Genomic DNA, 230,686 nt, shown 5'->3' with positions numbered 1-230,686 from the left:
CTTTGATATATTTTTTCTGAGTATTTATAATATGTTTTTTTAAAATCAATTCTCATTTTATTGGCAGCACCTTGATTAAGTTTCTTATTAAAGAAATTTACTGCTTCAATTATCATTATAAATATTCTAATACTATGTCCTATTGTAGTATCAGATTTTAGAGCATCAAAATTATTAAACATATTATTTGTTTCATATTCTTTTACAGATATTATCATAGCTATTTCTGATATTAGAAGCTGCAGTATTTTAGATAAGTTATTTATATCATAATCATCGTTGTTTAATGTATTATTTTCTTTATTTTTTAAATAATCAAGATATTGTATTCTTAACACGAAGCTTATTTCCAAAAGCATTTTAGATATAAGTTCTGCAGTTTCTACATCCAAAAAGTTTTTACGGTAATAAGTTAATTTTATTATATACTGCCTTATATAAGCTGTAACTTCTTTAGTAGACATATTTATTATATTTTCTAATATTTCTTCTTCTTTTTTGGCTATCTCTTTATCTGAAGGAATGCAATGTGTGAATGTTTTATAAAATTCTGTTGTTTTACTGCTCAATTTTCTCACTCTTTAAATATTTCATTTAGTATATCGGAATTTTATATCTAATATTATATATTTTTATATTATGATAATTTTATTCCTAATTATTTTCTTATTTCATTAGTAATTACAAATGTAGTTCTGTTTTCATTAGTATTGCCTACATAATCTATAGATGTAATTTCTGCTACTGTATTAGTTTCAGTACTTACTTGATTTTTTATATCATTAATATCTATTTTTTCAGGAACAACAGTTTCAACATAAGGCATTGAAGCTATTTCATTTATAGTATTAGTTAAATCCTGATTTAATTCTATATTTTTTATAGATATTTTATTGGAATTATCTATATTAGCTTCCATAAATTGATCAACTTTAGTGCCATTTACTTCACCATCTCCATATAAGAATTGTGCTTTTGTATTTCCATCATTATATGTTACAGCAGCTACTCCTGATACTTTAATATTAGCATTTGAAGTAGAAATTATAATAGAATCCGGTTTAGCATTAGATGAAGCTGCTATTAAAAAATCACCTTTATTTAAATGCAATTTTGTATTACCTGCTTTATCATAAGATTCATCAATATTTAATGATGAGTTTCCTTTAACTTTGAATATATTATTGCTCTCTAAATATGAAGTGAGAGAAGAATTTGCTTCTGTAGAAATATTATCTTTGCTGAATAATAAATCGCCGTTTTGTGCAGGTTTTACTATAGCCTTTTGAGAAGATATTTTTACTTTTCCTTTTACATCTACTACTTTCATATATTGATTTGTTTTATAAGCTGACTGCAAACTAAAAGCTATAGAAAGCATTAACAATATAGAAATAATTTTTTTATTCAACATAAATAAAACTCCATATAAAATTACATATTATATTATTAATATTATCGGTATTATAAAAATTATTCAATACTGTTTTTTTTACTGTACATATATTTTAACAGGCGAACTTTTTATAGTTTCTCCTTCTTCCGTTTTTGCTTCTATATAAAAAATGTAATCACCATGTTTCAAATTCCATCTTATGTATTGTTTTTTTAAATCATCAATATTTGCTATTATTTCTTTATTACAGTATAGATTAGCACTTACAACATTTTTAGGTATGTATGAAGATATGAATATATTTTGATATTCTATAGGAAGTGTAGAATCTATTTTATATACAGAGTTGTCTGTAGGCTCTTTTATTGATAGACGTTCTTTTATATTTATAGTTCTTTCAGGTGAGGCATAAGGAACAGCATTTAAATTCATTTGGGGTCTTTCAGCTGAATCATATACAAAAGTATTTTCTGCATTATTAATATTTTCTGTTGTACTATCAGTATGAGTTTCTAAACCGCTATTTTGATTATTGATAGTATTTTTCATTCTATTGTATGCATATATGTTATTAACTTTTGTCCATTCTGAAGTAGGGCGTTCTATTTGCTGTTCTCTAATCCAGCCATTATATTCACTTGGAAGGTTTACAAATACTTTTTCACTAATTGAACCGTCATAATTTGTTTTTATATATAGATTATGTACATCGCATTCTTCTTTTGGCACATTTATATGAGAAAACTCTTCCATTCTTGTTTCTTTACAGAACTCTCCTCTAAGTTTTCCGCTTATAAGACAGATTTCTCTTTTTACTATAGTATCAGGCTTATTCCATTTAGTTTCTTTCTGACTTTTATTAAGCATAGTAAATAAATCATAAAGTATAGGAACAGCTCCATTACCACCAGTTATATTTATCATCTCGCTTCCTGCAAAATCACCAAGCCAAATGCCAACTATATAATCTTTTGTATATCCTATAGCCCAAGCATCTCTTGAACCTTTTGAAGTACCTGTTTTTATAGCTATAGAAAATGGATAAACTATTCCTTTATAGCTTCTAAATGAACCCATTCTGGCATTTCTGTCTGATAGTATGCTTGTTATTAAATATGCACTTTCTTCAGATATTACTTTTCTTGTAGTTTTTTTAGGTAGAGTAATAACTTCTCCATTAGCTTTTTTTAATGAAGTTATAGAATAATTATTTATAAATGTTCCTGAATTTGGAAATATTGTATATGCTGAAGCTAAATCAACTAAACGTACTTCAGCACTTCCCAAAACCAAAGAATAACCATAATAATCAGGATTTTTATCTATAGAACTTAATCCGGATTTTAAAAGTATATTTTGAAAATCTTTTATACTGTATCTTGCCAGCCATTTAACAGCAGGTATATTAAGTGAATTAGCTAATGCATCTCTTATGGTAACAGGTCCTCTGTATTTATGATCGAAATTTTCCGGTATATAATCTCCGCCTGGTGAATTTATATGAGTTTTAATATCAGCTATAACCGAAGCAGGGGATTCTCCTTTATCAAATAAATATGCATACATAAAAGGTTTTAAAGTACTTCCTGCTTGTCTTAATGCAGTAGCTCCATTAACAGCACCATGAGTTTCAGCATCAAAGTAATCCATAGAACCTATCATTGAAAGAACTTCGCCTGTTTTGGCATTAAGTATTACACATGATATATTTCTTACATTGAAAGTATGAAGCGACTGACTTGAATTGCTTATAACTAAAACAGCTTCCTTTTGCATTTTATAATCTAATGTTGTTCTTAATTCAATTACTCCGGTATATTTTAATTGCTCTAATGATTCTTTTGCATACATTGTGAAGTGAGGAGCTTTGAAAGTATATTTTTCTTTATCATCAAAAATTTTTAATTTTTCATTTGTATATTGATTATAATTTTCTTCTGTTATAAAGTTATTATTCTTCATCTCTCCAAGTACATATATTCTTCTTGATTTTAATCTTTCTTCGTATTTATAAGGATTAAATTTAGTACCGGATTTTATTATAGAAGCAAGCATTGCAGATTCATTGATATTTAAATCTTTTGCTTTTTTATGAAAGTATAAATCGCTTGCAGCACCTACACCATAACAGTTATTTCCAAAGAATACTCTATTTAAATATTCTGTAATTATTTGTTCTTTTGTGAGATTTCTTTCCAATCTTATTGCATCAAGTGCTTCATAGAATTTATTTATATATGTTCTTTCGCGAGGAATAATATTTTTAGCAAGCTGCTGAGTTATAGTACTTCCGCCTGATACTACTCTTCCGCTTATAAGATTTGATAAAAATGCTCTTATTATAGCTTTATAATCTATACCGTTATGATTAAAGAAATTTTTATCCTCAGCACTTACAACAGCATTTATTAAATTTGTTGATAAATCATTATATTTTACTTCTTCAAAGAATCCTCCATGCTTTGGAAATATTGTTGATATAAGTATTAAGTTTCTATCATATATTTTTAAAGCACGTTCTTCATTTATATTTAATTCATTTTCTGAAAAAGGTTTATTGATATATTCTTTGCAGTATTTATAAAAATTATATCCTTTTGGTATGAATATAATTGAAACTGCTATTATAGATAATAACAAAGTGTATATTATAGTTAATGCTATTCTTCTAATAATTTTTTCCATAATAAAAATATTCTATAATAAAAAAATAATTAGTCAAATTATATCGAATTTGTAGCATTTAAATGATGATTATTAAAACTTAAAACTGTAAAATATTGATAAAAAATAATTATTAATTAACTTTAAAAGTAGTAATGTAATTATATAATAAATAAATTTTTATTGACAATAATATTTTATTTTATATAATGTATATCAATTTTTTAATATATTTTAGGAGTCTTGATATGCTTAAGACAGAGAAAAGAATCAGAAGAAGTAGGATTATATTAAAATTTGTCATTCCATACTTCATATTTTTTGTATTAATTTGTGTTCCTGTATATATAACTTATTATAATCAGTATAGAGAAAATTTTTTGTATAGTATATATGATATTATGGATAATGCTTCATTAGATATATCAGGTTGGATATTAGAATACAAAATTCAATTAAAGACTGTAAGTAGTTTTTTTGAAACAGATATGACAATAAATGATATGATGTCGGCTGTTTATAAAATGAAATCATTAGATAGTGAGTTGGTGGATGTTTATTTTGGAGGAGATATTCCTTATGCTAATGGCGGATTTTTTGTAACTGCCATTCCTGATACTATACCAAGTGATTATGATCAAACTACTAGAGATTGGTATGTTAATTCTATAAATACAAATGATGTTTATGTTAGTGAACCATATACAGATGCTTCAACTTCTTCTTCTGTTATTACTTTAGCAATTGCTGTTAAAAATTCATCAGTTGTTAAAGGAGTTGCTGCATTGGATGTGTATTTCTCTAAAATAGAAGAAATAATGAATAAAATAAAAAATGATAAAGGTTATGAGTTTTTTGTAATATTATCTGACGGTAGATACCTTAATCATAGCAATAAAGATTATTTGCTTAATGATAGATATTCTGCTTTTAATATGCCGGAATTTTCAGATGTTAAAAATAACATGATAAATGGAAGTGCAGTATCTATATATAAAGATCAATGGTATGGTATTAAAGAAATAAAAGGTTTTCCTTGGTACATAGTAGCTAAAGGAAATGACAAAGAGTTAAAAAATAATATATATAAATTAACTTTTTACTTATTTTTAGTTATTATTTTATCTATAGGATTGGAAGTTGTTTTAGTAACTGTTATTACTATACCTATTACAGATACTTTAAATGAAGCTATTCATAATATAGATAATATGGCTTTAGGTAATTTTGATACTAAAGAGAATGATTCTAAAAAACATAATAATATAGCTCATGCTTTATCATCTTCTATATATGATATGCAGAAAAATATTAGTTCAGTGATTTATAATTTAAAATTGGATATAGATTCTATTAATAGCGAAATGGAGAAAATATCTTTAGGAAATAATGATTTATCTGATAAAACTATTGATCAGGCATCTTCAATTAATGAATTAGCAAGTGCTATACAATTTCTTTCATCTTCTATAGCTGATACTTATAATAATACAAATAATGCTAAAGAAGTAAGTAAAAAAGCATTGGAATGCAGTATTAGAGGAGTGGAAATCGTTTCTAAAACTTCATCAAATATGGAAGAAATATCGGATGCAAGCAAGCAAATTTCAGAAATCATTAAAATGATACAATCAATAGCATTTCAAACCAATATTTTAGCACTTAATGCAGCAGTTGAAGCAGCTAGAGCTGGAGAACAGGGTAAAGGTTTTGCTGTTGTAGCTAGTGAAGTAAGAAATCTTGCTCAAACTTCTTCTAAAGCAGCAGATGATATAACATCTATAGTTGAAAGTACAATTCAAAAAATAAATTTAGGATATGAAACTGTTGCTGAATCTTCATCATTATTAAATGAAATAAATAATTTAGTAACTGATGTTTCCAATGCGTTGGTAAATATATCAAATGCAGCAGAAGAAGAAAAGGATAACATAGAGCAGATTAATGTAAGTGTTTCTTCTATTAGTAATATAACACAAAGAAATAGCTTGCTTGCAAATGATAGTGCTTTATCAAGTAAAGAAATATTAAATAAAACAGGAAATATAGCAAATAATATATCATACTTTAGATTTAAAAATTAATTATTATATTTCTTATTTTATAAAAATAACTTTTATTTCATAGCTACTATGGTATTTTATATTTTATAATATATAATAGTAATATTGTATAATTTGACAATATTGATAATTTTTACTATATTATAGAATATATCACATTGTAATCTATACTATAAATAATTATTAACTATGAAAAAATTAAATAGTTTAGCGTTTAAAATGCCTTTGTCCATTAGTTGTATAAGTAGCATAATAATAATTGTACTCTTAGTAATTTCGTTGTTTTTCAAGTAAAGGTATTACAGAATCAATAAATGTTGGATTTAGAAATACAGTAGAAGGATATGCTTACTTATTGGATGCTTTAACAGAAGCACAAATGTTGCTTGCAAACTCTTATGCAAGTGATGCTAATATTAGAAACTATATGATTTTTAGAGATGATGTTTATAGTGTATACAGTGGAAGAGATATGACTAATTTTATAGAAAAAAATAGCTATGTAGAAAGTCTTTATTTAACAGATATAAATGGAAATGTTTTACTTACTACATCAGAAGCTTTAAGAAATAGAAATATGGCTGATATAAGACCTGATTTATGGAGAAAACTTTCAACAGGAGAAAAAGTTGCATTTGGAAGTCCTAGAGAATCCCCAGTTTCAGGAGAAATAACATTGGGTGTTGGATCTATAGTTACAGATTTCACAAATAATACAATAGGTTATTTAGTTAGTACCATTAAAGGTTCAGTTATACATGATAATTATTTTTCAAAAGTTAGATTAGGAAGAACAGGAAGAATAGTTGCTGTTAATGAGAATTTTATAGTTACTATGGATATGGATCCTGCTAATATCAATAAACCTGCACCTGAAGCATATAAAAATATATTTAATAATGCTTTAGATGAAGGTCCTTACAGTTATAAAAATGGTAATATATTGAGAATAGGATACTATAAGAAAATGGATGTTCAGCCTTGGATAGTAACTTATGCTATGAATGAAGATGAAATATTTGAACAGATAAGAACTACTGTTTTTGTAAGTATTTTAGTTGCTGTTCTTTCTATAATTGCTTTAGTTATATTTATGTTTATGTATGCTAGAAGAATTACAAAACCTCTTCGTATAGTTGTTGAAGAAGCAAAAGAAATAGAAGAAGGCAGACTTGTTATGCATGGCAGAAAAGTAAATAGAAAAGATGAGATTGGTGAATTATCAAGATCTTTCCATAATATGAAATATAAACTTATAGATATAATAGAAACTTCTTTGAATGAATCTAGTAGAATGGCGCAAGCTGCTAATAGTCTTGCAACTGGAAATAAAGATTTAGCAGAAAAAGCGGAAAGTACAGCAGGCAATCTTGAAGAAACAGGATCATTTATGGAAGAGATCGCAGCTGCAATCACTGTATCTATCAATAATTCCGTTAAAGGAAATGAAATGATGAATGATTGTAAAATAGCTATAGAAAATGCTGCATCAGTAGTTGAAGAAACTGTGAGAAGTATAAGCGAAGTTAATGCTGATAGTGAAAAAATAAAAAATATCATTAAAGTTATAGAAGGAATAGCATTCCAAACTAATATATTAGCACTTAATGCTGCAGTAGAGGCTGCTCGTGCTGGAGATCAGGGTAAAGGTTTTGCAGTAGTAGCAAGTGAAGTAAGAAGTTTGGCACAAAGCAGTCAGGATTCAGCTAAAGATATAACGGAGTTAATTAATCAAGTATATGAAAAAATTAACAGAGCAAATCAGATAGTAGGAAGTCAGGAACAATTATTTGTGGGAATAAAAGAACAAATAGAGGAAACAGCTGATACAATAAGGAGTATTACTGAGGCAGCCGTTGAGCAAAAAGAAGGAGTAGCTCAGGTTAATAAAGCTGTTCAAGAAATGGATACTTTAACTCAGGAAAATGCTGCTTTGGTTGAAGAGTCTACAGCATCTTCTATGTCATTATATGATGATGCTAGACATTTACAGGAGATTATTAATTTCTTTAGTATAGAAAAATAAAAATTATTATGGTATAGAAATTTACTAAATTATATATTTTTATCTATAAATTTTTATTATTATTAATGAAGATAATAATTTATTGCTATATATAAATTTACTTATTAAAATCTCTAGCAAGTTTTTTAGAATATTTGCTAGGGATTTTTTATTTATAAAGTATAATAAAATTATCCTACAATTTATTTAGTAAATTATTATAGTTTTTAAATTAAAAATAAAATAATTTTTTAATACTTTAAAACTAAATATAATAATAAAAAATCAGCGTAAACTCTTCTTAATAGTATCTTAAAATTTAAGTTAATTTATTAGTTTAACGCTTTAAATATACATAATCACAGAAATAATTAAACTCAAAAATATTTTATTATCTTGACAACTATTTTTTTTGAATATACTATATATATAGGAGTTTGTTGATTTTTATAAATCTATGTATTATATAAAATTTTTATAATAATGTTAGGAGTAAATTATGAGTAGATTTAATAGTCTGTCTTTTAAACTGCCGATTACTATCAGTTTAATGTCTATAATAATGTTAGGGTTTTTATTAAGTGCATCTGTATTTTTTTCAAACAAAGGAATAACACAAAGTACAGATACAGGTTTCAAGAATACAGTAGAAGGATATGCGAATCTATTTGATTCTATATTAGATGCTCAAATAATGGTAAATGTAGCCTATTCCAGCAGTGCTAATATTAGAAATTATCTTACAGATATGAGTAATTCCTATAGAAATAATGTTGATTTAGATATAACTTCATATATAGAGAACAATAATTTCATTGAAAATATTTCAATAATGAATACTAATGGTGTAATAGTTTTTGATAAAAATGAAAAATTGATAGGAAGAAATTTTATGGATTTAAGACCGGATATGATGCGAAAATTATTAGCCGGGGAAGAGTTAGCTTTTGGAAATGAAATTAAACAGTCAGCAGCTACAGGAGAACTTACAATATCTTTAGGTATAAGAATACTTGATTATAATAATCAGTTAATAGGATATTTAGTCTCTATTATAAAAATAATGGTTATATATGATAATTATTTCAGTAATATAAAGTTGGGAAGAACAGGAAGAATAGTAGCAGTTAATGATCAGCTTAAAGTTGTGATGGATACAGATCCGAATGAAATAGCTAAAGATGCTCCTAATGAATATGATAATATAATTAAAAGCGGATCGGTATCTGGAAATATTAGTTATGTTGCCAATAATCATGTTAGAGAGGGTTTTTATAAAAAGATGAAAATTCATCCTTGGATAGTAGCTTATGCTATGGATGAAGAAGAAATTTATGAGATAAATAAATCTATACTTGTAACTAGTATTATTATAGGTATAATATCTATGGTGCTTATGACACTGGTAGTATTCCTATTTACTAAGAGCATAATAAAACCTTTAAATATAATAGTGGAAGAGGCTAAAGAAATAGAAGAGGGAAAACTTGTAATTAATAGAAAGCCTTTAAATAGAAAAGATGAACTTGGACAATTATCTCATTCTTTTACTTCTATGCGTATAAAACTTATAGAAGTAATAGAAACAACTTTAAATAATGCAGATAAAATGTCACTTGCCGCAAATAACTTGGCAGCAGGCAATAAAGATTTATCAAGAAGATCAGAAAATACAGCAGCAAATCTTGAGGAAACAGCATCATCTATGGAAGAAATATCTTCAGCTATATCTATGGCAACAAGTAATTCTGTCAAAGGTAATGAAATGATGAATCATTGTAGGGAGTCTATAGACAATGCTACATCAGTTGTATCAGAAACAGTTAGAAGTATGAATGAAGTTAATGCTGATAGTGAAAAGATTAAAGATATAATAAAAGTTATTGAGGGTATAGCATTTCAAACTAATATATTAGCTTTAAATGCGGCAGTAGAAGCAGCTAGAGCAGGTGATCAGGGTAAAGGTTTTGCGGTAGTAGCAAGCGAAGTAAGAAGTTTAGCACAGAGCAGTCAGGATTCAGCTAAAGATATCACAGAGTTAGTTAATCAAGTATATGAAAAAATTAATAGAGCCAATAAAATAGTAGAGAGTCAAGAAGAACTATTTATGAGTATAAAAAATGAAATAGATGAAACAGCAAATATTATAAAAGATATTAGTTCAGCAGCTTTAGAACAGCAGTCAGGAGTAGCTCAGGTAAATAAAGCAGTAACAGAAATGGATTCTATAACTCAGGAGAATGCTGCATTAGTAGAAGAGTCTACAGCTTCATCACTTGCTTTATATGATGATGCTAAAGAACTTCAGTCTGTTATGAGTTTCTTTAGAATAGAAAGATAATATTATTAGTTTTTTATATTACTTTAAGTTAAAAATTAAAGCGATATTATAAAATTAAAGAGTGGGTATGTATAAATTAAATTTTAAAATTTTAATTACATATCCCACCCCTTAATATTTTGTATTTAATTATAAAATTATAATTTATATTTATTTTTTACTAAATCAGAAAATAAAGTACCCACCCAAGTGTTATTTAAATTTTTAGTCTTTATTAACGCACGTTTTATCAAATTTTATATATGGTGAAATTTAAAATTCATAATTAATGAATAGTTATAGATTTGCTTTGCGTGCGTAATATTTTTATTTAAATAACAATAAAAAATTGATAAACTTAGAAAATATCTATTTACAAATTAAAAATAATTATTATAATATTATTAACCTAAGTGAGTAACTATTAAGGTTTATCATAAAGGTATTTAAAATTTATATTAATCTGATTTATTAGCCTATGGAAAATAATAGAATTGCTGTTGTAGGAATAATAGTAGAAAAAACAGAAAATGTTTCAAAAGTTAATGAAATTCTGCATGATTACAGCGATTTTATTATAGGAAGGATGGGAATTCCTTATAGAGAAGAGAATATAAATATAATCAGTATAGTCTTAAATGCTCCTAATGATAAAATTAATAGTTTAACAGGCAAACTTGGTATGCTTGAAGGTGTTTCTGCAAAAGCACTTTATGCAAATAAAAAATAATAACTATTGAATATTATCAGTTTAATTATTAGGAGTTTATATCATGTCTTCTGCTACTTTGTTTAAGTACGATTCAAAATCAAGAAATGCAAATGAATTTATCAATGATGAAGAAATTTTAAAAACCATATCTCAGGTGGAAAGCGGTAATTACAATATAAGAAATATATTGGATAAGGCTAAAGAGATGAAAGGGCTTGAACCTAATGAGGCATTAGCTTTACTACTTTGCGATGATAAAGATGCTGAAAATGAAATGTTTGAAATAGCTAAGAAAATAAAATTAGAAATATACGGAAAAAGAATAGTTTTATTTGCTCCTCTTTATTTATCAAACTATTGTATTAATGGATGTGTTTACTGTCCTTATCATGCTAAAAATAAACATATAGCTAGAAAGCAATTAACTCAAGATGAAATTAGAGCTGAAGTTATAGCATTGCAAGATATGGGACATAAAAGACTTGCATTAGAAACTGGGGAAGATCCTGATTATGCTAGTATGGAATATTTACTTGAATCAATAAAAACAATATACAGCATTAAGCATAAAAACGGAGCTATTAGAAGAGTTAATGTTAATATTGCCGCAACTACAGTAGAAAATTATAAGAAGTTAAAAGATGCAGGCATTGGTACTTATGTATTATTTCAAGAAACATACCATAAACCAACTTATGAGAAAGTTCACACAAGCGGCCCAAAAAGTAATTATGAATATCATACAGAGGCAATGGACAGAGCTATGGAAGGTGGGATTGATGATGTAGGTATAGGAGTATTGTTCGGACTTTATAATTATAAATATGATTTTACTGCTATGCTTTATCATGCTAAACATTTGGAAGATACTTTTGGATGCGGCCCTCATACTATAAGCGTACCAAGAATAAGACCTGCTGATGATGTTGATGTTAAAAGTTTTCCTAATGCTATTACTGATAGCTTATTCAAAAAAATAGTTGCTGTTTTAAGAATCGCTGTTCCTTATACTGGTATTATTGTTTCTACAAGAGAGAGTCAGAAATCAAGAGAAGAAGTTTTAGAGGTTGGAGTTTCTCAAATAAGCGGTGGATCAAGAACTAGTGTTGGAGGATATGTTGAGGAGGAAGAAGAGAATTCCAAACAGTTTGAAATTTCAGATAACCGTTCTCTTGATGATATTATAAAATGGCTTGCTGATATAGATTATCTTCCTAGTTTCTGTACTGCTTGCTATAGAGAGGGAAGAACAGGAGATAGATTCATGGCATTTGCTAAAAGCGGACAAATAAAAAATTTCTGTCAGGCTAATGCTATAATAACTTTAAAAGAATATGAGAATGATTATGCAAAAGAAGAAACTAAAAAATCTATAGATAAAGTTATAATAAATGAAATAGAAAAAGTGCCTAATGAAAAGGTAAAGGTAAAATTGGTAGATTCTTTAAAAGGTATAGATGCTGGAAGGAGAGATTTCAAATTTTAATTTTTAGGGTTACTCATTTTATAATTGATTCAGTTTTCTTAATTGCATCTATTAATATATACTTTTAATATATGTATTAAGAAAGCTGAATTGATTTTATTTATGAATAGGATATGTGAAAAATATGAATGATACACCGAATTCAAATAGAACTCATATTGCAATATTTGGAAGAAGAAATGCAGGTAAATCTAGTATTATAAATGCAATAGCCAATCAGAATATAGCAATAGTTTCTGATACTGCTGGAACAACTACGGACCCAGTTAAAAAAGCTATAGAAATAAATGGCATAGGAGCATGTACTATTGTTGATACTGCAGGCTTTGATGATGAGGGAGAGCTTGGGGCTTTAAGAATAGAAAGAACTAAAAAAATAATGGAGTCATCCGATATAGCTTTGCTTGTTTTTGATGCGTCTTTTAAAGATAATGATTATTCATTGGAGTTGAAATGGAAAAATAAACTTGAAACTTTAGAGATACCAATTATAGCGGTTTTTAATAAAATAGATTTAAATACTGATTATAAAAATATAGAACAAAATATAAAAGAAATTTTTAATTTAGAAACCGTTTCAATAAGTGCTTCTAATAATATTAATATAGATTCATTAATAGAAACTATAAAATTAACAATTCCAAAAACAGAAGAAATAAGTATAACAGGGCATATAATAAAAGAAGATGATATAGTAATGCTTGTTATGCCTCAGGATATTCAAGCCCCTAAAGGCAGATTGATTCTTCCTCAAGTTCAAACTATAAGGGATATTTTAGACAATAAATCTGTGATAATGGCTTCGACTTTTGATAAATTTGAAAATGCATTAAAAGCATTAAGCAAAGCACCTAAAGTAATAATAACAGATTCTCAAGTTTTTAAAGAAGTAGAAAAATTAAAACCTAAAGAAAGTTTATTAACTTCATTTTCTGTATTATTTGCCCGTTATAAAGGAGATGAAGAAGTATATAAAAAAGGTGCTGATTTTATAGATAATTTAACAAAGGAGAGTAAAATATTAATAGCAGAAAGCTGTACTCATGTCCCTTTGGAAGGAGATATAGGAAGAGTAAAAATTCCAAATTTATTGAAAAAGAAATTTGGTTTTGAGTTTGATATAGATTATGTGGCAGGAAATGATTTTCCAGATGATTTATCAAAATATGATTTGATTATACATTGCGGCGGCTGCATGGGTACTAGAAAACATATTTTAAATAGAATAAGAATATGCAAAGAACAGAATGTACCTATTACTAATTACGGAATGACTATAGCAAAGATTAATGGAGTGAAATATATATAATAATTTTAAAAAGGAAATATAAACTTGATTAATATAAATAAAGTAAAAGAAATTATTAACAGAATAGAAATAGAAGAAAAAATATCAAGAGAAGATGCTTTGAGTCTTTTGTCATCTTTTAAATATGATAATAATATCAATATAAAAAAATTAAATGATGAAGAAAAAGAAGAAGTAAAAAAATTAAAAGAATATTTAAGAATTAAGGCAAGAGAAAAGGCTGATAAAATATTCGGCAAATATGTTTTTATGCGCGGGCTTATAGAGTTTACTAATTATTGTAAGAATGACTGTATATACTGCGGAATAAGAAAAAGCAATAAAAATGCAGAAAGATACAGACTAGATAAAGAAGATATTTTATCATGCTGCAAACTTGGTTATGAGATAGGATTTAGAACATTTGTACTTCAGGGCGGTGAAGACCCTTATTATAATTTAGAAATTATGTCTGATATAGTAGAATCAATTAAAACAAAATATCCAGATTGTGCTTTAACATTATCAATAGGTGAGAAAGAAGAAGAGTATTATAAAATATTAAAAGAAAAAGGTGCTAATAGATTTTTGCTTAGACATGAAACTTCTGATAATATTCACTATTCAAAACTTCACCCTGATGATATGAGTTTAGAAAATAGAAAAGAGTGTTTAAGAACTTTGAAAAAATTAGGATATCAAACAGGTACAGGTATAATGGTTGGAAGCCCTTATCAAACTTTGGAAAATATCGCTGATGATTTTATTTTTATGCAGGAGATAAAACCGGAGATGATAGGTATAGGACCTTTTCTTCCTCATAAAGACACACCTTTTGCTAATGAAAAAAAAGGAGAGTTGGAACTTACTTTAATATTAATAAGTGTACTTCGTTTAATCTTTCCTTTATCATTGATACCTGCTACTACGGCACTTGGAACTATTAAAGAAGGAGGACGTGAAATGGGCATACTTTATGGAGCTAATGTTGTTATGCCTAATTTATCGCCTATGAATGTCAGAAAAAAATATTTGCTTTATAATGATAAAATTGCCACAGGAAGCGAATCAGCTGAAGGTGTTGAAAGTCTTAGAAAAAATATATTAGATATAGGCTACATACTCACAGGAGAACGTGGCGATTTTGATATTAACAGACATATTTAAACTTTATAAAAAATAAAATTATATATTTACATATAATCTATTATATATTAAAATAGTACAATTATATGATAAGAGTAAAGATTAGTTATGAAAAATATTTTTAATAATAAAGTTAATAATCAAAATAATCCAAATAAAACATTTATTCAGGCTATAGATGAGTTCTTAAGAAGAATATCAAATTTAATAGCAATAGCAGGTTCTATATTTGCAATATTTGTACTTTTAATGCAGGTAAGACAGATAAGCATTTATAATTTTTATATATATAATTATGATAAGATTATAAATATTATTACAATATGTTTTGTATTTATACTTATAGACCAAATAAGAATAGCACCAAGGAAACTCTATATAGTTGTGCCTATTATTCAGCTTGTAGGCTTACTTCTTTTAAATTTTTTCAGCAGAAAATATTATGATGTATATGCAAATAGAATAATATGGACTATAGCAGGTTCTATACTTTTCTTTTTAGTTATAGTTATAAATTGGCTTAGGCTTTCATATTCTAAATTTACATTATATCAGATGATTATAGCATCTTTTATATTTGTTATAACATTGGGAAGTTTGCTTTTATATTTACCTTTAAGTACAGTAACAGGTAAATTATCATTTGTAGATGCTTTATTTACGGCGACTAGTGCAGTATGTGTTACGGGGCTTAGTGTTATAGATATTTCAAAAGAATTTACTTTATTTGGACAAATTGTATTGATTGCTCTTATTCAAATAGGCGGACTTGGTATTATGTCCATATCTGCAATAGTGCTTTTATTTTCTATAAGTAAGGGTAGTGTTCAGGATAGGGTAAGAACTTTAGAAATGTTTAATACACAGAATAAAGATATAATACAATCTACTATAAAAGTGATCTTTTTATCCACATTTTTAATAGAATTATTAGGTGCTGTTTCTTTATTTACTGTTATGGATACTAATGCTAAATTAGGAACGCGTATATTTTCTTCAATATTTCATTCTATAAGTGCATTTTGTAATGCAGGATTTTCTCTTTATACGGATAATCTACATCAATATTCTGCAAATGTTGTAGTTAATGTTACTATTATGCTTCTTATAACTCTTGGAGGTATAGGATATCCTGTTATGCTTACTGTTACTAGGGCTATAGTTAATAAGATAAAAGGACAAAGATATGTATTTGATGTTCAGGCTAGAATAGTAATATTTACAAGTATTATTCTTATATTGGCTGGAAGTGCTTTTATATTTTTCAATGAATATTCAAATTCTCTTAAAGATTTGCCATTAAAAGAAAAGATATTAGTTTCTTTATTTCAGAGTGTAAGTCCAAGAACAGCAGGATTTGAAACCATTGCCTATAATTCTATGAGTAATGTTACTATAGGAGTTGTTATATTTTTAATGTTTGTAGGAGCTTCTCCAAACAGTACAGGAGGTGGAGTAAAGACTACTACTTTATTTGTATTTATGTTCTCAGTAATCACAGCAATTTTTAATAGACCATATATTGTAGTTAATGGCAGAAAAATAAAAGATGATACAGTTAATAAATCTGTTGCTATAGTTACGCTTGCAATAGCTATTTCTGTATTAGCTTCATTTATTATGTTTTATATAGAAAAGTCAAATACTATGATGCCTATACTTTTTGAAGCTATATCTGCAATAAGTACAGTAGGGCTTTCTCTTGGTATAACTCCTACAGTTACAGTATGGAGTAAATTAATACTTATAGTTTTAATGTTTATAGGACGTGTTGGTTATCTTACTTTATTTATGAGTATAGGTTCTATCAATAAAGGAAAATATGGTATAATAGATTTACCTACAGGCGAAGTAACTATAGGATAATTATGTCAGAAATTATTATTGTATGCGGTGCCGGGGGTAAAACCTCATATATAAAAAAAATAGCAGAAAATAATAAAGATAAAAAAATAGTAATCACAACTACTACTAAAATATTCAAACCTGAAAACTATACAGAAACTATAAATAATCATTCCTTTGATAATGATAATATTATTGTACTAGGAAAAGAGTATGATGAAAAAAAGTTAATGTATGCAGGAGATGAACAATTAGAAAATGCAATTAAATATGCTGATATTGTTTTGATAGAGGCAGACGGAGCGAAATATCATTCTTTAAAAATACCTAATGATGAAGAACCTGCTATACCAAGTTTTTTATATGGCAGAATATCCAAAATAGTTGTTATTATGGGGTTTCATAGTTTAGGAAGAAAGTTTAAAGAGGTTTGTTTCAGATATAATTTATGCTATGAAATAGATCCTGAAAGAATAGTTGATTTAGATACTATTAATTATATAGTTGATAAATATTATATTAATAAACTTAAATATAAATGCAGCAATATAAAACTATATTTAAATGATTTTACAGAGAATAATTATATTGATTATAAAAAAACAGCTTTTATCATACTTGCATCTGGTAAAAGTGAACGTTTTAATGGAAATAAATTAATTCATAAATTCAAATCTCTTAATAACAAAACATTATTTGAAAAAACAATAGATAAAATATCCGATGTGAGAAAATTATTCAAAGAAGATAAAAAGCTAAAAAATATAGAAACTGATGTAATAGTTGTAAGTGTATATGATGATATAATAAATAAAAAATTTGAAAATAAAGATTATTATGCTTTTTATAATGACAGACATAATGAGGGTATAAGTGCTTCTATAAAACTTGGAATTAATGAGGCATTAAAACTAAAATCTGATTCATTTGCTTTTTTTGTATGCGACATGCCTTTTTTAGAAAGTAATGATATATTCAATATGTTAAAATATTTTTATTATAGTCATAAAAATATAGGTGCTATGTTTACAGATAACAGACCTTCTAATCCTGCTATTTTTTCATCTAAGTATGTTAATGATATTTTGAGTTTAGAAAATGATTTTGGTGCAATTAGAATTATAAAAAAGAATATTGAAGATTGTTTTTTTTACACTATAGATGAAAATAAATTAAAAGATATAGATACAAGAGAAGATTTATTTTAAAATATATTTAGTTAATAAAAGTTAATGTAAGTTCATAAAACTCAATAAAAGAAAAAGCATAAGTTATAAATAACTTATGCTTTTGTATATTAAAAAGTATTTTTAATTATTTTTTAGCTTCTTCTTTAGGAAGAATAACGTTAAGTATAATAGCAACACAAGTAGCTATAACAACAGGGCTGCTTCCGAATACTGTTTTAGCCCAAGCAGGGAAAGTATCTAAAGCACCGCCAACTTGAACAGTACCCATACCTAAAGCAACAGCAAGTCCAACTATTAATGTGTTTCTAGGTCCCATATTTTCAGTGAATACCAATTTAATACCAGTCATAGCGATAGAAGCAAATACCATTATAGTAGCTCCTCCTAATACACAAGAAGGTATTGTAGTAAGTAAAGCTGAGAATTTAGGGAATAAACCAGCTATTAATATTATGATAGCAGCTATACCTAAAACGATTCTGTTAATAACTTTAGTAGTAACAACTATACCTACGTTCTGACTGTAAGTAGCAGTTGGTAAACATCCGAATACAGAACATAATATATTAGTAAGACCATAAGCAGTGATACCGCATTTTAATTCTTGGTCTGTAGGCATTCTTCCTATAGGACTTCCTGAAGTAGTAGCAGAGAAGTCTCCTATTGCCTGAACAGAGTTAACAGCAAATAAAAGAGATATAGCAATAGCAGCAGAAGGATCAAACTCTATTCCAAAAGGTATAAGTTTAGGAGCTTGGAAAATACCGGCATTAGCAACGCTTGTAAAGTTAATCATACCAAAGAAGAAAGCAGCTATATATCCTACTATTAATCCGAATAATACAGAAGCTAATTTTAGGAATCCTTTAGTAAATTGGTTGAAGAAAATAACTGCAACAAGAGTTATACCAGCAACAGCCCAATACTGCCAAGAACCGAAAGGAACAACTTCACCATTTATTTTGTACAAAGTGCTTCCACCAGCCATATATCTAACAGCTGTAGGGTATAAAGAAAGACCAACAGTGAAAACAACAGTACCAGCAATTAGAGGAGGGAATAGTTTTCTTATTTTATCAACGGCAAAACCAAATATTATAGCAACTACACCACCTATGATTTGAGCTCCAAGTATTATAGCTATACCTCTAACACCAAGACCAGTACCTTCAGGACCTCTAGCAATAGACTGCATAGTAGATACATAAGCAAAACTAACACCCATTATCATAGGAAGTCTAGCACCTATGTGATAGTTTTTTGTAATAGGTATTGGGAACAACATAATAATAGTTGAAATAGCAGCAAATACTAAAGATGACTGAACTAGTAATATCTGCTCTGGACTTCCGCTTTTAAGACCTGCAGCAGATGATACAATAAGTGCTGGTGTAACACAACCAACGATCATTGCTACTACGTGCTGAATAGCTAACGGAAAAGCTTGAGACATTTTGGGCATACCTTCGTACTGAAACAAAACGTCTTGAGTTTTTTCATTTGTACTCATAATTAACTCCAATTTTTTATTATATTTTATAGATTTATATTATCTAAAAAATATTCAATTAAATTTAAAGCACATTTCTTCCTATATAAAGCTGTTGACCTAGCACTGTTTCTAGGATTCATAATTGAAGAATATGCTTCTTGTATAGATTTAATATTGTTTTTCCATTCATTTACATCTGAAACAATATATTTTTCCTCTATACTTTCATCTCTTGTAATTGTAATACCTAATGTACAAAAACTTATTTTGAATCTGTACTTGTCATTTTCTTTGCAAACTAATGCACATATTGCAAGTTTTGATAATGCATTAGCTTTTCTAGTTCCTATTTTTCTATAAAAAGAATATTTATAATCTTTTTCGGTATTATAATATGCGTAAGTATTTCGTCATTTTTTAATATTGTTTTACTTACTCCTGTAATAAAATCTTTTATCTTTACTTCTCTTTGAGAATTTTTACTTTTTAATACTAAAACTGCATCCATTGCATATAAAGAAGGCAGGCTATCAGCGGAAGGTGAGGCATTGCATATATTTCCTCCTATAGTGGCAATATTTCTGATAGGAGGTCCTGCTATTCCTGAGGCACTGTCTTTCAATACTTGAGGAGTTAAATCTGATTTAATAATTTCATCAAATGTAGTTAATGCCCCTATAATGATATTATTTTCATCTTCTTTTATGCCTTTTAATTCATCTATATCATTTATAAATAATATAGGCTTATCAAATTTTGCTATTAAATTGCTTCCTCTAAGATGTTCTACCATTAGATCTGTACCGCCTGCAAAAATCACAGAATCATTTGAGGCTCTAAAATCTAATGCTTCATTAATATTTTTAGCTTTTAAAGTTACTGCCATAAATTTTTACCCTCCTTAAAAGCTATATCAGATGCTCTTAATACTGCACTTACTATATGATCATATCCAGTGCATCTGCATAGATTGCCTGATAATCCTTTTCTTACTTCATACTCTGTAGGTTTTCCTTTAGTATCATTCAAAATAGCTTCAGATGACATTATCATTCCCGGAGTACAGAAACCGCATTGAACAGCTCCTTCATCTACAAAAGCCTTTGTTACTATTTTACCTCTTTCAGTTTCAGAATATCCTTCTATTGTTATAATTTCTTTTCCCTCGCATAAAATTATAGGTATCAAGCAAGAGTTCACTACTTTTCCATCCATAAGTACAGCACAAGCACCGCATTCTCCTTCTCCGCATCCTTCTTTAGTACCTGTGAGTTTTAATTCATCTCTTATAAAATCTATTAATCTAGTTAAAGGATCTAATTCTGTATTAACTTCATTTCCATTTACTTTAAATTTTATAGGCATTATATCACCTCCGCTATGTTTTCAGGCAGAATAGGTATTTTTGTAAAATGATGTTTCAAAGCATTTTCCATAGCAGATGCATAAGCACTTGCAGCACCGTCAAAAGTAATTTCTCCTATTCCTTTTGCACCAGAAGGACCATATTGATAAGGCTCTCCCATAATATATGTTTTTATTTCAGGCAAGTCTAAAGAAGTAGGTATCATATAATCAGACATTTTTACCTGTAAGAATCTTCCGTCTTTATTTACTATGTTTTCTAAAGCCCCCCAGCCAAGTGCCTGAGCAACCCCGCCTTTTATCTGACCTTCAACTATCTTTTCATCTATAGCATATCCGCAGTCAAATACAGCCCAAACACCTACTATTTTTACTTCTAATGTAAATTTATCAATTTCAACTTCAACAACATTTATTCCAAGTCCGTAAGTAGGGTAGGCATCTCCTCTTAAATTAGTACTATCCCAATCAACCAAATGCGAAGGATGTTTATAATCTTCGGTTATCTCTATTTCTTCAGATTCATTCCATCTATCTTTTAATTTTTTGCATGCTTCCTGTATTAAATATCCTACTATCATAACTGAACGTGAAGCAACAGTCGGACCTGTATTTGGAATTAGATTTGTATCATATACAGATATATCTATATTTTCTAATGGTATATTCAAATTATAAGCGGCTATTTTTCTGAATGTAGTATGAAGTCCCTGACCAATTTCTGTATTTGATGTCAGTATTGTTACTTTATTTCCTTTTTTCTTTAACTTTAATTTAGCTTTGATTATATCTCTTTCTCCGCTTCCTGTGAAAGCACATCCATGCAAGAAGCAGGAAATTCCTATTCCTTTGTACATATCATCTTTATATTTTTTTACTTTGTTTTCATAATCAGATTCTTTTAAAGCTAAATCAAGCATTTTAGGAAGTATTATATTATCATGGAATATTCCGCCTGTTATTGTAGGATCATTTTGTTTAACGAAATATTTTCTTTTAAGCTCTATAGGATCAACATTTATTTTATTAGCTACATTATCCATAGTTCTTTCTATAGCAAATATAGCCTGAGGTCCGCCGAATCCTCTGAATGCACAGCTAGGCACATTATTAGTACAGTATAATCTTCCCAAAACTCTCACATTAGGAAAATGATATACATTAGCAGCAGTGTAAGTGCATCTTTGCATAATAACTCTTGAGCTTGATTCATAAGCACCAGCATCCATATCTGATACTACATCAAGAGCAATAATATTATTATTTTCATCAAGAGCAATTTTAGTTGTGATTTGAGCAGGCTGTCTTTTTACACTATAAGCTAAATCAAATTGTCTGTCTAATATAAGCTTAACTGTTTTTTTTAGTTTATGTACGGCAACAGCAACTGCAGCGGATAGTATATCAGGATAATGCTCTTTTCCTCCAAATCCTCCGCCTATAGTAGGTGATATTACTCTTACCTTTGAATCTTCAACACCAAGAACAGGAGCAACAGCTTTTTGTACATAATATGGACATTGTGTAGATGAATATAAAGTTACTCCGTCATTTTCCCAAACACCTACAGTTCCATTAACTTCCATATATAAATGTTCTTGATATGGTGTATGATATGTTTCTTCTATTATTGTTTTAGCTTTTTTGAATGCTTCATCAACATCGCCGTATCCTGCTTTAAATGAAATGAATATATTATCATCTCCATATATAGGACCGCCTAATAATTTTTTGGAGTCTTCTATATTTAATACTGGTTCTAAATCTTCATATTCTATTGTAACTTTTTCGGCTATATCATATACTACATTTTTGTCAGGTCCTACAATAAGAAGTATTGTTTCTCCAATATATCTAACATTATCATCAGCAAAAGGACGCCAGTCAGATATAATCATAGTAGCGGCATTTTTACCCGGAACATCTCTATAATCTATTATAGAATAACCTTCAGGAAGTTCAGGAATATTGATTTTTAATATTTTAGCCCTTGCCTTTGTAGAATGAACAATCTTAGCATGCAGGACTTCTTTTCCAAAATCAATATCGTTTAAATACTTAGTTTTTCCTGTTATCTTATCAAGAGCATCTACTCTTGCTACAGAATTTTTCAATTCTTTAATTAGAGTTTCCATAAAATAGCCCTCAACTTATTATTTAATTTAAATATTGTTAATATTTATAATATATCAATAGTAAATATTAATATATTATAGATATTGACAAGCTATAAATAAACTAGATAATTTATAGTTTATATAAATATCTAGTTCATTTATATACTACTAAAAATTATTTTACTACTCTAGTACCAGTTTTTCCATTGATAGCATCTTTAGCTTTTTCTAATAATGTTATCATAGCTTCTTTTCCAGTAGCTTCAACAAACTGCATACAAGCCTGTACTTTTGGAAGCATAGAACCAGGAGCAAACTGACCATCATCGCAATGTTTTTTAGCTTCTGCTATAGTCATAGAATCAAGCCATTTAACATCAGGTTTTCCAAAGTTAACAGCAACTTTTTCTACAGCAGTTAAGATGATAAGCATATCAGCATTAAGTTCTTTAGCAAGTACAGAAGCAGCAAAGTCTTTATCTATAACAGCAGCCATACCTTTTAAGTGATTACCTATTCTTATTACAGGTATTCCACCACCGCCGCAGCAAATTACTAATGCTTTTTCATTAAGCATAGCATTGATTGCAGTACTTTCAGCTATAGCAACAGGTTTAGGAGAAGCAACAACTCTTCTGTATCCTCTTCCTGCATCTTCTTTTACTATCCAGCCTAATTCTTTAGCTTTTGCTTCGCCTTCTTCTTTAGTCATGAATTGACCTATAGGCTTAGTAGGGTTTTTGAAAGCAGGGTCATTTTCATCAACTACTACTTGTGTAATTAATGTAGCTATTGGTGGAACAGTAATCTTTCTATTAGAGAATTCTTCCATAATAGCATTCTGTAAGTCATAACCAATATAAGCCTGACTCATAGCAACACATACTGATAAAGGTATAGGATTTCCAGTATTATGATTATTAGTATATTCATTCATAGCATTGTTAATGAATCCAACTTGAGGACCATTACCATGAGCTACAATTACTTCGCATCCGCTTTCTACTAAATCTACTATATTTTTAGCAGTGATTTTTACAGCTTCCATTTGCTCAGCAAGAGTATCACCTAAAGCATTACCTCCCAAAGCAATAACAATTCTTTTCTTATTTTCCATATTTTAATATCCTAAATCAAAAATTAAATTCTTTTTATATTGGAAAAAGTGCTTTTTTTCACAATATAACAGATATAAAATGGTAAGTACTATATATATTATAGATACTTACCATCTATTTAGTTTTAATTATCCAAATATTCTTTGTTTTTTATCAGAAGCTAATTTGCTTAATACAGCTTGAGGATCTCTGAACTTAGATAAGAAGATCATAGCAGCTATAACATATGGTTTGTAACTAGCTTGTTTGTAAAGAGGTACTCTGTATCTGTCGAATACTGAAGCTTCAACTTCACCATCTTTACAGCTAACATCATTAATATCAGCAGGTAAGCAGTGTAAGTATAAAGCTTTTCCGTCTTTAGTTTTCTTCATTTTTTCTTCAGTACAGCACCAATCTTTATAATTAGCGTTTTGCTCTAATAATCTTTTTTCAAGAGCTTTGATACCGTCAGTGTCACCTTTACCATAAAGGTCAGTTCTTTCCTGCATAGCAGCAAAAGGAGCCCAAGATTTAGGATAAACAACATCAGCATCTTCAAATGCTTCGTCCATATTGTTAGTGATAGTTAATTTAACACCAGCAGCTTCAGCATTTTTCTTAGCAATAGCTTCAACTTCAGGCATAAGTTCATAACCTTTTGGATAAGCTAAAGCAACATCCATACCTAATCTAGTGAATAAACCAGCAGCACCTTGAGGTACAGAAAGAGGTTTACCGTAAGAAGGTGAATAAGCCCAAGTCATAGCAACTTTTTTACCTCTTAAGTTTTCTAATCCGCCTAATTCATGGATGAAGTGTAAAGAGTCAGCCATCATTTGAGTTGGATGGTCTCTGTCACACTGTAAGTTAACTAAAGTAGGTCTTTGCTCTAATATACCGTCATTGTAACCTTGTTTTACAGATTCAGAAACTTCTTTCATATATTCATGACCTTTACCGATGTACATATCATCTCTGATACCAATAACATCAGCCATGAAAGATACCATGTTAGCAGTTTCTCTAACTGTTTCACCATGAGCTATTTGGCTTTTACCTTCATCTAAGTCTTGTACTTCTAAACCTAAAAGGTTACAAGCAGAAGCGAAAGAGAAACGAGTTCTAGTAGAATTATCTCTGAATAAAGAGATACCTAAACCAGAATCAAATACTTTAGTAGAAATGTTGCTTTCTCTTAAGAATCTTAAAGCATCAGCAACAGTCCAAACTGCTTGTAATTCATCAAAAGTTTTGTCCCAAGTTAAAAAGAAATCATTTTGATACATTTTGCCGAATTCAAGGCTATCAAGTTTTGAAATGTATTTTTGTATACCCATATTTTTTTCATCCTTTTTTATTTATTTTAATTTTTTTATTAAATCACAAATTATTTATTTTCACAATAGATAGTAGGTACAGCAGCGTATAAAGCAGCACAGTTTACTAAATCTTGTTTCCAAGTTTTTTCATTAGGAGCATGTGCTTGAGCTTCAGCACCAGGTCCGAAACCTATACAAGGTATTCCGTTTCTTCCCATAATAGATACACCGTTAGTAGAGAAAGTCCATTTATCAGTAAGTGGACGAGCTTTTCTTTCTTTATCTATTTCTGGAGTAGGTCCTACTCTTTCAGTACCGAATAAGCCTTTATAAGCTTCTTCTAAAGTTTTAGTAACAACATGGTCTTCAGGTATTACCCAAGTAGGGAAGTAACATTCTATTGGATAAACTAAGTTAGTCCAAGAAGGTCTGTCATAGTTATACATAGATACTTCAGCACCATATTTTTTAACGTTAGGAAGATTTCTAATTTCTTCTAAGCAGCTTTCCCAAGTTTCACCAGCTGTCATTCTTCTATCTAAAGAAATAGAACAAGAGTCAGCTACAGCACATCTGCTTGGAGAAGTATAGAAAATTTGAGAAACTGTTACAGTACCTCTTCCTAAGAAGTTAGCTTCTTTGTATTGAGGATTGTATTTTTCTTCTAACATTTTTACTAAGCCTTTGATTTCTGTAGAATCTTTAGCATCGTTTTCGTTAAGGCTTCTGATGTCTTGAAGTATGTCAGCCATTTTGTAAATAGCGTTATCTCCTCTTTCTGGAGCAGAACCGTGACAAGAAATACCTTTAACGTCTACTCTTATTTCCATTCTTCCTCTTTGACCTCTGTAAATACCGCCGTCAGTAGGTTCAGTAGAAATTACGAATTCAGGTTTAATTTTGCTTTCTTTACAAATGTATTCCCAGCATAAACCATCGCAGTCTTCTTCTTGTACTGTACCAACAACAACTACTTGATATTTGTCATTTAAAAGACCTAAATCTTTCATTATTTTAGCACCGTAAACACCAGAAACTATACCGCCTTCTTGGTCAGAAGTTCCTCTTCCTCCGATTTCTACATCATTTTCATAACCTTCATAAGGGTCAAAATTCCAGTTATCTTTGTTTCCTATACCAACTGTGTCTATATGAGCATCTATACCTATTAAAGTTTTACCAGTACCCATATATCCTAAAACGTTACCCATAGGATCGATATCAACTTTGTCAAATCCTACTTTTTTCATTTCTTCAGCTATTCTTTCGATTACACCTTTTTCTTCACAAGATTCACTAGGAATTCTAATTAAATCTCTTAAGAACTTAGTCATATCAGCTTTATAGCCTTCAGCTTTTGCTTTTATTTGTTCAAATTGTTCTTTTGAAATAGCACTCATTGTTTTTATTCTCCTAAAAATTTATAATTTATTTTTTATTTCTTTTTTACTTTTATAATTATCTTTCTTTAGCTTCCCAAATGATATTTTTCCATCTTTCAGGATCAGTATCACCTTCTGTGCTGAATAATAATACTTTAGAATTGGAATCAAGTTTTAATTTTTTTCTTAATTCAGCATATTCATCATTAAGCATTATAGTAGCTAAAGCACCGAATGGAGCAGCACCAGATTCACCAGATACTACTTGAGGGTCTCCTTTTAATGGAGCAGATAACATTCTCATACCTCTAGCAGCAACTATATCCTGAGCAGCTATGAAACAATCAGCATGGTTTTTAAGTATATCCCAAGAAGTGATATTAGGCTCACCGCAAGCAAGTCCAGCCATAATAGTGTCTAAATCACCTTCAACTATTCTTATTTTTCCGTCTCCAGCTTCAGCTCCTTTGTATAAACAAGCAGCAGCATCAGCTTCCACTACTACCATTACAGGAGGATTATCTTTATATTTGTTAGAGAAATATCCAACCATAGCACCAGCTAAAGAACCAACACCAGCCTGTACGAATACATGTGTAGGTCTTTCACCGAATTGCTCATCAGCTTCTAAAGCCATAGTACCATAACCTTGCATGATCCAAGCAGGTATTTCTTCATATCCTTCCCAAGCAGTGTCCTGAACAACTACTCCGTTTTGAACTTTAGCAGCTTCAGCAGCAGCTTTTCTAACGCATTCATCATAGTTGAATTCTTCTATTGTAGCTGTAGCACCTTCAGCCTGAATATTTTTTAATCTAGTTTCTGTTGAACCTTTAGGCATAAAAATTACTGATTTTTGTCCTAATTTGTTAGCAGCCCAAGCAACACCTCTACCATGGTTACCGTCTGTAGCTGAGAAGAATGTAGCTTGACCGAATTCATCTTTTAATTTTTTTGAAGTTAATACATCATAAGGGAATTCGCTTACATCTTTTCCCATTTTCTGAGCTATATATCTAGCCATAGAGTAAGAACCGCCTAATACTTTAAAAGCATTAAGACCGAATCTATATGACTCATCTTTTACTTTTATAGTTCCTAAACCTAAATATTTAGCCATTTCTTTTAAATCTGCTAATGGTGTTTCTGTATATTGAGGGAAACTTTGGTGAAAAGCTTTTGCTTTTTTTACTTCCTCAATAGACATAATTGGTAAATTTTTATCTTCTGTTTTAGGCATTTTATTTTCAGCCCATTTAAGATCACTCATTTATATCCTCCTTTTTTGAATCTATATAGTTATATAGAGTGAATTTACTTATTCCAAAATGATTAGATACCTTATCTCCGGATTTAGTTATCAAAAATACTCCGGAGTCATTTAAAAATTTTATAGCCTTTATTTTTTCATCTTTATTCATTATAGAAGCAGGCTTTCCTACTAATTCCTCACTTTTTATTATTAACTTTTCCATAAGTTCTTGAGCACTATTAGGGATTTCTTCCAATTTAGATTTATCTTCAGTTTGTAATAATGTATCTAAATCGCTTTTAAATGGTAAAAAATTAGTTATATCGAAGTTTATAGATAGTATATATCTGTATTTACCATTCATATCCTTTATAAAAACTGTTGAAGATTTCAATATTTTTCCATTTGATGCTTTTGTAAGGTATGATAAATGGTCAACTATTGGTTCCCCTTTTCTTAGTTTTTCTATGGTGTTTATAACGATATTAGAGGCACCTTCTCCTGCTTGTCTTCCAGTTATACCTCCATTAATAATAAAAATAATTGTATGTTCCAAGTCATCTTCTTTTAGTTCATGTAAACAAACTTCACAATTATTTCCAAATTGTCTTGCTATGCCATGAGCAACGCTTATTAATGTTTCAAGTATTATATTAGAACTCATAAATATTCCAAAATATTTTATAATAGTTAATTAATATGCTTATAGTATACTAATTTTTTTTTAGATTTTCAAGAAAAAATCTAAATTTTTTTTGAAAATTCGTTGACAAATGTGCTTTTTTTAATATCCTATTAAAATGTATATAAATAATTACTCGAATATAAATTTAGGAGGCAGCTTATGTTATTAATAGGTGGGGGAAAATTAATTACTAGAGATCCTGCTAAGCCATTTATTGAAGATGGTGCAGTTCTTTGTGATGGAAGATTAATTAAAGAAGTTGGAAAAACTTCAGATTTGAAAGCAAAATATAAAGATGCTGAGTATATAGATGCTAAAGGAAGCATTATTATGCCGGCTTTCATAAATGTACATGAACATATTTACTCTGCTATGGCTAGAGGTTTCAGCATTAATGGTTATAATCCTAAAGGATTTTTAGAAATATTAGATGGTATGTGGTGGACTATAGATAGAAACCTTACTTTAGAACAAACTAAACAAAGTGCTATGGCTACTTATATAGAATCTATTAAAAGCGGTGTTACTACTGTATTTGACCACCATGCTAGTTTCGGTCATATTGAAGGTTCTTTATTCGCTATAGAAGAAGCTGCTAAAACTATGGGTGTTCGTTCTTGTTTATGTTATGAAGTTTCTGATAGAGATGGAGAGGCTAAGTCAAAAGCTTCAGTTAAAGAAAACCTTGATTTTATTAAACATGCTATGGCTGATAAAACAGATATGATTAAAGGTATGATGGGAATGCATGCTTCTTTCACTATTTCTGATAAAACTATGGAAGCTTGTATGAAAGATTTACCTGAAGGTATAGGCTGCCATATTCACGTTGCTGAAGGTATAGAAGATTTACATGCTTGTTTGAAAGAACATGGTAAAAGAATAGTTGATAGACTTTATGATTTCAAAGTTTTAGGTCCTAAAACTATACTTGTACATTGTATATATATCAATCCCCATGAAATGGATTTAATCAAAGAAACAGATACTATGACTTCTCATAACCCTGAATCTAATATGGGTAATGCTTGCGGATGTCCTCCTACAATGGAATTAATGAAAAAAGGAATATTAACAGGTTTAGGTACTGATGGATATACTCATGATATGACAGAATCATACAAAGTAGCTAATGTACTTCATAAACATAGCCTTTGCGATCCAAATGCTGCTTGGGGCGAAATACCTACAATGTTATTTGAAAATAATGCTAAAATGGCTAATCGTTATTTCGATACTCCACTTGGCGTACTTAAAGAGGGTGCTGCTGCTGATGTTATCATTGTAGATTATAAAAACTATACAGAATTAAGTGATAAAAATATTAATGGACATATATTATTCGGTATGAACGGCGGACATGTTAATACTACTGTTTGTAACGGTGAAGTATTGATGAGAGATAGAAAACTCACTAAGATTGATGAAGAAGCTGCTTATGCTAAGATAAGAGAAGAAGCTGATAAGCTTTGGAAACAGATTAATAAATAAAAAATAATATCATGAAATTCTATATAAAATTGATTTTTATATAGAATTTTTTTGGTATTTTAATAAATTACAGTAATAATTAATTGGAGGAATTATAATGAGTGATGTAATGACACCCATACCTTTTGGAAACCTTATGAATTGGATTCTAGAAGAAAAAAAATCTGGTAAAGTATTTGGTGTTTCAAGAGCATTTAAAGCTGATAAAGCTAAATATTACGAAATTTTTGGAAGAAAATTAGAAACTCCTATAGGACCTGCAGCAGGACCTCATACTCAATTAGCTCAAAACATAGTTGCTGCTTATTATACAGGAAGCAGATTCTTTGAACTTAAAACTGTTCAGAAAATGGACGGAGAAGAATTAAGCAAATGCGTTGCTAAACCTTGTATCACAGCTAATGATGAATGTTATAACTGTGAATGGTCTACAGAACTTTATGTTCCTCAGGCTTTTGATGAATATGTTAAGGCTTGGGTTGCTTTAAAAGTAATTGCTAAAGAATGGGATTTAGGAGATATGGACGGTTTTCAGTTCAATATGTCTGTTGGTTATGATTATGAAGGCATTAAAACTGAAAAAATCGATACTTTCATTGAAGGCATGAAAGATGCTTCTAATACTCCTATTTTCAAAGAATGTAAACAATGGTTAACTGATAATATCAGCAGATTCCAAAACTTCAAAAAAGAAGATATAGATAAAATCAATGCTGATGTATGTAATTCTGTTACTTTATCTACTCTTCATGGATGTCCTCCTACAGAAATAGAAAAAATAGCTTCATACCTAATCACAGAAAAGAAATTAAATACTTTTGTTAAATGTAACCCAACTTTATTAGGTTATGAATATGCTAGAAAAACTTTAGATGAAATGGGTTATGATTATATATCATTTACCGATTTCCACTTTAATGATGACTTACAATACAGCGATGCAATTCCTATGCTTCAAAGACTTCAAAAATTAGCTGAAGATAATTCACTTGCATTCGGTGTAAAAATAACTAATACATTCCCTGTAGATGTTAAACAAAAAGAATTACCATCTGAAGAAATGTACATGTCTGGTAAATCTTTATTCCCACTTTCTATGACAGTTGCTTCAAGATTGAGTAAAGATTTTGACGGAAAATTGAGAATTTCGTATTCAGGCGGATGTGATTATTTCAATATCAATGATGTTATAGATGCAGGAATTTGGCCTGTAACTATGGCTACTACTTTCTTAAAATCAGGCGGTTATCAAAGAGGCGAGCAAATAGCTAAAAACCTTAAAGAACCAAAAGCATTTACTAAAGTAGATGTAGCTAAAACTGAAAAAATCATTGAATGGAGCAAAAAAAGCAAACATCATATTAAACCTGTTAAGCCTCTTGCTAGCAGAAAAGTTAATAAAAAAGTACCTTTGATCGATTGTTATATAGCTCCTTGTATGGAAACTTGTCCTATTCATCAAGACCTTACTACTTATATAAGACTTAATTCTGAAGGAAAATATGAAGAGTCTTTCAAAGTTATTATAGAGAAAAACGCTCTTCCATTTGCTACAGGTATATTATGTCCTCATACTTGTATGGATAAATGTACTAGACAATTCTATGAAGAGCCTGTAAGCATTAGAGCTTGCAAATTAGAAGCTGCTAAAGCTGGATATAGTAAAGTAATAGGCACTTTAAAACCTGCTGCTTCTATAGGTAAAAAAGCTGGTATCATAGGTGCTGGTCCTGCCGGACTTTCTGCTGCATTCTTCTTGGCTCGTGCTGGTGTTGATGTTACAGTATTCGATAAGAGAGAAAAAGCTGGCGGTGTAGTTGCTAATATTATACCTAGCTTCAGAATAAGTGCTGAAGAGATTGGAAATGATGTTAGCTTATGTAAGCAAATGGGTGTTAAATTTGAATTAGGCAAAGAAATTAAAGATATAAAAGAATTTGCTAAAAATTATGATTACACTGTTGTTTGTATAGGTGCTCATAAAAATATGCCTTTAAAACTTGAAGCCGGCGAATCTATGAACGCTCTTAAATTCTTAGAAGAGTTCAATAAAACTAATGGAAACGTTGCTTTAGGAGAAGATGTAGTAGTAATTGGAGGCGGTAACACTGCTATGGATGCTGCTCGTGCTGCTAAGAAAAATAAAGGCGTTAAAAATGTTAGATTAGTTTATAGAAGAACTAAGAGATATATGCCTGCTTTAGAAGAAGAACTTCAAGAGGCTTTAGAAGATGGTGTTGAGTTTATGGAATTACTTGCACCTGTTAAATTAGAAAACGGTAAACTTCTTTGTAAAAAAATGGAATTATCTGACTATGATGAAAAAGGCAGAAGAAATGTTGTTGAAACTGGCGAAACAGTAGAAGTACCTGCTAGCAGTGTTATAGCTTCTATTGGTGAGCAAATTGAATCTGACTTCTACAAATCTAATGGTATAGATGTTGATGATAAAGGCAAGCCAAAATGTTCTGCTGCTAATGAATCATCTATCAAAAATGTTTATGTTGCTGGTGATGGTTTATATGGTGCTGCTACTATAGTTGAAGCTATAAGAGATGCTAAAGTTGTTGCTGAAGCTATATTAGGAAAAGCAGTTGCTCCTGATTTGCCTTCTGTTTCTACTGAAGAAATATCTTATAGTAAAAAAGGTAATTTGAAAGAAGTATCAAAAGACCCTGAAGCTACTAGATGTTTAAGCTGTGATTATATTTGTGAAAGCTGTACTGAAGTTTGTCCTAACAGAGCTAATGTATCTATAAAAGTTGCAGGACATGCTAAGATATCACAAATCATACACGTTGATTATATGTGTAATGAATGCGGTAACTGTGAAACATTCTGTCCTTATAGTTCTGCTCCTTATAAAGATAAATTTACATTGTTTGCTACTGAAGATGATATGAAAAATTCTAAAAATGATGGTTTCTTATTCTTAGATAAAGAAGGAAATGCTAAACTTAGAATTGATGGTAAAGAAGAATCTTATAAAGTTGGCGGAAAGAACAATGGTGTTTACACTATAGTTGATGCCGTATTTAATAACTATAAGTATTTAATATTAAAATAATTGACTTTATATTGATTATTGTATAACATAGCAAAGGAGAGGTAAGTATCTTTCCCTTGTTATGTTTATTTGATTTTAATATATAAGGAGGAATATATGGGCGAGATTGCCAAGATTATCATTAATGGTAAAGAGATGAGCTTTGACTCAGACAGAAAGTTAATGGATGTTCTTAGGAATGACTGTAAATGTAAATCAGTTAAAGACGGATGTTCTGAAGGTGCTTGCGGAACTTGTACTGTTTTGATAGATGGAAAACCTACTAAAGCATGTATACAAACTATAGGAAGATTGCAGGGTAAAAGCGTACAAACTATAGAGGGATTTACTCAAAGAGAAAAAGATATTTATGCTCATGCTTTTGCAGTTGCAGGGGCCGTTCAATGCGGATTCTGTATACCTGGCATGGTTATATGTGCTAAAGGATTAATAGATAAAAATCCTAATCCTACAAGACTTGAAATTGTTGCTGCTATTAAAAATAATATTTGCAGATGTACAGGATACAAAAAAATCATTGATGCTATAGAATTAGCTGCTAAAATGATTAGAGAAAATATTGATGTTAAAGAATACAAAGGTAAAGTAAAATTAGGCGATAGAAATATTGCTAGAGTAGATGCTAAAGAAAAAGCTTTAGGTATTGGCGAATACTGTGATGATATAGAGTTAGAAGGTATGCTTCATGGGGTTGCTGTAAGAACTAAATATCCAAGAGCTAAAATATTAAAAATAGATATTAGCGAAGCAAAAGCTTTAAAAGGCGTAGTTGATGTAATAACTGCTAAAGATTTACCTGGTGCTAAGAAAATCGGACATATTTTCCATGACTGGGATGTACTTATCGGTGAAGGCGAAACTACAAGATTTATCGCTGACGGTTTAGCTTTAATCGTTGCTGAAGATGAAGCTACTGCTAAAAAAGCTAGAGATTTAGTAAAAATAGAATATGAAGAATTACCATTGGTAAGAAATCCTCAGGAAGCTATGAAAGAGGGTGCTCCTTTAGTTCATGAAGAAAGAGAAAGCAATTTACTTACTCATGAAAGATTAGTTAAAGGTAATGCTGATGAAGTAATAGCTAAATCTAAATATAAAGTTACAAAACATTATGAACTTCCTTGGACAGAGCATGCATTTATGGAAGCAGAAGTTGCTGTTGCTATGCCTTTCAATGAAGATGGAATATTTGTATATTCAAGCGACCAAAGTGTTTATGATACTAAAAAAGAGGTTGCTTTGGCTTTAGGTATAGATGCAGAAAAAGTTGTAGTAGAAAATAAATATGTAGGCGGCGGATTTGGTGGTAAGGAGGATATGAGTGTTCAGCATTATGCAGCTATAATGGCATATAGAACAAAAAGACCTGTTAAATTTAAACTTACAAGACAAGAAAGTATAAACTGGCACCCAAAACGTCACCCTATGAGCATAGATATGACTACTGCTTGTGATGAAAACGGTATACTTACAGCTATGAAAGCTACTTTAATTACAGATGCCGGTGCTTATGCTTCATTATCAGGCCCTGTACTTCAAAGAGCTTGTACACATGCTGCTGGTCCTTATAATTATCAAGTTATAGATATAGAGGGTAAATCTTTCTATACTAATAACCCTCCAACTGGACCATTCAGAGGATTCGGCGTACCTCAGTCTTGTTTTGCTACTGAAATGAATATAAACTTGCTTGCTGAAATGTGCGGTTTAGATCCTTGGGAAATAAGATATAGAAATGCTATACGTCCTGGTCAAGTGCTTCCTAACTATCAAATAGCTGATGAGGCTACAGGACTTGTTGAAACATTAGAAGCTGTTAAAGACATTTATTATAATAATAAAAATGTTGGTATAGCTTGTTCTTTGAAAAACTCTGGTGTAGGTGTTGGTTTGCCTGACACAGGAAGAGTTCGTTTGGTAGTAAAAGACGGAAAAGTTAATGTATACTCTGCTGCTTCTTGTATAGGACAGGGTATTGCTACAGTACTTTATCAAATAGCTGGAGAAACTCTTGATTTGAATGATGATGAGATAATAATTCATCAGCCTAATACTGCAACTTCTCCTGACTCCGGTACTACTTCAGGTTCAAGACAAACACTTATTACAGGTGAAGCTTGTAAGAGAGCTTGTGAAGACCTTAAGAAAGATTTGGCTGGTAAAACATTAAAAGATTTAGAAGGAAAAGAATATTACGGCGAATGGTTAACTATTACAGATAAAATGGGCGTTGATAAACCTCATCCTGTTTCTCACGTTGCATACAGTTATGCTACACAAGTATGTATACTTAATGATGACGGTACTATAAATAAAATAGTTGCTGCTCATGATATAGGAAAGGCTATTAACCCTATAGCTTTGGAAGGACAAATTGAAGGCGGTGTTGTTATGTCTTTAGGTTATGCTTTGACAGAAAAATTCCCGCTTGAAGATTGTGTTCCTAAAGTTAAATTCGGTACTTTAGGATTATTCAGAGCTGATAAAACTCCAGATGTTGAATCTATTATTATAGAAAAACCTGGTGTTCCTTATGGTTATGGTGCTACAGGTATAGGAGAGATTTCTAGTATACCTACTGCTCCTGCTGTTGCTTTAGCTTATTATAAGTTTAACGGTGAGTTCCAAACAGAACTACCACTTAAAAATACTCCTTATTCAAGATAATTTATTTTATTTATTATGAGTTTATTTAACGATGAACTTGTAATTGTAAGAGGAGCTGGTGATTTAGCTACAGGTATTGTGTATTCCTTATACAAGGCTCATTTCAAAGTTATTGTATTAGAAACACAATACCCCTCTTCTATTAGAAGAAGGGTTGCATTATCCGAAGCTGTTTATGATGGTGAAAGTAAAGTTGAGGATATTGAATCTGTATTGGTAAAAAGCTATGAAGAAGCTCTTAATATAATTGCAAATAAAAATTATAAAAAGATTCCTATTCTTATAGATCCTAATTGTGATATACTAAAAAATATAAAACCAACATTTTTAATTGATGCCATAATTGCTAAAAAAAATCTTGGTACCAATAAATCTATGGCTAAATATACTATAGCATTAGGTCCAGGTTTTACTGCCGGTAAAGACTGTGATATTGTTATAGAAACTATGCGAGGTCATAATCTTGGAAGAATGTATTTAGAAGGCGAGGCTATACCTAATACAGGAATTCCCGGTAATATAGGCGGTAAAGAAGCTGAAAGAGTAATACATGCAAGTTCTGACGGCATTATTGAAAACGTGAAAAATATAGGCGACTTTGTTAAAGAAAAAGAAGTTATAGCATATATAAATAATAACAATGAAAAAATAGAAGTGCTTGCTACTTTTGATGGGCTTTTAAGAGGCATTATAAAAGATGGTTTCAAAGTTCATAAGGGTTTGAAAATAGCTGATATTGATCCTAGAAAATCTGAATATGATAATTGCTTTACCATTTCTGATAAGGCTAGAAATTTAGGCGGTTCCGTACTTACTGCTATGATGTATTTATATAATAGATAATTAATTTTAGATTATACCTAAACAATTATATTTTATCAAAAATCAATTTATATTTTTATTTTTATATTTGGGGCTTTGCCCCAAACCCCACTTCTTTTGTTGCCACAAAGAAGCAAAAAGGCTATATTGGGCTTTAATTTAATAAATTATATTACATGTAAAACATTTTTAGTATGATTTAGTACTAATTTTTACACTTGCACTTTTTGGTTCTTTTTGCGGCGGGAAAAAGAACAATAAACAAATTGACAAAGTTAAAAATTTTTGGTATATATAACTCTTATATAATTATTTATATTAAAAAATCTTCATTATAAATTATATCAATTTTATAATGAAGATTTTAATTTATTTAAATATAAAATTTACTTTACATTTCTTTGAGCTTTTTTTAGAATATCTGCAATTTCTCTAAGTTTAAGATTCTCTGCCATATCTAAAGCAGTATCTCCATCGTCATCTTCTATATTTACATCGGCTCCTTTTTCTACTAGAAATTTAACAAATGATTCATTAGATTTTCTTGTACAAGCCCACATTAAAGAAGTGTATCCATTATAATCTTGAGCATTAATATCTGCACCTTTTTCTAATAAAACTTCAGCTAATTTTATACGATTTTCCTGAAAACTTATATTATAAAAACTACCTTCAAGCATACCAAGATGTATCAAAGGAGTATATTGGTTTTTATTCTTTATGTTTACATCAGCACCTTGCTCTATTAAAAAATGAGCTATTTCAAAGTCTGGCATAGTAGTAAGAGTTTTGTTTAAAGCTGTGTATCCTTCATTATCTTGGGCATTTATATCAGCATTTTTTGAAACTAAATATTTTATTACGTCTATATTTATTTCCAAACTAGGTTTACATGCTAATATTAAAGCAGTACTTCCTCCTTTATAAAAGTTTACATCAGCACCGTTTTCAACTAATAATTTTACTGTTTCTAAATTATTTACACCATACATTAAGGCTGTATTTCCATAATCATCGAAAGCATTTATATCTGCACCTTTTTGTATTAGAAGTTCTACCACTTTTATATTATGAAGTTTGGAAGCATACATTAAAGGTGTCTTTCCATCCTCATTTATTACATTTATATCTGCACCTTTTTGTATTAGAAGTTCTGCCACTTTTATATTATGAAGTTTGGAAGCATACATTAAAGGTGTTTCTCCATCCTCATTTGTTACATTTATATCTGCACCATTATTTATTAAAAATTCTGCAGCAGATGAATTTTCATTTTTATAATAATAATATCTATAGTCAGGATGTTCATTATCTAATGAGAGTAATAGGGGAGTTTCTACTGAGCTATGTTCAGAATGTGTTTTAGCATTTACATCGGCACCTTTTTCAACTAAAAATTTAACCATATCATAGTCATTTCTTAAAGCTGCTATCATTAAAGGAGTATAATCATAATCAGCAGGAGAATAATACTCCCCACCCTTTATTCTTGATTCTAAGTCAAAACCATTTTCTACTAATACTTTAAACATTTCTCTATTTAGTGCCAATTCTGTTGTATAAGCTGTATCAAGAAGTGATGCTCCATAATTGTTTTTAGTATTTATATCAGCACCATATTTTATTAATAAATTAAATATTTTTTTAGCATTTTCTAGTTTTTCTTCTTTTTCGTAATGATCATAGCGAATATTATAATATAATACAGTGTTTCCATCATTGTCTTTAGTATTTATATTGGCACCATTTTCTAATAAAAATTTAACCATTTCATAGTCTCCTATCATAGTAGCGTTCATTAATGCTGTACAGCCCTCTTCATCTTGTGTGTTTATATTTGCACCTTGTTGTATAAGTAATTTTGAAATATCAAATTTTCCATAATCATTAGCAATCGTTAAAGCTGTTTTGTTTTCATTATTTACTGTATTAGGATTGGCACCTTTATCAAGCAAATATTTAACCATATCATAATCATTTCTTAAAGCTGCTATCATTAAAGGAGTATAATCATAATCAGATCTACCCGTCTTTATTCTTGACTCTAAATCAAAACCATTTTCAACTAATATTTTAAACATTTCTTTATTTTTATCAAAAGATTCTGAAATTCTATAGGATACATCAAGGAGAGATGCTCCATCATTGTCTTTAGTATTTACATCAGCACCGTATTTTATTAATAAATTAAGTATTTTTATAGCATTTTCTTGTCCGAAACTATCATGCTGAATACTATAATATAATGCAGTTTTTCCTGATGTATCTCTAATATTTACATCAGCACCATTTTTTAATAAAAATTCAACCATTTCATAATTTGTATCTCTAGCAGCATACATTAATGATGTAGCACCTGCATTATCTTTAATATTGACATCAGTACCTTCTTCTATAAGTAATTTTGCTATATCGATTAAAGTAGCGTACATTAATGCTGTAAAACCGTATTCATCTTGAGCATTTGGATTTGCTCCTTTATCTAAATATGATTTAACTTCTTCTATGTTATTATATTTTACAGCTAAAAATAACGATCCACCTAAAGTCTGAGAATACATAGGATACATTTTTATACCTTGAACATATTCATTAGTATTTGTAGTTGTTGGATTAATATATACTTGTTCATTTGTTTGAGTTTGATTAGTTTGAGTATTTTCTGTTTGTTTAGTATTGCCGCTGTTACCGCAGCTGCAGGCTATTAAAACAAAAATAGAAATAATGGAAATAATATTTTTCATATATACCCCTAAGTATATACGGGATTATATGTTTAAAATTATTTTATGTCAATATAACTATAATTTATATAATATACTCATTAAAAATATATGATAATTTTATGTATTAGTTTTTGATGAATGAAAATTATATAAATATAAATTGATATTAATAAAATTTTTAGTATAATTAATCTATGAAAGAAATTAACAGACTTAATGATTTATTCGTACGATATCTAATTGGTACTGAAGGAGATGAGGATATATTAGAAAATATTGTTAATGCTGTTTTAAATGATGCTGGTTTTGAATCTGTAAGCAATCTTGAAATTATTAATCCTTACAACCTACCTGAAAATGAGAATTTAAAAGAGTCTATTCTTGATGTTAAAGCAAAAACTAAAGATGGTAAAAAGATACTTATTGAAATACAGTTGATAGGTAATAATAATTTTATAAAAAGAATTTTATATTATATAGCTAAAAATATAGCTTCTGAATTAAAAGAGAATGAAAACTATATTAATATAAGTCAAATGATTAGTATTAGTTTTTTAAATTTTAATTTAAACATAGGAAGTGAAACTGATATAAAAAAAGAGCATAAATGTCTTCAATTATCAGATATTAATAATCCTAGCCTTAAATTAGATGATTTTCAGATACATTTTATAGAGATTAAAAGATTTGCAGAAATATTAAAAAATGCTAGTATAGATGATTATAATAAAAATAAACTTTTATCTTGGATTGATTTTTTCACTACTAAAGATTTAGAAAAAGATATTAATAAACTTATAGGAGGCAATCATATTATGAGTAAAGTAATAGATAAATATAAAAGATTTGTAGCTGATGAAAAAGAGATGTCTGCCTATAATGAAAGAGATACTTTTCTTTATGGACAGGCTGCTATGCTTCAGTATGAGAGAGCAGAAGGAAAAAAAGAGGGTATGGAAATAGGATTTAAGCAAGGCATAGAAAAAGGTATAGAAAAGGGTATAGAAAAGGGTTATAAAGAAAGCCAGATAAATATAGCTAAAGAAATGAAAAAAGAAAATATGAATATTGATGTTATAAGCAGAATTACAGGTTTAAGTATAGAAGAAATAAAAGACTTATGAATATATGACAAGTTTTTATAGATAAATAAAAAAATTATAAGTATATTGAATTTTGCTTGCATATGCTTTATTTAATTCATATAAATTTAGTAATTATTTTAATAAACAAATAAATATAGGATTATAAAATGAAAAAGATTATTATAAAAAATGGTACTATAGTTAATGCTTCAGAAACTTATAAGGCTGATGTATTAATAGAAGATGAAAAAATTTCTCAAATAGGTGCTGATTTAAAATGCGAAGGGGCAGAAATAATTGATGCTTCAGGCAAATATGTAATGCCAGGAGGTATTGATGTTCATACTCATATGGATATAGATGTCGGAATTGGACGTGCTGTTGATGATTTTTATACTGGTACTATTGCTGCTGCTTGCGGCGGTACTACTACTATAGTTGATCATATGGGATTTGGACCTAAAGACTGCAATGTATTTCATCAATTAAAGCATTATCATAGTCTTGCTGATAATAAGGCTGTTATTGATTATAGCTTTCATGGAGTTTTACAGCATGTTGATGAAGATGTGCTTAAAGGGCTTGAATTATTAGCAAAAGAAGAAGGTTTGCAAAGTACAAAATTATATTTAACTTATAATTATAAAATAGAAGATGATAATGTTGTGAGAGTATTAAAGAAGATGAAAGAGATTAATGGAGTTTCTGCTTTCCATGCTGAAAACCATTATGTAGTAGAATATTTAAAGAAGAAATTTGTTGAAGAAGGTAAAACTTCTGCACATTATCACCCTATAAGCAGACCTGCAGAGGCTGAAGCTGAGGCAGTTAATAGAATCATACATTTATCTGTTGTAGCCGGAAATGCTCCTGTTTATATAGTTCATACTTCCGCTTCAAAGAGTGTAGATGAAATAGTTAATGCCAGAGCTTTAGGACATAAAAATATTTTCTCTGAAACTTGCCCTCAATATTTAGTATTAACTGATAAAGAATATGACAGAGAAGACGGACTTAAATTTGTAATGTCTCCTCCTTTAAGGAAACAGGAAGACTGTGACAGATTATGGAAAGCTATTGCAGACGGACATATTCAGGTAATAGCTACAGATCACTGTCCTTTCAATTATGAAACTGATAAGGTGAAAGGAAAAGATAATTTCACTAAATGCCCTAATGGGGCAGGCGGAGTAGAGGAGAGATACCCTTTGATGTTCTCTGAAGGTGTTATGAAAGGAAGAATAAGCATAAATAAATTCGTTGAAACTTTATGCTATAATCCAGCTTTAATATACGGACTTTATCCTCAAAAAGGTGCTATTATTCCAAATGCCGATGCTGATATTACTATAATAGACCCTAATAAAAAATCTGTTATCACAAAATCAAATATGCATGGTGCTTGTGATTATACTGCTTATGAAGGAATGGAACTTTTATGCTCTGTTGATACAGTTATATCAAGAGGTAAAATTGTATGCAAAGACAATAAGTTCTTAGGAAATAAAGGAGATGGTAAATTTATAAAGAGAAAAAGTTTAGATCATTATGCTGATTTTAATAAGCATTTCAAATTAGGTGATTATATAGATATTGATTGTAATTAATATAAAAATATTTATTATATAAAATAACTGGCTATGATTTTTTAGTCAGTTATTTTTTTATTATTCTTTATTGCTTACACTATTTCTTTCTAAGAATTCATAATTAACATACAATACTTTTTTACTTTTATATTGTTAATTAAATCTATTAAAGTATTTGCTGTGCATACTCCGGCATTAAATGAATCGAATTTTATTGTTGAAAGTCCAGGCTCTATTATCTCATCAATATCATATCCTCCAAAAGATATTACAGATACATCATCTGGAATTTTTAATCCCATTTCTTTTAATACTTTATATACTCCCAAAGCTTGTCTGTCAGTTGAACATATTATAGCATCTATATTTTTATTTTTTAATAATTTTTCTGTAGCTATTTTTGCTTTCTCATAAGAAAAATCTGCTATTTCTATTTTTATATTTTCTATCCCATAGTTAGATAGTCCGTCTAATACTCCATTTTTTCTTGTTATTCCAACAGCAATATCATTTTCATCTACTGTTATAAATCCTATATTTTTATGATTTTTGCTGCCTATATATTCTCCTATATCTACACCTGCATTATAATCATCATTAACTATACTTATTCCCTCGCTGCATTCCTGTCCGTAAATTACGATTGGTATATCTAATTTCTTCAATATGTTTTTATGATCTTCAGTGATATATGTTGCACTCAATACTATCCCATCAACATTTAATCTTTTTAATTTTTCTATATACTGAAGTTCTAATTTATGCTGATGATTTGTATTCATTATTATAGGCATATAATGTTTTTCTCTAAGAGTTTTTTCAAGCCCTGTTAATACTCTTGCTCCAACTATAGAGTCTAAAGCTGGTACTATTATTCCTATTATATGGCTTTTCTTTGCCTTTAATCTTGCGAATGTGTTTGGCTCATAATCATATTCTGATATTATTTCCATTATTCTTTTTTTTGTTTCTTCTTTTAAATATCCGCCGTTAAAGTATCTAGATATAGTAGTTTTTGTAACACCAGCAATTTCTGCTATTTCTTTCATAGTAATTTTTTTATTCGTAGCCATATTCCATTATCCTGATATTAATAAAGTATATACTTTTTATTGTTAAATACAAATTTATATAATTATTTTATAAAAAAATACATAATGCTTGACAAATATTAAAATATTGCTATAATATATTATGTAACAGGTTACATAGATGACAATTTCAATAGGATTTTTATTATGGCTATCAATTATAAAAAAACTGCTGAAGAAATTATTAGAGTAGTGAATAAAGATAATATTATTTCCGCAACTTTCTGTGCCACAAGATTAAGATTAATAGTAAAAAATAGAGAAAGTATAAAAGATTCAGATGTTCAAAAAATAGAAGGTGTTAAAGGAGTATTTTTTAATTCAGATCAATATCAGATAATATTAGGTACAGGAGTTGTAAATAAGGTTTATGCTGAAGTTGTTAATTTAGGTGTTACAGGAGCTGCAAAACAAAATACGGAAGAAACTAAAAAAGTGGGAGAGAAAAATAATTTTAGAAAGTTTATCCGTATATTTGCTGATGTATTTGTACCAATAATGCCAGCTATGATTGCAACTGGTTTATTTTTAGGGCTTAAAGGTGCTTTAATAAATGATAGTTTTTTAGGTTTATTTAATTTGCAAGTGTCTAATATTCCCGTTTCTGTTATGACATTTATGAGTGTTTTAACAGAAACGACATTTGCATTTTTACCTGCTTTGGTATGCTGGTCAACATTCAGAGTTTTCGGAGGTTCTCCTATATTGGGTATATTATTAGGTTTAATGCTTGTTTCACCTGCTTTGCCTAATGCTTATTTGGTAGCCAACCCAGACAGTGGAGTTAAACCTATAATGTTGTTTGGATTTATACCTATAGTAGGATATCAAGGAAGCATACTTCCTGCACTTATTGCTGGTATAATAGGATCTAAAGTAGAATTGAATTTAAGAAAAGTGATTCCAAATATAATAGATATACTAGCAACACCTTTTTTGACTCTACTTATAATGTTGATATTATCTTTAGCTGTAATAGGCCCTATTTTTCATATAGTTGAACAATGGATATTGATAGCTATAAATTTTTCTTTATCATTACCTTTTGGAATAGGAGGATTTATAATAGGGTTTGGAATAATATTTATAGTTGTAACAGGAGTACATCATATAATGAACTTAATAGAAATATCATTACTTGCTGCTACTACGTTTAATCCTATTAATCCTCTTTTATCCGTTGCTAATTTAGCTGCAGGTGCTGCTTGTTTAGCCGTTACATTAAAAACTAGAAGAAAAAGCGTAAAAGCTATGGGATATGGTGCTACATTATCAGCTTGGCTTGGTATAACAGAGCCTGCTATATTTGGTATAAATATAAGATATGGAATAAAGCCTATGGTTTGCGGTGCTATTGCTGCGGGTATAACAGGCTTGATCGCAAGATTATTGAATTTACAAGCTACTGCAAACGGAGTTACAGGAATACCGGGAGCATTGCTTTATATTTATGATGGAAAGCAATTAGTTGGTTATATAGCTGTTGCTTTAGTTACAGTTCTCCTATCATTTACTATTACTTGGTTCTTTGGTGTTCCTGATGAGTATATGCAGGAAGATGAGGAGTAAAAATTAAAAAAGACAATGTTTACACAATAATTTCTACATAAATCCAATAAAATAATTTATTCGCTTAATATCATGTATTAGTTCTTAATACATGATATTAAGTACTATTATGCAATTAATACGAGGAAATGAAATGAGGCTGGTTAGTAAAGTATTTGAAGAGGCGATAAAACAAAAAGAAATTGAATATTCTAAAGATAATAATAATAAATGGAGATTAAATTTTCATTTGATGCCTCCTGTAGGCTGGCTTAATGATCCTAATGCTTTATCATATTTCAAAGGAGAGTATCATATATTTTTTCAATATTCTCCATTTGATGTTGAAGGCGGATTAAAATTTTGGGGTCATTATATAACTAAAGACTTAATCAATCACAAATATGTGGGAGTATCAATATATCCAGATGAAAAATACGATTGCCATGGTGTGTATTCAGGTTCTGCCCTTACAGAAGATGATAAATTATACATATACTATACAGGTAATGTAAAGCTTCTAGGCAAACATGATTACATAGAAAGCGGAAGAGAAGCTAATACCATGCTTATAATCTCCGAAGATGGTATTAACTTCTCTAAAAAAGAATGCTTAATGGAAATGAAAGATTATCCTAAAGATATAACTAATCATATAAGAGATCCTAAAGTATGGAAAGAAAATGATTCTTATTATATGGTTCAAGGTGCTAGAAAATATGGAAAAGATAGAGATAATGATATTGGAGAAGTATTAATATTCAAATCTGAAGATAAAAGAAATTGGAAGCATACAAGCACTATAAATTCTAAAAATAGATTCGGCTATATGTGGGAATGTCCTGATTTATTTAATTTAGACGGACAGAATATTTTAATTACTTGCCCTCAAGGTGTAGAGCAAATTGAAAATGTATATGAAAATATTTATCTTTCAGGATATTTTTTGATTAATGATGATTATGAAAATAAAGAACATATAGAAGTTAATAATTTTACAGTTATTGATAGAGGATTTGATTTCTATGCTCCTCAGACTTTTTTAGATGAGAACGGAAATAGAGTTATAATAGGCTGGATGGGTGTTCCTGATACAGAAGATGATCATAAAAATCTAACTGTTCAATACGGCTGGCAGCATTGTTTAACTGTGGCAAGAGAATTAAGTTTTAAAAATGGCAAACTTTATCAAAAACCTCATAGAAGTTTAGAGAAGTTAAGAGAGAAAAAAATATTTGAAAAATCATGTTCTTATGATTTATTGTCTGATAATTTGATTTCTAAAGATATTAATTCTTATGAAGTTCTAATTGATAATATAAAAAGTTCTGATAATTTTGAATTATTAATTTCTGAAGGTGTTTCTATTAAATATAAAAATAATAGATTCATATTAGAGTTTATAAATGATATAGGAAAGAAAATAGGCGGCGGAAGATATAAAAGAAGTTGTGATTTAGAAAAGTTAGAAAGTTTGAGAATACTTATAGATACATCAGCTATAGAGATATTTGTAAATGATGGTGAGATTGTTTTTTCTACTAGATATTATCCTGATGAATATTCTTTTAAAATCATTGGAAATATGAATTTAACAATATATAAATTATCTAATTTTAATATTAATCATTAATCTTTTTTGTTTGTAAATATTTAAAAATAGTTTATAATATCAAAATTACTAATTTTAAGGATATTGAAAATGGCTAAACCAATAACAAAAGAAGGATATGATAAAGCTAAAGCTAGACTTTCTGAATTAAAGGCTGAGTTTGAAACTTTGCCTGCTATTATTGCAGAGGCTAGAGAAAAAGGCGATTTAAAAGAAAATGCTGAGTATCATGCTGCTAAAGAAAGACAGGGATTATTGAATGCTCAGATATCAAAGTTGGAAAGTGATTTGGCAGGCTGTGAAATAATAGATCCTGCTAATTTGGATAAGGACACTGTAACTTTCGGTAAAAGAGTAAAAGTTAAAGATAAAACTAGAAATGCTGTTTTTGAATATAGAATAGTGGGCGAATTAGAAGCAGATATGACTAAAAATGAAATAACAATAGTAACTCCTATTGCTAAAGGATTATTAGGTAAAAAAATTGGCGATGTTGTTACTATAAAAGTACCTGCTGGAGATAAGGTTTTAGAGATATTAGAGATTAGTATTTGATTTATAATAATTTTATGTAAAAAAGGAATTCTATTTAATAAAAAATAGAATTCTTTTATTTTTTATTAAACTTTTTATTATAATAATATTCTAAAATCATAATTTGACTTGAAGTTTTTAAATAAAGTTATATATTTAAAAATATATTCCACGTTTTAGGAGTTTTATATGTCAAAAATGAAAGTTATGATAGCATCATCTGAAGCAACCCCATTTATAAAAACAGGTGGACTTGCCGATGTTGTTGGTGCTTTGCCTATTTATTTAAAGAAGCTTGATGTAGAAGCTTGTGTAGTACTTCCTAAATATAGAGATATTAATTTTCAGGATTGTTATTTAGAGAATGTTCTTCCTACTATGGGAGTATGGATGGGTAATGGAGAAGAGTGGTGCTCAGTATTTAAGACAGTAAAAGATGGAATTGATTTTTATTTTATAGAACATCATAGTTTCTTCAGTAGAGAAGGACTTTATCATGATGCTTCATTCAATGATTATCAAGATAATGCTTGGAGATTCGGATTCTTTTCAAGAGCTGCTTTGCAGTTATGTAAGGATTTACAATTAAATGTAGATGTTGTTCATGCTAATGATTGGCAGACAGCAGCTATTCCTGCATATATTAAAACTTGGCATTGGAATGATCAAATAGGTCATGCTGCTAGTATGCTTACTATACATAATGCAAATTATCAAGGTATATATAATGCTACTACCACTTATGATTATTTAGGATTAGGATGGAATAACTTTAGTCCAGATACCTTTGAAGATCATGGCAATATAAATTTCCTTAAAGGTGGAATATTCTTTTCTGATGTAGTTACTACTGTAAGCCCTACTTATGCTAGAGAAATTGCTTCACCTTATGGCGGACATGGTATGGCACCTTATTTGCAGAATAAAACAACAAGTTTCTTCGGAATACTTAATGGTATTGATGAAGAAGTTTGGTCTCCTGAAAAAGATAAATTTATACCTGCAAATTATTCAGCAGATAAGATGGAAGGTAAAAAAGTATGTAAAAGAGAACTTCAAAAAAGATTCTTACTTGAAGAAGATGATGATGTTGTTTTGATAGGAGCAATAGGAAGATTTGTTGATCAGAAAGGATATCATTTTATATCTTCTATAATAGATTCTTTAGTTAATAATATGAAAGTTCAGTTCTGTATACTTGGTACAGGTGATAAAGGTCTTGAAAGTTTCTTTGGTGATATACCTAAAAGATATCCTGGTAGAGTAGGTTCTTATATAGGATATAGCAATGAATTATCACATTTAATAGAAGCAGGCTGTGATTTATTTGTAATGCCTTCATTATTCGAGCCTTGCGGACTTAATCAGATGTACTCTTTAAGATATGGTACTTTGCCTATAGTTCATGCTACAGGTGGACTTGAAGATACTGTTGAAAATTATAATGAACAGACAGGAGAAGGTACAGGATTTAAATTCTATGATTCTACTCCTTCAGCATTATATAATACTATAGGCTGGGCTGTAAGTGTTTATTATGATCATAGAGATAGATTTACTGCTATGCAGAAAAGGGCTATGAAAATAGATAATTCTTGGGAGAAAAGTGCTAAAGAATATGTTAAGGCTTATGAACTTGCTATTTTGAACAAAAATAATTATGATAGAAATTGCGGTTTATAATGATTTACGGAAAATAAATATTGGAGATATTATATAATGGGAAAAACTAATAAAATATTGTATGTTATGTCCGGGCAGAATTTTCAGGATGAAGAGTATTTTGAGAGTAAAAAGATTTTTGATAATGCCGGTTATAAAACAGAAGTATCATCTACATTTATAGGTACAGCTCAGGGAAAATTGGGTGGTATGACCAATATTGATTTACTATTCAGTGAAGTTGATGCTATAGAATTTGATGCTGTAATATTTATAGGCGGTATAGGATGTATAACTTTATGGGATGATTGGCGTACTCAGGGACTTGCTAAATTATTTTTAGATAATCAAAAAATAGTTGCAGGTATAGGAAGCGGAATAGTAATTATGGCTAATGCTAAAATATTAGACGGTATTAATGTTACTTGTTTGCCTGCAGATGAATCGCATGTAAGACATGGTAATGCCAACGTTTTGAAGGACAATGTTGTTGTTTCAGGAAATATTATAACAGCTAATGGTCCTGCTTCCTCAAAAGAATTTGCCAATGCTATTGTAGGTGCATTGAGTAATATATCTTAATTAATCTTTATAAATGAAAGGCCTATAATTGATTGGGCCTTTTATTTATTAACAATGTATTATTGTTTAATTCTTAATAGATTTCAAATTTATAAAATAAAAGATGGTACTAACAAATGATAAAAGCAGTATTTTTTGATATAGATGGTACTTTGGTGAGTTTTAATACGCATAAAATTTCAGATTCTTCCAAAGAGGCTATTAAAATTTTAAAAGATAAAGGAATAAAAGTTTTTATAGCAAGTGGAAGGGCTTTATTTCAAATAGATAATTTGGACGGTCTATATTTCGACGGCTATATAACGATAAATGGCGGAAGCTGTTTAGTAAAAGATAATGGAAATTATAAAGAAATATATAGAGTTTCTTTAGATAAAGATGATTTATTTGCTTTAGTTGATTATCTAAATAAAGATAAATTTCCTTGTACAGTAATAACAAGCGATAATTTATTTATTAATTATACAGATGATATAATAGCACATCTTTATAGTATGGCAAATGTGAAAGTTCCAGAGTCTAGAGACTTTAATGATTATGTACCAAATAATTATGATAAGATTCTCCAGCTTAATATTTTTGTAGATGAAAATAAAGAAAAATATTTAATGGATAATGTATTAAAAAATTCTAAGTCAAGCAGATGGCATTTTTCTTTTGCAGATGTAAATTCAAAATATAGCGGTAAAGATATAGGTATAGATAAGATAATCGAATATTATGGAATAGACTTGTCAGAAACAATGGCTTTCGGAGACGGAGGAAATGATATAGGTATGATTAAGCATGCTGCTATAGGTGTTGCTATGGGTAATGCTAATGAAAATGTGAAAAAAATAGCAGATTATATTACAGATGATGTTGATAATGACGGAGTATATAAGGCTTTGAAACATTTTAATATATTGGATTGATTGTTGTAAATAAAGGTTTTTGTATGATTAAGGCGGTATTTTTTGATATAGACGGTACTTTGGTTAGTTTTAATACTCATAAGATTTCAGATTCTTCTAAAGAAGCTATTAGAATTTTAAAAGAAAAAGGAATAAAAGTATTTATAGCAACTGGAAGAATCAAAATGCATATAAATAATGTAGATAATATAGAGTTTGACGGATATATAACAGCGAATGGTTTTGATTGTTATATAGGCGATAAGTCCATTTACAGACATTCTATAGCTAAAGAAGAAATATATTCACTTATAGATTATTTAAAAAATAAAGAACAATTTCCATGCTCTGTGATGATGGCTAAGGGAGTATTCATTAATTATATTACTGATGAAGTTGCTAAATATTTAGAATCTATTAATCTTAAAATAAATGTAGCAGAAAATTATTATGATTTTTTATTAGAAAATATAGATGATATTTTGCAAATCAATTTATTTGTTAATGAAGAAAAAGAAAGAGAATTGATGAGTAAAATATTCAAAAATTGCGAATCAAGCAGATGGCATCCGGCTTTAACAGATGTTAATACAAAAGGCGGAGGCAAGCACATAGGAATAGATAAGATAATTGAGTATTACGGAATAGACTTATCAGAAACAATGGTATTCGGAGATGGCGGAAATGATGCTTCTATGATCAAGCATGCTGCTATAGGTGTTGCTATGGGAAATGCTAATGAAAGCGTAAAAAAGATAGCAGATTATATCACAGATGATGTGGATAATGACGGAATATATAATGCTTTAAAACATTTTAATATATTAGATTAATGTAGAAATGTGAGGATTTTTTATGATAAAAGCAGTATTTTTTGATATAGATGGTACTTTAGTTAGCTTTAATACACATAAAGTCTCAGATTCTTCTAAAGAGGCTATAAGACTATTAAAAGAAAAGGGTATAAAAGTTTTTATAGCTACAGGAAGAATAAAGAATCATATAAACAATGTAGACGGTATAGAATTTGACGGATATATAACAGCTAATGGTTTTGATTGTTATATAGGCGATAAGTCCATTTACAGACATGGCATAGCTAAAGAAGAAGTATATTCTTTGATGGATTATTTAAAAAATAAAGAACAATTTCCATGCTCTGTAATGATGAATAGCGGTATATATATTAATTATGTTACAGATAAAGTGAAAAGAGTTTCTGAGTCCATAAACCTTCCTATACCGGCCGTTGATAATTATTATGATTTTTTAGAAGAAAATATAAATGATATTTTGCAAATAAATTTATTTGTAGATGCTAAAAAAGAAAAAGAATTAATGAGTAAAATATTCAAAAATTGCGAATCAAGCAGATGGCATCCAGACTTTACAGATGTTAATACAAAAGGCGGCGGTAAGCATATAGGTATAGATAAGATTATAGAATATTATGGCATAGATTTATCAGAAACAATGGCTTTCGGAGATGGCGGAAATGACATTACTATGATAAAGCATGCTTCTATAGGTGTTGCTATGGGTAATGCTAATGAAGAAGTAAAAGAGGTAGCAGATTATATTACAGATGATGTAGATAATGACGGCGTTTATAATGCTTTAAAACATTTTAATGTATTATAATATATAATTGATAATTCTTGAAAAGTCAATAATTTTTTACTATACTTATAATATATGAATTATTTAGATAATAAAAAATTATTGGAGTTTTTTTATGAGAGCATTTAATACTGTTGCTTTGATACTTGGAGGAGGTAGAGGAACAAGACTTTATCCTTTAGTAAAAGCACGTTCTAAGCCTGCAGTATCTTTAGGCGGTCAATACAGAATGATAGACATACCTGTATCTAATTGTATAAACAGCGGATTTAGAAATATATATGTTATAACACAATTTAATAGTGCATCTTTGAATAATCATATATACAATGCCTACAGATTTGATAACTTTTCAGGCGGTCATGTAAGTATACTTGCTGCTGAACAGACAGATACTAATATAGATTGGTATCAGGGAACAGCTGATGCGGTTAGAAAAAATCTTGCCCATTTTGATAATGAATTTGTTAATAATGTAGTGATACTTTCAGGTGACCAAGTATACCGTATGAATTATAATGTTATGCTTCAGCATATGCTTGAAACAGGTGCTGATATAGTTGTAGGTACTGTACCTGTTGTAAGAGAAGATGCAAAAGGTTTTGGTGTTATGTTAGTAAATAAAAGAGGTCAGATTACTAACTTTATGGAAAAACCTAAAGAAGCTGAAGAACTTGATTCATTAAAATTAAGTGAAGATCAGAAGAAAATGTTTAATATAGAAGATCCTGAGAAAGAGTATTTGGCTTCTATGGGTATTTATGTATTTAGAAGAAATGTACTTAAAGAAATTTTATCAGATGTATCTATGATGGATTTCGGTAAAGATATTATTCCAGAAGCTATCAAGAAATATAAGGTATTTAGTTATGCATTCCAAGGATACTGGGAAGATGTAGGAACTATTAAGGCTTATTTTGAAGCTAATATATCTTTCGGAAGCAAAAATCCTCCTTTCGATTTCTATGATGAAAATGCTCCTATATATACTCATGTTCGTTACTTATCTCCTTCTAAAGTTGAAAAGGCTACAGTAACATCTAGTATTATAGCTGATGGATGCAGAATAGAGAATGCTACTATTAAAGAATGTGTTATAGGTGTTCGTTCGGTAGTTCAAAGCGGTTCTACATTGGAAAGAGTAGTTATGATGGGTAGTGACTATTATGAGGATAGCGATGATATTGAAAGACTAAATGTTAAGCATATTCCTAAAATCGGTATTGGTAAAAAGTGTACTCTTAAAAATGTAATTATAGATAAGAATGTAAGAATAGGCAATGATGTTGTTATCACAAATAAAAAGAAAATACAGCATCAAGATAGTGAATTCTATTGTATTAGAGATGGTATTGTAATAATTCCTAAAAATACAATAGTTAAAAGCGGTACAATTATCTAATATTTGTTAGTTTAAGTTTGTTTGTTGTGGGTAGGAGAAGTCTTCTACCCATAATTATATGATTAAAATAAAAAATGTAAAAAAATAGTAAAAATATTGTAAATAAACTTGACAAATATTATAAAAGTGCTATACTTATAACTATAAAGATAATTTATGTAGTTTAATATTAAGGAGAGTAAATCATGAAAAAATTATCTATCTTTTTAGTATCATTATTTATTTTATCAGCTTCTAGTCTTTTTGCTGATATGGTAGTTCCGCCTTCAGCATTGCCTAAGCAAGCTACTGCTTTTATAAATAGAGTATTTCCTGGCGTTCAAATTTGGAAAGTTGAAAGAGATGGAGCAAAATTTGATGTAAATTTATCTAATGGAGTATCTATAGATTTTTTAGGTAATGGAGATTGGGAAAATATAGATAGTGAATATGCTCCTATACCTGATGCTGCTTTCCCTCCTGCTGTTTTACAAGCTGTAAAAAAAGCATATCCTCAAGCTGCTATTATTGATGCAGAAAAAGAATGGGGCAATTATAAATTAAAATTAAATAATATGATGGAAGTTATGGTTTCTGGAAACGGACAAATAATGGGACAGCAATTTGATGATTAATCAATAATGCAAAAATAAAAAATGAAAAAACAAAAGCGGCAGAATTGATGATAATATCTACCGCTTTTTTACTTTTAAATTAATTATTTATTCAAAGTGTTTATTAAATTTTCAACATCTTCTCTTGAGATAATACCTCCGCTCATAGTATGAAGCGAACGAAGAGGAGTTTCAAGCATCATGCTTTCAAACATTTTTTTAGTGTCTGTTTTATCATCTTTGAACATATCATTGAGTCCTGATAAAAGTTTATTATAAAATTCTTTTGCTATATTATTATCAAGCAAATCTGCTAAATTATTATTAAGATGATAAGGTTTAGATGCTTTTATATTTATAGGTTTTAATTTTCTTCCCAAAAGCTGTTGGAATTCATTATCTGAAATATTTATATCTTTAAAGTTGAAATAATTATCAATTCTTTTTTGATAATAATTTATGGAGTTTATTTCCATAGTTTTACTCAATAATAAATTTCTTGATGAATTTCCTATATATATTGTATAGATTCCACTTTCTATTTCATATTGTTTAGTATCAGCATTATAGAAAGAGAAACTTCTTTTATTTAATTTTAATATAACAGTTTTAGTTTCACCAGGTTCTAGAAATACTTTTATAAAAGACTTTAATTCTTTTTGTGGTTTAAACACATTGTTTTCAGGAGCAGATATATAAACTTGAGCAACTTCGCATCCGAATACATCTCCAGTATTTTTTATATCGAATACCACATGTATATTATCAAGTCCTGCAATAGTGTTGGCATCTGAAACAATCAAATTAGAGAATTCAAAAGTCGTATATGATAAACCAAATCCGAATGGGAATAAAACATTCTTTTGTGCTTTATCATAATATCTATATCCTACAAATATTGATTCTCTGTATTCAACAGCCTTATTGCCTCCAGGAAAATATTTATAGCTTGGATTATCTTCTAAACTTAATGGGAAACTTTCAGCCAATTTTCCGCTAGGATTAACTATACCAAATATTATATTAAATGCGGCACTGACAGCTGCTTCTCCTGCCAAATATAAATTAAGCACTCCTTTTACTTTATCAATCCAAGGCATTAAAACAGGTGCACCTATAGAAAGCACAACAACTACATTTTTATTTACTTTTGAAATTTCTTCTATTAAATGATTATGATTTTCAGGTAAGTTTAGATGTTTCCTGTCAAATCCTTCAGATTCATAAGAGTTTATAAGCCCTGCAAATATTATTACAATATCTTTGTCTTTTGATATATTTACAGCTTCTTCTATTAAGGCATTATCTATATCTGGAGAATTTGAATCGTATCCTTTAGCATAATTGAATTCTATATTGTTTTCTTTGAAATATTCTTCTGCAGTATCTATTTTGTAAGCATTTATAAGAGAGCTTCCATTACCTTGATATCTAGGTTTTTGAGCGAATTCTCCTATCACAGCAATTTTACTTTCTTTTTTTGCAGGAAGTATTTTATCTTCATTTTTTAATAATACTATAGAGTTTTCAGCGATTTTTCTAGCTATATTATGATGTTCTTCTTTATCATAATCGAAATTATCATAAATATTATCCATAGAATATAAAGAGAAATATAATAGTCTTTCTACGGCTTTATCTAATATTTTTTCATCTATAATAGTTTCTTTAACGGCATTATAAACTTTTTTATCATCTTCTCCATTAGTTGAAGGCATTTGTAAATCAAGTCCAGCCTTTAAAGCTTCTACTCTGTCATTTACAGCACCCCAATCTGAAACAACAATTCCATCAAATCCCCATTCATCTCTAAGTATATCTGTAAGCAAGTATTTATTTTCTGATGCAAATGTTCCATTAACACTATTATAGGCACACATAACAGTAGAAGGTTTAGCCTCTTTCACGGCTATTTCAAATGCATATAAATATATTTCTCTCAAAGCTCTTTCATCAACTACACTGTCTATTATGAGCCTTAAAGTTTCCTGATTATTAGCGGCAAAATGTTTGAGGCTTGACTGTATTCCATTATCCTCCAAACCATTTATCCAGCCACTAGCCATTTTTCCTGCAAGATAAGGATCTTCTGAAAAATATTCAAAATTTCTTCCGCATAAAGGAGAGCGTTTAATATTTACTCCTGGTCCTAATACTACAGAAACTTTATTTGCCTTTGCTTCTCTTGATATAGCTTCACCCATTTCATACATTATATTAGGATCGAATGAGCAGGCAGAACAGCATGCGGTAGGAAAGCAGGTTGATGAAATGGACTTTTGCAAACTTAATTCATCGGATTCAGTGCTTTGTTTTCTCACTCCATGAGGTCCATCTGTTAAGTATACAGAGTCTATTTTCAATCTGTCTATTGCTTTTGTTGACCAAAAATCTTTACCGCTTAAAAGAGAGACTTTTTCTTCCAAAGTCATTTCTTTCATTAATTCTTTTATTTTTTGCGAGTATTTATTATCATTCATAATTCAATACCTCAAAATTTGATTATTATATTTATATGATAGTATAAATATTTTAGTAAATCAATATAAATTATATATATTCTTATGAAGAAGATTAACTATTTTTTTGTATTCATAACTTGTAAGTTCATTCGATGACATTAATCTGAAATCTATAAATGTAACTTCTCCATTATCAAGAAAATAAGGATATGGATATGTATCATTATATAAATAGAAGCCTAAAGATCTATACCAATTTACTCTCCTATATGCTAAGTCATTAGTATCTTCAGGCACAACTTCTAATATTATATTATCATACATTTTTATTAATTTTTTCAATGCAGCAGAACCATAACCCATACATCTATATTTTCTTTCTATGGCGAAATATTCTATATATGTAAATTCTTCAAGAAGCCAAGACAAGCAAACGCCTATATGGATATTATCTTTTTTAATGTCATAAAGATTTTTTTTGATTTTGTTATTATTTAAAGACTCTTTTAAACTCCAATTTTCACGGATATTAAAAGAGTCTTTTATAATTTCTTCATTATAGTTTGAAGAATCAATACTTTCTATTAATTCTATTTCCATTTATCTATTTCATCTAATCTAGGCTTGTATACCTTATTATATATTATTTTTGTGATATTGTCATGCTCTTCTTTATCCTGTATCTTTCTGCTTGTCATTATTTTCATTTTCATAGTTGATATTTCCTGATTTTCATTTATACAAGGCATATCATATTCATGATCGGCGAGTATTAGTCCGAATCTTTTATACCATTCTATGCGTTTTTGTGCGATTTCATTTAAATCATAAGGCTCTACTTCTATAACTATTAATTTATTGCTTAGTATTTCTAGTATTTTAGTAAGTACTTCAGAACCATATTTTTTGCCTCTTAAATTTTTATCTATTGCCAAATATTCACCATAATTGAAATCGTCCAAATCCCATAGCATAGTTAAGCCTATAGGAACATCATCATCTAATATAGCATAAAATTTATAATTATGATTATCCTTATTTTCTAAAGTCATATCGAAATTCCATCTTTCTTCAGGAGGAAAAGCATCGTTATATAATTGCTTATAAAAATCTCTGTTTTCTAAATTTTCTTTCATTTCAATCAATTTAATCATAATAAAAACTCCAATATTAGATTTAGTCCGATTATATACTATTTTTAGAATTAAGTAAATACAGTATTTTTGATATTTGATTTATTTTTTATTATTTGTGAATATAGTTAAAATTTTTAAGTTTGTCAACTATTCGCCTATACCCATTGGGTACGCTTCGCGGAGGCTTTCCGCACAGTATTGCCTACTCTTTCAAACGTCCACTATACGTGCGGCTGATTACTTATTATTGTATAAATATGTAGTTTCATATCATATTTAAAACATATTTTACTGCTATGTCTTAATATTTTATATTATTTATAAATTATAATTAATTCAAAAATAATCAAAAATTGACAGAATATAGTTGTTTAGGTATATACCATTGTATAATACTAGCTAGTACATTGACTTTAAGTATTAATATTGTATCATATAAACATAATTTTTATATTTTTAAAGGATATAATATGATTTTTGATTATAAAGGCATTACTAATAAAAATAAAGATTTAATATTTGTTGCTGGTCCTTGTGTTATAGAAAGCGAAGAAATGACAATGACTATAGCAAAAAAATTAAAAGAGATAAAGGATAAATTAAATATACAATTAATTTTCAAAGGAAGTTTTGATAAAGCAAACAGAACATCTCTTTCATCTTTCAGAGGGCTTGGAATGAAAGAAGGACTTCAAATACTTCAGAATGTTGGTAAAGAATTTAATTTTCTTACTTTAACAGATATACATGTTCCTACAGATGCTGAAGAAGCTGCTAAATATGTTGACTTTTTGCAGATACCAGCTTTTTTATGCAGACAAACTGATATGTTAAGAGCGGCATGCGAAACTGGAAAGGCTGTTAATGTTAAGAAAGGACAATTCATAAGCGGTTACGATTGTAAATATATAGCTGATAAATGTACTGATGCTATCAATGAAAATAGACTTTTTTTATGTGAAAGAGGTACTATGTTCGGATATGGTAATTTAGTTGTAGATATGAAGAATTTGGAGATAATGAAAAATTATGCACCTGTTATGTATGATGCTACTCATTCACTTCAAATGCCTTCTGCTAATAATGGACAATCTGGAGGAGCTAGAGAGTTCATACCTGCTATATTGAAATCGGCTGTTGCTTTGGGAATAGACGCTGTATTTATGGAGGTGCATCCTAATCCTGATAAAAGCCCTTCAGATTCGGGCACTATATTTGATTTGAATAAGGTTGAGGAATTGTGGACTAAGGTTATAAAGATCAATGATTTAGTTAAGAGTTTGTAATTAATGTATACAATTTATTGTTAAGTTATTGAATAAAATATATTCTGCTTAAATTAAATACGTTTTACCAGATTTGGTATATACCTAAACAATTATATTTTGTCAATGATAAATTTATATTTTTGTTTTGATATTCGGGGCTTTGCTGCGAAGCACACAGTCGTGCCATGCCCCAGTTCTTTTATTGGTATAAAAGAACCTATATCCTCTACAGGCTCGGATACGCTTCGCGAACAACTGCATTTTGGTATACATATAGGATATATCCTATATGTAATAAGTATTTTTTAATATCTAGCAATTGCATTTTCGCTAAGCGTGCCTGTGGCAGCAACTTTGACGAAGTCCGCAGAGCGTGTGCGGCAAAAAAGTTGATAATTCTATATAAAGTGCATCGGTTGACAAACTTAAAAATTTTCAGTATATATTAAAATAACATGTGCTTTTGCAACTTTGACAAAGTTCACCTCTTGAGGTGGGCAACAGGAAAAGTTGAATAAATTTAAAAATATATTTCCTAAAATTATGAGCGTCTGCTAAATTTATTTAGCAGAGCCCTTGCCGCAGGCACGCAGAGCGAGCGAATAATTTTAGGGATTTAGAATAGGAGAAAATTAATTAAAAATATGAAAAAGATAGTTATTATACTTGCTTCAAGATTGGGTTCTACAAGACTTCCGCAAAAGGCATTAAAACCTATGGCTAATTGCGATAGTATGCTTGAACTTATTATTAAAAGATTAAGAAGTTCTAAAAGGGCTAATGATGTAATTGTAGCTACTGAAGAAAAATCTTATGAGGCTTTTAAAAATATATTTGATAAATTGAAATGCAGTTATTTTGTTGGAAGTGAAGAAGATGTTTTAAATAGATATAGAAAAGCCGCTGAAGAGTTTAATGCTGATATAGTTGTGCGTGCTACAGGAGATAATCCTTTGGTGAGTGTTAAAGCATTGGATATGATTATAGATTATCATATAGAAAAAAATGCTGATTTGAGCCATTATGATTTACTTCCTTATGGCAGCGGTGTGGAAGTGATAAATTATGAGGCTTTAAAAATTGCCGATGATAATTCCAAAGATGCTTTTGAGCATGAGCATATCACACAGTATCATTATAGAAACCCTGATAAATTCAAAATAGAAAATCCTGAAGTTAAAGAAGAATTTGCTATGCCTGAACTTAGAACTACAGTTGATACTATTGAAGATTATAATAATGTATGTAAAATCTTTGAAAAATATAATAATGATATATATGTAGATGTTGATACTATAATAAGCGATATAAGAAATGGAAGATAATAAAAGTTATTATGTCTATATAATACTTTGTGAAAATAATTCATACTATACAGGCATTACTAATGATCTTGTCAATAGATTTAATAAACACGCAAAGGGTAGGGGAGCTAATTATACAAAATTTCGTAAGCCATTAAAATATCTTTCGGCTTGGAAGGTTGAGAATGTTAATATTGCTTTGAGTGTAGAGCATTATATAAAGACTATGGATAAAAAAGTAAAAACTATGTTTATAGAAAATAATAGACTCCTTAAAAGTTATTATATAAAAGAAATGAAAAATAAAAAGAAAGATCTTAACATCAGTATAAGTATTAGAAGTGTTAGTAAAAAGGATATAGAACATATAAATAATATATTTCATAAAGAATAGTTATCAAACAAACTATATTATTTGACAATAATATTTTTGCATTGTATCATTAAACAAAAAATTATATTAAATAAGGAATTATTATGTCTTCTTTAAATACTCAAATAAGAAAAGATATAGTAAGTATGGTTTATAATGCCAATTCAGGACATATAGGTGGTTCTTTATCATTGGTAGAGATAATGCATACTTTATATTTTAAGATTATGAATATCGATCCTAAAAATCCAAAAATGGACGGCAGGGATATATTTATTATGTCTAAAGGACATGCTTCTGCAGTACTTTATTCTACATTAGCACATAGAGGATTTTTCTCAACAGATGAGCTTTTAACTTATAGAAAATTAGGTTCAAGACTTCAAGGGCACCCTTCCAAAAAGAATTTAGAATGTATCGAGGCTTCTACAGGTTCTTTAGGACAAGGTGTTTGTATAGCTTTAGGTGCTGCTTTAGGATATAAATTAGATAAAAAAGATGCTAAAGTTTTTGTTATAGCTGGAGATGGAGAGGCTCAGGAAGGTACTTTCTGGGAATCTGCCATGGCTGCTGCTAATTACAAGCTTGATAATTATACTCTTATTATAGACCATAACGGATTGCAGATAGATGGTAAGAATGATGAAGTTATGAGTCTAGGTGATTTAGAAGCTAAGATGAAAGCATTCGGTTTTGAAACTTATGTTGTTGATGGACATAATGAAAAAGAACTTGAAGAAGTATTTAATAAAAAAGTATCTGGAAAGCCTAAATGTGTAATTGCTCAAACAGTTAAAGGTAAAGGCGTATCATTTATGGAAAATAATGTAGGCTGGCATGGAAAAGCTCCTAACAAAGAAGAATATGAAAAGGCTATGGAAGAGTTGAATAAACTTGATTAATTAAAATTTTTAAGTATAAAATATTAAGGAATAATTACTATGGAAAAAAAGGCAATAAGAAATGCTTATGGTGAGGCTTTGAAACGCCTTGGAGAAATAAATAAAAATGTTGTAGTTTTAGACGCTGATTTATCTGGTTCTACTATGACAAAACTTTTTAAATCTGCTTTCCCTGATAGATTTTTTAATATGGGAATAGCTGAACAAAATATGATGGGAGCTGCTGCAGGACTTGCTATTGAAGGAAAAATCCCTTTTGCTTCTACTTTTGCTATGTTCGGAGCAGGAAGAGCTTTTGAAATTATTAGAAACTCTATTTGCTATCCTAAATTAAATGTTAAAGTTGCAGTTACTCATTCTGGTATATCAGTTGGTGAAGACGGTGCTAGCCATCAAAGTATTGAAGATATATCTTTAATGCGTTCTATACCAAATATGATAGTTATTGTACCTTGCGATGCTGTTGAGGCTGAAAAAGCTGTATTTGCCGCTGCTGAATATGACGGACCATGCTATTTAAGAATGGCTAGACCTGCTACTAATATAATAACAAAAGAGGATACACCTTTCAAAATAGGAAAAGCTAATGTTCTTAGAGAAGGTAAAGATGTATGTATATTTGCTTGTGGAATAGTGGTATCAGAGGCTTTAGAGGCTGCTCAAATGGCTGAAAAAGACGGAATATCTGTTACTGTTGTTGATGTTCATACTATAAAGCCTATAGACAGAGAAATTGTTGTTGAGATGGCTAAGAAACATAAAAAACTTATTAGTGTTGAAGAGCATTCTATAATAGGCGGACTTGGTTCTGCTATATCTGAAGTTTTAACTGATGAATATCCTGCTAAACTTATAAGAGTAGGTATAAAAGATACTTTCGGCGAATCAGGAACGGTTGAAGAGCTTATTAATAAATATGGTCTTAATGCAAAGGCTATTTATGATACTTTTAAATAATTAATGATTTAATTATAATAAAAAGGAGAGTATTTTTTAATACCCTCCTTTTTATATGTTAATAACATTATTTTAAATTGAATTTAAATATTTCTTTCAATTTATTTCGGCATCCACCACATTCTGTTCCTGCTTTGGTATGTTGTACAAGTTCTTTTAATGTTTTTATACCGTATTCTTTTTCTAAAGATTTTATCTCTTCAAGAGAAAGTTCTTTACATTTGCATATAAAATCATTATTTGTCAATGTATATATCTCCGATTTTTATTATTGATTTTTTATACTTAATATTTTTCCAGTTTTTTTGTACTCTTCTAATAAATCTTTGATATCTCCTCTACAGCTCCAGCAGGTAATGCCGGCTTTTGTATGATGCATAACTTCTTCTAATGTTGTATAGTTATTTTCTTTAATTGCATCAATAACTTCTTTATATTTTATATTTTTACAAAAGCATATAGTGCTATTTAAATTCTTTTCAAACATAAATTTTCTCCCATATTAATAATTGATTTATTTTAACAATATTAGTAAATAAAATCAATACATCTTTATCGGTATAATTTTATATTTTAAAGAATTTACCGAAAGCGAACCATAATTGTAATGTTATTATACCATATAGTATTAAAGCTAATCCAAGTACAACACTAACATAAACAGCACCGAGTATAGGATTGAAAGTTAAAATTATCCCTGCAATCAAAGTAAGTATTCCGCTGAACATAGAAAGACCCCATTGATTATATCCGAACTTCTTAAGTTCAATAGAAGAAGATATTGCAACAACTCCTCTTACTATTACAAAGAAAGCAGCCATATAAGGTACAAATGCACCGCTTATTTGTAAATTAGAAATAATTATAATACCACATATTGTTGATACTATACCATCTAATAAAATTAAGGTAGAACCTGATTTATCTCTTAAACTAAAGTAATAGAATATAGCACTTATTCCAGAGAATATTGTTAAAAATCCTATTATATAAGCTAACATCAAAACGGTTTCTATTGGATTAAATAATGTAGCTATTCCTGATATTATTAATAGAATGCCAAAAATGAGCCATAGAACTCTTCCTAATTTTCCCATATAAAAACTCCTTTATTTATAAATATTAATCTATATATGATAATAAAATGTATAAAAAAATCAATATAAAAATCTGTAGTATTTTTAAATTAATTTTTTATTGAAATTATTTTAATGTTAATTGTTCCGATAATATTTACAAATGGATAATAATGAAGAATTAGAGATAGTGCATACACCTGTTATGCTTAAAGAAGTTTTGAGCTTCATACCAGAGAATGCTAAAATAGCCATTGATGCCACATTAGGAGAGGGCGGACATACTAAGGCAATGCTCGATTTAAATCTTGAAGTTCATAGTTTTGAAAGAGATTCAGCCATTCTTGAAATAGCTAAAAAAAGACTTAAAAATTATGACAAGTTCCATTACTATAATAATACTTATGATAAGATGATAGAAGAACTTGATGATAGTATAATTGGAAATGTTGATTTTATGCTTTATGATTTGGGTGTGTCTTTATTTCATTTCAAAAAAGCTGAAAGAGGCTTTTCTTTTAAAGATAATGTAAGACTTGATATGAGGCTTGGACTCAATGAAAAAAGTGCTTATGATGTTATAAACGGATATAGCGAAGAAGAATTGGAGAGAATATTTAGAGATTACGGAGAAATAAGCAATGCTAGAAAAATGGCTAATGTTATAATAAAAGAAAGAAATAGAAGAAAAATAGAAACATCAAGAGAATTAGAAAATATAATATTTCATAATACTGATAAATCTCAAAGATACGGTAAAATTCACCCTGCAACTTTAGTTTTTCAGGCTATAAGAATAGAAGTTAATGATGAGCTTAATATACTTGAAAAATCAATATCAAATATACCTTCTATACTTAAACCCAATGGGGTAGTTGTGGTAATGAGCTATCATTCTTTAGAAGATAGGATAATAAAGAGATTTTTTAAAGAAAATGAGAAAACTAAGAATAAAGATGGTATATTTAAACTTCTAAATAATAAAGTTAAACTTCCGACAAATGAAGAAATAAAATCTAATCCTGCAAGCAGAAGTGCTAAGATGAGAATAGCTCAAAAGCTGTAATTTTGGAGATAAATATGAATGAAAATAAGCAAAATATAGATAAAAATGAAAAGAAAACTTATTCTATAGGTTCTCTTTTTATAGTTATTATATTATTTGTTATAGTGATAAGTATTTTTACATTTGCTAGGAATGTTAAAGCTAATGAAATACTTATAGAATTATCAAAATTAGATAATGAAATAGAACGTTTAGAAAAGGAAGTTAAAGTTCTTAGTGCAGAGGAAGCAGAATATTCATCTCCTAATAGATTTATAGAAACAGCTATAATAAACGGATTTACTTCTGTAAGCGGCGATAAAAATGATATACTTTATCTAAAAATAGAAGATCAAAATAATAACAATCAATAATTATTTGTAGAATCTGTTCTCTTCTTTTCTATTTGTGCTATTAATGCCTTATCTAATTCTTTAGCACTATTATATCCCATCTGCTTTAGTCTATAGTTTTTAGCAGCGGTTTCTATAAGTATGCATACATTTCTTCCGGAACGAACAGGAATCTTTTGATAAGGCACTTCAGTATTTAATATATTATAAGTTTTATCGATTAATCCCATTCTATCATATTGTTCATTATCTTTCCAATGTTCAAGTTCTATTATTAAATCAAGTCTTTTTTTATCTCTGATGGCACTCATACCTGAAAGTCTGCTTATATCTACTACTCCAATTCCTCGTACTTCCATGTTATGCTTTATATATTCGTTTTTTCTTCCAATTATTCTACCATCTTTTAATTTTTTAAATTCAACTGTATCATCTGATATAAGTCTATGTCCTTTTGATATAAGCTCTAAAGTAGCCTCACTCTTTCCAACTCCACTTTTACCTAAAATTAAAACTCCTACACCGAAAACTTCTACAAGTCCGCCATGTATAGTGAAAGATTCAACAAATTCTTCTTCTATTAGGGATTCTATACCTCTAATCATATCTGATGTTTTTAATTCGCTTATTATTACACATATATTATTTTTTTTAGCTATTTCTATGAATGATTCAGGAGGAGTTATATTGTAAGTGAATATGCATATAGGTATTTTGTAACTAAGCATTTCTTCAAATACATCTATTTTATTTTCTTCATCTAGGGTTATTATGTAATTAGCTTCACCCTTTCCTAATATTTGTATTCTTTCATATGCAAAATCTTTGAAATATTTAAACAAAGCCATACCAGGTCTATTTATATCATAGCCTATTATACTATTTTCCATTCCTATAAGACCTGTTAAACGTCTTATTTTGAGAGTATTATTTCTTAATTCATTAAGTTCTAAGAATTTAGATACGCTTATTTTAGACATTATATTTTCATTTCCTCTTTAGCAATGAGTTCCATAATCTCTTCAGGTTTTTCAACATTTATAAGTTTTTCCAAGAAATGAGGATTGTCTCTTAATATTTTAGCTATTGCAGTAAGCACTTTTAAATTTTCACTTGCTGAAGTTTTTGGGGCTAGAAGCATAAAAACTGCAAATACTTTTTTCTTATCTACAGATTTATAATTTATACCATTTTTTATAGTTGCCACACTAAGTACAATACTTTTTACAGCATCTGTTTTAGCATGAGGTATTGCTATACCATTACCAACTCCGGTACTCATTAATTGTTCTCTAGCCATAATAGCATGTTCAGCATCATCTTTACTGACGAGTAATTTGCATTCATCTAATCGCTCAACCATTTTAGAGAGAAGACGCTCTTTGTCAGTTTCCTGAACATCTATCATTATGGAATCTTTATTTATGTAATCTATCAAACTCATTATCAAACCCTCCAAAATGGTTAATTATATAATAAATAAATTAAATATCAAACATTCTTATTAGAACAAATGAATTATCAGATTCTTTATATAAAGCCTCTGCTTGTTCTGTTATGCTGCTTATATAAACAACAAATTTTTTATCAGCATTTTCTGTAAGATAATTTACAGCTTCACTTACATTGTATTCTTTTATCAAATAATTTTCGCTTTTACTTGCATCTATATGATTATCAGGAGTTACACTAACTTCATCGATGTTCCAATATTCTTCATCTTTATTGTATACTTCAAGTACTTTATTGTCATTGCCTTTAAACAAGAATACAGGGAATTTTCCTATTTTTATGCTGAATAAATCTTCACCTTGTTTAATAGGTAAATAAGCCATATAAGGTTTTTTATCGCTATTAAAGTGTAATACAGCATCAAGCTCATCTAAAGGTTTTTCGTATATTCCTACAGAATTGATTGAATAAGCATCATCATCTTCATCTGCCTGTACTGATTTATCTACAACAGCTCTTTGGCTTCTGTCTATATTTCTTTCTTTTGATTTTCTTATTTCTCTTTCTATCTTTTGAAACATAGCATCTATTGCTACATATAAATCTTTTTCTTTTTCTTTATCATGAAATACTTTTTTACCGAAAGCTATAGTGCCTTGTACAGTATATTCACCATGCATATAGTCGCAGATAATATTGGCGTCTATTATTCTATCAGCATGTATTTTGATATTTTGCATCTTATTTGCTATATGTTCTCTAACATTTTTAGTGATTCTTACGTTCTTTCCAATGATATTTTGATGCATAAAATCTCCTTTTGTTTTATCTGTTTCTTGATGAAAAAATATTCATACTTTTTCTATATTTAGCTACGGTTCTTCTCGAAATATCAATACCTTCGCTTTTAAGTATGAGTCGGATTTTTTCATCACTTAGTTTTGCCTGAGAGTTTTCTATAATTCTTTTTATAATTTCTTTAACGCCTCTAGAACCAAGCCCGCCATTTACAGCTCTAGAGAAAAAATATTTTATAGAAAATGTACCCCAAACAGTGTTAAGATACTTGCCATTAGCTATTCTGCTTATAGTAGATTCGCTTAAATTCACCTCCAAAGACATATCTTTCAAAGTTAATGGCTTCATAAACTCTTTTCCATACTCAAAGAAATTTATCTGAAATTTAAGCAGAGCTTCGCCTATTTTTAATAAAGTTTTTTTTCTATCATTAGATGCATTTATAAGGCTTTCAGCTTCTTTCTTTTTTTCTTTTAAGAAGTTTATGTTATCTTTACTTTCCTCTCTATCTAATAGTTTAATATATTTTTTGCTAATTTTCAAGTGGGGGATAAAAGTTTCATCTGTTTTTACAATCCAATTTTCATTTTCTTTAAAAATAAATAATTCAGGTACTATATATTTAACAGATGATGTATCATATTCTCTTGCAGGGTAGGGTTCTAATGTTTGTATTAATTTTAAAGCCTTTAATACTGTATTTACTTCTATATTTAAATTTAAAGCTATTTTCTCATAATTCTTTTTTGATAATTCATCTAAATAATTTTCTACAATGTTTATTGCTGTATCATATATCTCTTTGTCATCAGCTTCTTTTTTTTTCATCTTTAATTGTATGGAAAGACATTCATTGATATTTTTAGCAGCAACCCCGTAAGGATCAAATGTTTTTATTATAGAAATTATTTTATCTATTTGCTTTATATCTGCATTTAATATATTTGATATCTCTCCGCTTTCAATGGTTAAATATCCGTCTTCATTTATAAAACTGCATATTTGCTCTGCAAGTTCTATTTCTTTTTTATCATCAAAGGTAATATCTATTTGACTTTTTAAATGAGAAAATAAACTTTCTTTATTATTTTCTATTGTGTTTTCTATTATAGAATTAATATCGCTTGATGCTTTTGAAGAAGAAGACTTTGAATAATTATCATTGAAATCATATTCCAAAAATGGATTTTCTTCCATTGCTTTTTGTATCTTTTCTTTAAGCTCTATAGCAGGTAATGATATAACATCAAGCCATACTCTAGTTTGATAATTGAGTCTTAAATCATTTTTTATTGCAGTTCTTATAGAAGTATTTGCTGATAAAGAATTATTAATCATAAAAACCTAAAGATAAATAATAAATCATTGTACTAATAAATCTTTTTTCTATATCAAAAGGAGAAATTACTCTGCCAAATTTATTATATTTTTCTAATTCATAAAATTTTATACTATCTATTATCATGTCTTCATCAGATATACTGCAGTTAATTTCGCATATTATTTTTAAAACATTATCTGCCATATAGTAAGATACATACTCATCAAAATATTCTGTTTTCATATCCAACTCTTTGGATAATTTTTCCATATATTCTAATGATAATTTCTGACCTTTTAAAGATATTATAGAATCATTTTCAACGTCATTGTCATTTAATATATATCTTTTTATTTTTATTTGTTCTATAGGCTGATTTATTTCATAAAGCTCTAATTGATAAGTCCAAACTTTTTGATAATCTTCATCTTGATCAATAGGATGATATAAACTTATATAATATTTTATATTTTTAGGAAGCTCATATAAATCTTCATCTATTGAAATTAAGGAACCATCTTCCATATATCTGAAGCATTCTATTAAATTGTTATCTTCATCATATACACCCCAAACAAATGCCAGAGTAAAATACTGCATAACGGGATTCTCTACAAATACTTCAAAGAAAGTTTCATAATCCCATTTTCTTGCATTAAACATTACTTTTTTTAGTTTATCTGTTTGATATGCTATTATAGCTCTTAATGAATTTCTTATATGTATTAAATCTTTTTTGGCTTCTGTTACTTTTATTTCATCATCTCCATCTATAGCATCGGGAAGTTCTTTTAATATTTTATGATTTTCATTATCGATTATTTCTAAATATGAATCGCTTAACAACTGAAGTGTAAATTGTTGCTTTCCATAATTGATAACTTTATTTCTCTCTACATTAAAACCTAAATTAGGAAGAACTTTATCAAATAAATTATCAATAGGTATATTCAAACATTCTGCTGCCTTTTCAAAAGAACCTATTGCAGCATTTTTTACTACTTTATTATTAGAAGTATATATAATATTGTTTATTATCATCAATGCAAATTTTTCACCGTTCATTGCTATTGCAGGTATTATATATGCTGCTAAAGATGATTGAAAGTTCTCCTGCCAATATTCTATTTTATCATATAAATTTACTATCTGGCTATAATCAGCATAAATACAATAAGGTAGAATGATATTCTTTTTGCTTTCTTCGCAATTATTATCAGTCCAATATTTATATACGTTTTCAAATGTACTTCTTATGGAATTCATATCGAATAAATCTATCATTCTGTCTATATCTTTTATTCTATAAGGTTCTTTAAGAAGCATATATTCTAAAAGTATATATTTAATAATTTTTACAGGAACTTTAGTATTCTTATCACTTCTTAAAACTACATCAGATATTAAAGATTCATCTATAAAGTCAATTAAATGTTCGTAACTTTCTTCATAATAATCATCAATATACTGATTTATATCATCTAAAGTTTTGAACTTAAATCCTTTTCTTCTGTAATTCCATTTTTTTATTATCTTTTTCAATTCAAACTGTACATCTTCTCTATAGGCATGTATACTATTTTCAACATAAGCTCTAGAATTGTATTCATCTTCTTCTATCAAACTTAAAGCACAGTTTATTATCTCTTTATTTTTTAAATGCAGTACATAACAAATTGCAGAATAGTTTGTGAATCCTGCTTTATCTTTTTTGTATAGAAGTTCTAAGAAATCTATTAGAGCATAACTTTTATATGAAGCTGCTTTCAAAAATGTTTTATCATGGAACATTTCTACTGTATAATCAGCATTTTTAGTAACTAGTTTTAATATATATTTTGTGCTGAAAATATAAATAGGGTAGGTGTATAGATACGTTATTATTAAATCTTTCAAATCTAAATCATACCCTTGCAAATAATCAAGTATCTCTTTTAATTTAATATCATAGAACTCTTTTCTATCTTTAATCATCAATGGTATAGCTAAATTATAAGGCAATGATTTAAGTAAAGCACGAACAATTTTTCTTGCCTTTTCATTATAATCATACATAAGAACTACGATTTTTGTTGTAAATATTAATTCATTGCTGAGATTAACAGACAAATCATATTTATCTATATTTTCATTTTCTAATAATTCAAATATATTATCAGATTTTATATCATATATTTTTTCTAATTCTTTTTTAATGTTTCCTATGAAATAATCTATGCTGTTATCAAGAACTGTAACATCAGCATTATCATCTTTAGCATTCAAAAGAACACAATTTAATACTGATTTCATTTCTATAATGTATGGTATTTCAACTTTTTTTAATATATCATAAAGTTTATAAAATGATTCTTTGTCTTTGCTGTATAAATTCTTTATCCCTTCAAATACTTTATTTGAATTAATTGATAAATTGGTATCCAAATATTTTATAAGGAAGATGAAATATTTTGGTATATTAAAATCTACAAGATCATATATGAAATCATCAAAACTTTTATTTTTAAATTTTTCACTATAATTCTTTCTTGTTAGGAAAAATAATTTTATCATATATGCTAAGCTGATAAATAAATTCTCATTTCCGCTAAGCATATTATTTTCTATTAATTCTTTGAATCTTTTTGATATATTATCATCTATATTTACAATAATAAAAAGAGAAATTATAGAATCTAAATAATTTACTTTCTGTGAATATTCTAGTATAGCAGATATTTTACTATAATCTCCAAAATATATCTTTATAGTTAAAGCCATCAATGGAATTAATATATTATCACCGTATTCATTTATAATATCATCTATATTGGATGAGCATATATTTTCCATATATTCATTGGTTTCTTTTGGAAAATATTTTTCAGCATAATAATAATAAATGAGTATATTAATTTTAGCATTCATTATTTCATTTGAAATAGGATTTACATTGTATGAATATTTTTTATAATCTCTGTTCCAATCATTTATTTTCTTTATAGATATGCATTTTAATAATGCATCTTTTACATTCATACCGGATATTATATTAATGATAAGCATTTCAAAAATATATATGTTTTCTATTTTTTGCATAGATATGACTTTGAATAATCTAATTAAACTTTCATTTTGCTTATCATTGGCATATAGCTCTAATAGATTTGAATATATCGAACGATTATTTGAAATAGTCAGGTTTGTTTCTTCAGTATCGAAATTTATATTGTCATTTTCATTATTGACATATTTTTTTATATCATCTTTATACGGATGATTTTTAAAAATATCATCTATATAACTATCTATAATACTCATAAGAAATAACCCTAAAAATATAATAGATACTATACCATATTTTGAAAAAAAATGAATAATAAAAATATAATAAATTAATCTATTATAAATACAACTTTACAATTTTTTATAGCATTTTTTAGGTTAGGGCTGCTCATAATTATACTTGCATCCTCATTTCCTATAACTAAATCGCTTGAAAGTCTGCCTCTGGATCTCCATGCTACAATGTTATAAGGTTTTTTTCCTATTGTATTTGTCATATTCTGATTAGTAAGGAAAGAATTTGTAGAATATGTAATATATCCATTTGTAGAAGCAATGTTTTTATTTATATAAGCTAAACTATATATTTCATTACCATCTTCATCATATACTGTAGGAAATAATGAAGGCTTAAAACCTACGCCTCTAGCATCTATAACAAGGCTGTCATAATCTGTACCGGCATCAAAATATGTTACTATAGGTTCAGGTTTGTATATATGTATGTTATTTATTAAATCTGACATAAGATTATTTGTTATAATATCCAATGCCATAAGTACTTTAACGCTTGTTCTTGTAGGGTATGATATACCTACTAATCTAGCATTATTTATAGAATTTACTACTTTTTCTTTCAATAATCTATTTTCTTCTATTATGCTGTATATATTATCTTCACTGTCTATAGGTATATTTCCTAATGTGTCGTATAAAGTTTTCATAGTTTCTTCTTCAGCCTGCTGCTGCAATATTAATAATGCTTCAGGGTGTAAGCGAGTATCTGTAACAAAATCGGCTGTTGCATCTGCATATATCGTATATGTAGTATAGTCAACTCTTCCTTCACCTATATTAACTAATATATTATTATTAGTTAAAGACAGATATTGAGGAAAAAGAAGCATATTTATAGTAATAAATAGTAAAATAACCTTGATATTCATATAAACTCCAATATACTGTAAATATTCTCGGTTTATAAAAAAATACTTAAAGGTATTTTTTATCAGTTATCTCCTTTTTTCTAACTTTTGCAGATAATTTGATACATTTATATAGCCGTTATATTTCATAACTTCATAAGGCTTCAAACCTATTGAGTTAACATCTGTATAATTCATATCATTATAAATAAGGTATCTTGCTATATCTATTTTTGTGGCATAAAACATGGCATTTTGACCCCAATCATCTTTTTCATTAATATCAACTTGTAAATCTTCAACTAAATACTTTATTAATAAAAGATGTTCATTTTCAACTGCATACATAAGAATAGTTTTTCCTAATATATCTTTTTTATTAATATCAGCACCGCTTTTTATAAGAAGTTTTACTGAATATAAATCTCCATATTCACATGCATAATGTAAAGCTGTTTTGCCATTATTGTCAGCAGTATTTATATCAGCATTGTTATTTATAAGAAGATTCATTATATATGGATAATGTGCGGAAAGTATTAAAGCATTCTCTCCATTAGCATTAGTTATAGATATATCAGCTTTTTTTTCTACTAAATAATCAGCTAAATCATAGTATCCTATAGCTACAGCTTCCATAAGAAGAGTATTACCATTTTTATTTACAGCGTTTATATCTCCATTATTATCCAAATATTTATTTATTCTTTCTATAATATCAGATAATTCATTTTTATGATTTATATAATCAAATATAGTAGGCTTTTTGGGAATATTGGAATACTCTATATTTTCATAAGTTTGATAATCGGATGCATCTATTATATTGTCGAATGAATTAGGCATTAGACATTGGTATATTATTAACATTAAAATAAAATATTTCTTCAATAGCAGACTCCTATTATAAAAATTATTTTAATTATTTTCAATTTTTTCTAATTCGCTAAGCATAAACTCTAAATCGGATATAACTTTATCTTCCTCTTTTTGATTCCTTAAAATATAAGCAGGGTGATAAGTTGCTATTACAGGCACATCTTTTCCATTATTATTGTAGTAATGAACTTTATTTCTAGCTTTTCCAAAAGGTGTTTTCAAATCAAAATCTATTAAATTACCAAAACCATGACGTCCTAATGCACATATTATTTTAGGATTAAGTATTTTTAATTGATTTACAAAATAATCTCTGCAATTAGATTTTTCTTCAGGCAAAGGGTCTCTATTTTCAGGAGGACGGCATTTTAAAGCATTCATAATATAGTATTTTTTATTATTGATATTCATTCTTTCAATCCATTTATCCAATAATTTTCCGCCTCTTCCTACAAATGGAAGTCCTTGTTTATCCTCGTCAGCTCCAGGTGCCTCTCCGACAAATACTATATCAGGTTCTTCATCTCCTCTTCCAAATACAACATTTAATCTGCTATTACATAAAGCCTCACATTTCATGCATTTTTCTACTTCGCTGTATATCTTTTTTAATTCTTCATTATGTATTTCTTTCATTAATTCAATACCTTCATCTTTAATATCTTTTTCTTCTTTTTTTACTGCTTTTTTTGGATTTCTTAATATTATTTTTTTATTATGCTGAGAGCAAACTACATTTGAGAATTTTATTTTATTCTGCTGTAAAAAATAGCTTTCTATTTTATTCATATTAATAAATCCTAAATATCATTTTTAAAACATTATTTGTATTATACAATAAAATGGAATTTATTAAAAATTTTTTATTTATTAATTAACTTATAAACTGATTATGTATATATACTGAAAATTTTAGAGTTTGTCATTTTTTTATTCAACTTTTTCCCGACGCACGCCTGCCGAAGGCACGCACAGCGAGGCAGACTTCGTCAAAGTTGCTGCCGCAGGCACGCTTTGCGAAAGTGCAAGTATAAAATTAGTACTAAATAATACCAATTTTGTTTTATATGTAAGATAGGTTATTAATTTAAGCTAAAATATAGCCCTTCGCGAAGCGTATCCGAGCTTGTCGAGGATATAGCTTCTTTGTGGCACGCCACAGGCACTTCCTACGGTCGCAAAAGAAGTAGAGTATGGAACGACTGTGTGCTTCGAAGCAAAGCCACAAATATAAAAAAGAAAATATAATTTTATTTTTGACAAAATATAATTGTTTAGGTATATACTGAAAATTTTAGAGTTTGTCATTTTTTATTCAACTTTTTCCCGCCGCACGCCTGCCGAAGGCACGCACAGCGAGGCGGACTTCGTCAAAGTTGCTGCCGCAGGCACGCTTTGCGAAAGTGCAAGTATAAAATTAGTACTAAATCATGTTAAAGTTGTCTTACATGTAAGATAATTTATTAAATTAAAGCCCAAATGTAGCCTTTCGCGAAGCGTATCCGAGTTTATCGAGGATATAGCTTCTTTGTGGCACGCCACAGGCACTTCCTACGGTCGCAAAAGAAGTAGAGTATGGAACGACTGTGTGCTTCGAAGCAAAGCCACAAATATAAAAAAGAAAATATAACTTTATTTTTGACAAAATATAATTGTTTAGGTATATATTACAGAATTATTATATAATTAATCATATTAAAAAAATCTTCATTATAAATTATATCAATTTTATAATGAAGATTTTAATTTATTTAAATAAAATTTACTTTCTATTTCTTTGAGCTTTTTTTAGAATACCTGCAATTTTTCTAAGTTTAAGATCTTCTGCTATATCTAAAGCAGTATCTCCATGGTCATCTTCTATATTTACATCGGCTCCTTTTTCTACTAGAAATTTAACAAATGGTTCAGCAAATCTTGATCCTGATGATGCACAAGCCCAAATTAAAGAAGTGTATCCATTATAATCTTGAGCATTAATATCTGCACCTTTTTCTAATAAAACTTCAGCTAATTCTATACGATATTCCTGAAAACTTTTATTATTAAAATTACCTTCACCCATACCAAGATATATCAAAGGAGTATATTCTCGTTTATTCTTTATGTTTACATCAGCACCTTGCTCTATTAAAAAATTAGCTATTTCAAAGTCTAGTATATCAATACTTCCTTCATCTGAAGTATCAAGAGTTTTATTTAAAGCTGTGTCTCCTTTATTATCTTGGGCATTTATATTGGCATTTTTTGAAACTAAATATTTTATTACATCTATATTTCTTTCATGACTATACTCACATGCTGATATTAAAGCAGTACTCCCTCCTTTATAAAAGTTTACATCTGCACCATTTTCCACTAATAATTTTACTGTTTCTAAATTATTTACACCATATATTAAGGCTGTATTTCCATAATTATCGAAAGCATTTATATTTGCCCCTTTTTGTATTAGAAGTTCTACCACTTTTATATTATGAAGTTTGGAAGCATACATTAAAGGTGTCTCTCCATCCTCATTTGTTACATTTATATCAGCACCATTATTTATTAAATATTCTGCAACAGATGAATTTTCATCATATCTAGATTCAATATGTTCATCATCTAATGAGAGTAATAGAGGAGTTACTACTGAGCTATATTCAGAACTATAATGTGTTTTAGCATTTACATCGGCACCTTTTTCAACTAAAAATTTAACCATATCATAGTCATTTCTTAAAGCTGCTATCATTAAAGGAGTATAATCATAATCATCAGGAGAATGCTCCCCAGCCTTTATTCTTGATTCTAAGTCAAAACCATTTTCTACTAATACTTTAAACATTTCTCTATTTTGTGCCAATGCTGTTGAAGCTCTATAAGATTTATTAAGAAGTGATGCTCCATCATTGTCTTTAGTATTTACATCAGCACCGTATTTTATTAATAAATTAAATATTTTTTTAGCATTTTCTAGTTTTTCTTCTTCTCCATAATGATCATAGCAAATATTATAATATAACGCAGTGTTTCCATCATTGTCTTTAGTATTTATATCAGCACCATTTTCTAATAAAAATTTAACCATTTCATAGTTTCCGCTTACAGCAGCTGTCATTAATGATGTAAGACCGTATTCATTTCGAGCATTTGGATTTGCTCCTTTAGCTAAATATGATTTAACTTCTTCTATGTTATTATCTTCTACAGCTAAAAATAACGATTCATCTAAAGTCTGAGAATACAAAAGTATATTAAACAAGAATAATATAATAAATACTTTTTTCATATATACCCCCTAAGCATACCACTGGATTATATATTAATTATTATGCTTTGTCAATTAAAATGGATTTTATTAAATATGAAATTAATGAATTTGTTTTATGATTTTTAATGATGTTTATTATAATAAGAAATTTTTATTATAGTTTTATTTTTATAAAAAATTATTTGCTCGCTCTGCGTACCTTTGGTATAGTATATGATGCCTTAGTTGAATTCGTCATATGCTCATAATTTTTTATTTTTATTTCTTATTTATATTCATAAAAAATTATTCGCTCAAAGGCTCTGCTAAATAAATTTAGCAGACGCTCATAATTTTTTTATTTCTTCTATACTCAAGCCTGTTAATTCACTGATAAGATTTAAATCCATATCTCTAGCTTTCATATTTTTTGCCATAGATATTGCTTTATTTTTTTCGCCTTGTTCTATGCCTTCTTTAAGACCTTCTTCTCTCCCTTTTATTCTTTCTTCATTTAATGCCAATATATCAAAATAATTCTTCTCATATTCTGAATAATTTTCAAATAAATCTTTTGTATTTACAAATTTATTATATTCATCATAAACTTCTTTCATTATAGGATTTTTTTTAACTAACATTTCCATAATTTTCTCCATTTTTTCTCTTTTTTCTTTAATTGTTAAAAAATAAAACCAAGCATATAATTTATCTGTCAATTTAGAACTTGAAGATAAATATTTAGGTAATTCTAGAAAATGCATTTCTAGATGATTAGTTAGTATGTGATTTGTTTCAAGTTCTTTAATTACATAACAGCTATGTTCTTTGTTTATATCTTTTAACAAATTAAAGTCTAATATATTAATTACTATTACTTGTTTCAAATCATTATATTTTTCATTATTTCTTAAATTAGATATATAGCCTTTAGCCCAATAGTATAAACTTCTATAAACAAAAGATTGATTTCCAACTCTTTGTATTTCTATTAACACAGTTTCACCGCTTTTAGTGACAGCTCTTACATCAACTATTGACTGTTTATCATTAATTGTTTCTTTAAGATTAAAAGTATTAAGTACCTTAACTTCCTCAAAGGCTCTTGATTGTAATCAGTTCTTACGGCATTAATTAAATTCAATAAAATATGCTCATGTCCTTCTTTGGCAAACATATAACGCATAAAGTAATCATTCAAAACATTAATATTTCTCATAACTTTATTATACTAAAATAACTATAAATGTAAAGCTAATGTTCTAATCATAAATTAACAAGCTATTTTTTAATAAGTTTATTAGTAGTAAAATAAAAAATCGTATTATCTAAAGAATTTTTTATCTAAATATTCTTTTGATAGCCTTAATACAAAAGGTCTTCCATGAGGACAGTTTGTAAGTATGTTTTCTTCTTCAAGCAAATCAAGTAATGTCTGCATATCGCTGTTTGAAAGTTTATCTCCAGCCTTTGGAGAATATTTGCATGATATAGTAGAGCAGGTATGTTTTATAACTTTTTCTAAATTATTATTGTCGCCCTTTGAAATGTATATATCCAAAATGTCTTTTATGATTTTTTCAATTTTTTGATTTCTAGGAATGTATATTGGTATATCTTCTATTATAATGCTATGTTTTGAATTAGATTCAAATCTTATTCCTAATGATTCTATAGATTCTTTTGATGCATTTAAAATATCAATTTCATAATCTCTGTACTCAATTTCACAAGGTATAAGGAGTTTTTCATATTCTATTTTTTTTGACATAAGAGTTTTGTATATTCTTTCATAATTGAGTCTTTCATAAGCGGCATGCTGATCTATTATATACATTTCTCCGCCGCGTTCAGCTACTATATATGATGAAAATACCTGTCCTATGGCCCTTGTATACTCTCCAAATTCTATATTATTGTAGGTAAAATTATTATTATTTAAATTTATTTCTTTATTAATACTATTTTCTTCTATTATATTGTCATTTATATTGTTATTTTCTACATTTAAATCATCTTTATTATAACTGTTATTTGAATAGCTTGTATTATCGTATTTTATTTCATCTGCTGATTCGGTATTATAGTTTGGAGTATTATATGTATTGTAATTATTATTCTGTTGTATAGGAAAAGTAGGGGTAATATCCTTATCAAGATCAACTTCTATATTAACAGAATCAAAATTGTTTCCGGAATTAATATTGTTTACTATAGTATTATACAGTATTCCTGAAATCTCTCTTTCATTTTTTATTCTAACTTCTTTTTTACTTGGGTGAACATTTACATCTATTTTACTGCTATCTATATTTATGTATAGGAAAAAGAAAGGATATCTCTCTTTAGGTATAGCATTTGAATATGCATTTTTTATGGCATAGGCAAGAACTCTATTCTCTATAGGTCTGTTATTTAAGAATATAAAATTATTCTTTCTCATAGATTGGCTTATTTTAGAATTTGAAAATAAACCGTATATTGACACATCATCTTTTTCTATTTCAACTTCTATTAAATTTCTAAATACATTGCTGTCAGAGAGATAATTTTCTATTCTTTCTTTTAGAGTATCAACTTTTATATATGAACTTACAACTTTACCATTATTTTTAAGTTTCATAGATATTTTAGGCTGAACTAATGCTTCCATATCAAAAACTTCTTTAACTAAGAAAAACTCTCTTGAAATATGTTTTAAGAATTTATATCTAGCTGGAATATTAAAAAATAGATTTTTGGCTATGATTTTTGTGCCTTGTGAAGCAGCAGCAGGTTTATGTTCTATTATTTTACCGCCTTCTACTACTATTTTTCCTCCATTGCTTTCTTCTACGCTCTTTGAAACTATTTCTAAATTTGTAACATCGGATATAGAAGCCAAAGCCTCACCTCTAAATCCAAGAGTATATATAGAGTCCAAATCTTCTATAGAATGTATTTTACTTGTAGCATGATGGGTTATGGCTAGTGGAAGTTCATTGAATCTTATTCCATTACCGTCATCTTCTACTATCATGGATTTAATACCTGCTTCTTCCACAGAAACTTCTATATTTGAAGCCCCCGAATCTATAGCATTTTCTAATAATTCTTTAAGCATAGAAGCTGGTCTTTCTATAACTTCTCCTGCAGCTATACGATTAGCCACAGATTGCGGTAATTTTATAATATTTTTAATCATAGTTTTGTATTTTATCATAAAAACTAATAAAAAGATATAACAAATATATATATGTTTTAATGTATATATTTGTTATAAGTTGTAATATTAATTTTTCATAATTATGTACTAATGATATAGTTATTTTAATTAGTTTATTAACTAAAATAAGTAAATAATATACTATAGTCAGGTATTATAAAAAAAATATAAAGAATTAATTGAATTTGATAAAAAAATGTACTATACTAAAAGCAACACATCAATAGAAATGTGGAATTTAATAATTCTTTGGAGATTAAAAATGTCTAGAAAAATAGTAATAGCTAGTGCTTGCCGTACAGCAATAGGAAGTATGGGCGGATCTTTAAGTACAGTTCCAGCTGCAGAGTTGGGTGCAGTAGTAATAAAAGAAGCTTTGAATAGAGCTAAAGTTGCTCCTAATCAAGTTGATATGGTATATATGGGTTGTGTTATACAGGCATCACAAGGTCAGAACGTTGCTCGTCAAAGTTCTATAAAAGCAGGATTACCAGTAGAAGTACCTGCTATGACAATAAATGTAGTTTGTGGTTCAGGACTTGATGCAGTGAATATAGCTGCTAATATGATAGCTGCAGGAAATGCTGATATCGTAGTAGCAGGCGGTACTGAAAATATGTCATTAGCTCCTTATGCTCTTAAAAAAGCTCGTTATGGTTACAGACTTGGTAATGATACAGTAATAGATACTATGGTTAATGATGCTTTAACAGATGCATTCAATAATTACCATATGGGTATTACAGCAGAAAATATCTGTGATGATTGGAAACTTACTCGTGAAGAATTAGATGCATTTGCAGCTAATTCTCAGCAGAAAGCAGTTAAAGCTCAGGAAGCTGGAGCTTTCAAAAAAGAAATAGTACCTGTAACTATCAAAACTAAAAAAGGCGATATAGTATTTGATAAAGATGAAGGCCCTAGAGCTGGAACTACAGTAGAAAGCTTGGCTAAATTAAAACCAGCATTCAAACCAGACGGTGGAAGAGTTACAGCAGGTAATTCTTCTAGTATTAATGATGGAGCTGCTGCAGTAGTAGTAATGAGCGAAGAAAAAGCTAAAGAATTAGGTATTAAACCTATGGCTACTTGGATTGCAGGCTGTTTAGGTGGTGTTGAACCTAGAATTATGGGTATCGGACCAGTTGCAGCTACTAAAAAATTAATGGCTAAAACAGGATTAACTATTAAAGATTTCGATATCATTGAATCTAATGAAGCTTTCGCTGCTCAATCAGTTGCAGTTGGTAAAGAATTAGGTATCGATGTAGAGAAACAACTTAACCCTAATGGTGGAGCTATAGCTTTAGGACACCCAGTAGGTGCTTCTGGATGTAGAATCCTTGTTACTTTACTTCATGAAATGGAAGCTAAAAATGCTAAGAGAGGTCTTGCTACTCTTTGTATTGGCGGCGGTATGGGTTGTGCTACTATAGTAGAAAGAGAATAGTAAATAGTACTTTTTAATAATAGATAGTGTTTAAGTCTGATTTATTTAATGAAATAACTTTTAAAAAGTAAGGTTATTAAATACTAGCCTTTGTAATGTGATTTTTTAATACAAAGGCTAGTATATAAATATGAAATTATGCTTCATAATAATAATTTTATTGTGGTAAGGAGAAAAAAATGGAATTTATTAAATATGAAGAAAAAGGTATGATTGGTATTATTACCATAAGCAGAGAAAAAGCTCTTAATGCTCTTAACTCTGAAGTTCTAAATGAAATCGAAAAAGCTTTTGATGCAGTAGATCTTAACAATATAAGATGTTTAATATTAACAGGTGCTGGTGAGAAATCTTTTGTTGCTGGTGCTGATATAGCTGAAATGAGTACATGTACTAAAGCAGAAGGAGAAGCTTTCGGTAAAAAAGGAAATGATGTATTTAGAAAAATAGAAACTTTCCCTATTCCTGTAATCGCAGCAGTTAATGGCTTTGCTTTAGGCGGCGGATGTGAAATAGCTATGAGCTGTGACATACGTATTTGTTCTGAAAATGCTATATTTGGTCAGCCTGAGGTTGGTCTTGGTATTACTCCTGGTTTCGGAGGTACTCAAAGACTTCCAAGAATAGTTGGTGTTGGTATGGCTAAACAAATCATATATTCAGCTAAAAATATAAAAGCTGATGAGGCTTTAAGAATAGGTCTTGTTAATGCTGTTTATCCTCAAGCAGATCTTATGGCTCAAGCTGAAAAATTAGCTAATGCTATAGCTGCAGCTGCTCCTATAGCTGTACGTAATTGTAAAAAAGCTATTAACGAGGGCTTACAAGTTGATATGGATAAAGCTATTGTTATAGAAGAAAAATTATTCGGTTCTTGTTTTGAAACTGAAGACCAAAAAGAAGGTATGAAAGCTTTCTTAGAAAAAAGAAAAGTTGAAAAATTTGTTAATAAATAATATTAAACTATAAAATTAATTTATAGTAACAAAACTAAAATTTAAGGAGTTATAAAATGAAAGTAGGTGTAATTGGTGCAGGTGCTATGGGTTCTGGTATAGCACAAGCTTTTGCTCAAACAGAAGGTTATGAAGTTTATTTATGCGATATAAAAGAAGAATTTGCTGCTGGTGGTAAAGAAAAAATTGCTAAAGGTTTTGCTGGTAGAGTAGCTAAAGGTAAAATGCAGCAGGCTGATGCTGATAAAATTTTAGCTAAAATCACTACTGGTTTAAAAGAAATTTGTAAAGATGCAGATTTAATTGTTGAAGCTGCTTTTGAAAATTTAGAAGTTAAAAAAACAACATTCTCTGAGTTGCATAAAATTTGTAAACCTGATTGTATTTTCTCTTCTAACACTTCTTCTCTTTCTATTACAGAAATAAGTGCTGGAATAGGCAGACCAGTTGTAGGTATGCACTTCTTTAACCCAGCTCCTGTTATGAAATTGGTTGAAGTTATTTCAGGTCTTAATACTCCTAGAGATATCGTTGAAAAAATCATTAAAATATCTGAAGAAATAGGAAAAACTCCTGTAGAGGTTAAAGAAACAGCTGGTTTCGTAGTTAACCGTATACTTGTTCCTATGATCAATGAAGGTATTGAGTTATATTCTATGGGTATTGCTTCAGCTGAGGGTATTGACAATGCTATGAAATTAGGTGCTAATCACCCAATGGGACCTTTAGCTTTAGGTGACTTAATTGGACTTGATATAGTTCTTGCTATTATGGAAGTTCTACAAAAAGAAACAGGTGATCCTAAATACAGACCTAGTGCTTTACTTAAAAAAATGGTTAGAGGCGGATTACTAGGACAGAAAACTGGAAAAGGTTTCTACGATTATACTAAGAAATAATATTATTTTTACTCATTTATATCAAAAATGCGGGTAAGATATGCAAATTATCTTCCCGTATTTTTTTATTTTTATTTTTATTAATATAGTTGTTTAATATAATGAAATAATAATTAGAATAAAAATATAAAAACCGATCTGAAAAGCCATTCCCATATGGACTCAGGGGGTGTTAAGTGAAGCCTTTAGCGAACAAGTAGACACCTTTACAGGTGGGCGAGTATAACAATAATAAAAAATAATAATTTGAACTATATTGTATTTTTATTTGTATTGTTTATATTTTATATAGTGGTATTCTTATAAATAATATTAGTTTATGAAATTATCAAGAATTTAATAAAATTATAAAAAATTTTATTATAATACTATAATATTCAATAATATTAAAATTTTTTATTATATTATATATAAATAATAAAATGGGGATAAAATATGAAATACAGTGAAATAAACAATGAAGGTGTAGAAAAGTTAATGGATATATTCTATGCCAAAATTAGAACACATGAACAATTAGGACCTATATTTAATGGGGCAGTTGGTATTGATGATGCTTCTTGGGAAAGACATAAAGAAAAAATAGCTAAATTTTGGAAGACTATGCTTTTGAATGAAAATTTATATATGGGAAATCCTGTACAGCCTCATATTAATTTACTTCCTTTTGATATTAAACTTTTTGATGTTTGGCTTGATTTGTTTAAAGAATGCTTAAATCAAGTGTTTGAAGAAAAACCGGCTGAACATTTCTATGAAGTAGCTTGTAATATAGCTAAAAATTTCAAAGCAGTATTATTTCAGCAATAAATGATATTTCAAGGTGAAGGATAATTTTATAATATACTTTTATCCTTTGCCTTTATACATCTGATATATTTTTTCTTATTTTCTCTAATATTGATATAAATTTATCAGCATCTTCCTCAGTCAATTCTTTTACTATATTTTCCAAAACTTTATTTTCATAAGTTTCCATAATAGGAAGATTTTCTTTTGCTTTATCTGTTAGAAATAATGAAAAGGCTCTTTTATCAAGTTTATTTTCTTTTCTAATTATAAAAGATTTTAATTCCAATTTGTCTATCATAGCTTTAACAGTATTTTGATCTTTATCTAGTCTGAATGATAATTCTTTTTGAGATATTCCTTCTTCTTTTGCAAGTTCTTTTAATACTATTAACTGTTCCGGTGTAATATCAAATTCATTTATTTGTTTGCCTATATACTGATATATTTTTCTAGCAGTATAACAAACATCATATCCTATATTTTTAATATTAAACTCCTTATATAAAAAATGCTATCATAAACTGATATTATGATAGCATATATTTTATTTTTTGTTAATAATTGCTGCTGTTTTTTATTTATTTAATTCTTTTTCAGCTCTTTCTATTAAAGAGTTTAAATATTTTTCCATATTCTCTTTTGACATAATGAATGGATTTTGTTCATTTGCCTTTAGATTGCCTACTTTTTCTAAATTAGCATATCCATTATCAGCGAATAAATGTGCTGTTAATGATACAGATGCATTTCTTGATATAGCTTCTTTTTTGAAGTATTCAGCTGAAGTTTTATATTTTGATATTAAATCTCTATCTTTTGGAAGTCCTGTTCCTCCCCAAAGTACAGCAGTATATTCTTTTCCTCTGAATTTTACAGGAAATATAAAAGAAGTACATCCTGCAGTATGACCAGGTGTTTCTAATATAGTTATGCTTGTATCTCCTAGTTTTATTATATCTTTATCTTTTGAATATATATCAACTTTTGTTTTTGGGGAACGAGGAGAATTGGCTCCAGTGTTTAAATTGTACATTAAATCGGTGTCTGTTTTTGTAAGTATAACTTTAGCACCGTATTTCTCTCTTAAATATTTAGCTCCGCCGTAATGATCTCCATGTCCATGACTTAATATTATATATTTTAATTGTTTTGGGTCCAATCCGAAGCCTTTAATACCATCTTCTATAAGTTTAGCATCTCTGTCGTCCCACATAGAATCTATTAATATTAAGCCGTCTGATGTACTTATTACCCAAGCGACAACACTCACAGTGCCTATACAATATACATTATCAAATACTTTAGTTGGTTTTAGAGGAGTATTATCGTTTAGGTAATCCATCGGAGTCTTTTCAGCTGCAAACACTGAAAAAATTAATATTAAATAAATGAAAAAAGTTTTTTGCCAAAATAACATAAATTCATACCTCCTTATCAATTAAATAATAATACGTATACGTACTAATGTCAATATGAATAATTGTTTTTTATGAAAAAAATGAAAAAATTATATAATAGTGATTATAATAATATTTTATATATGTTATAATGATGCAATCTTATGCTTTGGAAAGTATTATGTTAAGAAAGTCATTAATTATAATTTTTCTTTTTATTGCTGGTATATTATATTCTCAGGAATCTCAAGACCCTCCTGTGAGCATACCAATAATAAAAGCTATAGCCAACAATGATATTAAAACTTTACAAAAATTAATAAAAGATGGGGCAGATGTAAACGTTAAAGATGCTGAAGGTAATACTCCTCTTATATGGGCTTCGCTTCTTGGTTTTGATAAGATTGTAGAGGAATTATTATCAAATGATGCTGATATTAATATGGGAAATAGTTTTGGAAATACTCCTGTAATGGCTGCTGTATTAGAGGGAAAAAGCAGTACTGTAAGGATTTTAATATCAAAAGGAGCTGATTTAAATTTAAAAAATAAAGATGGCTGGACTGCTGTAATGTGGGCTTGTGTTAATGGTAATTTATCAGTTCTCAAAATGCTTGTTAATGCAAAGGCTGAAGTAAATATAAAAGATGTTAATGGAAGTACTCCTTTGATGGTGGCCTCAGACAGTGGATATGCTGATATTGTAAGAGAGCTTATAAAATTAGATACTAATGTTAATGAAAAGAATAAATTCGGTGATACTGCAATAATGATGGGAGCTATTATTGGAGATGTCAGCATCGTAAGAGAATTAATAAAAGCCGGTGCAAATATAGATGAAAAAGGTTCTAATGGCGGATCTGCTTTAATATATGCTGCTAGATTTGGAAGAACAGATGTAGTAAGAGAATTATTAAAGAATAATGCTGATATTAATATAACAGCTGATGATGGTACTTCTCCTATATTGGCAGCTTGTATAGACGGACATAGTGATATTGTAAAAGAATTAATAAAGAACAATGCTGATATTAATAAAGCTGATAATGTGGGATATCGTCCATTGATAGTTTCTGCCATAGAGGATCATATAGTAATAGTTGAAGCTTTATTGAAGGCTGGTGCGGATATTGAAGCTACTACTAATGAAGGATATACTGCATTAATGGGGGCCGCTATTAGAGGAAATTTGGAAATGGCACAGGTTTTACTAGATGCAGGAGCCGATATAAATCATAAAGCATCTGATGGAAAGACTGCATTAAGTATGGCTGAAGAAAAAGAACAGGAAGAGATGGTGAATTTTCTTAAAGCTAATGGAGCAAAATAATTTTTAATATTATAAAAAGTAAGTTAGTTTATTATTAATATTGTATATACATAAAATATTAATAATAATAATATTGATTAAATAATTTATTTGATGTTTGTATATGAGTTTTGCAACAATTAAAATTATTATTCTTTATTATTGCTAATAAAAATTGTTCGCTCTGAGGCTCTGTCAAGTAAACTTGCCAGAGCCTCACAATTTTTATAGTTGGCTTTACAATATTTAAAAATTATTATTTTTAATCATTCATTATGATTAATGGGTATTGTTTTTTTACTCATTAATAATATAATATTATTCACAATAAAAAAATAATTAGGGTATTAATGTTTAAAGACAGCAATATAACAACTCAGGATTTACTTAGATCCGTAAGACAAATAGAAATAAAAACTTCAAAAATAGTTAACTCTTATTTTGCAGGACAATATCATTCTGCTTTCAAAGGTCAGGGTATAGAGTTTGATGAAGTAAGAAAATATACTATAGGCGATGATGTAAGGGCTATGGACTGGAAGGTTAGTGCTAGATATAATGAGCCTTTCATTAAACGTTTCAGAGAAGAGCGTGAACTTAGCGTTGTAATACTTGCAGATTTTTCGGCTTCTACAGATTTCGGATTCACTAAAACAAAACATAATTTAATAGTAGAGCTTAGTGCATTGCTTAGCTTTTCAGCTTTAAAAAATAATGATAAAGTGGGGCTTTTAATATTTACAGATACTGTAGAGAAATTCATTCCTTTAAATAAAGGTAAAAATCATGTACTTAGAATAATAAGAGAGCTTATAGAGTTCAATCCTAAAAGCACTCAAACTAATGTAGCAAGTGCATTAGAATATTTTAATAGAATACAGAAAAGAGATAGTATCACTTTTTTGATTACAGATGCCTGTTCTGAACTTCCAAAAAAGGAAATAGATATTACTAGAAAACGTCATGATTTTATAGTATGCTTAGTCAATGATAGCTTGGAATATCATCTTCCTAGTTTGGGTGGTACTTTGGTGTTGTCTGACTTAGAAAATGACGATTATGTTTATTTTGATATGTCCAATAAAAAAATAAGAGAAGAATATTTTAATGAACAGAATAGAATCATGGAAGAAAGACTCAATTTTTTGAAAAGAAATTCTATAGAGCGTATTGTCCTTGATACTTCCAGCGATTATGTTAATGATGTAATGAAGTTTTTTGTCAAGAGAAGAAGATAAATTTTAGGATTTGTTATGACAAAAGATATGACTGTCGGCAGTCCATTCAAAACTATAATATATTTCTCCATACCAATGCTTATAGGAGGAATATTTCAGCAGTTTTACGGTGTTGCAGATACCATTATAATAGGTAAATTTGCAGGTTCTAGGGCTTTAGCTTCTATAGGGGCTACAACTTCTACTATGTTTTTCTTTTTATCATTTGCAGTAGGATTTACAAATGCATTTGCTATAGTTATGGGACAGTTCTTCGGTGCTAAGAATGATAATATGCTTAGAAAAACTTTTTTAAACTCTATTTATGTAACATTGGGAAGTTCTTTAATACTTTTGATATTCGGTTTATTTTTTCTAAAGCCTTTGATGATTCTTTTAAAAACTCCTGATGATATAATAGAAAACTCCATAATTTATTTGAGAATATGCGTAGGCTTATCATTCGGACAGCTTTTCTATAATGGTGCAGCTAGTATATTAAGGGCTTTGGGAGACAGTAAAACTCCTTTATATTTTTTAATACTAACAACTGTACTTAATATTATATTGGATTTAATTTTCGTAGTTTTATTAAATATGAATGTTGCCGGTGTTGCAATAGCCACTGTAATATCTCAAATGATTTCGGCTTTTTTGAGTATACTCTATATTATAAAGAAATTTCCTATCTTGAAATTGAGTAAAGATGATATGTCATTTGATTCTAATAATTTACTTATGATAATAAAAATAGGCTTGTCTATGAGTGTACAGGCTATATTCTTATCAATAGGCGAGATGATTATAAGCGGTGTAGTTAATACTTTCGGTACTAATGTTGTGGCATCATATACTACAGGAAACAGAATAAATCAATTTGCTTCTATGGCTTTTTTTGTTATTTCGGAGGCCTTTGCCGTATACACAGCACAAAATTTCGGAGCAGGTAAAATTGACAGAATAAAATCAGGTTTTAAAAGCATAATATTACTTTCTTTATCATTGAGCATATTAGCCACTGTAATAATATTTTTATTCGGCGATCATTTAGTTAGAATATTCATATCAAGCAAAGATGAATATATAGATATAATATCAGAAATATGTAAGGGTTATTTAAGAATATCTTCTTTATTCTATCCATTTTTAGGTATAATAGTTTTATATAATAATTCTGTAAGAGCCATAGGAAAGGCATTGATTCCTTTAATATCTGGAATTACAGAAATTATTATTAAAATAGGAGGTTCTTTGCTTTTATCAATACCTTTTGGATATATAGGAGTATGGTTTGCTAATCCTGTAGGCTGGGCTGTTGGTATAATTCCAACATGCATATATTTTCATAAATACGCTTTTAAAATAAAAAGACAATAATGCTATAAATAAATATACTTAAAAATAGCTTTTATAATTAATAATATATGTTAAATATAAAAGCTGTAGAAATTATGTCAATTGCAATAATATAATAACTAATTCTTAAATATACAAAAAATATAAAATATAAGTTGAAAAAATCATATATGTAATATAACATATATAAATATTCCTTAACTAATAATAGTAGGATTAGCATATGATAAAGAACTTAATTAATAAAAACAAAAAATTATACTTTATACTTCTTTTATTGATTCTTATTATAGTTTTGATGATATCTTGTAAGAAAATAAATATACTAGGTCCAAACAATATACCGCCTCCAACTGATTTTAGATTGCCTGAAGACACTATACCCGGACATATAGATGTTAATCCAATGCCCGCTAAAAATGGAGAAGTATTTGGAAGTTTTCAGAGGAAGTTTAAATATCAAGGCAAATGGTATGTATTGGCTGACTATATGTATGATTATGACCCTAAAACTAAAACATTAAATAGAAAAGCTGAAGATATAATACTTCAAATAGATAATAATGGAAATATAGTAGTTTATGATAAAGACAGTAAGGGCTATCGTTATTTATTAAGAATGAATGTAATAGAAGAAAACAGAGTTTTATATGAAGATGATTATTATGGAAGTTATTCATATTCTTCAAGTTCTTTTACTACTACAGACTGTAAAGGCGAAGAAGATTATCATACATTTAGCACAGGCATAACTTTTAATAATGAGATAAGAACATCATCAGATTTAATAAATTGGACAACAGAAGGTTCTAGAAATAACGTTTATAAAGCTTTTCCTTCAGTAAGTACAGACCCTAATGCTAGCTTTCAAGGAAGATATGGAGCTAGAGGTTATAAAATTGTAGAGTTTAAAGATTATATATATTTAATAGGTTTAGAAGAAGATTTTAGAGAACAAAATGCTTTAGATGGATGCCGAAATGAAAATCAGGGACCATTTACTGTAAGTAAGAACGTTTATTACAGAATAGATAAAAATAAAGATACTTCTATAGGTGCTAATTGGGAGAAGATTAATACTCTTTGGGGACAAAGAAGTAGTCTTAATGTTCGATATGATAAAGATAAAATATATGTTACAAAAGGTGAAAGATCATATTGGGAATGGATAGGTCCTCCTTATTGGACTCCTAAAGAGCAATCTTTTGAAAATGATAGTACTATATGGTCAAGTACTGATGGTGTAACTTGGAATATAGAGCGTAATTCTGCGGATTATGATAATGCGGAGGAGATATCTTCCTATTATGATATTGCTGTTGGAGGAAATTTACCTTATATAAAAAATAGAATAAAAACTCCTGAAGAACCTGATTGGATAAAACTTGATAATGGAAGATATTATAAATCTGATAACTCGCCTTATGGAACTTATACAATAAATAATAAAACTTATTATGTTCCTATACCTCCTTATGAAGAAATAAGAGCTGCTTATGACAGTGGGCAGGAATATTTTACTATTACAGAAGAACATATAAAAAGTGCTGGGCTTAATCAGTTTTTAACCAAGGATAAAGAGCCGAATAAAGATGAAGATTGGACAGTTATCACTCCTATAGACTATACAGATAAATTAATGGTATGGCAGAGCGGGGGCGAAAAAGTTATGCTTAATATTAATAATAAGGCAGTTCAGCTTGTAGACTATAGGCAAATAGAAGCTATGTACAATAGCATTAAAGAATATTCTATTGTAATAAATTATTTAAGAAAAACAGCAAAAGAATTGAGAGATGGAACTTATTGGAGTGATTTTGCCAATGATTATATAAAAGATGTACTTCTTGGTATGGAGTATGATGCTAGGGCTGATATGCTTGAGCTTTTGAAAAGTAATAGAGAATATATTATGCCTGATGAGGCTGTTACACATTATACTGTGGAGTTTAAATATTAATTTGTAAATACTTGAAAATAATTTTTTTATTATATAGAATAATTTTGTATTGTTCCTTATCTATTTATTTCAGATTATAATATCTAAAAATTAGGATAAATTTATGAATATAAATGATATTAATTATATTATAGATGATTATATAAAAATAATGGCTAAAAATAATAATATTGATTCTATAGTTTTATCAGGTTCAAAAACTAGCTTGATTAATGATGATATGTCAGATTATGATATTTATGTTTACTGTAAGGCTTCAGCAAAGAGCAGAGAGGATATGGATTCAAGAAAAGAGTTTGCCTCTAAGTATGCATCTTACTTTGAAATAGGCAATGATTATTTTGAGCATGGTGATGAGATGATACTTAAAGAAAGCGGTATATGTTTGGATTTTATGTATAGAGATTTGTCTTGGATTGAAGGAGAGATGGAATATGTGTGGAGAGGATGCAATTCAAAAATAGGGTATACTACTGCTTTTTTATACAATATTAAACATTCTAATATACTTTATGATAAAGAAGGAAAATTCAAGAAATTTCAAGATGAATTAAACTTAGAATATCCTGAAAAATTAAAAAATAATATAATAGAAAAGAATTTCAATGTTATGTACGGCAAAAAAATAGCGTCATTTTATGAACAATTGGAGAAAGCTGTAAAAAGAAATGATATTGTAAGCATTAATCATAGAATTAGTGCTATATTATCATCATATTTTGATATTTTATTCGCTTTAAATAAAGAACTTCATGTGGGAGAGAAGAAACTTATACAGTATGCATTAAAATTATGCAGGAAAATACCCGATAATTTTGATAAAGATATAAAAAATGTTATATTTTATGATGAAAATATTTTAGAAAAAGTTAAAATTCTTATTGAAAATATTCAAAAAATTTTGTAAATTATAACTCATAAATTTCATTAATATATTATATTATTTTTTTATTGTATTGAAAATAATTTTATGATATAATATTGTAAGTATTTAATTTTGTTTTAATAGGAAAAATCAATGGAGAATCTAGAGGAGCTTCATAGCTTTTTAAAAAACAGCATAGAAAATGCTAATACTCAAGCAGAAATAGATGATATAAGGATTCGTTATTTAGGACGAAAAGGAAAGATAACAGAGCTTTTGAAAAGTTTATCTTCTATAGATAATATTGAGGAGAAAAAAGAGTTCGGTAAAAAGATTAATGAGATAAAGAATTACTGTGAGAATGCTTTATCCGAAAAGAAAAATGCCATATCCGAACAGGAATTTTTATCTTCTTTGGAGAAAAATAAAATAGATATAACTATGCCAGGAAGAAGACCTAAATCTGCATCAATTAATCTTCTTACTAGAGTAGAAGAGGAAATAGTATCTATTTTAACAGAAATAGGTTTCAGAGTTGTGGAAGGTAATGAAATAGAAGATGATTTTCATAACTTTGAGGCATTAAATATTCCTTATTATCACCCTTCAAGAGATAGCCATGACTCTTTCTTTATTTCTAAAGAGCATGTATTAAGAACTCATACATCAGGTATGCAGATAAGAACTATGCTTGAAACACCTCCTCCTATAGCGGTAGTTTCTCCAGGTAAATGTGCTAGAAGAGATGCTATAGATTCAAAACATTCTCCTGTATTCCATCAAGTAGAAGGACTTATGGTTGATAAAGGAATAAGTTTTAATGATTTGAAAGGTATATTAGAATTATTCTGTAAAAGAATGTTCGGAGATAAAACCCAAATAAGATTAAGACCGGATTATTTCCCATTCGTAGAGCCGGGTGCTGATTTGAGTGCTACTTGTGTAATATGCGGCGGAAGCGGATGTAAAACCTGCGGAGGAGAAGGCTGGCTTGAATTAATGGGTGCCGGTATGATTCATCCTAATGTATTTAAACATGTTGGTTATGATATAACTAAATATACAGGTTTTGCCTTTGGAATGGGTATAGAAAGAGTTGCAATGATTAAATACGGTATAACTGATATAAGAATGTTCTATGAAAATGATATAGATTTCTTAAAGCAGTGGTAAATAGTAGGAAAAAATATTTAATTAAGCTTTATAGGCTGATTTATATAGATAATAAAAAGTTAGCATACTAAATAAAAATATTTTTTATAAGTGAATTAAGTTGAGGATATAATAATGAGAGTTCCATTAAGTTGGCTAAAAGAATTTGTTAATTTAGACGGATTTAGTGTAGAAGAAATTGCCAAACAAATAACACTTGCCGGAAGTGAAATTTCATCAATAGAAACTACTGGAGGGGATATACCAAGCGTTATTATTGGTAAAATAGTATCTGTACATAAACATCCAGATGCTGATAAATTAAGTGTATGTAAAGTTGATGTTGGTGATGGAGATACACTCTCAATAGTATGCGGTGCCTCAAATGTAAGAGAAGGTATATATGTTCCTATAGCTATGATAGGTGCTAAACTTCCTAATGGACTTACAATCAAAAAGGCTTCTATAAGAGGTTTTGAAAGTAATGGTATGATATGTTCCAGAACCGAATTAGGTTATGAAGAAGCTGAAGGTGTTTATGGAATTTGGATATTAGATGAAGATATAGAAAAAGTACATGCTGATAAGGACAGTATATTAGGTAATTCGCTTTCAACTATAGTAGGAAGCACAGATCATATATTCAATGTTGAAATCACAGCAAACAGAGGCGATTTAGTAAGTATTATAGGTTTTGCTAGAGAATGTTCTTTGGTTTTAGAGAGAAGAGTAAGCATTCCATCTGTTAATACTTATGATGCTGCAGGCGGTAATATAGATATAACAGTTGAAAATCAGGAAAGCTGCTATAAATATGTAGGAAGGCTTATAAAAGATATAACTGTAGGACCTTCTCCTGATTGGATGCAGAAAAGATTAAAGATGTGCGGAATCAATCCTATCAATAATATAGTAGACGTTACAAACTATGTTATGCTTGAATACGGACAGCCTTTGCATGCTTATGACTTTGATAAAATAAAAGACGGTAAAGTAATAGTTAGAAATGCTAGAAGCGGAGAAAAAATCACTTTACTTGATGGCAGAGAAATAGATCTTACAGATGATGTTTTAGTTATAGCCGACAGTGAAAAGCCTATAGGTGTTGCCGGAGTTATGGGCGGAGATAATACAAAGATTGAAAGCGAAACTAAAACTATTTTAATAGAAAGTGCATATTTTGATCATATAGCTGTGAAAAAATCTACAATAGCAACTAAAACAAAAACAGATGCTTCATACAGATTTGAAAGAGATATAGATCATACTCTTACTCTTGCAGCTTTGAATAGGGTTGTTGATTTAATAGTTACTCTAGATAATGGATGTAAAATAGCTTCAAGATCTAAAGAGGTTAATGTTAAGCAGTTTGATGCTAATATAATAGTATTTGACTGCGGACTTGTAAAAAGATATTTAGGTCTTAATATGAATAAGATGGAAATATCTTCTATATTCAAGAGATACGGATTTAAAGCTGTAGCACTTGGAGAGAATAACCTTAAAGTAGAAATACCTTATTACAGACATGATTTATCTATAGCTGAGGATTTGATAGAGGAAATAGCTAGAGTTTACGGCTATAATAATATATCTTCAAATGTACCTCATATCAAATGTAATCCTATAAATACAGATTATTCTGAAGTTAGCTTTGTTAAGCATAGAATGGCTTCTTACGGACTTTATGAAACTAAGCAGTATTCTATGGGTGATAGTAATGTATTTAAGTCTATGGGAATAGAGGAAGAAAAACTTATAAAAGTAGTAAATCCATTAACTAATGAAATGGATGTTTTAAGACCTACAACTTTAGCTTCTCTTCTTGATAGTGTTGCTTATAATCAGAATCATAGACATAAAAACGGTGCTTTATTTGAAGTAGGTAATATATTCTATAAAGAAAATGAAAACTTTATGGAAGAAAAGCATTTATCTGCTGTAATGTTCGGGCTTTATCAAGAAAAATTATGGAATAAAGAAGCTAGAGCTTATGACTTCTTTGATATGAGCGGAGTTATTGAAGAGCTTTTAATAAGAGATTTAAAATGCACTGATTATAATTTAATACCTAAAGAGCATAAATGGTTTATACCTACTATGTCTGGTGAAATTGTTATATTCGGTGAGAAAATAGGTATTATTGGAAGACTTCATCCTAAACTTCTTAAACTTTTTGACATAAGCGGTGAAGTTTATTTCTTGGATATTGATATCAGAAAAACTTTGAAATTGGTTAAAGAGAGAGTTAAAAAACAGAAGTTAAAAGATATAGGTAAATATCCTGCAGTATTCAGAGATTTAGCTTTGGTTTGTTCTAATAATATAGAGTTCAGCAAAGTTATTAAATCTATAAGTAAATTTAATAATATTATACAGAATGTTAGCGTAGTTGATAGATATGTGGGCGAACAGGTAGAAGAAGGAAAACAGTCAATTGCAATATCTATAACTTATTATGATCCTAATAAAACTTTAAGAGAAGAAGATATTAACAGTGTAGAAAAATCTTTGCTTGAAATGCTTAAAACAAGATTTGATATTAATTTAAGAGCTTAATTTGTAAAAGAGGTTTTATAATGGAATACGATATAATCACTTGGGAAAATATAGATGAAGCTATAGAAATATTAGCTAAACAAATAGAAGATTCAAAGATTCATTATGAAGTTATTTACGGATTGGCAAGAGGCGGATTAGTACCTGCTGTTATGCTTTCTCATAGACTTAAAATCCCTATGGTTTTAAATATGGAAGAGGTTTGGAGATTGAAAGTAAAGAATAAAGCCGCTTTAATAGTTGATGATATATCAGATACTGGTGAGACTTTAAAATATTTTGATGATCAGAAATTTGATATTGCTACTTTATTTGTAAGAGAGCATACAAGCAAGATAAAGCCTAGATATAGTTATAAAAATATTAATCATGATAATTGGCTTTTATTTCCTTGGGAGACTAAATCATCTAGTAAATAATTATAAATTTTAATATTATAAATAAAACAAACATTTTCTTATATTTCTATAGGATATGTTTGTTTTTTTATATTTAAAGATAAAGTAATATATAGTATACTTTTGCTTTGACAAAGTTTTTTATTTTATGTATAATTGATAAAAAGTTGATAATTATGAATCAGGAAGTTAAAAGTTACATACATGATAAATTAAAACGTATTCCGGATAAGTCTGGAGTATATTTTATGAAGGACTCCAAATCCGAAATAATTTATATAGGTAAAGCTAAATCTCTAAAGAAAAGAGTTTCATCATATTTTAATAATTCTAATAAAGATGCTAAAACTACAGCATTAGTTGAGCATATAAGAGATATTGAATATATACTTACAGAAAATGAAGTTGAGGCTTTGATATTAGAAGCTGAGATGATAAGAAAGCATAAGCCTCATTATAATATACTTCTTAAAGATCAGAAATCATTTCCATTTATAGCGATTACAAATGAGCATTTTCCAAGGGTTATAAAGGCTAGAAATGTAATAGATAAAGATAATGCCAGAAAATATAAAAAGTATTACGGACCTTATGTTGCTGCTGAAAGGGCGGATAATATAGTAAAGTTTATAATTGATAATTTCAAATTAAGAAGATGTAAATATGATTTTCCGCTTAAAAGACCTATAAGACCATGCCTTTATCATCATATAGGAAAATGTACCGCTCCTTGTGCTGATTTAATTAAAGAAGAAGATTATGATAAAACTATAGATGATGCCATAATGGTGCTTGAGGGCAATGTTGATGAATTGGTGGCTAGATTAAAACAAGAGATGTTTGTTCATGCTGAAAAGTTGGAGTTTGAAGCGGCTAAAGATTTGAGAGATAAAATTGACTTACTTAAATATATAACAGTAGAACAGAGTATTTATATTCCTGAAAGCGATGATATTGATATAATAGGAGCTTATGGAGAGAATGGCAATTATACTATAGTGATTTTATCGGTTAAAGGCGGTAAACTTGCAGACAGAAAAACTTTTAGTATGCAGTCTCCTAATGATGAAGATTATTATAATGAAAATAATATGTCTAAATATTCAGAAATACTTTCTGCATTCTTTACTCAATATTATACTCATGCCAATTTGATACCGGCTTCTATATCTACAGATTTTCCTCTTAATGATGTTGATATAATAAAGGATTATTTAAAGCAGGTTTCAGGAAGAGATGTTGATATAAAATTAGATAAAAGCAGAAAAGGTTTAATGGCAATAGCAAATGAAAATGCCAAACATTTATTTAAAGAAAAAGCATTGATTAGAGAAGTACCTTTAGGCATAACAAGACTTCAGGAAATATTCAAATTGAAAAAAGCACCTAGCATAATAGAGTCTTTCGATATAGCACATATTCAGGGAAGCTATACTATGGCTGGTATGGTGCGATTTGTTAATGGAGTTTCAGATAATAAAAATTATAGAATATTTAATATGAAAACAGTTACAGGCATAGATGACTTCGCTTCAATAAAAGAGGCAGTTTACAGAAGATACAAAAGATTAAGAGATGAGAACCTTACTTTTCCAGACTTAATACTTATAGACGGAGGTAAAGGACAGCTTAATTCAGCTATAGAGGCATTGAAGGAACTTGATATAAAAGGACAGCCTATAATGGCATTAGCTAAAAAGTTTGAGGAAATATATTTGCCTAATAGAAATGAACCTGTACAGCTTAGCGATAATGAGCCTGCAAGATTATTTTTACAGAAGGTAAGAGATGAAACTCACAGATGGGTTAACAGCAGTCATGGTAAGAAAAGAAGCAGAGAGATGGTCAGAAGCGAACTTGAAAGCATAGAGGGAATAGGTAAGAAAACTATAGAGAAATTATATTCTCATTTTATAAATATAGACAATATAAAAAATGCATCATTTGAAAGCATTAGAAATATACCCGGAATAAGCTATAAAGCAGCAAATAATATATATGATCATTTTCATAAATAATCTATTTGTATTGATGAGTAGTATATACCTAAACAACTATACTTTGTCAAATATTCGCCATATGGGCTTTCCGCACGGTATTGCAAATCATTATGGATAGTCAACTATATGTGCGGCTGATTACTTATAATTATACAAAATTAATAATTTATATTATATGTAATATAGATTATTAATTTAAGCTCAAATGTAGCCTTTCGCGAAGCGTATCCGAGTTTATCGAGGATATAGCTTTTTTGTGGCAATACCACCCTAAAGGACTTCCTATGGTCGCAGGCACTCCCTACGGTCGCAAAAGAAGTAGGTGTTCGGGGGACTAGTCCCCACAAATAACCTAAATTAAATTATCTTGATATCATCTTCCATACTATAGCCATATCATTTATAGCATAGTCAAGAAAATCTTTAAATCCGCAAAACTCTCCGCTTTCATCTATATACATATTGTTTTCCATTCTCTTGCATCCACAGCTGCATACTCTTTGATATCTACAAGAACGGCATAATGTATGTTTATCATCATTTATTCTGTTTGATTTTTCATTTATAAAGTCTTTTGCTTTACTGCTTGAATAAATCTGCATTAAATCATCTTCAGCTATATTGCCTATTTTATAATCATCTAAACAATAAAAGTCGCATGGAAAAACATCCCCATTACTTTCTATTATTATTTGATTTGTGCAAGTACCATTTATACCGCAAGTCATAGGAGGATAGCCTCCGAAAAATAATGGAATGATATTGTCAAAGAACTGTATGCTGTAATAATTATTATTAAAAAAATCTTCTTTCCATAATGAAAATATTTCTTTATAGAAGTTTGAAAACTCTTTAGGTTTTATAGAATATTCCGTGCTAGGTGAATTCATTTCAGATAGGCAAGGTATGAACTGAGTATATTTAATATTCAGCTTCTTTATTTTTTTGTATATGTCTTTAGGATATTTTGATAATTCAGATGTTAGCACTGTAAGTATATTGTATTCTACATTAAAGGCATCGAATAATTTTTTAGTTTCTAATACTCTGTTATAAGTATCATTGTTACTTTTATCTACTCTGTAATTATCATGTATATCTTTTATTATATCTAGTGAAAGCCCTACCAAAAAATTATTTTCTTTGAATAATTGGCACCATTTATCATCTATCAATAAACCGTTAGTTTGTATGCTGTAATTTATATTGATATTCTTTTTATTGCTGATATTCACATAATCTATAAACGATTTAAAATATTCAAAACCGGCTACTGTAGGCTCTCCGCCCTGAAATGAAAACAATGCATTTTTATCAGCATTTTGAAGAACTTTATCTATTATGGCTTTCATTACTTTTTCAGTCATAATGCCGTTATTTTCTATTTTTCTGTTTTTGGCTTCATCTATATAAAAACAGTATTTACAATTTATATTGCATAAAGATGACGATGGTTTGATTAAAACTGATACATTATTCATAGATTTAATATTAATACATAATTTTATAAATTTCAATATATTTGTACTAATTATAATATTTATGTAATTTATGTATATATATTGTATGAAAAATGTAAAAAAAATTTTGCATATTAATATGCTATATTTTTTACAAAAAAAATATATTTTGCTTGATTTTTTTTTTTTATTAATGGAGCTAATGTATGATATTAAGGAGTAATATATGAAAAAATATATTCTTACTTTGTTGTTGTTGTTTTCTTTTTTGATATCATGCGGTACAAAAACTGCATCTTCATCAAAAAAAATAAGAGTAGGTACTATGGTAAATACTGTTGCTTTGCCTATAGCTTATGCTTTAGAGAAAGGCATGTATTCTAATGAAGGTATTGAAATAGAAATACTTACTTTTGCAAGCGGTGCGCCAATAAATGAAGCTTTTGCAGCTGGCGAAATAGATATTGCTGCAAGCGGTTTGGCTTCAGTATTTGCATTAGCTCAAGGTAATGCAAAATGGATTGGTGAAGTTAATACTACAGGCGGTATGGGAATCTTTGTAAGAAAAGACAGCCCAATAGCTAAAGAAGTAGGAAAAGTTGCAGGAAACACTAGTATTTTAGGTAGTGTTGAAACTGTAAAAGGTTTGAATATACTCGGACCTTTAGGAACTACTGCTCAATTTAATGCTATAGGTTATGCTAAGAAATTTGGACTTAGCGGAACTGACATTAAAATGATACATATGGATAATGGTCCTGCTTATCAGGCATTCGTAGCAGGAGAGGGAGATGCTATAGCTGCTAGTCCTCCTCATTCTTTCCAAGCTAGAGATGCTGGATATGTTTTGGCTGCTACTTTTGAAGATGCTACTGATGTTGTATCTATGGATGGTATATATGTAGGTAATAAATTTTTAGAAGACAGAAGAGATGAAGTAGTAAAATTCATTAAAGCAACTTATAAAGCTTCTGAAATACTTTCTGACTATAAAACAAGATATGATTTTGAGAAAGATTGGTTTGAAAGAAACGGAAGAGTTTATGATGACAAAACTTTAGATAATGATATTAAGTATAAAGTTTATGTTACTCCAGCTATGATGCAGGAAGAAACTTATGTGTTTGGTGATGGTATGACAGGTACAGCACAATTCTTCTATGAAGATAATAAAATATCTAAAGATACATTACCAAATGTTCAAAAATCCTATGATGTTTCTGTTATAAAAGAAGCATTAGGAATAGATGTGAAAGTTGATCAATAATTAAAATAAATAACTAGGGGGATACATGAAAAGTGTTAAATATACTTTAATATCGGTATTGTCAATATTTGTGTTATTATTCGTGTGGTATTTAGTTACTGATGTGATGAAGATATTTACACCATCTCTGCTCCCTAGCCCCATAACGGTTATAAAGACTTTTATAGTGAAACTGTATGACAGTTCGCCCGATGGAGCTACTATGATAGAGCATATGGCTTCAAGCTTGCAGATAACTTTAATAGGTTATTTCTTAGGCTTAATCATAGGAATTCCATTGGGGATATTAATGGCTTGGTATAAGCCCGTAGATATGTTTGTAAGGCCTCTTTTTGATTTGCTTCGTCCGATTCCCGGAATAGCTTGGATACCTCTTATGATAATATTTTTTGGTATAGGTATAATGTCCAAAGCTATGGTAATATTCTTATCTTCATTTATAGCATGCGTAGTTAATTCTTATAGCGGAATTAGACAAACCAAAGATGTTCATATTTGGGTTGGAAAAACTTCAGGTGCTTCTAATTGGCAATTATTATATATGATAGCTATACCAACTTCTATACCTATGATTTTGACAGGTGTTAGATCTGCATTAGGAGCTTCTTGGACTGCTTTGGTAGCTGCAGAATTATTAGCTTCTACTAAAGGACTTGGTTTTATGATACAGCAGTCAAGAGGTATGTATAGAACAGATATTATTATAGCTGGAATGATAGCTATAGGTATTATAGGGTCAATATTAACATATTTAATAAGTTTGATTGAAAAATTAATACTAAGAGGAGCAAAATGGTGATGAAAAGTAATAAATTTAAAGAAGCATATTTATCATTTTTTGCTGCTGTAACATCTATTGTAGTTTTTATTATATTATGGCAGTTAGCAGTTTCTTTTAGTGATTTGGGTAAATTAATGCCTGGTCCTTTTACTGTAATATATAATTTCTTCTATACATTAGTAAAACCTATTGGTAAATATTCTATTATAGGGCATATAGCTTGGAGTTTGTCTAGGGTTTTAATAGCTTATGTTGCTGCTGCAATATTAGGCATTACTTTAGGCGTTTTAATGGGTTGGAATAAATATATTTGTGCTATATTTGATCCTATATATCAATTAATAAGACCTATACCTCCTATAGCTTGGATTCCAATAGCTATATTATGGTTCGGACTTGGAGAGCTTTCTAAATATTTTTTAATATTTTTAGCTGCTTTCAATACAATAACTTTGAATGCTTATTACGGAGCAAAAAGTGTTGATAAAACATTAATAGGTGCTTCAAAAATGCTTGGAGCTAATGAATTACAAACTTTATTTACTGTGGTATTGCCTTCATCTGTACCTGTAATATTTGCTGGTTTGCAGGTGGCAGTTTCTGTTAGTTGGGCTACTGTTGTTGGTGCTGAGATGGTGAGATCTTCTGAAGGAGCAGGTTGGGTTATAATTAATGGACAGGAAACTAATAATACTACACAGATATTAGTTGGTATAATGGCAATAGGTATCGTTGGATATATTTTGGCTATCATTATGAGAAAAGTAGAGGATAAATTATGCTCATGGAACAAGAATTCGTAAAAAACATGATAGAACTGAAAAATATTTCTAAAACTTTTGTTACTAAAAATGCTAATTTTGAAGTAATAAAATCATTGGATTTAAAAGTTAAAGAGAATGAATTTTTAGCTTTTTTGGTCCCGGTCAATGCGGAAAGACTACGATTGTTAACATAATTGCCGGACTTGAAAAGCCTACATCCGGAGAGGTTATAGTTAATAATAATCCTGTTAAAGGTCCCGGTATAGATAGAGGTGTAGTATATCAAACTATATCTTTATTCCCATGGTATACAGTGATGGGCAATGTAGAGTATGGACCTAGAATCAGAGGCGTTGATAAAAAAACAAGAAGAGAAAAAGCACAATACTATATAGATTTGGTTGGACTTAAAGGTTTTGAAAATTCTTATCCTATTCAAATTTCAGGCGGTATGAAACAGAGAGTTGGTATTGCAAGGGCTTATTGCAATGAACCTGCTGTTATGCTTATGGATGAACCTTTCGGAGCTTTGGATGCACAAACTAGGTATCTTATGCAGGAAGAGTTAATTAGAATATGGGAAAAAGAAAAAAGAACAATAGTATTCGTTACAAATAATGTAGAAGAGGCTATATATCTTGCTGACAGGATTATAGTTTTAAATGAATGTCCTACTTCTATAGATAAAGAGTATATTATTGATTTGCCTAGACCTAGAAGCTATGTAGATAGTAAGTTTTTAAGTTTAAGGAAAGAATTATCTGCATTAGTATCTGATAGAATAGTTTAATTATTATTAAGAGTTGTATTTTATGGAAAAAGAAATTAAAGTAAAAGTTAATAATTTAGTTAAAAAATTTGGTGATTTGCTTGTTTTAGATAATATTTCATTTAATGTTAATAAAGGTGATTTATTATGTGTCGTTGGACCTACAGGCTGCGGAAAAACTACTTTCTTGAATAGCTTAACTAAACTTTATGATATAACATCTGGTGAGATACTTATTGATGATGAACCTGTAAATTTGAAAAAACATAATATAGCATATATATTTCAAGAAAATTCAACTATGCCTTGGAGAAATGTTGAGGAGAATGTGGCATTTAGTCTTGATGTGAAAAAGATACCTAAAGAAGAAAAGAAAAGAAGGGTAGATGAATTTATCGAGATAGTAGGGCTTAGTAAGTTTAGAAAATATTATCCTTATGAGTTATCAGCCAGTATGCTTCAAAGGGTTGTTATAGCTAGAGCTTTTGCTATGTATCCTGAGCTTTTGCTTATGGATGAGCCTTATGCCCAATTAGATATAGAATTAAGATATAAACTTGAAGATGAATTGGTAAAACTTTGGCAGAGAACTAAAACTACAGTTATATTTATCACTCATAATATAGAAGAAGCTGTTTATTTGGGTGAGAATATTATGGTTCTTACTAATAAGCCTACAAAAGTAAAAACAATAGTAGAAAATAATATGCCTAGACCTAGAGATATTGCAGATAAAGAATTTGTAAGACTTAGAAATTATGTAACAGATTTAATCAAATGGTGGTAGAATTATATGAAGCTTATAATGCTGATGTTTGATTCTCTTAATAAACATTTTTTAGAACCTTATGGCTGTACTTGGACTAAAACTCCGAACTTTCAAAGACTAGCAGATAAAGCAGTTACTTTTGATAATTGTTATGCTGGAAGTTTGCCTTGTATGCCGGCAAGAAGAGAACTTCATACAGCAAGATATAATTTTCTTCATAGAAGCTGGGGACCTTTAGAGCCGTTCGATGATTCTGCTGTAGAAATATTGAAAGAAAACGGGGTATATACACATTTGATAAGCGATCATCTTCATTATTGGGAAGACGGAGGAGCTACTTATCATAATAGATATAATAGCTGGGAAATAGTGAGAGGCCAGGAAGCTGATCATTGGAAGGCTGTATTAAATTTCAAAGATTTACCTAAAAAATATCTAGGCAATATTAATAAACAAGATCAAATAAACAGGAAATATATGGAAGATGAAAAAGATCATCCTTTAAGCAAGATATTTCAATCAGCATTTGATTTCTTGGATAAGAATATAAATAATGATAATTGGTTTTTACAAATAGAATGTTTTGATCCGCATGAGCCATATTTCACTTATGATAAGTATAAAGATAATTATGATTTTAATTATGGCGATTTATACTTTGACTGGCCTAACTATTCAAAAGTAGAAGAAACTAATGATGAGATAGAGCATTGCAGATATATGTATGCTGCTTTATTATCTATGTGCGATAATTATCTTGGTAAGCTTTTAGATTATATTGATAATTCAAAAGAAGATATTGTTTTGATAGTTAACACAGATCATGGCTTTTTATTAGGCGAGCATAATTGCTGGGGTAAGAACATTCATCAGCTATACAATGAAATATCAAATATACCATTATTTATATATGAATCTAAAAAACATAATGAAAAAAATATAAATAATAGAAGAAAAGCATTAGTTCAGACTATAGATTTACCTGTTACAATATTAGATTATTTTGGTATTGAAAAGACAAAGGATATGAAGGGTTTTTCTTTGAAAGAAACTATAGACAATGACAATGAAGTAAGAAAATATGCTTTGTTTGGAATGCATGCCAATCAAATATGTATTACAGACGGAAGATATGTTCTTATGAAAGATTATGCTCTTAAGAAAGACGGATCTAATGATACAGAATTATATAATTATACTTTGATGCCTATGCATATGGTAAATTTCTTTAGCATAGATGAATTAAAAACTACTGAACTTCATGATGCTTTCAGCTTTACTAAAGGCTGTAAGGTTATGAAGATAAAATATTTAACTTTACCTAAAAAAATGACTCTTATAGATGAGTTGGATTGGGTATTATATGATTTGGAGAATGATCCTCATCAGGAAAATCCTATAAAAGATGATTCTATAAAAAATGAAATGATTAAGAATATGGTATTACTAATGATAGAAAATGAAGCTCCTATAGAGGAGTATATAAGATTAGGAATTTTAGAAGAATATAATAAATATAAAAATATGCATTAAATATTATGGAGGAATATAACTATGAAAAAAAATATTTTATTTGTTTTTTCAGATCAGCAGAGATGGGATACAATGGGCATATATGGTCAGGAATTGGATGTAACTCCTAATTTAGATAAATTAGGAAAAGAAGGCACTATTTTTGATAATGCATTTACATGTCAGCCTGTATGCGGTCCTGCTAGAGCATCTTTACAAACAGGGTTGTATTCTTCAAAGGCTGGAGTATTTGTTAATGCTATATCTTTGCCTGAAAATATCACTACAATAGCAAAATTATTGAATGACAATGGATATCAAACAGGATATGTTGGTAAATGGCATTTAGCTACTGACGGATTGGGAGGAGACAGTTCTAAAGAAGATTATATATTCAATCCTATACCGGAGAAAAAAAGAGGCGGATATAAAAATTATTGGGTAGCTTCAGATGTTCTTGAATTTACTTCTGATGGATTCAAAGGATATTTTTTTGATAAAGATATGAATAAAGTAGAGTTTGAAAAATATAGAGTTGATGCTGTTACTGATTATGCTTTAGATTTTTTGGATAAGAGAAGTAATGATAAACCTTTCTTCTTATTTATATCATATTTAGAGCCTCATCATCAAAACAATAAAAATAAATATGAAGGTCCTTTATATTCAAAAGAAAAGTTTGGAAATTGTAAAATACCTGAAGATGTTAAAGCATTAGGATATGGAGATTCAAGAGAAAATTATGCTGATTATTTAGGAGCTTGTAATTCTATAGATTATAATTTTGGAAGAATAAGAGCAAAATTAGAAGAGAAAAATTTATTAGATGATACAGTTATAATATATACAAGCGATCATGGTTCTCATTTCAGAACTAGAAATAAAACTTTGCCTGAAAATGGATATGATGATTATAAAAGAGCCTGCGAAGATGCTGCAATTCATGTTCCTCTTATCATAAAAGGCGATTCATTTAATGGTTCAAAAAGAGAAGAAAAGATAGTAAGTTTAATAGATCTTCCTCCTACTATATTAAAAATAGCAGGTATTGAAAATGCAGATATGGACGGAAAAGCTATACAAAATATCATTGCAGATAATAATCATGAGAATATTGCCTTCCTACAAATAAGTGAAAGTTTCGTGGGCAGAGCAATAAGAACTCCTGAATATACTTATGCTATTTGTGATCCAAATAAGAATCCTGCTAAAGATAAAGACAGTTTGAATTATCAAAGTTATATATTATATGATTTGAAAAAAGATCCTTTACAATTAAATAATGTTGTTAAAGATCCTAGTTATACTGAAGTTCTAAATAAATTAAAGAGCATTATAAAAGATAAGATTAAAAAAATAGAATCTTTAGATGTAACTATTGATTAATTTATAAAAAATTATTAATATAAACTTATAATCTATTATATTTTTTGTATATAGTATAAAGTTTTTAAAGGTGTAATTTAATGAAAGATAATAAAAACTATTATACTATAATACCTTCTGCTGTAAGATACGATAAGAGATTAAAGCCGTTATCAAAACTCATTTACGGAGAGATAACGGCACTTACTAATGATAAAGGTTACTGTTGGGCTAATAATAATTACTTTGCTGAAATTTATTCTGTGAGCAAGGATACCATTTCAAGAGCTATAAGACAGTTAGAGGAATATAATTATATAAAATGCATTTATGATAAGAGTAAGCAAAATAATGAAAAAAGAAAAATATATTTAAATAAAAAATTAAGTATATCAAAAATGCCTATACGGTATAGTAAAAATTCTACAGACGGTATAGACAAAAAAGTCGAAGATAATAATAAATATAATAACTTAAATAATAAAGAAAATGAATCAGATAATAAAAATGATTCAGATAAAATAAATAAAACAGATAATATAAATTCTCTCTCTAGTAGTTTTGATTCATTTGTTAATGAGCTTATTAATACTTTTAATTTTCTTACAGGAAGTAAAGCTAGTAAATTATATCAAGTACATTCTTTTAAAACTAAATACAAACAGGAAGAAATAAAATCAATTTTCGATGATAGGAAATTTGATTGGAAAGACTGTATTAATTTAGCTAAGAAAAAAGTTAAAGATAAAGATAACTTATCAGGTATATGGCTTGATTTTCTTAGTTATTTAAAAATTTATTTGATTAAAGGCGATAGAGAAAACACTATTAAAAGACATTACAGTAAAGAAGAATTGATAAAAAGAGAAGAGAAGATTAAAGAAATAGAGTTAATCAAAATGCAAAAGGAACGCGAAGAAAAATTAAAATTGCTTGAGGAGGAGAAAAGATTAGGATTTGATAAGATGACAGAAGATGAGATTATAGAGTTTACCAAAAGAAATTTGATGTTTTTGAAGCGTGCTTGATTATAATAAAATCTAAAAAATATCATTAATAGTAATTGAAATAATTTTATTTTGTTATATAATATATAAAAAATTAGGGGAGCTTAAAAGGCTGAGAGTAAGTTTAATAACTTAGACCCTTATAACCTGTTGGATAATGCCAGTGTAGGGAAATATTTTTATTTTAAATTAAGTTTTCTAAAATTATTTTCTTTTTAATTCTTATACACTCATTATTTTCATTAAGGTTTCTATAAAATATTAATTTATATTTAAGGAAATTTTTATGGATAATGTTTCAAATTCTGAAAGTGTTTTAAGCAGCGATGATTTAGCTAATATTAAATTTAGTAAATCAGTTTATTTAAAATTTATTATACTTAGTTTTATTGGTATATTTATGTTATTTATACCAATTAAAATAGGCGATGTTAAATCAATACCTATAGATCATTTAGTAAGTTTTATAAGAAAAATTCCTTTTGTAGATCCTTACTATGGTATATTGATAACTATGTTTGGAGGAATATATCCATTTATAAATAAGTCTTGGAATAAAAATAAAACAGAAATAGTATTTTCATTTATCAAACTTACATCAATACCATTTATTATAATGGCATATTTTGGATTAGGACCTGCTGATTTTCATAAACCTAATATGCTTCTTTTTTCTTATAATCTGCTCACTCAAATAGCATTGATTAATAGTATAGGTTTTATATTCTTATCATTTTTGGTAGATTATGGGCTTATGTCATTTGCCGGTATATTTATGCGATGTATAATGAAGCCTATATGGAAAACTTCAGGAAGATCATCTTTAGATGCTATAGCTTCATTTGTAGGAAGTTATTCTATTGCTCTTTTAATGACAAGTAAAGTTTATAAAAAAGGTTTTTATTCCAAAAAAGAAGCCTGCATAATAGCTACAGGATTTTCTACAGTTTCCACTACTTTTATGATAGTTGTTGCTAAGATGTTCGGCGTTATAGATAAATGGAATATATATTTTTTTGGTACTATGTTAATAACTTTTATAGTAACTGCTATAACTGTAAGACTTTATCCATTAAGAAATAAACCTAGCGACGGATATATGGATAAAGAAGTTGCAGAAGAACCTATATATAAAGGAGGAAATATTTTTAAGCTGGCATTGAATGAAGCTGCTGAAGTTGCCAGTCATTCAGATAGTGTTTTAAATAGTGTTGTTAAGAATTTGAAAGAAGGACTTATAGTTTCTATTTCAGTAATGCCTAATTTTATGGCTATAACATTTATAGGACTTTTAATAGTTAATTATACTCCTTTGTTTGATGTTATAAGCTATATATTTTTACCTATCACTAAATTGCTAGGACTTGGAGATGAGGCTTATATAGTTGCAAAGGCTTGTTCTGTTACATTAGTTGAAATGTCATGTTCTTCAAGTATTGTAATGTATGCTAGTCAATTTGCTAAGTCTGTAGTTGCTGTGGTATGCGTTGCTGAGATTTTATATTTTGCTGCTCCTATACCTGTAATATTGGCTGTAGGAATACCTATAAAGATAAGAGATATGATGATAATATGGGTTGAGAGAATAATACTTTCATTGTTATTCGCTGTGCCTTTTGCATATTTCTTTCTTAGTTGATAATTAGTATATACCTAAACAACTATATTTTGTAATTTTTTTGTTGTTCTTTTTCTTGCGGAACCATACGAAGTACATCTTGCGAAGCAGGTGTCGGCAGGCGAAAGTGCAAGTATGAAATTAGTACTAAATAATACTAATTTAGTTTTACATATAATATAAATTATTAACTTTTGTATATTAATGAGTAATCAGCCGCACGTATAGCGGACATTTGATAAGAGTATGCAATACCGTGCGGAAAGCCTACGCGAAGCGTACCCAATGGGTATAGGCGAATATTTGAGAAAGTTAAAAATTTTTAGTATATAATAAGTGGGAGATTAATTATGAAATACTATATTATAGATTCTTTTGCTGATGAGGTTTTTAAAGGTAATCCTACAGCAGTTTGCATATTAGAAAAAAACATTTCTCATAAACTTATGCAAAATATTGCTATGGAGAATAATATTTCAGAAACTGTTTTCACTATAAAGAATGGAAATAATTATGATGTGTATTGGTTTACTCCGAAATGTGAAATAGATTTCTGCGGACATGCTGTACTTGCTGTGGCTTATGCTATATTAAATTTTGCTGAAAAAGAATCTAATGAGGTGAGCTTAAATACTAAAGAGGGTATATTAACTATTAGAAAAAAAGATGATCTATATGAAATGGATACTCCTAATTATGATTTGAAGCCTATAGAAATTACATCTGATATAATAGAAGCAATAGGAGGAATAAAACCTTTAGAGGCTTATATAGGACGCGATATTGTATGTGTATTGGAAGATGAAAATCAGGTTATAAATGCAAAACCAAATTTAGAAATTATAAAGAAATTAGACGGACTTTTATTTCATATAACATCTGATGTAAAATATAAAAAGAATAATCAATATGACAGCATAACTAGAACTTTCGGTCCTAAATTGGATGCAGATGAGGTTGATGTATGCGGATCAGGACATTGTCATATTATACCTTTGCTTTCAAAGAAATTGAATAAAGATTATTTTACTGCATTTCAGGCTTCACCAAGAACAGGAGTTTTATATTGCGATATTAAAAATAATAAATTAAAGATAGCCGGAAAGGCATGTTTATATTGTATTTCTGAGATTTTTATTTAAATTATAAGGAGTTATAAAATGAGTACATTACAAGAAGAAATATTTCAATCCATAACAAATATGAAGTCAAAATCTCCATTAGTTCATAATATTACTAATTTTGTAGTTATGCAAATTACAGCTAATGCATTGCTTGCAGTTGGAGCTTCTCCTGTGATGACATTCGAGAAAGAGGAGTTTGAAGATATGCTTTCTATTGCTTCATCGCTTGTTGTTAATATTGGAACTTTAACTACTGTTTCTATTGAGGCTATGCATAAGGCTTGCGAAATAGCAAATAAAAAAAATGTTCCTTTCGTGATTGATCCAGTAGGAGCAGGAGCTACAAAATTGAGAACTAAAACAGCTATTGATTTGATTAAAAATTATAATCCTAAAGTTGTTAGAGGAAATGCTTCTGAAATAATGGTGCTTGCCGGAGAGAGCATAAAAACTAAAGGAGTAGACAGCACAGCTAATGTTAATATGGCACTTGAGGCAGGTAAGCATTTAGCCAAAGAATATAATACAGTTGTAAGCATAAGCGGTGAAACTGATATTATAACAGATGGTAATAAAGTTTTATATGTTAGCGGAGGTTCTCCTTTAATGCCTGTTAATACCGGTATGGGCTGTACATCTACTGCTATAACAGGTGCTATGCTTGCGGTTGCCGAGCCTTTGATTGCCGCTTCTTCAGCTATGTGCATAATGGCTTCAGCTGGTGAAAAAGCTTCAAAGAAATGTGAAGGGCCTGCTAGTTTTTCTGTTGCTTTTATAGATGAGCTTTATAAACTTGATATCAATGATGCTGCCAATAGGGTAAGGGAATAAATATAAATAATAGTGGGAGTTTTTTGATTAAGCAATGGGCTTGAATATATTATTTAAGTCCATTGCTTTTTCTTTTATGATTTATTTTAGTAAATACTGAAAATTTTTAAGTTTGTCATTTTTTTAGTCAACTTTTTCCCGCCGCAAAAAGTTGCAAAAAGTGCAAGATATAAAATTAGTACTAAATAATACTAAAATTGTTTTGTATGTAAGATAGATTATTAATTTAAGCTAAAATATAGCCTTTTTGCTTCTTTGTGGCAACAAAAGAAGTGGGGTGCGGGGCAAAGCCCTGCAAATATTTTAAATTTAAAAAATTTATTTTTGACAAAATGTAGTTGTTTAGGTATATACTGAAAATTTTTAACTTTGTCAACTAATGCACTTTATGTAAATTTTATCTACTTTTTTGTCGCACAAAAAAGTAGCAAAAAACGCAATTGCTAAAACTTTATATTTTAATAATATGTATCAAATATAGTGTAATACCTTAATTTTAGATAAGAAATGCAATTTTTCGCGAAGCGTATCCGAGCTTGTCGAGGATATAAGGTTCTTTTACGAAGTCCGCATCATGAAGTGTACATACGGCAGGCGAAAGTGCAATTAAAAATTAGTACTAAATAATACTAATTTAGTTTTACATGTAATATAAATTATTAACTTTTGTATATTAATGAGTAATCAGCCGCACGTATAGTTGGCTATACATAATGATTTGCAATACCGTGAGGAAAGCCCATATGGCGAATATTTGACAAAGTTAAAAATTTTCAGTATATATCAATATTTAGAGATTATAATTATTAATGCATAAATATTATTTAAACAATGGAATTAATAAAATAACTCCATTGTTTATTTTTTATAATTAATTTAATCTTTTATTTTTGATGCCATTATATTAGCTACTATTGAACCAGATATATTATGCCATACACTAAATATTGCTCCAGGTACTGTTGCTAATGCCATTGAAGCAAAATGAGTTGCAGCAAGTGAAGTTGCGAGTCCTGAGTTTTGCATTCCAACCTCTATTGATACTGCTTTACATTTAGCATTATTTAATCTGAATAATTTTCCTAATAAATAACCAAGCAAATAACCTAAACAATTATGAAGTACAACTACTATTATAACTAAATATCCAACCTGCATTAATCTTTGTGAGTTTGCAGATACAACGGCAGCTACTATTGCCACAATAGCAAGTACTGATATTAAAGGAAGTATTTCTTTTATGCTGTTTGTAAACTTATAAAAGAATTTATTTATTATGAAGCCCAAAGCTATAGGAAGTATAACAACCTGTACTATTGATACAAACATACTCACAGCATTAACATCAACTTTTTGTCCTGCATATAATAAAGTGAGTAATGGAGTTGCAAAAGGTGCAAGTATAGTTGATACTGAAGTCATACCCACAGATAAAGCTACATCGCCTTTAGCTAAGTATGTCATAACATTTGATGAAGTTCCTCCCGGACAAGTTCCTACAAGTATAACTCCTACAGCAAGTTCAGGAGGAAGTTTAAAAATAATAGAAAGCAGGAAAGCAAGTAAAGGCATTATAGTAAATTGTGCTATTGCTCCTATTATTATATCTTTTGGTCTTGTGAATACTACCTTAAAATCTTCAAGCTTTAATGTAAGCCCCATACCAAACATTACTATCATAAGAAGATAGTTAACATAACTTGTTTTAATAAAGCTTACTGTTTTTGGAAAGAATAATGATACAGCAGCTACTATTAATACTATCACAGCCATATACTTACCGAAGAAATTACTTATTTGTTTTAATGTTTTCATTTTTATCATCCTTTTTATAAATTATTTTTTGTTATTATTTATTATTGTTTATTATTGAAATCTTCTAAATCGATTATAGCCTTTAATATCATATTTTTATCAACTTTATACGGACTGATATTTAAGTCTTTGCCAGCAAGAGCTATTTCTAAAGCATTATTAAGTTCTTCATCTTCTAAACTAGCTTTATTTATTCCTATATCTTTTAAGCATGTTGGAAGAGATATTGATTTATTGAATTTAAAAATATTTTCTCTTTCTTCAAATTGTTTGTCCATAGTGAGAAGTAATAATATGCCGTAGGATACCAATTCACCATGAAGCAAATTGTCTCCTATTCTTTTTACTTTTGTAAGTCCGTTATGCATGCCATGTGCTAAAGATATATGATGATCATCTTTTGCCATTACTGAAGTTAAGCCTGTTGTATATATTATATGAAGTATTACTCTATTTAAAACATCAGTTACTTTTTTGTTTTGAAAATCGTTTATAGCTTCTGAATAATGTTTTAATATATCATTAGAACAGTTTTTTATTATCTCTACTGCTAAGAAATTTTTATAATTTAAATTCTCATTTCTTGTTGAGAATAATGATTCATACTGTTTAGAAACAGCATTACCTATACCGGCCCTAAAATAATTTTCAGGTGAATTTAATATGATATCAGTATTTATAAAAGTATGCAAAGGAGGTCTTTTATCGCTGAACATCTTTTTGAAGCTCCCGTCATTATTATAAACTACAGAAAGACTGGTTACAGCGGCACAATTTGAAGCCAATGTTGGAAATGTAAATATAGGCTTATTTATAGTATGTGCTAAAACTTTTGATGTATCTAATGCTCTTCCGCCTCCTACAGCGAATATCATATCAGCTTCCATTACTGCTTTCTTTTCTTTAAGTAAATCAACATTTTCAAAAGTGGATTTATCGCCGTAATGGAACATTCCTGTTATGGTTATATCTTTTATATTGTTTAATATTGATTCTATTGATGCTTGTATAGATTTTTTGCCGGATATTATAACCGCTCTTTTTCCATAATTTGAACATACATCATATATATCTTTGTATGCATCGCTTCCTATACTAAAGTTAGGCAGAAATAAATTTTCTAAACTCATTTTTTTATCCTTTAATTAATATTATTTTTTATTATTGTTGTTTGTTTTTTATTTAGTTTATATATTTATTATGTAAACACTTGAAACAAGTTTATTTTCAGAAATTAATTTTTGATAATCATATTTTTCTCCTTTAAAAAATTTTATTTAAAATAAATTTAGTCCAAGCTTATATCAGCTATAAACTAAATGATTTTTATCCTGGCTTAAAAGATAGGTATTCAAGCAGTCTGTAATATTAATTTTTTATAATGACTTTTAGATTATTAGATTAATAGTGCTTATTTGATGTTATAGGTATTTAAGAATAATATCTATAACATCAATTTATTTTTTAATTATTAATTATTATTTCAATACAGCACCAGTATTAGCAGACTGAACAAGTTTTCTATATCTTCCAAGCCAGCCTCTAATTTCTTCTAAAGGTTTAATAGCAGTCTCTTTTCTTCTTTTTTCCATTTCTTCATCAGAGATTTCTAAATTGATTTTATGATTAGGTATATCTATACTTATGATGTCATTTTCTTTTATGAATGCTATTTCTCCGCCGCTTGCAGCTTCTGGTGAAACGTGACCTATAGATGCACCTCTTGAAGCACCTGAGAATCTTCCATCAGTTATCAAAGCAACATCTTTATCTAATTTCATACCGGCAAGTGCAGAAGTAGGGTTTAACATCTCACGCATACCAGGTCCGCCTTTTGGGCCTTCGTATCTTATAACAACAACATCGCCTTTATTTATTTTACCGGCATATATAGCAGCTATTGCAGATTCTTCGCTGTCGAATACTCTAGCAGGTCCTTTATGTACAAGCATTTCATCAGCAACGGCAGAACGTTTAACAACACATCCGTCTTTAGCTATATTGCCCCAAAGTATTGCTATACCGCCAGTTTTACTATAAGGGTTTTCTATATTTCTTAATACATTATTATTTTTGTTAACAGCATCTTTTATATTTTCAGCTATTGTTTTACCTGTAGCAGTCATAAGAGAAGTGTTTATAAATCCGCCTTTATCAAGCTCTTTCATAACAGCAGGTATTCCGCCGGCTTTGTATAAGTCTTCTATATAGTTATGTCCGGCAGGTGCTAAATGACAAAGATTAGGAGTACGGTCGCTTACTTCATTTATGATTTTTAAGTCTAATTCTATTCCTGCTTCATTAGCTATAGCAAGTAAGTGAAGTACACTATTTGTAGAACATCCCAAAGCCATATCAACAGCAAGTGCATTTTTGAAAGATTCAGGAGTTATTATATCTAAAGGTTTTATATCTTTTTTTAATAATTCCATAACCTGCATACCAGCTTTCTTAGCAAGTAAAGTTCTAGCAGAATATACAGCAGGTATTGTTCCGTTTCCTGGTAAAGCTATACCTAATGCCTCAGAAAGACAGTTCATACTATTAGCAGTGTACATACCGGCACAAGAACCGCAACTAGGACATGTATGCTGAGCATATTCTTCCAATTCAGCATCATTTATAAGATTAGCTTTTTTAGCTCCTACAGCCTCGAATATATTTGATAAACTTACTTTTTCCTCGCCATGATCACCTGGAAGCATAGCTCCTCCGCTTATCACTATTCCCGGTATATTCATTCTTAAAAGTCCCATTATCATACCAGGAACTATTTTATCGCAGTTAGGTACAAGAACTACTCCGTCTAAACCATGAGCTATAACCATACTTTCAACAGAATCAGCTATTAATTCTCTTGAAGGAAGTGAATATTTCATTCCTAAGTGTCCCATAGCTATTCCGTCGCAAACTCCTATTGCAGGTATAAGTATTGGAGTACCTCCTCCTATTAATACACCGGCTTTAACAGCTTGAGAAAGTTTATCAAGATGTATATGTCCGGGTACAATTTCACTGTATGCAGAAATAATTCCAATCAGAGGTCTTTTTAATTCTTCATCTGTATATCCCATAGAATAGAACAATGATCTGTTTGGTGCTCTTTCATCACCTTTTAAAACTCTGTCGCTTCTTAAAGAACTATTTTCTCTGAAACTCATAATTATTTCTCCATTTAATAAAATTGTTTAAATAAACTTTTTAAAATATAATCATGCATTCTATTAGTAGAATGATAAAAAATCAAGTATTTTTTTATTTTTTATCATTAAATTTTATACGCTTGTATTTTTTATTTTTCTATTATATAGTATAAAATGTTAGGGTTTATTTCTTTGTCGGACCTTATCATTATCTTAATAAAAATTATTTTATTTCAATAAAATAATTTTAGATGGAGTTATTATGTTTAAAAAAGTCGGATTGAAATTTCAAATTACAGCTATTATATTAGTTCCAATTATAGTAATTATTATATTAGCAAATACTGTAATTATGTTGTATGTAGGTAAGATAACTAAAAATTTGTCGTATAAAATATTAGAAGAAACCTCATTAAAAGAAGCTAATGATATAAAATTTAATATAGAAAAACATTTATATAGTGTTTTGGGTCTTAAAGTTAATATAGAAAATATTTATAACAGAGGAATAAGAGATAGAGCGACATATAAACAATTAACTTCAGTATTTTTTAATAGCCTTCCAGATGATATAAATGGTTTGTCAATAGCATTTGAACCTAATGCATTAGATAATGATGCAGATTATACCAATTCCGAATATAGAGCCGCTAATGGAAGATTTAATTATTATATATCAAGAAACGGAGAGTCATATTTAGGAATAGATACTTTTAATGTAGATTATTATACAGAACCTAAAAGAACAGGGTCTGTATATGTATCTGGGGTTTATAATTCCACAGTTAATGCTGATACGGTATTATTTACTTTATGTATTCCTATAATGCCTAACAATAAATTTATAGGTGTTATTTATGTTGATATATTTGCTGATTCTATTGTTGCTCTATTAGGAAATATTAATATATTTGAGGATACAACTGTTGCTTTATATGATCAAAATGGACTTGTAGTGTATGATAGTTATAATATGGATAATGTATCTAAAAATGTTTATGAAGTATATCCTCATTATAAAGATTATAATGTTTTAGAGAATATTAAAAATGGTAAACCATTAATGGTAGAGGGATATAGTGATGTTTCTAAGGAAGAGCTTTTATATGAATTTACACCGATAGAGATATCTAAAGGAGTTTTTTGGTGTTTGGAATTGGCTTCAGCAAAAAATGTAGTATTGAAAGATAGTATTGCTATGAGCTATGTTCTTCTTATAATTTTGATTTCTATAATTGTAATATTATTATTGCTTATTCCATATATAATAGGAAGAAAAGTATCTAGTATAATATCTTCTTTATCTAAAGATATTTTGGCTATGTCTGAAGGTGATTTAACTAGAGAAATACCTAAACATTTTGATAAGAGAAGAGATGAATGGGGTGATATTGCTAGAGGCTGGGATAAAGCTATGAAGAATTTTAACAATGTAATAAATACTGTTAAAAATTCTGCAGAACAGGTTTCTACCGCTGCAAATGAAGTATTAATTGGAAACAATGATTTATCTCAAAGAACAGAATCTCAAGCCGCAAGTTTGGAAGAGACAGCAGCATCAATGAATCAAATGGCTAGTGCTATCAAAGAATCTGCTGAAAATGTATCTACTAGTACAAATATGGTATCAGAAGCTAAGGAAGATTTAGTTAAAGCCGGTAATATTGTAGAGGATAGTGTAAGCAAAATGAATGATGTTTATGAGTCTAGTAATAAAATCATGGATATTACTAAACTTATAGAAGGAATTGCATTCCAGACAAATATACTTGCTTTGAATGCATCTGTAGAAGCAGCACGTGCCGGAGATCAGGGAAGAGGTTTTGCGGTTGTGGCAAGTGAGGTAAGAAATCTAGCTCAAACTACTCAAGAATCGGTAAAAAATATTACTTCATTGATAACAGACAGTAATGAAAAAATAAATTTAGCTGCTAAGAGTGTTCAAGAATCTAAAGAGATATTTGATGAAATTTCAGATAAAATGGACAAGGCTTCATCTTTGATGGATAGAATAAATATAGCTGCTCAGGAACAAGAAAGAGGAATAGAACAAATCAATATAGCTATAAGTAATATGGATACTGCTGTTCAGAAAAATGCAGCATTAGTTACTGAGGCTACTTCTGCTTCCGAATCATTACTTAGTGAGGCTAATGAATTGGTGAGATCTATAGAATATTTTAAGTTAAAATATTAATATTATAATTGTTATATATGTTTTATAATATCCTAATGTTATATTAAAAAATATAATATTAGGATATTTTTATAATCAAGATATATTGTTAAAAATGTTAGAACGTTATAAAATAATGTTAGTTAAATCTAAAAAAGGAGTTTATTATTATGCCTATAATAAAAGAAGAAACAGTAAAATTATTAAATGACCATTTAAATGAAGAGCATTATTCAGCAAATCTTTATTTTAATATGGCTGGCTGGTGCGAAAAGCAAGGACTTAAAGGATGCAGCAAATTTTTATATAATCATTCAGCAGAAGAACATACTCATTTAGAAAAGTTTAGAGAGTATATTAATAAAGCTGGAGGACAGGCTATAATGGGAGAGATGAAAGCTCCTGAATGTAATTTTAATTCTGTTCAAGAATTATTTGAGAAAGTAATTAAGCATGAAGAATATATTACTTCTTGCATTAATAAGCTAGTTGGTATAGCAATGGACAATAAAGATTATGTTACTTTGAAGTTTTTAGAATGGTTTGTTGAAGAGCAGCTTGAAGAGGAAGAACTATTCAATGATATAATTAAAAAAATAAAAATATTGGGAAATTTGGAAGGAAGAAATCTTTATACTTTTGATAAGTTTGTAGGTAATTTGGATACTGAAGAACATAACTCATAAGCTTTAATATACATACCTGTTTTATGGGTATTATTATTAATTACAAAGTTGACAAAAAAACAAGGAGAATTATTCCCCTTGTTTTTTATTTTAATAATTATTTAAATATTAATTATTTTTTGCTCTCCAAGTTTCTTTTTCAAACTCGCCTTGTATAGGTATCAAAGATTCATCTAAATCTATTTTTAATACAGCATTGAAATTGTTAGTAGCCATCATTTGAGCAGCAAAACCAACTATAGTAACTATTTCAGAATCATTGAAATGTTTTTTAAAATTATTCATAAGTTCATCAGTTACGCCATTAGGGTCTTTTACCATTTGCATACCTAATTGAGATAATAATTGTTCTTTTTCATCAAGTTTAAGATTTTTAGGATCATCTCCTATAGCTTTTAAATCTCTGATGAAGAATAAAGAACAAAGCATACATCCATTAGTAGTAGAAACAGAATGTGCCAATATCATAGCAGCTCTTTTACCCACAACTTCTACTAATCTGTCGAATGAAACATACCAACCCATAAATGCTTCATAAGTAGCATAGTCATTTAATAATGCTTTTTTCATATTTGTAACATTGCCGCTTTTTTTTAATTGATAATCGAAAGCCTCTTTTACTTTTCCCTGAGCTTCCTCATATTCCATAAATTTAACTCTAGCCATAAATAACTCCTTATTTAAATTTATTAATAAAAATTTATGATTAATAGTTCTATATATTTTATAATAAAAACAAAATTATTCAAAGTCTTTTAAATGCACTTTTGATACTTTTTTAAATGCTCTTAAATAGTATTTTATATCGTCTAAATCTCTAATTGATAATACTTTATGCATTAAAAACTGAGGAGTAAAACTAAGATTATAAAGTTTTTGTATCCAAGATTTTATTTTTTCTTCGCCTACATCGGTTTTCATGATAGCTGTACGCATATCATAATCTTCCCAATTTTCTGTAGTAAGCCAATTTTCTCTCTTACATTGATTAAATAATTCTGTACCAGGATACGGAATTATTATTGTGGCCTGCATAGTTTTAGCATAACCTTTTAGAAGAAGTTTTTTAGTAAGTTCATAAGTTTTTTCAATATCTTCTTCAGTTTCCCAAGGATAACCAAGCATTACTGTGATATGAGGGGAAAGTCCAGCATCGGAAGCTGCTTTACAAGAAGGAAGTATCTCTTCAACTTTATTTCCTTTTATGAGTCTGTCCAATGTATTTTGACTTGCTGATTCTAAACCAAATAATAAAAATCTGAATCCTGCTTTTTTCATTAGTCTGTATTCATCTTCATTACAAGCACCGAAACGCATATTACAGTCTATATTAACTTTTTTATTTAGCTTTTTATCTATCATATAATTACAGAAATCATTAAGCCATTTCTTTACTGGAAAACAACCTGTATCGTCCATTATCTCTCTTATATTGTATTTGTTGTAAAGAAAGTCCACTTCATCAACAACATTTTCAGCAGTTCTAGCACGGAAATTTGTATATATTCCAGTCCAAGAACAGAAAGTACATCTATGATGCCAGCAATCCCTTCCCGCCATTATATAAGTTCCCGGTATGCGTTTAAAATTGCCGTTATCATAAGCGTATCTTTGCCACTCAGTTAAATCTCTGTCTATAAATGGAAGGCTTTTTAAATCATGTCTTAATTCAAAGAAGCCTGTATTTTTTATAGTGTTTGATTCTCTGTAGTATATGCCTTTTTCTAATTGAGCTTTTCCATTTAAATATTCTATTAGATTTAATAGCAAGAAATCATAATCACCGCCTGTAAGTAAATAATCAACTTTGCAATTATTCATAGTCTCTTCAGGCATAGCAGTAACATGATCGCCTGCAATAACAACAATCATATTAGGATATTTTTCTTTTAAATCATCAACTATTTTCCAAGCTTTATATATAACAGGTGTCTTCACTTCAAAGAATAATAAATCAGGTGTATTTGCTTCTAAATATTGATGCCATTCTTTAGTAGTCATGTTTCTAGCTATAGCATCAATGAAATCCACATTGTATCCTGCATTTTTTATCATAGTGGCGGCAGTTGCAGGAACAACAGGATAAATATATGTAGGACTCTTGAACCATTGAAATTGTCTGTTCTGTGATAATAATGCTACTCCTCTGTCGCTTTCAAATGGAGGATAGCCTATATATATTCTATTTATTTTATTCATAAATTAATTTGCCTTTGTAATTATTAAATATTATGTTTATCTTTTTAATTATACTTTAATTGACAAAAATGTAAATAATATTAAATTTCAAAAATATTTATTTGATGCATTGTTTTTTATATTATTTATTATACAATTTATCTAATTTTTAAGGAGTTAATTGAAATGAAAAAGAAAATAGATGTTTTAGATTATGCAAGCCATATACTTAAAGAAGTTAAAAAAGGTGTTCTAATAACAACTAAAGCTAATGAAAAAGTAAATAGTATGTCCGTTTCTTGGGGCTGTTTGGGAATAGAGTGGAATAAAAATATATTTATAATCTTTATAAGAGAAAATAGATATACAAGAAAACTATTAGATGAAAATCCGGAGTTTACAGTTAATATTCCTGTTGATAATATAGATAGAAATATCATAAAAGTATGCGGTACTAAATCCGGACTTAATACAGATAAAATAAAAGAACTTAATTTAACTTTGGAAGATTCTAATATAGTTTCTGTTCCCGGATTAAGAGAACTTCCTTTGACTCTTGAATGTAAGGTTATATATAAACAAATGCAAGATAGTAAAGAAATACCGGAAGATATAAAGAAACAATTTTATCCTCAAGATGTTGAAAGCAGTTTCTACGGTTCTAATAAAGATTATCATATAGCTTATTATGGTGAGATAGTTGATAGCTACATCATAGAATAATTATATAATAATTTTTATACTAATTAAAAATTGATAGTGAAAATTTCTGTATAATTATAAAAATCGCTTGAATATAAAGTGATAGAATCAGCTATAAAAGATGATGAAGTAAAATCTATTTCTTCAATAGTTTCTTTTAATTTTTCATTATCATAAACTTTTTTAACTCTTGCTAATGTGATATGAGATTTAAAATCTTTTTTGTCGTATTTAAGATTGTTTATATTATCTAAATTGCTTCTTAAAGTTTTGACATAGTTTTTTAATTCCTCGCTTGCTGCTTTTATGAATATTACATTTATATCTTTGAATTTATTTGTGAAGTAAGAAATATTTTCAAAGTTTATATTAAATGGGGTAGGTGAGGAGTTTATCACTTCTTTTTTTATTAATTCTATTTGCTCTTCTTTTATATTATCAAAGAATACTAACGTTATATGCATTTTATCTTTTGATACTTTTTTTAATTCTGCTATATTTTCATTTATTCTAAGTATATTAGAATATTTATTTTTAATTTCTTTATTTAAGTTTAATGCTAAAAATGCTCTCATACTATTAAGCTCTATGTTTAATGATTTTGATATTGTATTTTTTATTATATTTCTATAATTTTTTACAAAATATAATTATAAATCAAGACTCAATAATTTTGATATCATATCCATTGTAACATCTTCGTATAAAATCTTGTTAGGTACTACATTGCCATTAACCTGCTTAGAAGTTGTTTTGGCTTCATTAGTATTTGATATAGTACTATTATCAATAATATCTACAATCATACTAGCTTTATCTAAATATATTTTTTTATCATCATTATATTTGAATGTTATATACATTTTTAGATTAGACATAACAGTATGCTCTACAGTGAAAAAATTATCTTTATAAACTATATTTCCAACAAGTCCTTCTGTTTGATTAAAACTTTTAAAAGCTATAGTTCCTATATAATTGTATTTATTATTTTGCTCTATTTGAAATAGACTGTAATAATACCAATAATTATTTTTTAATATTATCATTTCATAAGATGATTTATCTGTGAATCTAATTTTTCTAATAGCATAAACGGATAAGTTTCTATTGTTTTTCAAATTACCATCATCAGTGAAATAATTTTTATTTATTTTCATGGGCTTGTCATCAATATTCTGAGAATAAAGATTAAAAGAAAATATTGCTAAAAATATTAATATAATTTTTTTCATAGATATAATCTCCATAATTTATATATTTTGTTTCATTAACTCTGTTTCTATAATTATTTTTTATATTATCATCTCATAAAATTATTTATCTGTAAATCTAATTTTCTAATAGCATAAACGGATAAGTTTCTATTGTTTTTCAAATTACCATCATCAGTGAAATAATTCTTATTTATTTTCATAGGCTTATCATCAATATTCTGAGAATAAATATTAAAAGAAAATAATATAACAAATATTAATGCTAATCTTAGCATATATAAAAAACTCCAATGATGATAAATGAAGTTATACCCTATAAGCCTTTATTTGTCAATATTGATTTTTAAACTCAAGTTAAAATAAAAAACCGCTTCTAAATATTTAGAAACGGCTTATTATTTTTAATATAAAGTTTTATGCTCCCATATCCATTATGCCTTCATTAAGCATAGCGTCATTATTCATCTGATCAGGCAAATAATTAGGGAAGTCATTAGGCGAAGAAGGTACAGTATTATTTCCAGGATTAGATCTTGCTTCATATTTCTCTAATATTCTAGCAGCTACATTTGGATCCATCAAACTTAAAAGATAAGAAGTTGTACTGTTTCTTCCTTCAGCAGCAGCTATAGAGTCCATTTCTAATAATACATCTATGATTAAGTCATCAGAACCATTGGCAGCCAACTGATTAAGTAATGCAACAGAGTTTTGAGGAGGCATACTATTGATTTTATTAGCTAAATCTGTCAATACTAATTGATACTGAGAAGATTCATCCATAGTAGCCTGATAATTAGACCAAGCATTTAAAAGATTTTGTCTGTCTTGTTCTATTAATTCAGATTGAGTATTCAATTCTATTGCTCTACTTGCTATTAAAGATTCCTGAGCCTGTAAATCTTTTTCTCTTAAATTGAATGATTCTCTCATCTTATTAAGATCTTCTCTTGCTAAAAGAGTCATATCTTCTACTCTAGGTTTTTGAGTGAATCTTGTTAAAAAGCCCGGTACATTAGGTGCTATTTTATTACGCATTAAAGTATAATAATTAACAACACCAAATATATCAAACATATATAATAGTGCTATAAATGCTATTAAGTTTACTATAGTCAAAATTCCTATTTTTAATTTCATAACCTTTAATCACCTTATTGCAATAGATAAATATATAATAACATAATATAGAAAAAACAATAATATGTCAACTAATATTTTGTTATCATAATTATTATCGTAATAATAAAATATTTAGTTATCATATTTTTTTACTATTTACATAAAAATATCATATAAAAAAGGTCATATATAAATAATTATATATGACCTTATTTTCTAAAATATACTATATATACTATTTTTTGAATATTCCTAGTGGCTTTCCAACAGGTAATACTACTCTTCCTAAGTTTTTATTTAATACTCCAGCAGCACATCCATAAAAACCTATTAAAGCAGTAACAAATTCAGCTATTCCAGCTATAAGTTGAGTTTCTTTAGGAGCTATTCCTAAATAATTTAATGCCATAGCTATAAGAAGTACATCTACAGCAAGAAATATAAAGAATAAGACTTTATGAGCTTCAGCAGCACCGAAAGTTAAAGCACCTACAAGAAAGAAATATCCTATGCATACCACACCAAATTGCTTCATATCAAGAGAACTTTTCATAGCTTCTCCAAATACTCCCATAGATATAAGCCAAATAAATGCTACTGCAAACCAAAATACTCCAAAAGCTCCGAATACAGTTGCACCAAATACATTGTCTTTTTTAAAGTCAACAATGGCTGCTACAAATTGAGGAATACAACCCAAAAATATAGCCCAAGGTATAAGACCAGATACACCTGTAGTGAGACCTAATTTTTGTGTAGATGCCACGAATGTGATTACCGCAAGACCAAATAAACCATACGGCGAAGGGTCTGCTAATGTTTGTGTTACTTTTACTTCATTGTTCATTTAAATACTCCTATACTCTATTTATTAACTTAGTATAGAAAAATATTTTTACATGTCAATTAAATATGTAAATAAATCCTGTTTTTTTACAAAAAGATGTAAATATTGTGATATAATATGTTTTATATTAGTTAATAATGTATGATTTGTATTTTATTAATTAGTTCTTCTTAATATTATCATACTTATGTCATCTGATAATATATTATCTGAGAATGATTTTAATTCTTTTATTATGCTGTCTTTTATTACATTAACATCTTTATGTGAATGTTTTGTGAATACATTTTTTAAAAGTTCATCTCCAAACATTTTACCTTCTTTATCAAATATTTCATAAGCACCATCTGTGAATATAAACAATATATCATTATGATTTAATTGTATTTTAGTTTCAGTGTATTCAATATCCTCTGTCATTCCTATTAAAGGACCGCCTACATCAATTTCAAGTATTTCATCTTTGGATTTGAATAATGGTTTAGGGGAGCCTGCTGATGAGCATATTAATTCTCCAGTTTCATTATTATATGTAGCATAAAATACAGAAGCGAATAAATTCTTATCAAAATTTTCTTCTATAAAAAATTGATTCAACTCCTTTATGAAATTGGCAGGAGAAGTATTATGAGAATTGGTTACAATATGAGAATCAAAAAAAGATTTTATAAGTATTGTAAGCATACTAGCAGCTACACCATGTCCTGATACATCTGCCAAAAGTATAGAGTACCAACCATCATTAATGCTCTTTATTCCGCTGTAATCTCCTGATACTTCATTAGGAGCATAATGAAAAATAGATATATCATTTTTAGGTATTGAAGTATTTCCATAAGAGAGTATAGATTTCTGCAATTTTGATGCATATTCAATATCCTGTTTTAACATATTCATATACATTATATTAGATTCTATAGCTTTTTTTAATCTTATATATGATTTTACTTTTGATAATAGAATATCTGTATCTAATGATTTTAAGAAAAAACCATCAGCACCGCATTCATAAGCTTTTAAAAATTCAGATTTACTATTAGTTGCTGTCAAAAATAGTATAGTAATATTTTTTAACATATTATCATTTTTTATATGCTGTGAAAGTCGGCATGCACCTGCATTAGGAAGCATATAATCAACCAATATACAATCAGGTATTTTATCATAAGACATGGTAATAGCCTCATCATAAGATAAAGCTATGTAGCATAAATATCCTGATTCTTTCAAAAAGTTTTGAAGAAATTTAGCATAGTCTATACTGGAATCTACAATTAAAATTTTTTCTGTTAAAATATTATTTTTCATAATAACAACTTTTAATGAACATACCTTCTTGCTTCTACATTAAATATTAAACCTATTGATATTGAGAAAGTCCATATAGATGAACCTCCGCTGCTTATAAAAGGCAAGGTTAATCCTGTAATAGGCATCATTCCCACAACCATTCCTATATTAATAATAACATGGCATAAAAACATAGCTATTACTCCGGATACTATCAAAGCTCCGAGTCTATCCTTAGCAAAATATGCAGCCATTGTTCCTCTTATAAATATAACAGCATAAGCCAAAACTACCAAAGCACTTCCTATAAATCCCCATTCTTCACATATATTTGAGAATATGAAGTCATTTACCTGCTGCGGAATGAAGTTTAATTGTGATTGACTTCCGTTCAAAAATCCTTCTCCAAATAATCCTCCGCTTCCTACAGCTATGAGAGATTGTATTATATTATAACCGGAACTTAATCTAGTTAATTGAGGGTTCATAAATACTAATAATCTTTGCTTTTGATACTCTTTTAATCCTATGTCAAAAGTTAATGCTGCTCCCATACATAAGAATAATACAAAGAAAGTAAATGCTAATAAACCAACATATTTACTATTCATATAGAAATTCAATGTAAGGAGTAGGGCAGATACAAATAAAAATATTCCTGCCAAATAGCCTATATATATTCTTTGAGATAAGAAGTTAAATAGTATATTATCTATATCATCAGACATTCTTTTATATTCAAGGAACATAGGTATTGAAAGCCCTATAACACCTATACTTATTAAAGCTATAATATATCTTGTAGGAACGCCGCCCACAAAAAGCATTATGAATACTATAAAACAATATACAAGTACAGTACCTAAGTCAGGCTGAAGTAATACTAAACCTATAGGTATTGAAATAAAAAGTCCTGCCAAAGCAAAATATTTTATTTCTTTTATCTTATCTCCTATTTGATCTAAATAACCGGCTAGGAATATAATAACAACTATTTTACCGAATTCAGAAGGCTGCATACCAAATAACCAGCTGCTACTGCCGTTTACTGTAGTTCCTATTCCAGGTATCAATACTAATATTAATACCCCAAGCATAGGTATATATAAAGACATTCTATGTTCTGCCAATTTAGTATAGTTTATAAACATACTTATAAATATTAAAACTATACCAGTGGCACAGAAGAATATAAACTTCAAAAACATCCAGCTAGTTTTTCCAGACTCAGGTGAGTATGTTGAAGAATATACAGCAATAGCCCCTGCAGTCATTAAAAATATTACAGCTGCTAATATTTTCCAATCGAAGACAAATAATTTTTTAATTCTTTTTTATCATTCATATTTTATCCTCTCGTCTTCTTCAGTTTTTTCTTCTTGTTTTTGCTGTTCTCCGTCAATATTTTCTAATGTTTCTCCATTTTCTTCATTTGCTTTAGCTTCTGCCTCTGCTCTCATTTTTTCTCTTGCAAGTCTTATCTGCTGATATATATACTGCATTCTAGCATAAATTACATTTCTAGCCTCTACAGCATCTTCTCCGCCTAATATAGAACGAAGCATTGCGGTAGCTATAGGACCTGCAGTAGTACCGCCACCGCCACCGCTATGCTCAAGCATAACTGTAACTGCTATCATATCATCAGTAGGTCTAGGATTATAAGGTCCGAATATTGTAACCCAAGTATGGTCTTTACCTTGTGCGTTTTGTGCTGTACCTGTTTTTGCTGCTAATTTAATATTAGGCGACCAAGCACCATTTCTAGCAGTACCACCTGTTACAGCCATTCTCATACCTTCTTTTACTACTGTAAATATATTCTTGTCTATATCTAATTTTTTGATTATTACTTTATCATTATTGTATATAACTTCATCAGTTTGAGAACTTCTTATCTCTTTAACAACATGAGGTCTGTACATTACACCGTCATTGATTATAGCTGAAGTTGCCATATGAACCGCTATAGGAGTAGCAGACATATAACCTTGTCCCATAACGTATTGAATAGTATCACCATCCCACCAATATTCTCCAATTTTTCTTCTTTTCCAATCGGCACTAGGAACAACTCCAACCTTTTCACCAGGTAAATCTATACCTGTAACATCTCCGAAACCTAACATTTCAGCATATCTTTTAATGAAATTAGGTCCTAATTCATAAGCTAGGTTATAGAAATATGTATTGCATGAATACTGTATAGCTTTATACATATTTACATATCCATGCTGACCTGTACATCTGTAGAATCTATTTTCAAGAAGCATACCGCCGCCACAGAATCTTGTTGTATTAACGCCTATTCTTTTTTCAGTTAATGCTCCTACCGCTGTTACAAGTTTGAATGTAGAACCTGGAGGATATCTTCCTCTTATGGCCTTATTCCAGAATGGATTTGCTGGGTTATTTATAAGCTCTGCATATTTTTGTCTGTCTATTTTACCTATAAAGATGTTAGGATCATACCAAGGAGAACTTACCATAGCTAGTATTTCACCTGTAGTAGGTTTTGATACTATTATAGTTCCTACCTGTCCTTTTATTAAATCTTCCGCATCTTTCTGTACTTTAGAATCTATACTTAATATAAGTTTTTTTCCCGGTATAGGCTTTCCTATAGCTGGAGTTATAGTTTCTTTTACTCTGTTTCTTGAGTCTACTATCCATTGTTCATAACCGTCTATACCTCTAAGTTCTTTATCATAGAATTGTTCAACGCCTTCTTTACCTATAACACTGTTTCTTCTGTATCCTTCAGCCTGTTTGCTTTCAAATTCTTCTTGAGATATGTTTCCTATATATCCAAGTACATGCGTCATAGTTTCACCAAGAGGATAATGCCTAATGGACTTACTTCCATAGTATACTCCCGGATATTCTTCTGATCTTTCAGCTAAATAACTCATCTGTGACATTGATATATTTTCTGATATCTCTACTGATTCATAGCTGTTTTTTGATACTTTTTCCAAACTAGACTTTATATGTCCTAAATCTATATTAAATACTTTGGATACTCTGTATAATAATTCTTCTCTTTCAAAATAATTTTTAGGTAAATAAACAGGTATCATATACATCGTGTATGTTTTTATATTTTCTGCTACTATAACACCATTTCTATCGTATATTTCACCCCTGTATGCATCTATAGGTATAATTTGTTCTTTATTGTTTCTTGCTAAACTGTCATAATGTTCATTTTGTATTATTTGTAAATAGAATAATCTTATCAATAATAATGCAGCAACCAATATTGATATTATAAATACCACTATTAATCTTTTTCTATATTTAAAATCTTCGCTTATTATTTTTTTATCTTTATTTAATTCTATCTCTAAAAAATTCATAAATAAACCTTTTACCTTTTAAGAATTATTATTAATATTTACAATATTATATTAACAAAAAATTTTTATCAATAGTATAAATAACGGTATTTTTTAGTATATTTTTTACTTATTAATTTAATATTATGTTAATTAATTTTGAAAAATGATACATTGTTTTACATAAAATTTAAATAGTAAAAACATAAAATTTATGTTTTTTGTAAAGATAATCAATGATATTAAAAAAATATATAAACTATTGAAAAATTATTGATTATAGTATATTATGTTTATAATTATAATTTTTAAGGATATAATAATGACTACAGACAGAGAAGAATTAGAAGCTCTTTTATATCAAACAAGATTAAGAATAGAAGAAAGTCAAAAAGACGAAATGTTAGATAGATTAAATAAAGACTTAGAGTTTATAGAAGGATTATTTGAAGTTAATGTTGATGGTATTGATCCTCTATATCATGTTATAGATTTACCTGAATATTTAAGAGAAGATGTTCAAGGTCCTACATTAGATAATGAAGTAATAATGGACTTATGCAGAAGCGGTGAATACGGTTATATTGTAGTTCCAGCAGTTCCTGCAGCTTTAGAAAACAGTGAGCATCAGGCTAAAAAATCATAAAAAATTACTTTTAATTTACAGAGGTCATCAATTATAGATGAATTATTCTTATGATAGAGAAGAATTAAAAAAAGAAAAACTTAATGCACTCAAAGCTGTATTAAAACCTTTTATCTTTATATATTATAGGAGCAATAGCCTGCTTTATAGGGTAGTTGCCAGATTGATATTAGGCTTTATTATTGCTTTTGTTTTATTTGGTATTTTTACTTTGTTTATAAGAATTGATAGAATGAAAAGTTCTACAATGATGAATACCATAGAGCCTAATGAAATATTAATCACTTCTAAATTAAGATATGGTATTGCATTAAAACCTTTTGTTTCATCTCTTACCGGAAAAACTATTATATTTTCAAGGCCTAAGAGGGGAGATATTATATTTATGATAGATCCCAGAACTGAAAAAGAATTCTTTTTAAAAAGATTTGCTTCATACTTTGTTTATTTTGTAACTTTTGGAAATGTTAATATATCAAATACCAGATATTTAATAAAAAGAGTAGTAGGGCTTCCAAATGAAACTATAGAGATAAGAAATAAGGTTGTTTATATAAATGGAGAAGTTCTCAATGAGCCTTGGGCTAATGTGGAATTTGACGGTAGGATATTAGATGCTGAAGTGTCCACAAGAGATAATTTCGGCCCTTATATCATAGGCTATAATGAATATTTTGTGCTTTCTGATAATAGAGATTATGGTTATGACAGCAGAGATTTCGGTAATGTTCATTTCTCAAATATAGATGGAAAAGTTATTTCTAAATAATAAAAATATTTCTAAATCAATTTATATTATACCGAGTTTTTTATGAAACTTAATTATACTCATACATTATATGCTAGTTATATAGGATATGTGAATCAGGCTATTATAAATATATTTCCTCCTCTAGTTTTTATAATGTTCCAGAAAGATTTTAATATATCATTAACTCATATAGGTTTGCTTTCTTCTTTTAATTTTGCCGTTCAAATGATTATAGATTTTTTGGCAATTAAATTTATAGATAAAATCGGATATAGAATACCTATAGTAGCTGCACATATATTTTCAGCTTTGGGATTATTTTTACTTGGTATACTTCCTTTTTATATTGATCCTTATACTGCAATACTCGTATGCTTTTTTATCAATGCAATAAGCGGAGGATTGATAGAAGTTTTAGTTAGTCCTATCGTAGAGGCACTTCCTGAAAAACAAAAGACTAAAGCTATGAATATACTGCATTCATTTTACTGTTGGGGTTCTATGGCTGTAGTTATATTTTCAACTTTATATTTCAATATATTCGGCATTGAAAATTGGAGATATATGTCTATGATTTGGGCTATTATCCCATTTATCAATATATTTTTATTTTCAAATGTACCTCTTAATGTATTAAAAACTCATGAAGATAATATGAATAGTGATAATACCGTTTCTATAAGGAAATTATTATCGGTAAAAATAGTTTTGGTATTTGTTATACTTATGATATGTGCTGGGGCAAGTGAGCAGTCAATAGCACAATGGGTATCATTATTTGCTGAATTAGGACTTAATGTTAATAAGAATGTGGGCGATATATTCGGTGCTTGTATGTTCGCATTCTGTATGGGTATAGTAAGACTTATTTATGGAATGAGGTCTGAAAGCATTAATATAGAAAAGGCTTTGATTGTATCAGCATTTTTCTGCACTGTAGGGTATTTTGTAACTGTGTTTAGTCCTTATGCATTTTTATCATTGATAGGATGCGGTATTTCAGGACTTTCTGTTGCTATAATGTGGCCTTCTGTATTTTCTCTTGCTGCCAAAAATTATAATAGGGGAGGAACTGCTATGTTTGCATTGCTTGCTTTGGCCGGAGATGTAGGCTGTTCTATAGGTCCCGGTATTGTTGGGCTTGTTTCAAATAATAGAAATATTGCTGACAGATTTAGTTTTGTATTAATTAATAGCGATTATATACAAGCAGGATTAAAAACAGGTATATTATTTGCTGTAATATTTCCTATAATTATGTTTATAGTTTTAATATTATTCAAAAATAGAAAAAATAAATCTGTATAATAATTAATAGTAATTAAAGATTAATTTCCAACTTCAAATGTATAATGTGTACAAACTTTATCAGGCATAAAATATGCATTTCCTTTATCCTTAATCATTTTTATCATATCAGCTACAGATTTATAATAAAGAAAATAATAATTATAGTTTTTATAATCTTCCATAGTTGGAGCTGTTTTTAGCATATTATAATATTTTTGGGATAGGTTCAAAGCGTTTTCATATTGATTATTTATTTGAAATTCTCTGTCATAATCAGCTAAACGTACTATCTTATTATTGAAAGTAAATAAATTTCCGCCGCCGCTTTCCCAGCCTATAACTGAATTTATTTCATTTTTTGGTACTATACTAACCCAATCTGATTCCTGAGCCTTATTAGGATCTACTGAAGATACCTGTAATTGATAAGTACCGGATTTTTTTATATGTTCTTCTGTGATTGTGAAATTTGTTTCTAATCTATTAGCAGTTTCAATAATCTCTTTTATAGGAGGAACAGGATATGTGGTATTAATAGTTCTGTAGTATTTTCCGTTAAGTTCTGTATATGAAGGCTCTAAAGGTGCAGCATTAGGCTCTTCATAACCTATCATATTATTTCTGAATTCAAAATTAGGATAAGAGAAAACATAACTTCTTATATCTGTAAGTTTATCAGAAGATGGAAGAGTATCTGCTTTCCAATTTATACCATCTTCTGTTGAAAAACATATATTTTGATATTTAATTGATGCTTCAGACGACCAATTTCCTGATTTTTCATTGTATACAAATTTATTATCACCAAAAATACCTTGAGAGAAATATAGCTTTTCATTATCAGTATGAAAATACATTGTAACTAATAGTTTTTCATTGTTATAGTCAGGAAAATAGTTTGTAGTCCAATTCTTAGCATCACTCATGTCTTTACCATAATCAATAATGTAATATTCATTGTTATAATAATCAAAAGGAGGTTTGCTAGGATCTCTATTTCCATCAGGATGTTCATCAAAAATACTTTTATATTTTGTATATAAAAATATTTTTTCTTTAAAATAAACAATAAAATATTCATCTGTATTTATGCCGTATCTTCCTAAAAAATTAGGATTTATATGATTGGTATTAGGCATATTATATTCTTTTGTAATAGGATTCAAATAATAATTCCAATTTATTAAGTCATCAGATTCTACATACTTAATATTTTCATTGAATGATTTTATAATTATAAATGTACCTGACATACTATAATTTACTATATTACCTTTTTTGAAATCTGGATTTTCAATGCATATAAATTTTGATGTTGTATATGCTTCAGATAATACTTTTACCTTATTTGCTTCTATTACTAGTTTATCAGAAATTAAATTAGTCCAATAATCGGCATCTTCAAGATCCATAAGAGGAGATATGCTTCTAATTTTTGTTATTGTGCTTCCATCATTGGCTATTTTTAATAAAGCAGCTTTTCCTGTTTTTTCTAAACTTTTAGTATCAGTATCATATTCATATTCATTTGTGGCAAGTACATACCATTCATTTTTATATTTAAATCTTTTAGCATAACCTCCAAATACTGTTTTACCGGAAACTATTTCTGGTTTTACTGTTATTGGTTTTTCTTCTATATCAATAGGAGGAACAGGTACCGGAGTAGGTGTTGGGTATTCTGTATCTGGGAATTCTGTTGGAGGAGGTATATCATTAGGACCAAGTAAATTTATTTTTTTGCATGATATTATTAATAATATTATTATTAAACTTAATATTAAATTTCTTTTCATAAAATAATACCTTTCTATAAGGAAAAATAAACTATATATAAATATTTATCCCTTATATTTTGATTTTATATTATGGCTATTATTTTTTCAACTTTTTATTATTAATATTAAATATAATAAAAAATAGGTTTTTGAATATTAAATAATAATAAACAAAAACCTATAAACAAAAATATATAATTGTGAGGTTAAAATTTGTGAATATCTATATTTTTTTCTAATCTTTCTAATTCACTTTTTAAGAATTCTTTCCATTTATCAGGTCTGAAAATAGGTGAGGTTATGAATATATCTTTATCTCCTCTGCCTGACATATTAACTATAATAACATCATCTTTAGTGTACTGCTTCGCATATTCTATAGCTTTAGCACCGGCATGGGCACTTTCTAATGCAAATATAACACCTTCATTTTTTGCGAATTCTTTTACTGCATTTATTGCTTCTTTATCTGTAGCATAAGTAAATTCTATTCTTCCGGATTCTCCTAAATATGCAAGCTGAGGACCAACTCCTGGATAATCAAGTCCTGCAGATATAGACATGGTTTCAGATATTTCTCCGTCTTCTTTTAAGATAAATTTACTCATATATCCCTGAGCAGCAATATCTTTGGCATAAGGATTTGTCATTCTAATAGCATTTTCTCCAAGATTCATACTTATTCCGCCAGCTTCTACAGCTATTAGTTTTGGATTTTCTCTCTCTATAAAAGGCTCAAAAAATCCTATAGCATTAGAACCGCCTCCAACACATGCTATCAATGCTTTAACATTTAAATTCCTTTCCTGTATCTGTTTATCCAATTCTCTTCCTATTACAGATTGAAAAGTTCTTACAATATCAGGATAAGGGCTAGGGCCAACAGCACTTCCAAGTAAATAATGAGTATCTTTTAAATCTTTAACCCAATCTTCTAATGCCGCATCAACAGCATCTTTAAGTCCGCGTCCTCCTTTAGTAACGGATACTACATTAGCACCGTATAACTCCATAGAAGCTACATTAGGCTGCTGTCTTTTTACATCTATTTCACCCATATAAATAGAGCATTCAAGTCCTAATTTGGCACAGGCTGCAGCGGTGGCAAGTCCATGCTGTCCGGCTCCGGTTTCTGCTATAATCTTCTTCTTACCCATCTTTTTGGCAAGTAATGCCTGTCCTATAGAATTATTAATTTTATGTGCCCCTGTATGAGCAAGCCCTTCTAGTTTGACATATATCTTTGCTCCGCCAATTTTCTCTGACAAGTTTTTGGCGTACATTAATGGTGTAGGTCTGCCTAGAAAATCAGATCTCAATTCTTCAAGCTCGCTTAAAAATTCTTTATCATTAATATAATGCAGGAAAGCCTCTTCCAATTCAATTAATAATTTTTCTAATGCTTCCGGTACAAATCTTCCTCCGAATTTACCGAAAAAACCTTTATCACTGTTCTTCATATATATAAAATCCTTAATTAAAATATTTTTATAAGAAATAATACTTTATATAGTAATATTAACATTTATAAAAAAATTGTCAATAGTGTTTTGATATAATTAAAGAATTTTATATAATTAAAAAATAGTTTATAATAAAATTATACTAATATTGGAGAATTATTTATGCTGAAAGATAGAATAGAAAATATGTTTATTCAGGCTAGATTTTATTTTAATTTAGAAAAATATTCTTCAGCACTTAGAATATATTTAAAGATAATAAATTGTTTTGAAAAAAATTGTGAAGAACTTGATACAAATTATGTAGATAGATATTTTGCAAGAAGCTGTTATAAAACTGCATTAACATTATATTATTTAAACAGATATGAAGAGTCTATAGAGTATTACAGTAAAGCTATAGAAATTAATCCATTATATGAAAAGGCTTTTATAAATAAAGGTATAATACTTGCTAAATTAATGGCATTCGATGAAGCATTATATGCATTTAATATGGCATTGGAAATAAATGATAAATCTGAGATATGCTATTTTAATATAGGAATCATATATTCAAAATTAGAACGTTATGAAGATGCATTATTTTATTTTAACAAAGCTTTAGAGCTTGGATACGATTATGCTTATTTGAATGTTGCTATGGTTTTAGAAAAATTAGGCAGAATAGATGAGGCATTTAATATTTATGATAAGGCTTTTGAAATAAATAAATCTTTGGAAGTGTTGTATTTAAATAAAGCAAGTCTTCTTATAAATATAAATAGATATAAAGAAGCTATAGAATGTCTTGATAAGGCACTTTATATTTTAGATGAGAATAATTCAAAGGGTGATACCATAGTAAAAAATAAAGAGTATATAGAATTGAATGTCATGCAAAATGATACTATATATGACAGAATATATTTTTTAAAGTCAGAAGCATTGATAGGATTAGAAGAGTATGATTATGCTTTGACTTTACTTTTAGATATTAAAGAATCAAGAAATGTTACCATATTTAATATAATATCAAGATTTATAGAATATATAAACATAGAAAAAATTATTGATATAGTGTTGAATGAAAATAGTTTTTGGACTGAAGAAAAAGAGGAGTATTTTAATTTTATAGTTCGTGATATTAAAGATATATCAAAACTAAAAAAGCTTTGGATACTTCAGTATATATTTTTATATTTGGTTTCTGTAAAAGATGATGATAAAATCAATGAGATATCACATTATACAAGTATAGAAGTTTTTGATGATATGGCATTTGATAAGAGATACGATAAATCAGATAATTCAAGGTACAATACATATCTAAAGAAAAACAAACTTAGAATGACAAGCATAAAAAATGCAAATGATCCTAAAGAGGGAAAGATATTGATGCAGCTTCTTAGAAATAATAAGCTTAATTCCAAGTACGGAAATATTAATAATTTTATTGCATTGCAAACATCATTCAGCAGATGCAAAGATTCTTTAACTATGTACAGATTATATGGTAAATATGATAATAAAGAGGGTACAGGCTGCTGTTTAGTTTTTGATAAATCTTTTTTTGATACTTCTTTTAATAATTTAAATAACAGTATACTATTTTCATTTTCTTATGATAAAAACAATTATTCTAATATAGAATTTTATAATGAACAGACTTTACCTTTATATTTTGTTTTATATTATAATGCTAAGAATAATGAAATAATATTCAATCCTTGTGAATCTGATTATGATAATATTGTTATTGATTTAAATAAAGAATATGATGTTTGGAGCTATGATAAAAAATTTTATGATAAATTAAAAAATAATATAGGTTATATATTTAATTCTATATTTAAAATCATAAAAAAATTTAATTCAGAGGAATTATCATTATCATATCAGCTTCTTATGAATATTCAATATTTGATAAAGGATTCATCTTTCATAGAAGAGCAGGAAATGCGTATAATACAGCTTGTAGAATACGGCAGTAATCCTTTGCATATAGATGATAAGATGAAGCGTTCTTATAAAAATTATCTTTATATATTTGATAATAAATCTTTGAAAGAGGTAATATTAGCACCTAAGGTTGATGATGCTGACTTTTTAGTAGAAAAGTTTAATGATAGGCTTGCAAAGGCTACAAGTATATATAATTCAAAAAATATGAAGAATAAATATAAAGTTAATGTTTATATATCGAATGCTCCTATATCTTGACAAATATGTATTAATTATTATAATCATGTAAAAAATTATAAGGATTATATGATGAAGAATATTATATTTTGTTTAGTTATTATCTTATCAATATTTACTTTTTCATGTGAAAAAGATAAAAGTGTAATTGATAAGGCTACAGATGCTATAAATGAAAAAATAGATGATGCTTCAAAAGCTGCTCAGGACGGTATAGAAAAGGCAGGAAATGTTACAGAGAAAACATTAGACAATGCTTCAAAAGCTGTTGAGGATGCTATGCAAAAAGTTGATCCTTCTAAAGTTATGGATGAAGCCTCTAAATCTATAGAATCTGGTTTGAAAAAAGCTGCTGAAGGTCTTGATAAGGCAAAAGAAAATTTTTCTAATTCAATTAAATAATAAATTGACGCACGGTAAGCATAGTTATATATATAAATTATATTTTAATTTTTATTAAATTTATATTTAAGATTTCATTCTGCGTGCGTTGTGGAAATATTAATTTTAAAAAAAACTTGGGTGGGTGCTTTAAATTCTAAATAGATTATAAAGAAAAAAAGATAAAAATTGCAAAGTAAATTAAAAAGCCTAGAGGGTGGGGAGTGTAAATAAATTTTAAAACTTTACTTACATACCCCGCCCTTTATATTTTTTACTTTATTTACATTTGATAATATTTATTTATATTTAAAGCTTTAATAGTAAAAGCATTCCCGCCCAAGTTTTTATTAGATTAAAAAAATTATTTAACGCACGATATGACATATTTAAATATATAAATTGTGTTATAATTTTTATTAAGTATATATTTAATATTTTATTCTGCGTGCGTTGTATAAATGTAATTGTATAGAAATAGTTTTATTTTCCTCTACTGAAGAAAGATCTTATCATAAGAAAACTTCCCATTAAAGCTAGTACTATATTCGGGAACCACATAGCAATAAGCGGAGGTACTTTTTTACCTCCTGCCATTAATTCGGCAGCAGTTATAAGCAAATAATATATAACAACTACTATTACAGATAATCCAAATCCAAATCCTTTACCGCTTCTTTTTCCTACTATTCCTAAAGGTGCTCCTATTAAAACCATAAATAAACATGCTGCCGGTATAGAAATAAATTTATGAAACTCTACATAATAAAAATACGGTGCAGCTTCATCAATAGCTTTTTCTCTTATAGATGTTAATTCAGCAGCATTTGTTTGTATATATTCATTTGAAAAAGATGTAATATCTATTCCTGTTTTTTTTACATTTTTATACGCATTATTTATCATTCCACTTATTTGTTCATCTACAGATTTATTTGCTGCCGCTTTTGAATCTTTGATTTTTTCCATAATTTTCCAAGAAGGCATTTCTCTTAATCCTCTTTCATGAGAGGTTAATGTGCTGACATTTCTAACAATATTAATATCCATAGAATCAAATACGGTATAATCATTAGATACAAAACCATAATCCGGCATCTCTTGTACAACACCATCATATAAAGTTAAAGTTACTACTTGAGCATTTGCCTCATTATTTTTCCAAAGTCCATATTTGGCAGTAATTACTCTTTTAGTTTTGGATTTGTCGTATATTACAACATTTGACATACTTGTATCATTAGCATATTTAGAACCTATTGATAATCCCATATCTTTAATTTCAGAGAATTCCAATTTTCCAACAGCAATGGAAGGTTTGATATTTACCATATATGAAATTAAGGTTCTATACCTATAATTAGATTCAGACATAACAACATTATTAAAAAATAATGAAAAACAAAAAGTAATAAATCCCAATATTATAATAGGCATATATATCCTCATATGAGGAAATCCTAAAGCACGCATTACTATTATTTCATTATCTGAAGAAAGTCGACCATATCCGATAATGCTTGCCATAAGTATAGACATAGGTATTGTTATGGCAATATTGAAAGGAAGCATATATACAAACACTTCTAATGACATTAATAAAGGAGCACCATTATTTACAATGAGTCTTATTAATTCAGGTAAAAGCTGTATTACAAATACAAATGTAAAAAATAAAATACCTGCTAGAAAAGGTCCTATAGTTTCTAATATAATATATTTATTAATTTTTTTCATAATTATATATAATTAATAATACTTCCAAATATTAATATTCCTAATGATATGTAAGTTAAATAATCACATATTATAGGTGTAATTAAAACTAAAAATGCTTTAAATGAACTATCTATATTAAATGAATGTTTTATATTATTAAACATCAATACAATATAATATAATCCTAATATAAAAAACATGATAACTTGAATAAAGTAAAGAGTTGAGAATCTGCTAAATAATAATGTTATAGGCAGTATAAATATAAATATACCATATATACCAAAACAATTATTAATAAATATTTTTATGTTATTACTACTATTTTTGAAAAATAATGATACTGTTAAATTGATAACAGCTATTTTTACTATATTAGATATTGCCATATATGCAGCTATTCCAAATGTCAATATTAATAAATTTAATATATTAGATTTATTATTAATAGTATATATTGCTGATATAGATATACTTAAAGAAGCCAATAAATATACAAAAAAAGAATATTCAAAATTTATAGATTTTTTTATAGCTTCTTTAGGTTTTAATAAATAATAGTATATAGCTTCATGTAACTGCATTAATTTGCTCCATTATAATTTGGAATATAAATATACATAGGAACCCCAATATATTTAGTATTCATTATTTCTTCATAAGGGAAAGGAAAGCTTGATTTAGGTTTAATAGCTTCCGAAATATTTGAGAAAAACAAATTAAGTACATCATTTTTTTCTTTAGGCTTCTTTATTATATAAGGTTCTTCATCTTCTATTCCGCCCATTTGTGCAGCATCTTTTACAGCATCATGTAGAGTTCCTATAGAATCTATAAGTCCTATTTCTAATGCTTTTTTTCCGCTGAATACTCTTCCATCAAATATATCTTCTCTATTACCCTTTATTTTATCACCTCTAGACTGTTCAACTACATTTGTAAATTGTCCTACAAATTCATCTGTCATATCTTGCCAGTATGCAAGTTCATCTTCTCTAGGTGCTCTGAAAGGGGAGAGTGAATCTTTATTCCTTCCGCTTTTTATAGTGTACATTTTTATTCCATATTTATCCATCAATTCTGATATATTAAAGAATTGAGATATAACCCCTATACTTCCTGTAAGAGTAGATTCATTAGCATATATTTTATCTGCTATCATAGATATATAATATCCTCCGCTTGCAGCCATTGATCTGAAAGAAGCTACTATTGGTTTAGGATATTTTTCTTTTAATTCTTTCAAATATTTTAAAGCTTCTTCGCATGAAGTTAAAGAACCTCCAGGACTATCAACCTGAAGTACAATGGCTTTAACTTTTGGATGCTGTAAATAATATTCAAAATCTGAAACAAGTTGTTCTGTTACAGAAGGATATTCTATACCTAAACCATTTTTTCTTTTTGTATGAGTTATTATTCCATTCAAATCTATTATTGCTATTCCTTCTTTTAAAACGGAATATGATTTTTCAGAAGAATTAATGTTGACAGATATATTTTTATTTTCATTTTTTAAAAATATACTTGCAGCCCCAACTATTATTGATATTATTATAAGTAGAGTAAATATTAGCTCTCTTTTACTGCTTTTTTCTTTTTTGATTTCAATCTTTTTATCTGTGATGTATTCTTCTTTATCACTGTTTTCTTGATTCTCTTTTTCTTCTTCGTATGACATTTTTCTTTCTCCTCATCATTATTGTTTTCAATTTCTATATTTTCTATATTATTTTTATCAATATTATCATTATCATCATTACTGCTATGTGATTGTTCTATATAAACATGATCCATATATAGGCATACAAATATTACAGGTTCTCTTCCTATTATCTGAATAAATTTTTTACGAAGAGCTTCCCTTACTTCATATTTTATTGTAGAAGGAGTTCTTTTATTTCTATTTAATAATTTTCTAACTGCTTCTATTGCAGAGCTTATTCCCTCTTCTCTTAACTGTTCAGTCTTATTGATAATTCTTTCTTTTTCTCCTCCGGTGTATGTGAAACCTTTACTTTCCAAATCTACTTTTATATCGTATTGTCCTGCGGCATTTTTCTTTGCTACAACATTGGCAACTACCACTCCATTAAGTGATAATTGTTCTCTGTCATAGAATATACTTTCTTCTAAATCTCCAACACCTTTTCCATCAACATATATATTTCTTATCTCTATAGGCTCTGTGATTTTTGCTTCTAAAGTTTCATCTATTTCAAGTACATCTCCGTTATAAAGTAGGAATCCTTTTGTATCTAAACCATTTAAATTTTCAACTAATTTTATATGAGTGATTAAATGTCTTTTCTCACCATGTATAGGAATAAAATATTTAGGCTTTACTAATCTATACATTAATTTTAAATCTTCGCTTGAAGCATGTCCTGATACATGAAGAAGTTTTTTATCCTCTCCAACCATTTTAGCCCCAAGATCAAAGAGATTATTTATCATTCTAGTAACAGCCATTTCATTACCAGGTATAACGCTTGATGAGAATATTACCATATCGCCGTCTTCTACTTTTATATGTTTATGTGCCTCTGCCGCTATTAGAGATAGTGAAGAATAAGGTTCTCCTTGAGTTCCTGTAGTTATGCATACTATTTTTTCTCTAGGATATTTGTTTATTTTATCTATTGGTATAACTATATCATAAAGATTTAAATAACCCATATCCTGTGCAATCTTTGTGAATTTGATTAAACTTCTTCCAGAGAATGCCACAAATTTATTATTGACTTTTGCTGCAGTCACTAAATCTTGTATTCTTTCTATACTGCTTGCAAATACTGCAACAATAATCATTCCGTCTTCATAAGCGAATAGTGGAGTCATATTGTTTTGGACAACACTTTCACTCATAGAAAAACCATCTCTCTGGCAGTTTGTCGAATCTGCCAGCATAAGAAGAACACCATTTTCTCCATATTCAGCAAATTTATAAAGGTCTATAAATTTATCTGTTGTAGGGTTTAAATCTATTTTGAAATCACCTGTATGTATTATAACTCCTAATGGTGTTGTTATGGCTATTCCAACTCCGTCAGGTATACTATGATTAACCCTTATAAACTCTATATCAAAATTCATTCCCAATTGTATTTTATTTCTAGGCTCAACTTCATATAATTTTGTATCTTTGTATTCGTTTTTATAATCATTTAATTTAGCTCTTAAAAAAGCCAAAGTAAGTCTTGAACCGTATATAGGAATATCAGGGAATTTTCTAAGGAAATGAGGTATAGCACCTATATGATCTTCATGCCCATGAGTAAGTATAAGTCCTATGATATTTTTATCTTCTAAATATGAAGTATCAGGAATAACATAATCTATACCTAGCATATGGTATCTTGGGAACATAAATCCGCAGTCTACTATTAAAAGTTCATTTCCATATTCTATAACAGTCATGTTCATACCTATTTCTTGTACTCCGCCAAGAGGTATGATTCTTATTTTATCATTATTATTATTCATTCATTAACTACTTTATATTTAAATTACTATAAACAAAATTCAAATTTATTTTTTATTTTAACTATAATCGAAATTAAGTCAAGTTATAATTTTTTACAAGAAATAGGTTTAAAAACATAATGCGTAAACCTTATCCAGATTTACGCATTAAAATATAGGTAGAAGATTATAATAACTATTGTTGATTATTTACTATTACGCCATTTTTTATTATAAAAATGTTCTTTCCGTCAGATACTATTGATAAAGCATCTTCTTGATTATTATCCATAGCTGACACATAATCATATCCGCCGAATTCTCTTCTTACAGAGTTGTTTTTATTTAATATAAAGTAATAATGTTTTCCAAGTCTTTCTGCTGTGAATGCAAATGAATCTCCTACAAACTTGAATGAAGTTATTTTGTTATAGGAAGGGCTTTCAAAGTCATTTGCTATTATATATTCTCTTTCATTCATAGAAGCATTATAAACTAAGCTATTATTTGTAGAGAAATATATATCATTTATTTTATCAAAAGTTCTAGGAAGTCTTTTACCATTAACTACTAAGAATGATACATTATTTGTTTGTGCAGAGTAGGCTAATATTTTACTGTCGTCTGAATATTTATAATTATGTATCATATCATAATTAGTAGTCATATTACCGCCAACATATAGCTGCATAGTGTTATTACTATTAATATTTACAAATACTAATGTTTTACCATCAGGAGAGAATGACATATTAGTTACTAAATTAAATTCTCCATAATTTCTTCCATTAGCTATAACACTAGTCATAATAAATTCATTGCTTATAATTGAATTTGTAGAAACGGCAGCAGCAGGAAGATCTGTTAATTCATTATATCTTATATTTGTTATTACATTTGTTACAACCATTAAAGCTATAGTATTTGATTGTCCTTTTACTGTTACACCTTCTTCATTTGTATATACACTGATATTTGAAAGATTATAATTTGTTATTGTTGTTGTATTTGTTATAACTTCATTAGTCATATTATTTGTAATGAAAGTATTTGACATAGAATCATTTGAACTAATCATATTTGTTGAATTAGTATCCATTCCCGGTATAGCTTTTACAGCATAAGCTATACTGTTATTGTTGAATGAAGCTAAATCATCCACTAATCTAAAACCTTCACTGTCAGTACTTCCTGTAAATATAACAGCATTTCCTTCATTTTCTATAACATATACTATATTATTTCCGTCATTTGAGAATTTGAGTCTGTCCGCTTTAGCTGATACTTGTTTTTCTTCACCATTAATATTAACAAAATATTGTCCGTCTCTTGAATAAGAGAAAGCATAAGAATTATCATTAATAACACTGTCATATAATTCAGAATACTGTACTTTAGCTTCTCCATTTATAACAGCTATTCCATAATTCATTAATCTAGTAAATATTATAGAATTGTTTCCTGAGTAAATTTCTCTCTCTATAGAGTCAAATTCTTGTTCAACATTTCCATATATTAAAACCCACATATCTTTACCAAGAGAAGTTTTTAGCATAGTGGCAACTAAAGTACCATTAGGAAGTATTTTTATACTGCCTGCATCTTTATAACCTGTTAATCTGGCATCTTTATATATTATATCAAAAGTTTTTCCAGAATTAGCATTATTTTTTTCTATTATAATTGCATAATTGCTTTCTGATAAAATATATGAGTTATTTAGTTTTTCTCCGATTTGAAATGTGTATATTTGAGTAAAACCTCTTGCACATAATAAAAGAAATACTATAGATATAATGTATAACTTTTTCATAATAATTCCCGCTGCTAATATTTATATATTTTTCTATATATTCGGAACTATTATACTCTAAAATTAATAATTATGTATAATTATGTGCTTAAAAAAAATAAAATTTTGACGAATATTTGGGAGAGTTATTTTAAATTTGGAGGATATATGAAATACGGCTATATAATTATAATTATTTTTGCTTTACTTGTATCATGCAAATCCGCTGAAAAAACTGTCAATAATAATATAAATTTTAATGAAGGCTGGGTTAATGAGAATAAATTTATAGCTACTTCTATAGGATATCCTAATGGTTATGCTGTAACTAAAGATGAAATTGAAACAAGTGCTTTTAATGCCGCATTAGCCTTATCAAAAGTAAAAATAGAAAATGCCTTTGCCAAAGAACTTCCAAATAAAAAATATGAAAATGATGAGTTAAAAAATATAGTAGAAAAATATATAAAAGTGGAATATTCTAGCTTTGTAGATGATAGATACTGCCAAATAAAGACAACTGTAGAATATAATAACTTATTGGGACTGCTTAGAAATGGAAATATAAAAAAATGTTAAATTAGTTTTACAAACTTTTTACTTTTTCTTACTTATGTAGTTTTAATAGACAACTATATTAAAAAGGGGAAATGTATGAGTCTTAAAAAAGTTTTATTTTTGGTAGTTACTGTTCTTTTTGCAGCTAGCTTATTCCTATTTGCTCAAGGAAAAATTGACTTGGCTAAAATACCTGACGGTACATATTTAGGAAATTACAAAGCTACTTATAAAACAAGACAAGGCGACTATCAAGCTAAAGTTACTGTTGCTGGCGGTAAATTAACAAAAGTTGTGTTAACAAAATGTGGACACAGCAGTGGTCCTGCAAGAGGAAAAGCTGCTTATGACAAAATGATCAAAGCTAACAACATTTATGTTGACGGCGTAAGCGGTGCTACTTGGGTTGCATTAGTAGAAGATGCTTTAACTAAATTAACTCCTGCTAAGTAATTAAATTAATAAGAAATTCACTAACCCTGGCGTATCTAATATTTTTAGATACGCTTTTTTATTATATATTTTTTATTTAATCTATTGATAGTTTTAGTATATTTATTATAATTATTAATTTACTATATTTGATGCTAGGTTTAATTTTATATGAGTTTAGAAAATAAGTTAAAATCTGCAATATTAGGACTTGCCATTGGAGATGCTTTAGGTGTTCCTTATGAATTTATAACAAGAAATATTATTAAAAAAGATCCTTGTAAAGATATGATTGGATACGGTACTCATAATAAAAAGCCAGGTACTTGGTCTGATGATACAAGTTTAACATTATGTTTACTTGATAATTTGAATAATAAAAATATAAATTATAATGATATTATGAATAGTTTTGCTATGTGGTATGATAAAGGCTATTATACTGCTGACGGACATACATTTGATATTGGAATAACTACAAGTGATGCTATAAATAATTATAAAAGCGAAAAAAATCCTATAAAATGCGGACTTTCTGATGAATATAGTAATGGAAATGGTTCTCTTATGAGGATACTTCCTATTGCATTTTATATAAATAAATATTTTTATGGTAAATTATTTGATAATAGTGAAGTTATAAATATAATATATAATATTTCTTCATTAACTCATTCTCATAAAAGAAGTTTGATAGCTTGTGTAATATATACTGCAATAGCATTGAATTTAATAAATGACATGAATATTGAAGAAGCTATTAATAAAGCATTAAAAGACTCTTTCAATTATTATAAAAATGAAAAAGAGATTAATAATTACAAAAGAATATTTGACTCTAATTTTAAAAAACTAAATGATACAAAAATAGAAAGTAGCGGATATGTTGTACATACATTAGAGGCTTCTATATGGGTATTATTAAATACTTCAAATTATAAGGACGCGGTATTAAAAGCAGTTAATCTGGGAAATGATACTGATACTACTGCGGCAGTTACTGGAGGGCTTGCTGGTTTATATTATAGTATAGACAATATTCCAACTAATTGGATTGATATTTTAATTAATAAAGAATTGATAATAAATATTTGCTATAAATTTTTGAAATAATTATATTTATTGGAATTAAGATGACAAGAACTAATTTTTCTATAATATACAAAATAATAATTATTATAATTGGTACTTTTGCAGTGCTTCATGGATTTTTCTATGATAATTTTAAGCTTGATATAGAAACTGCATATTATTTTACATATCAAAGTAATATACTTGTAATAGTTTATTTTATTTTGGATATTTTTACTATTATAAATAAAAAAGAAACATTTTATCCAAGATTTAAAGGTGCAGTTACAATGTCAATAACTGTTACATTTTTAGTATATCATTTTTTATTAAGTCCTACAGCTGATAAATATGAAGGTTTGTCATATATAAGAAATTTAATAGTTCATTATATAGTTCCAATTATGACTATTTTTGATTATATAATTTTTGATAAGAAAGGAATTTATAAAATAATTGATCCTCTGCTTTGGCTTATAATTCCATTTGTATATTTTGCTTTTATACTTATAAGGGCTAGAATAGGAAGTCCTTTTTCTGATGGAAGTTATTATCCTTACTTTTTTGTTGATATAAATAAATATGGACTTAAAACGGTATTAAGAAATGTATTTTTTATAACTTTATTTTTTGCTTTATTGGGTTATATAGAATATTTTATTGACAGATTTTTTAATAAGCTGTTTAGTAAACATAATAAATAATTTTTAAAGTGCCTGATTAAAAGCCGTAATCAAGCACTTTAATATTACTTAATTTTATTTATTAAATTCATTAGATATGGCATTAATTATATCTATTATTTTTGCAGCCATATTTTCAGGAGTTTTTACTTTATTGATAAATAAAACATGTGCATAATAAAATCAATTACTATGCACAAAAATAAAAAATAATTTGTTTATAAAGCTGGTGAATGATACCCTTTGTTAGGACCATTTGGATGTTTAATACAATGTCCATTTGTTAATGAAGCTATTGTATGATACTTATTTCCGCAATATTTACAGAAATAATCTGATTTTTCTCCGCCTTCATATAGTTTATGCTTTCCTTTATTTGGGCCATCTGGATGTTTGATACAAGCTCCTCCTGTAAGAGCACCTATTGAAGAATATATTGTTCCGCAGTATTCGCAGTAAAAATTTTGAGCCATATAAAGCCTCCTGTATTTAATATTTATTTTATGATTATTAACATAGCATATTACTATGACAAAAATTGTCATATAATTTTGCTTTTATAAAAAAGTGATAAAAAAATTAAAAAAAATTCTTCTATTAAATTTATATTCAAAAAAGCGTCAAAATTTGTCATACCTACAGATTATAATTAAATTAAAAATTTAAAAGGATATAATCTTATGGAAGAATTAAACAGACAAAATAAAAAATATATTATACAAGATAAAAACGATTACTATTCTACTAAACATTCATTAAATTATTTTTTAGAAGAACTTGATAAACTTATAAAGAAAAATAATATAGAAATAAAAGAAGAAGATAAACTCATAATAAATGATCATCATAATTGTTCAGTATATACTTTTATAAGAGTATTAGAAAAATATTTAATAAGAATTAACTTTGAACAGTTTGTGCATCCAGACCCAGAAACTCAGAAAGATTTATTGGATTGGGGTGAATATAAATGTTTATTAGAAAAGGATAAATTTCCAGATATTTATGAAGAGTATCATAATGATAAATTTCCTATACTAGATGATGAGTTTTCAGAATTGCATGTATATTCAGAGCCTAGTGAAGAAAATAATTTTATTGGAGGCTATGAACTATTAATTCCTTCTTGGCATTATGAATATGATGATGGCGAGTACAGAGATTTTATAGAAAAAGAAGATGATAAAAAATATGCTAAAGAAGAGATGATTTCTGAAAAATATAGGAAAAATGGAGTTATATATTTTGAAACTAAAGAATTAGTTGATGAGTTTTTTGAAAGTGGGGAAGTTGATTCAAGAAGATGGTATATGGAATGGGGAAGCGAAAATAAAAATGAAGCAATGAAGTATTTTGACGAAAGGCTTGATAAACATTGGGAAGAAGAATACCAAAGAGAATTGGATAAATACAATATCACAGATGATGATGACTGTATGAAAACTTATATTATATATGATGAAGAAGATATTGATTATTATTTTGAAAATAGAGATTTATTTTCATTTCCATTTTTTATAACAGGATACAATGAATTATTTGAGCATTTTTATAAAAAGCTGATGAAAGACAGGGAAGAAGTTAATAATTCTATAAATGATGATATAAAAGAGAAATGCGACAAACTATTATATGATTATATTTTGGGTTACAGTCCTAATCATAGATTTGCTCCTAATAAAGCCCTTTATGTATTAAAAGAATATATCAAAGAAAATTACAAAGATAATTCCAAAGAGTATATTGATTTGGCTTTAAGATATATTATGAATTATACAAGACATTTAGACAGGGATAAACTTATAGAAAGATATTATAAAGGTGATAAGAGATTTTTATATAAGCTGTAATTATTTATACTTATTTATTATTTAAAAACCTCCCGTGAAGCCGTTTTTTGTACCTCTATACAATTAAAAAATAATAAAAATACAGGAGCTATACTATGAAAAAATCATACACTTTAGAAGAAATTGAAAAATATCTTTATGTATTAAAAAAATATATAAAAGAAAATTAGAAAGATATTTAAAAGGCTATAAGATATTTTTATATAAGCTGTAATCATTTATACTGATTTATTATTTAAAAACCTCCCTTGAAAGCCGTTTTTTGTACCTCTATATAATTAAAAATAATAAAAATATAGGAGCTACACTATGAAAAAATCATACACTTTAGAAGAAATTGAAAAAATTATTGATGAAAATGAAAGAGGAGTTAATAAAAATAAAGATGAAAATGAAGATATAATACAAATTTTAGATGAGAAAAAATATATAGCAAAAATACTAGAAGAATACTTAAAAAAAGATAGTCAAAATATAAAGTTAATGCTTCTTCTTGCTAAGGTATATAATAGTATTTATCAGTCAGAAGAAGCTATTAGAATATTAAAGAGAGTTGTTAAATTAGATGCTTATGATGATAAAAATTGGTTTTATTTATCATATTCTTATTACTGTATAGGTGAACATAAAAAGGCATTAATAAATATTAAAAAAGCTATAGGAATAAATGATAATGACTATATCTATTTTTATATATTAGGCTTCATTTATACTCGTATGAGTAAACATAATGATGCATTTTATAATTATCAAAAGGCTTCAAATATTAATAATACATCTATTTCATCAGAAGTTTTATCTTATGGAGTTAATTTAATATTAAAAACATGTTTAAAATTAAAAAAACATAAATATGCTGTAGATTTCCTTAAAAGATTGATTAGTATCTATAATAATGATGAAACTTTATGTGTATTGGGAGAAGCTTATTTAGAAAATGAAGAATATGATAATTCAATAAAATGCTTCAATGAAATATTAGAAAGAAATAATAAGTCATATTTTCATTGTATGCATTCTGCTTTTGATTCTTTGATTCTTGTCTATACAAAAATAAAAGAATATAGAAAGCCTGTAGAGTTATATAAAAAATATATAAAAGAAGATACATCTATAGCATATAGGTTTTTCAAATTTACTACAGGATTCAAAGAAATTGATAATTATGAGTATTGTATTAAAGCGTATAATGAGCTTATCGAAGAAGAACCTCATAAAATAGTTTATTATGAAGGGTTATCAGGTGTGTATGAATTTATTTTTGATTTGAATAAAGCTATAGAAGTATGTGAAGATTGTATTAAGAAAAATAATAGTTTTGATTATGATTTTTATTATGATCTAGGCTTTTTATATTATAGAACAAAACAGTACGATAAAGCTATTGAATATTATATTAAAGCTGTAAACATAATGGATGCTGATAATAATAATAACAGAATTTTTCTGAATATAGCTGATATATATTGTTATAAAATGAATAAATTTAATGAGGCATTAGAATATTATAATAAAGCTATACATTTAGATGATGAAAATATTATACGTTGTTATGAGGGAATTATATATGTGTTTAATAAATTATCAAGATTTGAAGAGAGAGATATTTTAATTTCAAAGATAATAGAACTTTATAAAAAAGAGAGTATAGAATATTATCTTGAAGAGACTGCCGATTTATATGCTAAAATTGATGAAGATGAGAAGTCTTTATCATATTATGAAAAATATTATATAGAAAATCCAGAAGATATATATGTCTTAGAAACAATTTCAGAAATTTATAAGAAAATAAATCAGCCTGACAAAGCAAAAGAATACTATAACAAATATACAGAACTTCTTAAAAAACGTTTTGCTGAAGATCCTAAATATATTAAACGTTTAAGAAAATTAGCAAAATCATTTTTAGAAAATGAAAATAATATAGAAATAGATTTAGAAAAAAGAATGAAAGCTGTAGGAGATATATATAAAAGAGTTTTAATATTAAACCCTAATGATCATGAAGCAAATAAATTTTTCAATAAGTAAAATTTATTTTGTATTATCTATTTCAAGCTTAATAAATAAAATATAGGAGCTATACTATGAAAAAAATATATACTTTAGAAGAAATCAAAGACTTAATAAATAGAAAAATAAATAATGATATCATTTATAATGATGCTGATACAGTTTATTATGAAATAGATGCATATAAGGCATTAAAAGAATATTCAGAAAATGATCCTGATAATAAAGAATTATTATTTATGTTAGGATTAATGGAATATGACAGAAATTATATAGAAGAAGCAGAAAAAATATTTGCAAGACTTTTAGATGTAAATTATCAAAAAGATAAAGTTATGTATTATCTTGCTTCGTTATATTATGAAGATTCAAGTATGTTTCATTTTTCTGCTAAAATCAATATAGAAGAGATATGCAAATTAATAGAAAATGCTATTGAATTAAATAATAATGATTCTGAGTATTGGTACTTGTTGGGAGGCATAAATTTATACACTAATAAAGATTATAATAAAGCTCTATACTATTATAAAAAGGCTTATGAAATAAATCATAGTGAAATAATAAAAAATCATAAAGAAAAATATTATTACACATTGGGAAAAGTGAATTTATATTTAGGAAACTATGATGATGCAATAGAAATTTTTCAAAAAACTATAAAAGATTTTAGAGAATCAGAATATTTTAAATATTCAATATCCCGTGATGAAGAAGCTAATTATATACATTATTTAGGATTAAGCTATGAAAAAAATGGACAATATGATGAAGCTATAAAAAGTTATAAAAAATCATGGAGTATTTATCAAAACAGTTGTATCGATATTGAATCTGACAGAAATAGAGAGCATATAATAAAATCCATATATGATTTGTATAAAAAGATTGGCAAAAATAGAGAAGCTATTCGATTTTTAAAAGCAAGTATTTTATACGATATATCATATCCTTTAAAAATTATACCTTCAGATATAGAAGAAAAAGATTTTAAAGGAAGTGATGCTTATAATGATATAGTTCAGGCATATACTTTAAGAATCGAAGAAAGGAGCTTTCATAACATGCAATATATTATGCCATGCCGAGAAGAGCTTGCTGATTTTTATAAAACATATAAAGAGTATGATAAAGCTGAAGAATTGTATAAAATAATATCTATAGAAAGTTATAAAAATATAGCTAGAATGTATGCAGAAGATGAAAACTATGATAAGGCAATAGATACATATAAAACTATCATAAAAATATATCCTGATGATGATTCAAGTTACTATTCTGACATTGCCTATATTTATGAGAAAATAAAAAACTATGAAGAGGCTATTAATTATTATAATAAGTCTTTTGAAAAAGGAAATCTTGGCTGCAGCAGAAGAATTGCTGAACTTTATGAAAATATAAATGAATATAGTAAAGCTATATACTTTTATACAAAATATATTGATTTTTCTAAAAATGATTTTTATGTATTAAAAAATATTGCCAATTTATATAATAAACTCAATGATATAGAAAATAGAAATTTGTATTATGAAAAATATCTTGAAATACTAAAAGGCTTTATAAAAGTTGAATATGATGAATATGATACAAAAGAAGATTTAGAAGAAATAGAAAGTATTTATTTGGAAATTGGAGAGAAAGGAAAATTATTAGAGGTTTATGATATAGCTATAAGAGTATTTAGAGAAAAATTAAAAAAATATGGAGAATGCTATCGTATTTATCAATATCTTGGTGATATATATTTAAAAATTGATGATAAAGAAAAGTCATTAGAAAATTATAATAAATCTATAGAATTATTAACAAAGAAAATAGATGAATATAGAAATATATCAAAATTAGATGTATATAAAAAAATTGATTTTCATTATATTAGGTATCTATCTAATTTAGCTTTATTGTTTGAGAAAGTTTCAAGAGATGATGAGTACATTCCTATTTATGAAGAGCTTATAAAAATATATGAAGATAAAATGACAGATGATGTTGAGCATGTATTCTATTTAAAAACTGTTGCAGAGTTCTATATGAAATTAAATCAAAAAGATAATGCTTTAAAAATGTATGAAAAAATTTTAGAAAGAGATGCGGATAATGATGAGGCAAAAGAAAAAATTAGATGCATTAAATTAGAACAATAATCATATTTTTATGGAGAATAAAAAATGGAAAATAAAAATTATAAAAATTATACAATAGAAGAAATAAAATACTTAATAAATAAAGGTATAAATAATGAAGATATTGAAGAAGATGATGAGTATTGTTATAAAGAATCTGAAAAAATAATAAAGAAACAGTTAAAAAATGATGTTAATAATAAAGAATTATTATTTTTATTAGGATTAGTTCAGTATGGTATTTACTCTTCTAGTGGAGATGAAGGAAAATCAATAGAAACATTTAAAAAACTTTTGAGATTAGATTATGAAAAAGATAAAGTTTTATACTATTTAGCGGTATTATATTATTATAATAAACCTAATAGTAAAATATTAATTAAAAAAATTATTGAATTACTGGAAAATGCCATAGAATTAAATGACAGAGATTCTGAATATTGGTACTTACTTGGTAGAACATATTTTTATCATATAAAAGATTATGATAAATCTATATTCTGTTATAAAAAAGCCGCTGAAATAAATTATACAGAAACAATGTATAATAGTAAAAAATATTATCATTATGAATTAGGAAAAATAAATTTGTATGTAGGAAGCAATATAGATGCTATAAAAAATTTGAAAAAGGCTATAGATAATTTTGACTATAGCTATAACCTTTCTGATGCTTGGTATTATTTAGGATTGAGTTATGAAAAAAATAATCAATATGATGAAGCTGTAAAAAGTTATGAAAATGCATTGTATATTAATGCAGACACCAGATTAGACGATTATTTTTACGGCAGTCTTTACACGGTAAAATCATTGTACGATTTATATAAAAAGTTAGGTAAAAATGATGAAGCAGTATATGCATTAGAAAATAGTATAGAAAAAGATTCATATATTCCATTTTATTTTATACCTTTTCCTAATAGAAAAGAAGAATATAAAAATTTCAAAGGAAGCGAAATTTACAATGATATAGTCAAAGCATATACTAATGTTATAAAAAATAATTCGTATAATGCAGAAGGTTATATACATCAATTATCATATTTCTATGAACTATACAAAGAATATGATAAGGCTATAGAATTATATAATAAAATATCTAAAGATAGTTATGAAAATATAGCTACAATATATGAGAAAACTAAAAATTATTATAAGTCAATAGATATATATAAAATGCTTATAAATATGTATCCAGATGATGCTTCAAGTTACTATTCTAATATTGCCTATATTTATAAAAAAATAAAAAATTATGAAGAAGCAATTAATTATTATAGAAAAGCTATAGAAACTGATAGTAAAAATACAGACTATTATATTAATATTGCTGAAACTTATGAAAAGATAAAAAATTATGAAGAAGCCGCCAATTATTATAATAAGACTATAGAACTTTATAATGGGCCATGCAGATATTATAAAAAATTGGCAGAAGCTTATAAAAATATTGGAAAATATGAAAAGGCAATAGAAGCATATAAGGAATATTTAAAGATAGTTAATAATGAGCATGAGGTTTCATTTTTATATACAGTATGCTTTAAATTAAATACATTAAAAAATATTGCTCATTTATATGATAAGTTAAATGATATAGAAAATAGAAATCTCTATTATGAGAAAGCTATTGAAAGATGTGGAGAACTTATAAAAAAGTATAAATCTTATAAAAAAATGTATTTAGAAGAAATGGCTGATATTTATATGAAAATCGGATGCAAAGAAGAAGCATTTGAAATATATCATGATTTAATAAAAAAGTATGATAAAGAAATATTAAAAAATAAAAAGGACTATGAGCTTTTAGAAAAACAGGGTGACTTATATGTCAAAATTGATAATAAAGAAAAAGCATTTGAAATATACAATAAAGCTATAGGGCTTTGTCTCAAAAAAATAGAAAGATTTAAAAAGACAAAAATATCAGATACAGATGAAGAATATGAAGATAAAATAAGTTTTTGTATGGAAGATTTATCATATTTAGCATTATTCTATCAAAAAGTTTCAAGATATGAAGAATCTAATCTTGCCTATGAAGAGCTTATAAAAATATATGAGGAAAAAGTAACAGATAGTGAGGATAGTATATTTTATTTAGAATCTATTGCAGAGCTTTATATAAAATTAAATAAAGAAGACGATGCTTTAAAAACATATAAAAGAATTTTAGAAATAGATAAATATAATGATGCAGCAGATAAAATAAAAGATATACAATCAGGAAATAAAATAATAACCGCCAATATATTTAAACTATCTCATAGAAAATATATTCAACATGGTCAAACAGAAATGGTATTAAAAAAGTTTTGTATTTAGATGTCATTTACTGTCATAATATTAATAATTTTTTATTAGAATGAAAATAATTTTAAGGAGAATAAAAAATGCAAAATAAAAATTACACTTTAGAAGAAATTGAAAATATAATAAACAAAGAGTGTTCTTATGAAGTTGATGAAACTGATTCAACTGAAGCAGATGACAAGTTAGATAATAATGAAAATATAATTGATCAAGTTATAGAAGTACTAAAAGAGTATATTAAAAAAGATAAAAATAATGTAAAAGCTTTAACTCTATTAGGAAGAGCATATTATTCTAATCGAGATAATAAAAAAGCAGAAAAGCAGTTTAGAAAAGCTTTGTTAATAAACCCTAATGATGATAAAGCATTATACTATACAGCAGTCAATTATCTATATAATTTTAGAGGAAATGAAAAATATAATGAAGCATTAAAACTTATTAAAAAGGCTATAGAATTAAATGCAAATGATTCAGCATATTGGCATCTTTTAGGATATATTAATCGGGAAAATAAAAATTATTATGCGGCAATAGAGTATTCTGAAAAAGCAGTTAAGTTAAATAAAAGTTATGTTGTTGATGATGGTAATTATATGGAATATTATCTTACTGTGATAGGAGAATCATATTTTAAATTGGGTAAATATGATGAAGCAATAAAAGTGTTTAAAGAAATAATAAAACTTCCTCGACATGATCAAAGCGATTTTATGTATTTAGGATTATCATATTTTGCGAAAAAAGAATATGATAAGGCAATAGAAAATTATGAGAAAGTATTAGAAATTCATCCTTCTTGTGATTATATTGAAAATACTAGTGCAATAAATGCATTAGCTAAATCTTATATGGCTTTAGGAGAGTATCAGAAAGGTATTGATGCATATAAAGAATATATTAAAAAACATGAATGGCGTTGGATAAGATATCTATATAATAAAGATATTGAAGATTATAAATATTTGATAGAAGCATTTAATCAGCTTATAGATGAAGAGCCTAGTAATTTTGAATATTATGATGGATTAGAAACTATATATTCTTATGATTTGAGAATATCTGATAAAGCGGCTAATGTACTTGAGAAATATTTACTAAATAATACTGATAATATTAAACATCAAGTTTATGGAACTCTGGCTCATTTATATGAAGAGATTTATAGATATGATAAAGCTATTGAAATGTGTAATAAACTTATGGAAATTAATGATTTTGATAGTTATTATTATTCTCTTTTAGGACATATTTATCAAGAAATTAAAAATTATGATAAGGCTATAGAGATGTACGAAAAATATTTGAATTTTGAATGCAGAAGCAGTGGAAATGTTTATTGTAATATGGCAAAATTATTGGATTTATATGAGCAGGTTTCAGAAATGGATAAAAGAGATTTATTTATTAATAAAGCTCTTAATTATTATATTGATAATAATAAGTATATTAATGCTGCCAAGTTATATCTGCATATAGGCGAAAAATATAAGGCTATTGAATATTATCAAAAATATATAAATTTATTAGATGATAATAAAAAATATAAGTATGATTTTACATCTATTGCAGAAATTTATGAAAGCTTGGGAGAAAAGGAAAATGCAGAAGAATATTATAAAAAAGCAATAGAGATTTATGAAAATAAAAAAGATAAAAATTATTGGGATTTAGAGAGTATAGGAGATTTATATAATTCTATAGGTAATAAAAACAAAGCTATTGAAGCATATAAAAAAGCTATAAAACTTGAAATAAAAAGTGCTAGTTGTATGTTCAGAAGAGAAAACATATGGGAGAGAAAAGAATTTAAAGGTTATTATTCAAGAAAGATAGGCGATTTATATATGAAAATAGATAATAAAAATAAGGCATTAAAGTGCTATAAACATGCTGTTTCATTAGAACCTAATCGTGAAGAGTATTATATATCAATTGCTAAAGTTTATAATGATATTAATGAAAAGGACTTGTCAAAAGAATATTATAAAAAGGCTATAGATATTGATAAAAAATATTTTGAGACTCGTCCATATAGATGTGATACTTTAAAAGAAATGGCTGAATTATATTTAAAAATTGATGATAAAGAAAATGCCAAAGAATGTTACAAAAAAATTTTAGAAATCAATATTTATGATGATGAAGCAAAAGAATGTTTAGAAAAATTGAATATATAAAATTTTTGACAATTATATTTTTGTTAGTATAATAAAATATGTACATAATAGACTTGCTGTAAAGCTAATATTATAAAACATTATTTTTAAGAAGTTTTGCTGCAAGTCTAATATTTAAAATAAAGTATTGGATTTTATTATGGATTTTTATGATAATACTTACCCATCTAAAAGAAATGTAGTTTTTGGAAAAAATATAGTTTCTACAAGCAATATATTAGCTTCTCAGGCAGGACTTGAAATATTAAAAAAAGGAGGAAATGCTATTGATGCGGCAATTGCAACTGCAGCTGCACTTACAGTTGTTGAGCCTACTTCAAACGGTTTGGGAGGCGATGCTTTTGCTATAATAAATTTTGAAAATAATTTATATGCTATCAATGGAAGCGGATTTTCTCCAAAGAATTTAGATGTTGATAAAATATTATCGCTTAATCTTGATCAAATGCCTACTTACGGACTTTTACCTGTAACTGTTGGAGGAATACCAGCAACTTGGGCAACACTTGTAAAAAAGTTCGGAAAATTAAAACTTATAGATGTACTTGAACCTGCTATTAGATATGCTAATGAAGGTTATGCAGTTCAGCCTCAAGTGGCTCTCGATTGGAAAGAATCTTATTATACATATTTAAAAGAATCTGATAAATTAAAAAAAGAAGAGTTCAGATATTGGTTTGATACCTTTACCTTTAATGGCAGAACTCCGGAACTTGGTGAAATAGTTAAACTTCCATATCATGCCAAAACTTTAGAAGATATAGGAAACACAAATGCAGAATGTATTTATAGAGGAGAGTACTCTGAAAAGATAGATGCATTTATGAAGAAGTATGGAGGATATTTATATAAAGAAGATTTAAACGAATATTATCCTGAATTTGTTACTCCTATAACAACCAATTACAGAGGATACGATATTTATGAGATACCTCCTAACGGACATGGCATTACAGTATTAATGGCTTTAAATATTCTATCTCATTTTGATTTAAAAGATTTGACACCATTAGAAAGTACTCATTATAAAATAGAGGCATTAAAATTGGCATTCATAGACACAAAAAAATATGTTGCTGATATTTATCATATGAAAACTTCTATTGAAGAAATGCTTTCAAAAGAATATGCTATGAAAAGGGCTTCATTAATAAGAATAAATAAAGCATTAGAACCTATAAATCATATATTCTCATCAGGCGACACTGTGTATCTAGCAACTGCAGATAGTGAAGGAAATATGGTTTCTTATATACAAAGTAATTACTGTGCATTCGGTTCTGGTATAGTTATTCCAGAAACAGGAATAGCGTTACAAAATAGGGGAGCTAATTTTTCACTAGACCCTAATTCAGATAATTTTATAGCCCCACATAAAAAGCCTTATCATACAATAATACCGGCATTTATATGTAAGGACTCAAAACCTTATGCAGCTTTAGGTGTTATGGGAGCTTTCATGCAGCCTCAGGGACATTTACAGGTTATGAGTAATTTAATAGATCATAATTTAAATCCTCAAGCGGCATTAGATAAACCTAGATGGCAATGGGTAGGGGAGAAGAATATTGAATTAGAATATAATTTTGATGATATATTATTTTCAGAGCTTTCATCATTGGGGCATAATATTACTAAAAAGCCTCATATTACAAATTTCGGATATTTCGGACGCGGACAAGTTATACTAAATAATTATAATAATGTTTATTGTGCAGGATGCGATGGAAGAACAGATTCTGGAATTGCAGCATTTTAAAATATAATTATAAGTCTGTTTTTTATATTAAAGCAGTAGAGAATTTTTATTTAATTTATAATAGCAAGCCTTTAAATTAATAAAGACTTGCTTTTATATTTTGGAGATATCATTTTTTGTCTGGAAAAATTACGCCTTTTTTGAGTATAATATTTGCATATATTTCAAGTTCGCTTGTAGCTACAATAGCATAAACATTTTTACATCTGTCATAATAAGCAAATCTCTCCAAATATTCATAATTTACTTTTTGATGTTTTCCTATGATGTCTTTATATTTAGCCCATACATCAGGTTCCCTTCCAAAATCAGCATTAGGCTGCATCAATACAACAGGGCTTTCTACAAAAGTATCTAAAGGAAATAAAGGCATGATTGCTTTTAAAACTGTAGGTATATCTATACCATCAAGTCTTATTATTTTTTTTGCATTATAATCATAAGAAGGAAAATTTCCATCAGCGAATAATATTTCACTTCCATGACCCATTTCACATAATATTTTTAATAGTTCAGGAGAAACAACAGGATCTATTCCTTTTAACATATTTAAATCCTTTAATTTAATTTTAATAAAAATCCCATTTAATATTGTTACATATTAAATGGGATCAAAAAAGATTGTATATTGTTACCTAGTTACTTTTCCAAATAAAGGTCCAAAATGTTTACAAGCTCTGAAATCAGCACCTTCTAAATCTTTTGTACCAAATGCTTTCCAAGCTTTAGGTCTAAATATTCTATCTTCACTAACATTATGCATGCTTACAGGTATACGTAACATAGAAGCTAATGTAATTAAATCAGCACCTATATGTCCATAAGCAGCAGCACAGTGGTTAGCACCCCAATCATTCATTACAGAATAAACGTCTTTGAAAGAGTCTTTACCTGTAAGTATAGGAGCAAACCAAGTAGTAGGCCAAGTAGAGTCAGTTCTTTTGTTAATAGGATCAAATATACTATCATCAATATTAACAGCATAACCTTCAGCTACTTGAAGTACAGGACCATAACCTTTAACTAAGTTAAGTCTGATTATAGTCATTGGCATTTCACCTTTAGTTAAGAAAGTAGATGAGAATCCGCCTCCTCTGAAATATTCTCTGTTAGCAGGAGAGAATTGAGTTGCATCAAGACATTTTTTAGCTTCTTCTTCAGTGATATTCCAGAATTCTTTTAAAGCAGGATTTCCATTAACTTTTTCTTCACCAGTCCAGTCTAAAGATGCAGCACCTGAATTGATTAAGTGAATAATACCGTCTTTAGCTTTTCCAGTAAGTTCTTTTCCTGTAACTCTTTTAACTGCTTCAGGACTCCAATAAGTTCTAACATCAGCAAATAATTGAGATTTACAAGTTAGTAAATGAGCGAATAACATAGAAAGACCATTCAAAGAGTCATTTTCAGTAGCAACAACATAAGGTTCTCTTATACCGTTCCAGTCGAAAGATGAGTTAAGAATAGCTTCAGCAAAGTCGCCGTTAGGCATATAGTCAGTCCAATGTCTTTGACCTTGGAAACCGCCAACTATAGCATTATGACCTTGTGCTTCTTCTATATATCCCATTTCAGCTAATTTAGGATTGCCTACCATTAAATCACGCATAATCATAGCCATTTTAATAGAAGTAGCCCATTCTTTTTCTTTCTCTTCATCAGAAGCTTTTACTTTATTGTTATCAGCACCAAATTTGCATTGTTTAGCCCATTCCCAAGCTTTTTTGAATTCTTCTTTATCATAGATTTCTAATTCTAATCTTCTTTTGATTTCACTCATATCTACGAATTCAGTTCTCATTCCTAAATAGTCAAGTAAGAATTCAGCATCAACCATAGAACCCATAATACCCATAGCAACATAACCCATACTTATGTATGATTGATCTTTCATAGTAGCAACAGCAAGACCAGCTCTTACGAATCTAAGTATTTTTTCTTTAACATCATCAGGAACATTTTCATCGCCTGCATCTTGAACATCTTTACCATAGATAGAGAATACAGGAAGTCCTAATTGAGTATGTCCAGCATCAGCAGCAGCCAAGTAAACAGCACCAGGTCTTTCAGTACCATTGAAACCCCAAATTGCTTTAGGTATAGCAGGAGTCATATCAATAGTTTCAGAACCATAACACCAACAAGGTGTAACAGTAAGAGTTAATTTAACATTGTTTTCATCAAATTTTTTCTGACATCTAGCAGCTTCAGCAACTCCACCGATTGTAGTATCAGATATTACGCATTCAACTTTTTCACCGCTAGGATGTTTAATATTTTCTTCTATAAGTTTTGCAGCTATTTTAGCCATATTCATAGTAGTGTCTTCGAGAGATTCTCTAACACCATTTCTTCTACCATCTATAACAGGTCTAATACCTACTTTTGGTAAATTATTTTGCATTCTAAACATAATTAATTAAAAATCCTCCTTAATTTAAATTATTCGTATAATAATTTAGCTATTTCTGGATCATCTATATTTGTACTATCATACCATTTAGCACCAGTGTCAACATTAGCAACAGATTCACCTTTAGAAGCTTTGTAAGCTAAAGTAACAGCTTGGAAACCAATGCTGTAAGGGTCTTGAGTAACAGAACCTTTTATTATACCGCTTCTTATAGCATCTAATTGAGGTTTTCCAGAGTCAAATCCCATAGCTATTAAATCACCGCCATCCTGAGCATCGCCAACTATAGTGTTAGCAGCACCAGCTTCAGCACTTTTGTATACTACTAAGAAACCTCTAGCCATAGCTTCATTAGATAAATATATACCTAAGCAGCTTTTTCCTCTTAAAGCATTAACTTCATTAGCTATATCAGCTTCATTTTGAGTAGTAGGAACTATAACTTGTAAAGTGTATTTTCCAGCAGTAGTAGCATCACCGTCAGCTAATTCAGTAAATCTTTTTACGAAACCTTCAGCTCTTCCTATACCAGTATCAGAGTTATCTAATTGAAGTACAGCAATTTTAGCTTTATTAGCAGCAGTGAAAGTAGCTATTCTTGTTTTTAAAGCTTCAAACATTTTATCAGCAACTATAGCAGCAGCAGCTCTGTTGTCAGTAGAAGCAGTAGCAAGTACAGCACCTTGAGCTTGATCAGGTAATATACCAGAGTCAAAACCGATTAAAGGTATATTTTTTTCTTTTATTCTTTTAATTTGTTCAGTGAAATCTCCTGTTACAGCAGCAAAAGCTATAGCATCAGGTGATTTGTTAATTTCACTATCCAATAAATCCTGCTGTATTTTTGAGTCAGACTCAGTTTCAGGACCTACAAAGCTAATTTTTACACCATTTTGTTTAGCAGCAGCTTCAGCACCGTCTCTAACAGTTACCCAGAACTTGTGCTGGAATCCTTTGGAAACAACAGCTATATAAGGCTCTTTGTTGCCGCAGCTTGCCAACATAACTGTTAATCCTATTAAAGTAGTAGCTAGTAATAAAATTCTTTTCATTTTATTCTCCTTTTTTAAGTTGTTTTTATTTTAATTTTTTCTTTTCTTCTATTAAGCTATTAATTTTTGATTGTATTTCTGATATCTCTTTAGAATAATCTTTACCGCTGTCTGATATCATATAATCAATTTTTATTCTAAAGGCTTCTATTTCTTCTTCAAGTTGTTCTCGTCTTTCTTTTTTACATCTACTTTTTTAACTTTATTAGACATTTTTATTCTGTAAACGTCTATAAGAACCGCTATAATAACTACTATACCTATAGTGAAGTATTGGAAGAACTGTTCAACACCAACTGAAGGAAGTCCTACTTTTAATACTGACATTATATATACACCGATTATTGTACCTATTATAGAACCAACACCGCCTGAAAGAGAAGTACCTCCTATAACTACAGCAGCAATGGCATCAAATTCATAACCTTGACCTGCTCCAGGGCTTATGCTTGAATAACTAGCAGCAAAAGTTAAACCCCCTATACCGCAGAAGAAACCTGATATTGTATATGCTATTATTTTCCATTTATTAGTTTTTATACCTGAAAGTCTTGCAGCTTCTTCATTACTACCTAAAGCAAATATATATCTTCCCACTATTGTTTTAGTCAATACCAATACTGATATTATAGTGAATATGGCTAGCATAATAAATCCGGAAGGGAAATTTGATTCTGTAGCATTGAATAATACTCTGAACCAACCATAATCTGGATCTGTTATAGTAGGGTAGTATATAGTTTGAGATTTTGAAACTATACCAGATAAACCTTTAGTAACCATAAGCATACCTAATGTTGCTATAAACGGAGGCAAATTGAAATATGAAATTAAAAATCCGTTTATAAATCCTCCCAAAGTAGCCACTGCTATAACTATAATAAGTATAGCCCACATAGGAACTTTAAAATTAGTTATAAGCACACCGCCAACCATTGCAGCAAACAGAGATAACGAACCAATTGACAGATCTATACCGCCTGTTATTATAACAAATGTTACTCCTATAGCTAAAAAACCGATAAAATATGAGTTTCGTAATATTAATGAAAATGTATCGAATGTAAAAAAGTTTCTTCCTGCTATAACAAAAAATACATACAATATAAGAAGTGCTACTACAGTAAGAAATTTTTGTAATCCATTTTTCTTTAAATATATTAATGAATTTCTAACTTTTCTCCTCATTTTAGCCTTAAAGCATAGTTTTCCAGTAAAAGTGTTAGTTTCAATATTATACATATACCTCTCCAATTATTATTTTTTATATTTTTATATGATATTATTCTTATCTCATAGTAGCATATTTCATAATATCATCTTGAGTAGTTCCTTTTATGTCTAATTCGCCTGTTTTTTTACCTTCAGACATAACTAATATTCTGTCACTCATTCTTAATATCTCTACTAAGTCAGAGGAAATCATTATTATAGATTTGCCCATAGAAACTAATTTTTCCATAAGGTTATAGATTTCACTTCTAGCACCTACATCTATTCCTCTTGTAGGCTCATCGAATATTAATACTTTGCATTCTTTTATAAGCCAATTAGCTATTACTACTTTTTGCTGATTACCACCTGATAGGTTTTTTACTAATTGATCTATGGAAGGAGTTTTGATATTTAAAGATTGTACTTCTTCTTCAGCGATGTTTTTTACTTTTGAATTTTGTACCATAAGCATATTTGAAAATTTATCATAGTTACCCATCATCATATTTTCAAATACAGGAAGTCCTAATGCTAAACCATATCTTTTTCTATCTTCAGAAAGATAACCTATACCGCTTTTTATAGCATCAACTGGTGATTTTATTGAAACTTCTTTTCCTTCAACGAATATTTTTCCGCTTTCAAATTTATCTGCTCCGAAAATAGCTCTTGCTGTTTCTGTTCTTCCAGCTCCCATAAGTCCTGCAAATCCTAAAATTTCTCCATGTTTTAAAGAGAAACTTACATCTTTTACTACACCCGGTACAACTAAATTTTCTACTCTTAATATTTCTTTAGCATCTTTTGCTACTTTACTTTCAGTTTTAGGTGTTTCATATATAACACGTCCAACCATTAGATTAACTATTTCATCTTTATTTGTTTCTTTAGTGATTTTTGTATCTATATATTCACCGTCTCTTATTACAGTTATTCTGTCAGATAATATAAATAATTCATCTAATCTATGAGAAATATATACTATTGATACGCCTGTTATTTGTAAGTCTTTAATTATTCTAAAGAGTTCTTTTGTTTCTGATTCTGTTAATGCAGCAGTAGGCTCATCTAATATTAATATTTTAGAATTGTGAGTCAATGCTTTTGCTATTTCTACTAATTGCTGTTTTCCAACAGTTAGAGATCCTATTTTAGCAGCCGGATTTATATCAACATTCATACCTTCAAATATTTTTCTTGCTCTTTTTATCATCAATTTATCATCTATCAATCCAAATTTATTTAAAGGTTCATGTCCTATGAATATATTCTGTGCTACAGTTAAATGATTCATTAAATTTAATTCCTGATGCACTATTGATATACCATTTTCTTCAGCTTCTTTAGGTCCAGATACTTCTAAAGGTTTTCCGAAATATTCTATAGTTCCAGCATCTTTTTTGTATATACCGGATAGAATTTTCATAAGTGTTGATTTACCTGCTCCATTTTCTCCTATTAAAGCCAAAATTTCGCCTTTTTCTAAAGAGAAATTGAAATTTTTCAAAGCATAAACACCTTTGAACCTTTTTTCAATACCTGTCATTTTTAATATTACATTATCACTCATAAGAATAAATTAATCCTTAAGTTTTAAATTTTTATTTATATTCTATATTCTAGTAAAAAAAAAAGACATAATCAATATCATATTGTTTTTTTTGAATCAAAAATGAAATAAATTTCATTTTTTTATTTTTTATAGTTTTGTTTTATTTTTTGTTAAAAAAAACACTTTTTTTATTGAATATGAAACAAAAATGTATTATATTATAAACATATATTTATTATGGTAGGTTATTATGAGTAATAAAGTTTATTCTATAGCTTGCGATTTCGGTTCATCTGGCGGTAAAATATTCTTATCCAAATTTGAAAATGATAAAATGTCTTTGGAAGAAGTTCACAGATTTTCTTTAACTCCTATAAAAATTAATAATTATTATTATACAGATTTTATATATATGTATAATGAACTATTGAAAGGTATTAAAAAAGTTGTAGATATGGGAGTGCAGCCTTCATCTCTAGGTATAAATTCTTGGGGTGTTGATTATGGCTATATAGATAAAAATGGAGAATTGTTATCTAATCCAGTAAATTACAGAGATACTAGAACTATAGATACTATAAAAAAATTAGAGAAAATAGGTTTAGGTGCTAGAGAATTATTTAATATAACTGGTATATCATGCATGCCTTTTAACAGTATAATGCAAATATATGAAGATATACAAGGCAGAGCAGATATTGTAAATAATGCTTCAAAGTTATTATTTACTCCTGATTTATTCGGATATTTTTTGACAGGAAATATTTCATCTGAATATACTATATCTTCAACTTCCCAATTAATAGATGTGAAGAAAAAGGTATGGTCTGAAGAAATTTTGCAAAAAATTCATTTTGATATTAATAAGCTTCCTCCTTTAATTGAAGCTGGTACGAAAAAAGGTTTATTAAAACAAGAGATAGCAGATTATCTGGGATGCAAGCCATTTGATATTATATCTGTTGCTTCCCATGATACTGCTTCTGCTGTATTATCAGCACCTATTTTTGATGATAATACAGCATATTTATCTTCAGGTTCATGGTCTTTGCTTGGAGTGGAATTGAAAGAGGCTGTATTAATTGATGAAGCTTTTGAAAATAACTTCACAAATGAAATGGGTTATAATAATACTATAAGATTCTTAGAAAATATTAATGGACTTTGGACTATACAACTCTTGCAGAAGAAATATCAAATCTCATTTAATGATATGGAGAAATTAGCAAGAGATAATATTAAAGATGAACACAGAATAGATATTAATGATAATAGATTCTATAATCCTAAAGACATAGAAGATGAAATATTATCTTATTATAAAGATACAAATCAGCCTAATGTATCAAAAGATTCAAGAGGTGTTATAATAGCTTCCGTATATAATTCTTTGGCAGAAAGTTATGCTAAATATATTAATAGTCTTAAAAAACTTTTGAATAAAGATATTAAGAAATTATGTATTGTAGGCGGCGGAACTAGAGATAAATTAATATGCGAACTTACTAAAGAAAAAACTAATTTAACTGTTTCAATAGGTCCTATAGAATGTACCGCTACTGGTAATATTTTATCACAATTTAAAGCTTTAGGGGTTTTAAAAGATGTTGAAGAAATGAGAAAATTAGTTATAAATAGTTTTGAAATAAGTGAAATATGATATAGTATTATAAATTATTTATTTTTTTAAGGAGAAAAAATGTCTAAAAATAGTAGAAAAGATTTAGCTAAAAGTATAATAGATGCTTGTTTAAGTATGAGAAAAGATGGAGTTAATCAGGGAACTGCCGGTAATATCAGTCTTAGATATGAAAATGGTATGCTTATTACACCTTCCGGTATGCCTTATGAGATTATGACTCCAGATGATATTGTTTTTGTTGATGAAAATGGTACTCCTGAAAAAGATAAAATACCTTCAAGCGAATGGAGATTCCATTTATCAATACTTAAAGATAATCCTAATTTTAATGCTGTGATACATAATCATGCTATTTATTCTTCTATGGTTTCTATATTAAATATAGATTATATACCAGCTATACATTATATGGTAGGTGTTGCAGGAGGAAATAAAATTCCTTGTGTTAAATACGCTACTTATGGTACTCAGGAATTATGCGACAATATTTCTGAATCTATGAAAGGATATAAAGCTTGTATATTAAAAAATCATGGACTTCTTGCTGCTGATGAAACTTTACCTAAAGCATATCATGTAATGATGGAAGTTGAGAATTTGGCAAGATTATATATGGGAGTAAGAGGAATAGGGGATTATTCAGTTTTATCTGATGCTGAAATGGAAATAGTTTTGGAAAAATTCAAAAACTATGGATTAAATGTTAAGCATAAAACTAAGGATAAACCTAAAACAAAATCTAAAGCAAAAACTAAAAAATAAATTAAATCTTTTAAAGCTATAGAAGATATAATAAAATAAAAAATATAATAGGAGGAATTTTATGGCTAGATATATTTTAAATGAAACAAGTTATTTTGGTATTGGTATAAGAAGCGAGCTTGCTACTGAAATTAAGGCAAGAGGATTTAAAAAAGCATTATTAGTTAGTGATAAAGTTTTGGATTCTTGCGGAGTTCTTAAAAAAGTAAAAGATGTTTTAGATGGTGCTGGTATATCTTATGATACATTTTTAGATATTAAGCAAAACCCTACTATTAAGAACTGTAAAGACGGTTTAGCAAAATATAATGAATCAGGTGCTGATTTCTTGATTGCTGTTGGAGGCGGTTCTGTAATGGACGTTGCTAAAGCTATAGGTATTACAAAAAATAACCCTGATTTTGCTGATGTTAAATCTCTTGAAGGAGTAGCTGCTACTAAAAATAAAAGCGTACCTATTATGGCTCTTCCTACTACTTGCGGTACTGCTGCTGAAGTTACTATTAACTATGTAATCATTAATGAAGAAGAAAATAGAAAAATGGTTTGTGTTGACCCTAAAGATATACCTATAGTTGCTTTTGTAGATGCTGAACTTATGGCTTCTATGCCTAATAGTCTTGTTGCTGCTACTGGTATGGATGCTTTAACTCATGCTATTGAAGGTTATATCACTAAAGGTGCTCATACTATTTCTGATATGTTTGAATATAAAGCTATGCAGCTTATTTCTAAACACTTAAGAGGTGCTGTTAAAGATAAAAATATGACTGATATGGATGGAATGAGCATTGCTCAGTATGTTGCTGGTATGGGTTTTAGTAATGTAGGACTTGGTATTGTTCACTCTATGGCTCACCCACTTGGAGCTATATTTGATATTCCTCATGGTGTTGCTAATGCTGTACTTCTTCCTACTGTTATGGAATTTAATATGCCTGTTTGTATAGATAAATATGTTGATATAGCTGTGGCAATGGGTGAAAAAGTTGATGGATTAAGCAAAGAGGAAGCTGCTAAACTTGCTGTAGAAGCTGTTAGAAAACTTTCTAAAGATGTTAATATTCCTGCTAATTTAAGAGAATTAAAAATAAAAGAAGAAGATTTACCAAGATTGGCAAAAGACGCTTTAGCTGATGTATGTACTGGCGGAAATCCTAGAGATGTAACATTAGATGATATATTGGCTTTATATAAGAAGGCTTATTAATAATTTAATAATTGTAAATTAATTAATTATTCTTAAACTTCATTAAAATAGGCTGTCTGTTTTATGCAGGCAGCCTATTTTTTTTATTATTTTAATAACTTAAAAATCACTCATTAATTTTTCATATTTTAATTTATCTTTATATAGCTCTAAATAAATTTGATACTTTTTATCAAAATATTCTTTCATAGTTTTATCAGCCTCTATACATTCGCCTTTTTTAGATATTTTTGATAATGCCTCTTCATAATTTTTATATTCTCCGGAAGCTATAGAAGCTAAAATAGCACTGCCGAATACAACAGACTCTTCATGTCCTGCTGTGTATATTTTGCATTGACATATATCAGCAAGCTCTCTCATAAATAATGGATTTTTAGCAGCACCTCCGCATACTATTATAGTGTCTATAGTATAGCCATTATTTTTTGAAGTTTCTATAATATTTCTTGTACCGAAACATATACTATCTATAGTTGCCCAATATAATTTTGCCATAGATATAATATCTTCTGACATATCTAAACCTATTTCAATGCCTCTTTCTTTTGGGTCTGCTATAGGAGATCTGTTTCCATAATGATAATCAAGTATATGAATATCTTTTATATAAAATTTATTAATATTTTTTAATTTATACACTTCATCATTTAGAATTTTATATATATCTTTAAATGTTTTTCCTTCTTTTATAAGGTTATAAAAATAAGGATGTTTTTTTATATTATAATCTATTAAACTTCCATAAGCACTTTGTCCGCCTTCATTAAGCCACATACCAGATACCATAGCATTATAATAAGGGCCCCAAACTCCATTAACAAATATTGCCTCTTTACTATTCATCATATGGCATGCAGAAGTACCAGCTACTATTACAAGAGTATTTTCAGCTTTTCCTATTAATGAGCCAAGTCCTCCGGCATGGGCATCTATCATACCTACTGCTACTTTAACATTTGTTGATAAACCTAATTCTTTACTGCTTTCTTCTGTAAGATTGCCGGCAAATATCCCCGGTTCTTTTATAATATTTCCTATTTTATTTTCTTCTATAAGATCATATAAATCTAAACTCTTAAAAAACTTTTCGTCCCATTTATTTTCATGGGCTAAATATGTCCATTTGCATGCAACAGTACAGGAACTTCTTATATTGCTTCCGCATGCTTTATATTGAAGAAAATCTGCCAAATCAAAAAATTGTTTAACTCTTTTATAATTTTCAGGTAAATTTCTTTTAAGCCATAAAATTTTAGGTATTTCCATTTCAACGCTTATTTTTCCGCCTACGTATTTTAGCACATCGAATTTTTTTGAATTAATCTCATCAGCTTCTTTTATAGCTCTATGATCCATCCACATTATTATATTCCAATCATCTAAACAGTCTTTATTTACACTTACAGGATTATCATCTTTATCTAAAGCTACAAGCGAACAAGTGGCATCAAATCCTATGGCTATAACATCATCAGCATTAATTTTTGATTTTGATATAACTTTTTTTACCGATTGACATACGCTATTCCATATATCATTAGAAGATTGTTCAACGAAATTCTCATCAATTTTGCGTAATTTTATAGGTATGCTTTCAAATCCTAGGCTATTTCCATCTAATGAGAAAACTCCGGCCCTTGAACTTCCAGAGCCTACATCTATACCTATTATATATTTCATAATTTATTCCTATTTTTTCTCGCTTCCTTTTAAATGGAACTCAGCAGAATAATTGAATATTTGCTTTTGAATATTAAAAGTTTTTTGTTCTAATAACATAGATGTTGCATTACTTCCTATATCGAATGCTGGAAATACCACTTCAGATATATTATTATTTTCATAGAATGAATATAAATTTACAAGTTTATCAAAAGTTATTATAGATACATCATCTGGTATTGATAATTTTAATTCATTCAAGGCTTTTAATATTCCTACAGCCAGTATCTGATTAGCTGCTAATATAGAGTCAAATTCAAATTTTTCTTTAACTAATTTTTTGATGATATTATAACCGCTTTCACTGTCATTAAAATCACCGTAATATACTCTATTTACGCCATTATCCAAGTTATGATTTTTTATACTTTCTAAAAATCCTTCTTTTCTTTCTTGAGCATTACTTAGACTTAAACCGCCGGTTATTATTATTGGGTTTTTTGCTCCGCCTTCTATTAATAAATCTGTAGATTTTTTGGCAGCATTAAAATTGTCAGATAAATTTTTTATATATATATTATCAAATGGTAAATTCCTATCAACTAATGACACTAAGTTTGTATTTTTATCATAAGGTAATTTATCTCTTTCGTTTGAAGCCGGAACCCATATTACTCCTATATCTCTGCTTGTTTTTATTCTTGAGAAAATTTTTTCTTCTTCTTTTATTGATTCATTGGTAAGGTATATTTCAAATGGTATATTATTTTTTTGTACAATGGATACTATACCATTAAATAAATCTAAATAAAATGTATTGCTTAAATCTGGTATTATAAGCATTATTCTTTTTATACATTTTGTATTAAAGTATTTATCAATATCATTATTTTTTAGAATATCATTAATTTTATTTCTAGTAGATTCTTTAACAGAATTTGGGTCTTTGAGCATTCTTGAGATAGTTGCTGGTGATATTCCGCTTATTCTTGATAATTCTCTTATTTTCAATTTTATATTTCCTTAAATATTTTTTATATAAATGTTAAAACTATATTATAATTATGTAAAAAAATCAATATTTTTTTTATTTTATAAAATTATAATACAAATTTTCAAATATATCATTTTATTGTTTTTTTATCACTAAAATTATTGTTTTTTATTTTTTCTAATAAAAACTATTATGTAATTATATATTTTCACAAGATGATGTTAATTTTAATATTATAGATTATCAAATATAGTTGTTATTTTTTTCTATATTATTATAATTATTTAATATTTATTTGTAATTTGGAGTATTTATGAACATTTTAGTTATAAACGGAAGTCCTAAAGGAAATAACAGCATAACATTACAGACATTATTATTTTTGGAGAAATTATTTATAGAACATAAATTTGAATTTTTAAATGTTGGGCAAAAAATAAAATATTATGAAAAAAATTTTAATGAAATAAAAGAAGCATTTGAAAAAGCAAATATAATAATTTTTTCCTATCCTGTATATACATTTTTAATACCATATCAATTGCATAGATTTATAGAATTACTAAAAGAAAATAATACAGAAGTTAAGGATAAATTTGCAACGCAGTTTTCTACATCTAAGCATTTTTATGATGTAACTGCTCATAAGTTTTTGGAGGAAAATTGTTTGGATTTGGGATTTAAATATATAAAAGGGCTTTCTGCTGATATGGAAGATTTAATGAAAAAAGAAGGGCAGGATGATGCCATAAACTTTTTTAATTATTTAATATTCTCTATAGAAAATAATCTATATACACAAAGCATTAATTCAAAACCACAAGATAAAATTATATATAAAAGAAGATTTAATAATAATATTGAGAATAAAGACAGAAGTAAAGATGTTTTAATATTAAGTAATACTTCAAAAGATGATGAAAATTTAAAAAATATCATAGAGGATTTTAAAAATATTATTCCATATAAAACAAGAGAGATAAATATAAGAGAGTATAATTTTCATGGCGGATGTTTAGGCTGTTTCGGATGTGCTATAACAGGTAAATGTGTTTATAAAGATGGATTCGATGATTTTCTTCGTAATGAGATACAAAAAGCTGATGCTATAATATATGCATTCACTATAGAAAATCATTATACACATTCTAGTTTTAAACTTTATGAAGATAGACAATTTTGCAATGGACATAGAACAGTTACAGAAGGTATGCCTATAGGATATATTATAAGTGGTGATTATGACAGTGAATATAATTTACAGACACTTATAGAATCGCGTGCAGAAGTAGGAGGAAATTTTTTAACACATATCGCTAATGATTATAATAAAGATATATATAATGAACTTGAAAAATTATCTTCTATTATGAAATATGCTATAGATAATAAATGCACTCGTCCTAAAAATTTCTATGGTGTAGGAGGCATGAAAATATTCAGAGATTTAATATATGTAATGCAGGGGCTTATGAAAGAGGATCATAAATATTATAAGAAACATAATATATATGATTTCCCTCAGAAGCAGAGAATGAAAATGCTTCAGATAAAATTAGTAGGTGCTTTAATATCTATTCCTTCAATGCAAAAGAAAATGAAAAATAAAATGAATGAATATATTTTAATGCCTTATAAAAAAATAATAGATAATGCCAAGCATAAATAATTATCTATATTAAACCTGAATATTTTTCAAAGAAAGACTGCAATTTTTCTACAACAATTTGCTTTTTCTCGATTTTATTTCCTTGCTTGCTGAATCTTGATATTGGAGGAAGTATTTTATCAATATCTGTTCCTGAAGTTCTTATTTCTCCATATTCAAAACAGCTGGTTATAAAATCATTTGTTTCTTTTTCTTTTAAATTTTCATCTTTAATTATCTTTATTAAATCTTTTTCTTTTTCTTCTTTTACATATTGATAGAATTCTTCTTGAATATCTGTGTCGGAAGCATTCATTTGATTAATGAAGTTTTCAATCAATTCTCTCTTGCTTCTTAATTCAATACCAGCATTAATTAATTTTCTAACATGTTCTATTATAGTATCTTTGTCTTTATTTTCATTTTTGTATCTTGCCACTATTAGAAGTATATAGTCAATATTTACTTCAACTTGTTTGATGAGTTCTATTTCAAATACAACATCATCTTGTATATTTTCTATTTCAGGATTATTTTTATTTTTTTCTTTGCTTTGAGTAATCTCTGTATATAAATCAGAATATTTTCCGCTGTAATCCTGAAAATCTATGTCAGACAGTATTTTTTCTCTGTCTTCTCTAAAACTATCGAAAGCAGAAAGAGTGTTTCTTATTTTTAATAAATCCCCAAATAATTTAATAAATAATTTTTTATCGTCTTCTGTAACAATAGCTTCATTAATAGGGAATTTAGTTTTAAGTAAATCAACAATTTCTGTATATCCTAAAACATGCTCACCGTTTTCATCGTAGCCGTTAAAATAATCTTTATAAATTTTAAGCAATGCTATAGAGTTGGCATCTTTATCACCAAAAACAGAAAGAGCTTTGTTTGTATTTTCTTCTAAGTTCATGAAAGAAACTATATTTCCGAAAGTTTTAACAGAGTTTAAAATTCTGTTCGTTCTCGAAAATGCCTGTATAAGACCATGCATTTGTAATCTCTTATCAACCCATAAAGTATTTAAAGTAGGGGCGTCAAAACCAGTTAAAAACATATTTACTACTATTAAAATATCAATTCTATTGTTTTTCATCTGCAATGAAACATCTCTATAATAATTTTCAAATTTCTCATCAGATGTATCATAACTTGTTTCAAATATTTGATTATAATCTTTTATAGCACTTTCAAGAAACTCTCTTGAATCTTCATCAAGATTTTTAGGTTCAAAATTTTCCTCTTGAATTGTATCATCATAATTGTCATTGTTATCATTTTGTACAAAACTAAATATTGTAGCGACTTTTAAATTGCTTGAAGTTTCGCTTATTTGTTTTTGGAACTCTTTATAATATTTCTTAGCTGCTTTTATAGAAGATACTGCAAAAATGGAATTGAATCCTTTAACTTCTCTTTTCTCTTTCTTTTCTTTAACAGTATTATGCTTTGATTTAGCCATATCCTCTACATTTACAATAATATCATGACTATAAGCGGCATTATTGGAATTTCTGTAAGTTTTCTGATCAAAATGTTCTATTATGTATTTTACTATTAATCTTATTCTTTCATCATTTAAAAGTACATCATCTGTATTTATGCCTTTAACTTTTTTATCTTCAAAATCTTTAGCTTCTTTCACAGTATTAATATAATCTATTCTAAAAGGCAAAACATTTTTATCACGAATGGCATCTACTATAGTATATGTGTGAAGTTTTTCTCCGAAAGCATTTTCAGTGGTTTTTAGATTCGGATATTTTTCATCGTCTTTTTCTTTTTTGAAAATAGGTGTGCCTGTAAATCCGAATATATTATAATTTTTGAAAGCCTTTTTTATTTTCTCATTCATCTCACCAAATTGAGAACGATGACATTCATCAAAAATCATAACAATATGCTTTTTATAAACTTCATGATTTTCATTTTTCTGAATGAATCTTGATAATTTCTGAATGGTAGTAATAATTATTTTTGCATTATCGTCTTCTAATTGTTCTTTTAATATTTTTGTAGAAGTATTGCTGTTGGCTGCACCTTTTTGAAATTTATCATATTCTTTCATAGTTTGATAATCGAGGTCTTTTCTATCAACTACAAAAAGTACTTTATCTACAAAATTAAGCGATCTAGCTAAAGTTGCAGTTTTAAAACTTGTAAGAGTTTTTCCGCTTCCTGTGGTATGCCAAATATAACCGCCTGATTCTTTTTTTGATCTTATTTTATGATTTTCAGATAGTATAATCTTGTTTATGATCTTCTCTGCTGCTGCAATCTGATAAGGACGCATAACTAAAAGTGCTTTGTCTGAAGTAAATACACAATATTTAGTTAATATATTTAATAGAGTAAATTTTGAAAAGAAAGTTTTAGTAAAATCCACCAAGTCTGGAATAATTTTATTTCTAGCATCAGCCCAAAAACTCGTAAACTCAAAAGTATTTGAAGTTTTTACTTGACGTTCGCTATTCTTTATATGTCTATATCTTGTGGTATTTGAATAATATTTTGTATTAGTACCATTTGATATAACGAATAATTGTACATATTGATAAAGCCCTGAACCTGCCCAGAAATTTTCTTCCCCGTATCTGTTTATTTGATTGAATGCCTCTCTTATATTAACGCCTCTTCTTTTCAGCTCAATATGAACCATAGGCAAGCCGTTTATTAAAATAGTAACATCGTATCTGGCTTTTTTCTCTGAACTTTCTTCTTTATATTGATTAATAACTTGTAAATTATTATTATATATATCGTCTTTATCTATGAGTTTAATATTTTTAGTGTATCCGTTTTCTAAAGTTATAGCTTGAATATAATTCTCTTGTATTCTTTCAGTTTTATTTATTATATCTTCGTTGCCATTCGCTATAGTAGTATTAAAAAAAATTTCCCATTCAGTATCAAAAAAAGTATAATTATTTAATTTTTCTAATTGCTTTCTAAGGTTTTTAATCAAATCATTTTCATTTTTTATATTTATATATTCATAGCCTTGTTCTGTAAGCTGTTTGATAAATTCTTGTTCAAGTTCTTCTTCTGTTTGATATTTAGTTCTTGTTCTCTCTACCGGTATATATTTAGCGACAACAGTACTTTCCTCAGACATTTTAATGATATCAATGTTTTCTTTATTTTCCATAAAATAACCTCTTATTTGTATTTTTATTATTACAAATCTCTTTAATGATATGTCCTTTATACTTGCCTATACTCTACGGGTACACTTCGTGTCGGCTTCCCGTACGGTAACGCTTAACCTTATCAAACGCCCACTGTAAGCGATACTGTAAGTATGCGGTTTATTAATCTTTAATTTTCTTTTCCTTAAAAGTAAATAGTTTATCTCTATAATATTCGTATTGTTTTTTTCTAAGTATTACTTCTTCATTAAGGTAATCTTGATATTCTGTTAAAATATCTAATATACGTACAATCTCTTTTTGTATTTCTATTGGAGGTACTGGTATTTTTATCCAATTCCAACGATTATAATCAAATCTAAATCTTGCCCCTTCTTCCTTTAGTGAATCTATTTTATTTATTATTTTAGGTGATTTAATAAAATATTCAAAATATGTCACGTCTACTATAGATTTATCTACTGAAAAAACTACGTACATAGGACTGACTAAACCAGATATTGTTTTTTTTAGTCTACCAATAGAACCAACATTTAATCTTGAAGGATTATACGCAAACATATCTTGTCTTAAAATTGTATAGTTTGAAGTATCATCACTATGGATATTATTATCATGATAATCTTCAGATCTCACTATTCCTTTTACATTACTAACGACATATACTTGTTTTACATTTAAATCATCTTTACCTTTTTCTTTAACACGTTCCATTAAACTACCAATAGGTATGTATTCTACACCATCTGGACAATGTTTTTTATTAAATCTTCAAAATTACTCATCTTTTTTTAACCCCACTTTTTTAGCAGTTTCAATTAATTCTTCTCTATTTTTTATATTATCTAATATTCCAGTTATTAATCTATAAAAAGCATCGAATTTTTCAATAGCAGTATTTTCATCATATTCTCCATGTATTATATCACTAAGTTTTCTAAATAAATCATATCTATTTTTTGAAAATTCTACAGGTATTATATTACATTTTTCATCAACTTCTTTAAGTAAATCTTTGAAAATTTTCTTTTTATTTTTCCCATTTTTAGTTGTAAAATCAATGCTTATTCCTGACTTAACTGCAATTTCTTCTGTAATTAATTCAAATAGTTTTCGTAAATATATAATAGAACCAGCACCTAAATTGGCATTAAATGCTATATTTGCCATTTCTAGTTTATCTGTATATTCTCCATATATATTATCAATTAATTTAACATTATCAAATTTATTTATATATTTTTTTAATATTCTTACTTTTGGTAAATTATCAGTTATACTATTCTCTATCTCTATTAAGAAAATAACAACAACAAAAGTATTACATTTATCAAATAACATACAATTTATATTAGCTTTTTTTTCATCTATGTATATACAATCTGCTTCATATCTAGAATAAAAAGTTCTATATTCATCACATTTTTCACAAAAAAAGTTTAATGCTACAGTACCAATGTCTATTTTTTTGGATTTACCCATTTTATATTTTCTATATCCAAAAAAATTATCAACTGGTACAAACTCTGATGATACTTTTTTTGATAATACATCTGATAATCTCATTAATTATATATTATTCCTCTATTTCTTTGATGATTTTATCTATTTCTTTGCGTAGTTTCTCTTCCTTCAAAACTATTTCTTCAATTTCTTTATTCAATACTTTTATATCTACTTTTTCCCTTGTGTCTTTCTGCTCTACATAAGTGGATACTGATAAATTATAGTCCTGTGCTTCTATCTCTTCCTTTTTAGCTAAATAGCATTTATGTTTTTTAGTTTCTCTTTTGGTAAAATAAGATAAAATATCTTGTATATTCTTATCGCTTAATTTGTTATTATTAGTTGCCTTTTCATAATCTTCGCTTGCATCTATAAATAAAGTTTTGCCGTCTATCTTTGATTTTGATAATACCATTATACAAGTGGCTATTGATGTACCATAAAATAAATTGTCCGGAAGCTGTATAATGCATTCTATAAAATTATTGTCTATTAAATATTTTCTTATTTTCTGTTCTGCTCCGCCTCTGTACATTATACCTGGGAAACATACTATTGCCGCAAGTGCTGCAGTATCAAGCCAAGAAAGTGAATGAAGAATAAATGCAAAATCTGCTTTCGATTTTGGTGCCAATATTCCGGCAGGAGCATAACGCGGATCATTTATTAAAAGAGTATTGTCTTCACCTGCCCATTTTATAGAGTATGGAGGATTTGAAACTATTGCATCAAAAGGTTCATCGTCTACATGTTTGGGTTCTGTTAAAGTATCTCCGTGAGCTATATCGAATTTTTCATAACCTATATCATGCAAAAACATATTTATTCTGCATAGGTTGTATGTGGTGATATTTATTTCCTGTCCGAAATAAAATATTTTTCTTTCTTCATCATTTAATATTTTTTTGAACTTTAAAAGTAATGAACCGCTTCCGCATGCGGGGTCGTATACTCTTCTTATTTCGCTTTTTCCGGTAACAGTAATTCTTGTAAGAAGTTCAGAAACTTCCTGAGGCGTAAAAAACTCTCCTCCGCTTTTGCCTGCACTTGATGCATACATACCCATCAAATATTCATAAGCATCACCGAATGCATCGATTGAATGATCTTTAAAATCTCCAAGTTCTATATCAGCAATACCATTTATAAGTTTTATTAATCTTTCATTTCTTTTTAATACTGTAGGGCCTAATTTATTGCTGTTTACATCTATATCATCAAAAAGCCCTGCAATTTTTGTTTCGCTTTTTGTTCCTTTAGCCGAGTTTTCTATATCTTTAAATATTTTCTGAAGTCTTTCGTTTAGATTATGTTTGTCTTTGCTGTCTTCTTTATTGATTTTATTATTAGCTTCTTTTCTTATATTTTCAAAAAGTTCGCTAGGATATATAAAAAATCCTTGTTCTGTTATAATATCAGCTTTTACATCTTCAACATCTTTATCGTCTAAATCTGTATAATTAAATTCTTTATTTCCAGAGTCCCATTCATTTTGATTTATATAGTTTGCTAGATGTTCAGAAATATATCTGTAAAACAGCATTCCAAGTACATACTGTTTAAAATCCCAGCCGTCAACGCTTCCTCTCAAGTCGTCCGCTATTTTCCATATTTTGCTATGAAGCTCATCGCGTTGTATTATGCTTTTATTATCTGCCATTTTTTACTCCAAATTATACAAATCCATCTTATTTTAACATATTAAATGATTTTCTCAACATTTTCATATATTTTATTGAATTATAATTAATGTTCAATATAAATTAATAATATAAGCCTAGTATTATAATATAAAAATAAAACTCTTTTTTATCTAGAAAATTTATACGATATATATTATACTATAAATCTGTATTATAATTATGTAAACTTATTATGAGGAGAAATTGATGAAGAAATACAAGCCTGAAACAAAACAAGAATTAGAACAATTAGTATATACTGACGGAATAAAACTCTATGATGTAGATACAAGCCTTATTACAGATATGAGCGAGCTTTTTCATAACAGCACCAGAAAAGATTTTGAAGGCATAGAAGATTGGGACGTTTCTAATGTTGAGGATATGTCATATATGTTTGCCCATATGAGTTATGATAGTTTTGAAAACCGTTCTAAGGCTAAGTTTAATCATAATCTTAATAATTGGAATGTTTCCAAAGTTAAGCATATGAGTTTTATGTTTTATTATTGTCAGGATTTTAATCAGCCTTTAGATAAATGGGATGTTTCTAATGTTCAGGATACATTTAGAATGTTTGATAATTGTAAGAAATTCAATCAGCCTTTAAATAGTTGGAATGTATCCAACGTAACAAATATGAGCGGTATGTTTCAGGTAGCAGAAAGTTTTAATCAGCCTTTAGACAAGTGGGACGTTTCAAAAGTTACAACTATGAGGGCTATGTTTAATTATGCTAAAGCTTTTAATCAAGATATAAGTAATTGGGATGTTAGTAAAGTTGAAGATATGGGTTATATGTTTAGTATATGCGTCAATTTTAATCAGCCTCTTAATGATTGGGACGTATCTAAAATAAAAACTATGGAAGGTATGTTTAGAAATGCTTTCAAATTCAATCAGCCTTTAGATAAATGGAATACTTCAAAGGTTGAAAATATGAATCAGATGTTTAATGAGGCTTTAAAATTTAATCAGCCTTTAAATAGCTGGAATGTTTCCAATGTAAAAACTATGGAATCTATGTTTCGAGGTACTGAATCTTTTAATCAGCCTTTGGATAAATGGGATACAAAAAAATTAAAAACAATGTTTGGCATGTTTGACTTTGCCGAAGGTTATAATAGTTTTGACTCATTAGCAAACTGGGATTTAAATAAAGTATCAGAAATGAGTAATTTATGTTTTAAAAGGTATGAAGAACTGCCTTTAAGAATCAAAGCATATCTTCAAGCGTTTTATGGTTCTTATAAAGATTATTTAACTATCACAAAAGAGAATGTAAAAGAAGTATATGATCTTATTTCAAAAGATACAAATAAAAAAGTTTTGTCATTTAAAAAGAGATTAGAAAGCGAGTTTAGCGAAGAACTTTCATCTGTTACTGATAATTATAATTTTAAAACTATAGAAGAAGCAGAAAAGTATGTTGAAGATAATTATAATAAAAAAGATGATAAAAAAGTAAGCTTTATAAATGATTATAAGGTTTTAATAAAAGATAAATCTAGAGAAGTTGCAAATAAAGTTTTAAAATATATATATTTAGAATATTTGCTTCTTAAAAGAGATGTTAAAAAATTAGTGCAGATTGATAATATAGTTAATTTACTTGATAAAGAATCATTTATAAATTTTGCTAAAAATATTTATGATGAAAATAACAAAGAAACAGCTGCTTTTATTTATGGCATATACGGAGGAGATGAGGCAGTAAAAAATATATATAAAAAAGAACATGACACAAAACTTTCTCTTTTAATAATTAAATTAAATATGCAAAGTAAATATGCTCTTAGAGTATTATATGAAATATATTCAAATACAAAAAAATCTGAAGTCAGTTATGAAGCTGATAAATTGATTGATGAAGTGATGGAAAAAATGGATATTAGTTATAATGAATTCCAATTAAGATTTTCTTCTGATTTTGGATTTAATTCTCAAGGTGAAAAAGAGTTGAATAAAGATTATAAATTGATTTTGAATAGCGATTATTCTTTGAGTCTTTTTGATATAAAAAATAATAAAGAATTAAAAAAGATTCCTCAAAACTTTGATGAAGATTTAAAAGAAGAAATAACAAAATTAAGAAAAGAAATTCCTTCTTTTATGAAAAATACTTCTTCTCTTTTAGCTGTTTTATTAGCAAGCGGAGAAAAATACAGTTATGATTTATTTAAAGAGATTTTTATTGATAATGCCATGATGAATAGATTTGCTTCATCTTTAATATGGAATCTATATGATAAAGATTCTAATTTTATAACGACTTTCAGATATTCAGGCGATGGAAGTTATTCAAACTGTGAAGATGAAGAAGTAAAAATCGATGATAATAGTTTTGTAAGTTTAGCAAGCCCTATAGAAATGGATGATGAAACTATCAATAAATGGAGAAAACAGCTTGAAGATTATGAAATAGCACAGCCTTTACAGCAATTAACTATTATAAAATTAGATAAAGATAATTTGAAAAGCGAAATAGAAAAAATAGATAATTTAGAAATAGCTTATGGTACTTTCAAGGCTTTCGGTGAGAGATATGAAATGTATAGCGAATATATAGGATATGATGTTGTTAAAAGTTATTCATTAGAATCAAAGAACGGAGATACTTTCACTATAGATGCTGATGTTAATTCAAAAACTGATTTTCATGACAGAGTAAAAATAGATATTTATTTTACTAATGAAAATGATGAGGAGGTTAGTAAAAGATTTATTTATACTTTGTTAGTATTAATGATTTGGGATTTTAGATTGACAGATTTATTTTAACTATATTAAACATAAAACAAATGTACTTTGTCAACATCTACATTTTATATAGATATTGTCTACTTTTTTGCCGCACAAAAAAGTAGCAAAAAACGCATATATTACAGCTTGATATTTTAAGAATATACATCAAACTTAGTGTAATACCCTAGTTTTATGTAAAAAGTGCAGTCTTTTTTGTTCTCGCCGCAGGCGGGCTTCGCCTGTGTCAACAAAAGAACTGGGGGGGTTGGGGCAAAGCCACCACAAATAATAAAATTGAAAAAACTAAAATTTACAAAATATGTTTGTTTAGGTATATATCAGTATTAAAATCAGGAGGAATTAATGGAGAAACACAAGCCATCAACAAAAGAAGAATTAAAAAATTTAGTATTTACAGACGGTATAAAGCTTAGTGATGTAGATACAAGCCTTATTACAGATATGAGCGAGCTTTTTCAGAAAAGCCAAAGAAAAGATTTTGAAGGCATAGAAGATTGGGATACTTCTAATGTTGAAAATATGTCATGGATGTTTAGAGAATGTTTTAGTTTTAATGAGCCTTTAGACAAATGGGATACTTCTAATGTTATAAATATGAAAGGTATGTTTAGTCTTGCTAAAGCTTTCAATCAGAATATAAATAATTGGAATGTTAGTAAAGTTGCAGATATGAGTTATATGTTTAATGCATGTGATTATTTTAATCAGCCTCTTAATGATTGGGATGTATCCAATGTAAAAACTATGGAAGCAATGTTTCATTCTGCTCTTTCTTTTAATCAGCCTTTAGATAAATGGAATACTTCAAAAGTTGAAAACATGCATGAAATGTTTTGCCGATGTAAACAATTTAATCAGCCTTTAAATAGCTGGAATGTATCTAATGTAAAAACTATGGAAGCGATGTTTTATTCTGCAGATTCTTTTAATCAACCCTTAGATAAATGGAATACAAAAAAATTAAGTAAAATGTACTCAATGTTTAAATATACTGATAGCTATGATTGTTATGACTCATTAGCAAATTGGGATTTAAATAAAGTATCAGATATTAGTGATTTCTGTGCTAACTATGAAAGATTCTATGAAAAATTACCTTTAAGACTTAGAGTATATATGCAGGCATTTTATGGTTCTCACAAAGTTTATGTTCCTATCGAAAATAATGAAGAATATGATGATGATGAATATGATTTTATATCAGAAGAATATGATTTAGTATCAAGAGATTATATAACTATCACAAAAGAAAATGTAAGAGAAGTATATAATGCGATATCAAAAGACACAAATAAAAAAGTTATGGCATTAAAAAAGAAATTAGAAACAGAGTATAGCGGAGAGCTTTCATCTATTACTGATGATTATAATTTCAAAACTATAGAAGAAGCAGAAAAGTATGTTGAAAATAATTATAATAAAAAAGATGATAAGAAAGTAAGTTTTATAAATGACAATTATAAGGTTTTGATAAAAGATAAATCTAGAGAAGTTGAAAATAAGGTTTTAAAATATATATATTTAGAGTATTTGGTTCTAAAAAGAGATATTAAAATATTAACACAAGTTGATAATATAGTTAATTTACTTGATAAAGAATCATTCATAGAGTTTATTAAAAATATTTATAATGAAACTAATAAAGAAACAGCTGCTTTTATTTATGGTATATATGGAGGAGATAAGGCCATAAAAAATATATATAAAAAAGAAAAAGATAGTAAACTTTCTCTTTTAATAATCAAATTAAATATAGAAAGTAAATATGCACTTAGAATATTACATGAAATATATTCAAATACTAAAAAATCTGAAGTACGTTATGAAGCTTATAATTTGATTGATGAAGTTATTAAAAAAATGAATATTAGCTATAATGAGTTTGAATTAAGATTTTCTCCTGATTTCAGCTTTAATTCTAAAGGTGAAAAAGTATTAAATGAAGATTATAAATTAATTTTGAATAGTGATTATTCTTTGAGTTTGTTTGATATAAAAAATAATAAGGAACTTAAAAAAGCTCTTCAAAACCTTCCAGAAGATTTAAAAGACGAAATAACAAAATTAAGAAAAGAAATTCCTTCTTTTATGAAAAATACTTCTTCTCTTTTGGCTGTTTTATTAGCAAGCGGTGAGAAATACAGTTATAATTTGTTTAAAGAGATTTTTATTGACAATGCTATTATGAATAGATTTGCTTCATCTTTGATATGGAATTTATATGACAAAGATGATAATTTTGTAACAACTTTCAGATATTCAGGTGACGGAAGTTATTCAAACTGTGAAGATGAAGAAGTAAAAATAGATGATAATAGTTTTGTAAGTTTAGCGAGTCCTATAGAAATGGACGATGACACTATCAATAAATGGAGAAAACAGCTTGAAGATTATGAAATAGCACAGCCTTTACAGCAATTAACTATCATAAAATTAGATAAAGATAATTTGAAAAGCGAATTAGAAAAAATAGATAATTCAGAAATAGCTTATGGTACTTTCAAGGCTTTCGGTGCAAGATATGGAATGTATACTGAGTATATAGGCTATGATGTAGTTTCAAGTTATTCATTAAAATCAAAGAATGGAGATACTTTTAGTATATATGCTAATGTTAATTCAAACACTGATTTTCATGACAGAGTAAAAATAGATATTTATTTTACTAATGAAAATGGTGAAGAAGTAAGTAAAAGATTTATTTATACTTTATTGGTATTAATGATTTTGGATTTTAGATTTACAGATTTATTTTAATTTTTGATATTTTATAGAGTAGGCATCATGTTTTATGTCTGCTCTATAAACAATAAATACACATAATTAATTTTGATTAAATTATGAATAAGTACAAACCAGCAACAAAAGAAGAATTAAAAAATTTGGTATTTACAGACGGTGTAAAACTTAATGATGTAGATACAAGCCTTATTACTGATATGAGTTATCTTTTTCATAAAAGTGAAAGGAAAGATTTTGAAGGCATAGAAGATTGGGATACTTCTAATGTTGATGATATGTCATTTATGTTTTTTTGGGCAATAGAGTTTAATCAGAGTTTAAATAACTGGAATGTATATAATGTGAAAAATATGAGCGGTATGTTTCAGGCAGCTATGAAATTTAATCAGCCTTTATATAAATGGGACACTTCAAATGTTAAGACTATGAGCTTTATGTTTAATTATGCTAAATCATTTAATCAAAATATAAATAATTGGAATATTAGTAAAGTTGAAGATTTAAGTTATATGTTTTGTGAGTGCGAAGTTTTTAATCAGCCTCTTAATAATTGGGACGTATCTAATGTAAATACTATGGAAGGTACATTTAGAAGAGCTTATAAATTCAATCAGCCTTTATATAAATGGGACACCTCAAAAGTTGAAAATATGCATGAGATGTTTGTACAATGCAAGGATTTTAATCAAACTTTAAATAGTTGGAATGTATCTAATGTAAAAAATATGGAAGCTATGTTTTGCGATACTCTTTCATTTAATAAGCCTCTTGATAAATGGGATACAAAAAAATTAAAAAAAATTGACTCAATGTTTAAATATTCTAAAAGCTATGATTGTTATGAGTCATTAGCAAATTGGGATTTAAATAAAATATTAAATATGAATGAATTATGTTATGATAAAGAAAAATTGCCTTTAAGAATTAGAGCATATCTTCAGGCATTTTATGGTTCTAATAAAAATTATTTAACTATCACAAAAGATAATGTCAAAGAAATATACTATTCTATATTAAAAGACACAAATAAAAAAATTGTGGCATTAAGAAAACAACTTGAAAGTGATTTTTCTTTGGTACTTTCATCTGTTACAAATGATTTCAAAACTATAGAAGAAGCAGAAAAGTATATCGAAAATAATTATAATAAAAAAGATGATAAGAAAGTGAGCTTTATAAATAATGATTATAAGGTTTTAATAAAAGATAAATCAAGAGAAGTTAATATTAATGTTATAAAGTATATATATTTGGAATATTTGTCTCTCAAAAGAGATGTTAAGAGATTAGTAAAAATTGATAATATAGTTAATTTACTTGATAGAGAATCATTTATAAAGTTTATTAAAAATATTTATGATGAAACCAATAAAGAAACTGCTGCTTTTGTTTATGGAATATATGGAGGAGATGAGGCTTTAAAAAATATATATAAAAAAGCACATGATACAAAACTTTCACTTATAATAATTAAATTAAATAATCAAAGTAAATATGCACTTAAATTGTTATATGAAATATTTATGACTACGAAGAAAACAGAAGTTAGACTCGAAGCAGAAAAAATAATTAATGAATTACTTAAAGAAATGAATATTGATTATAGTGAATTTAGATTAAGATATGCTCTTGATTTCGGATTTAATTCTCAATGTGAAAAAGAGTTAAGTGATGATTATAAATTAATTTTGAATAGTGATTATTCTTTGAGCTTGTTTGATATAAAAAATAATAAAGAATTGAAAAAGATTCCTAAAAATCTTGATAAAAAGTTAAAAGTAGAAATAATAAAATTAAGAAAAGAAATAAAAAAGTTTATTAAAAATAATTCTAATATTTTAGCCATTACATTAATAAACGGTAATAAATATAGTTATGATATATTCAAAGACATTTTTATTGATAATGTTATGATGAATAGATTTGCTTCATCTTTGATATGGAATCTATATGACAAATATTATAACTTTATAACAACTTTCAGATATTCAGGCGACGGAAGTTATTCAAACTGTGAAGATGAAGAAGTTAAAATTAATGATAATAATTTTATAAGTTTAGCAAGTCCTGTAGAAATGGACGATGATACTATAAATAAATGGAGAAAGCAGCTTGAAGATTATGAAATAGCACAGCCTTTACAGCAATTAACAGTTATAAAATTAGATAAAAATAATTTGGAAAAAGAAATAAATAAAATAAAAAATATAAATGCAACTTATAGTTCTTTTAAATATTTTACTAAAAAATACAAAATGAATATTAGTAATGTAATTGGATATGATGGTATTATAACTTATTCATTTTCATCAAATGACGAAGATATTTTTACTATGACTTCAAAAATCCAGGGGGAATATGATGAGCAAGTAAATATTACTATTGATTTTAAAAAGAGTGAAAACAAAAAAGAGATAAGTAAAAGATTTGTTTATACTTTATTAGTATTAATTATATGGGATTTTAGATTGACAGATTTATTTTAATTTTTATATGAGTAAGAGGAGGCATGAAGTTTTTGTAAGAAACATTCTGTATTTTTTTAATAATAAGATATATAATTAATTGTTAGAAATTGTATTTAATGTTATATATACTGAAAAATTTTAAGTTTGTCGATTTTAGTTTTTTAATTTTATTGTTTGTGGGGGCTTTGCCCCACCGCTCTGCGTACTTCGTAACACCCCCAGTTCTTTTGCGACCTAAGGAAAGTACTTTTAGGTATGACCAAAAGAACCAGACGAAGTCCGCCTACGCCGAAAGACTGCATTTTTGAGCTAAAAGTATGGTATTTTAATACATATTCTTAAAATATTAAACTATAGTATATGTGTTTTTCGCTCTGCGTGCCTGAGGAAGGTGTGCTTAAATTAATAGTTTATATTACATGTAAAACAATTTTAGTATGATTTAGTATTAATTTTATACTTGCACTTTCGCGAAGCGTGCCTGCGGCAGCAACTTTTTGCGGCGGGAAAAAGTTGAATAAAAAAAATTGACAAACTTAAAAATTTTTAGTATATAAATAAGTATTATTATTGGTAGTTAATTGATTGCTACTATTTACATATATTAAAATTTATAATGAGGATATGAGATTATGAAAAAATATAAACCAACAACAAAAGAAGAATTAAAAAGATTAGTATTCACCAACAACGGTATAAAACTTGGTGATATTGATACAAGTCTTATTACAGATATGAGCGACCTTTTTAATAAAAGTGAAAGAAGAGATTTTGATGGCATAGAAGAGTGGGATACTTCTAATGTTGAGAATATGGCTTATATGTTTGCATATATGAACTACAATGTTTTGGGACAATATTCAATGACAGAGTTTAATTCTAATTTAAATAATTGGAATGTATCAAAAGTGAAAAACATGATTTATATGTTTGCTGGTTGTACATATTTTAATAAGCCTTTAAATAAATGGGACGTTTCAAATGTGGAAAATATGTCTGGCATGTTTTTTGGTGCTAAAAAGTTTAATCAGCCTTTAAATAATTGGAATGTATCTAAAGTGAAAGATATGAGCGATATGTTTCATAACTGTGAAGCATTTAATAGACCTTTGGACAAATGGGATGTTTCTAATGTTAAAGATATGTCTAATATGTTTAATGTGGCTTTGAAATTTAATCAGAATATAAATAATTGGAATGTATCTAATGTTGAAGATTTATCAAAGACTTTTCGTTATTGTAAAGCTTTTGATCAGCCTCTTAATGATTGGGACGTATCTAATGTGAAAAATATGCAACATATATTTGAGGACTGTGAAAATTTTAATCAGCCTTTAGATAAATGGGATACTTCTAATGTTGAAAGTATGGAATTTGCATTTAGAGCATGCGGTAAATTTAATCAGCCTTTAAATAGCTGGAATATGTCTAAAGTAACAAATATAGAGCATATGTTTGCTTTTACAGAAGAATTTAATCAGCCTCTTGATAAATGGGATACAAGAAATGTCATTAGTGTAATGTTGTTGTTTGCCTATGCACGCAAGTTTGATCATTATGAATCTTTAGCAAATTGGAATTTAGACAGTTTACAAGCTATAAGTATAATTTGTGATGATAAGTATATGGATAAATTACCTACAAGAATTCAAGTATATAGGCAGGCATTTTATCCTAAGGACGATATTATAAGTATAACAAAATTTAATGTTAAAGAAATATATGAGCTTATTGCAGATGATAAAAATAAAAAAGTTGTAAGATTGAAAAAAAGACTTGAAAGTGATTTCTCATCAGAGCTTTCATTTGTTACAAATAATTATAATTTCAAAACTATAGAAAAAGCAGAAAAGTATGCTGAAAGAAATTACAATGCTAAAAAATATGATAAGAAACTTGAATTTATAAAGAATTGTCCTGTTCTAGTAAAAGATAAATCAAGAGAAGTGAATATCAATCTTATAAAGTATATATATTCAGAATATTTGTCTTTAAAGAAAACTATTAAAAAATTAGAAAAAATTGATAATATGGTTAATTTACTTGATTTAAAATCATTTGTGAATTTTACTAAAGAGATTTATTTAAAAAATCAAGATGAAGTTATCACTGCTTTTGTTTATGCTATGTACGGAGGAGATGAAGCTTTAAAGAAAATATCAGAATTAATGAATACTATTGAATCAAAAAATCTACTTACAATGATAAGCTTCAATATAGAAAGCAGATATGCTCAGAGTTTATTATATAAAATATATCTAAATTCAACTAAAAGTGCAATTCGTAAAGAAGCAGTAGAAATGATTAATGAGTTACTTGAAAAAATTAATATAGGTTATACTGAATTTAGATTAAGATGTATGCCTAATTTGGGATTTAATTCTAAAGGTGAAAAAAAATTAAATGATGATTATAAATTAATTGTTAATAATGATTATACTTTAACTTTATTTGATATAAAAAATAATAAAGAATTAAAAAAAGTACCTCAAAATCTTGATAAAAAATTAAAAGATAAAATAAAAGAATTGGGTAAAGAAGCAGATAAGTTTATTAATCATAGCTCACATATTTTAAGTATTATGTTAATAGACGGTGATATATTGAGTTATGACTTGTTTAAAGAAGTCTTTATTGATAACTATTTAATGAATAAATTTGGTTCTGGTTTAATATGGAATCTATATGATAAAGATAAAAACTTTATAACAAATTTTAGATATACAAGCGATGGAAAATATTTAAACACAGAAAATGAAAAAATAAAAATTAATGCTGATAATTTCATGAGTTTGGCAACTCCTATAGAAATGGACGATGAAACTATAGATAAATGGAGAAAACAGCTTGAAGATTCTAAATTATCACAGGATATAAATCAATTAACATCTATAAAATTAAATAAAGATAATCTAAAAAAAGAAATAAAGAAAATAAAAAATATAGATACAAGCTACGGAGCTTTTAAGTTTTTTGCTCAAAAATATGATATGCATACCAATGATGTATTAGGAGATAATGACACTATAACATATACATTTACAGCAAATGATGGAGATATTTTTACTATGTCTGCAAAAGTTGATGAGGAAGTAGAATATGATGATTTAGTAAATATTAGTATTGATTTCAAAAAGGGTGAAAATAAAAAAGAGATAAGCAAGAGATTTATTTATACATTTTTAGTGTTTATGATTTTTGATTTCAGACTACCTGATTTATTTTAATTTTTATATGTTACAGAGTATATAGCTAAACAACTATATTTTGTCAATTTTATTTTTTATATTGTTATTATTTTCGGGGACTAGCCCTGCGAAGCACACAGACGTGCCGAACCCCAACTTCTTTTGCGACCATAGGGAGTGCCTGTGGCATTGCCACAGGCGAAGCCCGCCTACGGCGAGAAGCAGGCACAGCCCGCCTTCGGCGAAGGGCTATATTTTAGCTTAAATTAGTAAATTACCTTACATGTAGACAATTTTAGTATGATTTAGTACTAATTCTATCCTTGCATTTTTTGGTTCTTGGCGAAGCCCGCCTGTGGCGTGCGGCGGGAAAAAGAACATCATAAAATTGATAAAATATAGTTGTTTAGGATGTACTATTTATTTGTAAAATATATTTTATCTGAAGCAAACAATAATAAAAATACTAAATTAATTTTGACAAATTCTATTTAATTTAGTATAGTACTATATGATTATATTTAATTTTTTATGATTAGGATATTAGATTATGAAAAAATATAAACCAGAAACAAAAACAGAATTAAAAAAACTAGTATTTACTGACGGTATAAAACTTTATGATGTTGATACAAGTCTTATCACAGATATGAGTAAACTCTTTTATGAAAGTAAAAGAAAAGATTTTGAAGGCATAGAAGATTGGGACGTTTCTAATGTTACTAATATGGATATGATGTTTGCTTATATGGGATATAATGCAATGGTAAGATACTCAAATATAGATTTTGATCATGATTTAAGTAATTGGAATGTATCCAAAGTGAAAAGTATGAATAATATGTTCGCTTATTGTTCTAATTTTGATCAGCCTTTGGATAATTGGGACGTATCTAATGTTGAAGATATGAGATTTATGTTTTGCGGTGCCAAAGAGTTTAATCAGCCTTTAAATAGCTGGAACACATCGAAAGTGAAAAATATGAGAGGCATGTTTGAGGAATGTGAATTTTTTAATCAGCCTTTGGATAAATGGGATACTTCTAATGTTGAAGATATGTCTAATATGTTTATTAGGGCAAAAAGATTTAATCAGCCTTTAAATACTTGGAATACATCAAAAGTTAAAGATTTATCAAGTATGTTTGCATATTGTGATGCTTTTAATCAGAATATTAATGATTGGGATGTTTCTAATGTTACTAATATGGATTCTTTATTTAGGCAATGCGACAAATTAAATCAGCCTTTTGATAAATGGGACACTTCTAATGTTGTAAACATGGAAAAGACATTTTTCTCATGTACTGAATTTAATCAGCCTTTAAATAGTTGGAATGTGTCTAATGTAGAAAATATGGATATGATGTTTTATATGGCTCAAAGCTTTAATCAGCCTCTTGATAAATGGAATACAGAAAAAGTAATAACTGCAGTAGGATTATTCAGATTTGCTTATAAGTATGATTGTTATGAGTCTTTAGAACATTGGAATTTAGATAATTTGGAAGAAGTTGGTACTTTTTGCGATGACGAGGAGAAATTGCATACAAGGCTTAAAGTATATATGCAGGCCTTTTATCCTAAAGAAGATTATATAACTATAACAAAATTTAATGTTAAAGAAATATATGAGCTTATTGCAAAAGATAAAAATAAAAGAATTGTGAGATTAAGAAAAAGAATTGAAAGTGATTTTTCATCAGAGCTTTCATTTGTTACAAAAGATTATAATTTTACAACTATAGAAAAAGCAGAAAAGTATGCTCAAAAAAAATACAATGCTAAAAGAGAAGATAAAAAACTTACATTTATAAAAGATTGCCATGTTTTAGTAAAAGATAAATCAAGAGAAGTAGATATTACAGTTATAAAGTATATATATTCAGAGTATTTATCTTTAAAAAGAACAATTAACAGATTAGAAAAAATTGATAATATAATTAATTTGCTTGACTTTGAATCATTTTTAAAGTTTGTTAGAGATGTTTATTTAGAAAATCAAAACAAAGAGATTGCCGGTTTTCTTTATGCTATGTACGGAGGAGATGAAGCTTTAAAAGAGATATCTGAATTAATATCATTAGGTATTGATTCAAAAGTTTTCCTTATAATGATCAAATTCAATATAGAAAGCAGATATGCTCAGAGTTTATTATATGAAATATATTCAGATACAAAGACAGCAGAAATTAGACGCGAAGCAGGAAGAATGATTAATGAATTGATTGAAAAAATGAATATTGGTTATACTGAATTTAGATTAAGATGCACACCTAATTACGGATTTAATTCCCAAGGTGAAAAAATCTTAAATGATGATTATAAATTAATTGTTAATACTGATTATAGTTTAACTTTATTCGATATAAAAAATAATAAAGAATTAAAAAAGATTCCTCAAAATCTTGATAAAGAGTTAAAAGAAGAAATAAAAGAATTAAGAAAAGAAGTACAGAAGTTTATTAATCATAATGCCCGTATTTTAAGTATTACATTAATAGACGGAGATATATACAGCTATGATTTATTTAAAGAAGTATTTATTGATAATTATTTAATGAATAGATTTGCATCTGCTTTAATATGGAACTTGCATGATAAAGATAAAAACTTTATAACGACTTTTAGATATTCAGCCGATGGAAGTTATTCAAACTGTGAAGATGAAGAAGTAAAAATTAATGCTGATAATTTTATAAGTTTAGCAACTCCTGCAGAAATGGACGATGATACTATAAATAAATGGAAAAAACAGCTAGAGGATTATGAATTAGTACAGCCTATAAATCAATTAACAGTTATAAAATTAGATAAAAATAATTTGAAAAAGGAAATAAAGAAGATAAAAAATATAGAGGCAAGTTACGGAGCTTTTAAATTTTTTGCTAAGAAATATGATATGTATACCAATGATGTAGTGGGGTATAATGAAACTATAACATATACATTTCCTGCAAATGACGGAGATATTTTTACTATATCTGCAAAAGTAGATGCTGATACAGAATATGATGAGCCGGTAGACATAACTATTGATTTTCAAAAGGGCGAAAACAAAGAAGAGATAAGTAAAAGATTTGTTTATAGTTTTTTAGTATTTATGATTTTTGATTTCAGATTGACTGATTTATTTTAATTGTATATGAATAATAGAGTAGGTATCATTTTTTGTTATCTGCTCTTTTTAAGAATAATAAAATATATAATTAACTGTTAGATATTTTATTTAATTTGGTATATACCTAAACAATTTTCAATTTTTAGTTCTTTATGGATGTAATTATAATTTATAAATAGTATAAAATATTATTTTATATTAAGAATGTATGTTTGAAAAGTATAAACAAACTTAGATTTAAGTTAAAAAATGCAGTCTTTTTGGTTCTTTGTGCCAACAAAAGAACTGGGGGTGTGGGGGCTAGCCACCACAAACAGTAAAATTGAAAGAACTAAAATTGACTAAATATAATTGTTTAGGTATATATAATGTACATAATTAAAATAAGGATTAATTTATGAAAAAATACAAACCAGCTACAAAAGAAGAATTAAAAGAATTAGTATTTAAAGACGGTATAAAGCTTGATTGTGTTGATACAAGCCTTATTACAGATATGAGTTATCTTTTTCATGAAAGTAAAAGAAAAGATTTTGAAGGCATAGAAGATTGGGATGTTTCTAATGTTGAGGATATGTCTTATATGTTTGCCTCTATGGACTTTAATTTTATTTTAGACTTATCAAGAATAGATTTTAATCCTAATTTAAATAATTGGAATGTATCTAAAGTTAAAAAGATGAGTAATATGTTTGCTTATTGTTCTAGTTTTAATCAGCCTTTAGATAAGTGGGACGTTTCTAATGTTGAAGATATGTCATTTATGTTTAATTTGGCAAAAAACTTTAATCAGCCTTTAAATAACTGGAATGTATCTAAAGTTAAAGATATGAGAGGTATGTTTAAGTTAGCAGAAAGTTTTAATCAGCCTTTAGATAAATGGGATACTTCTAATGTTGAAGATATGTCCTTTATGTTTAATCTGGCAAAAAACTTTAATCAGCCTTTAAATAATTGGAATATTAGTAAAGTTGAAGATTTATCAAATATGCTTAGTTATTGTACCTTTTTTAATCAGCCTCTTAATGACTGGGACGTATCTAATGTAAAAAACATGGAAGATTTGTTTAATAGCTGTGAGAATTTTAATCAGCCTTTAGATAAATGGGATACTTCAAATGTTGAAAATATGTGTAGAATGTTTGATAATTGTAAAAACTTTAATCAGCCTTTAAATAGCTGGAATGTGTCTAATGTAAACTATATGAGCTGTATGTTTCTGTCAGCAGAAAGTTTTAATCAGCCGCTTGATAAATGGGATACAAAAAAAGTAACTAACATAGAGTTTATGTTTGGATATGCAGAAAAGTTTGATCATTATGAATCTTTAGAACATTGGAATTTGGATAAATTAAAAGATATAACTTTAATTTGTGATGATGAAAATAAATTGCATACAAGACTTAAAATATATATGCAAGCATTTTATCCTAAAGAAGATTATATAACTATAACAAAAGATAATGTCAAAGAAATATATGATCTTATTGCAAAAGATAAAAATAGAAGAATTGTAAAATTAAGAAAAAAACTTGAAGAAGATTTTTCACTAGATATTTAATTCGTTAGATTTCAAAAAACTAAAAATAAAAAAGATATAAGCAAAATATTAATTTATGATTTTAGATTAAATGATTTATTTTCTTAATTTTTTAATAAAGTAATTTTTTATATTTATTGTAAATATATCAAAAAGATATATAATTAATAAATAAAAATATATTAAAATATGCAGAGGTTTTATATGGAACTAAATTATAAAAAAATAGCAGAAGATATATTATCAAAAGTAGGAAAAGATAATATAGAATCTCTTAGTTTTTGTGCTACAAGATTAAGATTCATTGTAAAAAATAGAGAACAAATTAAAGATGCCGAAGTTGAAAAAATAGAAGGTGTAACAGGTGTTTTCTATAATTCAGGACAATATCAAGTAGTTTTAGGTAAAAATGTTAAAGATGTTTATGATGAAATTGCAAAACTAGGAGTAACAACTCTATAATAATTATCATTTATAAAGTTTAACGAATATATTATTTTTTATTCGTTAAACTTTTTTAATTATTAAATTCCAATTCTTCAAATGAATCTTTGTCTAATAATTCGTAATGATATCCTTGTTCTGTTAAAAATAATTGTCTTTTATGAGCAAAATCTTCTTCTTTTGTATCTGTAGTGATTATTGAAAAGAAGTAGCTTTTATTTTCACCTTTTTTAGGACGTAGTACTCTTCCTAATCTTTGAGCTTCTTCCTGTCTTGAACCAAAAGTTCCAGAAATCTGTATTAGAACATTGGCATCAGGCAAATCAACAGCTAAGTTGGCAACTTTACTTACTATAAGTATTTTTATTTCACCAGTTTTAAATTTCTTGTATATTATATCTCTTTCACTTTGAGGAGTTTTTCCTGTGATTATAGTATATCCTGTTCTTTTTTTCATCTCATTTAATTGATCTAAATACTGACCTATTATAAGGATATTTTTACCTTCAAGCTTTTCTATGATTTTTTTTACTATTGTATATTTAAATACATTTTCACTTGCTATTCTAAATTTCACTTTGTCGCTTGATACAACATAATCGGATCTATGAGAATCATCTAATGGTATTCTTATATCATAGCAGTATGCCTCAGCTATGAATTTCTTTTCTTCCAATTCACGCCAAGGTATATCGAATTTTTTAGGTCCTATAAGACAGAATACATCTTTTTCAAGTCCGTCCTCTCTTACCAAAGTAGCAGTAAGCCCCAATCTTCTCATACTTTGAATTTCACTAGTAAGTTTTATTATAGGGGCAGGAAGCAAATGCACTTCATCGTATATTATTAATCCCCAATTATGCTGGAAGAATAATTCAAAATGCACGAATGGAGATTCTTTGTTTTTTCTGTATGTAAGTATTTTGTATGTGGCTATTGTTATAGGCTTTATTTCTTTATTGAGTCCGTTGTATTCTCCTATATCTTCAGGAGGAATATCTGTTTTATCCAATATTTCATCTCTCCATTGACGACATGCTGTAACGCCTGTAACTATTATAAGAGTTTTTGTCTGAGTTTTATGCATTGCCGCAATTCCTACAACAGTTTTACCAGTACCGCATGGAAGAGCTATAACTCCTGCACCTCCTTCAGGTTTTCCATCAGCATAGAAAGCATCTACAGAATTTCTTTGATAATCTCTTAAAGCAAAATCATCTCCGCTTGATGCTAATTTATCTCTCATATGAAAATGATATTCTTCGCCTGTTTTATATCCGGCTAAATCCTGAACAGGGTATCCTATATTTATAAGAGCAAGTTTTATATGTCCTCTGTATGTAGCGTCTATTTCCAATTTGTTTGGATTAATTTGTGATTTTATATATTTAATCATCAATTTATAATGCAGAATTTCATCTATGATATTCTTATCTTCGCTTATAAGATAGTATTTATCATCTTCTTTTATTATTTTTATTCTTCCGTATTTTTCTATACTAGTTTCAATCTGCTTTACTATATTTTTAGGAATTTCATAAGATGTATATTTCTTCAAAAAACTAAGTATTTGCTCTGATGTATAATTCAAACTAGCAGCATTCCACAAAGACACCAATGTTATTCTATATGTATGTATATATTCCGGGCTTTTTACCAATTCTGCAAATACTAGCATGAAATTTCTAATTTCTTCAAAATGTTTAGTACTTACATCTAATAGAATAGTACCATCGCCCTGAACTATGAGAGGAGCATTCTTATTCAATTTTTTTTCCTTACTTGAAATATTTAATAATAATAATTTTATTAGTAAACATTATTTTCTATTAATGAGATAGTTTCTCTAAATAAAGAAAGATATTCAACATTATTTGTGTTTTTAGTTGTCCAAGATTTTAATGTATTTAATGCTTTTGTTCTGTCATTTTGTGCTAGATAAACATCAGATAATGTTAAAGTTGCTTGAGGAAGCAAATAGCTTTTAGGATATGCTTTTATAAAGTTTTCCAAAGTAGATGCAGCCTGAGTATAATTACTTAAACCTATTTGTGTATTAGCTAAATTATACATTGCTGTTTCCTGTAAATAAAACCCTCTAGAATTTGCTACTTCCTGATAGTATTTTTCAGCTTCTTTATAATTATTTATATCATAATAAACACAGCCCAATGCATAAGCACTTCTCAATTTAAGATTATTGCCTTTAGCAGCACCATATACTTTTTGAAATCTTGAAGTAATATCTATTATTATGGCAGGATCATTTAATTGTTCCGGCGGTAATTGTGCATTTTGATATACATTATATAAAGCTAATGCTGATTCAAATTCTACATTACTAGCAGCATCTTGGCTTTCTATATTTGCTCTATAAAGCAGAATTCCTGCTATTATTACTACTATTAAAACGAATCCTGATATGAATATTATTCTATTGTTATATATGTATGTGAATATTAATTCAGCATTTTTTTGCAATTTATTTGTATTTTCAGACATAAAAATCCTCTTAAAATCTATTTATTAAAAATTGTTAATTTAGAATAAGCAATTATAATAATTAAACATAAAAAAATCAAGTATTTATTTTAATAATTATTTTTTGATATGATGATGTTTTGGTATTGTTTATTATATTACTTATGATATAATAACGGCTAGAATTTTTGATGATAGGTATAAATTTATGTCACAGCAAAAAATAAGTCCAAATGATGAAGTATTAGCTATTAAAATATTAGCCGAGTATACTGATTTAAACAAATATATATATCTTGTTTTCTTTATAGATAAATATAATAGCAGTTTGATAGATATTGCATTTGTTATATCAGATGATAAAAAACTTTTAACTTTTTTAAATGCATACACTGATTTATTGGAATTATACAAACATATAAAAATTTACAATAAATTAAACAATGAAAAAAATCAATATTTTGATAAATTTAATGAACTTATTTCAAATATATTTAATGAAGATAGAAATATAAATAATATTATAATATATCAAAGTAATAATAATAGTATTTCTATTATTGATATATTTGCGAGTACCATGAATAGATTTATGGATTTTCATATAGGTACATTTGATATAAACAGCAGTATTATAGATATTAATGCTGTACGTACGACTATAGAAAATGTTAATAAAGAAATGGAAGCTACAGATTCTATGCATGCAGCATATCAAAATACTGGAGATGGTACTAAAGCTGAAAATGGACAAGCAGAAGAAGTTCAGCCTCCTACTTACAAACTTATTAATGCTTCATTTGTAGTTGATCCTATAGGAGGAAAATCTATAAATGATATAGTTCCAGGTGATAAAGTTATCGTTACTATAAATTCTAATACAGTAGAAGAAAATATAATATATCTTGAGCTTAAAGGAAAAAAAGATAAATATTCTAAATATTTAGTTCCTGCTGAAGTTTTAGAAAAAACAGTGGAAGAAAAATCTATTAAGATTTTATTAAAATTGATAGATGGATATTGCTGTTTAATAGAAGAAATTGAACCTATAAAATTAAAATTATTCAATCCTGAAAAAGATTTATATGTAGAACCTTCTAAGGAAGAGGAAAATAAAAGTTTATTTGAAAGAATCTTTTCTAAGATTGGTACTTTTAAATTGATTATGTTTGGACTTGGTGCTATTATCATATTTGTATTCATTGCTATAGTATATGTATTCTTCTTTCAAACTTGATTTATTACTAATTATTTAATATTATTTATTCAAACTTTTTCTATAAGTTTTTATAGTTTATTTCTAGTAAAAATTGTTTGTTAGTTCTGTATGCCTGTTGCAAAAGTGTTGTAAATTGAACTTTACAGAGATTCACAATTTTTATAATTGACTTTATAATATTTAAAAATTATGTTTTTGTATATAAATATATTAAAAAAAACTATATAGTAGTTTATTAAGGAAAAATTATGAGTATAGTTGTATATTCATTTCTAGATGATGAAGCAAAATTTTTTAAATTAATGGAGAAAAATATAATACCAAATTCACATTACATAAACATCATTTAAATATTGATAATGTCAAAGATGCCAAAGGTTTTGATTCTGTAGTTTTCAATGCAAGAGATGCTATTACTGATAAAGTGCTTGATAAATTAAAAGAATACGGCGTAAAATATATGAGCACCAGATCCGTTGGATATGATAATATAGATATTGATTATGCAAATAAAATAGGAATAAAAATAGCAAATGTACCTTCATACTCTCCTAATTCTGTGAGCGAGTTTACTATTCTTTCTTTGTTATCTCTTATTAAGAATTATAATAATCTTCTTATAAATGGCTACAATAGAAATTATACAAGAACCGGACTTGTCGCAAAGGAGATAAGAAATTTAAATATTGGAGTTATAGGTACAGGCAGAATAGGTTCTTTAACTGTAAAACATCTTAAAGGATTTTCGCCTAAGAATATATTTGTATATTCAAGAACAGAAAAAGAAGAAATAAAACAATATGCAAAGTATGTCAGTTTAGATGAATTATATAAAAATAGTGATGCTATAATATATCATATACCATATAGTAAAGAAACTGAAAATATGATTTGCAAAGATTCTATAAATAAAATGAAAAAAGGTGTATATATTATTAATGTGAGCAGGGGAGGAATAGTTAATAATAAAGATTTGCTTGAAGGTTTAAAAAGCGAACATATAGGCGGAGCTGCTTTAGACGTATACTCTAATGAAATAGAATATGTTAATAAAGATATAAAAGATATAGTTTTAAAAGATGAAATTATTGAAGAATTATTCAAAATGGATAATGTTATAATAACTCCTCATTTTGCATTTTATACAGATGAGGCATTACTTAATATGGTAAGTATTTCTATTGATAATATTTTTGAGTTTAAAATTACAGGGAAATGTATAAATCAAATAAAAAATATTTAATTTTAGTAATAATTTTTTCTATTTTTTTTTGATTGACTAAGTTTGTAAAATTATATAAAATTAATTTACTAAGTTTAATTTTAATGGAGTCAATTATGAAAAGTAGAAAGATTTTCATATCTTTTTTCATTGGTATTTGTCTTGTGCTTTTATTGGCAGCTTCTTGCTCCAAAAAAGGAAATACTAATGATCAAGGAATAATCGTAAATTTAAGTGTAGAACCGAAAACTATAGACCCTAGTTTGAATGCTCAAATATACGGTGTAATTTATATATCTCATGTGTTTGAAGGATTAACAGTAAGAGATAGAAATAATAAAATTGTTCCTGGTGTTGCTGAGAGTTGGGAAATTAGTGAAGATGGAAAAACTTATACATTTTTCTTGAGAACTAATTCTACTTGGTCAGACGGAAAACCTGTTGTTGCTGAAGATTTTGTATACAGCTGGCAAAGACAGGTTGATCCAAAAGTTGCTAGTGAGTATAGTTATCAGCATGAACCTGTAAAGAATGCTATGGCTATCACAAGAGGAGAATTGCCTGTTGATGCATTGGGAATAAAAGCTGTTGATGATCATACATTAGTTGTAGAGTTAGAAGCTCCTACAGCATATTTCTTGGAAGTAATTGCTTTCCCTACATTTTCACCTTTAAGAAAAGATATAATAGAGCAGTATGGAGATAAATGGACATTAAGCCCTGAAACTTATATAGGTAATGGACCTTATGTTATGTCTGAAAGAAATATAGATGAAAATATCATAATGGTAAAAAATCCTAATTATTGGAATGCTGATACAATAGTTGCAGAAAAGATAACATTTGTATTTATGCAAAATGGAGCTGCTGCTGTTGCCGGAATAAAAGACGGTTCTTTACATATGGCTTATGAACCTCCTCAAAAGGATATACCTACACTTACAGAAGAGGGTTTGATACAGATTAAGCCTCTTATAGCTACATACTATTATCCTATAAATGTTACTAATCAATATTTAAAAGATCCTAGAGTAAGAAAAGCATTATCACTTGCTATAGATAGAAATTATATAGTAGAACAAGTTACTAAAGGCGGACAAAAACCTGCAGGTGGTTGGGTGCCTTATGCTGTTAATGATGTTAATGGCGATTTCAGAATTAACGGCGGTGATTTTTATGATGTATCAAAAGAAGGATATGCTAAAAATGTAGAAATGGCTAAGAAACTTTTAGCTGATGCAGGATATCCTAATGGAGAAGGTTTTCCTGTTATAGAATTTAAAACAGATCCGGGCAACCATGTAGAAATATTTGAAGCAGTACAGCAAATGTGGAAAGAGCATCTTAATATAGATTCTACTATTACTCAAATAGACAATGCTTTGCTTGGACAAACTTTATTAGAAAAGAATTTCATGATAGGAAGACTTTATTGGTCTGCAGATTATTCTGATCCTATGTCAATGATGAGTTTATTTACTAGTTATAACACTCAAAACAATGGCGGATACAGCAATAAAAGATATGATGAGCTTATAGGACAGGCTATGTCTACAGATGATAATAATATAAGAATGCAGGCTATGCATGAAGCAGAAAGAATACTTATAGAAGAAGATATGGGAGCCATACCGCTTTATTTCTTCACAGAGCCTTTACTTGTTAATCCTAAATTAAAAGATGTTGTATATAATCCATTAGGATTCCATAAGTTCTTCTATGCTCATTTAGATGAAAATTAATATTATTAATTGAGATAATAAAAGAGTAGCTGATAACTAATAAATAAAGTTGTCAGCTATTTTTTTTATAGTTTGTAAGAATATATATTGTTTTACTGTATTTATTTATATAATATTTCAAATATTAATAATATTTATTATTTTATATCTATTGACTTTTTATTAATTGTATTATATTATTAATGACATCTAAAAATATGGCGGCGTCGCCAAGTGGTAAGGCAGGAGTCTGCAAAACTCTTATCATCGGTTCAAATCCGTTCGCCGCCTCATTTTCCTAACTATGAATGACAGCCGAGTTAAAAGATTATATTTATTCCTTATTTGCTTTTTTATAGGAACAATAGCTATATTTATTCAATTATTCAATTTAACTATAAAAGAAAGAAAATCTGTATCATCATTAGTAGGACTCGACAGACCAAGAGGAACTATATATGATTCTAAAATGCGTCCTCTTACAATAAATATTCCTGCATATACAATATATTTGGATACCGAATCTGTTTCTTTAGATGGTAATGATGAAACAGATATCAATGAAGCTTATTCTCAAATATTTAATATTATAAACATCACAAAAGAAAAATTTGCTGATCTATTAAATACTAAGAGAAGAACTATAATGCTTGCACAGAATATTAATTTGGATTCCTATAAAAAAATAAAAGAAATAAAAAACAAATATAATGTTAAAAGTATATATGGTATAGAAAGCTATAAAAGATTTTACCCATATAAAGATATATTTGCCCATGTAATAGGCTATATGAATAGAACAGAAACAGAAGGATATGCCGGTCTTGAAGCCACTTATGAAGCAATCCTTTCTTCAGAAAATGATAATCCAAAAGATATAGTATTAACTTTAGACAGAGATGTTCAGACTATAGTAAGAAATGAAGTATTAAAAACTGTTGCTGAAAAATCCCCTCAATCTGTAACTGTAATAGTATCAGATGTTAATACAGGTTCAATAGTAGCAAATTATTCTTATCCTTCATTTGATCCTAATAATCCTTTTATTTATGTAAATAATGAAAGAATGGACAGAAGTATAATGAGTACTATATATCCTGGAAGTACAATGAAAATATTTGCTGAACTTGCTGCAATAGAGCAGGGAGTTGTAAATAGCGATGAAGTTTTCCATTGTAAAGGTTATTATGATTACAGCAGACAAACTAGAATACATTGTGATTATCCACATGGTGATGTAGCCTTTAATGATATATTGAAATACAGCTGCAACTTTGCCGTTGTAACTATAGCTGAAAGAATAGATAATCAGTTCTTTTATGATTATTTAAAAAGATTTGGTTTCGGAGAGCCTACAGGTGTAGGGCCTTATAAGAATGAATGGAGCGGAATATATCACTCTTTAAATAAATGGCATAGATTTTCAAAAGGTTATTTAGCAATAGGTTATGATTTAAGTGTTACTCCTATGCAGATAGCTGCTTCTTATTTACCTCTTTTGAATGGAGGTTGGAAAGTACCTATGCATGTTGTTGATTCATTTTATGACGGCATAGAAAAAATAAGTGCAACTAATAATTTAAAAAGAACTAGAATAATAGATGAACAGTATTCTCAAATAGCTAGAGTTCTTCTTAGAAAAGGTGTTGAATCTGGTTCTACAGGTCATAGAGCTAATCTTCTTAATATAGATGTTGTTGGTAAAACAGGTACAGCAATAACAGAAGTTTATAGAAATAATGAATCAGAAAAACCTGAAAAATATTATCAGTCAATATTTGTAGGCGGTTTTCCTTTAGAAGATCCTAAAATATCCATACTAGTATTGCTTGATGACCCTCAAGGACAGGGATCTCAGGGAGCTGGTAGAGTAGCAGCTCCTTTGTTTGCCAAAATTGCTAATCAGATTATACCTTATTTGGGACTTATTGACGGAGAAATATATACAATAAATACTAATGATTTTTTGAGTTTAGTACCTCATTCAAGTAATATTACAAATAATGTTATGCCTAATTTGAATGGACTTTCTTTGAGAGATGCTTTAAATAGCATATCTTATATTGTATCAAATAATAATGCTAAAATAATGATACAAGGCGAAGGCTATATAACAGATTTTTCTCCGCAAGCAGGTACATCTGTTACTAATGATTCTATTATAAGATTATCATTAAAAGCACCTATTAAGGAGCAAGAGAATAAATAATAAAATAAGGAGTTTATTTATGTTAAATATACTTACTTTCGGAGAACTTTTATATGATGTTTATGATAATGTTTCAGTTATAGGAGGTGCTCCTTTTAATTATTCTCTTCAGCTTTCAAGGCTTTTAAGTAAAGATGACAAATTAAAGTTTATAACTGCATTGGGTAATGATGATTATTCTAAAGATGCTTTATCTTTTATTGATAATGAAAATATAGATAAATCTTTAATACAAATATTAAAAGATTATGAAACAGGAAAAGCTACTGTTTTTCTTAATGAGAAGAAAGTACCTGATTATATAATTCATGAAAATTCAGCTTGGGATAATATAGAATATAATGGGAATATAGAAAATGCTTTGAAAGAAAATTATGACTTATTTTATTTTAATATATTATCTCAAAGAAATGAAAAATCTTATAATACATTAAAAAACATATTCAAAAATATTAATGCTAAATATAAAGTATGTGATGTAACATTCAGAAAAAATTATTATACTAAAGAAAAAATAAAAGAATCTTTAGAGTTTATAAATATATTAAAGATTAATGATGATGAACTTGCTATAATAAAAGAGCTTTTTTATACTTCTATGCCAAATGATAATGAAGTATTATTAAAGGCTATTAATAAAGATTTTAATATTGATTATATATTCCTTACACTTGGGGCATCTGGTGCAAGTGTATTGTATAATAATGAATATATATTTAATCCTTCTAATAAGGTTAATGTTGTTGATACAGTTGGAGCTGGAGACTCATTTTGTGCTGCTTTAAGTTATGCTATATTGAGAGGACTTGATATTAATAATGTATTGAAATTTGCTTCAAGCGTGTCTGAAGAAATGGTTCAGGTAAAAGGCGGTACAGCAAGATATGATATTGAAAAAGTAAAATCTAAATACAGCTTATAATCATGTTCTTCCTGTAAAATATCTGAATTTATCTTTTGTAAGAAATCTTATGGAAGTAATTTACCTGTGTATCTTTCATTGTATACTATATTATTTCTTATATCATCATAGAAATCTTGTAAATTATTCTGCATCATATCATCTATATAACTAGATGGATATTTAGATATATATTGATGTATTTGTCTGTTTATTAATAATGTAATAAATTTTTTAGGTGGAGTGTTATAAGCAAGCAATGCTTTATACATTCTAATGTTTTGATTTATAGCATTTTTTTCTGCTTGAGTTTTTGCATCTTTTTCCTGCCTTTCCAAATCATTTAATGTGTTTTGAATATTGTATATATTATTGCTGTATATAGTTTTACCTTCATCTGTGAAAATATAATTTGCATCTATATAAAATACATATTCTTTGTTATCAGATGACAGAATTTTATCAAATTTTTCAATTACTCTAAATTTTATATTAAGATTATAATTATTTTGAGCAAAACTATAAGGACAAGTTATAAGAATAAATATTATAATTGTAAAATAAAATTTCATACAATATATTCGGAATTATTTTTATATTATTTCGGTATAGATGATAATAATCTTATAAAATCTCGGTCATTTGGGAATAATTTTAAAGCTTCTTCAGATATAATACTTGCATTGTTATATCTTCTTTGATTATATTCTGTAACGGCATAATTATAATATGAAACTTTAAGATTTTTTTTTAATATATCAGCACCTTCTCCAATATCAGATATTCCTATTTTATATGTTTCTATAGCATTAGGAAAATCTTTTACACTTAAATAAGATGTACCTATTGTATTATAATAATGTATTTTATTATTTTTTGTCATAGCATTATCAGAATCAAACATATATGCTTCTTCTAATGTTTTGTATGCAGCTTCAAAGTTTTTTTTATTTAGATAATCTAAAGCTAATCTGTTATAAGCATTAACCAAATTATCATTATACATTTTTGTATTTGGGGAAAGATAATATGCTTTTTTAGCCATAACTAACTGTTTTTCTAAATCTTTCTCTATTTTTTTTAATGAAATGGAATTAGGGTATAATGTTGCTATTAAAGTAAGTATATCTACATTGTTTCTATCTCTATAATTTCCTTGAGGTACGAAAGTAACTATTGTAGAATTTCCAGTATTTCTTATTTCTTTTTGTCCAGGATCGAATCCTCTTGATAATGTAGTTTCTACATCAACAGATTTACCATCTGCATATATTGTACAAAATGAATGACTTGAAGTTAATACACCTGTAACTTCAAATCCAAATTCCTTATATAATAGAGAATATAATATACTTGAACTTAAACAATTGTATTCACCTTTATATATTAAATCCTGAAATAGTGTGGAGGTTTCAAAATATTGTTTTAATGTTCCGCTTGTATAAAGCCAATTTAAAAGTCTTTTACCAAATGCATACGCACCTTCTTTGGTATATTGAGATAATTCCTTTTTAGCAAAATTTCTTATATCATTTAATTTTTGTCTGTAGAATTCAAACTCATCTTTATCTGTAATACCTGAAGCAATTATGAATCCATCATAATGAAGTTCTAGATCGTTAGTTTCTCCATTATCAACTTTTATAAAGAAATCGCATTCTAATTCTGTAAGTTGATCTTTTTCAAATTTTATTTTATCAGATGGTTTTGAATATATTACTGAATAGCTAAATAATATTAAAAATAAAATTATTTTAATATAGTGTTTCATATATCCTCTATAATTGTGATTATTTTCTATCTATATATAATATATGAAATTAAATAAATAATAGAAAATAAATTTTATATTATTCTGTTAAATTATCAAGTTCATCTCTATATTTAGCAGCATCTTCATATCTTTCTTCTTTTACTGCCTGATCTAGTAATTTCTGCAATTCTTCTTTATTCTTTTTATTATTATTATTATTATTTAATTGATTATTATCTATATTATTAATTTCTTCAGGTTCTTTTTTTACAAATATATTTTCACCATTTTTTTCTTTAATAAGTTCATCTCTTTCAAATTTTTGATAAGTAAAAGGTATTCCTTCTTTTACTTTCATTAAATTATCATTTTCTTCTAGTAAGATGCCGGCTTTTTCTATAACATGTTCTTCTATAAAAATAGGAGCTTTTGATTTTAGAGAAAGTGCTATAGCATCAGAAGGTCTTGAATCTATGAATATATTTTTAGCATTATGTTCTATAACTAATTTAGCAAAGAAAGTATCTATATGTACATTATCTATTATTACATTTATTAACCTTATATTACAGTTTTGAAATATACTGTATATGATATCATGAGTAAGAGGTCTTTCTATTTTATATCCTATAAGGCTGGACATTATAGACTGAGCCTCCAAATATGCTATTGATATTGGTACAACTTTATCAGATTTTTCAGGTTTTAGAATAACTACAAAACCTTTATCTGTAATTGCTAAATTAAGTATTTTTGCTTCTACCACTTTTTAAACCTCTTTTTATATACCTATTTAATATAATATTAATATATATATATTATTTGTCAAGAAAATTTATTTAATAATTATGCTTGTATATAATTAAAAATTGATGTATTATGATTTTACTATTTAATTATAATATAGTTTTTGTATTAAATTTTATAAATAATTTAACAATATGATGGGAACTATGAGAAAAAAATTAATCTTTATTTTTACATTGTCAATTATATTAACATTCAATTTATTTTCACAAACAAATGAAGAATTACCTCCTTATCCTCCTGAGAATCCTGAAGTTATACCTATAAGTGAGATTTATGAAGGAATGGAGGGAGTAGGATATACTGTTATACATGGTACAAATGTAGAGCCATTTAAAGTAAAAGTATTATCTATTTTAAAAAAAAGATGGCATAATAGTGATGCTATACTTATAAGATGTGAAGGTCTTAATTTAGATCATTCAGGAACTGTTGCCGGTATGAGCGGTTCTCCTATATATTTTGATGGCAAAATAGCCGGAGCATTGGCATTTGGCTGGAATTATGCTAAAGATCCAATAGCAGGTGTTACTCCTATAGAAGAAATGTATAAACTATATGAAGATACTAATGCTAAAGCACCTATGTTGGGATTTGCAGATGATAATTCTCTTCAGACTCCATTAATGTTTTCAGGTATAAGCAGTAAAGCTTTTAATGAATATTCTTCTGTTTTTAAAAAGGCTGGTTTTTATCCTATGCAGGCAGGCGGTTCTATATCCGATACAAATCAGGCCAGCAAATTTTTATTTGGTGATTCAGTTGCCATAGTTTTAGCTGACGGAGATATTTCATTAGCTGGAATAGGTACAGTTTCTCATACAGATGATGAAAAATTCCTACTTTTTGGACATTCTATGTGGTCTAAAGGAAGAATAATAGCACCAGTATCAAGAGCATATATTAATCATATAGTAGCTTCAGTATCTTCTTCATTTAAACTTGGATATGCTTATTCTAATTATTTAGGATATACCGTTTATGACGGAGCTTTTGGTGTTTCAGGTGTTTATGGAGAAGTTCCTGAAAATGTAATGGTTCCTGTAAAAGTAGAAATAGAAGATCAGACTTTTCTTACAAGAGATTTTAATTTTAGAGTATTAAATGATCCTGCTTATTTTTCAGATATACTCTCTATGTCTATATATAGTGCTGTAAGTTCTGCAGCTGGAGAAAATGAAGAGGGTGTATTTAGTATAAGCTATGAAATAGAAACAGATTATTTTGATGAGCCTTATAAAGTAAGTAATAGAATATTATCTTATTCTTCTACTGATGCATTTAAAGATGCTATAGATCAAGTAATAGCTCCTGTTAATTTCTTTATACGTAATAATTTTAATAGAGTTGGAATAAAATCAGTAAAATTATCTATTAAAAGAAGCGGACTTGAATATGTTTTTTTGAATGATATAACTTTAGTAGAGCCTAGAGCGGTTGCTGGAGAAACTATACATTTAAGATTGGGATATACTCCTTATGGAAAAGAAAAACAATATGTTGATGTACCTGTAAGACTTCCTGTTAATCTAAAAACAGATGTTTATACTATATATGCTGCTAATGAATACATATTTAATTATGCAGAGCAATTATTTATGCCTAGCAAATATGAAATAAGAAGTTTAGATGATGTTCAGCGTATATATGGAAAAAGTTATGATGACAGTGCTTTGAAAGTATGGCTTTATTCTTCATCAAGAGGAGTGCAAATAGGTAAGGACTTGTATCCTACACTTCCATCTTCTAGATATGGAGCTATGGCTAAAAATGCTACATCAGATAAAGCTGCAGTTATTACTCCTATTAATGGAAATTATCAAATGGACAGTTCTATACTAGGATTAATGAAATTGGATATAATAATAGAAGGCGCTAGAAAATACGAAAATCGTTAAATTATTATTTTATGTTGAGATAAAAAATAGATATAAGAATGAAGGGGATAGAAAATATGAAAATTGCTAAGATTCTAATTACTTTGCAAATAATGTTAATCCTATTTTCTGCTAATGTTTTCGGGGTTGTTACCAGAACATTATCAAGCGGCAAAAAAGGTTTTTATGATAATGGTGTTTATGACGGAATAATGCTTACAGAACAGGGAAGCTTAACATTAGCTCCTATAATAGAACAGAATGGCGTAATTGCTGGTAAAGATATATGGAAAATGTATCCTGCTAATGATGGCAGTATGTTTGCTGCTATCAGCGGAAGCGGTGCTGAACTTTATAAAAGAACTGCTGATGATACTAATTTTACATTATTCGCTTCAGAGAAAAGTGAAAATGCTTTTACTGCAGTTATTGCTGATAGTGAAGGAAATATATATGCAGCTACAGGTCCTTATGCAAAGATAATCAAATATGATAGTCAGGGAAATGAGCTTTGGAGAAAAACTTTAGATGATACTTATATATGGGATATGAAGTTTGATGACAAAGGAAATTTATTTGCTGCTGCAGGTGGAAATAATGCTAGAGTATTGAGAATTGCATCTGATGGTAATATTAAAGAAGTATTAAAAACAGAAGAACAGCATGCTATGTCTTTATTATATGATGAAAATGGTAATAAACTTTATGTTGGTACTGCTGGAAGAGGACTTGTATTAGTTATTGATTTATCTACAAATTTAGAAAATCCTTCATACAATGTTCTTTATGATACTGCTGAAAATGAAGTTTATGCTATAACTATGGATAATATAGGTAATTTATATTTTGGAACTTCTACAAGACAGCCGGCTTATTTGATACTTCCTTCTATAATAGATGGAGATAAAAGACCCGATGAAAGCGAGAATGAATTTAGAAACTCTTTATATAAAGCTGATACTAATGGTACAGTTCAAAGATTATTTTTCTTAAATCAAACATTAGTTTTAGCATTAAGCAGCGATAAAAATAATAATGTATATTTTGTTACAGGAGATACTGCTGATATATATAAAATCGGAGGAAATGACGGACTTTTATCATATATAGGCGGATTAAAAAATAAAATACTTTCTACATTTGCTGTTTCTGATGATGGACTTTATTTTGCAATATCAAAAACAGGTGAGATATACAGAGTAAAACATACTTATCCTAATAAAGGAACTTTTACAAGTGATAGTTTAGATTTAAAACTTTTAAGTAAATTAGGTAGTTTAAGTACAATGTCTACTATTCCTGACGGATCTTCTATATCTATTGAAGTGAGAACAGGAAATGTTGCAAGAGTTGATAATACTTGGAGCAGTTTTGTTCCTGTAAATGCTGATGGTAAAATAGACGCGCCTTATGGAAGATTTATACAGTTTAAAGTTACAATGACAACTTCTGATACAGAAACTACTCCTATACTTAATTCTATAGATTTGAGTTATGTTGAAAATAATCTTTCTCCTGAAGTTTTAAATGGAGGACTTACTACTCATTATCTTCAGCAGAATGATTCTACTGAAACAGCTAAAAATCCTCAATTAGAAGAAAATGAATCTATGATTTATTGGAAGGGTAGTGATCCTAATGGTGACAAACTCATATATAATTTAGAATATAGATTAAAAGGTGAGAAAAATTATAGAAAATTAGCTGATAATTTATCTACATCATATTTTAAATTTGAATCTTATTTACTTCCTTCAGGAATTTATGATTTTAGAATAACAGCAAGCGACAGATATGATAATCCTATAAGCATTGCTAAAACTAAGACTTTAGAAGTATTCAATGTAAAATATGATAATGATCCTCCTGAAATTTTAGATTTCAATGTTACTGGAAGTGGTGCAAATAGAAAAATTACTTTTAGAGTAGAGGATAAATTATCTTTCATAAAAACAGTAAGATATTCTACTATAACAGGCGAATGGAAATATATTGTTCCTGATGACGGCATGTTGGATTCTATGAATGAAGTATTTACTGTTAATATAGATGATGCTAACGCTGGTTCTGTTACTGTTGAGGTAATGGATACTGACGGAAACACTAAATATTATTCATTCTTGATATGATTATTTAATTAATAGAGAAAATTTTAATAGGGCTAGTGAATTTATAAATTTACGAGCCCTTTATTTATGTATAAGGTTCGATTTTATGAGAAAGTTATTTATTTTTATATCTATATTTATATTTTATGTTTCATCTTGTCAAAAGAACGAAATAACTATTCCTGATAATTTGAAAACTATGCTTATAAAGGATATTAATGATGATAGAAGTTTAAATCCTTTATATAGAGAATTCAGAGGTGCTTGGTTTTCTACTGTAAATAATATGGATTGGCCTCTTGAGGGTAAAAGCGAGGAGGAGCAGAAAAAACTTGCTTTGAAATATTTAGACACATTATACAATAATAATTTTAATGCTGTATTTGTGCAGGTTAAGCCTGATGCCGGTGTAATATTTCCTTCAAAGATAAATCCTACTACCAGATATTTTTTCGGAAAAGATTCTACTAATGAAACAGATGATTATCCTTTTAAAACGGATATGCTACAGTTTATTATAGATGAGGCACATAAAAGAAATTTAGAAGTTCATGCTTGGTTTAATCCTTATAGAATAGCAGTAACTTATGATACTAATAAAAGCTATGCAGAACAATTTTCAAAAAAGAATTTTATTCATGTATATGCTTATTCCAACAATTTAAAACCTATTCATTGGTATGATAATAAACTTTATTTAGATCCTGGTGAGCCTATAAGTGCTAAGTATGTGATAGATTCTATTATGGAAGTTGTTGAAAATTATGATATAGACGGAGTGCATTTTGATGATTATTTTTATCAGAATATGATTGATGATAAAACATACAAATATTGGCCTGATGAAACAAGCTCTTCAAAATATGCATCTAGTCAAGGTTATGATGCTTCTAATACAAATTATGATGATTATGGAGTTAATGGTCTTTATGCTTGGAGGAGAAATAATATTAATACTCTTGTGAGTTCCATATATAAAGAAATAAAAATAAGAAAGCCTTATGTAAAATGGACTATATCGCCTGCAGGAGTTTGGAGAAATAAAGAAAAACTTTCAGATTATAATGGTTATGAATATGGAAGTGATACTCAGTCTTATAATCCGAATTTTGACGCTTTGCATGCTGATGTTCTTTTATGGATGCTTAATGGTGAGAAAACTGAATCATTAAAGAATGCAACTGAAAAAGACGGAATAAATAAAATGTATGTTGATGCTATAATACCGCAGATTTATTGGAGTGATAAGCATGAAACCGCTCCTTTTGACATTATAGCTGATTGGTGGATTGAACAGGCTAAAAAGTCCACTAATGGTAAATTGGCCGATTTATATGTAGGACATCCTCTTTATAAAATGGGCAGGGATACTAATGTAGAGCCTTGGCAGGATATAGATTTGATGTCAAAACAGGTCGATTATATAAGAACTAATGGTAGAAATTATATAAAAGGTTCTGTATTTTTTACTATGAGAAATATGTATAAAGATGATATTCATACAAAAGGTTTTGGTTATAAGGCTTTGAATTATTTAAAAGAAAATAATTATACCTTTAAATCTATAATACCTACTATGAACACAATGAAAGATTTAAATATTACACCTTCAGGTTTAACTAATCTTTATATAACAAATAAATTCAATAGTATAGAAATCACTTTCACAGATTCAGGAGAATACAAAACTGATAAATATAATTGTGCTGTAGAAGGTACAAGCGTTTATTATTCTATATACAGAAAAGATGTTGCTGAAGATTATATAGTTTTGATTGATAAGATAAGAAGAGAAAATTTTAATTCTGATTCTAATGTTGTATATAATGATAAAACTGCAAATCCTAAAAAAACTTATATTTATTATATTACTGCTTTAGATAGACTTCACAATGAGAGCATGCCTATTATGATTACAAATAGATAAATATAATGTTTACAAATATTTGTTTATATGGTTTAATTATGTTAACAAAATAAATTAATTGGAAATATTATTATGGGTAATACTTTATTAAAAGATATAATTGCAGTAACAAAAGAATTAAACTCTAAATGCTCTAAAAATATAGAAGAGTTAAATGCAAATAAAGAATTAGAAATATCAACTGACAGCAGAGATAATTTTGATGAAAAAAAATTATTTTTAGCAATAAATGGAGAAAAGTTTGACGGAAATAAATTTGCATTAGAAACTTATAATAAAGGATGCAGATACTTTATTTTAAGCGATGCAAGTATAAAACTTCCAGATGATGCAGTAGTTTTTTATACTGATGATACAATACTTTTCTTTATAAAACTCGCTAGAGAATACAGAAGAAGATTCAATATACCTGTGATATCAATAACAGGAAGCTGCGGAAAAACCACTACAAAAGAATTAACTCATTTATTTTTATCTACAAAATATAAAGCATTGAAAACAGAAGGCAATTTAAATAATGAAATAGGAGTGCCTAAAACAATATTTAATTTAGATAATAGTTATGAGATAGCAGTTATTGAAGCCGGTATGAATCATAAAAATGAACTGTTAAGAATATCTGAAGCTATAGAGGCAAATACTGTTATAATAAATAATGTAGAGCCTGTACATATTGCATATTTAGGTTCTATAGAAAATATTGCCTATGCTAAATCAGAGCTTTTTAATCATACTAGAGAAAATGCTAATGCGGTAATTAATAAAAATACTAATTGCTTTGATATATTAAAAAAAGAGGCTAGTAGAAACAATATAAAAAATATAATAGAAGCTGATATAAAAGAAATAATAAAAAAAGATGATAATACATTTGAGTATAAGGGCATAACTTTTAAACATAATTTAATAGGCGATTTTAATTTGCATAATGTATTATCAGCATTAAAAGCAGCTGAACTTTATGATGTTGATTTACAAAAATGTGCGGATATTTTGATAACTTATGAATCTCAAAAAAACAGAATGCAGATAATTAATATAAAAGACTGTAATGTAATAAATGACTGCTACAATTCAAACCCTGCTGCATTAAAAAATATGATTAAGTTTTTATCTCAAAGAAGCGAATCAAAAAAGATTGCTGTAATAGGGGATATGCTAGAAACAGAAACTGAAAATTCAAGCTATCATAAAGATATAGGAAAAATTATAAATGAATTAAAAAATATTGATACTGTTATTGCAGTTGGAAAGCATTCAAAGGATATTTACGATACAGTTAATTGCGAGAAATATTATTTTGAAAATGCTCAAAGTTCTGTAGAGAAAGTAAAAGAGTTTTTGAAAGATGATACAGCAATGTTAATAAAAGCTTCATTGGGTATGGGATTCGCTGTGATAATAGATTCTATAAAAAATATATAAAATAATAAAGGCTTAAAAATGAATAATTTAATACAAAATAATTCTGTAATAGCTTTTATATTACTAGATGATAAAATGTTCAATGATTTTTCAAAACAATTAAAAGATGATTGGAATATAGATATAACTGTAGTAAGTCATAATAATAAAAATACATTTAATATCGAAGCAATAGATTTTGAATATGAACTTGCTCCATTCAATGTGCCTGATAATGAAGCTGAAATCTTGATGAATTATAATGATATAGATAATGCCACAAGAGAAAAAATACTTAGTCATAAATCATTTTTATCAATCAAGGTTAATAGTGAGAATACTAATTTCAAAGATATTGCTTTAACTTTTAGTAAGGTATGCTATTCTATAATAAAAGTAAATAATGTATCTGCCGTTTTGATAGGGGAGATTAATCTTCTTATTTCTAAAGATACATATTTATTTGAGATGAATGAATATATAAAAAATGATAAATACTTTCCAACTCGTTTATGGGTGAGAGTTGATGTCTTTTCAGATAATAATGGAAATCATGCCTATACTGAAGGGCTTAAAAATTTCGGTAAGTATGAGATTATGGCCTATAAAACTTTAAGAGAAGTTGAAAGCATAATCAGGGTATTGATGATATTATCAAGAAGCATTATAGAAAATAATCTTAATCTTGAAGACGGCAATACTATGCAGACAGATGATGATTATATAGGAATGTTTAAATTCTTTGATAATAAATTTATAATGCTTGAAAAGAGTTTAAAAGACATAAATAAAAATCAATAGATTTGATAATAAAGACACTGTAATATATACTTTGAAAAAATTATAGATTGGGTAGGTATTATGAAATTTGTATTAATTATAATAAGTTTAATTGTTCTAATGAGTTGTTCTAATAGTGAAGAAAAGAAAGAAAACAATATAAATCCTAATGTAAATACCAATTCAAATGCATTATCCCAAAATACGAATACAATTATTACAAATCAAAATAATATAGTTACTAATAATGTTAATAATAAAAGTGATGTTATAGTAAGAAAAAATATATACCCTATAAAATCATATACAGAAGAAGAACTTGATGAAATACTTCTAGTTAGAATTAATAAATTATTAGGGGAGTATGTAAATGATAAAGAAAATGGAGAGTTAATAAAAAAAGAAAAAGAAAAATTAAAGCCTATAAGAGATTTACTTATAAAGACTATAAATGCTGAAGATGAAGATGGTAATAATGCATTAATGCTTGCTATAAAATACAGTACAGACTCTATTGTTTATTATGATTTAATAAAATGGATTGTAGAGCATGGCATTGATTTATCAAGTAAAAAAATATTTAAAACATTATCTTATTATTATTATCTTAAAAAAACATATTATGATCATATTGGCAGTAAAGAATATTCAGATATTGTTTATTATTTGATAGACTCTGGAATATATTTTGACTATAAAGATGTATATGACTTAATGGTTAATAATGGTGATTCGGATATTATTAAAAAAATGCTTGATATATTATACGATTATAATTTTGAAAAAGTTGATTATAACTTACAAAGTGATTTATTATTTACTTCCATACATAATCAGGATATTGATTTAGTAAAATATTTTCTGGATCTTGGTGCGGATATTAATTCTCTAAATAGAATGAGGGATGGTTCTATAGGAACTCCTTTAATGTATAGTGCATTTTTAGAAAATTATGATATTGCTGGTTATTTATTGGAAAAAGATGCTGATGTTAATATTAATTGTTTTCAAGACAATCAAGAATTAGAAAACATTTGGAATTATTATAGTTATTATAGCGATGAAAGAGATGAAATAATAAATAACTTTCCTGTTTTAAGTCCAACAAATTTGAATGGTACTGTTATTACAGGAAATAATTATTATGATTTGATTGTAAAAATATTAAATAAAACAGCTCAAAATTTCAAATTAGCTAATACTTATTTTTATTATGAACCAACTTCTGAGTCTATTGTTAAATCTGATACTAATAATAAATATATGTTTATATCATCTCCTATATTAAATCAGGAATATATAGATTATCCCGATGATTTTACAAGTGAGGAAGATAAATATTTTCATTATATAACTATATGGAAAAAAGAGGATAATAAAGCTTCATTTGTATCAGGGTTTTATCCTTTACAAGATGCATTTTATGAATATACATATTTAAGCGATTTTAATATTACTGTATCAGGAAACTATATTACAGCAGAACAATATGATTCAGGTAAAACATATTATTACACATTTATTATAGAAAATAATGAATTATATTTAGATAAATTTTCTACGGGTAAATCTAATCTCATATCAGCATCAGCTACTAATTTTTCAGAAGTATACAATGAAGAGTATTATTATAATTATAAATCAGATGCACAGAAATTTAATCAAACAAGCAGAGTAAAACTTATTGATGTTGAAAAAGGATTTTTTGAACAGCTTATAGAAGATTATAATAAATAAATTATCAGTTTTTATTACAATTATGCTATGAGTATGATTTTCTTAAATACTGTTATTTGATAAGCATATACAAGTTATTGAGTATATACCTAAACAAATATATTTTTTCAAAAATTAATTTTGTAAATTGAAATATTTGCAGGGCTTTGCCCACCACGCTGTGTGCTTACGCAGCACCCCAGTTCTTTTACCGAGTAGGTACCTTTCGGTATTGGTATAAGGCGAAGCCCGCCTGCGGCGAGAACCAAAAGAACTGCATTTATGGTCTAAATTTAGGTTATATCCTATATTTAATAAGTATATGTTTAATATAAAGTTATAGTAATTGCGTTTTTTGCAACTTTGGCGAAGCCCGCAGAGCGTGTGCGGGAAAAAGTTGAATAAAAAAATTGACAAAGTTAAAAATTTTTTAGTATAAACATTTCAAACTATTTTATAGTATAGTAAAGTTTAAAAAATTATATTAATAAAAAATTATTTTCCTTTGCATACTCTGTTTGAAACTTCATCAAAACCTTCTTCTATTGTAAGCCCCCAATCTGTTTTGATTTTATACCATTCTCTTACATATTCGCATTGATATTCTTCATTAGGAGGAAGCCATTCTACAGGAGATTTATCGCCTTTAGAACGATTTGCACCTTTTGATACGGCTACCAAATGATTTTCATTCTTCATATAATTGTAGTATTCGTTTTTCTTTTCTTTGCTCCAATTACTAGCACCGCTGATATGGGCATTTTTTAAAGGCACTAAATGATCTATATCTAAATCTTTGGCATTAGTAAAATATTTTCCTGTAAACTTATCATACCATTTTCCTGATATTACTCTGTTATTAGATATGACAGGTTTTACTAATGATTCTCTGGCTAATACTTCATGCCTTGTATTAAGTCCGTCATTATCTTCATCAGCCCAATCTCCCCAATCATCTCTGTTGTATCTTGTAACAGTTTCTTTTTTGGGCTTTTCTGTTTTTGAAATTTCTTTTTTATTGTATACATTATTATAATAATAGTATCCTGCTGCTATTAATAAAATGAATAATATAAATAAAGGAGATGATTTTTTCTTTTTTCTTCTTGCCATAGTCGTTCCTATTATTGCTAATACAAATTGTTAGTTGTAAATTTCTCATACACTAACAATTTTTATATTTAACTTTCTAATATTTAAAATCTATTATTTTTATTATTGCTAATAAAAATTGTTAGCCAGCTTTGTATTATTATATGATAAACTTAGCTATACTAAAAATTTTATATTTAGCTTTTTTATAATAAACCTAAACAATTACATTTTGTTAATTTTAATTTATTAATAGTATAAAATATTATTAAGTTTTCTTAAAAATACTAAGATAAAAACTATATTCTTAGTAAAAATGCAGTCTTTCGCCGTAGGCGTACTTCGTTTGGTTCTTTGTGCCAACAAAAGAACTGGGGGTGTGGGGGCTAGTCCCCACAAATAACATAAATTTAAAATTGTGTTTTTTGACAAATTTAAAAATTTTTAGTATATATTATTTTTTTATTATTTCCATACTCCATTCAGGACCGCTGTAAACTTTGTATTTATCAGAGAAATTACCCATATTCACAGCAACAGATAAATTAAGCTCTGAATTGAAATAAGCCATATTATCGCCTTCAGGTATATCTCCGAAAGTATTAACAAGTTTGACATCTCCATTCCATACTAAATTTCCTTGATTGTATATAGAAACATTCAAAATATCTCCAACCTGTACTCCATTATCCAGCATTAATTGACGAGGAAGTGATGACCATACATTACCGTACTGTACATCAAGTATTGGAATATTAGCAGAGAATTTTCCGTTTTCAAATTTTGCTTTTTGATATTCTATTTTGGTAATATTAGTACCTAAAGATTTTCCAACCTGTTCAAAAGTTATTTGCTTTGAAGCTAGTCTTGCACCAGTATATACATAAACATCTCTGCCATGAAAAGTATATGATTCTTGAGAATTAGTGAGTCTGTTTACAGCCTCATCAATTTCTCTTACTTCTTCTATACCTAGACTTTCAGCAACAAAAGTTAAAGAACCATTATCAGGAGTTACAAAATAATAATTGTTAGTAGTTTTCATAACAACAGATTTTCTATCGGTACCAACTCCCGGATCTACAACATTTACAAATACAGTACCTTCAGGCCAATATCTAGCAGTTTGATCTAGTCTTAAAGCAGCTTCCCAAATATTAAAAGCAGGTATCTCATGAGTAAGATCATAAACTTTTAAATCTTTATCTACAGTCAAAGCAACTCCATACATACTAGCAACTGCATTATCCTTTCTGCCGAAATCAGTTTGAAGTGTAAGTGGTGATTTATCTACTGTTTTTGTACATGATATTATTAAAGCAAATAATAATATTAATATATATTTTTTCATTTTATTTCCTATTTTTATAAGTAATATATTTTGATTAGTTAAATAATTAAGGGCATAAGAATTAACTCATGCCCTTAAAAAATTTGTTTTCAATGATTATTTAGTTTTAGCATTTAGAGCATCTTTTTGTCTTTTGATTCTTCTTAATGCTCTTTTGCGTTTAACTACTTTTCTATGTTGTTTTCCCACAGTATATATCTCCTTTAATTTTTATTAAATTTTACCGTCTGAACCTAATACATTAATTATTTTATGCATATAAAGTTTTTTCATTTCATCACGAGCAGGTCCTAAATATTTTCTAGGATCGAATTCTTTAGGATCATCATGGAATACTTTTCTAATAGCAGCAGTCATAGCAAGTCTTGAATCGCTGTCGATGTTGATTTTACAAACTGCACTCTTAGAAGCTTCTCTTAATTGCTCTTCTGGAATACCTATAGCATCATCTAATTTACCGCCGTTTTCATTGATCATTTTAACATATTCTTGAGGTACGCTTGAAGAACCATGAAGTACGATAGGGAATCCAGGAATTTTTTTCTCAATTTCTTTAAGAATGTCTAATCTTATTTGAGGATTTTGACCAGGTTTAAATTTATAAGCACCATGGCTAGTACCTATAGAAATAGCAAGAGAGTCAACTCCTGTTTTTTTAACGAAATCTTCTACTTCTTCAGGCTGAGTATAAGTGTGATGTTCAGCTACAACATCATCTTCAACACCAGCAAGTACTCCTAATTCACCTTCAACAGTAACATCATATTTATGAGCATACTCAACAACGCTTCTAGTTAATTCAACGTTTTTATCATAATCATAATGGCTTCCGTCTATCATAACAGAAGAAAAACCATATTCAATACAGCTTTTACAAAGTTCTAAACTGTCGCCATGATCCAAGTGTAAAACTATAGGTACATTAACACCTAATTCTTTAGCATATTCAACAGCACCTTGAGCCATATATCTTAATAATGTTTGATTAGCATATTTTCTAGCACCTGAAGAAACCTGAATTATAACAGGGCTTTTAGTTTCTACACATGCTTGTACTATAGCTTGAAGTTGTTCCATATTATTAAAGTTAAATGCTGGTATAGCATAACCACCGCCTATAGCTTTTTTAAAAAGTTCTCTACTATTAACAAGACCTAAGTCTGAGAATTTAACCATATTTTTCTCCTTATTCTTTTTGATTATAAAAAGTACTTAATAATAATATAGTAAAAATAATAAATTTTCAATAAAAATAGTAATTTTTTATTATAGTTGTTTGAAAATATATAATAATAATTTTATTTTATTAATGAGTTTATATTAGAAATTTTAATAATTGTATAATCAATTTGTTGACTATTGTTTTTATGTATGTTATAATTGTCTAAAATATTTGCATTAAATTTTTTTTATTGAATGCAAATAAAAGTATCAATTCAAGAGGTGTTATAATGTCAAAAATTAATTATTTAGGACAGTCTTATGATTTGTCCAACGGAGAGTCTTTATTAGACTTCCTTAAACAAAATGCTAAAAAAGATTCTAAAGATGCAGTAGCAGCTAAGTTTAATGGAACAGAAGTTGACCTTACATATACGCCTGAAACAGACGGCGATTTAGAATTGATACTAACCACCTCAGATGAGGGACTTGAAATATTAAGACACTCTACAAGTCACTTAATGGCTCAGGCTGTTAGAAGACTTTATCCTAATACTCAAGTTACTATAGGACCAGCTATTAAAGATGGTTTCTATTATGATTTTGATGCTGAAAAGCCTTTCACTGAAGAAGATTTGCCAAAAATCGAAGATGAAATGAAAAAAATCATCAAAGAAAATATTCCTGTAGTAAGAAAAGTAATGAATAAAAATGAGGCTATAGAATATTTCAAGAAAGCTAATGAACCTTATAAAGTTGAAATTATAGAGGGTATAGATGCTGATACAGTATCTTTCTATGAGCAAGGCGATTTTATAGACCTTTGTAGAGGACCTCATGTTCCTTCAACAGGTTATTTAAAAGCATATAAACTTATGTCTGTTGCAGGAAGCTATTGGAGAGGAGACTCTAATAATAAAATGCTTTCCCGTATATATGGTACTGCTTTTGAAAGTAAAGAATCATTAGATAAATACCTTAAAAAACTCAAAGAAGCTAAAGAAAGAGATCATAGAAAATTAGGTAAAGAATTAAATTTATTTAGTTTCCATGAAGAAGGTCCCGGTTTTCCTTTCTGGCATCCTAGAGGAATGGTTATTTATAAGGCTGTTGAATCATATATTAGAAATGAAAATGAAAAACGCGGATATGTTGAAATAAAAACTCCTGCTATACTTAATGAAGAATTATGGCATAGAAGCGGACACTGGGATAACTATAAAGAAAACATGTATTTTACAGAAATTGATGAAACTAAATATGCTGTAAAACCAATGAACTGTCCTGGCGGTTTGATTGTTTATAATTCTAATATACATAGTTATAGAGATTTGCCTTTAAGAGTTGCTGAATTAGGTTTTGTTCATAGACATGAGCTTTCAGGAGCTTTGCATGGACTTTTCAGAGTAAGAGCTTTCACTCAAGATGATGCTCATATATTCTGTACTGAAGAGCAATTAGGCGATGAAATTATTAATACTATTGAATACTATTTATCTGTATATAAAGACTTTGGTTTCGAGAACTTTGAAATATTTGTTTCTACTAGACCAGCAAAATCAATCGGAAGCGATGAGATTTGGGAGCTTGCTACTAAATCATTAATCAATGCTTTAGACAAATTAAAAATAAGCTATAAGATTAATGAAGGTGATGGAGCTTTCTATGGTCCTAAGATAGACTTCAATATTAAAGATGTTCTTGACAGAAACTGGCAATGCGGTACTTTACAAGTTGACTTCTCACTTCCTATGAGATTTGAGATTAGCTATGAAGGTAAAGATGGTAAAAAACATACACCTGTAATGCTTCATAGAGCTATACTTGGTTCTATGGAACGTTTTATAGGTATATTAGTTGAACACTATAATGGTAAATTCCCATTATGGTTATCTCCTTTACAAGTAGCTGTAGTTAATGTACTTAATGAAAAATCTCAAATTGATAGAGTTAATGAAGTAGCTAAAGCATTGAAAGATGCCGGCTTCAGAGTGGAAGTTGATGAAGGTGATGATAATTTAGGTACTAAGATTAAGAAATATCGCTTGCAAAGAACTCCATATACAGTTATAATAGGAGCCGAAGAAGTTTCTAGTGGAAAATTATCTATCAGAACACGTTCTTCACAAGAAATTAAAGATATGGATTTGAATGAGTTTATTGAGAAACTCAAAAAAGAATCTAAGGAGAGAATGAATGATTCTATATTTACTACTAAATGAGGTAGATAAATAATGGCAACAGTAAAAAAAGAAGGAGAGAGAATTAATCAATTTATTACTGCACCAGAAGTTAGAGTTGTGCATGATGAGAGAGGAAGTCTTGGTGTAATGAGTATTAAAGATGCTCTTGCATTGGCAAAAAGTGAAGGTTCAGATTTAGTTGAGATTGCTCCTACAGCAGAACCTCCTGTTTGTAAGATTATCAATTATGGTAAGTATAAATTTGATATTCAGAAGAAGAGTAAAGAAGCTAAGAAAAAGCAAAAGTTAGTTCAGCTTAAAGAAATCAAGATGCGTCCTCAGATAAGCATACATGATTACAACTTTAAAATGAAGCATATTCGTGAATTCTTAGATGAAGGAAATAAGGTAAAAATCACTATAATGTTTAGAGGTAGGGAAATGGCACATACTGAATTCGGCTATGACCTTATTAATAAAATTATACAGGATTTAGAGAATGAAGCTGCTACAGAAAAACCTGCTAAATTAGAAGGTAAGAATTTATCTGCAGTTCTTAACCCTGTAAAAGTTAAGAAAACTGATTCTGAAGGTTCCTCTAATAAAAAAGAATCTTCTGAAGTTAATAATGAAGAATAATATATTACTTTAATTATTAGAATTGAAGTATAGCAGCTATTTTTAATAAAGCCCACTACCTATATGTACTTATCATACATATAGTTTGAGCATACAGTAAATATAATTAAAAGGATATTAGTTTATGAAACAAAAATTAAAAACAAAAAGCGGTGCAAAAAAACGTTTTAGATTTTCTAAAACTGGTAAAGTAAAATTTGCTCATGCATTTGGTAGCCACAAATTCTTAAGCAAAAGACCTGACACTAAAAGAAAGTATCGTAAAGCTAGAATAGCAGATGATACTAATATGTTAGAAATGCCAAGATTAATGCCTTATGGCAGATAATAAAAGGAGACTAAAATGAGAGCAGTTAGCGGTGTAGTAAGAAAGAAAAAAGTTAAAAAAATATTAAATATGGCTAAAGGTTACTATGGTTCTCATAGTAAGCAAATGAAACAAGCTAAAGAAGCTGTAATAAGAGGCTTAAAATACGCTTATCGTGATAGAAGACAGAAAAAAAGAATGATGAGACGTTTATGGACTTTAAGAATCAATGCAGCTTGCAGACCTTTAGGTATATCTTACAGCAAGTTCATTAACGGACTTAAAAAAGCTAATGTTATTATTGACAGAAAAGCTTTATCTAATTTAGCTATCGATGATTATAAAGCATTTGAGGCTGTAGTTGAAGTAGCTAAAAAAGCACTTGCTTAATATATTAGACTTAAAAAATATTTACTTATGTATAAAATTGCCGTTGGTATTCTTTAATAGAATGCTAGCGGTTTTTTATTTATAGTTAATTGAAATAATAAATAATATAGCTTTTATGATCTTTATTTATTTTAGTTAAAATAAAAAGCTGACATTAATAATAATGCCAGCCTTTAATATTAAAAACTAAATTAGTTTAACGCTTTTAATTCTTCTACTTCTTTAGCAAATAATTTCAAAGCACTTTCTACAACTTCAGGTTTAGTCATATCAACACCTGCAACTTTTAAATTCTCTATAGGAGTTCTGCTTCCTCCGCTTTTTAAGAATTTCAAATAGTTATCTCTATTTGTATAGTCGCCTTTAGCATTGCCTTCAAGCACCCTATTAGATAAAGCAACTGCAGCTGACATACCTGTAGCATATTTATAAACATAGAATGAACGATAGAAATGAGGTATTCTCAAAGCCTCTAAATCGCTTGTTTCTTCAAATACGGCTTTTGCTCCAAAATATTTTTTGAGTAAATCTTTATAAACATTTCTTATAAGTTCTAATGTTGTTGGGTTTCCTTCTTCTGCTTCTTTATGAATAATATGCTCAAACTCTGCGAACATAGTTTGTCTGAATACTGTAGCAACAAAGCCGTTTATATCTTTATTAAGTAAAAATGCTTTAACTTCTTTTTTACTTTCATTTTGCATAAAATAATTGAATAAAAGTTTTTCATTGAAAGTAGATGCCACTTCAGCTTCAAATATACTATAATCATGATGTTGGAAAGGATTATTCTTTCTGCTGTAATAGCTATGCATACTATGTCCTGCCTCATGTGCTAATGTGAATACTGATTCAACGCTTTCATCTCTGAAGTTCATCAATATATAAGGCTCTGAAGTATAACAGCCTGCTGAGAATGCTCCGCTTGTTTTACCTTTATTTTCGTATTTATCAACCCATCTTGAATTAAGTCCTTTTGTGAGAGTTGATACATATTCTTCTCCAAGAGGTGATAATGCTTTGCTTAAAACTTCTATAGCCTTATCAAATGTATGATGTATTTTTACGTCTTTTACAACTGGTGCATATTTATCATATTGTCTGAAATCACTAATTCCTAATTTACCCGCACAGTATTCATAATAGCTATGCAAAGCTGGTAATGCATTATGTACGCTCTCAATTAAACTATCATAAACGCTTACAGGTATATCATCACCGAATAATTCCATTTCACGTACACTATTATAATTTCTTATTTTAGCATCGAATATATCTTGTTTGATTTGGCTTGCATAAAGTTCTGCTAATGTGTTTTTATGTTTATCATATTCTTTATAGAATTGATTATAACTATTCTTTCTTAATTCTCTATCTTGGCTCTCTTGAAAACTTGAGAATGTAGCATGAGTTAATGTTGTTTTCTCTCCATTATGTTCTAATGTTCCAAAGTCTAAATCGGCATCATTTAAAGTATCGAATACATTTGAAGCAGTTGAAGCTAATTCTCCTTGCAATGCTAATATTCTTTCCTCTTTTTCTGATAATGTATGAGGTTTATATTTAAGTATATTTCTTAAATAAATTAAATAATCTTTTAGAACCTCATCTTTTAAAAAGGTATTTATCTTTTCATCATCAATGCTCATAAGTTCAGGATCAAAATAACTTAAATTAGCTGAGAATTCAGAAGCTAATTTTGAAAATCTTGCCACTTTTATATTAGAATCATTATTAGTTAAATCTTCTGTTTGTTTTAGAAAAGCATAAGAGCCTAATTTATCTAATATAATAGAAGCATTCATTATAGAATCTAATATATTTTTTAATTCAGCCGCTGATTTTGATAAATTTCCTTTAAACTTGCTTACTTCTTTTGAAAACTCTTCCATTGCTTTAAAATCTTTTTCAAACTCTTCATCATTTTTATATAATAAAGTTAAATCCCAAGTATCTTCTATTTTTACATCTTTTCTTTCTATTAAAGTATTTGATTTATTTTCATTACTCATATTGTATTCACTCCTTAATATTTTTTTATAAAAACATATCTAACTAATATTTGTAAATTATAACATAATATATCATTTTACAAAATAAAAAATAAATATATTATATAATAGTATAAAATATTTATTTTGGGAATATTATTTTGAAGCAGCATATTATTTTTAATGAAAAAACAACTGAAGAGCAAATTAAAGTAATAAATGAAATTATAAAAAATAATAAATTATCTAAATTAAATAATGAATTAGAAAAAATATTGTATAATGAGTTAAAAGCTGGAAATGAAATAAGAGAAATATCGGTTGGAGGTTTTGGAGATGAAAAACATTTATTTATTTTTCTAAATAAAACTTTTATTACTAAAATAGTGAAGAATGATAATAATGTAAAATATATAGAAGTTAATGATATACATTATTGGAAAGCAGAGTATACAGATTTAGTAAATAAGCAAACTATAGCTTGTTTTTTTAATAGTTAGAATTATAGAAGGAGATTCATATTTTATGGAAAATTTAAATTTAAATGATATTGAACAGATAATGACTTTTTATTTGATATTCAATTTTGTTATATTGGCATGTATTATATACATAATAATATCTTTGATTTTTAGATTGCTTCCTAAGAAACAAGAAGAACAAAGTAAAGACAATAAGAAAAATAAATCTTCAAATAAAAAGAAAAAGAAAGATATTATAGATTTATTTTGGACAGAAGATAAAGATAGTAAAACAAGAACAACTATTAAAAGAAGTGTTTTTATAATATTTATCGCTTTTACATTATATTATATATTTAATTCTATAAACTTCATAATAGCTAATATTGATATAGTGAAAAAAGTTTTGAAAATAGAGTGATTTTGTTAATCTCCTTATTTATTTTAATTTGTTATATATTATAATGTTAAGCAAATGAAATATTGGAGGAAACATATGAAAAGAGGTTATATAGTAATGAGTATTTTTTTGTCAGCCTTATTAACAAATGTATCTTGCAATTCTAAAGATAAAAATAGAGTTTATCCTGAAGGAGAAGTTAATTTTACGATAGTTCAGACAACAGATATTCATGGGATGATTTTTCCATATAATTTTATCACAGATAAAGAAGAAGATACTTCTATGGCTCATGTATCTTCCTATTTAAAGCAATTAAAAAATGAAGGTAAGACTATTTTGTTATTAGAGAATGGGGACTCTTTGCAAGGACAGCCTACTGTTTATTATTATAATTTTGTGGCAATTAATGAACCTCATATATGGTCAGAAGTTCTAAATTATATGGATTATGATGCTGTAGCAGTTGGAAATCATGATATTGAGGCAGGACATAGTGTTTATGATAAGCTCGCAAAAGAATTAAAAGCGCCTTTATTGGCAGCTAACTTGATAGATGAAAAAAGTAAAGAGCCTTATTTTAAACCTTATACTGTAGTAGAGAAAAATGGTGTAAAAATAGCAGTACTTGGACTTATAGAACCTGCAATAGACAGGCAGCTTCCAAAAGTTTTATATGAGGGTTTAGCTACTGAGGATATGGTGGAATCTGCTAAAAAGTGGATTAAAGTTATAAAAGATAAAGAGAAGCCTGATATGATTATAGGTTTATTTCATGCCGGAGCTGATCATACAGATGACAAAGAAACATATAAAAATGAAAATGCAAGTCAATTAGTGGCAGAGCAGGTTGATGGTTTTGATATTATATTTGTAGGGCATGATCATCAAGGATGGAGCGGATTGGGCTATGATCAAACTTCAAAACAAAAAACTAAAGAAGTTAAAAGTCCTAGCGGAAAAATAGTACCTATATATGGAGGAGTGAATTCTGCTAGATATATAGCTTCTGTTGATGTTTCTATGAGTTACAACAAAAATAATAAAACTTGGAATATGAAATTTGATGGAAATTTATTAGATCCTTCTCAATTTGAATCAGATAAAGAATTTTTAGAAAAGTTTGCTGATGCAAGGGCTAATATAGAAAAATGGGTTAGCAGAGATATAGGTAATTTAAATACTAAATTAGTTTCAGATGAAGCCATATTCGGCGATAGTTATTTTTTGAGTTTTATACATAAATTACAATTTACTATAGCTGAAAAAGAGCTTGGTGAAAAGGCTGATATTTCTTTTGCTGCTCCTTTAAGTAAGGATGCTGTTTTGAATAATGGTGTAATAAAAGTAAAAGATATGTTCAATTTATATCCTTATGAGAATTTCTTTTATGTTATGAAACTTACAGGAAAGCAAATTAAAGATGCTATGGAATATTCTTATGGAAGATGGTTTAATACCATGAATAATATTAATGACCATTTAATAGCTTTTAAGAAGGATTCTAGT

Annotated in this window: 174 protein-coding genes, 1 tRNA gene, 4 pseudogenes and 1 riboswitch (2 of these 180 only partly in view); of the genes and pseudogenes, 104 read left to right on the top strand and 75 right to left on the bottom strand. The window is 27.9% G+C overall.

Translation table 11 applies throughout. The annotated features are described in order from the left end of the window. The 3 genes from BINT_RS09660 to pbpC all read right to left on the bottom strand — a co-directional run. Nucleotides 1–578 carry the 5' portion of a hypothetical protein gene (locus tag BINT_RS09660; protein ID WP_014488391.1) on the bottom strand. Its footprint begins 619 nt before the window's first position, so 578 of the gene's 1,197 nt are visible here — the first part of the coding sequence; it begins with the start codon at nucleotides 576–578; the stop codon falls past the left edge of the window. An 80-nt stretch (nucleotides 579–658) separates the two neighbouring features. After that, nucleotides 659–1,414, bottom strand: a complete 756-nt coding sequence (locus BINT_RS09655) for a FecR domain-containing protein (RefSeq protein WP_014488390.1) — start codon at nucleotides 1,412–1,414, stop codon at nucleotides 659–661. Nucleotides 1,415–1,492: 78 nt separating this feature from the next. After that, nucleotides 1,493–4,081 carry a penicillin-binding protein 1C gene (gene pbpC, locus BINT_RS09650; protein ID WP_014488389.1) on the bottom strand — a complete coding sequence of 863 codons (2,589 nt, stop codon included), beginning with the start codon at nucleotides 4,079–4,081 and terminating at the stop codon, nucleotides 1,493–1,495. Nucleotides 4,082–4,308: 227 nt separating this feature from the next. Here pbpC and BINT_RS09645 point away from each other — a divergent pair, with 227 nt between their 5' ends. The 9 genes and pseudogenes from BINT_RS09645 (at nucleotide 4,309) to yqeC (ending at nucleotide 18,133) form a co-directional block, all read left to right on the top strand. After that, nucleotides 4,309–6,144: a methyl-accepting chemotaxis protein gene (locus BINT_RS09645; RefSeq protein WP_041177385.1), complete on the top strand. Its 1,836-nt coding sequence runs from the start codon at nucleotides 4,309–4,311 to the stop codon at nucleotides 6,142–6,144. Between the two features lie 168 nt (nucleotides 6,145–6,312). Next, nucleotides 6,313–8,149 (top strand): annotated as a pseudogene (locus BINT_RS09640) (methyl-accepting chemotaxis protein). A 478-nt stretch (nucleotides 8,150–8,627) separates the two neighbouring features. After that, entirely contained in the window at nucleotides 8,628–10,469 is a 1,842-nt protein-coding gene (locus BINT_RS09635; RefSeq protein WP_041177384.1) for a methyl-accepting chemotaxis protein, read from the top strand. 457 nt (nucleotides 10,470–10,926) lie between these two features. After that, a complete protein-coding gene (locus BINT_RS09630) occupies nucleotides 10,927–11,178 on the top strand; it encodes a TM1266 family iron-only hydrogenase system putative regulator (protein WP_014488385.1) in 252 nt (83 codons plus the stop codon). 43 nt (nucleotides 11,179–11,221) lie between these two features. Further along, on the top strand, nucleotides 11,222–12,646 hold the full coding sequence (gene hydG / locus BINT_RS09625; RefSeq protein ID WP_014488384.1) for a [FeFe] hydrogenase H-cluster radical SAM maturase HydG: 1,425 nt from the start codon (nucleotides 11,222–11,224) through the stop codon (nucleotides 12,644–12,646). A 124-nt stretch (nucleotides 12,647–12,770) separates the two neighbouring features. After that, nucleotides 12,771–13,955, top strand: coding sequence for a [FeFe] hydrogenase H-cluster maturation GTPase HydF (gene hydF / locus BINT_RS09620; protein ID WP_041177383.1), 1,185 nt, complete (start codon nucleotides 12,771–12,773; stop codon nucleotides 13,953–13,955). A 24-nt stretch (nucleotides 13,956–13,979) separates the two neighbouring features. Then, nucleotides 13,980–15,101, top strand: a complete 1,122-nt coding sequence (gene hydE / locus BINT_RS09615; protein ID WP_014488382.1) for a [FeFe] hydrogenase H-cluster radical SAM maturase HydE — start codon at nucleotides 13,980–13,982, stop codon at nucleotides 15,099–15,101. Nucleotides 15,102–15,188: 87 nt separating this feature from the next. Beyond that, nucleotides 15,189–16,946 (top strand): TrkH family potassium uptake protein, encoded by a 1,758-nt coding sequence (locus tag BINT_RS09610; RefSeq protein ID WP_014488381.1) that lies wholly within the window; start codon nucleotides 15,189–15,191, stop codon nucleotides 16,944–16,946. Between the two features lie 2 nt (nucleotides 16,947–16,948). Then, nucleotides 16,949–18,133, top strand: coding sequence for a selenium cofactor biosynthesis protein YqeC (gene yqeC, locus BINT_RS09605; RefSeq protein ID WP_014488380.1), 1,185 nt, complete (start codon nucleotides 16,949–16,951; stop codon nucleotides 18,131–18,133). 106 nt (nucleotides 18,134–18,239) lie between these two features. Here the strand turns inward: yqeC and BINT_RS09600 are convergent, their stop codons facing one another. The 9 genes and pseudogenes from BINT_RS09600 to BINT_RS09560 form a co-directional block, all read right to left on the bottom strand. Next, nucleotides 18,240–19,625: a uracil-xanthine permease family protein gene (locus BINT_RS09600; protein WP_041177382.1), complete on the bottom strand. Its 1,386-nt coding sequence runs from the start codon at nucleotides 19,623–19,625 to the stop codon at nucleotides 18,240–18,242. Between the two features lie 26 nt (nucleotides 19,626–19,651). Then, a pseudogene (locus BINT_RS15370) lies at nucleotides 19,652–20,493 on the bottom strand (FAD binding domain-containing protein). Next, nucleotides 20,484–20,972 (bottom strand): (2Fe-2S)-binding protein, encoded by a 489-nt coding sequence (locus BINT_RS09590; RefSeq protein ID WP_014488377.1) that lies wholly within the window; start codon nucleotides 20,970–20,972, stop codon nucleotides 20,484–20,486. The pseudogene BINT_RS15370 and the gene BINT_RS09590 overlap by 10 nt, the downstream one beginning before the upstream one ends. Beyond that, a complete protein-coding gene (locus BINT_RS09585) occupies nucleotides 20,972–23,107 on the bottom strand; it encodes a xanthine dehydrogenase family protein molybdopterin-binding subunit (RefSeq protein WP_014488376.1) in 2,136 nt (711 codons plus the stop codon). Before BINT_RS09585 ends, BINT_RS09590 begins: the two co-directional genes overlap by 1 nt. A gap of 157 nt (nucleotides 23,108–23,264) precedes the next feature. Then, the gene (gene arcC / locus BINT_RS09580) at nucleotides 23,265–24,206 is read right to left on the bottom strand and encodes a carbamate kinase (protein WP_014488375.1); all 942 of its coding nucleotides are present in this window, start codon (nucleotides 24,204–24,206) and stop codon (nucleotides 23,265–23,267) included. A gap of 129 nt (nucleotides 24,207–24,335) precedes the next feature. Further along, nucleotides 24,336–25,526: a knotted carbamoyltransferase YgeW gene (gene ygeW / locus BINT_RS09575; RefSeq protein ID WP_041177381.1), complete on the bottom strand. Its 1,191-nt coding sequence runs from the start codon at nucleotides 25,524–25,526 to the stop codon at nucleotides 24,336–24,338. Between the two features lie 50 nt (nucleotides 25,527–25,576). After that, nucleotides 25,577–26,908, bottom strand: a complete 1,332-nt coding sequence (locus BINT_RS09570; RefSeq protein WP_014488373.1) for a YgeY family selenium metabolism-linked hydrolase — start codon at nucleotides 26,906–26,908, stop codon at nucleotides 25,577–25,579. Nucleotides 26,909–26,966: 58 nt separating this feature from the next. Further along, a complete protein-coding gene (gene dpaL, locus BINT_RS09565; RefSeq protein WP_014488372.1) occupies nucleotides 26,967–28,160 on the bottom strand; it encodes a diaminopropionate ammonia-lyase in 1,194 nt (397 codons plus the stop codon). Further along, nucleotides 28,153–28,806, bottom strand: coding sequence for a helix-turn-helix transcriptional regulator (locus BINT_RS09560; RefSeq protein WP_014488371.1), 654 nt, complete (start codon nucleotides 28,804–28,806; stop codon nucleotides 28,153–28,155). Before BINT_RS09560 ends, dpaL begins: the two co-directional genes overlap by 8 nt. 180 nt (nucleotides 28,807–28,986) lie before the next feature. Here BINT_RS09560 and ssnA point away from each other — a divergent pair, with 180 nt between their 5' ends. The 4 genes from ssnA (at nucleotide 28,987) to yqeB (ending at nucleotide 36,895) form a co-directional block, all read left to right on the top strand. Beyond that, on the top strand, nucleotides 28,987–30,318 hold the full coding sequence (gene ssnA, locus BINT_RS09555; protein WP_014488370.1) for a putative aminohydrolase SsnA: 1,332 nt from the start codon (nucleotides 28,987–28,989) through the stop codon (nucleotides 30,316–30,318). A gap of 97 nt (nucleotides 30,319–30,415) precedes the next feature. Beyond that, nucleotides 30,416–33,385, top strand: a complete 2,970-nt coding sequence (gene ygfK, locus BINT_RS09550; protein WP_014488369.1) for a putative selenate reductase subunit YgfK — start codon at nucleotides 30,416–30,418, stop codon at nucleotides 33,383–33,385. 96 nt (nucleotides 33,386–33,481) lie between these two features. Beyond that, complete coding sequence (gene xdh / locus BINT_RS09545; RefSeq protein WP_014488368.1) at nucleotides 33,482–36,052, top strand: selenium-dependent xanthine dehydrogenase; 2,571 nt, start codon at nucleotides 33,482–33,484, stop codon at nucleotides 36,050–36,052. Between the two features lie 15 nt (nucleotides 36,053–36,067). After that, nucleotides 36,068–36,895, top strand: a complete 828-nt coding sequence (gene yqeB / locus BINT_RS09540; RefSeq protein WP_014488367.1) for a selenium-dependent molybdenum cofactor biosynthesis protein YqeB — start codon at nucleotides 36,068–36,070, stop codon at nucleotides 36,893–36,895. Between the two features lie 365 nt (nucleotides 36,896–37,260). Here yqeB and BINT_RS09535 read toward each other — a convergent pair whose 3' ends face one another. Further along, nucleotides 37,261–39,618: an ankyrin repeat domain-containing protein gene (locus BINT_RS09535; protein ID WP_014488366.1), complete on the bottom strand. Its 2,358-nt coding sequence runs from the start codon at nucleotides 39,616–39,618 to the stop codon at nucleotides 37,261–37,263. Nucleotides 39,619–39,794: 176 nt separating this feature from the next. Here BINT_RS09535 and BINT_RS09530 point away from each other — a divergent pair, with 176 nt between their 5' ends. Both BINT_RS09530 and hydA read left to right on the top strand, forming a co-directional pair. Continuing rightward, on the top strand, nucleotides 39,795–40,724 hold the full coding sequence (locus tag BINT_RS09530) for an Rpn family recombination-promoting nuclease/putative transposase (protein WP_014488365.1): 930 nt from the start codon (nucleotides 39,795–39,797) through the stop codon (nucleotides 40,722–40,724). Nucleotides 40,725–40,852: 128 nt separating this feature from the next. After that, nucleotides 40,853–42,292 carry a dihydropyrimidinase gene (hydA, locus tag BINT_RS09525; RefSeq protein WP_014488364.1) on the top strand — a complete coding sequence of 480 codons (1,440 nt, stop codon included), beginning with the start codon at nucleotides 40,853–40,855 and terminating at the stop codon, nucleotides 42,290–42,292. Nucleotides 42,293–42,352: 60 nt separating this feature from the next. Here the strand turns inward: hydA and BINT_RS09520 are convergent. Next, a pseudogene (locus BINT_RS09520) lies at nucleotides 42,353–43,347 on the bottom strand (LacI family DNA-binding transcriptional regulator). A 165-nt stretch (nucleotides 43,348–43,512) separates the two neighbouring features. Between BINT_RS09520 and BINT_RS09515 the strand changes: the two are divergent. The 10 genes from BINT_RS09515 (at nucleotide 43,513) to BINT_RS09470 (ending at nucleotide 53,832) form a co-directional block, all read left to right on the top strand. Next, nucleotides 43,513–44,934 (top strand): PTS transporter subunit EIIC, encoded by a 1,422-nt coding sequence (locus BINT_RS09515; protein ID WP_014488362.1) that lies wholly within the window; start codon nucleotides 43,513–43,515, stop codon nucleotides 44,932–44,934. A gap of 133 nt (nucleotides 44,935–45,067) precedes the next feature. Beyond that, entirely contained in the window at nucleotides 45,068–46,546 is a 1,479-nt protein-coding gene (locus BINT_RS09510) for a glycoside hydrolase family 32 protein (RefSeq protein ID WP_041177380.1), read from the top strand. Between the two features lie 69 nt (nucleotides 46,547–46,615). Further along, the gene (gene greA / locus BINT_RS09505) at nucleotides 46,616–47,080 is read left to right on the top strand and encodes a transcription elongation factor GreA (RefSeq protein ID WP_014488360.1); all 465 of its coding nucleotides are present in this window, start codon (nucleotides 46,616–46,618) and stop codon (nucleotides 47,078–47,080) included. Between the two features lie 168 nt (nucleotides 47,081–47,248). Next, on the top strand, nucleotides 47,249–48,742 hold the full coding sequence (glgA, locus tag BINT_RS09500; protein ID WP_014488359.1) for a glycogen synthase GlgA: 1,494 nt from the start codon (nucleotides 47,249–47,251) through the stop codon (nucleotides 48,740–48,742). A gap of 36 nt (nucleotides 48,743–48,778) precedes the next feature. After that, complete coding sequence (locus tag BINT_RS09495; protein WP_014488358.1) at nucleotides 48,779–49,303, top strand: DJ-1/PfpI family protein; 525 nt, start codon at nucleotides 48,779–48,781, stop codon at nucleotides 49,301–49,303. Between the two features lie 116 nt (nucleotides 49,304–49,419). After that, a complete protein-coding gene (locus BINT_RS09490; RefSeq protein ID WP_014488357.1) occupies nucleotides 49,420–50,217 on the top strand; it encodes a Cof-type HAD-IIB family hydrolase in 798 nt (265 codons plus the stop codon). Between the two features lie 23 nt (nucleotides 50,218–50,240). Continuing rightward, entirely contained in the window at nucleotides 50,241–51,029 is a 789-nt protein-coding gene (locus BINT_RS09485) for a Cof-type HAD-IIB family hydrolase (protein ID WP_014488356.1), read from the top strand. Between the two features lie 22 nt (nucleotides 51,030–51,051). Next, nucleotides 51,052–51,837 carry a Cof-type HAD-IIB family hydrolase gene (locus tag BINT_RS09480; protein ID WP_014488355.1) on the top strand — a complete coding sequence of 262 codons (786 nt, stop codon included), beginning with the start codon at nucleotides 51,052–51,054 and terminating at the stop codon, nucleotides 51,835–51,837. A gap of 94 nt (nucleotides 51,838–51,931) precedes the next feature. Continuing rightward, nucleotides 51,932–53,218, top strand: coding sequence for a glucose-1-phosphate adenylyltransferase (locus BINT_RS09475; protein WP_014488354.1), 1,287 nt, complete (start codon nucleotides 51,932–51,934; stop codon nucleotides 53,216–53,218). A 185-nt stretch (nucleotides 53,219–53,403) separates the two neighbouring features. After that, the gene (locus BINT_RS09470; protein ID WP_014488353.1) at nucleotides 53,404–53,832 is read left to right on the top strand and encodes a PepSY-like domain-containing protein; all 429 of its coding nucleotides are present in this window, start codon (nucleotides 53,404–53,406) and stop codon (nucleotides 53,830–53,832) included. A gap of 83 nt (nucleotides 53,833–53,915) precedes the next feature. Here BINT_RS09470 and BINT_RS09465 read toward each other — a convergent pair whose 3' ends face one another. The 3 genes from BINT_RS09465 to BINT_RS09455 are packed head-to-tail and all read right to left on the bottom strand — an operon-like array spanning nucleotide 53,916 to nucleotide 57,427. After that, the gene (locus BINT_RS09465; RefSeq protein ID WP_014488352.1) at nucleotides 53,916–56,291 is read right to left on the bottom strand and encodes a glycoside hydrolase family 3 C-terminal domain-containing protein; all 2,376 of its coding nucleotides are present in this window, start codon (nucleotides 56,289–56,291) and stop codon (nucleotides 53,916–53,918) included. 60 nt (nucleotides 56,292–56,351) lie between these two features. Further along, nucleotides 56,352–56,873, bottom strand: a complete 522-nt coding sequence (locus BINT_RS09460; protein ID WP_014488351.1) for a GNAT family N-acetyltransferase — start codon at nucleotides 56,871–56,873, stop codon at nucleotides 56,352–56,354. Continuing rightward, a complete protein-coding gene (locus BINT_RS09455) occupies nucleotides 56,864–57,427 on the bottom strand; it encodes a GNAT family N-acetyltransferase (RefSeq protein ID WP_041177379.1) in 564 nt (187 codons plus the stop codon). The genes BINT_RS09460 and BINT_RS09455 overlap by 10 nt, the downstream gene beginning before the upstream one ends. 452 nt (nucleotides 57,428–57,879) lie before the next feature. On the opposite strand from BINT_RS09455, the gene kdsA reads away from it, so the two are divergent. The 5 genes from kdsA to BINT_RS09430 all read left to right on the top strand — a co-directional run bounded on the left by kdsA (nucleotide 57,880) and on the right by BINT_RS09430 (nucleotide 62,213). Further along, nucleotides 57,880–58,695 (top strand): 3-deoxy-8-phosphooctulonate synthase, encoded by an 816-nt coding sequence (gene kdsA, locus BINT_RS09450; protein WP_014488349.1) that lies wholly within the window; start codon nucleotides 57,880–57,882, stop codon nucleotides 58,693–58,695. Nucleotides 58,696–59,321: 626 nt separating this feature from the next. Then, on the top strand, nucleotides 59,322–60,002 hold the full coding sequence (locus BINT_RS09445) for a cytidylyltransferase domain-containing protein (RefSeq protein WP_014488348.1): 681 nt from the start codon (nucleotides 59,322–59,324) through the stop codon (nucleotides 60,000–60,002). Next, nucleotides 59,992–60,375 carry a GIY-YIG nuclease family protein gene (locus tag BINT_RS09440; protein ID WP_041177378.1) on the top strand — a complete coding sequence of 128 codons (384 nt, stop codon included), beginning with the start codon at nucleotides 59,992–59,994 and terminating at the stop codon, nucleotides 60,373–60,375. Before BINT_RS09445 ends, BINT_RS09440 begins: the two co-directional genes overlap by 11 nt. A gap of 83 nt (nucleotides 60,376–60,458) precedes the next feature. Then, the gene (locus BINT_RS09435) at nucleotides 60,459–61,256 is read left to right on the top strand and encodes a transketolase (RefSeq protein WP_014488346.1); all 798 of its coding nucleotides are present in this window, start codon (nucleotides 60,459–60,461) and stop codon (nucleotides 61,254–61,256) included. Between the two features lie 39 nt (nucleotides 61,257–61,295). After that, entirely contained in the window at nucleotides 61,296–62,213 is a 918-nt protein-coding gene (locus BINT_RS09430) for a transketolase family protein (RefSeq protein ID WP_014488345.1), read from the top strand. Nucleotides 62,214–62,280: 67 nt separating this feature from the next. Here BINT_RS09430 and BINT_RS09425 read toward each other — a convergent pair whose 3' ends face one another. From BINT_RS09425 to BINT_RS09415, 3 genes are all read right to left on the bottom strand, one after another. Then, nucleotides 62,281–62,460: a (2Fe-2S)-binding protein gene (locus BINT_RS09425; protein WP_014488344.1), complete on the bottom strand. Its 180-nt coding sequence runs from the start codon at nucleotides 62,458–62,460 to the stop codon at nucleotides 62,281–62,283. A 21-nt stretch (nucleotides 62,461–62,481) separates the two neighbouring features. Beyond that, nucleotides 62,482–62,700, bottom strand: coding sequence for a (2Fe-2S)-binding protein (locus tag BINT_RS09420; RefSeq protein WP_014488343.1), 219 nt, complete (start codon nucleotides 62,698–62,700; stop codon nucleotides 62,482–62,484). 79 nt (nucleotides 62,701–62,779) lie between these two features. Then, complete coding sequence (locus BINT_RS09415) at nucleotides 62,780–63,310, bottom strand: HdeD family acid-resistance protein (protein ID WP_014488342.1); 531 nt, start codon at nucleotides 63,308–63,310, stop codon at nucleotides 62,780–62,782. Nucleotides 63,311–63,452: 142 nt separating this feature from the next. Here BINT_RS09415 and rsmH point away from each other — a divergent pair, with 142 nt between their 5' ends. Both rsmH and BINT_RS09405 read left to right on the top strand, forming a co-directional pair. Continuing rightward, the gene (rsmH, locus tag BINT_RS09410) at nucleotides 63,453–64,355 is read left to right on the top strand and encodes a 16S rRNA (cytosine(1402)-N(4))-methyltransferase RsmH (protein WP_014488341.1); all 903 of its coding nucleotides are present in this window, start codon (nucleotides 63,453–63,455) and stop codon (nucleotides 64,353–64,355) included. A gap of 14 nt (nucleotides 64,356–64,369) precedes the next feature. Then, nucleotides 64,370–64,708 (top strand): hypothetical protein, encoded by a 339-nt coding sequence (locus BINT_RS09405; RefSeq protein WP_014488340.1) that lies wholly within the window; start codon nucleotides 64,370–64,372, stop codon nucleotides 64,706–64,708. On the opposite strand, the gene hprK is transcribed toward BINT_RS09405, so the two are convergent. The 11 genes and pseudogenes from hprK to mutL form a co-directional block, all read right to left on the bottom strand. After that, nucleotides 64,702–65,667 (bottom strand): HPr(Ser) kinase/phosphatase, encoded by a 966-nt coding sequence (gene hprK / locus BINT_RS09400; protein WP_014488339.1) that lies wholly within the window; start codon nucleotides 65,665–65,667, stop codon nucleotides 64,702–64,704. The two genes, BINT_RS09405 and hprK, sit on opposite strands and share 7 nt — an antisense overlap. After that, complete coding sequence (locus BINT_RS09395; RefSeq protein ID WP_014488338.1) at nucleotides 65,667–66,131, bottom strand: PTS sugar transporter subunit IIA; 465 nt, start codon at nucleotides 66,129–66,131, stop codon at nucleotides 65,667–65,669. Before BINT_RS09395 ends, hprK begins: the two co-directional genes overlap by 1 nt. A 40-nt stretch (nucleotides 66,132–66,171) precedes the next feature. Next, nucleotides 66,172–66,948 (bottom strand): ribosome hibernation-promoting factor, HPF/YfiA family, encoded by a 777-nt coding sequence (gene hpf, locus BINT_RS09390; RefSeq protein WP_014488337.1) that lies wholly within the window; start codon nucleotides 66,946–66,948, stop codon nucleotides 66,172–66,174. 16 nt (nucleotides 66,949–66,964) lie between these two features. Beyond that, a complete protein-coding gene (rpoN, locus tag BINT_RS09385) occupies nucleotides 66,965–68,275 on the bottom strand; it encodes an RNA polymerase factor sigma-54 (RefSeq protein ID WP_014488336.1) in 1,311 nt (436 codons plus the stop codon). Continuing rightward, complete coding sequence (locus tag BINT_RS09380) at nucleotides 68,268–71,558, bottom strand: DUF4132 domain-containing protein (RefSeq protein ID WP_014488335.1); 3,291 nt, start codon at nucleotides 71,556–71,558, stop codon at nucleotides 68,268–68,270. Before BINT_RS09380 ends, rpoN begins: the two co-directional genes overlap by 8 nt. A gap of 74 nt (nucleotides 71,559–71,632) precedes the next feature. After that, nucleotides 71,633–72,469: a hypothetical protein gene (locus tag BINT_RS09375; protein ID WP_041177377.1), complete on the bottom strand. Its 837-nt coding sequence runs from the start codon at nucleotides 72,467–72,469 to the stop codon at nucleotides 71,633–71,635. 66 nt (nucleotides 72,470–72,535) lie between these two features. Beyond that, nucleotides 72,536–73,294 carry an ankyrin repeat domain-containing protein gene (locus tag BINT_RS09370; RefSeq protein WP_014488333.1) on the bottom strand — a complete coding sequence of 253 codons (759 nt, stop codon included), beginning with the start codon at nucleotides 73,292–73,294 and terminating at the stop codon, nucleotides 72,536–72,538. Nucleotides 73,295–73,366: 72 nt separating this feature from the next. Continuing rightward, complete coding sequence (locus tag BINT_RS09365) at nucleotides 73,367–74,116, bottom strand: uracil-DNA glycosylase (protein ID WP_014488332.1); 750 nt, start codon at nucleotides 74,114–74,116, stop codon at nucleotides 73,367–73,369. A 973-nt stretch (nucleotides 74,117–75,089) separates the two neighbouring features. Then, nucleotides 75,090–76,601 (bottom strand): ankyrin repeat domain-containing protein, encoded by a 1,512-nt coding sequence (locus BINT_RS09360; protein WP_014488331.1) that lies wholly within the window; start codon nucleotides 76,599–76,601, stop codon nucleotides 75,090–75,092. A 308-nt stretch (nucleotides 76,602–76,909) separates the two neighbouring features. Then, nucleotides 76,910–77,781: pseudogene (locus BINT_RS09355) on the bottom strand (Rpn family recombination-promoting nuclease/putative transposase). Between the two features lie 105 nt (nucleotides 77,782–77,886). Beyond that, nucleotides 77,887–79,746, bottom strand: coding sequence for a DNA mismatch repair endonuclease MutL (gene mutL / locus BINT_RS09350; protein ID WP_041177622.1), 1,860 nt, complete (start codon nucleotides 79,744–79,746; stop codon nucleotides 77,887–77,889). A 283-nt stretch (nucleotides 79,747–80,029) separates the two neighbouring features. Here mutL and BINT_RS09345 point away from each other — a divergent pair, with 283 nt between their 5' ends. From BINT_RS09345 to BINT_RS09330, 4 genes are all read left to right on the top strand, one after another. Next, the gene (locus BINT_RS09345; RefSeq protein ID WP_014488328.1) at nucleotides 80,030–81,217 is read left to right on the top strand and encodes a thiolase family protein; all 1,188 of its coding nucleotides are present in this window, start codon (nucleotides 80,030–80,032) and stop codon (nucleotides 81,215–81,217) included. A 179-nt stretch (nucleotides 81,218–81,396) separates the two neighbouring features. Further along, nucleotides 81,397–82,173, top strand: a complete 777-nt coding sequence (locus BINT_RS09340; protein ID WP_014488327.1) for an enoyl-CoA hydratase-related protein — start codon at nucleotides 81,397–81,399, stop codon at nucleotides 82,171–82,173. A 56-nt stretch (nucleotides 82,174–82,229) separates the two neighbouring features. Then, complete coding sequence (locus BINT_RS09335) at nucleotides 82,230–83,072, top strand: 3-hydroxyacyl-CoA dehydrogenase family protein (RefSeq protein WP_014488326.1); 843 nt, start codon at nucleotides 82,230–82,232, stop codon at nucleotides 83,070–83,072. A 435-nt stretch (nucleotides 83,073–83,507) separates the two neighbouring features. Continuing rightward, on the top strand, nucleotides 83,508–83,882 hold the full coding sequence (locus BINT_RS09330) for a group III truncated hemoglobin (protein ID WP_014488325.1): 375 nt from the start codon (nucleotides 83,508–83,510) through the stop codon (nucleotides 83,880–83,882). A 52-nt stretch (nucleotides 83,883–83,934) separates the two neighbouring features. On the opposite strand, the gene BINT_RS14560 is transcribed toward BINT_RS09330, so the two are convergent. Together BINT_RS14560 and BINT_RS09320 are read right to left on the bottom strand one after the other, a co-directional pair. Next, nucleotides 83,935–84,285 carry a MarR family winged helix-turn-helix transcriptional regulator gene (locus BINT_RS14560; protein WP_407636876.1) on the bottom strand — a complete coding sequence of 117 codons (351 nt, stop codon included), beginning with the start codon at nucleotides 84,283–84,285 and terminating at the stop codon, nucleotides 83,935–83,937. Nucleotides 84,286–84,438: 153 nt separating this feature from the next. Continuing rightward, complete coding sequence (locus tag BINT_RS09320) at nucleotides 84,439–85,281, bottom strand: MBL fold metallo-hydrolase (protein ID WP_083818250.1); 843 nt, start codon at nucleotides 85,279–85,281, stop codon at nucleotides 84,439–84,441. A 161-nt stretch (nucleotides 85,282–85,442) separates the two neighbouring features. Between BINT_RS09320 and BINT_RS09315 the strand changes: the two genes are divergently transcribed. The 9 genes from BINT_RS09315 (at nucleotide 85,443) to uvrC (ending at nucleotide 98,095) form a co-directional block, all read left to right on the top strand. After that, a complete protein-coding gene (locus BINT_RS09315) occupies nucleotides 85,443–86,591 on the top strand; it encodes an ankyrin repeat domain-containing protein (RefSeq protein WP_014488322.1) in 1,149 nt (382 codons plus the stop codon). 329 nt (nucleotides 86,592–86,920) lie between these two features. After that, nucleotides 86,921–87,808 carry a DUF58 domain-containing protein gene (locus tag BINT_RS09310; protein ID WP_014488321.1) on the top strand — a complete coding sequence of 296 codons (888 nt, stop codon included), beginning with the start codon at nucleotides 86,921–86,923 and terminating at the stop codon, nucleotides 87,806–87,808. Between the two features lie 15 nt (nucleotides 87,809–87,823). Next, nucleotides 87,824–89,164: an MATE family efflux transporter gene (locus BINT_RS09305; RefSeq protein ID WP_014488320.1), complete on the top strand. Its 1,341-nt coding sequence runs from the start codon at nucleotides 87,824–87,826 to the stop codon at nucleotides 89,162–89,164. Between the two features lie 202 nt (nucleotides 89,165–89,366). After that, nucleotides 89,367–91,103 carry a glycoside hydrolase family protein gene (locus BINT_RS09300; RefSeq protein ID WP_014488319.1) on the top strand — a complete coding sequence of 579 codons (1,737 nt, stop codon included), beginning with the start codon at nucleotides 89,367–89,369 and terminating at the stop codon, nucleotides 91,101–91,103. Nucleotides 91,104–91,206: 103 nt separating this feature from the next. After that, nucleotides 91,207–92,010: a DUF4037 domain-containing protein gene (locus BINT_RS09295; protein WP_014488318.1), complete on the top strand. Its 804-nt coding sequence runs from the start codon at nucleotides 91,207–91,209 to the stop codon at nucleotides 92,008–92,010. 111 nt (nucleotides 92,011–92,121) lie between these two features. Continuing rightward, nucleotides 92,122–93,141: a phenylalanine--tRNA ligase subunit alpha gene (gene pheS, locus BINT_RS09290; RefSeq protein WP_014488317.1), complete on the top strand. Its 1,020-nt coding sequence runs from the start codon at nucleotides 92,122–92,124 to the stop codon at nucleotides 93,139–93,141. Nucleotides 93,142–93,255: 114 nt separating this feature from the next. Continuing rightward, on the top strand, nucleotides 93,256–95,679 hold the full coding sequence (gene pheT / locus BINT_RS09285) for a phenylalanine--tRNA ligase subunit beta (RefSeq protein WP_014488316.1): 2,424 nt from the start codon (nucleotides 93,256–93,258) through the stop codon (nucleotides 95,677–95,679). 20 nt (nucleotides 95,680–95,699) lie between these two features. Beyond that, nucleotides 95,700–96,098, top strand: a complete 399-nt coding sequence (locus tag BINT_RS09280; protein WP_014488315.1) for a phosphoribosyltransferase — start codon at nucleotides 95,700–95,702, stop codon at nucleotides 96,096–96,098. Between the two features lie 155 nt (nucleotides 96,099–96,253). Continuing rightward, nucleotides 96,254–98,095, top strand: a complete 1,842-nt coding sequence (uvrC, locus tag BINT_RS09275) for an excinuclease ABC subunit UvrC (protein ID WP_014488314.1) — start codon at nucleotides 96,254–96,256, stop codon at nucleotides 98,093–98,095. 344 nt (nucleotides 98,096–98,439) lie between these two features. On the opposite strand, the gene BINT_RS09270 is transcribed toward uvrC, so the two are convergent. Continuing rightward, nucleotides 98,440–99,558, bottom strand: coding sequence for a radical SAM/SPASM domain-containing protein (locus BINT_RS09270; RefSeq protein WP_014488313.1), 1,119 nt, complete (start codon nucleotides 99,556–99,558; stop codon nucleotides 98,440–98,442). A 205-nt stretch (nucleotides 99,559–99,763) separates the two neighbouring features. On the opposite strand from BINT_RS09270, the gene BINT_RS09265 reads away from it, so the two are divergent. The 11 genes from BINT_RS09265 to thiM all read left to right on the top strand — a co-directional run bounded on the left by BINT_RS09265 (nucleotide 99,764) and on the right by thiM (nucleotide 111,344). Further along, complete coding sequence (locus BINT_RS09265) at nucleotides 99,764–100,804, top strand: ABC transporter substrate-binding protein (protein WP_049783505.1); 1,041 nt, start codon at nucleotides 99,764–99,766, stop codon at nucleotides 100,802–100,804. Between the two features lie 25 nt (nucleotides 100,805–100,829). Beyond that, nucleotides 100,830–101,603 (top strand): ABC transporter permease, encoded by a 774-nt coding sequence (locus tag BINT_RS09260; RefSeq protein ID WP_041177376.1) that lies wholly within the window; start codon nucleotides 100,830–100,832, stop codon nucleotides 101,601–101,603. After that, nucleotides 101,603–102,388, top strand: a complete 786-nt coding sequence (locus BINT_RS09255) for an ABC transporter permease (protein WP_014488310.1) — start codon at nucleotides 101,603–101,605, stop codon at nucleotides 102,386–102,388. Before BINT_RS09260 ends, BINT_RS09255 begins: the two co-directional genes overlap by 1 nt. A gap of 100 nt (nucleotides 102,389–102,488) precedes the next feature. Continuing rightward, nucleotides 102,489–103,139 (top strand): ABC transporter ATP-binding protein, encoded by a 651-nt coding sequence (locus tag BINT_RS09250; protein WP_321162743.1) that lies wholly within the window; start codon nucleotides 102,489–102,491, stop codon nucleotides 103,137–103,139. Between the two features lie 22 nt (nucleotides 103,140–103,161). After that, nucleotides 103,162–103,905, top strand: coding sequence for an ABC transporter ATP-binding protein (locus BINT_RS09245; protein ID WP_014488308.1), 744 nt, complete (start codon nucleotides 103,162–103,164; stop codon nucleotides 103,903–103,905). A 6-nt stretch (nucleotides 103,906–103,911) separates the two neighbouring features. Continuing rightward, nucleotides 103,912–105,420 (top strand): sulfatase, encoded by a 1,509-nt coding sequence (locus BINT_RS09240; protein ID WP_041177375.1) that lies wholly within the window; start codon nucleotides 103,912–103,914, stop codon nucleotides 105,418–105,420. A 21-nt stretch (nucleotides 105,421–105,441) separates the two neighbouring features. Next, entirely contained in the window at nucleotides 105,442–106,785 is a 1,344-nt protein-coding gene (locus tag BINT_RS09235; protein WP_014488306.1) for a sulfatase-like hydrolase/transferase, read from the top strand. Nucleotides 106,786–106,865: 80 nt separating this feature from the next. Further along, nucleotides 106,866–107,792: a helix-turn-helix domain-containing protein gene (locus tag BINT_RS09230; protein WP_014488305.1), complete on the top strand. Its 927-nt coding sequence runs from the start codon at nucleotides 106,866–106,868 to the stop codon at nucleotides 107,790–107,792. Between the two features lie 65 nt (nucleotides 107,793–107,857). After that, a riboswitch (TPP riboswitch) is annotated at nucleotides 107,858–107,960 on the top strand. 97 nt (nucleotides 107,961–108,057) lie between these two features. Next, entirely contained in the window at nucleotides 108,058–109,410 is a 1,353-nt protein-coding gene (locus BINT_RS09225) for a YjiH family protein (RefSeq protein WP_014488304.1), read from the top strand. A gap of 329 nt (nucleotides 109,411–109,739) precedes the next feature. Beyond that, nucleotides 109,740–110,531, top strand: a complete 792-nt coding sequence (locus tag BINT_RS09220; protein ID WP_014488303.1) for a PhzF family phenazine biosynthesis protein — start codon at nucleotides 109,740–109,742, stop codon at nucleotides 110,529–110,531. An 18-nt stretch (nucleotides 110,532–110,549) separates the two neighbouring features. Then, nucleotides 110,550–111,344: a hydroxyethylthiazole kinase gene (gene thiM, locus BINT_RS09215; RefSeq protein WP_041177374.1), complete on the top strand. Its 795-nt coding sequence runs from the start codon at nucleotides 110,550–110,552 to the stop codon at nucleotides 111,342–111,344. Nucleotides 111,345–112,220: 876 nt separating this feature from the next. On the opposite strand, the gene BINT_RS09210 is transcribed toward thiM, so the two are convergent. The 3 genes from BINT_RS09210 to ilvD all read right to left on the bottom strand — a co-directional run bounded on the left by BINT_RS09210 (nucleotide 112,221) and on the right by ilvD (nucleotide 116,320). Next, on the bottom strand, nucleotides 112,221–113,159 hold the full coding sequence (locus tag BINT_RS09210) for a bile acid:sodium symporter family protein (protein ID WP_041177373.1): 939 nt from the start codon (nucleotides 113,157–113,159) through the stop codon (nucleotides 112,221–112,223). A 41-nt stretch (nucleotides 113,160–113,200) separates the two neighbouring features. Continuing rightward, nucleotides 113,201–114,289: an iron-containing alcohol dehydrogenase family protein gene (locus tag BINT_RS09205; protein WP_014488300.1), complete on the bottom strand. Its 1,089-nt coding sequence runs from the start codon at nucleotides 114,287–114,289 to the stop codon at nucleotides 113,201–113,203. 348 nt (nucleotides 114,290–114,637) lie between these two features. Continuing rightward, nucleotides 114,638–116,320 (bottom strand): dihydroxy-acid dehydratase, encoded by a 1,683-nt coding sequence (ilvD, locus tag BINT_RS09200; protein ID WP_014488299.1) that lies wholly within the window; start codon nucleotides 116,318–116,320, stop codon nucleotides 114,638–114,640. Between the two features lie 244 nt (nucleotides 116,321–116,564). Between ilvD and BINT_RS09195 the strand changes: the two genes are divergently transcribed. Further along, complete coding sequence (locus BINT_RS09195) at nucleotides 116,565–118,499, top strand: methyl-accepting chemotaxis protein (RefSeq protein ID WP_041177372.1); 1,935 nt, start codon at nucleotides 116,565–116,567, stop codon at nucleotides 118,497–118,499. 149 nt (nucleotides 118,500–118,648) lie between these two features. After that, a complete protein-coding gene (locus BINT_RS09190) occupies nucleotides 118,649–119,164 on the top strand; it encodes a ferritin (protein WP_014488297.1) in 516 nt (171 codons plus the stop codon). 108 nt (nucleotides 119,165–119,272) lie between these two features. Here BINT_RS09190 and BINT_RS09185 read toward each other — a convergent pair whose 3' ends face one another. Both BINT_RS09185 and BINT_RS09180 read right to left on the bottom strand, forming a co-directional pair. Beyond that, nucleotides 119,273–119,830 carry a carboxymuconolactone decarboxylase family protein gene (locus tag BINT_RS09185; protein WP_014488296.1) on the bottom strand — a complete coding sequence of 186 codons (558 nt, stop codon included), beginning with the start codon at nucleotides 119,828–119,830 and terminating at the stop codon, nucleotides 119,273–119,275. A 75-nt stretch (nucleotides 119,831–119,905) separates the two neighbouring features. After that, a complete protein-coding gene (locus BINT_RS09180) occupies nucleotides 119,906–121,363 on the bottom strand; it encodes a B12-binding domain-containing radical SAM protein (RefSeq protein WP_014488295.1) in 1,458 nt (485 codons plus the stop codon). A 165-nt stretch (nucleotides 121,364–121,528) separates the two neighbouring features. On the opposite strand from BINT_RS09180, the gene BINT_RS09175 reads away from it, so the two are divergent. Next, the gene (locus tag BINT_RS09175) at nucleotides 121,529–122,065 is read left to right on the top strand and encodes a flavin reductase family protein (RefSeq protein ID WP_014488294.1); all 537 of its coding nucleotides are present in this window, start codon (nucleotides 121,529–121,531) and stop codon (nucleotides 122,063–122,065) included. 23 nt (nucleotides 122,066–122,088) lie between these two features. Here the strand turns inward: BINT_RS09175 and thpR are convergent, their stop codons facing one another. From thpR to mrdA, 8 genes are all read right to left on the bottom strand, one after another. Continuing rightward, nucleotides 122,089–122,619 carry an RNA 2',3'-cyclic phosphodiesterase gene (gene thpR, locus BINT_RS09170; protein WP_014488293.1) on the bottom strand — a complete coding sequence of 177 codons (531 nt, stop codon included), beginning with the start codon at nucleotides 122,617–122,619 and terminating at the stop codon, nucleotides 122,089–122,091. Between the two features lie 75 nt (nucleotides 122,620–122,694). Beyond that, nucleotides 122,695–123,279: a hypothetical protein gene (locus tag BINT_RS09165; protein ID WP_234944312.1), complete on the bottom strand. Its 585-nt coding sequence runs from the start codon at nucleotides 123,277–123,279 to the stop codon at nucleotides 122,695–122,697. 68 nt (nucleotides 123,280–123,347) lie between these two features. Continuing rightward, nucleotides 123,348–123,536: a hypothetical protein gene (locus BINT_RS14835; protein ID WP_014488291.1), complete on the bottom strand. Its 189-nt coding sequence runs from the start codon at nucleotides 123,534–123,536 to the stop codon at nucleotides 123,348–123,350. Between the two features lie 139 nt (nucleotides 123,537–123,675). Then, nucleotides 123,676–124,401: a periplasmic-type flagellar collar protein FlbB gene (locus tag BINT_RS09160; protein WP_014488290.1), complete on the bottom strand. Its 726-nt coding sequence runs from the start codon at nucleotides 124,399–124,401 to the stop codon at nucleotides 123,676–123,678. A gap of 217 nt (nucleotides 124,402–124,618) precedes the next feature. Further along, on the bottom strand, nucleotides 124,619–125,230 hold the full coding sequence (locus tag BINT_RS09155; protein ID WP_014488289.1) for an acetate uptake transporter: 612 nt from the start codon (nucleotides 125,228–125,230) through the stop codon (nucleotides 124,619–124,621). Nucleotides 125,231–125,386: 156 nt separating this feature from the next. Then, nucleotides 125,387–126,538 (bottom strand): fused response regulator/phosphatase, encoded by a 1,152-nt coding sequence (locus tag BINT_RS09150; protein WP_014488288.1) that lies wholly within the window; start codon nucleotides 126,536–126,538, stop codon nucleotides 125,387–125,389. An 11-nt stretch (nucleotides 126,539–126,549) separates the two neighbouring features. Beyond that, a complete protein-coding gene (locus BINT_RS09145; RefSeq protein WP_014488287.1) occupies nucleotides 126,550–127,794 on the bottom strand; it encodes an FtsW/RodA/SpoVE family cell cycle protein in 1,245 nt (414 codons plus the stop codon). 63 nt (nucleotides 127,795–127,857) lie between these two features. Next, the gene (gene mrdA / locus BINT_RS09140) at nucleotides 127,858–129,879 is read right to left on the bottom strand and encodes a penicillin-binding protein 2 (RefSeq protein WP_014488286.1); all 2,022 of its coding nucleotides are present in this window, start codon (nucleotides 129,877–129,879) and stop codon (nucleotides 127,858–127,860) included. Nucleotides 129,880–130,180: 301 nt separating this feature from the next. Between mrdA and gatC the strand changes: the two genes are divergently transcribed. The 3 genes from gatC to BINT_RS09125 are packed head-to-tail and all read left to right on the top strand — an operon-like array spanning nucleotide 130,181 to nucleotide 132,563. Next, nucleotides 130,181–130,504, top strand: coding sequence for an Asp-tRNA(Asn)/Glu-tRNA(Gln) amidotransferase subunit GatC (gene gatC, locus BINT_RS09135; RefSeq protein ID WP_014488285.1), 324 nt, complete (start codon nucleotides 130,181–130,183; stop codon nucleotides 130,502–130,504). A 37-nt stretch (nucleotides 130,505–130,541) separates the two neighbouring features. Continuing rightward, entirely contained in the window at nucleotides 130,542–131,273 is a 732-nt protein-coding gene (lepB, locus tag BINT_RS09130; protein ID WP_014488284.1) for a signal peptidase I, read from the top strand. 42 nt (nucleotides 131,274–131,315) lie between these two features. After that, nucleotides 131,316–132,563: an MFS transporter gene (locus BINT_RS09125; protein WP_014488283.1), complete on the top strand. Its 1,248-nt coding sequence runs from the start codon at nucleotides 131,316–131,318 to the stop codon at nucleotides 132,561–132,563. Between the two features lie 20 nt (nucleotides 132,564–132,583). Here BINT_RS09125 and BINT_RS09120 read toward each other — a convergent pair whose 3' ends face one another. Further along, nucleotides 132,584–134,341: a hypothetical protein gene (locus BINT_RS09120; protein WP_014488282.1), complete on the bottom strand. Its 1,758-nt coding sequence runs from the start codon at nucleotides 134,339–134,341 to the stop codon at nucleotides 132,584–132,586. A gap of 188 nt (nucleotides 134,342–134,529) precedes the next feature. After that, entirely contained in the window at nucleotides 134,530–135,783 is a 1,254-nt protein-coding gene (gene trpB / locus BINT_RS09115; RefSeq protein WP_014488281.1) for a tryptophan synthase subunit beta, read from the bottom strand. 165 nt (nucleotides 135,784–135,948) lie between these two features. Between trpB and BINT_RS09110 the strand changes: the two genes are divergently transcribed. Together BINT_RS09110 and BINT_RS09105 are read left to right on the top strand one after the other, a co-directional pair. After that, the gene (locus BINT_RS09110) at nucleotides 135,949–137,988 is read left to right on the top strand and encodes a tetratricopeptide repeat protein (RefSeq protein WP_014488280.1); all 2,040 of its coding nucleotides are present in this window, start codon (nucleotides 135,949–135,951) and stop codon (nucleotides 137,986–137,988) included. Between the two features lie 51 nt (nucleotides 137,989–138,039). After that, nucleotides 138,040–138,369 carry a hypothetical protein gene (locus BINT_RS09105; protein ID WP_041177371.1) on the top strand — a complete coding sequence of 110 codons (330 nt, stop codon included), beginning with the start codon at nucleotides 138,040–138,042 and terminating at the stop codon, nucleotides 138,367–138,369. Between the two features lie 462 nt (nucleotides 138,370–138,831). Here BINT_RS09105 and BINT_RS09100 read toward each other — a convergent pair whose 3' ends face one another. The 5 genes from BINT_RS09100 to BINT_RS09080 form a co-directional block, all read right to left on the bottom strand. Next, a complete protein-coding gene (locus BINT_RS09100; RefSeq protein WP_014488278.1) occupies nucleotides 138,832–140,085 on the bottom strand; it encodes an LptF/LptG family permease in 1,254 nt (417 codons plus the stop codon). Nucleotides 140,086–140,087: 2 nt separating this feature from the next. Beyond that, nucleotides 140,088–140,651 carry a hypothetical protein gene (locus BINT_RS09095; RefSeq protein ID WP_014488277.1) on the bottom strand — a complete coding sequence of 188 codons (564 nt, stop codon included), beginning with the start codon at nucleotides 140,649–140,651 and terminating at the stop codon, nucleotides 140,088–140,090. After that, complete coding sequence (sppA, locus tag BINT_RS09090) at nucleotides 140,651–141,748, bottom strand: signal peptide peptidase SppA (protein ID WP_234944311.1); 1,098 nt, start codon at nucleotides 141,746–141,748, stop codon at nucleotides 140,651–140,653. The genes BINT_RS09095 and sppA overlap by 1 nt, the downstream gene beginning before the upstream one ends. After that, entirely contained in the window at nucleotides 141,640–143,553 is a 1,914-nt protein-coding gene (locus tag BINT_RS09085; RefSeq protein WP_014488275.1) for a ribonuclease J, read from the bottom strand. The genes sppA and BINT_RS09085 overlap by 109 nt, the downstream gene beginning before the upstream one ends. A 175-nt stretch (nucleotides 143,554–143,728) precedes the next feature. Beyond that, nucleotides 143,729–145,345 carry a TolB-like translocation protein gene (locus tag BINT_RS09080; protein WP_014488274.1) on the bottom strand — a complete coding sequence of 539 codons (1,617 nt, stop codon included), beginning with the start codon at nucleotides 145,343–145,345 and terminating at the stop codon, nucleotides 143,729–143,731. A 147-nt stretch (nucleotides 145,346–145,492) separates the two neighbouring features. On the opposite strand from BINT_RS09080, the gene BINT_RS09075 reads away from it, so the two are divergent. From BINT_RS09075 to BINT_RS09060, 4 genes are all read left to right on the top strand, one after another. Beyond that, nucleotides 145,493–145,903, top strand: coding sequence for a hypothetical protein (locus tag BINT_RS09075; RefSeq protein ID WP_041177370.1), 411 nt, complete (start codon nucleotides 145,493–145,495; stop codon nucleotides 145,901–145,903). A 75-nt stretch (nucleotides 145,904–145,978) separates the two neighbouring features. Further along, nucleotides 145,979–146,335, top strand: coding sequence for an FMN-binding protein (locus BINT_RS09070; protein WP_014488272.1), 357 nt, complete (start codon nucleotides 145,979–145,981; stop codon nucleotides 146,333–146,335). 150 nt (nucleotides 146,336–146,485) lie between these two features. Then, on the top strand, nucleotides 146,486–147,427 hold the full coding sequence (locus BINT_RS09065; protein WP_014488271.1) for an ADP-ribosylglycohydrolase family protein: 942 nt from the start codon (nucleotides 146,486–146,488) through the stop codon (nucleotides 147,425–147,427). Between the two features lie 20 nt (nucleotides 147,428–147,447). After that, a complete protein-coding gene (locus BINT_RS09060) occupies nucleotides 147,448–148,089 on the top strand; it encodes a Pr6Pr family membrane protein (protein WP_014488270.1) in 642 nt (213 codons plus the stop codon). A 197-nt stretch (nucleotides 148,090–148,286) separates the two neighbouring features. Here BINT_RS09060 and BINT_RS09055 read toward each other — a convergent pair whose 3' ends face one another. Continuing rightward, complete coding sequence (locus BINT_RS09055; protein ID WP_014488269.1) at nucleotides 148,287–148,541, bottom strand: hypothetical protein; 255 nt, start codon at nucleotides 148,539–148,541, stop codon at nucleotides 148,287–148,289. A 207-nt stretch (nucleotides 148,542–148,748) separates the two neighbouring features. Here BINT_RS09055 and BINT_RS09050 point away from each other — a divergent pair, with 207 nt between their 5' ends. The 6 genes from BINT_RS09050 (at nucleotide 148,749) to BINT_RS09025 (ending at nucleotide 160,318) form a co-directional block, all read left to right on the top strand. After that, nucleotides 148,749–149,918, top strand: a complete 1,170-nt coding sequence (locus tag BINT_RS09050; RefSeq protein WP_014488268.1) for a hypothetical protein — start codon at nucleotides 148,749–148,751, stop codon at nucleotides 149,916–149,918. A gap of 309 nt (nucleotides 149,919–150,227) precedes the next feature. After that, entirely contained in the window at nucleotides 150,228–151,952 is a 1,725-nt protein-coding gene (locus tag BINT_RS09045) for a tetratricopeptide repeat protein (protein ID WP_014488267.1), read from the top strand. 56 nt (nucleotides 151,953–152,008) lie between these two features. Further along, nucleotides 152,009–154,084, top strand: coding sequence for a tetratricopeptide repeat protein (locus BINT_RS09040; RefSeq protein ID WP_014488266.1), 2,076 nt, complete (start codon nucleotides 152,009–152,011; stop codon nucleotides 154,082–154,084). Nucleotides 154,085–154,108: 24 nt separating this feature from the next. After that, entirely contained in the window at nucleotides 154,109–156,391 is a 2,283-nt protein-coding gene (locus BINT_RS09035) for a tetratricopeptide repeat protein (protein ID WP_014488265.1), read from the top strand. Between the two features lie 68 nt (nucleotides 156,392–156,459). Next, nucleotides 156,460–158,559 (top strand): tetratricopeptide repeat protein, encoded by a 2,100-nt coding sequence (locus BINT_RS09030; RefSeq protein ID WP_014488264.1) that lies wholly within the window; start codon nucleotides 156,460–156,462, stop codon nucleotides 158,557–158,559. Nucleotides 158,560–158,698: 139 nt separating this feature from the next. Beyond that, nucleotides 158,699–160,318 (top strand): gamma-glutamyltransferase family protein, encoded by a 1,620-nt coding sequence (locus BINT_RS09025; RefSeq protein ID WP_014488263.1) that lies wholly within the window; start codon nucleotides 158,699–158,701, stop codon nucleotides 160,316–160,318. 109 nt (nucleotides 160,319–160,427) lie between these two features. Here BINT_RS09025 and BINT_RS09020 read toward each other — a convergent pair whose 3' ends face one another. The 5 genes from BINT_RS09020 to BINT_RS09000 all read right to left on the bottom strand — a co-directional run bounded on the left by BINT_RS09020 (nucleotide 160,428) and on the right by BINT_RS09000 (nucleotide 166,568). Next, a complete protein-coding gene (locus tag BINT_RS09020) occupies nucleotides 160,428–160,865 on the bottom strand; it encodes an RbsD/FucU family protein (protein WP_014488262.1) in 438 nt (145 codons plus the stop codon). A gap of 84 nt (nucleotides 160,866–160,949) precedes the next feature. After that, on the bottom strand, nucleotides 160,950–162,731 hold the full coding sequence (locus BINT_RS09015; RefSeq protein ID WP_014488261.1) for an L-fucose isomerase: 1,782 nt from the start codon (nucleotides 162,729–162,731) through the stop codon (nucleotides 160,950–160,952). Between the two features lie 29 nt (nucleotides 162,732–162,760). Beyond that, entirely contained in the window at nucleotides 162,761–163,783 is a 1,023-nt protein-coding gene (locus tag BINT_RS09010) for an ABC transporter substrate-binding protein (protein ID WP_014488260.1), read from the bottom strand. 147 nt (nucleotides 163,784–163,930) lie between these two features. Further along, on the bottom strand, nucleotides 163,931–165,025 hold the full coding sequence (locus BINT_RS09005) for an ABC transporter permease (protein ID WP_234944310.1): 1,095 nt from the start codon (nucleotides 165,023–165,025) through the stop codon (nucleotides 163,931–163,933). Between the two features lie 46 nt (nucleotides 165,026–165,071). Further along, on the bottom strand, nucleotides 165,072–166,568 hold the full coding sequence (locus tag BINT_RS09000) for a sugar ABC transporter ATP-binding protein (protein WP_014488258.1): 1,497 nt from the start codon (nucleotides 166,566–166,568) through the stop codon (nucleotides 165,072–165,074). Between the two features lie 232 nt (nucleotides 166,569–166,800). On the opposite strand from BINT_RS09000, the gene BINT_RS08995 reads away from it, so the two are divergent. The 3 genes from BINT_RS08995 (at nucleotide 166,801) to fucO (ending at nucleotide 170,164) form a co-directional block, all read left to right on the top strand. After that, nucleotides 166,801–168,210 carry a rhamnulokinase gene (locus tag BINT_RS08995; RefSeq protein WP_014488257.1) on the top strand — a complete coding sequence of 470 codons (1,410 nt, stop codon included), beginning with the start codon at nucleotides 166,801–166,803 and terminating at the stop codon, nucleotides 168,208–168,210. Nucleotides 168,211–168,249: 39 nt separating this feature from the next. Further along, nucleotides 168,250–168,954, top strand: a complete 705-nt coding sequence (locus BINT_RS08990; protein WP_014488256.1) for an L-fuculose-phosphate aldolase — start codon at nucleotides 168,250–168,252, stop codon at nucleotides 168,952–168,954. A gap of 61 nt (nucleotides 168,955–169,015) precedes the next feature. Next, a complete protein-coding gene (gene fucO, locus BINT_RS08985) occupies nucleotides 169,016–170,164 on the top strand; it encodes a lactaldehyde reductase (protein ID WP_014488255.1) in 1,149 nt (382 codons plus the stop codon). Between the two features lie 99 nt (nucleotides 170,165–170,263). Here the strand turns inward: fucO and BINT_RS08980 are convergent, their stop codons facing one another. Continuing rightward, a complete protein-coding gene (locus tag BINT_RS08980; protein ID WP_014488254.1) occupies nucleotides 170,264–171,847 on the bottom strand; it encodes an FGGY-family carbohydrate kinase in 1,584 nt (527 codons plus the stop codon). Between the two features lie 9 nt (nucleotides 171,848–171,856). Beyond that, the gene (locus BINT_RS08975) at nucleotides 171,857–172,840 is read right to left on the bottom strand and encodes a LacI family DNA-binding transcriptional regulator (protein WP_014488253.1); all 984 of its coding nucleotides are present in this window, start codon (nucleotides 172,838–172,840) and stop codon (nucleotides 171,857–171,859) included. A 296-nt stretch (nucleotides 172,841–173,136) separates the two neighbouring features. On the opposite strand from BINT_RS08975, the gene BINT_RS08970 reads away from it, so the two are divergent. Next, nucleotides 173,137–174,492 (top strand): NAD(P)H-dependent oxidoreductase, encoded by a 1,356-nt coding sequence (locus tag BINT_RS08970; RefSeq protein WP_014488252.1) that lies wholly within the window; start codon nucleotides 173,137–173,139, stop codon nucleotides 174,490–174,492. Nucleotides 174,493–174,496: 4 nt separating this feature from the next. Here the strand turns inward: BINT_RS08970 and BINT_RS08965 are convergent, their stop codons facing one another. From BINT_RS08965 to BINT_RS08950, 4 genes are all read right to left on the bottom strand, one after another. Further along, nucleotides 174,497–177,619, bottom strand: coding sequence for a type I restriction endonuclease subunit R (locus BINT_RS08965; protein WP_014488251.1), 3,123 nt, complete (start codon nucleotides 177,617–177,619; stop codon nucleotides 174,497–174,499). 163 nt (nucleotides 177,620–177,782) lie between these two features. Further along, nucleotides 177,783–178,334 carry a restriction endonuclease subunit S gene (locus BINT_RS08960; protein ID WP_014488250.1) on the bottom strand — a complete coding sequence of 184 codons (552 nt, stop codon included), beginning with the start codon at nucleotides 178,332–178,334 and terminating at the stop codon, nucleotides 177,783–177,785. A 63-nt stretch (nucleotides 178,335–178,397) separates the two neighbouring features. Continuing rightward, nucleotides 178,398–179,186, bottom strand: coding sequence for a hypothetical protein (locus tag BINT_RS08955; protein WP_014488249.1), 789 nt, complete (start codon nucleotides 179,184–179,186; stop codon nucleotides 178,398–178,400). 10 nt (nucleotides 179,187–179,196) lie between these two features. After that, a complete protein-coding gene (locus BINT_RS08950; protein ID WP_014488248.1) occupies nucleotides 179,197–180,786 on the bottom strand; it encodes a type I restriction-modification system subunit M in 1,590 nt (529 codons plus the stop codon). Between the two features lie 229 nt (nucleotides 180,787–181,015). On the opposite strand from BINT_RS08950, the gene BINT_RS08945 reads away from it, so the two are divergent. From BINT_RS08945 to BINT_RS08915, 7 genes are all read left to right on the top strand, one after another. Then, nucleotides 181,016–183,589, top strand: a complete 2,574-nt coding sequence (locus BINT_RS08945; RefSeq protein WP_014488247.1) for a BspA family leucine-rich repeat surface protein — start codon at nucleotides 181,016–181,018, stop codon at nucleotides 183,587–183,589. Nucleotides 183,590–183,916: 327 nt separating this feature from the next. Beyond that, nucleotides 183,917–186,331 (top strand): BspA family leucine-rich repeat surface protein, encoded by a 2,415-nt coding sequence (locus BINT_RS08940; protein ID WP_014488246.1) that lies wholly within the window; start codon nucleotides 183,917–183,919, stop codon nucleotides 186,329–186,331. A gap of 83 nt (nucleotides 186,332–186,414) precedes the next feature. Then, complete coding sequence (locus BINT_RS08935; protein ID WP_014488245.1) at nucleotides 186,415–188,802, top strand: BspA family leucine-rich repeat surface protein; 2,388 nt, start codon at nucleotides 186,415–186,417, stop codon at nucleotides 188,800–188,802. A gap of 614 nt (nucleotides 188,803–189,416) precedes the next feature. Continuing rightward, nucleotides 189,417–192,011, top strand: coding sequence for a BspA family leucine-rich repeat surface protein (locus BINT_RS08930; protein WP_014488244.1), 2,595 nt, complete (start codon nucleotides 189,417–189,419; stop codon nucleotides 192,009–192,011). A 511-nt stretch (nucleotides 192,012–192,522) separates the two neighbouring features. Next, nucleotides 192,523–195,111: a BspA family leucine-rich repeat surface protein gene (locus BINT_RS08925; protein WP_014488243.1), complete on the top strand. Its 2,589-nt coding sequence runs from the start codon at nucleotides 192,523–192,525 to the stop codon at nucleotides 195,109–195,111. 379 nt (nucleotides 195,112–195,490) lie between these two features. Further along, nucleotides 195,491–196,654 (top strand): BspA family leucine-rich repeat surface protein, encoded by a 1,164-nt coding sequence (locus BINT_RS08920; protein WP_014488242.1) that lies wholly within the window; start codon nucleotides 195,491–195,493, stop codon nucleotides 196,652–196,654. Nucleotides 196,655–196,837: 183 nt separating this feature from the next. Beyond that, complete coding sequence (locus BINT_RS08915) at nucleotides 196,838–197,095, top strand: glucose PTS transporter subunit EIIB (protein WP_014488241.1); 258 nt, start codon at nucleotides 196,838–196,840, stop codon at nucleotides 197,093–197,095. Between the two features lie 55 nt (nucleotides 197,096–197,150). Here BINT_RS08915 and BINT_RS08910 read toward each other — a convergent pair whose 3' ends face one another. Continuing rightward, on the bottom strand, nucleotides 197,151–198,845 hold the full coding sequence (locus BINT_RS08910; protein WP_014488240.1) for a DNA repair helicase XPB: 1,695 nt from the start codon (nucleotides 198,843–198,845) through the stop codon (nucleotides 197,151–197,153). A 41-nt stretch (nucleotides 198,846–198,886) separates the two neighbouring features. Then, nucleotides 198,887–199,579, bottom strand: coding sequence for a tetratricopeptide repeat protein (locus BINT_RS08905; RefSeq protein ID WP_014488239.1), 693 nt, complete (start codon nucleotides 199,577–199,579; stop codon nucleotides 198,887–198,889). Between the two features lie 187 nt (nucleotides 199,580–199,766). On the opposite strand from BINT_RS08905, the gene BINT_RS08900 reads away from it, so the two are divergent. The 6 genes from BINT_RS08900 (at nucleotide 199,767) to BINT_RS08875 (ending at nucleotide 206,851) form a co-directional block, all read left to right on the top strand. Next, nucleotides 199,767–200,795, top strand: coding sequence for a hypothetical protein (locus BINT_RS08900; RefSeq protein ID WP_014488238.1), 1,029 nt, complete (start codon nucleotides 199,767–199,769; stop codon nucleotides 200,793–200,795). Nucleotides 200,796–201,129: 334 nt separating this feature from the next. Beyond that, nucleotides 201,130–202,020: an NAD(P)-dependent oxidoreductase gene (locus BINT_RS08895; RefSeq protein ID WP_234944374.1), complete on the top strand. Its 891-nt coding sequence runs from the start codon at nucleotides 201,130–201,132 to the stop codon at nucleotides 202,018–202,020. A 95-nt stretch (nucleotides 202,021–202,115) separates the two neighbouring features. Then, nucleotides 202,116–203,741 (top strand): peptide ABC transporter substrate-binding protein, encoded by a 1,626-nt coding sequence (locus BINT_RS08890; protein WP_041177369.1) that lies wholly within the window; start codon nucleotides 202,116–202,118, stop codon nucleotides 203,739–203,741. Nucleotides 203,742–203,940: 199 nt separating this feature from the next. Continuing rightward, a tRNA-Cys gene (locus BINT_RS08885) sits at nucleotides 203,941–204,011 on the top strand. A gap of 13 nt (nucleotides 204,012–204,024) precedes the next feature. Continuing rightward, entirely contained in the window at nucleotides 204,025–205,929 is a 1,905-nt protein-coding gene (locus BINT_RS08880; protein ID WP_014488235.1) for a penicillin-binding protein, read from the top strand. A 19-nt stretch (nucleotides 205,930–205,948) separates the two neighbouring features. Beyond that, a complete protein-coding gene (locus BINT_RS08875) occupies nucleotides 205,949–206,851 on the top strand; it encodes a carbohydrate kinase family protein (protein ID WP_014488234.1) in 903 nt (300 codons plus the stop codon). A 47-nt stretch (nucleotides 206,852–206,898) separates the two neighbouring features. On the opposite strand, the gene BINT_RS08870 is transcribed toward BINT_RS08875, so the two are convergent. From BINT_RS08870 to BINT_RS08860, 3 genes are all read right to left on the bottom strand, one after another. Beyond that, on the bottom strand, nucleotides 206,899–207,402 hold the full coding sequence (locus BINT_RS08870; RefSeq protein ID WP_014488233.1) for a hypothetical protein: 504 nt from the start codon (nucleotides 207,400–207,402) through the stop codon (nucleotides 206,899–206,901). 26 nt (nucleotides 207,403–207,428) lie between these two features. Next, nucleotides 207,429–208,601: a tetratricopeptide repeat protein gene (locus BINT_RS08865; protein ID WP_014488232.1), complete on the bottom strand. Its 1,173-nt coding sequence runs from the start codon at nucleotides 208,599–208,601 to the stop codon at nucleotides 207,429–207,431. Nucleotides 208,602–208,680: 79 nt separating this feature from the next. Further along, entirely contained in the window at nucleotides 208,681–209,349 is a 669-nt protein-coding gene (locus BINT_RS08860) for a bifunctional nuclease family protein (RefSeq protein WP_014488231.1), read from the bottom strand. A gap of 178 nt (nucleotides 209,350–209,527) precedes the next feature. Between BINT_RS08860 and BINT_RS08855 the strand changes: the two genes are divergently transcribed. The 6 genes from BINT_RS08855 to BINT_RS08830 all read left to right on the top strand — a co-directional run bounded on the left by BINT_RS08855 (nucleotide 209,528) and on the right by BINT_RS08830 (nucleotide 219,223). After that, nucleotides 209,528–211,288 carry a SpoIVB peptidase S55 domain-containing protein gene (locus BINT_RS08855; protein ID WP_014488230.1) on the top strand — a complete coding sequence of 587 codons (1,761 nt, stop codon included), beginning with the start codon at nucleotides 209,528–209,530 and terminating at the stop codon, nucleotides 211,286–211,288. Between the two features lie 56 nt (nucleotides 211,289–211,344). Beyond that, nucleotides 211,345–213,396 carry an NHL repeat-containing protein gene (locus BINT_RS08850; protein WP_041177368.1) on the top strand — a complete coding sequence of 684 codons (2,052 nt, stop codon included), beginning with the start codon at nucleotides 211,345–211,347 and terminating at the stop codon, nucleotides 213,394–213,396. An 85-nt stretch (nucleotides 213,397–213,481) separates the two neighbouring features. After that, nucleotides 213,482–215,302, top strand: coding sequence for a glycoside hydrolase family 10 protein (locus tag BINT_RS08845; protein WP_014488228.1), 1,821 nt, complete (start codon nucleotides 213,482–213,484; stop codon nucleotides 215,300–215,302). A gap of 72 nt (nucleotides 215,303–215,374) precedes the next feature. After that, nucleotides 215,375–216,727: a UDP-N-acetylmuramoyl-tripeptide--D-alanyl-D-alanine ligase gene (locus BINT_RS08840; RefSeq protein WP_014488227.1), complete on the top strand. Its 1,353-nt coding sequence runs from the start codon at nucleotides 215,375–215,377 to the stop codon at nucleotides 216,725–216,727. Between the two features lie 18 nt (nucleotides 216,728–216,745). Beyond that, entirely contained in the window at nucleotides 216,746–217,507 is a 762-nt protein-coding gene (locus BINT_RS08835; RefSeq protein ID WP_014488226.1) for a DUF4261 domain-containing protein, read from the top strand. Between the two features lie 60 nt (nucleotides 217,508–217,567). Further along, nucleotides 217,568–219,223 carry an ankyrin repeat domain-containing protein gene (locus BINT_RS08830; RefSeq protein ID WP_041177367.1) on the top strand — a complete coding sequence of 552 codons (1,656 nt, stop codon included), beginning with the start codon at nucleotides 217,568–217,570 and terminating at the stop codon, nucleotides 219,221–219,223. Between the two features lie 474 nt (nucleotides 219,224–219,697). Here the strand turns inward: BINT_RS08830 and BINT_RS08825 are convergent, their stop codons facing one another. From BINT_RS08825 to BINT_RS08815, 3 genes are all read right to left on the bottom strand, one after another. Then, on the bottom strand, nucleotides 219,698–220,315 hold the full coding sequence (locus BINT_RS08825) for a GmrSD restriction endonuclease domain-containing protein (RefSeq protein WP_014488224.1): 618 nt from the start codon (nucleotides 220,313–220,315) through the stop codon (nucleotides 219,698–219,700). A gap of 433 nt (nucleotides 220,316–220,748) precedes the next feature. Beyond that, the gene (locus BINT_RS08820) at nucleotides 220,749–221,645 is read right to left on the bottom strand and encodes an SAM hydrolase/SAM-dependent halogenase family protein (RefSeq protein WP_014488223.1); all 897 of its coding nucleotides are present in this window, start codon (nucleotides 221,643–221,645) and stop codon (nucleotides 220,749–220,751) included. A 213-nt stretch (nucleotides 221,646–221,858) separates the two neighbouring features. Next, entirely contained in the window at nucleotides 221,859–222,821 is a 963-nt protein-coding gene (locus tag BINT_RS08815) for a class II fructose-bisphosphate aldolase (protein WP_014488222.1), read from the bottom strand. 275 nt (nucleotides 222,822–223,096) lie between these two features. On the opposite strand from BINT_RS08815, the gene thrS reads away from it, so the two are divergent. The 4 genes from thrS to rplT all read left to right on the top strand — a co-directional run bounded on the left by thrS (nucleotide 223,097) and on the right by rplT (nucleotide 226,325). Continuing rightward, entirely contained in the window at nucleotides 223,097–225,028 is a 1,932-nt protein-coding gene (gene thrS, locus BINT_RS08810; protein ID WP_041177366.1) for a threonine--tRNA ligase, read from the top strand. A gap of 12 nt (nucleotides 225,029–225,040) precedes the next feature. Beyond that, nucleotides 225,041–225,628 carry a translation initiation factor IF-3 gene (gene infC, locus BINT_RS08805; protein ID WP_014488220.1) on the top strand — a complete coding sequence of 196 codons (588 nt, stop codon included), beginning with the start codon at nucleotides 225,041–225,043 and terminating at the stop codon, nucleotides 225,626–225,628. Nucleotides 225,629–225,752: 124 nt separating this feature from the next. Continuing rightward, nucleotides 225,753–225,956, top strand: a complete 204-nt coding sequence (rpmI, locus tag BINT_RS08800; RefSeq protein WP_008725923.1) for a 50S ribosomal protein L35 — start codon at nucleotides 225,753–225,755, stop codon at nucleotides 225,954–225,956. 15 nt (nucleotides 225,957–225,971) lie between these two features. Further along, nucleotides 225,972–226,325, top strand: a complete 354-nt coding sequence (gene rplT, locus BINT_RS08795; RefSeq protein WP_012670268.1) for a 50S ribosomal protein L20 — start codon at nucleotides 225,972–225,974, stop codon at nucleotides 226,323–226,325. A 191-nt stretch (nucleotides 226,326–226,516) separates the two neighbouring features. On the opposite strand, the gene pepF is transcribed toward rplT, so the two are convergent. Further along, nucleotides 226,517–228,337 (bottom strand): oligoendopeptidase F, encoded by a 1,821-nt coding sequence (pepF, locus tag BINT_RS08790; RefSeq protein ID WP_014488219.1) that lies wholly within the window; start codon nucleotides 228,335–228,337, stop codon nucleotides 226,517–226,519. A 140-nt stretch (nucleotides 228,338–228,477) separates the two neighbouring features. Here pepF and BINT_RS08785 point away from each other — a divergent pair, with 140 nt between their 5' ends. The 3 genes from BINT_RS08785 to BINT_RS08775 all read left to right on the top strand — a co-directional run. Then, nucleotides 228,478–228,816 carry a hypothetical protein gene (locus tag BINT_RS08785; protein ID WP_014488218.1) on the top strand — a complete coding sequence of 113 codons (339 nt, stop codon included), beginning with the start codon at nucleotides 228,478–228,480 and terminating at the stop codon, nucleotides 228,814–228,816. A gap of 25 nt (nucleotides 228,817–228,841) precedes the next feature. Next, entirely contained in the window at nucleotides 228,842–229,198 is a 357-nt protein-coding gene (locus BINT_RS08780; RefSeq protein ID WP_014488217.1) for a hypothetical protein, read from the top strand. A 75-nt stretch (nucleotides 229,199–229,273) separates the two neighbouring features. After that, a protein-coding gene (locus BINT_RS08775) for a bifunctional metallophosphatase/5'-nucleotidase (protein ID WP_014488216.1) crosses the window boundary here: on the top strand, nucleotides 229,274–230,686 show its 5' portion. 432 nt of this gene lie beyond the right edge of the window; 1,413 of the gene's 1,845 nt are visible here — the first part of the coding sequence; the start codon lies at nucleotides 229,274–229,276; its stop codon lies off the right edge, out of view.

It is taken from the genome of Brachyspira intermedia PWS/A (assembly GCF_000223215.1).
Taxonomy (GTDB): domain Bacteria; phylum Spirochaetota; class Brachyspiria; order Brachyspirales; family Brachyspiraceae; genus Brachyspira; species Brachyspira intermedia.
The sequence above is the reverse complement of the archived record's forward strand: the minus strand, read 5'-3'. Positions and strand labels throughout refer to the sequence as shown.

What these genes read in the sequence shown, in the direction of transcription:
- BINT_RS09655 (WP_014488390.1), bottom strand. Translation starts at nt 1,414, where the DNA reads ATGTTGAATAAAAAAATTATTTCTATATTGTTAATGCTTTCTATAGCT.
- pbpC (WP_014488389.1), bottom strand. Translation starts at nt 4,081, where the DNA reads ATGGAAAAAATTATTAGAAGAATAGCATTAACTATAATATACACTTTG.
- BINT_RS09645 (WP_041177385.1), top strand. Translation starts at nt 4,309, where the DNA reads ATGCTTAAGACAGAGAAAAGAATCAGAAGAAGTAGGATTATATTAAAA.
- BINT_RS09635 (WP_041177384.1), top strand. Translation starts at nt 8,628, where the DNA reads ATGAGTAGATTTAATAGTCTGTCTTTTAAACTGCCGATTACTATCAGT.
- BINT_RS09630 (WP_014488385.1), top strand. Translation starts at nt 10,927, where the DNA reads ATGGAAAATAATAGAATTGCTGTTGTAGGAATAATAGTAGAAAAAACA.
- hydG (WP_014488384.1), top strand. Translation starts at nt 11,222, where the DNA reads ATGTCTTCTGCTACTTTGTTTAAGTACGATTCAAAATCAAGAAATGCA.
- hydF (WP_041177383.1), top strand. Translation starts at nt 12,771, where the DNA reads ATGAATGATACACCGAATTCAAATAGAACTCATATTGCAATATTTGGA.
- BINT_RS09610 (WP_014488381.1), top strand. Translation starts at nt 15,189, where the DNA reads ATGAAAAATATTTTTAATAATAAAGTTAATAATCAAAATAATCCAAAT.
- yqeC (WP_014488380.1), top strand. Translation starts at nt 16,949, where the DNA reads ATGTCAGAAATTATTATTGTATGCGGTGCCGGGGGTAAAACCTCATAT.
- BINT_RS09600 (WP_041177382.1), bottom strand. Translation starts at nt 19,625, where the DNA reads ATGAGTACAAATGAAAAAACTCAAGACGTTTTGTTTCAGTACGAAGGT.
- BINT_RS09590 (WP_014488377.1), bottom strand. Translation starts at nt 20,972, where the DNA reads ATGCCTATAAAATTTAAAGTAAATGGAAATGAAGTTAATACAGAATTA.
- BINT_RS09585 (WP_014488376.1), bottom strand. Translation starts at nt 23,107, where the DNA reads ATGGAAACTCTAATTAAAGAATTGAAAAATTCTGTAGCAAGAGTAGAT.
- arcC (WP_014488375.1), bottom strand. Translation starts at nt 24,206, where the DNA reads ATGGAAAATAAGAAAAGAATTGTTATTGCTTTGGGAGGTAATGCTTTA.
- ygeW (WP_041177381.1), bottom strand. Translation starts at nt 25,526, where the DNA reads ATGGGTATACAAAAATACATTTCAAAACTTGATAGCCTTGAATTCGGC.
- BINT_RS09570 (WP_014488373.1), bottom strand. Translation starts at nt 26,908, where the DNA reads ATGAGTGCTATTTCAAAAGAACAATTTGAACAAATAAAAGCAAAAGCT.
- dpaL (WP_014488372.1), bottom strand. Translation starts at nt 28,160, where the DNA reads ATGAGTGATCTTAAATGGGCTGAAAATAAAATGCCTAAAACAGAAGAT.
- BINT_RS09560 (WP_014488371.1), bottom strand. Translation starts at nt 28,806, where the DNA reads ATGAGTTCTAATATAATACTTGAAACATTAATAAGCGTTGCTCATGGC.
- ssnA (WP_014488370.1), top strand. Translation starts at nt 28,987, where the DNA reads ATGTTATTAATAGGTGGGGGAAAATTAATTACTAGAGATCCTGCTAAG.
- ygfK (WP_014488369.1), top strand. Translation starts at nt 30,416, where the DNA reads ATGAGTGATGTAATGACACCCATACCTTTTGGAAACCTTATGAATTGG.
- xdh (WP_014488368.1), top strand. Translation starts at nt 33,482, where the DNA reads ATGGGCGAGATTGCCAAGATTATCATTAATGGTAAAGAGATGAGCTTT.
- yqeB (WP_014488367.1), top strand. Translation starts at nt 36,068, where the DNA reads ATGAGTTTATTTAACGATGAACTTGTAATTGTAAGAGGAGCTGGTGAT.
- BINT_RS09535 (WP_014488366.1), bottom strand. Translation starts at nt 39,618, where the DNA reads ATGAAAAATATTATTTCCATTATTTCTATTTTTGTTTTAATAGCCTGC.
- BINT_RS09530 (WP_014488365.1), top strand. Translation starts at nt 39,795, where the DNA reads ATGAAAGAAATTAACAGACTTAATGATTTATTCGTACGATATCTAATT.
- hydA (WP_014488364.1), top strand. Translation starts at nt 40,853, where the DNA reads ATGAAAAAGATTATTATAAAAAATGGTACTATAGTTAATGCTTCAGAA.
- BINT_RS09515 (WP_014488362.1), top strand. Translation starts at nt 43,513, where the DNA reads ATGGCTATCAATTATAAAAAAACTGCTGAAGAAATTATTAGAGTAGTG.
- BINT_RS09510 (WP_041177380.1), top strand. Translation starts at nt 45,068, where the DNA reads ATGAGGCTGGTTAGTAAAGTATTTGAAGAGGCGATAAAACAAAAAGAA.
- greA (WP_014488360.1), top strand. Translation starts at nt 46,616, where the DNA reads ATGGCTAAACCAATAACAAAAGAAGGATATGATAAAGCTAAAGCTAGA.
- glgA (WP_014488359.1), top strand. Translation starts at nt 47,249, where the DNA reads ATGTCAAAAATGAAAGTTATGATAGCATCATCTGAAGCAACCCCATTT.
- BINT_RS09495 (WP_014488358.1), top strand. Translation starts at nt 48,779, where the DNA reads ATGGGAAAAACTAATAAAATATTGTATGTTATGTCCGGGCAGAATTTT.
- BINT_RS09490 (WP_014488357.1), top strand. Translation starts at nt 49,420, where the DNA reads ATGATAAAAGCAGTATTTTTTGATATAGATGGTACTTTGGTGAGTTTT.
- BINT_RS09485 (WP_014488356.1), top strand. Translation starts at nt 50,241, where the DNA reads ATGATTAAGGCGGTATTTTTTGATATAGACGGTACTTTGGTTAGTTTT.
- BINT_RS09480 (WP_014488355.1), top strand. Translation starts at nt 51,052, where the DNA reads ATGATAAAAGCAGTATTTTTTGATATAGATGGTACTTTAGTTAGCTTT.
- BINT_RS09475 (WP_014488354.1), top strand. Translation starts at nt 51,932, where the DNA reads ATGAGAGCATTTAATACTGTTGCTTTGATACTTGGAGGAGGTAGAGGA.
- BINT_RS09470 (WP_014488353.1), top strand. Translation starts at nt 53,404, where the DNA reads ATGAAAAAATTATCTATCTTTTTAGTATCATTATTTATTTTATCAGCT.
- BINT_RS09465 (WP_014488352.1), bottom strand. Translation starts at nt 56,291, where the DNA reads ATGAATGATAATAAATACTCGCAAAAAATAAAAGAATTAATGAAAGAA.
- BINT_RS09460 (WP_014488351.1), bottom strand. Translation starts at nt 56,873, where the DNA reads ATGGAAATAGAATTAATAGAAAGTATTGATTCTTCAAACTATAATGAA.
- BINT_RS09455 (WP_041177379.1), bottom strand. Translation starts at nt 57,427, where the DNA reads ATGATTAAATTGATTGAAATGAAAGAAAATTTAGAAAACAGAGATTTT.
- kdsA (WP_014488349.1), top strand. Translation starts at nt 57,880, where the DNA reads ATGATTTTTGATTATAAAGGCATTACTAATAAAAATAAAGATTTAATA.
- BINT_RS09445 (WP_014488348.1), top strand. Translation starts at nt 59,322, where the DNA reads ATGAAAAAGATAGTTATTATACTTGCTTCAAGATTGGGTTCTACAAGA.
- BINT_RS09440 (WP_041177378.1), top strand. Translation starts at nt 59,992, where the DNA reads ATGGAAGATAATAAAAGTTATTATGTCTATATAATACTTTGTGAAAAT.
- BINT_RS09435 (WP_014488346.1), top strand. Translation starts at nt 60,459, where the DNA reads ATGTCTTCTTTAAATACTCAAATAAGAAAAGATATAGTAAGTATGGTT.
- BINT_RS09430 (WP_014488345.1), top strand. Translation starts at nt 61,296, where the DNA reads ATGGAAAAAAAGGCAATAAGAAATGCTTATGGTGAGGCTTTGAAACGC.
- BINT_RS09420 (WP_014488343.1), bottom strand. Translation starts at nt 62,700, where the DNA reads ATGTTTGAAAAGAATTTAAATAGCACTATATGCTTTTGTAAAAATATA.
- BINT_RS09415 (WP_014488342.1), bottom strand. Translation starts at nt 63,310, where the DNA reads ATGGGAAAATTAGGAAGAGTTCTATGGCTCATTTTTGGCATTCTATTA.
- rsmH (WP_014488341.1), top strand. Translation starts at nt 63,453, where the DNA reads ATGGATAATAATGAAGAATTAGAGATAGTGCATACACCTGTTATGCTT.
- BINT_RS09405 (WP_014488340.1), top strand. Translation starts at nt 64,370, where the DNA reads ATGAATGAAAATAAGCAAAATATAGATAAAAATGAAAAGAAAACTTAT.
- hprK (WP_014488339.1), bottom strand. Translation starts at nt 65,667, where the DNA reads ATGTCTAAAATAAGCGTATCTAAATTCTTAGAACTTAATGAATTAAGA.
- BINT_RS09395 (WP_014488338.1), bottom strand. Translation starts at nt 66,131, where the DNA reads ATGAGTTTGATAGATTACATAAATAAAGATTCCATAATGATAGATGTT.
- hpf (WP_014488337.1), bottom strand. Translation starts at nt 66,948, where the DNA reads ATGCATCAAAATATCATTGGAAAGAACGTAAGAATCACTAAAAATGTT.
- rpoN (WP_014488336.1), bottom strand. Translation starts at nt 68,275, where the DNA reads ATGATTAATAATTCTTTATCAGCAAATACTTCTATAAGAACTGCAATA.
- BINT_RS09380 (WP_014488335.1), bottom strand. Translation starts at nt 71,558, where the DNA reads ATGAGTATTATAGATAGTTATATAGATGATATTTTTAAAAATCATCCG.
- BINT_RS09375 (WP_041177377.1), bottom strand. Translation starts at nt 72,469, where the DNA reads ATGAATATCAAGGTTATTTTACTATTTATTACTATAAATATGCTTCTT.
- BINT_RS09370 (WP_014488333.1), bottom strand. Translation starts at nt 73,294, where the DNA reads ATGCCTAATTCATTCGACAATATAATAGATGCATCCGATTATCAAACT.
- BINT_RS09365 (WP_014488332.1), bottom strand. Translation starts at nt 74,116, where the DNA reads ATGAATAAAATAGAAAGCTATTTTTTACAGCAGAATAAAATAAAATTC.
- BINT_RS09360 (WP_014488331.1), bottom strand. Translation starts at nt 76,601, where the DNA reads ATGAAAAAAGTATTTATTATATTATTCTTGTTTAATATACTTTTGTAT.
- mutL (WP_041177622.1), bottom strand. Translation starts at nt 79,746, where the DNA reads ATGATTAAAAATATTATAAAATTACCGCAATCTGTGGCTAATCGTATA.
- BINT_RS09345 (WP_014488328.1), top strand. Translation starts at nt 80,030, where the DNA reads ATGTCTAGAAAAATAGTAATAGCTAGTGCTTGCCGTACAGCAATAGGA.
- BINT_RS09340 (WP_014488327.1), top strand. Translation starts at nt 81,397, where the DNA reads ATGGAATTTATTAAATATGAAGAAAAAGGTATGATTGGTATTATTACC.
- BINT_RS09335 (WP_014488326.1), top strand. Translation starts at nt 82,230, where the DNA reads ATGAAAGTAGGTGTAATTGGTGCAGGTGCTATGGGTTCTGGTATAGCA.
- BINT_RS09330 (WP_014488325.1), top strand. Translation starts at nt 83,508, where the DNA reads ATGAAATACAGTGAAATAAACAATGAAGGTGTAGAAAAGTTAATGGAT.
- BINT_RS09320 (WP_083818250.1), bottom strand. Translation starts at nt 85,281, where the DNA reads ATGTTATTTTGGCAAAAAACTTTTTTCATTTATTTAATATTAATTTTT.
- BINT_RS09315 (WP_014488322.1), top strand. Translation starts at nt 85,443, where the DNA reads ATGTTAAGAAAGTCATTAATTATAATTTTTCTTTTTATTGCTGGTATA.
- BINT_RS09310 (WP_014488321.1), top strand. Translation starts at nt 86,921, where the DNA reads ATGTTTAAAGACAGCAATATAACAACTCAGGATTTACTTAGATCCGTA.
- BINT_RS09305 (WP_014488320.1), top strand. Translation starts at nt 87,824, where the DNA reads ATGACAAAAGATATGACTGTCGGCAGTCCATTCAAAACTATAATATAT.
- BINT_RS09300 (WP_014488319.1), top strand. Translation starts at nt 89,367, where the DNA reads ATGATAAAGAACTTAATTAATAAAAACAAAAAATTATACTTTATACTT.
- BINT_RS09295 (WP_014488318.1), top strand. Translation starts at nt 91,207, where the DNA reads ATGAATATAAATGATATTAATTATATTATAGATGATTATATAAAAATA.
- pheS (WP_014488317.1), top strand. Translation starts at nt 92,122, where the DNA reads ATGGAGAATCTAGAGGAGCTTCATAGCTTTTTAAAAAACAGCATAGAA.
- pheT (WP_014488316.1), top strand. Translation starts at nt 93,256, where the DNA reads ATGAGAGTTCCATTAAGTTGGCTAAAAGAATTTGTTAATTTAGACGGA.
- BINT_RS09280 (WP_014488315.1), top strand. Translation starts at nt 95,700, where the DNA reads ATGGAATACGATATAATCACTTGGGAAAATATAGATGAAGCTATAGAA.
- uvrC (WP_014488314.1), top strand. Translation starts at nt 96,254, where the DNA reads ATGAATCAGGAAGTTAAAAGTTACATACATGATAAATTAAAACGTATT.
- BINT_RS09270 (WP_014488313.1), bottom strand. Translation starts at nt 99,558, where the DNA reads ATGAATAATGTATCAGTTTTAATCAAACCATCGTCATCTTTATGCAAT.
- BINT_RS09265 (WP_049783505.1), top strand. Translation starts at nt 99,764, where the DNA reads ATGAAAAAATATATTCTTACTTTGTTGTTGTTGTTTTCTTTTTTGATA.
- BINT_RS09260 (WP_041177376.1), top strand. Translation starts at nt 100,830, where the DNA reads ATGAAAAGTGTTAAATATACTTTAATATCGGTATTGTCAATATTTGTG.
- BINT_RS09255 (WP_014488310.1), top strand. Translation starts at nt 101,603, where the DNA reads ATGAAAAGTAATAAATTTAAAGAAGCATATTTATCATTTTTTGCTGCT.
- BINT_RS09245 (WP_014488308.1), top strand. Translation starts at nt 103,162, where the DNA reads ATGGAAAAAGAAATTAAAGTAAAAGTTAATAATTTAGTTAAAAAATTT.
- BINT_RS09240 (WP_041177375.1), top strand. Translation starts at nt 103,912, where the DNA reads ATGAAGCTTATAATGCTGATGTTTGATTCTCTTAATAAACATTTTTTA.
- BINT_RS09235 (WP_014488306.1), top strand. Translation starts at nt 105,442, where the DNA reads ATGAAAAAAAATATTTTATTTGTTTTTTCAGATCAGCAGAGATGGGAT.
- BINT_RS09230 (WP_014488305.1), top strand. Translation starts at nt 106,866, where the DNA reads ATGAAAGATAATAAAAACTATTATACTATAATACCTTCTGCTGTAAGA.
- BINT_RS09225 (WP_014488304.1), top strand. Translation starts at nt 108,058, where the DNA reads ATGGATAATGTTTCAAATTCTGAAAGTGTTTTAAGCAGCGATGATTTA.
- BINT_RS09220 (WP_014488303.1), top strand. Translation starts at nt 109,740, where the DNA reads ATGAAATACTATATTATAGATTCTTTTGCTGATGAGGTTTTTAAAGGT.
- thiM (WP_041177374.1), top strand. Translation starts at nt 110,550, where the DNA reads ATGAGTACATTACAAGAAGAAATATTTCAATCCATAACAAATATGAAG.
- BINT_RS09210 (WP_041177373.1), bottom strand. Translation starts at nt 113,159, where the DNA reads ATGAAAACATTAAAACAAATAAGTAATTTCTTCGGTAAGTATATGGCT.
- BINT_RS09205 (WP_014488300.1), bottom strand. Translation starts at nt 114,289, where the DNA reads ATGAGTTTAGAAAATTTATTTCTGCCTAACTTTAGTATAGGAAGCGAT.
- ilvD (WP_014488299.1), bottom strand. Translation starts at nt 116,320, where the DNA reads ATGAGTTTCAGAGAAAATAGTTCTTTAAGAAGCGACAGAGTTTTAAAA.
- BINT_RS09195 (WP_041177372.1), top strand. Translation starts at nt 116,565, where the DNA reads ATGTTTAAAAAAGTCGGATTGAAATTTCAAATTACAGCTATTATATTA.
- BINT_RS09190 (WP_014488297.1), top strand. Translation starts at nt 118,649, where the DNA reads ATGCCTATAATAAAAGAAGAAACAGTAAAATTATTAAATGACCATTTA.
- BINT_RS09185 (WP_014488296.1), bottom strand. Translation starts at nt 119,830, where the DNA reads ATGGCTAGAGTTAAATTTATGGAATATGAGGAAGCTCAGGGAAAAGTA.
- BINT_RS09180 (WP_014488295.1), bottom strand. Translation starts at nt 121,363, where the DNA reads ATGAATAAAATAAATAGAATATATATAGGCTATCCTCCATTTGAAAGC.
- BINT_RS09175 (WP_014488294.1), top strand. Translation starts at nt 121,529, where the DNA reads ATGAAAAAGAAAATAGATGTTTTAGATTATGCAAGCCATATACTTAAA.
- thpR (WP_014488293.1), bottom strand. Translation starts at nt 122,619, where the DNA reads ATGAGAGCATTTTTAGCATTAAACTTAAATAAAGAAATTAAAAATAAA.
- BINT_RS09165 (WP_234944312.1), bottom strand. Translation starts at nt 123,279, where the DNA reads ATGAAAAAAATTATATTAATATTTTTAGCAATATTTTCTTTTAATCTT.
- BINT_RS14835 (WP_014488291.1), bottom strand. Translation starts at nt 123,536, where the DNA reads ATGCTAAGATTAGCATTAATATTTGTTATATTATTTTCTTTTAATATT.
- BINT_RS09160 (WP_014488290.1), bottom strand. Translation starts at nt 124,401, where the DNA reads ATGAAATTAAAAATAGGAATTTTGACTATAGTAAACTTAATAGCATTT.
- BINT_RS09155 (WP_014488289.1), bottom strand. Translation starts at nt 125,230, where the DNA reads ATGAACAATGAAGTAAAAGTAACACAAACATTAGCAGACCCTTCGCCG.
- BINT_RS09150 (WP_014488288.1), bottom strand. Translation starts at nt 126,538, where the DNA reads ATGAAAAATAATATTTTAACAGAAAAAATTTTAATTGTAGATTCCAGT.
- BINT_RS09145 (WP_014488287.1), bottom strand. Translation starts at nt 127,794, where the DNA reads ATGACTGCAGGGGCTATTGCTGTATATTCTTCAACATACTCACCTGAG.
- mrdA (WP_014488286.1), bottom strand. Translation starts at nt 129,879, where the DNA reads ATGAATTTTTTAGAGATAGAATTAAATAAAGATAAAAAAATAATAAGC.
- gatC (WP_014488285.1), top strand. Translation starts at nt 130,181, where the DNA reads ATGACTACAGACAGAGAAGAATTAGAAGCTCTTTTATATCAAACAAGA.
- lepB (WP_014488284.1), top strand. Translation starts at nt 130,542, where the DNA reads ATGAATTATTCTTATGATAGAGAAGAATTAAAAAAAGAAAAACTTAAT.
- BINT_RS09125 (WP_014488283.1), top strand. Translation starts at nt 131,316, where the DNA reads ATGAAACTTAATTATACTCATACATTATATGCTAGTTATATAGGATAT.
- BINT_RS09120 (WP_014488282.1), bottom strand. Translation starts at nt 134,341, where the DNA reads ATGAAAAGAAATTTAATATTAAGTTTAATAATAATATTATTAATAATA.
- trpB (WP_014488281.1), bottom strand. Translation starts at nt 135,783, where the DNA reads ATGAAGAACAGTGATAAAGGTTTTTTCGGTAAATTCGGAGGAAGATTT.
- BINT_RS09110 (WP_014488280.1), top strand. Translation starts at nt 135,949, where the DNA reads ATGCTGAAAGATAGAATAGAAAATATGTTTATTCAGGCTAGATTTTAT.
- BINT_RS09105 (WP_041177371.1), top strand. Translation starts at nt 138,040, where the DNA reads ATGAAGAATATTATATTTTGTTTAGTTATTATCTTATCAATATTTACT.
- BINT_RS09100 (WP_014488278.1), bottom strand. Translation starts at nt 140,085, where the DNA reads ATGAAAAAAATTAATAAATATATTATATTAGAAACTATAGGACCTTTT.
- BINT_RS09095 (WP_014488277.1), bottom strand. Translation starts at nt 140,651, where the DNA reads ATGCAGTTACATGAAGCTATATACTATTATTTATTAAAACCTAAAGAA.
- sppA (WP_234944311.1), bottom strand. Translation starts at nt 141,748, where the DNA reads ATGTCATACGAAGAAGAAAAAGAGAATCAAGAAAACAGTGATAAAGAA.
- BINT_RS09085 (WP_014488275.1), bottom strand. Translation starts at nt 143,553, where the DNA reads ATGAATAATAATAATGATAAAATAAGAATCATACCTCTTGGCGGAGTA.
- BINT_RS09080 (WP_014488274.1), bottom strand. Translation starts at nt 145,345, where the DNA reads ATGAAAAAGTTATACATTATATCTATAGTATTTCTTTTATTATGTGCA.
- BINT_RS09075 (WP_041177370.1), top strand. Translation starts at nt 145,493, where the DNA reads ATGAAATACGGCTATATAATTATAATTATTTTTGCTTTACTTGTATCA.
- BINT_RS09070 (WP_014488272.1), top strand. Translation starts at nt 145,979, where the DNA reads ATGAGTCTTAAAAAAGTTTTATTTTTGGTAGTTACTGTTCTTTTTGCA.
- BINT_RS09065 (WP_014488271.1), top strand. Translation starts at nt 146,486, where the DNA reads ATGAGTTTAGAAAATAAGTTAAAATCTGCAATATTAGGACTTGCCATT.
- BINT_RS09060 (WP_014488270.1), top strand. Translation starts at nt 147,448, where the DNA reads ATGACAAGAACTAATTTTTCTATAATATACAAAATAATAATTATTATA.
- BINT_RS09055 (WP_014488269.1), bottom strand. Translation starts at nt 148,541, where the DNA reads ATGGCTCAAAATTTTTACTGCGAATACTGCGGAACAATATATTCTTCA.
- BINT_RS09050 (WP_014488268.1), top strand. Translation starts at nt 148,749, where the DNA reads ATGGAAGAATTAAACAGACAAAATAAAAAATATATTATACAAGATAAA.
- BINT_RS09045 (WP_014488267.1), top strand. Translation starts at nt 150,228, where the DNA reads ATGAAAAAATCATACACTTTAGAAGAAATTGAAAAAATTATTGATGAA.
- BINT_RS09040 (WP_014488266.1), top strand. Translation starts at nt 152,009, where the DNA reads ATGAAAAAAATATATACTTTAGAAGAAATCAAAGACTTAATAAATAGA.
- BINT_RS09035 (WP_014488265.1), top strand. Translation starts at nt 154,109, where the DNA reads ATGGAAAATAAAAATTATAAAAATTATACAATAGAAGAAATAAAATAC.
- BINT_RS09030 (WP_014488264.1), top strand. Translation starts at nt 156,460, where the DNA reads ATGCAAAATAAAAATTACACTTTAGAAGAAATTGAAAATATAATAAAC.
- BINT_RS09025 (WP_014488263.1), top strand. Translation starts at nt 158,699, where the DNA reads ATGGATTTTTATGATAATACTTACCCATCTAAAAGAAATGTAGTTTTT.
- BINT_RS09020 (WP_014488262.1), bottom strand. Translation starts at nt 160,865, where the DNA reads ATGTTAAAAGGAATAGATCCTGTTGTTTCTCCTGAACTATTAAAAATA.
- BINT_RS09015 (WP_014488261.1), bottom strand. Translation starts at nt 162,731, where the DNA reads ATGTTTAGAATGCAAAATAATTTACCAAAAGTAGGTATTAGACCTGTT.
- BINT_RS09010 (WP_014488260.1), bottom strand. Translation starts at nt 163,783, where the DNA reads ATGAAAAGAATTTTATTACTAGCTACTACTTTAATAGGATTAACAGTT.
- BINT_RS09005 (WP_234944310.1), bottom strand. Translation starts at nt 165,025, where the DNA reads ATGTATAATATTGAAACTAACACTTTTACTGGAAAACTATGCTTTAAG.
- BINT_RS09000 (WP_014488258.1), bottom strand. Translation starts at nt 166,568, where the DNA reads ATGAGTGATAATGTAATATTAAAAATGACAGGTATTGAAAAAAGGTTC.
- BINT_RS08995 (WP_014488257.1), top strand. Translation starts at nt 166,801, where the DNA reads ATGAGTAATAAAGTTTATTCTATAGCTTGCGATTTCGGTTCATCTGGC.
- BINT_RS08990 (WP_014488256.1), top strand. Translation starts at nt 168,250, where the DNA reads ATGTCTAAAAATAGTAGAAAAGATTTAGCTAAAAGTATAATAGATGCT.
- fucO (WP_014488255.1), top strand. Translation starts at nt 169,016, where the DNA reads ATGGCTAGATATATTTTAAATGAAACAAGTTATTTTGGTATTGGTATA.
- BINT_RS08980 (WP_014488254.1), bottom strand. Translation starts at nt 171,847, where the DNA reads ATGAAATATATAATAGGTATAGATGTAGGCTCTGGAAGTTCAAGGGCC.
- BINT_RS08970 (WP_014488252.1), top strand. Translation starts at nt 173,137, where the DNA reads ATGAACATTTTAGTTATAAACGGAAGTCCTAAAGGAAATAACAGCATA.
- BINT_RS08965 (WP_014488251.1), bottom strand. Translation starts at nt 177,619, where the DNA reads ATGGAAAATAAAGAAAACATTGATATCATTAAAATGTCTGAGGAAAGT.
- BINT_RS08960 (WP_014488250.1), bottom strand. Translation starts at nt 178,334, where the DNA reads ATGGAACGTGTTAAAGAAAAAGGTAAAGATGATTTAAATGTAAAACAA.
- BINT_RS08955 (WP_014488249.1), bottom strand. Translation starts at nt 179,186, where the DNA reads ATGAGATTATCAGATGTATTATCAAAAAAAGTATCATCAGAGTTTGTA.
- BINT_RS08950 (WP_014488248.1), bottom strand. Translation starts at nt 180,786, where the DNA reads ATGGCAGATAATAAAAGCATAATACAACGCGATGAGCTTCATAGCAAA.
- BINT_RS08945 (WP_014488247.1), top strand. Translation starts at nt 181,016, where the DNA reads ATGAAGAAATACAAGCCTGAAACAAAACAAGAATTAGAACAATTAGTA.
- BINT_RS08940 (WP_014488246.1), top strand. Translation starts at nt 183,917, where the DNA reads ATGGAGAAACACAAGCCATCAACAAAAGAAGAATTAAAAAATTTAGTA.
- BINT_RS08935 (WP_014488245.1), top strand. Translation starts at nt 186,415, where the DNA reads ATGAATAAGTACAAACCAGCAACAAAAGAAGAATTAAAAAATTTGGTA.
- BINT_RS08930 (WP_014488244.1), top strand. Translation starts at nt 189,417, where the DNA reads ATGAAAAAATATAAACCAACAACAAAAGAAGAATTAAAAAGATTAGTA.
- BINT_RS08925 (WP_014488243.1), top strand. Translation starts at nt 192,523, where the DNA reads ATGAAAAAATATAAACCAGAAACAAAAACAGAATTAAAAAAACTAGTA.
- BINT_RS08920 (WP_014488242.1), top strand. Translation starts at nt 195,491, where the DNA reads ATGAAAAAATACAAACCAGCTACAAAAGAAGAATTAAAAGAATTAGTA.
- BINT_RS08915 (WP_014488241.1), top strand. Translation starts at nt 196,838, where the DNA reads ATGGAACTAAATTATAAAAAAATAGCAGAAGATATATTATCAAAAGTA.
- BINT_RS08905 (WP_014488239.1), bottom strand. Translation starts at nt 199,579, where the DNA reads ATGTCTGAAAATACAAATAAATTGCAAAAAAATGCTGAATTAATATTC.
- BINT_RS08900 (WP_014488238.1), top strand. Translation starts at nt 199,767, where the DNA reads ATGTCACAGCAAAAAATAAGTCCAAATGATGAAGTATTAGCTATTAAA.
- BINT_RS08890 (WP_041177369.1), top strand. Translation starts at nt 202,116, where the DNA reads ATGAAAAGTAGAAAGATTTTCATATCTTTTTTCATTGGTATTTGTCTT.
- BINT_RS08880 (WP_014488235.1), top strand. Translation starts at nt 204,025, where the DNA reads ATGAATGACAGCCGAGTTAAAAGATTATATTTATTCCTTATTTGCTTT.
- BINT_RS08875 (WP_014488234.1), top strand. Translation starts at nt 205,949, where the DNA reads ATGTTAAATATACTTACTTTCGGAGAACTTTTATATGATGTTTATGAT.
- BINT_RS08870 (WP_014488233.1), bottom strand. Translation starts at nt 207,402, where the DNA reads ATGAAATTTTATTTTACAATTATAATATTTATTCTTATAACTTGTCCT.
- BINT_RS08865 (WP_014488232.1), bottom strand. Translation starts at nt 208,601, where the DNA reads ATGAAACACTATATTAAAATAATTTTATTTTTAATATTATTTAGCTAT.
- BINT_RS08855 (WP_014488230.1), top strand. Translation starts at nt 209,528, where the DNA reads ATGGGAACTATGAGAAAAAAATTAATCTTTATTTTTACATTGTCAATT.
- BINT_RS08850 (WP_041177368.1), top strand. Translation starts at nt 211,345, where the DNA reads ATGAAAATTGCTAAGATTCTAATTACTTTGCAAATAATGTTAATCCTA.
- BINT_RS08845 (WP_014488228.1), top strand. Translation starts at nt 213,482, where the DNA reads ATGAGAAAGTTATTTATTTTTATATCTATATTTATATTTTATGTTTCA.
- BINT_RS08840 (WP_014488227.1), top strand. Translation starts at nt 215,375, where the DNA reads ATGGGTAATACTTTATTAAAAGATATAATTGCAGTAACAAAAGAATTA.
- BINT_RS08835 (WP_014488226.1), top strand. Translation starts at nt 216,746, where the DNA reads ATGAATAATTTAATACAAAATAATTCTGTAATAGCTTTTATATTACTA.
- BINT_RS08830 (WP_041177367.1), top strand. Translation starts at nt 217,568, where the DNA reads ATGAAATTTGTATTAATTATAATAAGTTTAATTGTTCTAATGAGTTGT.
- BINT_RS08825 (WP_014488224.1), bottom strand. Translation starts at nt 220,315, where the DNA reads ATGGCAAGAAGAAAAAAGAAAAAATCATCTCCTTTATTTATATTATTC.
- BINT_RS08820 (WP_014488223.1), bottom strand. Translation starts at nt 221,645, where the DNA reads ATGAAAAAATATATATTAATATTATTATTTGCTTTAATAATATCATGT.
- BINT_RS08815 (WP_014488222.1), bottom strand. Translation starts at nt 222,821, where the DNA reads ATGGTTAAATTCTCAGACTTAGGTCTTGTTAATAGTAGAGAACTTTTT.
- thrS (WP_041177366.1), top strand. Translation starts at nt 223,097, where the DNA reads ATGTCAAAAATTAATTATTTAGGACAGTCTTATGATTTGTCCAACGGA.
- infC (WP_014488220.1), top strand. Translation starts at nt 225,041, where the DNA reads ATGGCAACAGTAAAAAAAGAAGGAGAGAGAATTAATCAATTTATTACT.
- rpmI (WP_008725923.1), top strand. Translation starts at nt 225,753, where the DNA reads ATGAAACAAAAATTAAAAACAAAAAGCGGTGCAAAAAAACGTTTTAGA.
- rplT (WP_012670268.1), top strand. Translation starts at nt 225,972, where the DNA reads ATGAGAGCAGTTAGCGGTGTAGTAAGAAAGAAAAAAGTTAAAAAAATA.
- pepF (WP_014488219.1), bottom strand. Translation starts at nt 228,337, where the DNA reads ATGAGTAATGAAAATAAATCAAATACTTTAATAGAAAGAAAAGATGTA.
- BINT_RS08780 (WP_014488217.1), top strand. Translation starts at nt 228,842, where the DNA reads ATGGAAAATTTAAATTTAAATGATATTGAACAGATAATGACTTTTTAT.